The organism is Streptomyces sp. NPDC050534 (assembly GCF_044457745.1).
Taxonomy (GTDB): domain Bacteria; phylum Actinomycetota; class Actinomycetes; order Streptomycetales; family Streptomycetaceae; genus Streptomyces.
The window spans coordinates 394452-583938 of the sequence record NZ_JBITHF010000006.1 but is presented as its reverse complement, the minus strand read 5'-3'; the positions used below and the strand labels follow the sequence as shown (position 1 = coordinate 583938).

Below are 189487 nucleotides of genomic sequence, written 5' to 3'. Positions count from 1 at the left end.
CTGCAGGGGGGACCCTGTGGGAGAGTAGGACGCCGCCGAACAAATCTTGAGAAAACCCCCGGCCGGGGATACCGGTTCGGGGGTTTTCTGCGTTCGGCTACCGTTGCGGACATGAACTACAAGGTCCGTTCCATACACGCCGACGAGTGGCCGGAGGTGAGGGCGCTGCGGCTTGCCGCGCTGCAGGATCCCGTAGCGCATCTCGCTTTCCTGGAGACGTACGACGAGGCTCTGGCGCGGCCGGACTCCTTCTGGCAGGAGCGGGCCGTCGGTGGTGCCGAGGGTTCGTCCGGGGCTCAGCAGATCATCGCCGAGGGGCCGGACGGGGAATGGGTCGGGACGCTGACCGTGCTGATCGAGGAGGCCGGCACGACCGACTGGGCCGGCTTCTCGGTGGAGCGGAAGCAGGGGCATGTCGTGGGCGTCTTCGTGCGGCCCGAGTGCCGTGGCATCGGGCTCACCGAGGTGCTCTTCGACGCCGGCCTGGAGTGGGCCTGGTCGCGGGGCGCCGAGCGGGTGCGGCTCATCGTGCACGAGGACAACGGACGGGCCCAGCGGCTGTATCGGAAGGTGGGGTTCGCGCCGACCGGCGTGACCGTGCCGCTGGCCCAGGCTTCCGGGGAGTCCGAGCTGGAGTTCGCCGTCGAGCGGGACGCCGACTGACGAGCCGAAGTCGACGCGCTAGACCGGGAGTTCGTCGTGCGGCCAGCGGGAGCGGCCCTGCTCTCGTGAGCGGAGCAGGGCCAGGGTCGGCAGGCCCCGCTCCGCTCCGGTGGCCAGCAGCTCCGGGAGCTGGGGAAGTGGAGCCACGGCGGCCACATCGTCGAGCACCAGCGTCAGTGGTGGGTCGAGGCGACCGGAGGATGACCGTTCGGCCATGTGCCGGCCGCGCTCGACCACGCTTGAGACGAGAGCCGTCAGGAGGGGCATCGCCCCCGGGTTGGTCCTGGGGTCCTCGATGGATTCCCCCACCACATAAAGCGTGCCCCCTTCGTGGACGAAGGAATCCAAGGCGAGGGCATCTGTTCGGTTTGGAGTGCAGGCCTCGCGGATGTTGACCGTGAAGAGGGAGGACAGTGCTCTGCCGGTCAACTCCTGTGCCATGTCGCGACGTTCGGGGTGCGCGGTGAGCGCGGCCTCGAGTTCGCCGGCGCAGCCGGGAGCCGCCTTGGGGTTCGTGCGGAGGATGCGTACCGCGTCCTGGACCTGGGCGCCCTGGGCCCAGCGGTGGACGTGGCGGGTGGTGCGGCCGTCGACGGCCGCGGCGTGCAGATAACAACGCAGGAGCGTTTCGGCGGTCGCCGCCAGGGCCTGGTCGAGCTTGGCCGTGGGGCGGATCGCGGCGAGAAGCGCGGCGGAGCGGGCGGTCGCCGTCTGCTTGTCCTCGCACCCGGCCGTGGGTGCCCAGTGCAGGCGGGCCGGGGTGTCGCAGAGGTGGGCGGGGTCGTAGAGGAGGACGGGGCCCAGTTTCAGCCTGGCGTCCTTGGTGTCCTCCCAGACCGCGGGGTTCGAGGTGATGACGAGGGCCGGGCCCTCCGCGTCGCGTACGGCCTGGGTCGCGGTCGCCTGGCGGCTTTCCCTCGGTGCCACGACGAGGCGTTCCTGGCCGGTGACGGGTTCGCCGCCGAAGAGGGGGGTGGTGGGGGCCGCCTCCTCGTGCAGGACCGTGGTCTCCGGTTCCGGTGGTGCCGCCCGCGGGGTCGGCACCTCGTGGTGCGCCGGCAGGGGCTCGGGGGCGGGGGCGGCCGCCGGAGCGGCCTGCCCGACCGCTGTCCGATCCGTCGCCGTACGTTCCTCGGGCGTCCGTTCCACGTGCCGCTTATGGTGGACCGCGCGCCAGCGTGCGAAGGTCCCCATGACGAACACCGTCAGTACGACCAGCACCATCAGCTGCCCGATGAACAGGCCCCAGAAGAGGCCGTATCCGGAGAGCTGGGCCTTCGGGGTGCCGGGCCAGGCACCGGGGACGTCGTGCGGTTCGCCGATGAGGTGGCGCATGGCCAGGGGGGTTCGGGTGAAGGTGACGCCGTGCGGCCAGCTGCCCTTGGCGAACCAGCCGGCGAAGCCCGTGGCCGACCACACCAGCAGCGTCATGCCGAGCAGGAAGGCGAGTATGCCGATCAGGAGGCCGTCCGGGATGCCGCCCTGGCCCTCGCGGCCTCCCCGTCTGCGGTGGTCGTCCGGTCTCACCACGTCCTGCCCTCCCCTACGCCACCGTCGACTCGGACGGGCCCTCGTACTCGCTCAGGTGCTGTTCCATGAAGGCGGCCGCGCGCTCCTCCGCCTCCAGCTCGGCGGCGTGCAGCGCGTCGTCGGCGAGGTCCGCGGACGACTGGGTCATCGCGCGGTCGGTGAAGACCAGCGGGCGTTCCGTCTCGGTGATCAGGTGTTTGACGACCTGAACGTTGCCGTTGACGTCCCAGACCGCGATGCCCGGGGTGAGCGTAGGGATGATCTCCACGGCCCATCGGGGCAGGCCCAGGACCCGTCCCGTCGCCCGCGCCTCGTCCGCCTTCTGGGCGTAGATGGTGCGTGTCGACGCCATCTTCAGGATCGCGGCCGCCTCCTTGGCCGCGGCCCCGTCCACCACGTCGGACAGGTGGTGGACGACCGCGACGAAGGACAGGCCCAGCCGTCGGCCGAACTTCAGCAGCCGCTGGAACAGCTGCGCCACGAAGGGGCTGTTGATGATGTGCCAGGCCTCCTCGACCAGGAAGATGCGCTTCTTCCGGTCGGGGCGGATCCAGGTGTGCTCCAACCACACGCCGACGATCGCCATCAGGATCGGCATGGCGATGGAGTTGCGGTCGATGTGGGACAGGTCGAACACGATGAGAGGCGCGTCGAGGTCGATGCCGACCGTCGTCGGGCCGTCGAACATGCCCCTGAGGTCACCGTCGACCAGACGGTCCAGCACCAGCGCCACGTCCAGGCCCCAGGCGCGTACGTCGTCCGTGGCGACGTTCATCGCCTCGGCGGACTCCGGCTCGGGGTGGCGTAGCTGCTCGACGATGTCGGTGAGGACCGGCTGGCGTTCGACGATCGTCTCGTTGACATAGGCGTGCGCGACCTTGAGCGCGAAGCCGGAGCGCTCGTCGAGGCCGTGGCCCATCGCCACCTCGATGATGGTCCGCAGCAGGGCGAGCTGACCGGTCGTGGTGATCGCCGGGTCGAGGGGGTTGAGCCGGATCCCGTGGTCCAGGGCGGCCGTCGGGTCGAGCCGGATGGGAGTTATCCCCAGCTCCTCCGCGATCAGGTTCCACTCGCCGACGCCGTCCTCGCCCTGTGCGTCGAGGACGACGACCTGGCGGTCGCGGAAGCGCAGCTGGCGCAGGACGTACGTCTTCTCCAGGGCCGACTTGCCGTTGCCGGACTCGCCGAGGACCAGCCAGTGGGGGGCCGGGAGCTGCTGGCCGTACAGCTGGAAGGGGTCGTAGATGTACCCCTTCCCGGAGTAGACCTCGCGGCCGATGATGACGCCGGAGTCGCCGAGGCCCGGCGCGGCCGTCGGCAGGTAGACCGCCTGGGCCTGGCCCGTGGAGGTGCGCACCGGCAGGCGGGTCGTCTCGACCTTCCCGAAGAGGAAGGCCGTGAAGGCGTCGGTGAGGACGGACAGCGGATCCCGCATGCTTGTGGTCCCTACCTTCGGATGCCGGTGGCGAACGGGAGCGTGTTCACGAACGCGCGATGGTGTTCGCGGTCGCACCACTCCAGCTTCAGATACGACTTTCCGGCCGACGCCCGGATGGTCCGCTTGTCGCGGGCCAGGGCCTCGGGGGAGCGGGAGGAGACGGTGATGTAGCCGACCAGGTTCACCCCGGCCGCGCCGCTGGCGAGGTCCTCTCCGCGCTGGTCGAGGCGGTTGTGGGCGGCGATGTCACGGGGGTCCACGGTGCGGTTCATCTTGGCGGCGCGGGAGGCTTCGGCCACGTCGTTGGTCTTCTCGGTCAGCATGCGTTCGATGGCTACCTCGGTGGGCTCGAGATCCATCGTCACTGCGACCGTTCGGATGACGTCCGGGGTGTGGACCAGCAGCGGGGCCAGGAAGTTCACGCCCACCGGGGTCATCGGCCACTCCTTCACCCAGGCCGTGGCGTGGCACCAGGGGGCCCGGGTGGACGATTCGCGGGTCTTGGCCTGGAGGTACGTCGGCTCCATGGCGTCCAGTTCGGCCGGCCAGGCGTTGCGCTTGGTCATCGCCTGGATGTGGTCGATCGGGTGGTCCGGGTCGTACATGGAGTGGACGAGGGAGGCGAGGCGTCCCTGGCCCAGGGGCTGGCGCACCCGGATGTCGGCCTCCTGGAGGCGCGAGCAGATGTCGGTGAGCTCGCGGGCCATGACGACGGCCAGGCCCGCGTCCCGGTCCAGCTTGCGGCCGCTCTGCGGGCGGGCCGCGCGCGCCATCGCATGTGCCTCGGCCGAGAGTTCGCGGGTGAAGTGCATGCAGGCGACGAGGTAGGCGCGGTGCTGCTCGCTGCTCGTCGACACCATCGACTGGAGTTGGTCGTACGAGTCCTGCAGCCATGGCAGGGCCTTCTCGTCGCCCCGTACGGCGACGTCCTTGGCGTGCGCGTCGGGGTCGGCGGGCAGGGTGCGGGCGAGCATCTGCAGGCGGGTGACGAAGCCGTCGCCGTTGGCGACGTGCTTGAGCAGGGTGCCGAAGCGGTCGACGAGGGCTTCCTGGTCCTCGGAGTCGCGCAGGCCGACGCCGGGTCCCTCGATCTCGATGGCCGCGGTGACCGTCCTGCGGTCCGCGTGCAGCAGCACGGCGATCTCGTCGGGCCCGAACGGGGCGGCCAGCCAGGTGATGCGGCCGATGCCGGGCGGAGGCCCGATCTCGACCTCGCGGCCGTCGAGCCGGGTGCCGGCCTCGGTGACCCCCGAGCGGTACAGGGTGCCCTGCTTCAGCGTGCGCTTGTAACTGCGGTTGATCTCGAACCACTTGTAGAACGTGCGGTGCTTGTACGGCACGTAGACCGCGGCCAGCGCGATCAGCGGAAAGCCCATCAGCAGCACGATGCGCAGGGAGAGGACGGGGACGACGAGCCCGCACATCATGCCGAGGAACGCGCCCGCGATGATCAGCACGATCTCGCCGGACTCGCGGTTGCGGCCGACGATCGCGTTCGGCCGGGCGCGGCCGATGAGATAGGTACGTCGGGGCGTGACCGGATGGGACAGGTGGGACTCGGTCGTCAACGCCCTTCACCTCCAGTGCGGTTGGTACTGCTGTTGCGGGTGCTGCTTGCGTGCGGGGTGTTCACCGGGTTCGACGAACGGGGTGCGGGTGCGGCTGACGGGACGGATCCGCCGCCACCGCCGTTCGGCGTCCGGGTGCTGTGCGCGGCGACTCCGGCGCCGGCCGGGTTGGCCGGGCGGGCGCCGCCGCCGGAGGACGACTGGCCGCCGCCTCCGTTGTCGTTGGCGCGGGCGCTGTGGGTCTTGATGCCCTGGGCGACCATGGTGGCCGGGGAGCTGATGACCGCGGCGGCTTTGCCCTCGGCGCCCTGCATGATGCGGTTGTTGCGGCCGTTCGCGATCTCGTCGCCGAAACCGGGGACGAAGCGGTAGATCATCGCGCTGGCGAAGATGGCGAGCAGGATGATGGCGAGGCCGGAGACGACGGCGGAGAAGGAGTCGGGGCCGCCGTCGGTGGACAGCGCTCCGGCGAGGCCGAGCACGATCACGATGACCGGTTTCACCAGGATCACGGCGATCATGATGCCCGCCCAGCGGCGGACGTGGCCCCACAGGTTCTTGTCGACCAGGCCGGCGTAGACGACGGTGCCGAGGAGGGCGCCGACGTACAGGAGCGCGGCGCGGATGACGAGCTCCAGCCACAGGACGCCGGCGGCGAGGATGCTGACCAGGGAGACGACGATCAGCATGATGGGGCCGCCGCCGATGTTGTTGCCCTTGTTCAGGGCGCCGGAGAACGTGCCGAAGAAGGTGTCCGTCTGGTCGCCGGTGGTCTTGGCGAGGACCTCTGTGATGCCGTCGGTGGCCGATACGACGGTGTAGAGGATCAGGGGGGTGAAGGCCGATGCGAGGACCGTCAGCCAGAGGAAGCCGATGGCCTCGGAGATGGCCGTCGTGAGGGGGACGCCTCTGACGGCTCGCTTGGCCACGGCGAGCAGCCACAGCAGGAGGGTGAGGATGGTGGAGGCGGCGAAGACGACGGCGTACTGCTGAAGGAACTTGGTGTTCGTGAAGTCGACGTTCGCCGTCTCCTTCACCGCGCCGCTGAGCTTGTCGATGGTCCAGGAGGCGGCGTCCGCGCAGCCCTTCGCGAGGGAGGAGAGGGGGTCGAGGGTGCCGGTGGGGTCGAGGCTGGTGGAGCCGCCGGTACCTTTGTCGCCGTTGCCGCGTTCGCAGTACTGCTTGGCGGGGCCGACGATGAGGTCGCACTTGTCGTTGGACGTCGTCGGCGACGGCGAGGGGGCCGCGGCGGCCCGCGTGGCAAGCAGTACGGCCGCGGTCTGCACGGCCGTGACGGCTGCGGCGACGCCGAGTACGCGGCGCGGGCTACCGGGCATAGGTGAAGCCTCCGTACTCCTGGACGGCCGTGGCCATTTCGTCGGCGCTGGACGCCTTGTTGTCCCCGGGCACGGGTGCGGGGCCGTCCTTCTGGGAGAAGCTGTCGACCTTCCAGTCACCGTTCACCCAGCGCAGCTGGAGCGTCATGGTGAACCAGTCGCTGGTCACCGGGTTGGTCGAACGCTCCCCGGCCGTGCCGTACAGACCCGTGCACCAGACGTCGATGGACGCCGTGCTGTCCAGGTAGCTGGTGGTCTTGGTGCCGACCGGCACGGTGCGTGAGACGTAGGTCTGGCCCGTCGTCGCGTTGCCGTTCGCGTCCAGGCCGAGGTTGCTCAGGAAGTCCTTGGAGTACGCCTTGTCGAGCTTGTCCTGGAGCTCGGCCTGTTTGTCGGTGACGAAGACCTGCTGGACGATCTCGGACCGGCGGGCCGGCTTGAGGATGTCGGCCGAGACCAGCACCGTGGCGTAGTTCGCCGCCGCGCTCTGCGCCCCCTGCTGGTCGTGTGCGTAGCCGGACTGGACCGGCTTCGTTCCGGTTGCTGCTGTTGAGGATGCCTTCGGTTTGTCGACGGAGCCGGTGGAGGATGAGGAATCGTCTCCTCCACGGTTCGCGAAGGCGATCGCTGCGATCAGCAGGACGACCACGCCGACCACGGTGATCAGGCTCCGGGAGGACGAGCGGCCGCCGCGCCGTGCGCCTCCGTACACGTCACCGCCGCCCTCGGGCAGCCTTGTCCGGGTCTGCCCCTCGTCTCCGAGACTCATACCGCGTACGCCCTCTCCACCTCGTAGACATACGACGGTAGCCGTGCTGGTTCCCGCGTGGGCGCGGTGTGGTGACTCGACATCAGGGAAACGCAACCTCTGCCGGTGGGCACGACGGGCGGGTGGGGGTCGAGGGGGGCCGGGCGGGCCTGGAGAGGACTGCAGGGCGCCTGCCGTCGGCGGACGTCAGACGGCCATGCCGTACACGATGGTGAAGAGTGTGCCGAGGGAGCCGATGATGAAGACGCCCGTGAGGCCGGCGATGATGAGGCCCTTGCCCTGTTCCGCGCTGAAGGTGTCGCGCAGCGCCGTCGCGCCGATGCGCTGCTTCGCGGCGCCCCAGATGGCGATGCCGAGGCACAGCAGGATGGCGACCGCCATCACCACCTCGACCATCACCTTGGCCTCGTTGCCCAGGCTGCCGAAGGGGCCCCAGTCCGGAGCGATCCCGCCGATGATGGTGTTGATGTCTCCCTTGTCGGCCGCAAAGAGCATGTAAGTCACCGCCCCTGGTGGGTAGTTCCGCGGTCCTCTGCGGATGCGCGGAGGACAGGCTCATTCTCGCCGACAATGCCGCCGTCGTATGTCGACTTGGCGCCATTGACCGGTGGGTTTCGTACGAATAGCAGTTAGGTCACTCTGTGTATCACGGCAGGTCACGCCGGGCAATGAGGCCTGGGCGGAACCTCGGGTGTAGTTCCGTCGTTAACCACTATTACGGCCCGATTCGTTCCTGACGGTCGGGCAGAGTGAGTGGCCGGGCCCCTGTGCTGCGGGTGACGGAGGAAGAGTATCCCGGTACGGCGGGCCGACCGCGACTCGTCGCCACGGTCCGCCCGGTGACGGAGAGTCAGCGGTGGGCGCACGGGAAAACGGGCCGCGGCCGGCTGCCGTGACCCGTTCCCTTTTCCGTGCCGCCGAGGAGTCCCCACGTACTCCCGGGCCGCCGTCAGCCCGTGAAGGCGCTGACACCCTCGGGGGTGCCCCAGCCGGTCGGGCCGTCGTAGCCCGATCCGGCGGTGCAGAAGTAGCTGGTGGTGCAGGTGCCGTTGCTGCCGCTGGTCACGTCGTTGAGGGCGGAGGTGCCGGCCGCCTTGTAGGGGTACTGGGCCGGGTAGTCGCTGCTGCCCGGGGTGCCCGCGAGGGCGTAGACCGCGGCGATGAGCGGGGACGAGGCGCTGGTGCCGCCGTAGGTGTTCCAGCCGGTGCCGTCGGCGCCGTAGGTGTCGTAGACGGAGACGCCGGTGGCGGGGTCGGCGACGGCCGAGACGTCCGCGATCATGCGCTTGGTGCAGCCGGTGTCGGTCTGCCAGGACGGCTTGGCGTCGTCGGCGGAGCAGCCGGAGCCGGTGCCCTCGGTGCTGCTGGTCCGCCAGACGCTCTCGGTCCAGCCGCGGCTGGAGGAGGACGTCGACAGCGTGGTGCCGCCGACCGCGGTCACGTACTTCGACGCGGCCGGGTACTCGGCGCCGTAGCCGCTGTCGCCCGCGCTGGCGGTGATGGCGACGCCCGGGTGGTTGTAGTACGAGGAGTCGTACGTCGTGTCGGACGAGGACTCGCTGCCGCCGTAGCTGTTGCTGACGTACTTGGCGCCCAGCTTGACGGCCTCGTTGACCGCCGTGCCCAGGTTGGCGTCGGAGGCCGACTTGGCCTCGACGAGGAGGATGCTGCAGTTCGGGCAGGCCGCGCTGACCATGTCGACGTCGAGGGAGATCTCACCGGCCCAGCCGCTGTCGGCGGAGGGGAGGGACGTCGTGGAGCCGGTCTGGCCGACCTTCTTGAAGCAGCCGTTGGCGGTGGTGCAGGCGCTGAGGCCGTAGTACGAGCGGTAGGTGGCCAGGTCCGCCTCGGCGTTGGGGTCGTCGTAGGCGTCGACGATGGCGACCGTGCGGCCGGAGCCGCTGGAGGCGGCCGCGTCGGTGAGGCCGTAGGCGGACTGGAGGTCGGAGGGGCCGTAGCCGGTGGGGTCGGAGGCGGCGGCGTCCGGCGTGACCGCCTTGGGTGTGACGCCCTTGAGCGCGGCCTGCTTCTCCATGAAGGCGGTGGTGCCGCCGGTGACGCGGAGGGCGTCGCAGGCGGCGTAGCCCTTCTTCGGCGTCGCGGCGCATGCCTTCTCGTACCGCACATGCGCCTTGGCGACCTGGGCGGCGACCGCCTTGGTGTCCGGCGTGGGTGTGGCGGGAGCGGCCGCGTTCGCGTGGACGGCGGTGCCGACGCCGGCGAGCAGCAGTGCCGCGGTGGCCGCGGCGGCCGAGCTGACACGACGCCATCTGCCGGATATGTGGGGGGAGTTGGGGGTGGTCGTACGCAACGTACAGCCTCCTGGAAGTGGTGGGCAGAGGCCTGCGGTGGGGGGACTGCCGGGGGGTCCGGCAGGGGCGGCGACCCGCGTAGACCATCGCTTGTTGAGTACGCGACAAACAAGACCGAATCGGAGTTCTGACTTCCGCATTACCGAAGCGGGTTGGGGAGTTGCCGGCCGATGGCCGGGTAGTGGGACGGGGATGGGCGGGGCTTGACCTCGCACACAGGAAACACACAGGTCAGTGACGTGCGGAGGCGCCGGGACCGGTCCGCCAGTACGGTGGGAGTGGTTCCCGGGGGGAGTGTGGAACGGAGGGCAAGGAGGCATGGGTGAGTCGCCGGGTGGTCCGATAGGCCGCGCCCCCCAGGTGCCGCGGACGCCGTTCACGGAGAGATCTCGGTGAACGGCAGACCTTTTTCTCACCTTCGTCGGTCACAGTGGGGGCCGATGAAGCGCACCTCACGTATCAACAGCCGAATCAGCGGCCCCGTGTACGCCATGGTCCTGATCCTCGTCTCGGCCTTCACCTCGTCCTCGCTCGCGAACGCGGACGACGGTCCCGGGCCCTTCGGCGTGACGGCTGTCGCGGCGGCCGGGGGCCAGAGCGCCAGAGTGGGTGCGCTCTTCGACGCCGACCGCAGATCGTCGCTGGCCGGCGGGCACTTCTGCACCGCCTCCGTCGTGCACAGCCCGCACCGCGACCTCGTCGTCACCGCCGCCCACTGCCTGGACGGGAGCGGGGATCTCGTGTTCGTGCCGGGGTACCGGGACGGGCGGGCGCCGTACGGGGTGTGGACCGTCCACCGCTCGTTCCTGCCCGACGGGTGGGCCAAGGGACAGGACGAGGACAGCGACGTCGGCTTCGCCGTCCTCGAGGACCGGGGCGGCAAGGGCGTCGAGGACGCCGTCGGCGGGAACCGGTTCGTGGCCGGCATGGCGACCGGGGCGACCGCCGTCACCATCACCGGCTACCCGAACTCCGGCGAGACCCCGGTCAGCTGCACCAACAAGCCGACCGCGCACAGCCGCACCCAGCAGCGGATCGAGTGCCCCGGCCTCTCGGGCGGGACCAGCGGCAGTCCGTGGGTCAACGGGGACCGGGAGGTCGTCGGCATCCTGGGCGGGCACGAGCAGGGCGGCTCCACGGACGACATCTCCTACAGCGTCGTGCTGGGCACGGAGGCGGCCGAGCTGTACCGGGACGCAGCCGCCGATCCGTGACCTGACCGGACCTGGTAGGTGCTGCTCGCCTGGTTCCAGAGGCACGGGGCGAGCCGGAGGACCGGCAGCGCGATCGGTACGTACGTCGCCGGGCGCCGGAAGACCGGCCTGCCCGGGTCCATCACCACGTCGCCCAGCCGAAGAAGACCGGGGAGACGGAGCTCACCAGCCGCCGGCGCGCGGGAGCGTACGGCGGGGGTGCGCCGTGGCCCGCCACCGGCTGTCCGGGCGCCTGCTGTCCGTACGCGGGCTGGGCGTACGCCCCGTTCCGGGCGGTGTAAGGCGCATATTGGCTGCCGTTTGGCGCGTAACCCCCTTGTGGGACGTACGGGTTCCCGGAGGCGGATTCTGCGGAGGTAAGGCGCCGCCACGTGCTGTTTTCTGCTTCCGGGTGATCACCCCCTATCGCAGGACGCGCCCCTACACTGACGTGGGCGGACGGACTCCCGGGCGGTGAGGGGCGGTTGACGGTGCGTAAGGCGTGGATCATGGCGACCGTTGTCGTCGGTTCGGCCATGTCCTTCGTGATGCTGCTCGTCGTCGGGGTGTACATCGTCGCCGGGAATCTGGTCAACGGCGTGGGCGGGGGTACGAAGGCCCTGGCCAAGGGGGCCGTGCCCGCCGCGTACTCGACCATCGTGCAGAAGTGGGGCAACCTCTGCCCGGCCCTCAACCCCGCGCTGCTCGCCGCCCAGCTCTACCAGGAGAGCGGGTTCAATCCGAACGCCAGGAGCGCGGCGGCCGCTGAGGGGATAGCGCAGTTCATCCCGGGCACCTGGGCCACGCACGGCATCGACGGCAACGGCGACGGCGTCCGCAACGTCTGGGATCCCCGGGACGCGATCCCGTCCGCCGCGTCGTACGACTGCCAGCTCGCCTCGTACGTGAAGGACGTACCCGGGAATCTGACCGAAAACATGCTGGCCTCGTACAACGCGGGGTCCTATGCGGTGATCAAGTACGGGGGCGTGCCGCCGTACAAGGAGACGCGGAACTACGTCAAGACGATCACGACGCTCGAGGAGAGTTTCGCTGCGCCCGTCACCCGGGTCGATCCCTCCAAGCAGGCCGCGGGTGCCATCTACTACGCGCAGAAGAAGCTCGGCACGCCCTACCTGTGGGGCGGGAACGGAACCGCCGCCGACAGCGGGCGTTTCGACTGCTCGGGGCTGACCAAGGCCGCGTACGAGAGTGTCGGGGTCACGCTGCCGCGGGTCGCCAACGACCAGTACAACGCGGGGCCGCACCCCAAGCGGGACGAGCTGCTCCCCGGTGACCTCGTGTTCTTCTCCACGGACCCGACCGACTCCCGGGCCATCCACCACGTGGGGATCTACGTCGGCGGCGGCTACATGATCGACGCGCCGCGGACCGGTGCCGTGATCCGGTTCGACCCGATCGACACCGGTGAGTACTTCGGGGCCACGCGGGTCACCGAGGATGGCGCGAAAGCATTGCCCACAACGGTATGAGCTGAGCGTGAACCCACCCCCTGAGCTGCAATGACGTGTCTCTCTTCGATAACGTCTGCGTGATCATTCGGTGGACTGTGGAACGTACTAACCGGGACCGTGCGTTCCTGTTACACGTAGGCGTGTGCGAGCGCGCCGGGCAGCAGACGACGAAGGGGCCGCAGCACCATGGCTGGACTCGCCGAATCCGGGTCGAACCCCGACGTCGACCTGCTCTACGACATCAACGGCCTGGCCAAGGACGCGCCGCACTGGTTCGACCGGGTCATGGAGTACGTCGGGGAGTACGGGCTGCTCGTCGCCATGGTGCTGCTCGTCCTCTGGTGCTGGTGGTCCGTGCGGCGCCGGGGCGGGCAGGACGCCCCGGCGTCCGTCGCCGCGCTGGTGTGGGCGCCGCTGGCCGCCGCGCTCGCGGTGCTGGTGAACGTGCCGATACGGGGCTTCGTCGAACGGCCCCGGCCCTTCCGCACCCACCAGGGGCTGGACGTCCTGGTGTCCGGCAAGACCGACTACTCGTTCGTGAGCGACCACGCGACGATCACCATGGCCCTGGGGGTCGGGCTGTTCGTCGCCAACCGGAAGTTCGGGCTCGTCGGGATCGGGCTGGCGCTGCTCGAAGGGTTCTGCCGGGTCTACATGGGGGTGCACTACCCGACCGACGTGGTGGGCGGGTTCGCGCTCGGCACGGCGGTCGCCCTGCTGCTCTCGCCCGTCGCGATGGCCCTGCTGACGCCGCTGATGACGGCGGTCGGGCGGTCGGACCGGGGCGGGTGGCTGGTGCGGTCCCGCTCGCGCTCGGCCCTGAAGCGGGACGCCGTGATCCCCGGGGCACAGGCGGAGACGGCGGGGCCGGAAGAGAGGGATCTCGCCGCCTGAGTGCCCCGCCGGGTTCGGTGGGCGGGGCAGTCCGCTGCGACCAGCGGACCGCATCGCGTCCTACAGCGCCTGCGGGTAGGTGAAGAAGCGGTTCGGGTCGTACTGCTTCTTCAGGGACGCCAGGCGCGTCGCCGCGTCGCCGTAGTACGCCTTGCGCCAGTTGGTGAGCGTGGGGTCCGTGTAGTTCTGGTACGCCGCCCCGGAGGCGTACGGCTTCATCGCGTCGTGGGCCGAGCTCAGCCACGACTGGGCGGTGGAGCCCGTCGTGCCGGCCCGCCAGGACGCGATGTACTGCGCCAGCATGCGGGAGCGGCGGTGCACGAAGGCCGTGGCCGTGGGGGAGACGCGGTTGACCGCGCCGCCGAGGGCGGTCAGGGCGATGCTGCCGGAGCCGCCCCGCACCGACGTCATCTGCTTCAGCAGTGTCTGTATCCCGGCGGCCGAGATCGAGCGGTCGAAGAAGTCGGAGCGTGCCGCGTACGTCTCCCTGCCGAGCGCGCCCTGCGGGGAGCGGCCCGGGGTGGGGCCGGGGAGGTGGCACTGCGCCTGGGAGGAGAAGGAGGAGCAGCCGGCGTAGATCTCCATGGCCTCCTCGTAGCCGCGGCGGCGCAGCGAGACGCTGGTCGCGTTCGCGCCGACCTTGTCGGCCAGCCGGTCCACCGCGTTCTTCAGCTCGCCGTAGCCGCCGATGGAGAAGCAGGCGACGGAGACGGTCGGGGTTCCTCCGGCCGCGTTCGCGAGGTGCAAGGAGGACCAGATCTCGTCGGGCTGGCTCGGGCCCCACTCCTGCCACGCCTTGACCACCGCGGCCGCCTTCGACCAGGGCCAGGTGAGATAGCCCGTCACCGCCTGCGGGGCCGGGTGGGTTCTGAAGTGCAGTTCGGTCACGACGCCGAAGTTGCCGTTGCCCGCGCCGCGCAGGGCCCAGAACAGGTCCTTGTTCTCGGTGGCGCTCGCGACGAGTTCCTTGCCGTCCGCCGTGATCAGCGTCGCCTGGGTGAGGTTGTCGCAGGTCAGGCCGTAGGCCCGGGAGACCACGCCGTGGCCGCCGCCGAGGGCCAGACCGGAGACGCCGACGGTGGGGCAGGAGCCGGCGGGTATGGTCACGCCCTTCGCGGCGAGCCCGCGGTAGACGTCGATCAGCTTGGCGCCGGCGCCGACGACGGCCTGGCCGCCGCTCACCCGGATCTGCTTGAGCCGGGAGACGTCGAGGATCAGCTTGCCGTTGCCGGAGGACCAGCCCGCGTAGGAGTGGCCGCCGTTGCGTATCGCGACCTGGATGTGGTGGGCGCGGGCGTAGGCGAGGGTCGTGCGGATGTCGTCGGTGTGGGCGGCGTAGGCCACGGCCGCGGGCTTCAGGCCGTCGAAGCGGGTGTTGTAGAGCTGGCGGGCCGCGGCCCAGTCGGCCTCGCCCGGGCGTATCAGGGCGCCGTCCAGGTCGTGCGCGAGGGCGGTCCAGTTCGCGGGGGCGGCCAGGGCTCCGGTGGCCCGGACAGACGTACCGGTGGACGATGAGGGAGACGACGAACTGCTGGTGTCCGCGTCGGCTGCCCCGCCCTTGCAGGCCGTTGCGACCGCGGCGAGGGCGGCCGCGCCGCCGCCTATGAACGTACGCCGTTCCATGCTGTGCCTCCCGATTGCTCTCGGGGAACGAGACGGCTCGCCGACCTCATGGGTTCCAGAAGGAAGTGTCACCGCTCTGTCACCGTGGGCCGGGATCGGGGTGTGCTCTCCCCGTAAGCGTTCCGTGACCTAACCACAACGTCTGCAGGGGTTCACCTTGCGTTCATTTGTGGCCATCGGCGGCTTCACCTGATCTGCCTAATTTCGGCCTTACGCGATGCGGGCCGCCTCGAGGGGGCGTTCTCATGTCGCCCAAGTTTTCGACTCCGCACGCCGCCGGATTCAGGACGGCGGCTCCTGGAAGGAACTCTTTCAAGTGAAGCTTCAGCGCATGAATCGGCGGGCCATCGCCCTCGGTGCCATCGCCGCGTCGAGCGCCCTGGTCCTCACGGCGTGCGGCTCGGACAACACCGGCGGCGGCAGCGGCAGCAGCGCCTCCGCCACCGGTGCCGCCAGCTCGATCAAGTGCGACAACGCCAAGGGGCAGCTGCTGTCCGACGGCTCGTCCGCGCAGAAGAACGCGATCGACGCGTGGGTCGCGCAGTTCTCCAAGGCCTGCGGCGTGCAGATCAACTACAAGGCCGGCGGTTCGGGCGCGGGTGTCACCTCCTTCACCCAGGGCCAGCTCGCCTTCGCCGGTTCCGACTCGGCGCTGAAGCCCGAAGAGGTCACCGCCTCCAAGAAGGTCTGCTCCGGCGGCCAGGGCATCGACCTGCCGATGGTCGGCGGCCCGATCGCGGTCGGCTACAACCTCTCCGGCGTGGACAACCTGGTCCTGGACGCCCCGACCCTTGCGAAGATCTTCGACAGCAAGATCACCAAGTGGAACGACCCGGCGATCAAGAAGCTGAACCCGTCCGCCAAGCTGCCCGACCTCAAGATCCAGGCGTTCCACCGCTCGGACGAGTCCGGCACCACGGACAACTTCACCAAGTACCTGAAGGCCACCGCCGCGAGCGACTGGAAGTACTCGGGCGGCAAGGCCTGGCAGGCCAAGGGCGGTCAGTCCGCCGCGCAGTCCTCCGGTGTGGCCGCCCAGGTCAAGCAGACCAACGGCGCCATCGGTTACTTCGAGCTCTCCTACGTCGCCGACGGCATGAAGGCCGTCAGCATCAACACGGGAGCCAGCGCGCCGGTCGCCCCGAGCAGCGACGCCGCCTCCAAGGCGATCGCCGACGCCAAGGTCGTGGGCACGGGCAAGGACCTGTCCCTCCAGCTGAACTACGCCACCAAGGCCGACGGCGCCTACCCGATCACGCTGGTCACCTACGAGATCGCGTGCGACAAGGGCAACAAGGCGGACACCCTGCCCGCCACCAAGGCCTTCCTGCGCTACATCGCCTCCGAGGACGGCCAGAACGTCCTCAGCGGCCTGAAGTACGCCCCCATCCCCGCCGACATCATCGCCAAGGTCCGCACCACCATCGAGGGCCTGAGCTGATCTGAGTGCGGTCCGGTCCCGGGCCTCGAACCGGGACCGGACCGCATCGTCCGGTGCACCGCCGCCATGAGCCGTATGTCGTGTACGGCTTCGCAGAGCCGAGTCACGAGCACGGCTCCGCAGACCGGAGAACCCGATGGAATCCTCAACACAGATAGCTGACACTCCACCTCCTGCCCACGACCCCTCCGTCGCCGAACAGAAGCGCGCGGCCCGGGGCGCCACCCGGCCCGGCGACCGGATCTTCCTCGGTCTCTCCCGTGGGTCGGGCATCCTGCTGCTGGTGATCATGGCCGCGATCGCGGTCTTCCTCACCTACCGGGCGACGCTCGCCATCAGCAAGGACCACACGAGCTTCCTGACCACCTTCGAGTGGAACACCAACATCCAGCCGCCGTCCTTCGGCATCGCGGTCCTGGCCTACGGCACGGTGATCTCCTCGATCATCGCCATGGTCATCGCGGTCCCGATCGCGGTGGCCATCGCGCTGTTCCTCACGCACTACGCCCCGCGCCGCATGGCCGGCCCCATCGCGTACGTGATCGACCTGCTCGCCGCCGTGCCGTCCATCGTCTACGGCCTGTGGGGCGCGCTGATCCTCGTACCGCACATGAACGGCCTCTTCGGCTGGCTCAACGACTACCTCGGCTGGACCGGGCTCTTCTCCTGGGACCAGGGCGCCCCGCGCTCGATGCTCACCGTGGGCATCCTGCTCGCGATCATGATCCTGCCGATCATCACCAACGTGAGCCGCGAGGTCTTCCGCCAGGCTCCGAAGATGATCGAGGAAGCGGCCCTCGCCCTCGGCGCCACGCGCTGGGAGGTCATCCGTATGGCCGTCCTGCCCTTCGGCCGCTCCGGCGTGATCTCCGCCTCGATGCTCGGTCTCGGCCGCGCGCTCGGCGAGACGATGGCCGTCGCGACCGTGCTCTCCCCGGACTTCCTGATCCACGGCAGCCTGCTCAACCCGGGCGGCGGCACCTTCGCCCAGAACATCGCCAGCAAGTTCGGCGAGGCGGACGAGTTCGGCCGTGACGCGCTGATCGCCTCCGGCCTGATCCTGTTCGTCATCACCCTGCTGGTCAACGGCGCGGCCCGCATGATCATCGCCCGCCGCAAGGAGTACTCGGGGGCCAACGCATGAGCAACGCCGCCATCGCCGAGAAGCGCCCCAGCACCCTGCGCGGCGCCAGCCTGCCGAAGTGGTCGCCGTGGGCGATCGCCGTCGGCTCCGTGGTCCTGGCCGTCGGCATCGGCCTGGCCGCCGGTCTCGACAGCAAGGTCCAGTGGGGCCTGATAGCCGCGCTGATCTTCCTCGTCGGCACGTACACCATCGCCGCGAGCGTCGAGGGCCGCCGGCAGGCCAAGGACCGTATCGCGACCGGACTGGTCTGGACGGCCTTCGTGGTCGCCCTCGTACCGCTGGTCTCCCTGATCTGGACGACCGTCGCGCGCGGCATCAAGGTCCTGGACGTCTACTTCCTGACCCACTCGATGGGCATCGTCGCCGACTCCCAGCCGGGCGGCGGCATCTACCACGCCATCGTCGGCAGCATCGAGCAGGTCGGCCTCGCCACGATCATGGCCGCACCGGTCGGCGTGCTCACAGCGATCTACCTCGTCGAGTACGGCCGCGGCGGTCTCTCCCGCTCGGTCACCTTCTTCGTCGACGTCATGACCGGTATCCCGTCGATCGTCGCGGGCCTGTTCATCCTGTCGCTGATGCTGATCTTCGACATGCAGCCCTTCGGCTTCGCCGGCTCACTCGCGCTGGCCATCCTGATGATGCCGATCGTGGTCCGCTCCACGGAGGAGATGCTCAAGCTCGTCCCGAACGAGTTGCGTGAGGCGTCCCTCGCGCTGGGCATCCCGAAGTGGCGCACCATCCTGAAGGTGGTCCTGCCGACCTCGATCGGCGGCATCATGACCGGCATCATGCTGGCCGTCGCCCGTATCGCGGGTGAGACCGCCCCGGTGCTGCTGCTCGTGTTCGGGAACCGGTTCATCAACAACAACCCCTTCGAGGGGGCCCAGCAGTCGCTGCCGCTGTACATCTACCAGCAGTACGCGAACAGCGCAGGCGCGAACGCGGCGTACGACCGGGCCTGGGCGGCCTCTCTCACGCTGATCGCCTTCGTGATGATCCTGAACCTGGTGGCCCGGGCGATCGCCCGCTGGAAGGCCCCGAAGACCGGTCGCTGACGCGGCCAATCGGCGACTGAAGAATTCTGGAAGTGAAGTAGTCATGGCCAAGCGAATCGACGTGAGCGGACTCACCGCCTACTACGGCTCCCACAAGGCGATCGAGGACATCTCGATGACCGTGGAGCCCCGCACGGTGACGGCCTTCATCGGCCCCTCCGGCTGCGGCAAGTCGACGTTCCTGCGCACCCTGAACCGTATGCACGAGGTCACCCCGGGTGGCCGGGTCGAGGGCAAGGTGCTGCTCGACGACGAGGATCTGTACGGCACCGGGATCGACCCGGTGTCCGTGCGCCGGGAGATCGGCATGGTCTTCCAGCGCCCGAACCCGTTCCCGACGATGTCGATCTTCGACAACGTGGCGGCGGGGCTGCGGCTGAACGGCAGCCACAAGAAGAGCGAGCTCGCGGACGTCGTGGAGAAGTCGCTCAAGGGCGCGAACCTCTGGAACGAGGTCAAGGACCGGCTGAACAAGCCGGGCTCCGGCCTCTCCGGCGGTCAGCAGCAGCGGCTGTGCATCGCGCGTGCGATCGCGGTCGAGCCGAAGGTGCTGCTCATGGACGAGCCCTGCTCCGCCCTGGACCCGATCTCCACCCTCGCCATCGAGGACCTGATCGGTGAGCTGAAGGAGCGCTTCACGATCGTCATCGTGACGCACAACATGCAGCAGGCCGCGCGCGTCTCGGACCGTACGGCGTTCTTCAACCTCGCCGCCGTCGGGCAGCCCGGCAAGCTGATCGAGATCGACGACACGGAGCGGATCTTCTCCAACCCGTCGGTCCAGGCGACCGAGGACTACATCTCCGGCCGCTTCGGCTAGGCCGGTACGGACCCCCCGCGGTGCTGCATGGCGGTGCCACCGCGGGGACGAGAGGGGCCCGCCCCCGGCTCCCGGGGGCGGGCCCGTCGTCGTATCCGAAGCAGAAGATCCCTACAGGAACACCAGGTCCACGATCCCGTACACCGCCGCCGCCACCAGGGCCGCCGCCGGCATCGTGATGAACCAGCCGAGGACGATGTTCTTGGCCACGCCCCAGCGGACCGCGTTCACGCGCTTGGTGGCGCCGACGCCCATGATGGCGGAGGTGATGACGTGGGTGGTGGAGATGGGGGCCTTGAAGATGAAGGCCGTGGTGAACATGATCGCCGCGCCGGTGGTCTCGGCGGCGAAGCCCTGCGGCGGGTCCAGCTCGATGATCTTGCGGCCGAGGGTGCGCATGATGCGCCAGCCGCCGGCGTAGGTGCCCAGGGAGAGCATGGCCGCACAGGCGAGCTTGACCCAGACCGGGATCGGGTCGCCGTAGGTCTCGTGGCCGGAAATCACGAGTGCCATCACCACGACGCCCATCGTCTTCTGGGCGTCCTGGAGGCCGTGGCCGAGCGCCATGCCCGCCGCCGAGACCGTCTGCGCGATGCGGAAGCCGCGCTTGGTCTTGTGCGGGTTGGACCGGCGGAAGAGCCACAGGATCGCCGCCATGACCAGGTAGCCGACGATCAGGCCGACGACCGGCGACAGGAACATCGGGATGACGACCTTGTCGATCACGCCGTTCCAGATGACCTCCGTGCCGCCCGCCAGCGCCGCGCCCACCAGGCCGCCGAACAGTGCGTGGGAGGACGAGGAGGGCAGGCCGAAGTACCAGGTGACGAGGTTCCAGACGATCGCGCCGACCAGCGCAGAGAAGAGAATCGCCATCCCCTGCGACCCCTGCGGGGTCTCGATCAGGCCCTCGCTGACGGTCTTGGCGATCCCGGAGCCCAGGAAGGCACCCGCGAGGTTCATCACGGCGGCCATCGCGAGCGCGGCCCGAGGGGTCAGCGCACGCGTCGACACGGACGTCGCGATCGCGTTCGCCGAGTCGTGGAAGCCGTTCGTGTACGTGAAGAAGAGCGCGACCGCGATGGTCACGATCAGACCGAAGGTGTCCATCGACGCCTCAGGACTCCTTGACGGCGATGGTTTCCACCGTGTTCGCCACGTGCTCGAAAGCGTCCGCTGCCTCTTCCAGCACGTCCACGATCTGCTTGAGCTTGAGCACCTCGATGGCTTCGTACTTGCCGTTGAAGAGGTGGGCCAGCAGCTTGCGGTGGATCTGGTCGGCCTGGTTCTCGAGCCGGTTGACCTCGATCCAGTACTCGGTGAGGTTGTCCATGGTGCGCAGGTTCGGCATTGCCTCGGCGGTCAGTTCGGCCGCCCGCGCCAGGACCTCGATCTGCTGCTCCACGCCCTTGGGGAGTTCCTCGACGTTGTAGAGGACGACCAGGTCGACGGCCTCCTCCATGAAGTCCATGATGTCGTCGAGGGACGAGGCGAGGTTGTAGATGTCCTCGCGGTCGAACGGCGTGATGAACGAGGAGTTCAGCTGGTGGAAGATCGCATGCGTGGCGTCGTCGCCTGCGTGTTCCGCGGCCCGCATACGCTCTGCGATCTCGGCCCGGGCAGGTGTGTCCGCCCCGAGCAGTTCCATCAGGAGCTTCGAGCCGGTGACGATGTTGTCCGCGGACGCGGCGAACATGTCGTAGAAGCTCGTCTCCCTGGGGGTCAGACGAAAGCGCACGTGGGGTCCTCTAGGTGCTTCGGTTTCGGTCAGGCTGATGCTAGGTGCATCATCCGGCCACGGCTAATGGGCCGTCCCCCAGTGTCGCCCATCGGTCGCAGTGATCAGCACGGGGGCGGTACGGGGCTTCGGTTCCGGTGCCGGCCAAGGGCCCTATACCCAGCAAAGTTCGATACCATATACCCACCTGGGGTATATGTCCGCACGTCTTACGGGAGGACGCGATGACGACCACCGAGGCCGGCGCGACCGCGCCCTCCGACAACAGCGCACAAAACGTGACGCACGGGTACCACAAGCAGAAGGACGAACATCTCAAGCGCCTGCGCCGGATCGAGGGCCAGATCCGTGGCCTTCAGCGGATGGTGGACGAGGACACCTACTGCATCGACATACTCACCCAGGTCTCCGCCTCCACCAAGGCCCTGCAGTCCTTCGCGCTGCAGCTGCTGGAGGAGCACCTGCGGCACTGCGTCGCCGACGCCGCCGTCAAGGGCGGCGACGAGATCGACGCGAAGGTCGAGGAGGCCACGAAGGCGATCGGGCGGCTGCTGCGCACCTGAGTGCTTCGCGGCAAGCGGGGTCAGGCGTCCGTGTCCCCTGCGCGGGCGCGCTCTTCGGCCACTTTCAGCACCTCGTCGATGCTCTCCAGGCTGAGCCGCTCCTCCGCGGCCGAGGCCGCGATGATCAGCTCTCCGCACAGCTCGATCTCGGCGAGGGCCACGTGGTCCTGAACTGCCGTACCGCCGACCGGAGCCACGTGCATCACCTCATCTCTGCCGTTACCGACTTCCTAGAGTAGGGAGCGGCCTACGCACCGCGCATGGCACGGACGGGCTAGTTCTTGACGCCCGCCGGTCATCCTCGCGCACGGCCCGCTACTCGGCGATCTTCCCCGCGTAGATGTCCTTCGACGCCGGCAACCGTACGTCGACGGGGGCCCCGAAGTCGTACAGCAGGGTCGTCGAGGCGACCGCGACCGTGCTCTTCTCCCGTCCGTTGACGAAGCTGAACCGGTACCGGATCTTGCGGATGCGGCCCTGGTCGTCGAGGTAGGCGTCGAACGGCACCACGGCCGTGGCGAACCCTTTCGCCGCCGCGGCGAGCGAGGCGCGGACGCCTTCCGAGGCGCCCTTCGCCGCCGCCGCGAGGTCGGCGGTCCCGCGGTAGTGCCGCACCTCCACACCCGCGAACTCGGTGCGGCCGAGACCGGTCGCCGTGCGCGTCCCGAGCAGCAGCTCCGCCGCGGCGTAAGGGTCGGTGGCCCCGCCGGTCACCAGATTGCCGTCGGAGAGGGCGGCCGTGTCGACCCGTACCCATTTGTCGGCCGGCACGCCCGCGCCCCGGTTCTTCATGAACAGGGCGCCGGGGGCGAGGAGTTCGGTGATCGGGCGGTGCTCGGCGGTGCCGGCCGGCGTCTGCGGGAGCTGCACGCGCAGGCTGCCGACCTGCTTGCGGTAGTCGTAGCCGCCCTCGCCGCGGATGGTGACGCGGGTGCCGCCGGTGGCCATCTCCATCGACGTGCTGGCCTTCGACGTGCCCGCGTCCACCAGGATCCCGGCGGCGTGGCGCAGGGTCTCGACGGGGTCGGAGGCGCGTGGGTCCTCGGCTGCGGACCCGGTGCCGGCGCAGCCGGCGGCCCCCACGCAGACGCAGACCATCAGTCCCGCCGCGACGACCGTCCCCCTGTGCTGCAGCTCCGCCATCGCCTGTCTACCCCCAGCCGGTACGTCCGTCACGGGCCCGTTCCGCTTAACGACGGGTGGCAGGGGCCGTCACGCGCAGACGAAAGCCCGCTGCCGGAGGCAGCCGATGAATGCGGCACGCGGGCTCGGTAACGTTGTCACCGTGGCGCAGCCGGAACATCGCACGACGACGGTCGAACAGGGCCGGTTCTGTTTCGCACGGTGCAGCTGCGGGTGGCGCGGCCCCGCGCGCAGAGCCCGCAGCCAGGCCCGTACGGACGCCGAGGGGCATACGACCTCGGGGCAGGCCTAGCCCGGCGGCAGTTCGTCGACGAGGTTACGGTCGCGGAACTGCGTCAGGCGGCTGCGGGCCGCGGCGGGGGAGAGCCACAGGATGCGGTCCACCTCGTCGTTGGGCGTGAAGTGGCCGCCGGATGCCTCCGCCGCCCAGTAACGCACCTGCTTGGGGCGGCCGTTGACCATGTACCGCAGGGTGGCCAGCTCGCCCCCGGGGACGGCGGTGTACCCCGTCTCCTCCTCGACCTCGCGCAGCGCGCCCGTGATCGGGTCCTCGCCGCGCTTCAGCTTGCCCTTGGGGTGCGACCAGTCGTCGTACTTCGGCCGGTGGACGAGGCAGACCTCCAGCTCGCCGTCGACCGGCGAACGGCGCCACAGGACGCAGCCGGCCGCCTGGATGAGGGTGTCGTTGGTCTGGGTCACCGGCTCACCGCCTCCTTCGACGGGGTTCACAGCTCAGGACGTGCTCACCGCCTGTTTCTGCCAGCACTGCTGGAAGGCGAAGCGGGCCGCCTCCACCTCGTGCCGCTGGTCCGCGTGCAGCACCCCGAGTGCGTACGCGGTGGCCGGGGCGATGCGCGGGGTGCGGGCCGCCGAAGCCGCGGCGGCCGCGGCCTCGGAGGCGTCGCGATGGCGGTCGAGGGCCTGGCCCGCGGTCAGCAGGCGGACGTCGATGGGGCGCTGCGTGCCGTACAGCGCCTCGCGGGCGTAGCGGTGCAGCCGCAGCAGCAGCCGGACCTGGTGCCAGGGGGCGTCCTGGGGGTGCGGCGAGGGGTCCGGGGAGAGGCCGTGGATCAGGGCCTCCGCGTTGTACGGGCTGCCCGCGGTGACGAGCGGCAGCGCGGCCACGGCGTCGGTCAGCCGCTCCTCGGCCGCGGCGGCCTGCGGGCGGAGGTCGGCCGTGTGCGCGGCGGCGGTGAGCGGGACCTCGCTGGCCAGGACGGCGACCGTGTCGGCGACGGCGTGGAAGCGGGAGGAACCCAGTGCCTGGAGCGCGGTGCTGTGGGCCCTTGTCCGGGCGAGGGTGAGCTGGCGTTCGAGCAGGGCTCCCGCCTTTGCCGCGCCGACGGTCAGGTTGCCGCGGTCCGCCGTGGGCGTGTCCCGGCCGCCCCCAGCCGCGTCGACGGCGGCGGACATGCCCGCCGTGGCCGCCGCCTGGGCCGGGAAGGCCGCCGCCCCCGACAGCCTGTGCAGCGCCAGCAGCAGTCGTTCCAGGCGTGCCGCGTAGGCGTGTTCCATCGACAACGTCCCCGACAGCCAGGCCAGTTCGGGACGCAGGCCCTCGGACCAGTCGGTCTCCAGCAGGGGGCGGAAGGTGTGCAGGCTGCCGCTGATGCGGCGGACCGAGCGGCGCAGGGCGCGCGCCGCGTCGACGGGATCCTCCGTGCCGCCGTGTGCCGCGGCGCCGGACTCCCGGTGCTGCCGCAGGGCGCGAAGGAACTCCGTGGCCTGGGCCCGCAGGTAGCCCGCGAGGGCGTCACCTGTGGGGGCGGGCCCGGCCGTGGGGTCCGTCGGGTCAAGGTGTTGCTGTGCCACGCCGGCGCCTCCGGGCGTCTATGAGCATCTCCTGGACATTGCGCAGGGGTTGGCCGTCCGCGTCGGTGGCGTGCCGGACCCAGTCGCCGTCCGGCCCGAGGTGCCAGGAGGAGGTGGTGTCGGACATGCCCGTCTCCAGCAGCCGGTTCAGGGCTGCGCGGTGGGCCGGGTCGGTGACCCTGACCAGGGCCTCGATACGGCGGTCGAGGTTGCGGTGCATCATGTCGGCGCTGCCGATCCACACCTCGGGCTCGCCGCCGTTGCCGAAGGCGAAGACCCGGGAGTGTTCGAGGAAGCGGCCGAGGACCGAGCGGACCCGGATGTTCTCCGACAGGCCCGCGACGCCCGGCCGGATGGCGCAGATTCCGCGCACCCAGATCTCGACCGGCACGCCCGCCTGCGACGCCCGGTAGAGCGAGTCGATGACGGCCTCGTCGACCATCGAGTTGACCTTGATGCGGATGAAGGCGGGGCGGCCCGCACGGTGGTGCTGGGCCTCCTTGTTGATCCGCGAGATCAGGCCGTCACGCAGGGACTTGGGGGCGACCAGGAGACGGCGGTAGGTCTCCCGGCGCGAATATCCCGACAGGCGGTTGAAGAGGTCCGAGAGGTCGGCGCCCACCTGGGGGTCGGCGGTGAGCAGGCCGAGGTCCTCGTAGAGCCGCGCCGTCTTCGGGTGGTAGTTGCCGGTGCCGACGTGGCTGTAGCGCCGTAGCGTGTCGCCTTCCTGGCGCACCACCAGGGAGAGCTTGCAGTGCGTCTTGAGGCCGACCAGGCCGTAGACGACGTGGCAGCCGGCCTCCTCCAGCTTGCGCGCCCACTTGATGTTGGCGTGCTCGTCGAACCGGGCCTTGATCTCGACCAGCACCAGGACCTGCTTGCCGGCCTCGGCGGCGTCGATGAGCGCGTCGACTATCGGGGAGTCGCCGGAGGTGCGGTACAGGGTCTGCTTGATGGCGAGGACGTCCGGGTCGTTCGCCGCCTGCTCCAGGAACGCCTGCACGGAGGTGGAGAAGGAGTCGTACGGGTGGTGCAGCAGGACGTCCCGGCTGCGCAGCGCCGCGAAGATGTCGGGCGCGGACGCCGACTCGACCTCGGCGAGGTCGCGGTGCACACCGGCGATGAACTTGCGGTACTTCAGCTCGGGGTGGTCGAGACCGGCGATGCGGAAGAGGCCCGTGAGGTCGAGGGGACCCGGCAGCGGGTACACCTCGGCCTCGGAGATCTTCAGCTCGCGGACCAGCAGGTCCAGCACCTCGCGGTCGATGGACTCCTCGACCTCCAGCCGTACCGGCGGCCCGAAGCGGCGCCGCATGAGCTCCTTCTCCAGGGCCTGGAGCAGGTTCTCGGCGTCGTCCTCCTCGACCTCGAGGTCCTCGTTGCGGGTGAGCCGGAAGGCGTGGTGCTCCAGGACCTCCATGCCCGGGAACAGCTCCTCCAGGTGGGCCGCGATGACGTCCTCGATGGGGACGTAGCGGCCGGGGGAGCTCTCCAGGAAGCGGGACAGCAGCGGCGGCACCTTGACGCGGGCGAAGTGCCGGTGGCTCGTGACGGGGTTGCGCACGACGACGGCCAGGTTCAGGGAGAGGCCGGAGATGTACGGGAAGGGGTGCGCCGGGTCGACCGCCAGCGGGGTCAGGACCGGGAAGATCTGGTGCCGGAAGAGCGTGAACAGGCGTGCCTGCTCCTTCTCCGTCAGCTCGCTCCAGCGGACGAGGTGGATGCCCTCCTCCGCGAGCGCGGGGGCGACGTCCTCGTGGTAGCAGGCGGCGTGCCGGGCCATGAGTTCGCGCGAGCGGGCCCAGATCATCTCCAGCACTTCACGCGGCTGCAGGCCGGACGCCGAACGGGTGGCGACACCGGTGGCGATACGGCGCTTCAGACCGGCCACCCGGACCATGAAGAACTCGTCCAGGTTGCTGGCGAAGATCGCGAGGAAGTTGGCCCGTTCGAGCAGGGGGGTGTTCGGGTCCTCGGCCAGCTCCAGGACGCGTTCGTTGAACGCGAGCCAGCTTCGCTCCCGGTCGAGGAAACGACCCTGCGGCAGCTGGGGCCCGTCGTACGGCGACTCCTCGTACGCGTCGAGGTCCGCATCGATGTCGGGTTCCAGGTCGGATACCGCGGCGGCCACCGTGTGCGGGCGGTGCGCGGCTATGGAGCCCACGGAGGGCTGCGCGTGCTGGACCTGTGCCTGGGCGGTGTCGTGCTGACTCATGAACCCATTCTTCCGCGCCATGGGCGATACAGGCGCGTCGGAAAGCGCGGGAGGGAGGGCGTTCACGGAGCCGGGGCCTGTCCCGGGTCCCCTTTGGGCGTCCCCGTTCCCCGCGGGCCCCTCTGGGGGTGGCGAAGGCTTCGGCACGGAGGGCGTCATTGGCCGAGCGTCGCAAGTCCGTCTGAACCGTTGGTTACGGCGACATGGCGTGCGGGATATCTGGGGGCGGCTCCCGGGCGTCTACGTCGTCGGCGGCGACGTAAGTCCTCGCAGCGGAGCCGCACCCAGAGCATACGGACGTGTCACACGGCGCGGCGGCGCAGTACGGCGAAGGCCGCGGTGACGGCGAGGGCCGTGAGGGCCAGCAGGACGCCGGTCTCCAGCAGCTGGCGGGGCCAGTAGTCGGGGGACGGGAGGTACTCGCGGCCGAAGCGGGCGATGTGGTGCGCGGCGAGGCAGTGGCGGTCGCTGTAGCAGCCCGGGTCGGCGACCTTGGCACCGGAGGTGTCGATCGCCCAGCTGTGGGAGTACGGCTCCGGCTGCGTGTAGCGGCCCTGGAAGGGCCAGTGGTTGCCGCGGAACGCGTAGACCAGGAAGTAGGCGAACCCGGAGAGCGCGAGCGCGGGCAGCGTGCGGCGCACCGCGAGACCGATGAGCGCGCCGAGGGCGAGGCCCAGCAGCGGCGCGGCGACGGTGGCCGGGCCGAGCGAGAAGTAGAGGGCGCGGGGCGTGATGCCGGCCACCAGCAGGTTGCTGTGGGCGTCCCACAGCCGGTGGTACAGCGCGGCCAGCAGGCTGTTGCCGAGGACGAGGAAGCACGCGGGCACCGCGAGTTTGGCGGCGAGCCAGCGTGCGGGGGAGACGGACTGCGTCCAGGCCAGCCGGGCGGTGCCGTCCTCCAGCTCGCGGGTGATCAGCGGCCCGGCCGCGAACAGGGCGACGGCGAAGGAGGCGAGCGTGATCAGGGTGTCGGGGTCGTAGAAGAGGTCGTTGTACGCGCCCGAGGTGAAGGCGAACAGCGTCTGCGAGCTCGAGGACGCCTCCAGGACTCCGCCGTAGCCGAAGGCCTCGAGCTTGCGCTGGGTGGCGTCGGCGGCGGGGCCGGTCAGCCACAGCAGGAAGCCGGCCGTGGCGGCGACGAAGGCGAGCCAGACCCACAGGGCGGTCCGGTGCAGGCGCAGCACCGTCCAGACCAGGCCGCGGGGACGGGTGAGGACGCGGCGGGCGGACGCGGGGGACGTGAGCGTGGCGGTGGTCATGCCGTCACCGCCACGGGGGCCGCGGCCGTGCTCGGGGTGAGCAGGGCGGGGACGTCGGGGGAGCGCAGATGGGCGAGCAGGAGTTCCTCCAGGGACGGTTCTTCGGTGGCCCAGGTGCCCTCGACCGGGCCGTCGCGGCGGATCAGCGCGGTGGTGCCGCGGCCGGTCGCACGGGACTCGACGACCGTGTGCGGGGCGAGGTCGGCGGGAGTGCCGCGGCCGGTGACCACGGTGTGCGCGGCGAGCAGGTCGTCGATGCCGCCGCCGAGCCGTATCCGGCCGCCGGTCAGGAGCAGCAGGTGGTCGCAGGACTCGGCGAGCTCGCTGACGATGTGCGAGGACATCAGCACGGTGGTGCCGTGTTCGGCGGCGTCCGCCATCAGCGTGCCCATGAGCTCGTGCCGGGCGAGCGGGTCGAGGTCGGCCATCGGCTCGTCGAGCAGCAGCAGCTCGGGCCGCTTGCCGAGGGCGAGGGCGAGCGCGACGCGGGTGTGCTGGCCGCCGGAGAGGCCGCCCACCTTCAGACCGGGGTCGAGCGCGCCCTGCTCCACGATGGCGGCGGCGCGGGCCGCGTCCCAGCGGTCCGGGTTGAGCTCGGCGCCCAGGCGCAGAGTCTCGGCGATGGTCAGCCGCTGGTAGAGCGGCTTGTTCTGCCCCAGGTACGCGACCCGGTCGCGGCGGTCGCCGGGCGTGGCGCCGAGCACGGTGAGCGTGCCGGAGGTCGGCCGCAGCAGACCGGCGGCGAGTGCCAGCAGGGTCGACTTGCCCGCTCCGTTGGGGCCGACCAGTGCGCTGATCCGGCCGGCGGGCAGGCGGAAGGAACAGCCGTCGAGGGCCGCGGGGGCCCTTCGGCCGTACCTCATGCCGAGCCCGGTCGCCTCCAGGGCGACGGCCGGGGTGGTGCTCGTGGAACTCACTGGTCCCCCTCAGGGAAGAGCTCGTCGGATTTCGGGAAGTGCGCGTCGAGGACGGCGCCGAACAGGGCGTCGGCGTCCTCGCGGTCCAGTCCGGCCGCGCGGGCGCGCTGCGCCCAGGCGTCGAGTTCGGCCCGCAGGGGCGAGTCGGCCGGCTGCGTGCCGAGCGTCCTGCGGACGAAGGTGCCGAGCCCGCGGCGTGCCTCGACCAGACCCTCGCGCTCCAGCTCGCGGTAGGCCTTGAGGACCGTGTTGGGGTTGACGGCGGTGGCCTCGACCACCTCGCGGGCCGTGGGGAGTTTGTCCCCCGGCTCCAGCAGGCCCAGCCGGAGGGCCTGCTTGGTCTGCTGGACGATCTGGACGTAGGTGGCGACGCCGGAGCGCCGGTCGATGCGGTACTCGACCACCCGTACAACCACCCTTTCACTAATTGAGTAGTGAAAGGGTGGTGCAAGGGGTGCGGCAAAGTCAAGCGCGATCCTGTGAACCGATGCGGCCGGGCCGTCCGATGAGGAGACGTGAGCGAAACGAGAACCGACGGTGAGCTGCTGCGCGCCGTCGCCGAGGACGGCGACCGGCGCGCCTTCGAGGAGCTGTACCGGCGGTACGCGCCCTGGCTGACCGCGCGCCTGCGCGGCCGCTGCGCCGACGCCGGTGTGGTCGACGACGTCGTGCAGGAGACGTTCCTCGCGATCTGGCGGGGCAAGGCCCGCTACCGCGAGGAAGGCCGCTCCGAGGACGCGGCCGGGTGGCTGTGGCGCATCGGCTCGCGGCGGCTGATCGACGCGCTGCGCGGCGACGGGGCGCGCGGCCGGCTGCGGCAGGCGCTCGCGCGGCTGCGGCACCGGGACGAGGCGTCCGCGGAGGAGCGCGTGCTCGCGGGGGTGGAGCACGGGGACCTCGCGGGCGCCCTGGTCCGGCTCTCGCCGGAACTTCGGGCGGTCCTGCAGGCCACGGTCATCGACGGGCTCACCACCCGCGAGGCGGCCGTCCTGCTGGGGATTCCGCCCGGCACGGTCAAGACGCGGGCGATGCGGGCCCGGAAGCAACTGCGGGAGGCGCTGGCATGAGCAGGCAGCTATCCGATCGGGTCCGCGGCGCCGCCCGCGCCCGTCAACTGACGCGGGAGGTGGCGGCATGACGTGGCACGTCGCCGAAGAGGATCTACGGGCCTACGCCCAGGGCGAGTTGGCGCCGCCCCTGCTCTGGTCGGCCGACACCCACCTGGTCGCCTGCGCACAGTGCAGGGCCGTGCTCGCGGGCGTCGGCGACCCCGCGACGCTCGACGCCGGCTGGGAGCGGCTGGACGCCGAGCTCGACGCGCCCCGGCCCGGCCGGCTCGAGTCGCTGCTGGTGCGGCTGGGGATCGCCGACCACACCGCACGCCTGCTCACGGCCACCCCGGTGCTGCGCCGCTCCTGGCTCGCGGCGGTGGTGTTCCTGCTGGTGACGACGGTCGGGGCGGTGTACACGGCCGGTTCGCCCACCCTGTTCCTCGCCCTCGCGCCGCTGCTGCCGCTCGCCGGGGTCGCGCTCGCCTACGGGCCCGCGATGGACCCGACGTACGAGATGGCGGTCGTCGCCCCGCTGCACGGCTTCCGACTGCTCATGATCCGTACCGTCGCCGTCCTCGCCACCGGCATCGGGCTCAACCTCCTGGCCACGCTCGCCCTGCCGTCCTACGGGCTGCGCGCCCTCGCCTGGCTGCTGCCCGCCCTCGCCCTGACCGCGACCGGGCTCGCGCTGACCCCGCGGCTCGGGCCGGTGCTCGCGCCGTCGCTGGTCGGCGCCGCATGGGTCGCGCTGCTCGCCGCCCAGGCGGGCGGCGACCGCACGCCCGTTCCGTTCACCGCCGCCGGACAGGGCGCCGCCGCCGTACTGGCCGCCCTCGCCGTGGGGCTGCTCCTCCTCGTACGTGACCGCTTCGACTTCTTCTCCGGGAGTGCCGCATGACCCCCACCGTCTCCGCCTCAGGGCTGAGCCTCCGCTACGGCGGGACCCGGGCCCTGGACGACGTGTCGCTGCGGCTGACACCGGGCGTGACCGGGCTGCTCGGGCCCAACGGGGCCGGAAAGACCACCCTGTTGCGGGTGCTGGCCACGGCCGTGCCCGCCGACCGGGGCGCCTTCACCGCGCTCGGCCACGACCCTGCCACGGCCGGCGGCCGGCAGGAGGTGCGCCGCCGGCTCGGCTATCTGCCCCAGGCGCCCGGCTTCCACCCGGACTTCACGGCCTTCGAGTTCGTCGACTACGTGGCGATCCTCAAGGAGCTGACGGACCGGGCCGCGCGCCATCGCGAGGTGCGCCGCGTCCTGGACGAGGTCGACCTCGCCGGCGTACGCGGCAAGCGCATCAAGAAGCTGTCCGGCGGGATGCGGCAGCGGGTCGCGCTGGCCGCCGCACTCGTCGGCGACCCGGGCTTCCTGGTGCTGGACGAGCCGACCGTCGGCCTCGACCCCGAACAGCGCATGCGCTTCCGGGAGTTGATCGCGCAGGCCGGAGAGGGCCGCACGGTCCTGCTGTCCACGCACCAGACCGAGGACGTGGCGATGCTCTGCCACCGCGTGCTGGTGATGGCGAGCGGCCGCATCCGCTTCGACGGCACCCCGGCCGAGCTGACCGCGCAGGCGGCCGGCCGGGTGTGGAGCAGCGCCGAACGCGACCCCGGCGCGAAGGCCGGTTGGCGCACCGGCACCGGCTCCTTCCGCAATGTCGGCAGTCCGCCCGAAGGCGCCGACCTGCTCGAACCCACCCTGGAGGACGGCTACTTGCTCACCCTGGACGACGCGGGCGCGGAGGTGGCGGCATGACCGCGGTACTGGAGGAGACCTCCGTCGAGGTGCGGAGCGCGGGCCGCCGGGGCTCCTGGGCGGCCGTCTTCGCCCTGGCCCGTTTCGAGGCACGCCGGCTGCTGCTGAGCATCCCGGTGCTGCTCGCCCTGGCGGTGTACGCCGCCTGGATCGTGTGGCAGACCCCCGACTTCGAGAACGGCTACCCCGCGCTCCAGGACGCCGACCGGGCCACCCAGAGCACCCCGCTGCTGGTCGGCCTCGCGGTGCTGGTGTGCGCCAACCGCGCGGTGCTGCGCTCCGTACGGCGCGACACGGAACGCCACTTCGCCGTCCTGGTGCTTCCGCGGTCCCTGCGTACGGCGGCCCACGCCCTCGCCGTCGTCCCGGTGGCCCTGCTCACCGCCGTCGGCGTGCTCGGCCAGTTCGGCTGGGCGGCGCTGAGCTCCGGCGCGGTCGGCAGCGGTTCGCCCGGCGAACTGCTCGTCGGACCGCTGACGGTGCTGTTGTTCGGCATGCTGGGGGTGCTGGTCGCCCGGCTCGTGCCGTCGCTGATCGCGGCGCCGATGTTCATCGTGCTGCTGCTCGTGCTGTTCGTCGGCGGAGGGTTCCCCGCGGGCGGCGGCGAGCGCGGCACGCGCTGGCTGGAGCCGGTCGTGAGCGTGGCGAACTCCAAGGCGCTGCCGTCCGCACTGATGGACCGGCCCGCCGCCTGGCACGCCCTCTACCTCGCCGGGCTCGCCCTGACCGTGGCGCTGCTCGCGGTGCTGGCGGGCGGCGGCTGCGGCTGGACCCTGTCGGGCGCCCTGGCGGCCGCCGTGGCGCTCGCGCTGACCGGCGGCATCCTGCAGACCGGCGCCCTGCCCGCCGCGACGAAGGCGGCACGGGAGCGGGCCTCGGTCTCCCCCGAGAAGGAGCAGCCCTGCGTCAGGCGCGGGACCTCCACGTACTGCGCCTTCCCTGAGTGGACGCCCCGGGCGGACACCTGGGCAGGCGTGGTGCGCGACGTGCAGTCCGGGGCCGGCGGCGCCGCCCACACCCAGCCCCTCGTCGTGCGGCAGCGCATCGACGCCCGCTACGGCCTGGACAGCGATGCGGCGATCGAGCCGTCCACGACCCCGCACCAGGTGACGGTCGGCACCGCCTGGGGCGGCAACCGGGTCCCCGAGTTCTCGGCCGCCGTCGCCGCCGTGCTGGTCGCGGGCGACGAGAAGGCGGCGGGCTCGCTGTGCGACGGCCGGATGGTGACCGTCATGTGGCTCGCCCTGAACCGCCTGCCCGACCCGATGACCTCGCTGCGCAACGTCCGCCTCGACGACAGCGTGACCGGCTCGGCGATCGTCCTGTCGCCGACGGACCCGATGAACATGACGGCGGGTCAGACCGACGTCGTACGGGAGCTGCTGGGCAGGCCGGCCGGGTCCGTGGCCACGCGCGTGAAGGCGCACTGGGCGGAGCTGACGGCGCCGAAGGTGACGACCGCGCGGGTCGCGCAGCTGCTGGGCGTGACCGCACCGAAGGCGGCGGACAAGTGCGAGTGACAAGGGAGTTGGCCCTCCCCGTCCTGCGCGCGCTGCCGTGGCGGGCGCCGGCGGCGGGGGCCGGCCTCGGGCTGCTGATCGCCGGGGCGCAGCGGCTGTCGGGCGGTACGCCCGAACCCTCGCTCGCCCTGACCCTGCTGCGCACCGCGATCCTCGCGTACGCGCTGGGCCTGGCCTTCCTCCTGGACGACCCGGCCCGTCACACCACCGCCACGGTGCCGACCCGCCGCGCCCTGCGCACGGCCCTCAGGCTCGCGCTCGTCGCGCCGGTCACCGCCCTGTGGTGGACGGCCGCGCTCCTCCTCGTCCCTTCGCAGGTACGGCCCCCGGTGGGTGCCGTCACCCTCGAGGCGGCGGCCACCTGCGTCCTGGCCCTCGCGGCCGGCGCGGCGGCCGTCCGCCTGTCGGACGCCCCGGCGCCGGGCCCGTCGGTGGCGGCGGCCCTCCTCTTCGCGGCCGTCGTCACCCCTCTGCTCCTGCCGTGGCGGTGGGACCTGCTGGTCCAGCTCGGGGACGAGCGGTGGGGGGCCGCGCACGAGCGGTGGGCGTGGGTGCTGGTCGGGGCGGCGGTGCTGTGGGGACTGTGCCTGCCGGAGCCGTTGCGGCGCCGGCCTGCCGGCGCCCGGATCAGGTTTCCGTCCGGTACATCAAGTCCGTCTCGTACGTGACGAATCCCAGCCGTTCGTACACCGACACCGCCGCCTTGTTGTCCCCGTCGACGTAGAGCATCGCGGCCGGCAGCCCCTGGGCCGCCAGGTGCCGCAGGCCGATCGCCGTGAGGGCCTTGCCGAGGCCGCCGCCCTGCACACCCGGCCGCACACCGAGGACGTACACCTCGCCGAGCTGTTCCGCCGCGTGGACCTTCGTCCAGTGGAAGCCGACGAGTTCCCCGCCGCGGAAGGCGAGGAAGAAGCCCGCGGGGTCGAACCACGGCTCGGTCATGCGGGCTTCGAGGTCGCGCTGGGTGAGGGAGCCCTGCTCGGGGTGGTGGGCGAAGGCGGCGGAGTTCACCGCGAGCCAGTCGGCGTCGTCGGTGCCGGGCACGAAGGCACGGACCGTGACGTCCGCCGGGAGCACCGGCTCCGGCAGGTTCAGGTCGCGCAACGACCGCCGCATCTGGCGCAGTTCGCGGAAGAGCGTGAGCCCGAGCACCTGCGCGAGGTGCCGCGCCGCCGCGTGCCCGCCGTGCGCCCAGACCCGAAGCCGCTTGCCGGAGGCGGCGAGCAGCGCCGAGCCCAGCGCCCGCCCGTGGCCCTGCCCGCGGTGCGAGGGGTGGACGACGAGCTCGGCGGCCGGTGCCTCCACCGGGTCGGTGTCCTCCAGCTGGGCGTAGCCGACGAGTTCGTCGCCCACGTTCAGCAGGAGATGCGACACGCCCTCGCGCGCGCCGCCGCGCAGCTGGAGCCGGCCTTGCTCGGACACCGCCTGCTGGCCGTCCTCGCGGGCGGCGTCGGCGAGCAGGGAGAGCACGGCCCCGGTCTGCTCCGGGGTGAGCACGGAGTAGGTCTCGATGGAGCGGTTCCGGCCGGGCCGGGCGGTGTCGTCGCTGGTCATGCGTATGAGGGTAGTTGGCGCGAGGCGCAAAGTGGCGGTCAAGGGAGAGGCAAAGGGAAACCAGGATGTAACCACGTATCCCTTTTCGCGCTACGCGCGTTGACCCTATTCTGCGCCGGACGGTCCACTTCCTCAGCAGACCTACAGGGGGGCGTATGTCAGCCACTTCCCAGCCGAGTCCGCGCCACAGACGGACGCTCCGTCTCGTCGCCGCGGCCGCCGGTCTCGCCACCGCCGGAGCGCTCGCCGCAGCGCTTCCGGCCGACGCGCACGAGTCCAAGGGCGGCGGCCACCACGGCCCGAGCCGCTACCAGGACGTGCAACTGCTGTCCTTCAACGACCTGCACGGCAATCTGGAGCCGCCGGCCGGCTCCTCCGGGCGGGTCACCGAGCTCCAGCCCGACGGCACGACGAAGACCGTCGACGCGGGCGGCGTCGAGTACCTCGCGACCCACCTGCGCGACGCCCGCAAGGGCCACCCGTACTCCGTCACCGCGGCCGGCGGCGACATGGTCGGCGCCTCCCCGCTGATCTCGGGCCTGTTCCACGACGAGCCCACCATCGAGGCGCTGAACAAGCTCGACCTGGACGTCACGTCCGTCGGCAACCACGAGTTCGACGAGGGTGCGAAGGAGCTGGCCCGCCTGCAGAACGGCGGCTGCCACCCCACCGACGGCTGCTACACCGACAAGAAGTTCAAGGGCGCCGACTTCCCGTACCTCGCCGCCAACGTCCTCGACGAGAAGACGGGCAAGCCGATCCTCAGGCCGTACTGGGTCTGGAAGAAGAACGGCGTCAAGATCGGCTTCATCGGCGTGACGCTGGAGGGCACCCCCGACGTCGTCTCCGCCGAGGGCGTCAAGGGCCTGAAGTTCAAGGACGAGGTCGAGACGATCGACAAGTACGCCAAGGTGCTGCAGAAGCAGGGCGTGAAGTCGATCGTCGCGCTCATCCACGAGGGCGGCTTCCCGGCCTCGGGGGCCTACAACTACGACTGCGACTCCGCGGGCGCGGGCAGCGGCATCTCCGGCCCGATCGTCGACATCGCCAAGAACATCACGCCGGCCGTGGACGCCCTGGTCACCGGGCACACCCACAACGCGTACGTCTGCACGATCCCCGACCCCTCGGGCAAGCCCCGCATGGTCACCTCGGCCGCGTCCTTCGGCCGCCTCTACACGGACACGACGCTGACGTACGACCGCGTCACGGGTGACATCGCCCGTACGTCGGTGAAGTCGGCGAACCACGTGGTCACGCGGACCGTCGCCAAGGCGCCCGACATGACCGCGCTGATAGGCAGGTGGAACACCCTCGCGGCGCCGATCGGCAACCGCCCCATCGGCTACATCTCGGCCGACGTGCCGAGCACCGGCACCGAGTCCCCGATGGGCGACCTCATCGCCGACGCCCAACTGGCGTACGGCAAGGAGCTGGACCCGGAGACCGACCTCGCGCTGATGAACCCGGGCGGCGTGCGGGCGGGCCTGACCTACCAGGCCACCGGCAGCGAGGGCGACGGCGTGGTGACCTACGCCGAGGGCTTCACGGTGCAGCCGTTCTCCAACACCGTGAACCTTCAGGACTTCACCGGCGCCCAGCTGGTCCAGGTCCTCAAGGAGCAGGTGAGCGGCGGGAACTCGAGCTCCCCGAAGGTCCTCCAGCCGTCGTCGGGCCTGACGTACACCCTGGATCTGACGAAGACCGGCGCGGACCGGGTCGTCACCGACTCCATCAGGCTGAACGGCGCCGCGATCGACCCGGCCGCCACCTACCGCGTCGCGACCAACAGCTTCCTCGCCGGCGGCGGCGACGGCTTCACGACGTTGGGACAGGGCACGAACGACCTGGTCGGCACGGACGACCTGACGGCCCTGGAGAAGTACATGACGGCCAACTCCTCGGCGTCGAGCCCGATTTCACCTCCCGTGCCCGGCCGGATCACGATCGTGAGCTAGCTCGCACAGCGGCGGTAGAGGTTGCGTGTGGGGCCGGTGCGCATGATCGGATGGTTCGATGCGTACCCCCCACATATCGACGCATGCCGGTATAAACATCTTTGACGCCTTCGACGGTTTTGTCGCGAACGAGGGTGAGGAGGACGAGGAGCCCTGGGCCCCGCCCAACCACCGGCGAGGCAGCCGCCGCCGCAAACGCGGCCGCCTCGCCGGACTGCCCCTCGTGCTCAAGGCGGTGGCGGGCCTCTGTGTCCTCACCGCCTTCCTCACGCTCGCCGACCGCTGGGCGCTGCTCTACGCCGAACACCGCGCGGCCGAGGTCCTCAAGGACCGGATGAAGCTGACCGCGGCGCCCGAAGTGGACATCGCCGGATTTCCCTTCCTCACCCAACTCGCCGACGGGCGGCTGCAGTCGGTGCGGGTGACCGTGCCGGACGTCGCGGCCTCCAGGGTCACGCTCGCCAAGGTCACGGCCACCGCACACGACGTACGGCTGGACGCCCCCGACGGGCCGACGTCCGTACGGGGCGCGGGAATTCCCCGGCTCGACGGCGACGTCCTGCTCTCCTTCGCCGACCTCAACCGTGAACTCGGCGCCTCCCAGGTCACGTTCACCGGCCGAGGGCATGACCGGGTGCTGGCCCGCGGTACCTTCCCGGTGGCCGGCCACGACCTCCGGCTGCGTGCGGACGCCCGCATCGGCCGCGACGGCGACCACGGCATCGCCACGCAGATCGGCGGCATGCAGCTGGACATCGGCGACCTGGCGACCTACCGGCCCGGCACCCGGGCCTCCGAGGGCCTGCACCTGACCCACCGCTCCGTCGCGCGCCTCACGCGCGAGACGCGCAAGGCGAAGGCGCTGTTCTCGGTCCCGGCGGTGATCCGGCGGCTCGGCGTGCCCGACCCCGTCGTACGCGAGGCCCTGCGCTCCGACGACAAGCTGGCGCGGGTGACCGGCACACCGCGCTTCATCCACCGGGCCATGCGCCTGAACCTGATCGACCTGGCCCTGTCCCACCCCGCCCTGCTCAAGCGCCTCGGCTTCGACCCGGCCCTGCTGAACGAACTGCCCCGGCTCACCCGCCCCGTCCTCGCCGACCGCCTCTCCCTCGGCTTCCGGCTGCCGGCACCGCACCGCGGCGCGCTGCGGCTCAGGGACGTACGCGTGGAGAAGGACGGGATCAGGGTGCGGATCGTGGGCGCGGGTCTGGCCGTCGGATAAATCCTGTGTGAATGCGGGTTCGGTTCCCGGGTTTCTCTGAGATTTTAGTTTCAGAGGCAATGCACATTCGTTCTTATTGACTTCCAAGGCAAATTCGCTTTTCCGCCTTCGGAAATGCCGTAGTGTTTTCCATGTCGAAAGCGAACAACGCGAAAGCGAAGGAGAACACCATGAGCTTCCACAAGATCGCCCCGGTGAAGAAGGCCCACAAGCCCGCTCCGGCCCCGAAGAAGAAGGCGCCGAAGAAGCCCGCCCCGAAGCGGCCCGTCGGCCACAAGCACTGAGTTCCCGCGCGAGGCGGGGCCACCGGTCGCAGCGAACATGCGCTCGCGCCGGTGGCCCCGCCTCGGCCATTTCCAGGGCCTTGCGCCCGAAGGGAGTCGACCATGAGCGAGGTCCGTGCGGCATTCCGCCGTTTCTGGCCGCTGACCCGCGGCGACCGCAGATGGCTAGCGGTGATCGTCGGGTGCGTGGTGGTGGCCGCGCTCGCCGAGACCGCCTCGATCCTGCTGTTCGCCGAGCTCACGGACCATGCCCTGAAGGCCGGTTCGCTCGCCGCCTTCTGGGGCCCGGCGGGCGCCTGGCTGGGCGTGGCCGCGCTCGGCGCGCTCGTCGGCTACCTCGGCAACTCGCTCGCCACCTGGACCGCCGAGAGATTCGTGCTGCGGCTGCGGGCGGGCGTGTTCCGGCACGTCCAGCGGCTCCCTCCGCACTTCTTCCAGCGGCACCGCCACGGCGACCTGGTGGAGCGGCTGACCGGTGACGTCGAGGCCATCGAGCAGCTGGTCGTCTCCGGCGTGGCCGGCACGGTCTCCGCCGCCTTCTCGGCCGTCTTCTACGCGGCCGCCGCCCTGTATCTGCGCTGGGACCTGGCCCTGGCCACCTTCGTCCTCGCGCCCCTGTTCCTGCTCGCCGCCCGCCGCTTCTCCGGCCGTATCAGGACCGCCTCTCAGGACGAGCGGGTCGCCGACGGCGCGATCACCTCCGTGGTGGAGGAGTCGCTCGGCAACATCGTCCTCACCCAGGCGTACAACCGCGGCCGGGACGAGGAGCAGCGGCTCGACCGCGAGGCCCGCGCCTGGATGAAGGCGTCCGTGCGGGGGGCCCGGCTGAGCGAGATGTACGAGCAGTTCGTCGAGGTCGTCGAGACGCTGTGCGTCCTCGCGGTGATCGGCCTCGGCGTCTGGGAGATCTCGGCAGGCCGCATGACCCTGGGCCAGCTCCTGGCCTTCGCCGCCTTCATCGGCTACCTCTACCCGCCGGTCCGCAGCCTCGGCCAGCTCGGTCTCACCCTCACCGCCGCGACCGCGGGGGCCCAGCGCCTGAACGAGATCCTCGACGCGAGGCCCGCCGTCACCGACCCCGCCGCACCGGTCCCCGCGTGGCCGGTGCGCGGCTGGGTCGCCTTCCACGACGTGTCCTTCCGCTACCCCGCCTCGCCCCGCGCCTCCCTGCGCGACGTGACCTTCACCGCGGGCCCCGGTGAGCTGGTCCTCGTCACCGGCTCCAGCGGCGCCGGCAAGTCGACCCTGTCCAAACTCCTCACCCGCTTCTACGACCCCTCGCAGGGCACCATCACCCTGGACGGCGTCCCGCTCACGGACATGAGCCTGGAGTTCCTGCGCGAGAACGTGGTCCTGCTGCCCCAGGAGACGCTCGTCCTCAGCGGCACGATCCGGGAGAACATCGCCTGCGGACGGCCCGGCGCGAGCGACGCCGAGATCGAGCGGGCGGCCCGGGAGGCGGCGGCGCACCACTTCATCGACGCCCTGCCCGAGGGCTACGACACCCACCTCGCGCCCGGCACGGCCGCCCTCTCCGGCGGCCAGCTCCAGCGCATCGCCATCGCCCGCGCGATGCTGCGCACCGCACCGGTCCTCGTCCTGGACGAGCCGACGGCGGGCCTGGACGCGGTCGCCGCACGCCAGGTGGTGCAGCCGCTGCGCAGGCTGGCGGCGGGCCGAACGACGATCATGATCACGCACGATCTGAGCCTCGCGCCGGACGCGGACAGGATCCTGGTCGTCGACAACGGCCGGCTGGTGGAGGCGGGCACCCACCGGGAACTCCTCGCCGGGCGGGGCGCCTACGCGCGGCTCGCCGAGCCACTGCCGGACGCCGCGGCCGACGTACCGCCGGCGCACGACGAGACCATGATCCTCAGGTGGTAGCCCGGAGGGTGTGGCCGAGGGGGACGGAGGCGGATCCGCCGGCGGTGGCGGTCGCCCACCCGGGCCCGCTACGGCGCCTCCGGGGCCTCCGGCGGCGGTATGGGTGCCCCCGGCAGCCGTACCGTCACCGCCGTGCCGCCGCCCTCGGCCCGTTCCAGCGTGACCTCGCCGCCGGCCTGCTGGATGGTGCGGGCCACTATGGACAGGCCCAGACCCGAGCCCGGCAGCGCGCGTGCGCTGGGGGAGCGCCAGAAGCGGTCGAAGACGTGGGGGAGTTCGTCGGCGGCGATGCCGGGGCCGTGGTCGCGGACGGTCAGGATGCCGCTGCCGAGCTCCACCTCGATCGTGCCGTGCTCCGGGCTGAACTTCACCGCGTTGTCGAGGATGTTGACGATCGCCCGCTCCAGCGCGGCCGGCTCCGCCCGTACGTACCAGGGCTGCAGGTCCGCCTTGATCGTCAGCTCCGGGCCGCGCAGCCGGACGCGGCGCAGCGCTGCCTCCACGGTGTCCTCCATCGAGACGACCTGCACGCGCTCGCCGCGCTGGCCCTCCGACCGCGACAGCTCCTGAAGGTCGCCGATCAGCGCGGCCAGTTCGGTCATCTGCGCCTTCACGGACGCGAGCAGCGCCTTGCGGTCCGCCTCCGGCAGGGGGCGGCCGGTCTCCTCGCTCCGGCTGAGCAGCTCGATGTTCGTCCGCAACGAGGTGAGCGGGGTGCGCAGTTCGTGCCCGGCGTCCGCGATGAGCTGCTGCTGCAGTTCACGGGAGCTGGCCAGGGCGGACGTCATCGAGTTGAACGATCGCGACAGCCGCGCGACTTCGTCCTCGGCGTCGTCCTCCACGGGAATCCGCACACTCAGGTCCTCGGTCCGCGCGACGGTCTCCACGGCCTCCGTGAGCTTGTCCACGGGCCGCAGCCCCGCCCGGGCGACGGCCAGTCCTGCCGCGCCCGCGCCGAGCACTCCGACACCGGAGACGAGGAGAAGGATGAGGGCGAGTTCGTTGAGGGTGGACCGGGTGCTGCTGAGCGGGGTCGCCAGGAGCACGGCGACCCCCTTCGAGTCGTTCGTGTCGACGCCCAGGTACAGGGTCAGCACCCGTACCGCGTTGCCGTCCTCGTCCGTGCCGTCACGGAACAACCCGGCATTGGGCTTGGCGTCCCTGATGACCTTCTTGTCGGCGCCGGTGACCTTGACCGTGCCGGGGGAGTTCGGGTCGACGCAGGGGCGGCCCTGTTCCTTGATCGCCTGGACGTAGTCGTTCCGGCCGTGGAACGGCTGGGTGTTCTCCTGCGGGGTCTGCGTGCACCTCGCCAGCAGCGCCTGGACCGTACCGGGCCGCCGGGCCATGTCCCTCAGGTCGCCGTCGACCTGGTCGTACAACTTCCCCTGCACGATGAACCAACAAGTCACCGAAACGGCCGCCACCGCGAAAGCCACCGCGGCAGCGACGAGCATCGCCAGCCGCGACCGGATCGGCAGCGTCTGGAAGCGTCGCAGGACCTTCCTCACTCCGCGCCGCCCTGGCGCAGCGCATACCCCACCCCGCGCACCGTGTGCACGAGGCGCGGCTCGCCGCCCGCCTCGGTCTTGCGGCGCAGGTACATGACGTAGACGTCGAGGGAGTTGGACGAGGGCTCGAAGTCGAAGCCCCACACGGCCTTCAGGATCTGCTCGCGCGTGAGGACCTGCCGCGGGTGGGCCATGAACATCTCCAGGAGCGTGAACTCGGTACGCGTCAGCTCCACCGGCCGCCCGCCCCGCGTCACCTCCCGCGTCGCCAGATCCATCCGCAGGTCCGCGAAGGACAGTGCCTCGTCCTCCTGGTCCGTGCCGGCGAGGGCGGCCGCCGCGTAGGAGCTGCGGCGCAGCAGCGCGCGGACGCGGGCGAAGAGCTCGTCCAGCTCGAAGGGCTTGACCAGGTAGTCGTCCGCGCCGGCGTCGAGACCGGTCACGCGGTCACCCACCGTGTCCCGCGCCGTGAGCATCAGGATCGGCGTCGTCGTGCCGGCACCGCGCATGCGGCGCGCGGCGGTCAGGCCGTCCATGCGCGGCATCTGGATGTCGAGGACGACCAGGTCGGGCTGGTACGCGGTCGTCTTCTCCAGGGCGTCCGCGCCGTCCACGGCGACCTCGGTGGCGTACCCCTCGAAGGCGAGGCTGCGCTGGAGTGCTTCGCGCACCGCCGGCTCGTCGTCGACGATCAGGATGCGCTGGGGGTCACGGTCGCCATCGGCGGGGCTCATGGGCTTCGGGTTCCTCGGGTGCGGTGGATCGGCAAGGGGCTGAAAGTACCTGTATCTGCTTGAACCTGGTGAACGCCTTCAGCCTCGCATGTTTCCCCGCGGTCTCGTACGGAGCAGGGGATGCGCGGTCAGCCGCGCAGCGCCGCCAGGTGGTTCAGCGGCACCTTGCGCCGGTGCGGGCGGGCCCCGGAGGTGCGCAGGCCCATCAGCTGGGGAACCGCCACCACCTCGGGCGCCCGGCCCACGGGCGCGTGCAGTTCGTACGCCACCTCCAGGGCCAGGGCGAGGCCGGCGGGGTCGAGGCCGGACACCGGGTGGGACACCCGCTTGATCATGACGTGCTCCCTTCTGGTGCGTACAAGGTCAGTTGCCGCTGCCGCCCGCCCTGAGCGTGGCCAGGTCGGACTTGACGGTGTTGATCGGGATGGCGAAGCCGAGGCCGACGCTGCCGGCGTCGGAGGATCCCGAGGACGACTGTGAACTGGCGCTGTACATCGCGGAGTTGATGCCGATGATGTTGCCCGCGGCGTCGATCAGCGCGCCGCCGGAGTTGCCCGGGTTGAGCGAGGCGTCGGTCTGGATCGCCTTGTACGTCGTCGTCGAGGAGCCGGTGTCGCCGTTGAACTGCCGGCCACCGAAGGAGAACGGCCACTGGCCGTTGCCGCCGCCCTGCCCCTGCCCCTGGCCCTGTCCCTGGCTCTCGTCGGTCGAGACGGTCACGTCGCGGTTGAGCGCGGAGACGATGCCGCTGGTGACCGTGCCGCTCAGGCCCTCGGGGGAGCCGATCGCCACGACCGTGTCGCCGACCTGCACGCCGCTGGAGTTGCCGAGGCTGGCGGCCTTGAGGCCGGAGGCGTTCTCCAGCTTGATCAGGGCGAGGTCCTTCTTGCTGTCCGTGCCGACGACCTTCGCGGTGTAGCTCTTGCCGCTGTTGGTCGTCACCTTGATCGACGAGGCGCCGGAGACGACGTGGTTGTTGGTGACGATCTCGCCGTCGCTGGTGATGATCACGCCGGAGCCGGTGGACTGGCCGGCGTTCGAGGTGGCGCTGATCTCGACCACGCTCGGGCTCACGGCCGCGGCGATGGTGGCGACGTCGCCCCTCTTGCTGGAGGGCACCACGTTCGTGCTGGTGCTGCTGGAGGCGACGGTGTCGCTGCCGGTCAGCTGCTGGAAGGCGTACGCGGTACCGCCGCCGACGGCCGCGGCGACGATCGCCACGGCGGCCAGCAGGGCGACCGGTCCCCGGGTCCGCTTCGTGCGCGCCGGAGCCGGTGCGGACCCGGCGGACGCGGGGTCGGCGGCCAGGGGGGCCGTACCGCCGCCGTAGCCGCCACCGCCGTGGCCGCCACCGTCACCGCTGTATCCCGGCGGCTGCGCCGGCGGGGGCGGCCACTCGGGGTTCACGGGGGAGGGGGCGGGCTGCTGCCGGGGGTACGCGTGCTGCTGCCCGCCCTGGTAAGGGTCCTCGTACTCGCCGCTGCGGCGGAAGCTCTCGGTCATGGAGAAAGCTTGTCCCGTGACCATGAGAGTCCGCTGAGTGCTTCCTGAGAAGCCCGGCAGAACCTCGTTTGCCCGATATAAAGACGCGGCACGGCCGGGGCCGAAGGGAAACGGGAAGTTGCCGTGACGTGAGATCACGGAAGGCGGCGGGCGAATACTTCCCGGGTTTGTGTAAGCCCTGTGTAAAGCGTGATCAGTGGGGCGCAATCTTGGTCGGTACACGCTCTTTTACTCATCAACCATCACAGGAGACCTAGGTGATACGTGCCCTGCGCGGCCGCCTCAGACGCCCCGCCACGGCGTTTCCCGCGGCCGCCCTCGCGCTCGCCCTCAGCTGCGCCGGCGTCCTCGCCGCCCAGCCGGCGAACGCGTCGGACGGACTGCCCGACCCTGGTGTGAGGGCCCAGCAGCAGACCGCCCCGCAGCCCACCGTCCCGGACCAGGAACTGCACTCCCGCGTGATCAAGGCCGCGGAGAAGACGGCCACACCGAGGACGGCCAAGGCGAGCCCGTTCATCATCGGCGGCAGCGAGACGACGATCTCCAGCGCGCCGTGGATGGTCCAGCTCGCCTACTACGACGACACCACCGGCGACGGCTACTTCTGCGGCGGCGCCCTGGTCGCCCCGAACAAGGTCCTCACCGCCGCCCACTGCGTCGCGGGCCTGGACTGGGTGAAGAACGGCGCCGTCCTGGCCGGGACGACCGACCTGTACGACTCCACGAACGGCACCGTGGCGGGTGTGTGGCGCCAGTGGAACCACCCGAAGTACAGCTCCACGGCCATCCAGAACGACATCGCGGTCCTCACCCTGGACCGCCCGCTGGACATGCCGACGCTGCAGCCGGCCTCCTCGAGCGACGACGCGCTCTACACGGCGGGCCGTGACTCCGTCGTCTACGGATGGGGCCTGACCTCCGGCGCCGACGGCGCGGACCTGTCGGCCAAGCTGAAGACCGCGACGCTGCCGCTGGTCGCCGACTCGACCTGCAACAGCGCGATGCAGAGCGTCCTCGGGGAGGACGACTTCGCCGAGGGCTCGATGCTCTGCGCGGGCACCCCGGCCACCGGCGGCGACGCCGGCACCACCACGCCCTGCAACGGCGACTCCGGCGGCCCGCTGGTCTCCGGCGGAAAGATCATCGGCATCGTGTCCTGGGGCGTCCAGGGCTGCACCGCCGAGGGCGCCTACCCCGTCTTCACCAAGGTGAAGGCGTACACCTGGGCCGCCCAGCCGCGCATCGACGACACCGACCTGTCCTACGACGGCAAGGCCGACCTGCTGGCCCGCACCCCGTCCGGCAACCTCTTCGAGCAGGACAGCAAGGGCACGTCCCTCGCGCAGCGGGCCTACACCGGCAACGGCTGGGAGGGCATCAGCTGGGGCCTGCAGGCCGACCTGGACCGGGACTTCTACCAGGACCTGATCGTCCGCGACAAGGCCGACGGCAAGCTGCACCGCAGCTACTTCGACCACTCCACGGGCGAGTTCACGTGGATGCAGATCAGCTCGGTGTGGGGCGGCTACACGTCGTACGCCATCCCCGGCGACCTCACCGGCGACGCCCGCCCCGACCTGGTCGCGGTGGACTCGGACGGCTCGGTCTACCTCTACCCGGGCAAGGGCACCGGCGAGTTCTACGGCCGCGTCAAGGTCGTCGACAAGGCATGGAAGGGCGTGAAGATCTTCGGCCACGGCGACCTGTCCGGCGACGGCAAGCCCGACCTGCTGGTCCGCAACAGCTCGGGTGTGCTGTACCTGTACCGCGGCACCCAGCAGGAGCACACGCCGTGGTCGTCCCGCATCCAGGCCCGTACCGGCTGGAACTTCACGTCCTACGTGGCGAACGGCGACGTGACGGGTGACGGCGTCGCCGACGTCATGGCCCGCGACTCGGGTGGCACGCTGTGGCTGTACCCCGGCACGAACAAGGCGTCGAGCGGCCTGTTCGGCTCGCGCGTCAAGCTGGGGACCGGCTTCAACCAGTACAACCTGCTGTTCTGAGACCCACCTGAAGGTGTACGGCGGTGCTGCTCAGCCCTCGCAGCCGCAGGACCGCCGTATCACCAGGCTGGAGGGGAACTGCTTGAGCCGCTCCCGCCGCGACCCCGCCACCCGCAGCCCGTCGTCGAGCACGAGGTCCACGGCGGCCCTGGCCATCGCGGAACGGTCGGAGGCGACCGTGGTCAGGGGCGGGTCGGCGAGCCCCGCCTCCTTGATGTCGTCGAAGCCGGCCACCGCCAGCTCGCCCGGCACGTCGATGCGCAGCTCGCGGGCGGCCCGCAGCACGCCGATCGCCTGGTCGTCGGTGGAGCAGAAGATCGCGGGCGGGCGCCGGGGCCCGGCGAGGATCTCCAGGGCCACCTTGTAGGCGTCGTAGCGGTTGTACGGCGCCTCGAAGAGCCGGCCCTCGGTCGGGATCCCGGCCTCCTCCATCGCGCGCCGCCAGCCCTCGACGTGGTCGGAGACGGGGTCGCCGACGACGGGGGTCTCGGCGGTGCCGCCCATACAGGCGACGTAGTCGTAGCCGTGCCCGAGCAGATGGCGGACGGCCTGCTGGGCGCCGTCCAGGTCGTCGATCACCACGGCGACGTCGTCGATCGCCTCGGGCCGCTCGTGCAGCAGGACCACCCGGGCGTCCCAGGCGTCTATCTCGGCGGCCGCCAGGTCGTTCAGGGCGTGGCTGACCAGGATCAGCCCGGACACCCGCATGCCGAGGAAGGCCCGCAGATAGTGGACCTCGCGCTCGGCCACGTAGTCGGTGTTGCCGACGAGCACCATCTTCCCGCGCTCGGAGGCGGCCTGTTCGACCGCGTGCGCCATCTCCCCGAAGAAGGGCTGGCGCGCGTCCGGGATGATCAGACCTATGAGATCCGTGCGACGCGACGCCATCGCCTGGGCGACGCGGTCGGGCCGGTACCCCAGCTCCTTGATGGCGGCGAGGACACGCTCGCGCGTGGCCGGGGCGACCGGCCGGGGTCCGTTGTTGATGACATAGCTGACGACGGCGGTGGAGGTCCCCGCCAGCCGTGCCACGTCATCCCTAGTCACCTTGGCCACGCGCGGAGTCTACGCGGATATACCGGCTCCGGGCAGGGCGGAAGAGGCATCCCCCGGGGCCGCCCGTGCGGAACCGATGCCCCCGTCGGGGGTCCGCTATGCCTCCGCCGTCACCTCGGCACCGTCCCGCGCGGTGGCCTCGTCCGCAGTGTCCGGCTTTGCCCGGTCCGCCTTGGCCTTGGCGTCCTCGGAGGAGCGATCGCCCTTCTCGGGCGTAACGAATCGATAACCGACGTTCCGGACGGTCCCGATCAGCGACTCGTGCTCGGGCCCGAGCTTGGCGCGCAGCCGCCGTACGTGGACGTCGACCGTGCGGGTGCCCCCGAAGTAGTCGTAGCCCCAGACCTCCTGGAGCAGTTGTGCGCGCGTGAAGACGCGGCCCGGGTGCTGCGCGAGGTATTTCAGGAGCTCGAACTCCTTGAAGGTGAGGTCGAGGACCCGGCCCTTGAGCTTGGCGGAGTACGTCGCCTCGTCCACCGACAGGTCGCCGTTGCGGATCTCCATCGGGGAGTCGTCGTTGACGATCTGCTGCCGTCCCATGGCCAGCCGCAGCCGTGCCTCCACCTCCGCGGGGCCGGCGGTGTCGAGCAGTACGTCGTCGATGCCCCAGTCGGCGGTGACGGCGGCGAGGCCGCCCTCGGTGACGACCAGGACGAGCGGGCAGCCGGGGCCGGTGGAGCGCAGCAGCTGGCACAGGCTGCGCACCTGTGGCAGGTCACGGCGGCCGTCGACGAGGATGACGTCGGCGCCGGGGGTGTCGACCAGGGCGGGTCCCTCCGCGGGGGCCACGCGCACGTTGTGCAGCAGCAGGCCGAGGGCGGGAAGCACCTCCGTCGACGGCTGAAGGGCATTGGTCAGGAGCAGCAGAGAACTCATACGTCTGGTTCCTCCTCGGTCCCTGCGAGGACGTGTGCGGTGTCACCTGCTCTGCGATCCCGGGGCCCCGTACATCGGCGGTCACCTGGAATTTCCCGGTGATTCCCGCTTCGTATACAACGCTTCCGAAAGCACAAAAGGACCCGGGGGCTACGCTGCCCGAGTCCTCTGCCCAGCAGAATAGCCCACATGAGCATCACTCCGGCAGGTCGTGTGGCGCGTTCCACCGTTCGTCCACATACCGAGACGGTCACTCGCATGCCTTTGCGGACGTTTCTGACGACGGACGACGGGGTGCCGATCGATGCCGTATACGATCCGCCGGCGATCGTGTCCGACGTCTCCGCGACACCCTCCCGCGACCTCGTGTTCGTGATCGCGCACGGCTTCACGGGCGACGCGGACAAGCCGCACGTGCGGCGTGTGGTCGAGGCGTTCGCGCAGCACGGGGCGGTCGTCTCGTTCTCCTTCCGGGGCCACGGCGCGTCCGGCGGGCGGTCCACGGTCGGCGACCGGGAGGTGCTCGACCTGGCGGCCGCGGTGGAGTGGGCCCGCGAGCGCGGGCACGCGCGCGTGGCGACCGTCGGCTTCTCCATGGGCGGCTCGGTGGTGCTGCGGCACGCGGCGCTCTACGGGCCGGGGCGCGAGGGGCGCACGGAAGCGTCCACGGACGCGGTGGTTTCGGTGAGTGCACCGGCCCGCTGGTACTACCGGGGGACCGCCCCTATGCGCAAGCTCCACTGGCTGGTAACGCGCCCCGAGGGCCGGCTGGTGAGCCGCTACGGATTCCGTACGCGCATCCACCACCGCGAGTGGGACCCGGTGCCGCTGTCGCCCGTGGAGGCCGTCCCGCGGATCGCCCCCACGCCGCTGCTGGTCGTGCACGGCGACCGCGACGGGTACTTCCCGCTCGACCACCCCCGCATGCTCGCCGCCGCGGCCGGTGACCACGGCGAACTGTGGATCGAGGGCGGCATGGGGCACGCCGAGCACGCGGCCACGGACGAGCTGCTGGACCGGATCGGGGACTGGGCCGCCGCACGGGCGGGCTAGCCTGACGGGGTACACAGCCGACCGGCTGCCCATTGACCGTTAGTTGAGGAACCGGATGCCAAAGGTCACGGTGCGCTTCTGGGCCGCCGCGAAGGCCGCGGCCGGGGTCGCCGAGGAGCCGTACGACGCGGCCACCCTCGCCGAGGCGCTCGACGCCGTGCGCGAGCGCCACCCCGGTGAACTGACGCGCGTCCTGCGGCGATGCTCGTTCCTCGTCGACGGTGACCCCGTGGGCACCCGCGGACATGAGACGGTACGGCTGGCCGACGGCGGCACGGTCGAGGTGCTCCCGCCGTTCGCAGGAGGGTGAGGATGACCGATCAGCCGTACGACCCGTATCAGCAGCCGTACCAGCAGCCGCAGCAGCAGACCTGGCCCGGGCAGCAGCAGCCGCATCAGCAGCAGGCGCAGCAGGGCTACGAGGGCCAGGGGTACGAGGGTCACGAGGGGTACGACGACCCGTACGCCGCCCAGCAGTACACGCAGCAGTGGCAGGGGCAGACGTGGGACGCGCAGGCCCAGATGCCGGCGCCGTCGGCGATGTCCGGCGCGGAGACGGCGTACATGGCGCAGCAGGGGCCTCAGCCGGCCGCGCAGCAGTGGCAGCAGCCGCAGGCACCCGCGGCGGCCGCCCCTGCCGCCGGTGAATCCCCGGACGCGGGCTACGGCCCCGCCACCGTCGCCGGCAACGCCCGCATCACCGACGCCCAGCGGGCCCGCCTCGAGGGGCGTTCGCCGATCATCGAACCGGGCATGCAGCCGGCCGCGCTCACGGCGCTGCTGGGGCTGCTGCTGGCGGGTGCGGCGGCGGTCGGCTCGTACGCCCTGCTCGTGCCGCTCGTCGTCCTCCAGGCGGTCACCGCGGCGGGCTGGTTCCGGCTGAACGGCATGTGGCCGGCCCGGCAGGGCATCGCCCTCGCCTTCCTCGGCGCACTGGCCGCGGACGCCGCGCTGCTGGTGGCGGGCCGGGAGAACGGCCCGGCGGCGATCCTCGGCACCCTCGGCGTCTGGGTCCTGCTCTCCCTCGTCCTTCAGCTGCGCTCGCACGCGGACCCGGACGAGCGGATGTACGGCCTGATGGCGGGCGTCGCCTCGGCGGCGCTGTCCATCGTGGCGGCCGGATACCTCGCCGCCTCGGCGGACGCGGCGACCGTCGGCGCCGCCGCGGCGGCCGTGGCCGTGCTGGCCCGCGCCCTGCCGCTGCCCACCCCGGCGTCGGTCGTCGTCTCGCTGCTCGCCGCCGCGGGCGCGGGCATCGCTGCCGGTTCGATGACCGGCTTCGGAACGAAGGGCGCGCTGCTGGGCGCGGGCGCGGCGGTGTGCGCGCTGATCGGCCACCGGGTGGCGAGCTACGACTACCCGTCGAGGTTCGTGCACTTCACGGCGGGCGTCGCCCTGCCGCTGACGGCCGCGGCGCCGGTGGTGTACGTGCTGGGGCGGGCGCTCGGATAGGGCCCGGCCGTGCCGCGGCGGCTCCTGTCACAGGTGATCGACAATTCCCGGGCGGCCGCCCGCCCCAGGGTTACGCTCGCGCTGGGCGGCCACCCGGTCGTCGGGACCACTCGTGATCGTCCGGCCAGGTGGGGGAACATCGCATGCGCGCGCTGCGAATACTTCTGATCGTCGTCGTGATCCTCGGCGGCCTGTTCGTGGTGGCGGACCGGGTCGCGGTGTACTTCGCCGAGGACGAGGCGGCCTCCAAGCTGAAGACCACCGAGAACCTCGCCTCCACCCCGGACGTGTCCATCAACGGCTTCCCCTTCCTCACCCAGGTCGCCTCCGGGAAGCTGGACGACGTCGAGGTCGGTATCAAGGACTACGAGGCCGACACCGGCGAGGGCGGCAGGGGCGGACCGGCAACGATCCGTATCGACGACCTGAAGGCGCACATGAAGGGCGTCTCCTTCTCCGGCGACTACAGCTCCGCCACCGCGGCCGACGCCACGGGCACCGCGACCATCGCCTACGACGAGCTGCTCAAGGCGGCCAAGTCGCAGCCGACGCAGATCATCACCGGGGTCACCGCCCAGGTCGTAGGCCTCTCCGACGGCGGCAACGGCAAGATCAGGGTCGACGTCAAGTTCAGGACCCCGCTCGGCACCCGGACGTATCCCGTGCTCAGCACGGTGGCCGTCCACGGCGACGACGTGCGGGTGCACGCCGACAACCTGCCCAAGCTGGTCGTCGACCTCGCCGACTCCCGTGTCCGCGCGATCACCGACTTCAAGCAGACCATCGACCGGCTGCCGGGCGACGTGAAGCTGGACAGTGTGCAGGCCGCCAAGGACGGTGTGGAGATCACGGTGAAGGGTTCGAACGTCAAGCTCGCGGGGTAGGCCATCGAGCGGCGCGCGGCGTGCGGCGTGCGGCGCCGGGGGTGACCGCCGGGTGTCCGAAACGCGAGACGTCGGCGTCCGCGCCGTAGCTGTGATGACCGATACATCCGCCCGTGAGCCGTGCCGCCGCGGCCCGGGCCGAGATCGTTTCCCACATCCCGGACATTCGCGTCTCACGATACGACACACCGGTGACATGCCAGCCTGTCCGTCCCTACGATCGACGACATGAAGCGACAGGCGGATCTCACGAAGCGGCGGGCAGTCGACCTGTGCCGCGTCGCCGCCATGCTCTGTCGCACCTTCTGAGCGGAAGCTCGACTTCCGCATTCCCGCCGCCCTGACCAGGGCATCTCTGCGCGCCGCCGCCTGCGCGCGCAAATCTCGCACTCGCACGCCCCGCCGCAACTGCCCCGGAGGAGACAAGAAGATGAGCCGCAGCGACGTCCTCGTCGACGCTGATTGGGTCCAGGAGAACCTGGACAACCCGAACATCGCGATCGTGGAGGTGGACGAAGACACGTCCGCCTACGAGAAGAACCACATCAAGAACGCGATCCGCATCGACTGGACCGCGGACCTTCAGGACCCGGTGCGCCGCGACTTCATCGACCAGGAGGGCTTCGAGAAGCTCCTGTCGGCGAAGGGCATCGCCAACGACACGCTGGTGATCCTCTACGGCGGCAACAACAACTGGTTCGCGTCCTACGCCTACTGGTACTTCAAGCTCTACGGCCACGACAACGTCAAGCTGCTCGACGGTGGCCGCAAGAAGTGGGAGCTGGACGCCCGCGAGCTGGTCGAGGAGGTCCCGGAGCGGCCCGCCACCGACTACAAGGCCAAGCCGCAGAACACCGCGATCCGCGCCTTCCGCGACGACGTCGTCGCCGCGATCGGTTCGCAGAACCTGGTCGACGTCCGGTCCCCCGACGAGTTCTCGGGCAAGCTCCTCGCCCCGGCTCACCTGCCGCAGGAGCAGTCCCAGCGCCCGGGCCACGTCCCGAGCGCCCGCAACATCCCGTGGTCGAAGAACGCCAACGACGACGGCACCTTCAAGTCGGACGAGGAGCTCAAGGAGCTCTACGCCGACGAGCAGGTGGACCTGGCCAAGGACACCATCGCCTACTGCCGCATCGGTGAGCGCTCCGCGCTGACCTGGTTCGTGCTGCACGAGCTGCTCGGTGTCGAGAACGTCAAGAACTACGACGGCTCCTGGACCGAGTACGGCAGCCTCGTCGGCGTTCCGATCGAGCTCGGCGCCAACAAGTAACCCGACCAGCCCGTAACCCGACCAGCCCGTAACCCGACCGGCCTTCCCTCCGGTCAGACCCCTCTTGGAGAAAGACATGTGTGGAGCGAAGGCCGGCGGCCCGGACGCCTCGACGATCAAGCCCGGTGAGACCACGATCCAGGGCCAGGTGACCCGCGACGGCGAGCCGGTGACGGGCTACGTCCGTCTCCTGGACTCGACCGGCGAGTTCACCGCGGAGGTCCCCACGTCCGCCACCGGACAGTTCCGCTTCTACGCGGCCGAGGGCACCTGGACGCTCCGCGCCCTGGTCCCCGGCGGCACCGCCGACCGCACGGTCGTCGCCCAGCAGGGCGGCCTGGCCGAGGTCGCGATCGCGGTCTGACGCCTTGACCTGCACGCGAAGGGCCGCACCTCTCCAGGTGCGGCCCTTCGCCGTACCCGGGCCTACCCTGTAGTCATGTACGCACGGCGACGGCGCATGTACTTCGTCATGATGGGCATCTGCATCGGGTTGTTCGTCCTGGCGTGGGGGGTCGTGCGCATCTGGTCGATCCCCGCTGCCGTGGGCATGTGTGTCGTGGCGATGCTGATTCCGCCCGTCGCCGCCATGGTCGCCAACCGGCGCGGTCCCGAGGACCGCTGGTGGGACGATCCGTCCGGGGACCCGAAGTCGGACGAGTGGTGGGACGAGCTGGACGGCAAGAGGCGCCGTCAGTAGACGAGCGCCTGGGTGTCGTCGGCGACCGCCTCCTGCACGAAGACCTGCGCACCCGCGATCCGTACGCCCTCGAGGACGTCCTTCTCCGTGATGTCCCGCCGCGCGGCGCACTGCGTGCACAGGGTGACGCGGCCGCCCGCGAGCAGGGAGTCCAGCAGGTCGGGCAGCGGAGCGGCGTGCGGCAGCTCGAACTCGGCCGCGCGTCCCGGCAGCGCGAACCATGCGGACTCGCCGGTCAGCCACAGGGAGACGTCGACACCGCTGGCCACGGCCACCGCCGCCACCGTGAAAGCCTGCGAGCACCTCTCGGGCGCGTCGGCGCCCGCCGTCACCTTGATCACCAGCTTCTTCGCCATGGCCGAATCGTAATCAACGCCCCTGCAACTCCGGCCCGCGGCCATGAGTCTCCTGTGAGCGCGCGTACGGAATGCGCGCTTCATGTTTGTGGGGGGACGTGTTGGAAGTACCCGAAGAGGTGGTCGACGCACCGGTCGCGCAGGTTGCGCAGCTTGCGCCGGATACGCCCGCCGCGCCTGCGCCCGCGCCTGCGCGCCGTGGCCGCACCACTCTGCTCGTCGCCGGCGCCGCATTCCTCGGTGTCGTCGCGGGCGCCTGCACCGGATATCTGATCCAGGCCGACCGCGAGCCGACGAAGCTGCCCCCGCTGTCCCAGCCCCGGCTGGCCCAGGCGAAGGGCAGGGCACCCGAGCCGCTGTCCGCCGCCCAGGACCGCCAGGTGAGGGCGGACGGCGACCTGCGCAAGCTGCTGCTGAAGAAGCCGGCCGGCGCGAAGACGGCGGACTGGCTCCCCGGCGACGGCTGGATGAACCTGGCCGAATTCGCCGACACCTACGCCAAGCCCGGCACCGAGTTCAACAGCCTCATCACCGACGAGTTCCGCCGCGCGGCCGTCACCGGCTGGCAGGCCGGCGGCAACCAGACGGTGGAGATCCGGCTGATCCAGTTCCGCCAGGACGAGTCGCTGGAGGCCGCCGACTCCAGCGACAACAACCAGTACTGGGCGGACCGCAAGCCCGACAGCGACAACTGGTCCATCCCCGGCACGGGCAGCGGCACGGCGTACGTGCACCACCGGCCGGACAACAAGGCCGGTTACCTGCCGATGTACAGCGCGGAGGCGCACGCCTACCGCGGTGACGTCGCCATGGAGCTCTGGATCTACGACACCAAGCCGATCACCAAGGCCAGGGTCATGGACCTGGCCGAGCGGCAGATGGAGCGGCTGTGAGCGATAACGTCACCGAACCGATCGGGCCCGCGGCCGAGTCCACGCTCGAGTCCACGCGCGAGCCCATGCCCGAGCCCACGCCCGAATCCACCTCCGAGCCCGTTCCCCAGCCGGCCGGGAAGCGCCGCTCTCGCGGCCGTATCGCCGCCGTCGCGGGTTCCGCCCTGCTCGCCGCGGCCGTGGTCGCCGGCGTCGGCTACACCGTCGTCATCGTGAACGGCGCCGACCGCGACGCCGGTGCGGCCGTCTGGAAGTTCCCGGAGCCGAAGAGCGCCGGCGACGGGAAGGAGGCGCCCGCGAGCGGGCTCTCCGGGATGCTCGTGAAGTACGCCAACGGCTGGAAGCGCGGCCCGGACCTCGGCGAGTTCGCCGCCGACGCCCAGCTCAGCGGCGCCCAGGCCACCGCCCTGCGCAAGGAGGCGCTGCGGAACCTGCCGCGCACCCAGCGCAGGCAGCTGGAGAAGCTGATCGACAAGCAGCACATCCAGGGCATGGCGATGCGCAGCTACGTCAGGGAGGCCGGCAGCTCCTTCTTCACGGACACCGCCGCAGCGGTGACCATCGAGCTGTCCCAGATGCAGAACCGGGCCGCCGTGCGCAACATCTCGACGTCCCAGAACGAGTTCCTCGGCGGTCTCGACGTCTTCCGCAAGGGCCCGAAGATCAAGGGCTACAAGGACGCCGCGTGCTTCCTGCCGCCCAAGGACTCGAACTCCCACGAGAAGCTCGACTCGATGCTCTGCTCCGCCTATCGGGGAGACGTCCTGGTCACCGTCACCGCGGACGGGGTCAAGCCGTTCGACGCCAAGGGGGTCGCGGAGCTCCTCAAGAGCCAGCTCGACCGCATCGCCGAGCCGGGAGAGGCCGTATGACCGAGCAGACCGGGCCCACAGTGCAGACCGGGCCCACAGTGCAGACCGAGCCCACAGCGCAGACCGAGCCGCAGGCCGTCGCCGAGCCGCCGCTGCAGGACCCGCCCCCCGCGAAGAAGGACCGCCGCATCCTGCGTGCCGTCCTGCGCTGGACCGCCGCCGTCGTGGTGTTCGCGGCGGTCGGTGCGGGAACGGCGTACGGCATCACGGGGATGGACCGGACCGACGTACCGGGACTGGCTACGCGGTCGGACGGGCGCTGGGACTACCCCACGCTCGTGAAGCCGCCGCTGCCGTCGGGCAGCCCGGCGCCCTTCGACGAGCGCAACCTGGCCGGCACCCACTACGCCGACCTGCGCGCACTCGTCCTGCCCGTGCCCAGGGGGGCGGTGGAGGAGAAGAAGCTGCGGGGCCGGGACGGCTGGCTGGCGACGAAGGACTTCCTCGCCGAGTACGCGGAGAAGGACGCCCGGGACGAACTCCGCCAGACCTTCGTCGACAACGGTCTGCGGCATGTCGCGGCCCGCGGCTGGACCACCCCGGACGGCACCCGCACCCGTGTGTACCTGCTGCAGTTCGGCACCGCGGCAGTGGTGGACGAGCTGTTCCAGAAGGACATCGCCCCGGTCTCCGGTCCCAGCGACCAGCTGCGCGGCGCCGGCACCTCCCTCTTCGACGACGACTTCCCGACCCAGGCCCACGACTACAACATCCCGTACTCCGTGTACGTCGAGTCCAAGCCCTACGGCGCCGAACAGGTCCGGCAGGGGTACCTGTCCGCCGGTGACGTCCTCGCGGTGATCGTGCAGTCCAGGAAGGGCACGGCGAAGGCGGTGCCGTTCCGGCAGACGGTGGCCCTGCAGAGCGAGCTGCTCGGCTGACTCCCGCATGGGCGTACCTCACAAGAAGGGGCCGCCCCCGGCCGCGTAAGCTGGGGGCGGCCTTTGTACCGCTCATCGCTCAACCAAGGAGCACCCCGTGCTTGAGGCATTCTTCGAGACCCTGCTGGTCCTGGTCTGCGTCGGCGTCCTCGCCTTCGCCGGTCTGACCGTGAAGAAGCTGTACCAGGGCCAGCGCTGACCCCCATCAAGGAACTGCCGACCCCATGATCGAGATCCCGTCCGACCTCCACAAGGACCTCGTCCCGCTCGTCTTCCTGCTCGGCAACTGGGCCGGCGCGGGCGTGCACGACTTCCCCGGGTCCGAGAAGTGCAACTTCGGGCAGGAGGTCACCTTCACCCACGACGGCCGTGACTTCCTGGAGTACCACTCCCACACCTGGGTCCTGGACAGCGACGGGAACAAGGTCCGGCCGCTGGAGTCCGAGTCCGGTTTCTGGCGCATCGACGCCGACCGCAAGGTCGAGGTCACGATGACCCGCGACGACGGTGTCATCGAGATCTGGTACGGCGAACTCGCCGCCCAGAAGCCGCAGATCGACCTGGTCACCGACGCCGTGGCCCGCACGGCCGCCTCCACTCCGTACTCCGGCGGCAAGCGCCTGTACGGCTACGTCAAGAGCGACCTGATGTGGGTCGGCGAGAAGCAGACCCCCGAGGTCGAGCTGCGCCCCTACATGTCGGCGCACCTGAAGAAGGTCGTCACTCCCGAGGACGTCGAGCGATGGGCCAAGGCCCTCCCGGACGACATGCCCGACGACGGGATCGCCTTCTTCAAGTAGTCCTAGACTCTCTGGTGTGGTGAGCACCGACTGGAAGAGCGACCTCAGGCAGCGCGGCTACCGGCTGACGCCGCAGCGGCAGCTTGTCCTGGAAGCCGTGGACACCCTTGAGCACGCGACCCCCGACGACATCCTCGTGGAAGTGAGGAAGACGGCGTCGGGGGTCAACATTTCCACCGTGTACCGCACCCTGGAGCTCCTGGAGGAGCTCGGGCTGGTCAGCCACGCCCACCTGGGGCACGGGGCGCCGACGTACCACCTCGCGGACCGGCACCACCACATCCACCTGGTCTGCCGGGACTGCCAGAACGTGATCGAGGCCGATGTGTCGGTGGCCGCGGAGTTCACCGCGAAGCTGCGCCGGGAGTTCGGCTTCGAGACGGACATGAAGCACTTCGCGATCTTCGGCAGATGCCGCGAATGTTCCCTGCAGGGGTCAACTACCGAGTCGTAGGCTTGTGCCCATGAAGAGCCCCCTGCTGTCCCTGCCCGGCGCCGTCCCCGCCGAGGGTGCGGACGAAGGCGTAGCCGCCCACTACGGCGACCTGTTCCGCGAGCAGCGCGCCCTCGCCGACGGATCCGGCTTCGTCGACCTCTCGCACCGCGGCGTCATCACCGTCTCCGGCGAGGACCGGCTGAGCTGGCTGCACCTGCTGCTCACCCAGCACGTCAGCGACCTCCCGCCCGGCCTGGCCACCGAGGCGCTGATCCTCTCCGCGCACGGCCACATCGAGCACGCGCTCTACCTGGTCGACGACGGCGAGACGGTCTGGGCCCACGTCGAGCCCGGCACGCAGGACGCGCTCATCGCGTACCTGGAGTCGATGAAGTTCTTCTACAGGGTCGAAGTCGCCGACCGCACAGCCGAGTTCGCCGTGGTGCACCTGCCGGCCGGTTCGATCGCCGAGGTCCCGGAGGGCGTCGCCGTACGCGAGACGCCGTACGGCCGCGACCTCTTCCTGCCGCGCGCGGACCTGGAGTCCTACGCCGGGAAGGCCGGCCCGCCGGCCGGGATCCTGGCCTACGAGGCCCTCCGCGTCGAGCAGCACCGCCCGCGCCTCGGCTTCGAGACCGATCACCGCACCATCCCGCACGAGCTGGGCTGGATCGGCAGCGCGGTGCACCTTCAGAAGGGCTGCTACCGCGGCCAGGAGACCGTCGCCCGCGTCGAGAACCTGGGCAAGCCCCCGCGCCGCCTGGTCTTCCTCCACCTGGACGGCAGCGAGGTCCACCTGCCCACCCCGGGCACGGAGATCCGCCTCGCGGACGACGAGCCCGACGGCCGCAAGATCGGCACCATCACGACGTCCGTACGCCACCACGAGCTGGGCCCGGTCGCGCTGGCCCTGGTGAAGCGGAACGTGCCGGTGGACGCGCGGCTCCTGGCCGGAGAGACGGCGGCGGCGCAGGAAGTGGTCGTCGAGCCGTAGCCGTAGCCGTAGCCGTAGCGGTGGCGGTGGGGCCGCGGCCCCGCTCTCTAGATCTCCAGCAGCACCGTGAACGGGCCGTCGTTCGTGAGCGAGACGCGCATCTTCGCGCCGAAGCGGCCCGTCGCCACCGTCGCGCCGAGGGACCGGAGCTGGGCCACGACCTCCTCGACGAGGGGCTCGGCGACATCGCCCGGGGCGGCCGCGTTCCAGGTGGGCCGGCGGCCCTTGCGGGCGTCCCCGTACAGCGTGAACTGACTGATGACGAGCAGCGGGGCGTCGATGTCGCTGCACGACTTCTCGTCCTGGAGCATGCGGATCGACCAGAGCTTGCGGGCGAGCTGGGCCGCCTTCTCCTTGGTGTCCTCGTGCGTCACCCCGACCAGGACGCACAGTCCTTCACCGGTGATCTCCCCGACCGTCTCGCCGTCCACGACGACGCCCGCGCCGTCCACCCTCTGCACCACTGCACGCATACGACCATCATGCCGGGCCGTCCGGAGGAGACCGCACCGGTACCGCACCGGCATAATTTTTGCTCCTTAACCGCCCATCTGGGGCCGATCGGGGGCACTCGGTCACATAGCGGCCACTTGGGGTGGCACGATGCTTCCACACGCCGGTCGAGGGGACGGTAGAGGCACATGAGCACACCGAGTACCGGGCAGCCGCCTGCGGCTGTCTCGTTGATCAGAACGGGGGAGCGGATGGCCTTGCGGCCGCCCGTGCAGCGCACCGACAGCCCGGGCCCGCACCTGCCCACCGGCCCGCCGGAACGCGATCTGTCCACGCTGAGCCTGCCCGAACTGCGCACCCTGCGCCGGGACGCCCAGCGCGACGAGGCCGACCTCAGCTACGTACGGAGGCTGCTGCAGGGCCGTATCGACATCCTGCGCGCGGAACTGGCGCGGCGGTCACCGGCGGGCGCGGGTTCCGTGGTCGACCGCCTCCCGGAGATCCTCACGGACGCCCCGGCCCGCCAGCGTTCCTCCGCCCGCCACGTCACGTTGGGCACGCCGCACAGCGAGGAGTACCGGCGCCTGGCCGCCGAGATGCTCGCCGAGGTCGAACTCTCGGACCTGACCGCCCGGACCGACCTCGAACTGACCACCGCGATGGCCCGCCTGGTCCGCTACGAGCAGCAGGTGTCCCGGCGGCGCCACCACCTCCAGCGGACGGCGGACGACTGCAGCGCGGAGATCGCCCGCCGGTACCGGGAAGGGGAGGCGCAGGTCGACGATCTGCTGACGTGACGCCTGGTCGGCCGACGGTCGGCCGATGGCCGGCCTATGGCCCGCGGGGGCGGGGCGGGAAATCCGGGCGACACCCCACCGCGGTGGATCTACGGTGACGCCATGACCCGCGCGCACTCCGACATAGACGTCCGTCCGATCACCGAGGCCGAACTGCCGGAATGGCTCCGAGCAGTGAAGACCGGGTTCCTGCAGGCGCCGACCGTCTCCGACAAGGAACTCGAAGCCCGGCGCGAGCGCTTCGAGGAGAGTCGCCACCTCGGCGCGTTCGACGGGGGACGCTGCGTGGCGACGTTCCGGTCGTTCGCGCAGGAGGTCACCGCGGTCGGCGGCACCCTGGTCGCCGCCGACGCCATCTCCAGCGTCACGGTCACCGCCACGCACCGCCGCCGCGGCCTGCTGACCCGCATGATGAGCCATGATCTAGCGGCCGCCAAGGAGCGCGGCGACCTCGTGGCCACCCTGATCGCCGCCGAGTACCCGATCTACGCCCGCTACGGCTTCGGCCCCGCCACCTCGGGCGCCGAGTGGACCGTCGACGTCCCGCGCGCGGGCCTCGACCCCCGCTGGTCCGGCCCCGACGACGGCAGCCGCATCGACCTCGTGAGCGCCGAGGACGTCCGCAAACTCGGCCCCGAACTGCACGACCGCGTCCGCGCCGCCACACCCGGCGTCGTCAGCCGCAGCGACTGGTGGTGGCGGCACAACACCGGCGCCCTGCGCCTCGACCCGAAGTGGACGGAGCCGTTCTACGCCGTGTACCGCGCGGCGAACGGCGAGGTCGAGGGCCTGGCTGTCTACGAGGTCGACGACAAGTGGGGCGACGCGATGCAGCCCCAGGACACGGCGACCGTACGGGACCTGCTAGCGGCGACCCAGGCCGCGGAGCGCGCCCTGTGGCACTACCTCTGCTCCATCGACTGGGTCACCCGCGTCAAGAGCGGCCAGCGGGCCCCCGACGACCTCCTCCCGCTCCTCCTGCCGGACGCGCGGGCCGCCCGCATCACCTCGGCCGGGGACTGGCTGTGGGTGCGGATCCTGGATGTCGTACGTGCGCTGGAGTCGCGGACGTACGAGGGCGCGGGCTCCCTGGTGCTGGAGGTCGTCGACCGCGCCGGTCTGACGGGCGGCCGCTACCGGCTGGAGGCGTCGGCGCAGGGCGCGTCCTGCACGCCGACCACCGAGTCCGCCGAACTCACCCTGGACGTAGGCGATCTGGCGCGGCTGTGGCTGGGCGACGAGTCGCCGGCACGGCTGGTGGCGCTCGGCCGGGTTCAGGAAGAACGAGCGGGCGCCGCCCTGGTGGGCGACGCCCTGCTGCGTACGTCCAGGCGCCCGTGGTGCCCGGACATGTTCTGAACTCCCTTCCTCGACTTCTCCTGACCATTGATGACTGATGACTCATCCGTAGCTGTTCAGTTGTGACTGTGCTGTTGTGACCGGTGTGTTGACCGGTCTGTTGTGACCGGCCTGTTGAGTTGTGGCTGTGCTGGTGGAGCTGTTCAGTTGTCGATGTTCAGTTGTGGCTGTGCTGGTGCGGCTGGCAGGGCTCCCGGCTCCCCTCCGGAAGGGAGCCCGGCCAGCCGGATCCTGGGGCCGGCGAACCGGTGAGGCTCAGCCGGACTGGGCGAGCAGCATCACGAGGATGACCGCCCCGAGGCCGCTGATCGCGGTGTTCTTTGCCTTGAGTCCCACGGACAGCGCGACGAACGCGATGATGCCGAGAGGCCCGTACTTCCACTGGATGAGCTGCTCGAATCCGATGGCGAGGGCGGCGGCGACAAGAGCGATGAGCGGCATGACGGTCCCTCCTTCGGGACGGTGAGGCGGACCCCGTGGTTGCGGCCAACCCTCCTGAAGTTTGACCATGTTCCTGAAGTTGGTGACCAACTTCTCTGTACTTATCTCCGCTTGGAGACGTCTTATAACCACCTCCTTGGGAACTGCCGAAAGATGGCGGGAAGTTGTAGGGTTTGGTTGTGGACCCGAAACATGCCGCCGTCAATGGGCGGAAGAGGTCACAGCGGTCACAGACGTCACCGACGTCTCATCGGGACGTGGCCGACGAGCTGCGTGCCCGCATCAGGTCGGGTCAGCTGCGACCGGGTCAACGCATGCCTACACAGGCCACTTTGGCGGACGAGTTCGGCGTCGAGCGCGGCGCCGTACGCCAGGCGCTGCGCATTCTGCAGTCGGAGCACCTGCTGACCAACATATCCAAGGGGAGCCCGGCGACCGTGGCTCCTGACCTGGGCCTGGGCAAGGCGCTGAGCGGTCCCGGGGCGCCACCGCTGCCGACGATGGTGGCTCTTGCCCCGCGCATAGCGGACGCCTTCGCGGCCACGCACGTCGAGATAGATGCCCTTTGCCTGACCTCGGTCTCCCTGACGCTCGCCATCGGCGAGCCGCTGCGCCGCATCCACGAGGGGCGACTGAAACCGGCCAAGGTCGACGTCCGCGTGCTGCTGCCCAGCCGCGACATCGAACTCGCCTTCCCGACGCCGGTCGATCCGTCGGTGGACGGGCGGCTGCAGCGCCGCTGGCTGGCCCAGCGCAATGCCCAGGGTCAGGTGCTGCGGCACAACCTGCTGGCCCTGCGCGCCACGCACGGCATCGACGTGAACGTCACCTTCCGCGCGCTGCCCTTCACCCCGCCCGTGAAGTTGTACCTGCTCAACGGCATGGAGGCGCTGTTCGCGTACTACACCCTCACGCGTCGCGAGGAGGAGGTCGACCACGAACACCTGGAGATGTACGACGCCGAGGGCACCCAGTCGATGCTGTTCGCCTTCGCGCAGGGCGCCGGCCTGCGGGACACCACCTTCGTCGAGCAGTCCCACCTGTGGTTCAACGCACTGTGGGAGACGATCAGTTCGGAGCTGGTGCTCACGAGCTGACGTCTCCCACAGCGTCTGACCAGGCCGTGTTCACGCTCATAGAGCGGGCCCCGCGACCAGCAGGGCGAGCACGACGGCTCCCATGGAGCTGACGGCCGGGTTCTTGGCCTTGATGCCTATGGTGAGCAGGAGCAGGCCGATGATGCCGGTGGCGCCGTATCGCCAACTGATCATCTGCTCGATGCCGACGACGAACACGGCGGAGAGGAGGGCGAGAGCAGGCACGGTGGTTCCCCCTTCAGGCGGCGCGGGCGGGACGGTGCGGTGGGGGGTTGAGCGAGGGGAGCAGAGGCGGACTCAGACAGGAAGCAAACCTTCCGCCAACTCCTGGAAGTTGGCAGCCAACTCTGATGTAGTTGTCCCCACTTGGCACCCACTCATAAACCAAGCTTCAAACAACTCCCTGTAGATGGATCGGAGTTGTAGCGTTTGGTTGTGACCCAGGAGAACGTGGCAGTGAACGGCAGCAGAAGACTCTCGCCCCAGGAGATCGCCGACATCCTGCGGGAACGCATCCGTACCGGCGACCTCAAGGCCGGAGACCGCCTGCCCACCCAGGCCGAGCTCGCGGACGAGTTCGGAGTGGAACGAGGCGCCGTCCGCCAGGCCCTGCGCGCGCTCCAGGAAGACGGGTTGCTGAGCAACGTGAGCAAGGGGAGCCCCCCGCGGATCGCGGAGCCGCCGGCACCGTCGGCGGAGGAACCTCAGCCGACGATGGTGGGGTTGGCACCTCGGCTGACGGAGGCGTTCTCGGCGCAGCACGTACGGGTCGACGTCGTGTGCCACACCTCCGAGACCTTGATGCTGGCCCTCGGCGAGCCGCTCCGCCGCATCCACGACGGCAGCATCCGCCCCGGCTCGATCGCCTTCCGCATCCTGCTGCCGAGCCGCGACATCAACCTGGCGTTTCCGGTGCTGGTGGAGGGAGACCGCGACGACGACACGGTCCACCAGCGCTGGCTGTCGATGCGCGACGCGCAGGCGCAGGTGCTCAAGCACAACCTGCAGGCCATCCGTTTCACGCACGGCATCGACGTGAACGTCACCTTCCGTGCGCTTCCCTTCACCCCGCCTGTGAAGCTGTACATGCTCAACGGCGAGGAAGCGCTGATCGGTTACTACATCCCCACCAAGCGCGCGGAGGAGTGGCAGAGCCAGACCCTGGAAATGTACGACGTCCTGGGCTCCGCCTCCGTCCTCTTCTCCTTCCTCAAACGGAGCGGCCAGCGCGACGAGGCCTTCGTGAAGGAATCAGAGAAGTGGTTCGACGCCCTCTGGGAAACCATCACGACGGACCTGACACTCTCCTAGTGACTTCTGAAACGACGCAGACTGAGCCGGTGACAGAAGAGACCGAGAACGACACGGAGAAGCTCCGAGAACTGATCACACGCGCGCGCGTCGTGCTATGGGACTTCGACGGCCCGATCTGCCGCCTGTTCGCCGGTCATTCGGCTGAGCGGGTGGCCGCCGAGCTGGCCGGTTGGCTCGAGGGGCGGGGCCTGCACGGCCTGCTGACGAAGTCCGAACTGAAGACACTGGACCCCCACGTCGTGCTGCGCGCGGTGGACCGCCGGCATCCCCGCAGCGACCTGGTGGCGGAGCTGGAGGAACGCCTCACCCAGGAGGAACTGCGCGCCACGGCAACAGCGTTGCCCACGGCCTACGCCGATCCTCTGATCCGCACCTGGACCGCGGTTGGCTCCCGTCTCGCCATCACCACCAACAACTCCCCACGAGTGGTGCGCACATACTTGGCGAGCCGCGACCTCACCGAGTGCTTCGCCCCGCACATATACGGCCGCACCCAGGACCTGCACCGCCTCAAGCCGGACCCGTTCTGCCTCAACCGCGCCCTGAACGCCATGGGCGCGTCACCATCGGCAGCCCTGATGATCGGCGACACCCCCTCGGACTTCGAAGCCGCGCAGAACGCCGATGTCGCTTTTCTGGGCTACGCGCGTAACGAGGACAAGGAGAAACGGTTGCGCGACGCGGGCGCCACGGCCATCGTGTCGTCGCTCGAGCTGGTCCTGAGGCTGCTCAAGGATCAGGCTTGAGTCATCAGCAGCGCGAACAGGACTGCGCCCGCGACGGCGAGCTCGGTGTGTCGAGCCCGGATACTTGCGCCGATCAGCAACAGGAGCAGTACACCGAGGATGCCCAAACGCGCCTGTGCCTGTAATCCCACGACCAGTTGGGCGAGCCCCCAACACACTTGGATCAAGAGCATGACCCCGCCTCCCCTTCCACTTACGGTCGACCGATCAACTAGCCGTCCAATTGGACTGCATGGCCTGAGATTGGTCTGCCCGGTCCGTTTGATCCCTTAACTAGCCCATCCAGTCTGTGGTGTTCACTTGACTGGAAGTGGTGTGACAGTGGACTGGGAGCGGTAGGTTCAAGGCGTGGACGCACAGCAGAGTGCCGACAGTGGCGGCAAGGAGTTCCAGCGGGTATCCGACGAACTGCGCGCCCGGATGACCGACGGTACGTACGCACGCGGTTCCTTCCTCCCGTCACAGCGTGATCTGGCGGAGGAGTTCGAGGTCTCCCGCGACACGGTTCAGCGAGCCATGCGGGAACTGGTCAGCGAGGGCTGGATCGAGTCGCGGCAGGGCAGCGGTTCGCGCGTCATCAAGACACAGCGCATACAGTCGTCGACGCCCAAGGCGAGCAGGACGCGTGGCGGCATGACGCTGGGGCCGCTCATCAGCGAGGCGTTCGAGCAGCCCGAAGTAACCCTGGATGTCTACACGTTGACGTCCGAGTCGCTGGACGCGCACATCCGCCTGCAAGCGGAGCGCATCCATGGTGGTGTGATCACCCCGAGGCGTATCGCCCTGCGCATGCTGCTGCCTGAGGAGTCGTTGGCCCTTCCCTATCCGCGGCTGAGCGACGACAAGGACGATCCTCGCCCCTGGAGGCGCCTGCACGCCATCACCCAGCGGCATACGGACTCACTGAGCGGCCTGCTGAGCGACCTGAGGACGGAGAGGCTGGTTGAGGACGTCGACCTGCAGATCCGCCATGTGCCGCTGATCCCGACCTTCAAGCTCTACTTGCTCAACAAGGTCGAAGTGCTGCACGGCATGTATGAGGTGATCGAGCGGCAGATGTCGCTGGACTCGGGTGAGGTCGTGTCGGCCCTCGACGTACTGGGCCTGGGGGCCACGCTGACCCACCATGTGAAGGATGCGGATCCCAACTCGCCCGGCTCGGTGTTCGTCGACAGCATGCAGGCATGGTTCGACTCGGTGTGGGATCGCCTGGCTACGTCTGGCTAGTGGTCACGTAGCGTGACCGAGGTTCGGGGTTTCCGATATTTCGTCGGCATGGCAATGCGCGCTAGGCTGCGCGCCATCTCCGGTGAGCAACAGCTGCCGTTCGTACGTATGAGATGGCACAAAATCACGCCAGTCTCGAACGACCAGGTGCAAAAGAGTGGCAAACCACCCGTTGTGGCCACTCGACTGGGACTCTGGTCGTTTCCTGTATAACCCTGCGGTTAGCGAAGCTGTTTTTGCCGCCTGTCGAGCCAATACCCCGGAGGGTCAGTGGGTACACGGCCTGCCCCTCAAGCCGCCGCCAGACCGCACACCCACGATGTGCGGTCCGAGGACATCTATGAGGCGTTCGTGGCGCGTGCGGGGAGATTAGGCCAGGCGAGCAATGGTTTCCACAACCAGAACTACGTGCTGCCGCTGACTGATCCCATGGCACGGTTGCTGAATTGTGATCGAGGCACTTCCGTCACTGTGCGTATTCGGCGCTCCGAGGCGCTTCCCGTGGTGATCAGAACCTGGGAGGACGAGTCGGCCATCCTCCGGGCCGTCAGAGGCGCACTGCCGAATGCGCCGGAATGTCTGTTCCAAGGGGACGGATTCGCCATTCACAGTTACGTGGAAGGCGTACCCCTTTCGAGTGTCTGTGGGAACGGCAAGCCCGTCGACACCCTGCTCATGAAGGCACTGGCCGACCAACTGGCCGCGATGACGCAGGTGCGCGCGGAGCACCTGCCGGCGCTGCCGCCTGTCTGGCCCAGCGACCACTCGGACAGCCAGGGTTTCCTCCAGACGCTCGCGATGTTGGCCGACTCACAGGTCCGGCAGTCCAACTGGCCTGCCTTTGGGTCATTGTTCGGGGCGCTCGGCATCCCGGAAGACACCCTGATCCGGCTGGCAGAGCGAGTGCCGGCCTTGGCGCGGCGCCCCTACAGCCTGCTCCACGCGGACCTGCATCGCGACAACCTGATCATGTCCTACGGCGGTGACTCGCCCCTGATCTGCGTGGACTGGGAGCTGGCAACCTACGGCGATCCCCTGCATGATCTGGCGACGCACCTGGTCAGGATGCAATACCCCGCCCACCAGTGGGACGAGGTCGTGAGTTCATGGGCGGACGCCATGGAAGAGGTCCGGCCCGCAGCCGTGAACGGTGCGATCAAGGACCTGCGCCACTACATCGCTTTCGAACGGGCCCAATCCGTCTACCCCGACGTCATGCGCGCGGCACAGACCCTGGTAGGCCCGATCGATCAGAAGGGCCTGGATGCGGCGACGCAGGCGGTGCAGCGTGCTTTGGTGGCTGCGGCGGAGCCGCTTCGGCTGGGGAAAGTGCCGGATGAGCATGAAATCGAGAAGATCCTCTTCTGGTGGCGCGCCTCCCGTACGGGTGCTGAGCTGAAGCTCTACACCGCAGGTTCCGACTGGCACCGGGACGAGCGGGTTCTTGAGCGCCCGGACTTCCCGGAGCAGGCCGTGAGTGATGCGCTTCTGGCCGAGGCCGCAGCGCCGGCCAGCCGGGTGTTCAAGGGGACCGCCCACGTCAACACGGTGGTGAGTGTGCATGGTGTCGGCTCCTGCGTCGTGGTGAGACGTGTCGTGCCCGGTGTGCGTCGGCGAGAGCGTGGCTTCCTCAGCGAGCACGCGGTTCTGGGTGCCATCGAGAAGGCCGGAGTCGCGGTCGCCGCGCCGGAGATCCTTGCGCTGGGTTGGAGTCATGACGGGGCGCGCTTCGCCATCCACACGTACGTGGGTCCTGGCGAGGTGTACCAGCCGCCCAGCCACCCGGTGAACGGGCTCTTGCCGCGCGAGGCGGACAGGCTGGTCGATCAGCTCTGCGCTCTGACCAAGGTCGACTATCTTCAGGTCGATCCGCTCGCCGGCCAAGGGCGTTTCTATGGCTGGCTGAGCGAGCAACTGGTGTCCCTGGTTGCAGAGTTGCCGAAGGAATCGCAGCAACTGGCCCGTGTTCTGGGGCTTCCGGGCGCCGACCGGTTGAAAAGAATCCTGGCGCGGCACTCGGTCAGCCACCGGGAGCCGGCACTGCTGCACGGTGATCTGAACCCGTGGAACCTTGTGCGTCGCGACGACTCTTTGGCCCTGACCATCATCGACTGGGAGATGGCCCTCGTCGGTGACCCGCTCTACGACCTGGTCCGGCACATGCATCTGACGCCTACCCGGCCGGAGATCCGGGACCGGATGTTCGCCCGTTGGGAACGGTTGCTGCCGGCCCAGTTCACGGCCAATTGGCGGCAGGACTGGGCCGTTTACCGGTGGATCGAGATCGTGCGGTCCGCATACGTCGACCTGGACCGTCTGGTGACCGGAGCGAGCCTGGACGCTCCGAACGTGCAACGCGCCATCGACTCGTACGCGATGACATTGGCTGCCGCCATCGCTTCCCTTGGCCTGCCTCTGCGGCCTGCGGCGAACCCCTATCTTGCCCGTGCCTTGGCCTAGGGGCACCATGACTGGACCACAAGCGGGCATGTGCAGGGGCATGTGACGCTCCTCTGACCTGCCAACGGGGAGGGGCGGGCATGGCCGAGCGGGGGAACGGACAGGCCGACGTCGGCATGGCACGGCAGTTGAGGCGCTACCAGGATCGGTTCGAGCCTTTGGTAACGCGTGTCTTGTTGCTTGGGATATTTGCCACGGGGCTGACCGCACAGTTCGTCAAACCGGTGGGCGACGCCCTGGAGGGCAAGACCTATCTCGGCGGAGCTCTGCTCAGCCTGATCGGCTACGTGCTGTACGACCAGGTCAAGGAACTGAGTTCGTCGGTCAGGGCTCCGGTTCGCGCCCTCGTCAACTCCAGTGAACTCGGCAGCTTCGTCAGCGACGCCTTCGAGGCCCGCAAGGTCGAGATCAGCTTCCTCGGCTATACCGGCGAGACCCTGTACAACGCCCTCTACCATCGCCTCGAGAACCTCTTCGACGACCCGGGCCCCACTCGGAGAGTCTCGATCCGCATGATGGTGCCGGACTTCGCACTGCCGATGGTCGTGCCCTCCCAAGTCGGCGCTGACGACAGGCCTGAGGACAGCGAAGCCTTTCGCAGGCGGGTGGAGCAGCGGTGCAGTGAGTACGACGACATGCTCTCCGATCTGGCCGCACGGCTCTCCAGCACCGGCCGGATGACCGTGCAGTGCGAATACCGCCTCTACCCCGGTATCCCGCGCGACAAGATCTGCATCTTCAACCGGAAGCAGGTTCTCCACGGCCTGTACGACCTGTCCGCCCGGATGCACTACATGGGCAACGAGTACTTCGACCCCAAGGGCTTCAGGACGGACCTCAACGTGTGGTCCCCGGAGGGCACCGCCGTCGCTGAAGCAGCCATTGCCACGTGGAACAAGCATTTCGACGACCTGTGGAGCTTGGCCACGGTGCCGCACTGGCGGCGCCAGGCGGCGGCCTGATCGCCTACCGGTGCGGCGGAGCGTGGCGCGTAGGCTCACCCCATGACCGAGCCAGGCCTCCGCGAGCGCAAGAAACAGCGAATGTACGAGCATGTCTCCGAGGTCGCCATTCGGCTCTTCCTGGAGAAGGGGTTCGACGCAGTCTCCGTCGCCGAGGTCGCCGCCGCAGCCGAGATCTCCAAGCCGACCCTCTTCCGGTACTTCCCTGCCAAGGAAGACCTCGTCCTCTACCGCATCGTCGATCACGAGGACGAAGCGGCGCGCATCGTCGCCGGGCAGGCGCACCCCATCGCCGCCCTGCGCCGGCATTTCCTCGACGGGCTGGAGCAGGGGGATCCGGTCACCGGGCTGAGTGACCATCCACAGGTGCTTGCCTTTCATCGGCTGCTGTACGGGTCGCCATCACTGGTGGCTCGGGCGCACGCCCACCTTGAGCGGTCCGAAGCCGCCCTCGCCGACGCCCTTGGTGGAGGGCTGGAGGCGCGGCTCGCCGCCGGGCAGATCCTCGCCGTGCAGCGGATTCTCGCCATGGAGAACTGGCGGCGGATCGCTGCGGGGGAGCCGGTGGCCGACGTGAGGCCGGAGGCCGAAGCCGCCGCCGAGCAGGCGTATGCGCAGCTCGCCGCCGGGTTGCCGCATCTCGCATAGGCGAGACTGGGTAAAAAATTTAACTCGGTTACGTTATTCCGGTACGCTCGTTGGAATGAGCTCACCCGACCCTGACCCTGCCGCCCTCAAGGAATCGCTCCTTCGCGAACGCGCCCACCACGACCGTTGCCGCACCGCCCTCGCCGCCATGGTCGACGGTGCTCGGGAACATGTCTTCACCGGTCAGGACGTCTCCGCCTCCGGGGCCGACGCCGAAGTGCTCGGGTATGAGCTGCGCAGTCGGGCCAAGGCCATGGGGGAGTTGCCTCAAGGGCCGCTCTTCTTCGGGCGTTTGGACTTCGCCGAAGGCTCGGGGCAGCACTCCGGGGAGCGTTACCACGTCGGGCGGCTGAGGATCAGTGAGGAACCCACCCTGCCGCCGCTCGTCGTCGACTGGCGGGCCCCCGTCTCCCGCGCCTTCTATCAGGCGAGCGCCAGCGATCCGCAGGGTGTCGTCGTGCGGCGGCGGTTCGGGTGGGCCCCTGGGAGCCGCGGGGACTCCACCGACCTCACCGGACTTGAGGACGAGCACCTCGACAAGCAGCCCTGCGGCGGAGAACCGCACGTCAGCGGCATCGTCACCCGTGAGATCGAGCGACCCCGCGTCGGCCCCATGCGGGACATCGCCGCCACCATCCAGCCCGAGCAGGACGATCTCGTACGGGGTGATCTAAACCTGTCCGTATGCGTGCAGGGCGCTCCCGGCACCGGCAAGACCGCCGTCGGGTTGCATCGCGCCGCCTACCTCCTCTATACGCACCCGCAGCGCATCCGGCGCGGCGGGTTGCTCATCCTCGGGCCCAACCGGACCTTCCTGTCGTACATCTCCGAGGTACTGCCCGCGCTCGGTGAGACCGGTGTGCGGCAGTCCACGCTTCAAGAGGAGATCGCCCGGTATCCCGTCAAAGGGACGGACGACGAGCGGGCCGCCCTCGTCAAGCACGACGCCCGGATGGCCGAGGTGCTGCGCCGGGCGCTGTACGGCCGTGTGTCGACGCGCAACGTCGACTCCCTTGCCGTCAAGGACGGTTCGTACTGGTGGCGGGTGCGGGCCGGCGAACTCGTGCGGATCGTCGAGGACGTGCTGGCCGAGCAACCGCCGTACGGCATCGGGCGGGAGCGGGTGCGTGGCCGGGTGGTGCGGTGTCTGCAGTTGCAGGCCGAGCGGCGGGCCGGGGCGCAGAGTGCGGCCTGGGTGCAGAGGATCTCGCGGGCCAGGGCCGTCAAGGAGTACGTGGACGCCGTATGGCCGCGCGTGCGGCCCGAGGAGGTCGTGGCCGAACTCCTCACCGACAACCGCGTGTTGGCGGACGCCGCTGACGGGCTGCTGGACGACGACGAGCAGAAGGCGGTTCTCTGGGCCAAGCCGCCCCGGTCCTGGAAGTCCGCCCGCTGGTCCGCAGCCGATCTCGTCCTGCTCGACGAGGTCGCCGGGCTCGTCGGGCATCCCGAGGGGTACGGCCATGTCGTCGTCGACGAGGCGCAGGACCTCTCCCCGATGGAGTGCCGGGCCATCGCCCGCCGGGCGTCCTTCGGATCGCTCACCGTCCTCGGCGACCTGGCGCAGGCGACCACGCCCTGGGCGGCACGGTCGTGGGACACGGTCCTGCGGCACCTGGGCAAGCCGGACGCGGCCGTCGTACCGCTGACCACCGGATTCCGGGTGCCGGAGGCCGTCGTCTCGCTCGCCAATCGGCTGCTGGAGCGTCTCGACGTGGATGTGCCCGTCGGGCGGTCCCTGCGGAGGGATGGGGAGTTGAGGGTGCGGGCGGTGCCGGTGGACGACGTGCCGGGTGCCGTCGTGGACGCCGTACGGGATGCGCTCGACCGTGAGGGGTCGGTCGGGGTCGTCGCCGCCGACGGCCATGTGGAACAGGTCGTCGAGGCGCTCGCCGAGGCCGGGATCGCCACCGCCGGGCCCGGCGATCTGCGCGCCCGCGTGGCCGTCGTGCCGGCGACGCTGGTCAAGGGACTTGAGTACGACAACGTCGTCGCCGTCGAGCCCGCGGCCATCGCGGAGGCGGAGGCGCGCGGGCTGCACCGGCTGTACGTCGTGCTGACCCGGGCGGTGTCGCGGCTGGAGGTGGTGCACGGGCGGCCGTTGCCGTTCTAGGAGGGCCCCGGCCGCCGTCCGTGCCCTTAGGTCACGTGCCGAGCAGGGGGAGCAACTCCTCCTCCTCGTACGTGAGATGGGCTTCCAGGTCTAGTGTCAGACGCTCCACCTCGGCACGCGCCGCGTCCGGGTCCGTGGCGTCCGCGCTCACGGCCCGCCGCAACTCAGCCACCAGCACGGCGATCCGCTCGTGCTCCTCTCGCAGGCGCTCCAGCGTCGGTTCCGCCGACGGGTGCTGGGCGCCGATGTGCGGGAACAACATCGTGTCCTCACCGGTGTGGTGGTTGTGCAGTCCCTGGCAGAAGGTCAAGCAGTTGACGCGGAGCTGGGCGCCGAGGCTGCTCCCGTTGCCGTTCCTCATCTCCTTCCGGATCAGGGCGAGTTCGCGGCGGAAGGCGTCGTGTACCACCTTCATCCCCTCACCCAGGGAGGAGGCGTTGACGTTCGGAGGGCCGCCCTGGGGGATCGCGGACAGCGCGACCACCGGGATGAGACGTGTGGTCTTCTCCTGGTACGCCGCCCAGCCCGGGTCTGTCTCCACTGCCCGGGCCCAGGCCCGCTCACGCTCGTCGCCGGCAAGGACCATGGCCCGTGCCTCGTACGTGAACGAGCCGCTTTCCACGGTCACTTGAGGGTCGGCGAGGAGATTGCGGTACCAGTCCGGGTGCTGCGGCGAGCCGCCCGCCGAGGCGATGATCAGGACGCGGTCGCCGCCGTCGGGGAGGTAGCCGACGGGGGTGGTGTGCCGGGTGCCGGTACGGGCGCCGGTGGTGGTGAGCAGGAGCAGGCGGGCGTTCTCGAAGTGGCCGGTCAGGCGGCCCTTGTTGGCCCGGAACTCGTCGATGATTCCTTGGTTGAAGGCGTTGGGCATTCTCTTCTTTCTCTGTCGCTGGTGTCTTCCGTCGATGTCGATCTCGATCTCGAAGGCAACGCAGAGAAAGGGGCGGGCTCCTGGCCCGCCCCGGCCTCACTCAGAGGCCGGGCACCCAACTCGCTCACGGCACATGGCCGACCCGGCAGTCATGGAAGGGGACGGTAGCGTCCGGGACATGACTGACGCCACCGACTTCCAGGACGTCCCCACCACCACCCTCGCCGATCTCCTCGGCCGTGCACAGGTCATGGACATCGGCATCCGCCCGCTGTGGGGCCCGGCCGGGCGGCTGGCAGGGCCCGCCTTCACCGTCAGCTGCCCGCCCGGCGACAACCTGATGCTGCACGCCGCGATCCATCGAGCCGGGCCCGGCTCGGTCGTCGTGGTGGAGTCGGGGGATCGGGACTGGGCGCTCGCGGGCGGCAACGTCTGCGCCGTCGCCCGCCGGCGCGGCATCGCGGGCTTCGTCCTGGACGGGCTGATCCGCGACCTGGCCGAGGTGCGGGAGATGCGGTTCCCGGTGTTCGCCCGGGGTGTCATCCCGATCCCGGGTGCCAAGTCCGTCGTACGTCCGCTCGGCGAGCCGGTGACCTGCGGTGGCGTACGGGTGGCGGCCGGGGACGTCGTCGTGGCCGACGAGGAGGGTGTCGTCGTCGTACCGGCCGATCGGCGTGACGAGGTACTCGCGGCGGCCCGCGCCCGGCTCGCGAAGGAGGCGGGTGAGTCGCTGGACGAGTGGGAGGCGGCTCACCGGGCGCGTATCGACAAGATCCTGGCGGAGCAGGGCTTCGAGAGCGGGGAGGACTCCGACGGTCTCCCGGGCTGATCCGGTTTCGCGCCGGGCGCCGTTCGCCGATCCTGTCAGTGATGCTTCTCTTCCTCGACGTCGACGGCACGCTGCTCCCCTTCGGCTCGGCGGGGCCGTACCCGTCCTACGAGGCGCGCTTCGCACTGCCGACCTCGGCCGTCGAGCATCCGCTGCTCGACCGCGTCGATCCGGCGCTCGGCGCGCGGCTGACCGCGCTGGGCTGCGAGCTGGTGTGGGCGACGACCTGGATGGACGACGCGAACGTGTGCCTGGCGCCCTGGCTCGGTCTGCCCCCGCTGGCGCTGGTGGACTGGCCGGACGAGGACGAACCGCCGGCGCCGCTGCACTGGAAGACCCGGCCCCTCGTGGCCTGGGCGGACGGCCGCGCCTTCGTCTGGGTCGACGACGAGATCACCGTCGCCGACCGCGACTGGGTCGCCGCGCATCATCCGGCGCCCGCGCTGCTGCACCGGGTCGACCACCGGTACGGGCTCACCGAGCGGGACTTCGCCGTGGTGGAGGAGTGGCACGGAGCCCGTCGGGCCGGGCGGTGAGCCACCCGCCATCCCGGACCATCCCGGACCATCCCGGACCATCCCGGACCATCCCGGATGTCACATCCGCGCGGCAGGCGGTGTCTTCATGCCGACAAGGCACGAACACCCAGCCGCAGATGACCCAACGCAGACGCAGACGCAGACGCACACGTACCGGGAGAGAACCATGACGCTACGAGTCCCGAAGGCCGAGCTTCCCGCCGAGCTCCGCACCGCCCTGACCGAACAGCTCGGTGCCGTGCCCGAGCCCGTGGAAGTGCTCTGGAACAACCCGAAGCTCGCCGAGGCCAGTCAGTACCACTCGGCGCAGGTGGCCCAGTGGGACATGGTCGACGCGAGCCTGAAGAGCTTCGCGCACATGGCCGTGGCGGCGCAGATCGGCTGCAGCTGGTGCCTCGACGTCAACTACTTCCTCGCGCTCAACCAGAACCTGGACCCGGCCAAGGCGAGCCAGGTGCCGCGCTGGCGTGAGTCGGACGCGTTCACGCCGCTGGAGCGGGAGGTGCTCGAGTACGCCGAGGCCATGACGAACACCCCGACGACCGTCACGGACGAACTGGCCGCGAGCCTGCTGGAGCAGCTCGGCGCGTCGGCGCTGGTCGAGCTCAACGCCTACATCGGCTACGCCAACATGGCGGCCAGGTGCAACACGGCCCACGGGATCACCTCCCAGGGCTACTCGGACGCCTGCGAGATCCCGCTGGCCACGCGCCCGGCAGCCACCGGCGCGGCAACGACGGCATGACCGAGGATCCGCCCGTCATGCCCGAGGACCCCTTCGTCGCCCACCGCAGCCTGCTCTTCACGGTCGCCTACGAGATGCTGGGCTCCGCCGCCGACGCGGAGGACGTGCTTCAGGAGTCGTGGCTGCGGTGGGCCGGCGTCGACCGCGCGCAGGTGCGCGACCCGCGGGCCTACCTCGTCCGCACGGTCACCCGGCAGGCCCTCAACCGGCTGCGGACGATGTCGCGCAGCCGTGAGGAGTACGTCGGCGAGTGGCTGCCCGAACCGCTGCTGACCAGCCCCGATGTCGCCGAGGACGTCGAGCTCGCGGAGAGCGTCTCGATCGCGATGCTGACCGTCCTCGAAACGCTCGGGCCGACGGAACGGGCGGTGTTCGTCCTGCGCGAGGTCTTCGAGATGCCGTACGGCGAGATCGCCGAGGCCGTCGGGAAGACCCCGGCCGCGGTGCGGCAGATCGGGCGCCGGGCCCGCGAGCACGTGGCGGCCCGGCGGCCTCGGGTGCGGGTGAGCAGGTCGGAGCAGGAGGCCGTGGTCGAACGGTTCCTGGCCGCACTGCGCACCGGCCGGCTCCAGGAACTGCTGGACGTGATGGCACCGGACGTGGTCATGATCGCCGACGGCGGAGGACTCGCGGCCGCCGCCACGGAACCGGTCCACGGCGCCCAAGTCGTGGCGAGGTTGCTCGCCCGCCCGGACCGCTCGGTCTCGGTCGTGTGGCTCAACGGCGCGCCCGCGGGCCGGGTCGAGATCGACGGCCGTGTGGCCGTGGTGAGCCTCGTGGTGGAGAACGGCAAGGTCACCCGCATCCACGCGGTGGCCAACCCGCAGAAGCTGACGCGCCTCGACGAGGCGACGCAGCTCGCCCGGTGATGGCGGACGCCCGCCAACTGCACAGGAAGCGCCACGCCACCCGTACGAGTGGCGTGGCGCACTTTTGCAAGCACGCGCTTGCAATAGTTAGCGGGGGTGGTGCACAGTGGAGGCATGGCATCGCTCAACGTCGGCAATCTCGGCGAATACCTGCGCGAGCAGCGTCGCTCGGCGCAGCTGTCGCTCAGGCAGCTCGCCGACGCCGCCGGGGTGTCCAATCCGTATCTGAGCCAGATCGAGCGCGGGCTGCGCAAGCCGAGCGCGGAGGTGCTTCAGCAGGTCGCCAAGGCGCTGCGCATCTCCGCGGAGACGCTGTACGTGCGCGCCGGCATCCTCGACGCCGAGCGGGACCGGGACGAGGTAGAGACGCGCGCCGTCATCCTCGCCGATCCCACGCTGAACGAGCGGCAGAAACAGGTGCTGCTCCAGATCTACGAGTCCTTCCGCAAGGAGAACGGATTCGGGAGCGGCGCGGGCGACGAGGAGACCGATCTGGCCCCGGTGGACGGCGAGGTGGTCCTGACCACCGAGCCCGGCCAGGGACCGAAGGTGGTCCAGGACGCGGAGGAAGACGACACCGCCACAGGCCGCACACGCAAGACCGGTGCGACCGGCGGACGGCAGTCCGCCACGCGCCGCACCCGCACGTCCGACGGCAGCGACGCCGAACCGCACGACCCGCAGCGACCCGCCGGCTGACCACCGGCCCAGGTTGCCCGCGGGACCAAAACCCTCAGCTGACAGCGACCGGGAGGACCATCACCATGGCCATCACCGACGACCTCCGCAAGACCCTCAGCGACCCGACGCCGCTCTACTTCGCCGCCGGCACCGCCGACCTGGCCTTCCAGCAGGCCAAGAAGGTGCCCGGTCTGGTGGAGCAGCTGCGCACCGAGGCCCCGGCCCGTTTCGAGGCCGTCCGCAACACCGACACCAAGGCCGTCCAGGAGAAGGCGCAGGCCCGCGTCAAGGAGACGCAGGCGCGCGTCAAGGAGACGCAGGAGTCCCTCCAGACCAAGGTCACCGAGTTCATCGCGACCCTCGACGGCGACATCAAGAAGCTCGGCTCCACCATCGACGCCGACCTGAAGAAGTGGGGCGAGTCCGCCCAGGACATCGCGCTGCGCGGCGTCGGCGTCGCCGCCGAGTACGCCGTCAAGGCCCGTGAGACCTACGAGAAGGTCGCCGAGCACGGCGAGCAGGCCGTGCGGACCTGGCGCGGCGAGGCCGCCGAGGGCATCGAGACCGTCGCCGAGGAGGTCGAGGAGCTCGCCGTCGCCGTCGAGCCCACGGCCGAGCCGGTCGAGGTCAAGGGCGGCACCAGGCCCGCCGAGGCGAAGACCGAGGCCGCCGCCGCGAAGAAGCCGGCCGCCCCCAAGAAGGCGCCGGTTCGCAAGACCACCACCACCGCGAAGAAGACCACGCCGCCTGCGAAGTGACACGGACGGGTGATCGGTAACGGGTCGGGCACTCCTGGAGGGCCCGGCCCGTTACCCGTACAGCGGCGTCACCGGAACGGGTACGGTGACCGCGTAGGAACGAGCCGAGTCTGGTGGTGGATGTAGTGCTGATGCAGGGGTTCGCAGGCTTCATGTGGCTGCTGAGCATGGCCTTGATCCTTTTCAGCGGCTTCGCGCTGATCGACGCCGCCACGCGCCGTGAGGACGGCTACCGCGCGGCCGGCAAGCAGAGCAAGCCGTTCTGGCTGATCATTCTCGCCATCGCCTTCGTGATAAACCTGATCTTCAACATCCTGTCGTTCCTGCCGGTGATCGGGCTCATCGCGACCATCGTGTACATGGTCGACGTCCGCCCGGCCCTGCGCGGCCTGCCGGGCGGCGGCCGTAACAGCCGCCGGGGGTCGAGCAGTGACGGCCCGTACGGCCCGTACAACGGCGGCCGCTGAGGAGGGCGCCCCGCGGGGCGCCGCTCAGCCCTCCCGGTCCAGCAGCAGCACGGCGACGTCGTCCGTCAGCTCGCCGCCGTTGAGTTCGCGCACCTCGTTCACGGCCGCCCGCAGCAGCTCTTCGCCGCGCAGACCGCCGGCGAGCTGGCGCCGCACCATCTCCACCATGCCGTCCTGGCCGAGCCGCTCCCTGCCCACGCCGATCCGGCCCTCGATCAGACCGTCGGTGTAGAGCATCAGGCTCCACTCCCGCCCGAGATCCACCTGCATCCGCGGCCACCGTGCGCCCGGCAGCATGCCGAGTGCGGGGCCGTTGTTGTCGTACGGCAGCAACCGGGCCGGCCGGCCCGGGCGGGCGATCAGCGGGGACGGGTGCCCGGCCAGACACAGACCGGCGCTGCGGCCGTCCGGCGAGATGTCCACCGTGCACAGCGTCGCGAAGATCTCCTCGTCGGAGCGCTCGTGCTCCAGCACCTGCTGAAGGGTGCCGAGCAGCTGGTCGCCGCACAGGCCCGCCAGCGTCAGCGCGCGCCAGGCGATGCGCAGCTCCACGCCGAGCGCCGCCTCGTCCGGGCCGTGCCCGCAGACGTCGCCGATCATGGCGTGCACGGTCCCGTCCGGGGTGCGTACGACGTCGTAGAAGTCACCGCCGAGCAGGGCGCGCGAGCGTCCCGGGCGGTAGCGGGCGGCGAACCGCAGGGAGGAGCCCTCCAGCAGCGGCGTGGGCAGCAGCCCGCGCTCCAGGCGGCGGTTCTCCTGCGCGCGCACCCGGCCCTCGGCGAGCCGCCGCTCGGCCGTGTCGGAACGTTTCCTCTCCACGGCGTAGCGGATGGCCCGGCTCAGCAGCTGAGTGTCCAGTTCGTCCCGGAAGAGGTAGTCCTGGGCGCCGACCCGCACCGCCTCGGCGCCGCGCTCGGCGTCGCCGGACGCGGTGAGCGCGAGGACGGCGTGGCGGGGCGCCAGCTCGAGCACGTGCCGGAGCACGGCGAGCTCGTCCTCGTCGGCGCTGCGGCCCGGGGCCGGCAGCGCGAGGTCCAGCAGGATGCAGTGGACGTCGTCGGTCAGCAGCCGCTCGGCCTCGGTGAGGTTGCGGGCCGTGCGGACACGGATCGGCCGGCCGGCCGCGTCCTGCAGTTCGGGCACGACCGCTGAGCCGCCGGGATCGTCCTCGATCAGCAGCAGCGTCAGGTTCGTGGTGGCGGCGTTGTTGTCGACCGTTGCTTCCTTGCGCGGATTCTCGTCCTTGGAGGTGCCGCTTGGTTGCGCGGCTTGAGCCTGACCACTCTCCGCGGCCGGGATCGCTCTCTGCCGCGGTATGGGTACGGGCATCGTCTTGAGTTCCTTCCCTCCCCCCGAGGGCGTGGTGGGGCGAGAGATCTCGATCCACCGACGGGGACCATAGCGGGTGGTGGTGCCGTAAAGGAATGGTGTGAGACACGCCGCTTGGAGACGCGCCAGCGTCATATGCCGCGATCCGTACCGCAGTTGGACAGGTGGGCCCATCGTCCGGAATGACGAAGGTCACGTCCGCCATGGGTTTGCAGGGGTGTTCGGCGTGCCTTGGGTCACGTGACCTGCCTCTCAGGCGTCGGGCCTGACCACTCCGAGGATCGGCATCGATCCCGCGCCCGTGATCGTCACGGTCCGTCCGGGCCGCGGGGCGTGCACGATCGCACCGTCACCGATGTACATCCCGACGTGGGTGGCGTCATGGAAGTAAATGACCAGATCGCCCGGGCGCATGTCCTTCACGTCCACGTGCTTCAGCTGCTTCCACTGCTCCTGCGAGGTACGCGGAATGGCATGCCCGGCATCGGCCCAGGCCTGTGAGGTGAGCCCCGAGCAGTCGTAGGTGGCCGGCCCCTCGGCGCCCCATTCGTACGGCTTCCCGATCTGGGCGGTGGCGTACGCGACCGCCTTCCTGCCCTGCGCGGACGCCTTGCCCTTGATCTCGTCGAGGATTCCGGAGTCGAGCCAGGTGGTCTGGGCCTTGAGGGCGGCGTCCTCCTCCAGCTTGGCGAGGCGCTCCTTCTCCCTCTTCGCCAGCCGGGCCTCGAGCTCCTCGGCGGCCGAGATCTGCTTCTTGATCTTCTTCCGGGCGGCGTCCTTCGCCTTGCGGTTGGCCTCCAGCTCCTTCCACTGGGCCGAGGCGTCCTTGGCGTACTGCGCCAAGTCCTGCTGCGTCCGGGTCAGTTCCCCGATCAGGCCCTTGGCGGCGCGCTCGCCCTGCATGGTGCGGTCCGCGCCGTCGAGGAACTCCTGCGGGTCGTTGCTGAGCAGCAGTTGGGCCTCGTCGGGCAGCCCGCCGGTGCGGTACTGCGCGGCGGCCGCGGCGCCCGCCCGCTTCTTCAACTGATCCAGCTTCTGCCGGCCCTTGACGATCTTCTTGGCCAGGTCGACGATCGCGGCGGACTGCTTGTCGGCCTTCTCCTCGGCGGCGTTGTACGAGTCGGTGGCGACCGCGGCGTCGTGGTAGAGCTTGTCGAGCTTCGCCCGAACGGCCTCAAGGCTCTTGTCCCCGGCGGGAGTAGAGGAGGCGGCGGGAGTGGAGGAGGCCGACGGACCGGAGCCCGGCTCGGGGGCGGCGAACGCCGTGCCCGGCACAGCCAGCACGGTGACCGCGCACACCACGGTCACGGCCGTCGCGATCAGGCCGCGCGTGCCCGAACCCATAACGCCACCCCCAAACTGATTTACCGTCAGTAACTTACGGATGCCTGGGGGATCGTGCCACGACGACGCGCAGAACGACAGAGCGCGTCGTAATTCGGATTTTCCCCTCCCCGTCCGTGCGGTGACGATCTCCCCGCCGTTGTGACGAACGGCTCAGCAGGTTCGTTCCCCGCAGGTCAGCCCGGCGGTGCCGGTCACCCGCGGGGGGCCAACGCGCTCCACTCCACCGTCACTTCACCCTGCCGCCACCGCACGGCCCCGTCGGCCAGAGGCCAGTCACCCGCAAGATCCCCCACGGCCCGCACCCACCGCTGCCGGGCACCGTAGGAGGCGTAGGGGGCGGCCGCCGCCCACGCCCGATCGAAGTCACGCAGAAACGCGTGTACGGCTTCCCCGGGCACATTGCGATGAATGAGCGCCTTCGGCAGCCGCTCCGCGAGATCGGACGGCCGCCCAAGAGACCCCAGCCGGGCGGCGAAGGTGACCGTCCGGGGCCCCTCCGCCCCGAGGGCGACCCACACATGCCGCCGCCCGATCTCGTCACAGGTCCCTTCGACGACCATCCCCCCGGGCGCGAGCCGGGCACACAGCCGTTCCCAGACCCCGGCGACGTCCCCCTCGTCGTACTGCCGAAGCACATTGGCGGCCCGCACGAGCATCGGCCGCTCGGCGACGGGAATCTCGAACCCGCCGTGCACGAACACAAGCCCCTCCCGCTCGTAGGGCTTGGCGGCAGCCACCCGCGCGGGCTCGATCTCGACACCCACCACGCGCACCCGCGGAGCAACGGTCCGAAGCCGCTGCAGGAGCTCCACGGCGGTCCAGGGCGCAGCCCCGTACCCGAGATCGACAGCGACAGGGTCACCGGCCCGCCGCAAGGCGTCACCGTGCACGGCGGCGATCCACCGGTCCATCCGCCGCAGCCGATTGGGATTGGTGGTCCCGCGTGTCACCGCGCCCACGGGACGGCGGGCGGCGCGGGAAGTCATGCGTACGAGGGTATGCGGCCTCGGGGGTGGCGGGCGCCGCCCATCGGTCGCCCTGCATCCGTGGTCCCCCACGCACCACGACCCCGAACAGTTGAGCGATACCCGGTAATGCCTCGGCAAAATTAACGGCGTCCGGAATGGGAATCCGCCCCTCCGCTGTTGCCCACCTTGGAGGGAGCCCCACACCCTCCCCCCGGCATGCCCGCACAAGGAGGAACGCCACGTGAGCCAGTACGTCAGCAGGCTCGGGCGTCGCTCGCAGGCAACGCCCCCGCGGCTCAGGCTCCACCGCCGCCCCCGCCGCGTGGCGATGCTCTCCGTGCACACCTCCCCGCTGCACCAGCCCGGCACCGGCGACGCGGGCGGCATGAACGTCTACATCGTCGAGCTCGCGCAGCGCCTCGCCGCGATCAACATCGAGGTCGAGATCTTCACCCGCGCCACCGCCGCCGCCCTCCCTCCGACCGTGGAACTCGCCCCGGGCGTCCTCGTCCGCCACGTCGACGCCGGCCCCTACGAGGGCCTGGCCAAGGAGGAGCTCCCCGCCCAGCTCTGCGCCTTCACCCACGGCGTGATGCAGGCGTGGGCCGGCCACCGCCCCGGCTACTACGACCTCGTCCACTCCCACTACTGGCTCTCCGGGCACGTCGGCTGGCTCGCGGCCCAGCGCTGGGGCGTCCCCCTCGTGCACGCCATGCACACCATGGCCAAGGTCAAGAACGCCAACCTCGCCGACGGCGACACCCCCGAGCCCGCCGCCCGCGTCATCGGCGAGACCCAGATCGTGGAGGCGGCGGACCGCCTCATCGCCAACACCGCGGAAGAGGCCGACGAACTCGTACGCCACTACTGCGCCGACCCCGCCAAGGTCGCCGTCGTGCACCCCGGTGTGAACCTCGACCGCTTCCGCCCCGCCGACGGCCGCGCGGCGGCCCGCGCCCGCCTCGACCTCCCGCAGGACGCCCTGATCCCGCTCTTCGCGGGCCGCATCCAGCCGCTCAAGGCCCCGGACATCCTGCTGCGCGCGGTCGCCGCCCTCCTCGACCGCCGCCCGGAGCTGCGCTCCCGCATCCTGGTCCCCGTCGTCGGCGGCCCCAGCGGCAGCGGGCTCGCCAAGCCCGAGGGCCTGCAGAAACTCGCCGCCCGCCTCGGCATCGCCGACGTCGTACGCTTCCGCCCGCCCGTCGGCCAGGAGCAACTGGCGGACTGGTTCCGGGCGGCCTCCGTCCTGGTCATGCCGTCGTACAGCGAGTCCTTCGGCCTGGTCGCCATAGAGGCACAGGCAGCCGGCACCCCCGTGCTCGCGGCGTCGGTCGGCGGCCTCCCCGTCGCCGTCCGCGACGGACGGACCGGTTTCCTCGTACAGGGCCACAACCCCGCCGACTACGCGCGCGTGCTGAGCGATTTCGCCGACGACCCGGCCCTGCCCACCCGCATGGGCGCGGCGGCCGCCCGGCACGCGCAGTCCTTCGGCTGGGACACCGCGGCCGCCGCGACGGCGGACGTCTACACGGCCGCGATGCAGGCACACCGCCGTCGCGTACGCTCCCACCATGGCTGATGCACAGAACGCGGCCCAGGTGATCGAGGGCGTCCTGAAGGACGCCGAGCTCGAATGGGAGAGCCCCGCAGACGGCAACTACGTCGTGCAGCTCCCCGGCACCCGCAAGCTGAAGACGACCGTCTCCCTCCTGGTGGGCCGCCACTCCCTCTCCCTGAACGCCTTCGTCATCCGCCACCCCGACGAGAACGAGCCGGGCGTGCACCGCTGGCTCCTGGAGCGCAACCTCAAGCTGTACGGCGTGAGTTACGCGGTCGACCGCCTCGGCGACATCTACGTCACCGCCCGACTGCCCCTCTCCTCCGTCACCCCGGACGAGATCGACCGCCTCCTCGGCCAGGTCCTGGAAGCGGCGGACGACAGCTTCAACACCCTCCTGGAACTGGGCTTCGCCACCGCGATCCGCAAGGAGTACGCGTGGCGGGTGTCGCGCGGCGAGTCGACCCGCAATCTGGACGCGTTCACGAACTTGACCCAGCGCCCCGCGGACTGACTGAAGCACCGCACTGAAGCACCGCGCCTGATTGACCCCTGCAAGGCCCTTTCCCGGCCCAGGGGTCACGTGCCATGCTCACGCCCGACGCAGATCTGAACGTCGTTCACATCCATGAAAGACATGGAAAGGACGTACGGCATGGGCACGCCCCACGGCATGACCAGACGCAGCCTCCTCGTCGGCGCCACGGCGGTGGCCGCCGCCGCGGTCACCGCGACACCCGCCCTCGCCCTCACGGCGGGTGGCGCCGGTGGCGGTCAAGTCCCCACCCTCTGGCGGGAGTTCACCCGCACCCCCTTCACCCATCCGCAGATCCCGTACGTCGGCCGCGCCGGCTACGGCGGCGGGGTGACGCGCTTCCCCCGCCGCCCCGTCGTGGCCGACGTACGCGACTACGGAGCCGTGGCGGACGGCACCACCGACTCCGCCCCCGCGATCAACCGTGCCATCGCCGCCGCCGGAAGGGCCGGCGGTGGCACGGTCACCATCCCGCCCGGCACCTTCCGCATCGACGGCCTGATCCAGCTCGGTCACGACAACGTGGTGCTGCGCGGCGCCGGAAGCGCCCGTACGACGCTCTACGCCACCAGGAACCTCACCGAACTGATCGGCGTCTACGGCTCCCGCTACGGCGGCACCAAGTCGTCGTGGTCCTGGGCGGGCGGCCTCATCTGGCTTTCCCCGAAGGCCCGTTGGGATTCCCTGACCGCCGCCATCAAGGAGCAGGCGTGGCCCTTCGAGGGCTGGACCGGCAACAAGCGGGACGAGTGGGAGACCCTGACGCCGATCGAGCCCGCGCGGCAGGGCTCCTGGACGGTGCAGGTCGCGGACCCCTCCCGCATGCGCCCCGGCGCCCTGGTCCTGCTGCGCCTCGCCGACGACCCGGCGCACACCCTCCTCCAGCACATGGCGGGCGGCGGCCCGGGCCCGGCGGCCTACTACTGGGGGGACAAGACCAAGCTCCTCAGCTACGTCCCCTACGAATGGCCCGTCCGCATCGCCCACGTCCGCGGGCGCACCGTCACCCTGCAACGCCCGCTGCCGCTGGACCTGCGCCCCGAATGGAACCCTCAATTCACCACGCACGTACGTGAGTTGACCGGCTCGGGTGTCGAGGGTCTCACCCTCCGGATGATTCCGACGCCGCAGTCCGAGCACCTCCTGGACAAGGGCTACAACGGGGTCGTGCTCCAGTGCACGTACGACTGCTGGGTGGACGACGTGCGCGTCGTCGACGTGGACAACGGCTTCGGCCTGGTCGCCGCGTCCTCCTGCACCCTGCGCCGCACCCGGGTCGGCGGCCGCGGCGAGCACCACCCCTACTTCTGCCGCGAGGGCTCGCACGACAACCTGATCGAGGACTTCACCATCGAGGAGCGCACGGTGCCGGCCCCCGCCAACACCCAGCTCCACGGCATCAACGTCGAGGGCCTCTCCTCCCACAACGTCTGGTCCCGCGGCGACATGCGGATGGGCACCTTCGACAGCCACCGCGGCCTGCCCTTCGCCAACGTCCGCACCGACATCACGGTCGACAACAACGGCCGCCACGGCGGCGACGCCAGCGCCGGCCCGCTCTTCGGTGCCCGCTTCACCCACTGGAACGTCCGCGTCACGAACGGCAGGGCGGGCCTGGTCAAGATCGACCAACTGGCCCCGTACTCCGCGACGGTGGGCGTCGACGAGGTCACGGAGTTCGACCAGATCGACGTCCCGGACTTCACGGGTGACCTTCACTCCCGACTGGAGCTCTATCCGACGACGGATGCGGTGAGGCCGCGCAATCTGTACGAGGCGCAACGGGAGCTGTAGGCCCAGAACCGTGCGCTCAGCCGCGTGCCGCCCGGGAGTAGTGGCCGGGTGTGACCCCCACCAACTTCCGGAAATGCCGGGTGAGATGGGACTGGTCGAAGAAGCCCGTGGCGGACGCGACCTCGCCCGCGGGGCGCCCGTCGAGCAGCAGCCGGCGCGCCCGGTCCACCCGCCGCGAGTTCAGGTACTGGTGCGGCGCGATGCCGTAGGCCGTGCTGAACGCCCGTACCAGATGGGCGGGATGGGCATGGACGAGCTCCGCGGCCTCGTCGAGGGTTATCCCGTCGACGACGTGCTCGTCGAGGAGCTCGCGCAGCCGGCGCGCGAGCGCGGGGTCGGGCCGGGACACGTCGGCGACGTCACGCGGCCGAAGATGGCCGCGCAGCCGCTCACCGATGAGCGTCAGTCTGCTCTCGGCCTCCAGTTCGTCCCCGGCGTGCGCGAGGGCCGCGTGCAACTGCCCGACCCGCGCGCGCAGCACGGGATCGCGCAGGTCGGGCTGGTCGACCGCGGCCCCGATGAGCTCGTCGGACAGGCGCGTGGCGTCGAGATACAGGACCCGCTTGCGGAAGCCGTACGGCGTGGCGGGGGAGCCGTTGTGCGGGACGTGCGGCGGCAGCAGGGTGACCGTGTCGTGCGGAGTGCCGTGCTCGTGCCGCTCGAGGTCGTACCGCACGGCCCCGTCGTCCACGATGAGCAGCGTCCACGCGTCATGGACGTGCATCGGGTAGGCGTACTCGGTGAAGTGGGCGTGGAAGACCTCGACGACGCCGGGTATACGGGGCCGCCAGGCGGACACTTCCGGCTGCGGGGCCATGCAAAGAACGTACAAGACGAGGCGGCGGGCCGGTCGGCAGTCTCGGAGCATGAGCGACGACGCACCCATCCGTTTCGACACCAAGATCACCGTCCTGCTGCGCGAGGACCTGGAGCCCTGGCAGCGTCTGAACGTCACCGCGTTCCTGGTCAGCGGCCTCGGCAGCCAGGTCCCCGAGGTGATCGGCGAACCCTACGAGGACGCGGACGGCGTCCGGTACCTCCCGATGTTCCGCCAGCCGGTCCTGGTCTTCGAGGGCACGAAGGAGACCCTGCGGTCCGCCCACGCGAAGGCCCTCTCCCGCGCCCTCCCGCGCTCGGTCTTCACCTCCGACCTGTTCACCACCGGCAACGACCGCGACAACCGGGCGGCGGTGCGGGCCGTCGGCACGGACGGGCTGGACCTGGTGGGGCTGGCGGTCTACGGACCGAAGAACGCGGTGGACAAGGTGATCAAGGGGGCGCGGATGCATCCGTGAGACGGGTGCGGGCATCCCAGGTCTCAGCTCGCGGCGACCTCCGCCGCACCGGTGGCGGCGGCCGGCACCGCCGTCGCCGTCCCCACCGCCGGAAGCCGGCGCATCAGCACCCCGTACCCGACGGCCGCCACCATGCCGACGACGGCGCACAGCCCCCACAGCCACTCGGCCCCGAACCGGTCGATGACCAGGCCGGACATCAGCGGAGCGACGAGCGCGGCGAGGGACCAGGACAGGGTGTACATGCCCTGGTAGCGGCCCCGGCCGTGTACCGGCGACAGTCGGACGACCAGGCTGGTCTGCGTCGGCGCGTTGACGATCTCGGCGAGGGTCCACACGCAGACGGTGAGCGCGAAGACGCCGACCGACCCGGCGAAGGCGGTGAGCCCGAAGCCGTAGCCGGCGAGCAGGGACGAGATCACGAGCAGCCGGCGCGGGTCCCGGCGTTCGATGAACCGCGTGACGGGGATCTGGAGTGCGACGATGATGACGCCGTTGATGGCGATCGCCATGCCGTAGTCGGCGGGCGTGAACCCGGCCTCGCCCATCGCGACCGGCAGACCGATCGAGCCCTGCTGGAAGACGACGGCGACGAGGAAGGACAGGCCGACGACGCCCATGTAGCGCCCGTCGCGCAGGACGGTCCCGAGCCCGACCTCGTCCGCCCCCTTCTCCGCCGCCGCCCGCTGCGGCCGGGACTCGGGCAGCTTCAGGAAGACCAGCACCGCGCAGACGGCCGTCATGCCGGCCTCGATGAGGAACCCGGCGAGATAGCTGAACTCGGCGACGAAGCCCGCGGACATGGAGGAGACGGCGAAGCCGAGGTTGATGGCCCAGTAGTTGAGGGAGAAGGCCCGCACCCGGTCCTCGGGGCGGACGATGTCGGCCATCATCGCCTGCACTGCGGGCCGCGAGGCGTTGCTGGCCATGCCCACCAGGAACGCGACCGCGGCGATGGAGACCGGGTCCTGCATGAAGCCGAGCAGGGCGACGGAGGCGGCGGTGGCGGACTGGGCGATCAGCAGGGTGGGCCGCCGGCCGAGCCGGTCGGTCATCACGCCGGCACCGAGCGAGGAGACGACCCCGCCGAGCCCGTGCAGGGAGGCGACGAGACCGGCGTAGGAGGCGGAGTAGCCGCGGTCGATCGTCAGGTACAGCGCCATGAAGGTGGCGACGAACGCCCCGAGCCGGTTGACGAGGGTGCTGGTCCACAGCCACCAGAAGTCGCGGGGGAGCCCGGAGACGCTCTCCCGGGCGGCACGTCTCAGACTGGCGACGGACATCAGGATCCCCCACGGCACGAAGATGTGTAAGTGCCCCAAGGGGCAGGCACAACTTACAAAACCGTCGTCCTCACCGGCCACTCAATTAACGGATTCCGTCAACTGTCCGGCTGATGGGCGGGCCTGCTGTGGTCCGAATGCGTGGATTACGCTCTGAGGCATGGCCGACGCACCGTACAAGCTGATCCTCCTCCGCCACGGCGAGAGCGAGTGGAACGCGAAGAACCTGTTCACCGGCTGGGTGGACGTCAATCTCAACGAGAAGGGCGAGAAGGAGGCGGTCCGCGGCGGTGAGCTGCTGAAGGACGCCGGCCTGCTCCCCGACGTGCTCCACACGTCCCTCCAGAAGCGCGCGATCCGCACCGCGCAGCTCGCGCTGGAGGCCGCCGACCGGCACTGGATCCCGGTCCACCGCAGCTGGCGCCTGAACGAGCGCCACTACGGCGCCCTCCAGGGCAAGGACAAGGCGCAGACCCTCGCCGAGTTCGGCGAGGAGCAGTTCATGCTGTGGCGCCGTTCCTACGACACCCCGCCGCCCCCGCTCGAGGACGGCACGGAGTTCTCCCAGTCGGACGACCCGCGCTACGCCTCCATCCCCCCGGAGCTGCGCCCCCGCACGGAGTGCCTGAAGGACGTCGTCGTCCGCATGCTTCCGTACTGGTACGACGGCATCGTCCCGGACCTCCTGACCGGCCGCACGGTCCTGGTCGCCGCCCACGGCAACAGCCTCCGCGCCCTGGTCAAGCACCTGGACGGCATCTCGGACGCGGACATCGCCGGCCTCAACATCCCGACCGGCATCCCCCTCGTCTACGAACTCGACCCCGACTTCAAGCCCCTCACCCCGGGCGGCAGGTACCTCGACCCCGAGGCGGCCGCGGCGGCGATCGAGGCGGTCAAGAACCAGGGCAAGAAGAAGTAGGGTTTGTGATCATGCCCCCGACCTGCGCTTATGGCGCGGATCGGGGGCATTTTCACGGCCCGGGCCCACTGTGGGCCCTCAGTGGCCCGAGGCTTGCGGCCGGAGCGCCAGCCCGAGAGCCGTCCGGGCACGATCCCGGCTGCTCGGCATGAGGTGCGCGTACACCTTCAGAGTCAGGCCCGGGTCGGAGTGCCCGAGGTACTCGCTGACGGCCTTGATGCTCTCCCCAGCGTCCAGGAGGACAGACGCGCAGAAGTGTCGTAGGGCGTGCATGCCGTGCTCACGAGCGGCTGCGTGATGGTTCGTTGAACCCGAGCGACGTACCCTCACGTACCCGCCCGGCTTGTGATTTCTCGGCGGGCGCGGCCCGTCCTCACATCCCGGCCATACCACCGCCGGTGAGACCCGGAGCCAGCGCCGGGACCCAGAAGACGGCGACGGCCAGGACGATCGAGGCGATCCCCACGGCACGGGCCACCAGGCGACCAAGCGGAGCGAGTTTCTCGGCGGTGATCACGGCGGCCAGGACCACCATGGCCCACAGGTTCATCACACCGAACGCCGCCAGCAGCACCATCAGCGACCAGCAGCAGCCCAGGCAGAAGGCCCCGTGGTGGGCTCCGGCACGCAGATCGCGCGAGGTGGCCGGGTACGAGGCGTAACGCAGCATCAGGCCGATCGGCGAACGGCACCTCGCCAGACAACGGTCTTTGAGAGGCGTGAGCTGGTAGACGCCGCTGACCGCGAACACGGCCGCGGCCACTGCTGTCCCCGCCACGGGGGGGAGCCGCGCCGCCCGTCCAAGGCCGACAGCCAGCGCATACGCCGGCAGCCCGGCCGCGGCCCAGACGAGCAGGTAGGAGACCGTGAAAACGACCATGCGCGATGCCCGGTGCACAGTGATGGTGCGTGCGTACAAGGCGGCGACGGGTGCCGTGGCGGGCAGCATCATCGCAGTCATCATCAGCGTCCACACGGCCAGGAAAGCGGCCAGGCCCAGGCCCATGGTGCCGGGCATCGCCTGCATGCTGCCCCAGCGCGTCACCATCCAGACCCAGGCGGCGGCCGCCGCGACCAGCAGCAGCCCGGCGGGGGCCACCCGGATGCCGACGGTAACCGGCCCGCCGGTCATCCGGACCACGTGAAGGGCGCCGAGTGTCCGTTGCCGCCCGTGAAGTCCCAGGACCGGCCGTACACGCCGTCGCCCGTCGCCCGGGTGGACCGGGCGATCGTCAGTGTGCTGTTCACCGGGTGGAACATGCCCGTCAGGCCCATCACCGGACCGTCCTCGCCGAACTGCGGGGCGACCTGGTCCTCGATCTCGATGTCGATGGCATCGCCCACCCGCGCGGTGTGGTGGCGACCGTCGTCGCGGTAGTCGATGGGGACGCGCTCCACGCCGAGGACCTCGCCGATGAGCGGAGCGAGCCCCGCCATCGGCCCGCCCACCTGGCCCGAGAAGACCTTGCCCAGCGCATCCGCCTGGCCGTCGTCGGCTGAAGCGTCGACGTACAGCGCCACCTGCCAGCCGCCCTCGGCCATCACCCGCGGCCCGTCGATGAAGACGGCCACGCTGCGGTCGGAGACGTCGACGTCGTCCACGTTCCCGCTGTCCACGTGGAATGCGAAGGTCACCTGGCAGCGCTCGTGGTCGGCCGGTGCGGTGAGGCCCGAGGTGGTGCAGGGGCACACCACGTCACAGTTACAGCTCTCCAGGTACGTGCCGTTCAGATTCCAGGGCATGACTCTTCCTCCCTGTTTTGCGGCCCCCCGGGGTCAAGGGGACGCATCGAGAGAGTCCGTTCCGCCCCGGTGCCGCTCTTCTCCAGGCTATTCCTGACGACCCCCATCGCGCAGATCCGCTGTCAGTGCAGCCCACCGGCCTGGTACCGAGTCCGTGGCGGCTCCCGCGACCTCGGATGCGTCATCGATGAGGTCATCTTCATGGCCCGTTCGATTTCCGAGCCGGAGGCCGACGCGTTCGTCACCTCACGAATCGCCTGTACGCGTTGCCGCCAGGTGTTCGCACGTGCGCACAGTCAGGACTCATGGGGTGACCTGTCCTACGTTGCGTTGCAAGCGGACAATGCGCTGTTCTTCCCTGGGCGCAGCACGTCGACAGTCCTGTTCACCCCCGACTCGGCATGGGACGCCTTGACGCAGTTGCGCATGTCCTGTGTTCAGGCATAAGCACTCGTCTCCGCAGCGATACGACCATCAGAAACGGTGTCCAAGTGACCAGCACGGACATCTCGGCGACATAGAGGTGCTCGCGAACCGGGAGGCGGCTGCTCCTCTTCATGTGTGTGACGCCCATGTGGTCATGTGTGTGGCGCCCATGTGGCGGCCCCGCCGGGCCCGCTCTGGGCCCTCCGAGGGCGACAGGCAACCGTCAATAACACCAACCACGACAGTCGGATCGCAGGTCAGTGAGGGTGTGGACCCCACTGACCAGGTCAAATAGACCAGCCCACCAGACCCAGGGCAAGAAGAAGTAACCCCCCTCGCGAGTGAAGGGCCCCGGCGGGTTCGCCGGGGCCCTTCATCGCCGTACAGAGTCGTCACACAGGCGTCGGGCGGTCAACCGCACTGACAGGGATTGCCCGACTGGCAGCCGCAGCCGCAGCCCGAGCCGCAGCCGCACGCGCCGAAGAGCGGGAGGCTCTTGATCTCGGCGGGCTGTTCCGTCTCGCGCTCCTGCGTCGGGTCGGGCGGGGTGGGGGCTTCGGCCATGCGTCCTCCTGGAGACCTAGAGGCTGATGCCTCTGCCCATTGCATGCCCGCTTCACTGGGCGCATCAACGGCGCACAGTGGCGCCCGCGCGCCCTGCCCCTCCGCTCTACGCCCCCTCGGGCCCCGCCACCGGCTGGATCTCCGGCTGGATGTCGCCCTGGAGGTCGTCCGCGTGCTCACCCGTCACCAGGAACACCACGCGCTTGGCGACGGCCACCGCGTGGTCGGCGTACCGCTCGTAGTAGCGGCCGAGGAGGGTGACGTCCACCGCCGTCTCGATGCCGTGCTTCCAGCGGTCGTCCAGCAGGTGCTGGAAGAGGGTGCGGTGCAGCAGGTCCATCTCGTCGTCGTCCTGCTCCAGCTGCATCGCCAGGTCGACGTCCTTGGTGACGATCACCTCGGCCGCCTTCGCCATCAGGCGCTGCGCGAGCTGGCCCATCTCCAGGATGGTGGCGTGCAGGTCGTACGGGATCGCGCGCTCCGGGAAGCGGAGGCGGGCGAGCTTCGCCACGTGCTGGGCCAGGTCGCCCGAGCGCTCCAGGTCCGCGGACATACGGAGCGAGGTGACGACGATGCGCAGGTCGGTGGCGACCGGCTGCTGGCGGGCGAGCAGGGCTATCGCGCGCGCCTCCAGGTCGTGCTGGAGCTCGTCGACCTTCTTGTCGCCCTCGATGACGCTCTCGGCGAGCTTGAGGTCGGAGTCGAGGATGGCGGTCGTGGCGCGCCCGATCGCCGACCCGACGAGCCGGGCCATGTCCACCAGACCGTCGCCGATCGAGTCAAGTTCCTCGTGGTACGCGTCCCGCATCAGGGATCCCTCTCTTACGTGTTCTTCGGGGCTGCCGGGGCAGGGGCGGGGGCCCGCAGCCGTCGTCCGACCGGCGCTTCGCACCCCACGCTCCCACGTTCCGGCTTGTACGCGTCGTTTTCCGCCATCCCAAATGAATCAATACTGGCGCCAAGGTGAACTCTGGGCGACGAGTGTTCGAGGTCGCACCCGGACGGCTGTGGGGATGTCCGACGTCATGCCTAACCTGGGGGCATGGACGTGAACGCGGCGGTCGCCGCAGCGGCAGCGATCGCCGGGGTGCTCACCGGTGTGATCGCCATGCTGGCGTTCCGCTGGAGCGAGCGGGAGCAGAAGCGCCCCACGCGTACCTCCCTGCACACCGACCCGGTGCTTCCGCCGGGAGTGGACACCGTCCTGTCCGTGCTCCGGTCGTCGGCCGTCGTGCTCGACGAGGCCGACGCCGTCGTCAAGGCCAGCTCCGCGGCGTACGCCCTGGGACTGGTCCGCGGCGGCCGGCTCTCGGTCGAGCCGATGCTGCAGATGGCCCGGGACACCAGGCGGGACGGGGAGATACGCCAGGTCGAGCTGGACCTGCCGCGGCGGGGGACCGGACGGGGCGAGGCTCTCGCCGTCTCCGCGCGCGTCGCCCCCCTCGGTTCCCGGCTGGTGCTCCTGCTGGTCGAGGACCTCACCGAGGCCCGCCGCATCGAGGCGGTACGGCGCGACTTCGTCGCGAACGTGAGCCATGAGCTGAAGACTCCGGTCGGCGCCCTCTCCCTGCTGTCGGAGGCCGTCATGGACGCCGCCGACGACCCGGAGGCGGTCGAGCGCTTCGCCGGCCGTATGCAGATCGAGGCCACGCGGCTCACCAACCTGGTGCAGGAGCTGATCGACCTCTCCCGGGTGCAGAACGACGACCCGCTGGAGGACGCCGAGCCCGTCCGCGTGGACGAGCTGGTCGCCGAGGCGATCGACCGCTGCCGCCACCAGGCCGGCGCCAAGCAGATCACCATGGCCGCCGGCGGCACGGCCGACCTGCACGTCTGGGGCAACCGGGGTCAGCTGGCCGCCGCCCTCGGCAACCTGGTCGAGAACGCCGTGAACTACAGCCCGGCCCGCACCCGCGTGGGCATAGCCGCCCGCCAGGTGACCGCGCCCGGCGGCGAGCACATCGAGGTGGCCGTGACCGATCAGGGCATCGGCATCTCGGAGAAGGACAAGGAGCGCATCTTCGAGCGCTTCTACCGCGTCGACCCCGCTCGCTCCCGTGCCACCGGCGGTACGGGCCTGGGGCTGGCGATCGTCAAGCACGTGGCCGCCTCGCACGGCGGGGAGGTCACGGTGTGGAGCTCGGAGGGTCAGGGCTCCACGTTCACCCTGAGGCTGCCGGAGGCGGGGGCTGCCCGCGACCGCGCGCACCAACATCCCGACCTGGACGATCTCGACGACGAGGCCGGCCGCACCACCCCCCAGTCATCCCCGTACGAACCGCTTCCCGCCCCGGAGGTCCTTCCGTGACCCGAGTGCTTGTCGTCGAGGACGAGGAGTCCTTCTCCGACGCCCTGTCGTACATGCTCCGCAAGGAGGGCTTCGAGGTCGCTGTGGCGACCACGGGCCCCGACGGACTCGACGAGTTCGAGCGCAACGGCGCCGACCTCGTCCTCCTCGACCTGATGCTGCCGGGCCTGCCCGGCACAGAGGTGTGCCGCCAGCTGCGCGGCCGTTCCAACGTTCCCGTCATCATGGTGACGGCCAAGGACAGCGAGATCGACAAGGTTGTCGGTCTCGAAATAGGAGCTGACGACTACGTCACCAAGCCGTTCTCCTCGCGTGAGCTGGTCGCCCGCATCCGGGCCGTCCTGCGCCGCCGCGGCGAGCCGGAGGAGGTGACCCCGGCGGCCCTGGAGGCCGGCCCGGTCCGCATGGACGTCGACCGCCACGTGGTGACGGTCTCCGGCTCCAAGGTGGACCTCCCCCTCAAGGAGTTCGACCTCCTCGAGATGCTGCTGCGCAACGCCGGCCGCGTGCTGACCCGTATGCAGCTCATCGACCGCGTCTGGGGCGCCGACTACGTGGGCGACACCAAGACCCTCGACGTCCACGTCAAGCGTCTGCGCGCCAAGATCGAGCCGGACCCGGGCGCCCCGCGCTACCTCGTCACGGTCCGCGGCCTCGGCTACAAGTTCGAGCCGTAGACAACCCCGGGCGCACCGCACGGCCCGCCGGAACACCGAAGGGCGGGACCTCCTGGAGAGGTCCCGCCCTTTTCGGCCACGGCGGCCGCATCGTCCTGCGACGACACGGCCGCCGTGGGTCTGCTACCGGCCGGAGGCCGTCGCGCTCGCGGAGGCCGAGTCCGTCGGGGTGGCCGAGGAGTTCGGGGTGTTCGCGGGGGACGCTGCCGTGCCGGTCGGGCTGGGGGAGCCCGTCGCGGTCTTGCCCGGCTTGGCGGTGGGGGTGGCGGGAGCCGACGGGATCTCGCTCGGGCCCCACTGCTTGAAGTAGCTCTGGGCCGGGACCACGAAGGCCTGCAGGCTCACGTCACCGGTCTTGCTGAAGGTGAAGGTGACCTTGCGGACGCTGCCGTCCTGGACCGCCTCGCGGCCGTTGGGCAGTACGGCGCTGGCGTTGCCCTTGCCGCCGATCACCACGGAGCCGTGTGCCGGGACGACGAGCTTGCCGCCGCCCTTGGCCGGCTTGACCTGGGCGGTCGCGTTGACGTTCGGCAGAGTGATCGAGTCCACGGTCTGCGCGGCGTCACCGTTGTTGAAGAGGGTCGCCGAGACCACGGCCGGGCCGGTGGCGTTGATGTCCGGCTGCGTGACGACCAGCGCGTTCTGGACCTTGATGTCACCGACCTTCACGGCTGCGTTGTCGGGCTTGACCTGCAGGGTCTGGGCGTCACTGCCGGCGCCGCACGCGGCGAGCGAGGCGATCGAGAACGCGATGGCGGAGGCGGCGAGTGTGCCGCGTCGAAGGCTGCTGCTCACGGCGGCGGCAACTCCTTGACTCGAGCGTGGCGACCGGTGGAGCCGCCCCAAGTGTCTGTCAGTGGCCCACAGGTTACCGAGCCGTTCCCCGCCCGCCGCACCCGACCCTCCCTCCGGGCGCCGGGATCGCTCACGAGGGGGAGAGCACTCGCTCGTCCGCCATTCACATAAGCCGCTTCGGCATACCCCGTACGGCGGGCCGCGAAATTTCCCCGCGGGAATACTCGATCGCCCCGGAATTGATCACGCCGGGGAACAACGGGCGACGTGGACGGGGCCACGTGATCAATTCCGGAATCGACGCGGAAGCGTCTCCCGGCACCGAACGGAGTAGCGGAAGTCGCACATCTGGAACCAGACATATGCGGACGTTCGTCCCCTTGGAAGGGCCTCCGGATGTGTGTAACGTACGCGTTTCTCCTCCCCCGAAGAGCCGCTCCGACCTGCGAATACCTTCTTCCGCCGGCGACGCGAAGCACGTTCCTGTTGCTGTTGTCAAGCCCCGAGATATGCCCTGACCTGCGAAAACGCCATTCAGAACCCGCCGATTCCGTGTTACCCTGGATAGCCACGGAAGGGGTACCTGTCACATGACGTTCAAGGTTGGCGACACCGTGGTCTATCCCCATCACGGGGCCGCGCTGATCGAGGCCATCGAAACTCGCCAGATCAAAGGCGTGGACAAGACCTACTTGGTGCTGAAGGTCGCCCAGGGTGACCTGACGGTACGTGTGCCAGCGGACAATGCGGAGTTCGTCGGCGTACGTGATGTGGTCGGTCAGGACGGGCTGGACCGGGTCTTCGAGGTGCTGCGCGCGCCGTACGCCGAGGAGCCCACGAACTGGTCGCGTCGATACAAGGCAAACCTGGAGAAGCTCGCCTCGGGCGATGTCATCAAGGTCGCGGAAGTGGTGCGTGACCTGTGGCGTCGTGAGCGTGAGCGCGGATTGTCCGCCGGTGAGAAGCGGATGCTCGCCAAGGCCCGCCAGATCCTGGTGAGCGAACTCGCCCTCGCGGAGAACACGAACGAGGACAAGGCCGAGGCCCTGCTCGACGAGGTTCTCGCGTCCTGAAACTGACGTAGGCGCAAGCCCGCTTCAGCACTCAGTACATCGAAATGCCGCGGTGCCCGATGACGTATTTTTTGTCGCCGGGCGCTGCGGCATGTTCGCACTCGGACGCCATGCCTACAGCTACGTTCGGAAGAGGGGCGGTGCCCTTTACTGGCGTGCCGGGCCCGGGCTGCAGGCTGACCAGGGTCACGGAAGGGTCCGGTCAAGGCGTCGCGCCCGGCACTTCCCAGGCCATACCCACGCCTGGACGGCACACAAACCTGACAGGAACCGATGTCTGACGATTCGCGCCCTTCGCCTACGGAAGCCCGCACGGCTGCCGTGATTCCGGCCGCCGGACGGGGCGTACGCCTCGGCCCGGGCGCCCCCAAGGCTCTCCGCGCGCTGGGCGGCACCCCCATGCTCATCCACGCGGTGCGCGCGATGGCCGCGTCCCGCGCCGTCTCCCTGGTCGTCGTCGTGGCGCCGCCCGACGGCGCCGCCGAGGTCAAGTCGCTCCTCGACGCGCACGCGCTGCCCGACCGGACCGACTTCCTCGTGGTCCCCGGCGGCGAGAGCCGCCAGGAATCCGTGAAGCTCGGCCTCGACGCGCTGCCGCCCGACTACGACATCGTGCTGGTGCACGACGCCGCGCGGCCCCTGGTGCCGGTGGACACGGTCGACGGCGTGATCGAGGCCGTACGGGACGGGGCGCCGGCCGTCGTGCCCGCGCTGCCGCTCGCCGACACCGTGAAGGAGGTCGAGCCGGCGGCGGTCCCGGGCGCCCCCGAGCCGGTGGTGGCCACCCCGGTGCGGTCCCGGCTGCGCGCGGTGCAGACGCCCCAGGGCTTCGACCGGGCCACGCTGATCCGCGCGCACGAAGGGGTCACCGAGGACGTCACCGACGACGCCAGCATGGTCGAGCGGCTCGGCACCACGGTTCTCCTCGTGCCCGGCCACGAGGAGGCCTTCAAGGTCACGCGCCCGCTGGACCTGGTCCTGGCGGAAGCGGTCCTGGCCCGCAGGAGGCTCAACGATGGCTTCTGAGGCGTCCGATCCGCGGCCACCGGCGGCTGCGCCCGTGCTCCTGCCCCAGGTCGGCATCGGCACCGACATCCACGCCTTCGAAGAAGGCCGCGAACTGTGGTGCGCGGGCCTGCGGTGGGAGGGCGAGGGGCCGGGCCTGGCGGGCCACTCCGACGCGGACGTCGTCGCGCACGCCGCGTGCAACGCGCTGTTCTCGGCCGCCGGACTCGGCGACCTGGGGCAGCACTTCGGCACCGGGCGCCCCGAGTGGTCCGGCGCCTCCGGCGTCACGCTGCTCACCGAGGCCGCCCGGATCGTCCGCGAGGCCGGCTTCCGGATCGGGAACGTCGCCGTACAGGTCGTAGGGCCCCGTCCGAAGATCGGCAGGCGCCGGGACGAGGCGCAGAAGCTGTTGTCGGAGGCGGCGGGGGCACCGGTCTCCGTGTCCGGCGCCACGACCGACGGCCTCGGGTTCCCGGGCCGCGGCGAGGGCCTGATGGCGGTCGCGACGGCCCTCGTGGTGCGGGTGAGCTGATCGTGCGCGGGGCCGAGGTGGGCGGCACGAGCATCGCGGGCGATGTCACGAAAGCGTCCGCCTTGACGTGAAGGTCGCAAGGCACTACCTCACGCCCACTACCCTTGGAGACGTGACCATTCGCCTGTACGACACCAGCGCCCGGCAGATCCGTGACTTCTCCCCGCTCAAGCCGGGTTGCGTCTCGATCTACCTGTGTGGCGCCACCGTGCAGGCGGCCCCGCACATCGGGCACATCCGCTCCGGGCTCAACTTCGACATCATGCGCCGCTGGTTCGCGTACCGCGGCTACGACGTGACGTTCATCAGGAACGTCACGGACATCGACGACAAGATCATCGCGAAGGCGGCGGAGCAGAACCGCCCCTGGTGGTCGATCGGTTACGACAACGAGCGCGCCTTCAACGACGGTTACACCGCGCTCGGCTGCCTCCCGCCGACGTACGAGCCGCGGGCCACCGGCCACGTGACCGAGATGGTCGAGATGATGCAGGGCCTGATCGAGCGCGGGCACGCCTACGCGGCCGAGGGCAACGTCTACTTCGACGTGCGCTCCTTCCCCGGCTACCTGGAGCTGTCGCGGCAGGAGCTCGACAACCTCCAGCAGCCCTCCGGCACCGGCGAGTCCGGCAAGCGCGACCCGCGTGACTTCGCCATGTGGAAGGCCGCCAAGCCCGGCGAGCCGACCTGGGCGACCCCGTGGGGCCGCGGCCGTCCCGGCTGGCACCTGGAGTGCTCGGCGATGGCGCACAAGTACCTGGGCACCGCCTTCGACATCCACGGCGGCGGTCTGGACCTGATCTTCCCGCACCACGAGAACGAGATCGCCCAGGCCAAGGCCTACGGCGACGAGTTCGCCCGGTACTGGGTGCACAACGCCTGGGTCACCATGGCCGGCGACAAGATGTCCAAGTCGCTGGGCAACAGCGTCCTCGTCAGCGAGATGGTCAAGCAGTGGCGCCCGATCGTGCTGCGCTACTACCTCGGCACCCCGCACTACCGCTCGATGATCGAGTACAGCGAGGAGTCGCTGCGCGAGGCCGAGTCGGCGTTCGCGCGCATCGAGGGCTTCGTGCAGCGCGTGGTGGAGAAGGCCGGCGCCGTCGAGCCGTCCCCCGAGGTGCCGCTCGCCTTCGCCGAGGCGATGGACGACGACCTGGGCGTGCCGCAGGCCCTCGCGATCGTGCACACGACGGTCCGGCAGGGCAACTCCGCCCTCGCCGCCGACGACAAGGAAGCCGCCGTGGCCCGCCTCGCCGAGGTGCGCGCCATGCTCGGCGTCCTCGGACTCGACCCGCTGGACCCGCACTGGGCCGGCGAGGCCGACCGCGGCGAGGATCTGCACGGCGTCGTCGACAGCCTCGTACGCCTGGTCCTGGACCAGCGCGAGGCGGCCCGCGCCCGCAAGGACTGGGCGACCGCGGACGCCATCCGCGACCAGCTCAACCAGTCCGGTCTGACCATCGAGGACAGCCAGCAGGGTCCGCGCTGGAGCCTCGGCCCGCGCTGAGCCCGGCCGCCGAGCAGAAGATCGATTGTGCCGCCCGGCCCTCCGGGCGGCACACTTCATAGACGTACGCACTCCCGCTTCACGACAGACAGGTAGGTCATGGCCACCAACAACCGCCGCATGTCCGGCAAGAAGGGCGCGCAGGTCGGCAGTGGCGGCCAGCGGCGCAAGGGCCTGGAGGGCAAGGGCCCGACCCCGCCCGCCGAGATGCGCAAGGGGCACAAGAAGAACCGCGTCGCCAACGCCAAGGCGAAGCAGACGGCGCGGCGTCCCGCGCCGCGCGGCCGCGCCGGCAGGTCCTCGTCCGAACTGGTCGTCGGCCGCAACCCGGTCGTCGAGGCGCTGCGCGAGGGCGTGCCCGCCTCGACCCTCTACGTCCAGCAGTTCATCGACAACGACGAGCGGGTGCGCGAGGCGCTGCAGCTCGCGGCCGACCGGGGCGGCATCAACCTCATGGAGGCGCCCCGCCCCGAGCTCGACCGCATGACCAACGGCCTCAACCACCAGGGGCTGGTCCTCCAGGTCCCGCCGTACGAGTACGCCCACCCCGAGGACCTGGCGAGCGCCGCCTACGACGACGGCGTGGACCCGCTGATCGTCGCCCTCGACGGCGTGACCGACCCGCGCAACCTCGGCGCCGTCGTCCGCTCCGTCTCCGCCTTCGGCGGCCACGGCGTGGTCGTGCCCGAGCGGCGCGCGGCCGGCATGACCGCGGGCGCCTGGAAGACGTCCGCCGGTGCGGCCGCCCGTACGCCCGTCGCCCGCGCCACCAACCTGACGCGCGCCCTGGAGGCGTACAAGAAGCAGGGCATCGCGGTCGTCGGCCTCGCCGCCGACGGGGAGGCCGAGATCGGCGACCTGGCGGCCCTGGGCGGCCCGGTCGTCATCGTCGTCGGCAGCGAGGGCAAGGGCCTGTCCCGCCTCGTCGGCGAAACCTGCGACTTCCGTGTGCGCATCCCGATGCCGGGCGGCGCCGAGTCGCTGAACGCGGGTGTGGCCGCGGGGATCGTTCTGTACGAGGCGGCCAGGCGGCGCGTCTGACGCGGCCGGGGCCGACGCGACCGAACACGCGTCGGTACCGTCACCCGTGCGGGTCGAACTGGGCGTCAGGGGACGAGATTGACGCGGTCCGGACACATCCGGCACGAGTCAAAGCAGTGTCCTAAACGACCGTCACTCGGTTAGATGAGTGTGGACACCAGAACACCCCGCACACCCACGGGGGACGGCCCGTCGGGAATCGATGACGCTCCCGCGCTGAGCATGGTGAAGGTGCCGAGCGACCCGGCGCAGGTGATCGTCAACCATGCGAGCTTCCGCGTGATGCTGGGCGCCTCGACGCGCGCCCAGTCGCCGCGGATCGCACGGCACTTGAGCACCTCCCAGGAGGGCGCCCGCCAGCCGGTCGTCGGCACCGCGGCGGGCAGAGCGGGGGCCGCCGCGGGCGCCCGGCGCCGGCCCGTCGTGTGGAGCGGCAGGTCCGCCCCGGACGACACCGGCGCGCACCGCCTGCTCCAGGCGGTACGGGGCGGCAGCGTCCGGCACGGCGAGGAGACGTCCGCCGACGCGGGCGCCACCCAGGTCATCCCGCGCGTCGGCGCCGGCGGCTACGACGAGGTCTACGACGGGCTCGACGCGACCGTCGAGACCCCGATCGTCGGCGCCCAGCGCAAGCACCGGGACGACGATCCCAGCGGTACCCGCCTCCTGCCCGCCATGCGCACCGTCGGCAGCGCCTACGACGAGGAACAGGCCTACGGCGCCGAGGAGTTCGCGGACTTCGACGAGTCCGGGGAGGCCGCGGGCACCGACCAGCCGGCCAGGCGCCACGGCGACGACCCGGCCCGGCACGCCTACTACCCCGGCCGCCGGATGAACCTCGGCGTCGTCCTGCTCCCGCTGCGCATCTTCCTCGGCTTCATCTCCATCTACGCCGGCATGGGCAAGCTGTGCGACCCCGTCTACTTCGACGGCGGCAAGCGCGGCTCCATGGTCAAGTGGCTCAACACCCTGCATCCGTGGGAAGTCGCCGAGCCGCTGCGCCAGTTCGCCCTGCACCACCCCGTCGGCTCGGGCCTGGTCATCGCCTTCGCGCAGGTCGTCGTGGGCGTCCTGACGGTCCTGGGCTGCTGGCAGCGCGTGGCCGCCGTCTTCGGCGCCCTGCTCTCCGCCGCGCTGATCGTCACGGTCAGCTGGAAGACCGTCCCCGCCTACGACGCCCCCGACATCATCTACCTCGCCGCCTGGTCCCCGCTGATCATCGCCGGCGCCCCCGTCTACTCCGTGGACGGCCGCCTCGCGGGCAACGCCTGGCGGCGCCTCGGCCCGGGCTCCGACATCTGGGAGCTGCGCCGCTACGTCCTGCGCCGCGGCGCCCTCGTCACGGCGGTCGTGACCGGCATCACGCTGCTCATCGGCTCGCTGCTCGGCGGTGCGGTCCGTGACGCCGACCGCGTGACCGTGCCGGGCCCCGGCGAGGCTCCGCGCAACGAGCTGCCGGGTTCCCCGCTCCCGCACACGCCGGGCGCGCGGCACAGCCACTCGCCGTCGGCCTCGAACTCGCCCACGCAGGGCGCCACCGCCGGCTCCACCCCGTCGGGTGCGGCGGCCACGCCGGGCGCCACAGCGACCGGCGGCAGGCCCAGCCAGAGCCAGAGCACGGCGGGCCAGGCCCCGCCGCAGCAGTCCTCGCCGAGCGGAGGCGCTCCCAGCACCAGCGCCGGTCCCACCTCGGGCGGCGGCGCGGGCGGTACCGGCTCGACCGGCGGCACCGGCTCCGGAGGCTCCTCCTCCGGCGAGCCGGGCCTGGTGGGCGGCCTGTTGGGGTAGCCGAGCCGGTGGGCGGCATCCTGGGCACCCTCACCGGCTGACTCACCGGGTCCATACGAAGGGGCCCCGCACACAGAGTGCGGGGCCCCTATCGACGTACGGTCCTTCAGCGCCCCGTCAGGGGCGCGGGGAACTGCGCGCCCAGCCACACCCGACCCGCAGCCGAAGAACAACCGCTCCCCGGTGAACTGTCAGCGACCCAGCGCGGCCAGCTCCTTCGCCGCCTCGGTCAGATCCTTCGCCGTGTCGATGGCACGCCAGTACGCGCCCTGCGGGATCGTGAAGCCGGCCAGCCGGCGCTCACGCGCCAGATGCGGGAAGGTCGTCCGCTCGTGATCGCCCCGCTCGGGGAGCAGCCCGGCGAACCCGGGCGAGAAGACGTACACACCGGCGTTGATCTCGAACGTCGACGGCGGCGCCTCGATGAAGTCCGTGATGTGCCCGAAGCCGTCCGTCTGCACCGCGCCCCAGGGCAGGCGCGGGCGCGCCAGGGCGAGCGTGGCCGCCGCGTCGCGCTCGGTGTGGAAGTCCGCCATGTCGCGCAGCGAGAAGCGGGTCCAGATGTCGCCGTTGGTGGCGTACCAGGGCTGTTCCGGGTGCGGGAGGTGGGCGGCGGCGTACTTCAGCCCGCCACCGCGCCCGAGGGGCTCCGTCTCCACGACCGTCGTCACCTTCACCGGCAGGTCGGTGGAGTCCAGCCAGTCCTGCAGCACCTCGGCGAGATGGCCGCAGCTGATCACCACGTCGGTCACGCCCTCTTCGGCCAGCCAGGCAAGCTGATGGCCGATGATCGGAGTCCGGGTACCGGGTATCTCGACCATCGGCTTGGGCCGGTCGTCGGTGTAGGGGCGCAGCCGGGAGCCCTGGCCACCGGCCAGGACGACGGCTTGAACGGGGCGGGAGGCGGCGTTCGGATCGGTCATGACCGAACTGTACGGCGCCTCCCGCTCACGTCCGGAGCCGGAAGCCCTTCCTTAATCAGCCGTTACCCTCCTCCGAACCGGCCGCGGGGGAGGAGGGACGGGGGTCAGATGTGTGCTGCCGCGACACCGGAGGCGAACGAGGTGTCGCAGACGGGGCGGGCGTAGGACTGGGCGCGGGTGGGGCCGTAGACACGGACCGCGGCGCGGCCCACGGCGCGGGCGATGGACGCGCAGTGCCTGGCGAGCGACGGGCGCTCCGCCACGGCCTGCTGGAGGTGCGTGAGCACCACGCCCGGATCGTCCTCCTGGAGCTCGGCCAGGAGCCTGTCGCGCAGCACGTCCTGGGGGGCGCGGTGGGCCGCCTTGGCGTCCTTGGCGATGTCGGTCGCGTCCGAGGCGGTGAGGACCGAGTTGGACGGGCTTCCCGTCCAGTTGACTCGGGTGACCGCGAGGGTCCCGGAAAGCACCAGGACGACGGGCAGGACGAGGGCGAGCGTGCGGCCGATACGGCGGGCGGGGCCCCGGCCGCATCGCGTCTGTCGGTTAGTGGAGTGCTTCACGCGAGTGAGAGTAGCGCCAGGTGATGATTTGGCGACATTTAGTCACCGTTTCGGGGGACGAAGAACCGCCTCGCACGGGGTACGGGGTTGACGCACGCTGCTCGAAATGACCGGTCTGCCGGGGTATTTGTCGACAAGAAAAAGGGCCCCGCGGCTGTTCGCGGGGCCCTCTTCGTCAACCTGGGTGAATTTTCCGGGATGGGTGCCTCGGCGGTTGCCGTTCGGCCCTGCCGCCTCAGTCGGAGAGGCGCTCGCCCGTGGACGTCGAGAACACGTGGGTCTCGCCCGGCCGCGGCACGACGTGCAGCGTGGCGCCCTTCTCCGGCACCCGGCGGCCCTCGACGCGGACGACGAGGTCCTTGCTCTCGCCATCGACCTGAGCGGCGCCGTACACGTATCCGTCGGCGCCGAGCTCCTCGACGACGTTGACGGAGACCGCGAGACCGGCCGGGGCGTCCTCGGTGTCCTTCGTCAGCGAGGACGCGGCGGCGCCGTTCTCCTCGACGATGTCGAAGTGCTCGGGGCGGACGCCGACGGTGACCGTGCGGTCGCCCTTGTCGGCGGCGGCCTTCAGGGCGTCGCGGTTGACCGGGACGACGCTGTTGCCGAACTTCACGCCGCCGTCGGTGATCGGCACCTCGACCAGGTTCATGGCGGGGGAGCCGATGAAGCCGGCGACGAAGAGGTTGGCCGGGCGGTCGTACATGTTGCGCGGCGAGTCGACCTGCTGGAGCAGACCGTCCTTGAGCACGGCCACGCGGTCGCCCATCGTCATGGCCTCGACCTGGTCGTGGGTGACGTAGACGGTGGTGATGCCGAGACGGCGCTGGAGCGACGCGATCTGCGTACGGGTGGAGACACGGAGCTTGGCGTCGAGGTTGGACAGCGGCTCGTCCATGAGGAAGACCTGCGGCTCACGCACGATGGCGCGGCCCATCGCGACACGCTGACGCTGACCACCGGAGAGCGCCTTCGGCTTGCGGTCCAGGTACTCGCTCAGGTCGAGGATCTTCGCGGCCTCTTCGACCTTCTTGCGGATGTCCGCCTTGTTGACGCCGGCGATCTTGAGCGCGAAGCCCATGTTGTCGGCGACGGTCATGTGCGGGTACAGCGCGTAGTTCTGGAACACCATGGCGATGTCCCGGTCCTTCGGCGGCAGGTGGGTGACGTCGCGCTCACCGATGCGGATGGCGCCGGCGTTGACGTCCTCGAGCCCCGCGAGCATCCGGAGCGAGGTGGACTTGCCACAACCGGACGGACCGACGAGGACGAGGAACTCGCCGTCCCCGACCTCGATCTCCAGTCCATCGACGGCGGGCTTCTCGGTGCCCGGGTAGATCCGGGTCGCCTTGTCGAACGAAACAGTGGCCATGGTGAATGGGCCCCCTTCTACCGGCAGGAACGTGCCGGACGATCCGTTGTAGGAAGGTGGTGGTGTAGTCCACGAGAGTGAACTGGCTCAGGACGGTACCTGGCGTTCGCCTGATCTGTCAGCACCTGTGGGGTGGTGAACTTCGCGGAAATTTTCGACAGGGGGCCTCTGGGACCTGGGTACACTGCACGGGCACGTACGCGAAGCGGGCGTGCAGGCCTCCTTAGCTCAGCTGGTCAGAGCGCCGCTCTTGTAAAGCGAAGGTCGTCGGTTCGAATCCGACAGGGGGCTCCTCCGACGGCAGGCTCGCCCCCTCGCGGGAGCGAGCCTGCCGTGCGTCGCGGTCATCCCGCGAGATCCTGCGGCGCGAGTTCGCCGGCCCGCTGCTCGCGGGCCACGGTGACGATGACGTCCCGCAGCCGCTCGACGTACAGCCGCATGTTCTTGTACGCGGCGTCGGTGTCGGGGTAGCGGCAGGTGAACCACAGGCCCTCGTGGAGCCGGTTCAGCCAGACGCACACCTGGTCGCCGTACGACACCCTGACCAGCCCGTAGGCCGTCAGTTCCGCCCAGCGCTCCGAACCGGGGATGCCCCGTGCGTCGACGAACGAGACGATCGAGTACAGGTCGGGCGAGGTCGGCCGGAAGTCCGCGCCGAGCAGGCGCAGCACCCGGGCCAGCGGCATACGCGCAAGCGACCGGTTGCCCTGCAGTTCGGTGCGCACCGTCTTGAGGGCGGTGAGGAAGTCGGGTGCCTCGTCCGCGGCGACCTCGATGGGCGCTCCGCCGACGTACCAGCCCACGGAGTTGCTCCACTTGGACTTCACCCGCGTGTGGAACGGCACGACGGCGCGGTAGACGGGCTGGCCGCCGATCTCGTGGACGATGAGGCTCGTGGCGGCCAGGATGCCGACGAGGCTGCCGCCGAAGGGCCGGCAGTACGACTCGAAGGCCGCGGCGGCGTCCGCGTCGACGAGCATCTCCCGCATCAGCTTCTGCGTGGGCAGCGTGCCGCCGGGCTCAAGTCCCAGATCCACGGGGAAGTTGGGCAGTTTCCCGTCGCACCGCTGGATGAACTCCCGCCAGCGGCCGACGATCGCGTGGGTGCCGTCCATGCGGTCCGCGTCCGCGCGCTCGATCTCGCAGAAGTCGACGTAGCTGCCGACCGGCGGCTCCTCGACGGGGCGGCCCTCCAGGGCGGCCGCGTAGAGCCCGTGGATCTCGGCGGGGATGCGCTGGATGGAGTAGGCGTCGACATTGCTGTGGTCGAAGCCAATGTACACGCTGGTGCAGTCGTCCCTGATGACCGCCGCGTAGAGGAAGTTGGGCCAGTTCAGCGCGTTGGCGCCGTCGTCGAAACGGTCCTGGAGGTGCTGGACGAGCCGGTCCGCGTCCGGGAAGTCGCCGACCTCCTCGCGGTGCAGTGACACGGCTTCGGGGTCGAGGGTGAAGCGGTGCATCTCGTCGCCCTCCCAGCGGAAGCCGCTGCGCAGCGTCTCGTGCCGCAGCGTCCAGCCGCGCAGTGCCTCCTCCAGCGCGTCGAGGTCGACCGCGCCCGGGATGTCGAAGGCGGTCCCGAGCCAGGTCGGCACGAACAGGCCGTCCTCCCGCACGGAGCGTGCGGTCCTGATGTGTCCTTCCTGGACGTACGCCGGCGGCCGGGGGTCGGCCGGGAGATCCGCCGCGGCCGCGACCGTCGCCGGACTGAGCGCCCACTCGACAAGCCGTCCGGGCCGGACCTCGCAACGCTGGATGTCGGTCATTCGCACGGGCGTCTCCGTTCGCAGTTGGAGCCCGAATGGGGCGGGACCCGATCAAGGGAATGCCGCGACCGCGAAAGGAGATACCCGGAACATGATGTGTTCCCACTTTTGAGTGGATTGAGTGATCGGCGGTTGTGAGCCAATCGGTCTGCCGGGCATCCCGTAGCGCTTATCAAGGCGCATATCCCCGGCCCTGGTACGGACACGGGCTTTTCGACGGTGCGGGAATCACCTTTTGTAACTGATAGTGTTCGTCCAGTCACAGTAGGCAATCAGCCTCGACTTAAGGCAATCAAGGACCGAGGGTTCCATGCGCAAGCTTCAGAAGGCCATGATCGCAGCGGCAGTGGCGGCCGGCGGCCTGTCCGCAATCGGCGCCGGCGCCGGTACCGCCTCCGCCCACGGCTACGGCTACGACGATGCGCCGAAGCCGACCGAGCACTACCGCCCCTACCAGGAGTGCAGCCCGCAGACGGCGGCCGAGGGCGACCTCCCGGTCAGCGTGCTGGGTCTGTCCGAGACCTTCGACACCACTTGCGGCCAGTTCAACAACGCCTTCACCGGCTGACGGCGGCCGCCAGGTCCTGCGCGACGCTTTCCGCGGGCCCCTCGGGGTCACCCCCGAAGGGGCCCGTCCGTGTGTGGCGGCCCGGAGTGCGAGGTCGCTCAACCCCAGGTCAGCCCTTCACTTCGTCAGCGAATCGGCCCCGAACGGGCGTCCCTCACAAAGGAAACGGATCACATGTTCAGTAGGAAGAAGATCGCGGCCGTCTCGGGGCTCATCTGCGGCCTCGCTGTGACCGGTCTCGGCGTCACCCCGGCGCATGCCGCCGCGGGTCCGGGCACCTGCACCCTCGACCTCCAGGGCAACGTCACCTGCGTGCAGAAGATCACCGGTCAGATGGCCGAGGGCGAGCGGTTCGCCGTCCCGCGGTCGACGACGTGCGAGCCGATCCAGCCCATGCAGCTGCCGGTCATCCCCCTGGTGAACAACGGGTCCACGCGGATCGGTCCCGAGGTGACCTGTACTCCCGACGGTGCTCCGGCGCCCGTCAAGAACGACAAGAGTGACGACGGTTTCGAATTGCCCGGTGGCCTGCTGGGCTGACCCCCTTTTCGTGTGACGGACGGCCGGTATTCGGGGTGACCCGGACCGGCCGTTCTTCATGGTGATAAATGGAAAAAATGTTTATCGCCATAAACCGACACGGCACATAGAAGGCCCCGAAGATCCCAAATGACTACGTTGCGTCTGTATATGCTCACATTAAGTAGTCAAACCAGGGCTTCACGCCCAGTCAGGGAAGGGTCTCACTATGCGCAAGTTTCAGCGGGCCGCGGTCGTAGTCGCAGCGGTCGCGGGGCTGTCCGCTATCGGCGCCGGCGTCAGCTTCGCCGACGGCTTCGGTGGGGTCACCGCGGTGGCCTCCTCGCAGGCCAACGCCGTGGCCACCAGCGCTGCCCCGTACGGTCCGCAGGCCGCTCCGCAGGCGGCTCCGTACTTCGCGCCGACGAACGGTTTCAACTACGCGCCGCAGATGGGCTACTTCGCCGCCCCGCAGGCCGCTCCCCAGGCCGTCCCGCAGGCGGCTCCCCAGGCGGCTCCCCAGGCGGCCCCGCAGGCCGTCCCGCAGGCGGCTCCGCAGATGGCTCCGCAGGCCGGCTACGGCTACGCGGCCCCCTACGGCGGCCAGTAAGGCAGCGCCGCACACCCTCACACAGCACCGGCAGCCCGGACGCGCGAAAACCCCTCGGGGTGCGCGGCCGGGCTGCGGCAATTGCAAAGGAACACAGCATGCTCAGTCGAAGGACCATCGCAACCGTCTCGGGGCTCCTGGGGAGCCTCGCCGTGATCTACGTGGGCGGCGCGCAGGCGCACGCCGACCAGCCGCCCGGCGACTGCAAGACCAGCGCCGAGGGGGAGACGACCTGCGTGCACAAGAGCGAGGTCGTCCACAAGAACAAGAACGGCACGTTCATCGTCAAGCAGGACCAGAAGTGCTCCACCGCGGCCCGGCCGCGGCTGGTGCTGCCCGACGACGAGGCGCTGAGCGCGGGGACCACGGAGGTCGGCCCGGTGGTGGACTGCTCCAACGCCGCGCCCCTGCCCAAGAGTTTCAAGCGCCCCCACGTCGACCGCCCGCACATCCAGCGTCCGCACATCGAGTTCTGACGCACCGTCGAAAATGCCGGATCGGGGACGGTTCCCGATCCGGCATTTCGGCTTTCCGGTGACGCCGAAACCTCGGTGCCCCGGCCGCATGGCCGGGGCACCGAGGAAGGGTTTCGACCTTACTTGCCGACGCTGTTGTTGCAGCCCATGTTCGAGCCCAGCGAGGTCTGCTGCGCTCCGGCGTTGCCCTCGCCGTTGAGCAGGTTGCCGCCCAGGCCGTTCAGGATGCCGACCTGGCCGAGGACGTCGACGTTGGCGTCGTGCGACCGGCAGGTGGTGCTCTGCAGGACGCTGAAGCTGGAAGTGCCACGGTGCCCGTCTTCGCCCGAACCCCAGCCGCCCTGATCGGCGTGGGCGGCGCCGGCACCCATGAACCCGACGCTGCTGATGGCAGCGACCAGGACGGCAGCCTTGCGAAGCTTGTGCATGTCATCTCCGGTGGAGTGAAGTGGATGCGATCTGTGACAGATCGACTTCGTGCAGTTACGGAGGCTAATACGAAATATCAATGCAAAACCGCGCGGCGCGCCGAATTCGGTCAAGCCTCACCGCCTTGGGCGATGGCAATGAATGACCGGCGCACAAACAAGGGGTCCCGGCTCCGAGTTGTCCTCGGTGCCGGGACCTGATTCCCGTTCACGGTCGCGTGCGACCGCCCACGTGAATTAGAAGGCGCTGTTGTTGCAGCCCATGCTCGAGCCGATGTGCGTGTCCTGCGCACCCGGGTTGCCCTCGCCGTTGAGGGCGTTGCCCAGCAGGCCGTTGAGCAGGCCGACCTGGCCGAGGACGTCCAGGTTCAGGTCGTGCGACTTGCAGTTGGAGCTCTGCAGCACGCTGGTGCGCTGGTCGCCGCCCTGGCCGCCGTGGCCTCCCTCTCCTGCCTGGGCGGTGCCGGCACCGACGAGTCCGACGGTGCTGATGGCGGCGACCAGGACGGCAGCCTTGCGAAGCTTGTGCATGTCATCTCCGGTGGAGTGAAGTGGTTGCGATCTGTGGTAGATCGACTTCGTACAGTCACGGAGATTAATACGAAATATGAGCAAATCGGGCAGCGACGCGCCGTGTTTTGTGATCGTGTCGTGGAAGTGGCGCCGGAGGTGCGGCGGTTCTAGTGGGCCTTGGCGAGGGCGTTCGCCTGGCTGTTGCCCTGGCCGCAGTTGACGCCCTTGGTCTCGGCGGCGGCGAGCAGCGCGACGGGGAGGTTCGCGTTGAGCAGGTTCTGCGGGCTGCACTCCTGGTAGGGGCGGAAGAGGTTGTTCTGCTCCACCGGGGCGGACTGCCCCTGAGCGGCCGGCTGCGGGGTGAGCTGGGGGCTGAGCTTGGGGTTCACCTGCGGGTTGAGCTGCGGGCTGACGTCGGCACCACCCGTGGGGGCGGCCAGGCGCTGCGGCGCGGGCGAACCGGTGGTGTGCGCGGTGGCCTGCGAACTGGTCCACGACGCGGCCTCACTGCCCTGCTGCGGGGCGGGCGGTGGCGCGGCGTTGTACGCGGCGGGGGCGTCGGCGAAGCTGGGGACGACGCCGATGGCGGACAGGCCCCCGGCGGCTGCTGCGACGAGCGCGACGTGCTGGAACTTGCGCATGGAACCCTCGGCCCTTCATTGACCTGTGCATGGAACGTGCAGAAATGCTGGATGCACCATTGCTCTGGCCCTGTGGCAACGACATAACTCCGGCCCCCGTCACGGGAGTCGGGGAGTGTCACCCGTTTGCCGAAGAGGGTGAATTATCGGTCTGGTAATCCGATCAATGCCAAACGGGTGACGGGGTTTTCGACCCCGTGACCGGCTCGCCGGAAAGGTCGTTGCCAGCGGGGAGAGGGCAGTTGGGCGTCTACCGGAGAGAGGGACATCGGGATCCGCTGTCGGCTCCGGCGCGACTGCACTTAATACAACGGATTTCCCTGCACTGGTATTGAAGGGCCGAGGGTTCCATGCGAAAGCTTCACAAGGCCGCACTCGTCGTAGCGGCGGCCGGCGGTCTGTCCGCCATCGGCGCCGGCGTCAGCCAGGCCGACACTATGGGCGGGTACTACCCCGGTTCCGCCCCTGCTCCGGCTCCGTACTATCCGGCACCTCAGGCCGCGCCGGCGCCCGCTCCCCAGTACTACGCTCCTCCGGCGCCCCAGTACCAGGCGCCCCCGCAGTACTACGCGCCCCAGGCGCCCGCCCCCCAGTACTACCCGGCTCCCCAGCAGAGCGCCCCACAGGCCGCGGCCGCGACCACCGCCGCGGGCAGCGCGCAGGCCGGTCCGCAGTACGCGCAGCCGGCGGCGATGCAGATGGCTCCTCCGGCCCCGCCGCAGATGGGTCAGGCCTCCGCCTTCGCCTCGTCGGGAGGTGCCGCGCAGGCCGGGCAGCCGTCGTACAGCGCGCCGCAGCAGGCCGCCCCGCAGCAGGCCGCTCCCCAGCAGCAGGCGCCGCAGGTCGTGCCGCAGGTCGCCCCGCAGACCTCGCCTCAGGTCGTGCCGAAGGTGGCTCCGCAGGTCGAGATGCCGCAGGTCTTCAACCCCGAGCCGGCGCCGCACGTCGCGCCCCAGGTGAACCCGCAGGTCAACCCCGAGGTGAACCCGCTCATCAACCCGCTGATCTCGCCGGCCAGTGCGCCGCAGGTGCCCGGGCTCGGACTCGGGCAGGTCGCGGCGCCTCCGGTCGGGCAGTTGGGTCTGCCGCGACTGGGCTGACGGCCCGTCCATAGTCGTCCACCGTCCCAACCCGATCTGCTGCAGATCACTTCCGCTCGATCAATGGAGAAGAAATGCGCAAGCTTCAGAAGGTGGCTCTCGTGGGGGCCGCCGTCCTCGGCAGCCTCGGTTCCCTCGGTGCCGGTCCCGCCTTCGCACACGGTGAGGCGGGGGCGCACGACGGCGGCTTCGACATCTCGCAGGGCATCGAGTGCCGTTCGCACGACATGAACGTCGACGTTCTCGGCAGCGTCGGCGCCCTGAACGGCGTCCTGGGCAACGCGCTCAACGGCGAGGGCAACCCGGGTGCGCAGGACCACCACCTCGGTTCCGACATGGGCTGCAACAGCAAGGCCCTCTGAGCAAAATGCCCAGGTCAGGAGTGATCCTGCCTGGGCTTTCGCACGTTCCGGCCCAGTTCCTCGAGCGGCGCGTCCGTCAGCCGGTACACCGTCCACCCGTCCTGCGGGCGGGCGCCGAGGGACTCGTAGAAGGCGATGCTCGCGGCGTTCCAGTCCAGGACGGACCATTCGAGGCGCTCGTAGCCGCGGGTGACGCAGATGCGGGCCAGTTCGGTCAGGAGGGCCTTGCCGTGGCCGGCGCCGCGGGCGGTGGGGCGGACGTAGAGGTCCTCGAGGTAGATGCCGTGGACGCCGCGCCAGGTGGAGAAGTTCAGGAACCACAGCGCGAAGCCGACCGGGTCGCCGGTGGTGTCGTCCTCGGCGAGGTGCGCGAAGGCGGCGGGGTGTTCGCCGAAGAGTGCCTCGTGGAGCTGGGCCTCGGTGGCCTTCGCCTCGTGCGGGAGCTTCTCGTACTCGGCCAGTTCCCGGATCAGGGCGTGGATGACGGGGACGTCGGCGGGGGTCGCGGTGCGGATCATGCCGCCGAGGCTAGCCGGAGTGGTCGCGCAGGCGCCGGGCGATCTCCAGCCGGCGGGGTTCGGCCGGCCGGCCGTCCTCGACGTCCCAGAGAGTGTTCTCCAGGAGGCGGCCCAGGGTCCAGGCGCGGGCGCGGGCGCGATCCAGGCCGAGGACGTCCGTCATGGCGTCGAAGCGCCAGCGGACCTCGTCGGCCTCGAAGCGGTTGGCGATCGCCGGCCACAGTTCGAAGCCCGGGTCGCCGGCCAGGGGTTTGGGGTCGATGGCGAGCCAGGGGGCGCGGTCCGAGGCCAGGACGTTCCCGTCGTGCAGGTCCCAGTGCACAAGGCGGTCGCCGGGCTCGTCCACGACCTCACGTACGGCCGCCGCGCAGTCCGCGACCAGGCGGCGGGTTCCGGTGTCCGGGATGCGCTCCAGCGCCCAGGGGGTCCGCTCCAGCATGGCCCGCGCCATGTCACCGAGGCGGCGCATGCCCTGCGGGGCCGGGGTGGCGTTCAGACGGGCGAGCAGGCGGGCGATGACCAGGACGGCCTCGCGCGTGCCGGGGAGCTGAGAGAGCATGCGGGTGTGGTCGAGTCGTTCCAGGAGCATGGCATGGGTCGTCCTGTCGTGGTCGAGCAGGCGGACCGCGCCGTCGCCGTCCCACCGGCGCAGGGCGGCGGGCTCGCCCTCGCTCTCCTCGTCCCGCAGCTGAAGCTTCAGCACGGCCGGGGTGCCGTCGGCACGGAGCACGGGCAGGACGAGGGCGGTCATGCCGTGCATGGGACGGCCGTCCAGCCGCAGCTCCCACCGCTGGAGGAACTCCGCCGCGAGGTCCGGCAGGCCGGTGACGAAGGCCCGTCCCGCCTCCCCGTTGCACCTCTCCTGCGCGGCCGCCAGCTCGCTCGGGATGTCGATCACGCGGGCGACGATACCGACATGGGTGAATCGGCTCATGCGAGGTGACCGGCGGCTCGGAGAGAAGGCGTGGGCGTACGTCCGCAGCGCCCCCGGCACGTACATCTGGCTGGCCATCCTGTTCGTCACCACCGTCGCGCTGCACCACATGTCGCCGGAGTTCGAGCAGGACTTCCTGCGGCAGCGGTCCACCAACATCCATGAGCTGTCGAACGATCCCACGCGGGTGCTGGTGCAGAGCGCGATGTGGATCGACGGCGGGGACTGGGTGCCGTACGCCGTCCTCTACACCGTCTTCCACGCGCAGGCCGAGCGCTGGCTGGGGACGCTGCGCTGGCTGATGGTGTGCGTGGCCGCGCATGTGCTGGCCACGCTGATCAGCGAGGGTGCGCTGCTGAAGGCCGTGCGGGACGGGATGGTGCCGTACTCGGCGGTCAACACCCTGGACATCGGGGTGAGTTACGCGCTGGCGGGGGTGGCGGCGGTGCTGACGTACCGGATCGCCTCGCCCTGGCGGTACCCGTATCTCGCGGTCGTGCTGGTGCTGTACGGGGGTCCGCTCGCCTCGACGCCCACTTTCACCGACTTCGGGCACTTCCTCTCCGTGGTGGTCGGGCTGGCCTGCTATCCGCTGGTCAGAGGGCGTGGAGAAGCATGGAATCCGAAGGAGACATGGGCCGCCCTGAGGGGTTAGCTTTCCGGCCATGAGCAGCTCGGCGAAGAGTGTCGTGAACGGCGGGATCTCCTTCTGGTACGCGGACGACGGGCTCCCGGCGGTGCGGCAGCCGCTCGCCGGTGACGCCGCCGCGGACGTCGTGATCGTGGGCGGCGGGTACACGGGCCTGTGGACCGCGTACTACCTGAAGAAGACCGCGCCCTTCCTCAGGATCACCGTCCTTGAGCAGAAGTTCTGCGGATACGGCGCCTCGGGGCGCAACGGCGGCTGGCTGTACAACGGGATCGCGGGGCGCGACCGGTACGCGAAGCTGCACGGCCACGAGGCCGCCGTACGGCTGCAGCAGGCCATGAACGACACCGTCGACGAGGTCGTCCGGGTCGCCGCCGAGGAGGGCATCGAGGCCGACGTCCACAAGGGCGGGGTGCTCGAAATCGCCACCACGCCCGCGCAGTCGGCGCGGCTCAAGGCGTTCCACGAGCACGAGCTGTCGTACGGCGAGAAGGACCGTGAGCTCTACGGCGCCGGTGAGGCGGCCGAGCGGATCCGGGTCGCGGACGCGGTCGGCGCGAGCTGGACCCCGCACGGGGCGCGGCTGCACCCGGCGAAGCTGGTGAAGGGGCTGGCGGCGGCCGTCGAGGCACTGGGGGTGACGATCCATGAGTCGACGCCGGTGACGGAGATCCGGCCGAAGCACGCGGTGACGCCGTACGGGACGGTGCGGGCGCCCTATGTGCTGCGCTGCACGGAGGGGTTCACCGCCGGTCTCAAGGGGCTGCGGCGCACCTGGCTGCCGATGAACTCCTCGATGATCGCGACCGAGCCGCTCACCGACGAGCAGTGGGAGTCGGTCGGCTGGGCGGGCCGCGAGACGCTGGGCGACATGGCGCACGCGTACATGTACGCGCAGCGCACCGCCGACGGGCGGATCGCGCTCGGCGGGCGCGGGGCGCCGTACCGCTACGGGTCGCGGACCGACAACGACGGGCGGACGCAGGAGGCGACCGTGGAGGCGCTGCGGGAGATCCTGGTGCGCTTCTTCCCGTCCTTGGCCGGTGTGCGGATCGCGCACGCCTGGTCCGGTGTGCTCGGGGTGCCCCGGGACTGGTGCGCCACGGTGACGCTGGACCGGACGACCGGACTGGGCTGGGCCGGCGGTTATGTCGGCTCGGGCGTGGCCACGGCGAACCTCGCGGCGCGCACGCTCACGGACCTGGTGCAGCTCGACTCGGGGCAGGGCGGGCCCACCGGGCTGACCGCGCTGCCCTGGGTCGGGCACAAGGTGCGCAAGTGGGAGCCGGAGCCGCTGCGCTGGCTCGGCGTGCAGGGCATGTACGCCACCTACCGGGCGGCGGACCAGCGCGAGCGGCGCACGCACGGCGCCGAGTCGTCGAAGCTGGCGCGGTTCGCGGACCGGGTGGCCGGGCGGCACTGACATCTGGCGGTGCAAGGGGAGGGGTCCGCGGTCCGGTGGGCCCCTCCCCGGCCTTGTGCGACACCCTTCAGAGCGCCGGCTCCGGTACCGGCTCCTGCGCGCGGGCGCCGTGCCTGGGGGCCTTCGCCGTCACCATCAGGCCCGCCACCAGCCCGGCCAGGAGCATGATGCCGGCGGCCCACCAGATGGCGACCGTGTAGCCGTGGACGACGCCCTCCTTGAGGATCAGGGCCTTCTGCGCCGGGTTGTGCAGGTGGGCGGTGATGTAGGCCGCGCTGCTGCTGGTGGCGATCGTGTTCAGCAGGGCCGTGCCGATCGAACCGCCCACCTGCTGCGAGGTGTTGACGGTCGCCGAGGTCACGCCGGAGTCCTGCGGGGCGACGCCCGCGGTGGCGGTGGCGAAGACCGGCATGAAGGTCAGGCCCATGCCCAGGCCCATCAGGAGCAGCGCGGGCAGGATCTCGGAGGCGTACGACGAGTGGACCGTCATCCGCGTGAGGAGGACCATGCCGCCCGACGCGAGGATCATGCCCGGGACCATCAGCGTCCGCGGCGCCGCCCGGTTCAGCAGCCGGGCGGAGATCTGGGTGGAGCCGATGATGATCGCGACGGTCAGCGGCAGGAAGGCCAGGCCCGTCTTCACCGGTGAGTAGTCGAGGACGGCCTGGAGGTAGTAGGTCATGAACAGGAACAGGCCGAACATGCCGATGGTGGCGAGCGCCATGGTCAGGAAGCAGCCGGCGCGGTTGCGGTCCTTGACGATGTGGAGCGGGAGCAGGGGCATGGGCGCCCGGGTCTGCCACCACACGAAGGTGGTGAGAAGTACGACGCCCGCCGCGAACAGCCCGAGCACGAGCCCGTCGCTCCAGCCTCGCGACTGGGCCTCGCTGAAGCCGTAGACGATCGCGACCAGTCCGCCGCAGCCCAGCAGCGCGCCGGGGACGTCGAGGCGGGCGCCCGCGCGACCGGGGCGGTCGTGGAGCAGGGCGAAGGCGCCGAAGACGGCGACGATCGCGATGGGGACGTTGACGTAGAGGCACCAGCGCCAGTTCAGGTACTCCGTCAGCAGGCCGCCGACGATGAAGCCGATCGCCGATCCGCTGCCGGCCAGGGCGCCGTAGATGCCGAACGCCTTGCCGCGCTCCTTGGGGTCGGTGAAGGTCGTCGTCAGCAGGGACAGGGCGGAGGGGGCCAGCACGGCGGCGAAGGCGCCCTGGAGAGCGCGGGCGCCGAAGAGCATGCCCGAGGAGGTGGCGGCGCCGCCGAGTGCGGAGGCGGCGGCGAAGCCGACCAGGCCGATGACGAACGTCCGTTTGCGGCCCACCAGGTCGGCGATGCGGCCGCCGAGCAGGAGCAGTCCGCCGAAGGCCAGCGTGTACGCCGTGATGACCCACTGCCGGTTGCCGTCGGACATGCCCAGGTCGCTCTGTGCGGACGGGAGGGCGATGTTCACGATCGTCGCGTCGAGCACGACCATGAGCTGTGCGAGCGCGATGATCACCAGACCCCACCAGCGGCGGGGGTCGGCGTCCGCGGGAGCTTCACCTGTCCGGGTGTCACTCATCCGGTCAGACCATGGTTCGGTGCGTGTCGCATCCTCGGAGGCTTCGTGCCTGGTCATGGCTCCAGTACCACCTTTCCTGTCGTGGCGCGCGTTTCGAGTGCCCTGTGGGCGGCCGCCGCGTCGGCGAGCGGGAAGCGCTGCACGGCGGGGCGGAGGCGCCCCGCGGCGGCCTCGGCCAGAGCGCGCAGCTCCAGGGTCTGCAGGGGGTCGGGGCCGCCGGCCCTGCGCATCATCACGGGGCCGAGGACCTGTTCGGACACGCCGTCGACGAGGTAGGGCCGCCCGTCGCGGATGCCCTCGGAGGACCAGCCGAAGACGAGGTGCCTGCCGCCGGGACCGAGCAGGCCGGTGGCGTGGCGGGCGACCTCGCCGCCCACGCCGTCGAAGACGATCGTCGCGGGCCGGCCACCCAGATGGGCGCGGACCTTGTCCGGCCAGGCGGGGTCGGCGTAGTCGGCGGCGAGGTCGGCGCCGTTCGCCCGCACGCGTGCGGCCTTCTCGGGGCCGCCCGCGAGTCCGACCACCACCGCGCCGGCGTTCTTCGCGTACTGCACGAGCAGCGTGCCGATGCCGCCGGCGGCCGCCGTCACCACGGCCACGGAGTCCGGGCCCAGCTCGGCGAACTGCACGATCCCCATCGCCGTACGGCCCGTGCCGATCATGGCGACCGCCTGGGCCGCGTCCAGGTTGGCGGGGATCTCGTGCGCCCGGTCGACATCGACGACGGCCAGCTCGGCGTAGCCCCCGGGCGCGAACCCGAGATGGGCCACGACGCGTTTGCCGAGCCACAGCGCGGCGACCCCCTCGCCGAGCGACTCGACGACGCCGGCGACCTCGCGGCCCGGGACGGTGGGCAGGCGGGGCGGCTCGGGCATCGGTCCCCGCAGGCCCTCGCGGAGTGCGGTGTCGAGCAGGTGCACCCCCGCCGCCTCGACGGCGACACGGACCTGGCCGGGGCCGGGTGCGGGATCGGCGACCTCCTCGTGGCGGAGGTTCTCGGCCGGACCGAAGGCGTGCAGACGGACGGCGTGCATGGTGAATCCCCCAACTGTTCGTGAGAGCCCCGCTTGTTCGTGAGAGCCCCACTCTTCAACCTCAAGCTTGCTTGAGGTCAAGGGAGCTGTGGCCGAGGGCCAGGGAGACCGCGGTGAGGGCGCTGTTGAAGGAGACCTCCGACAGGACGCCGGGGGCCGCGACCTGGTCACCGGCGAGGTAGACGCCGTCACCGCGGTCGATGGCGGGCCGGTCGCGCCAGCTGGTGCCGGGCAGGTCCACGGCGCCGGTCCGGCCGTTCGCGACGGACTCGCGCCGCCAGGTGACGCGCTCGCGCCAGCCCTCGAAGGCGAGGTCGAGAAGCTCCTCGGCGCGGGCGACGCCGTCGGCCTTCGACTCGTACGGGGCGATGGGGATCTGCCCCTGGATCAGCTGCTCCCCGGCCGGTGCGAGGGAGCGGTCCTGCGCTGTGAACCGCTCCAGCCAGCCGGGGGCGTCGAGGTCGGACACCACGAAGGCGTCTCCGCGCCGGGTCCGCACGGCGAGGTCGATCAGTGCCGTACGGCCGCCGGTCCAGTGCAGGGAGTCGTCGCGGAGCAGCCGCCGCGCCGCGTCGAGGGAGGTGGCGACGACCACGGGACCGCCGGCCGGCAGGGTGTCGACGCGTGACAGGGTCTCCATCCGCACGCCCAGATTCCAGGCCCGCGCGGCCATCCGGTCGATGACGCTCGCCCAGCCGCCGCGCGGGTAGTGCGCCTCGGGCGGCAGCTTGGTGGCCCGGCGCAGCCGCTCCTGCACGAAGGCGGCGGACAGGGCGCCCGGGTCGTGGTGGAAGAGGGCGACGGCGGAGTAGTGGGCCGCGGCACGGGAGCCCTCCTCGCCCGCGATCCGCGTGGCCCAGCTCATGAAGTCGGTGTCGGCGGGCGCCTGCTGGAGCCCGTGGCGCAGCAGCTTGAGCATCGCGAAGGGCGGGGTGCGGCGCAGCGCGCCGTGGTGGCGCAGCCGCAGCCGGGCCGCCTCCAGGGGCGGGATCGGGGCGAGCGCGCCGAGCAGATCGCGCTGCCTGAGCCAGGACCAGTGCGGGCCGCCGCTGTAGAGGGCGTGCGGTCCGTCGTTCGTCCGGTACGGGCCCTCGGCCGTGCGGGCTCTCCCGCCGAGCGTGTGATGGGCCTCGTACACGGTCACTTTGGCGCCCGCCTCGGCAGCGGTGACGGCCGCGGTCAGTCCGGCGAGACCGCCGCCGATGACGGTGATGCGGTGCATGGGTGGGGGTCTCCCTCGGGTGTCGGACCTCTGGTGGGGCGCCTTGTGCGGCCGCCTTTCGTGGATACGACGGTTCCCGGCACCCGGAATGTGACAACGGCCGCGTTTTGCCTGGTCAGAGGGATTGTCAGTGGCGGGGTGCAGGATGAGGCCATGGCGAGGAGAGCGGCGGGTGGTCCGGGTGCGGCGAGCGGCGGGGGAGGCTCCCGCGGGCCGGCGGTGAAGGGGGCGCGGCGCCCCGAGGTGCGGCTGCCACCGCTGGAGCCGTTCGGGGGCGCGGAGCTGGAACCGGACGGGGACTACGACGGGCTGGAGTTCCGCGAGGCGGACCTCGCCGGGCAGGACGGCGGGGGCGCCCGCTTCATGGACTGCGCGCTGACGGGGTGCGCGCTGGACGAGACGCGGCTGCGCAAGGCCCGCATCCTCGACTCGGCCCTGACGGGGCTGAGAGGCGTCGGCACGGACCTCGCCGAGGCCACCCTGCGTGACGTCGAGCTGATCGACGCCCGTCTCGGCGGTGTGCAGCTGCACGGCGCCGTCCTGGAGCGGGTCGTCGTCCGCGGCGGCAAGATCGACTACCTGAACCTGCGCACGGCCCGGCTGAAGGACGTCGTCTTCGACAACTGCGTCCTGGTGGAGCCCGACTTCGGCGGCGCCGTGCTGGAGCGCGTCGAGTTCGTGGACTGCGTCCTGAAGGAGGCGGACCTCACCGCGGCGGTGCTGAAGGACGTGGACCTGCGGGGCGTCGTGGAGCTGGGGATCGCGCGGGGCGTGGACCGGCTCGCGGGGGCGGTGATCAGTCCGGCGCAGCTGATGGATCTTGCGCTGGTGCTGGCGGGGGAGATGGGGATCCGGGTGGAGGGCTGAGGCTTCTGCCGGTCAGGCCGGCGTCACGGGACCCGGGGGAAGCGCGCCTGAAGCGTCCAGATCGCCGGGTTCTCGCCCAGGTCGTCGTGCATGTCCACCAGATCGGCGATCAGGTCGTGCAGGAAGTCCCGTGCCTCGCGCCGGAGTTCGGCATGGGAGAAGGTCAGCGGCGGCTCCTCGCCGGGCATCCAGTCGGCCTCCACGTCCACCCAGCCGAAGCGCCGCTCGAAGAGCATCCGGTCGGTCGACTCGGTGAAGTCGAGCTCCGCGTACTGGGGACGCGAGGCGCGCGATCCCGCCGGGTCCCGGTCCAGCCGTTCCACGATGTCGCACAGCGCCCACGCGAAGTCGAGCACCGGCACCCATCCCCAGGCTGTGGACAGTTCCCGGTCCGCCTTGGCGTCGGCGAGATACACGTCGCCGCAGAACAGGTCGTGCCGCAGGGCGTGGACGTCCGCGCGGCGGTAGTCGGTCTGCGGGGGGTCCGGGAAGCGGTTGGAGAGGGCGTAGCCGATGTCGAGCACGTACGGAATGGTGTCACGCCGGCCGGACCGTACGGGACGGCCCGCGGGCCGTCCTAGGATCGCATCCGTGCCCCGATCCGTACCGGTTGTCCCGGCCGCCGTCCTGCTCGTCCTCGCCCTGACCGCGTGCGACGCAGGTGTGCACGGCACCCCGGGTGGCTCCGGCGTGCACGACCCGTACTTCCCGAGGGCCGGCAACGGCGGGTACGACGTCGGCCACTACGACCTGAGACTCGCCTACGACCCCGCCCGCGGCCACCGCCTCACCGGCACCGCGACCATCACCGCCCGCGCCACGAAGGATCTCTCCGCCTTCGACCTCGACCTCAAGGGGCTGCACGTCGACGACGTCACCGTCGAGGGCCGGCCCGCCCGCTGGAACCGCGCCGGGCAGGAGCTCACCGTCCGCCCGCACGACGACCTCGCCGACCACGAGACCTTCCGCGTCACCGTGCGCTACTCCGGCACCCCGCAGACCCTCACCGACGCCGACGGCTCCCACGAGGGCTGGCTGCGCACGGCAGACGGCGCGCTCGCGCTCGGCGAACCGGTCGGCTCGATGACCTGGTTCCCGGGCAACCACCACCCGTCCGACAAGGCGACGTACGACATCGCGGTCACCGTGCCGAAGGGCCTGCAGGCCGTCTCCAACGGGGAGTTGACGGGCGAGACGAGCTCCAAGGACCGGACGACCTTCCGGTGGCACACCGCCGAGCCGATGGCGAGCTACCTGGCCACGGTGGCCGTGGGCCACTACGACGTCAGCCGGTACACCGCCGGCAAGGACAAGCTGCCGGTGTACGTCGCCGTCGACCCGGCCCAGACGAAGGCCAGCCGGAAGGTGCTCGCGAAGATCCCCGAGATCATGGCGTGGGAGGAGTACAACTTCGGGCCGTACCCCTTCTCCTCCACCGGCGCGATCGTCGACCGGCCGCAGGACGCCGAGTACGCCCTGGAGACCCAGAACCGGCCCGTCTTCCCCGGCGCCCCCGACACCGTGACCCTCGTCCACGAGCTCGCCCACCAGTGGTACGGCGACTCCGTCACGCCGAAGACCTGGCGGGACATGTGGCTGAACGAGGGCTTCGCGACCTACGCCGAGTGGCTGTGGGACGAGGACCACGGCGGCCACAGCGCGCAGCACACCTTCGACGAGCTCTACGCCCACGGCGAGGACGACTACCCGGACCTGTGGGCCTTCCCGCCCGGGAGGCCGAGCGGCGCCGCCCACATCTCCGACGACCCGGTCTACGCCCGCGGCGCGATGGTCCTGCACAAGATCCGGCAGACGGTCGGCGACGACACCTTCTACGACATCATCCAGGGCTGGGCCGCCGCCCACCGCCACGGCAACGCCGACACCGCCGAGTTCACGGCGTACGTCGAGAAGAAGGCGCCGGACAAGGACTTCGGCCCGATCTGGAAGACGTGGCTGTACGGGGAGGGGAAGCCGGACCGTCCGTGAGGAGGCCGTCCGAGGGACGGTCCGGCGGTTCAAGTCCCCGGTCGGCGACGTCAGTTGACGTTGACCGCCTTCCAGGCCGCGGCCACCGCGTTGTACTCCGTGCTGCCCGCGCCGTACAGGTCGCTCGCGGCCTGGAGCGTTCCGGTGCGGGCGCCCGCGTAGTTCGTCGACGAGGTGAAGTACGTGGTCAGCGCCCGGTACCAGATCTGGTCGGCCTTGTCGCGGCCGATGCCGGTGACCGTCGAGCCGTCGTAGGTCGGGGAGTCGTACGAGACCCCGTTGACGGTCTTCGCGCCGCTGCCCTCGCTCAGCAGGTAGAAGAAGTGGTTCGCGACGCCGGAGGAGTAGTGGACGTCGAGGCGGCCGACGTTGCGCGACCAGTAGTCGGCCGAGCCGCCGTCCTTGCTGGGCTTGTCCATGTAGCGCAGCGGGGTGCCGTCGCCGTTGATGTCGATCTTTTCGCCGATCAGGTAGTCACCGGGGTCGGACGAGTTGTTCGCGAAGAACTCCACGGAGGTGCCGAAGATGTCGGAGGTGGCCTCGTTCAGGCCGCCCGACTCCCGGCTGTACTTCAGCCCGGCCGTCGCGGCGGTCAGGCCGTGGCTCATCTCGTGGCCGGCCACGTCCAGTGCGGTGAGCGGGTGGTTGTTGCCCGAGCCGTCGCCGTACGTCATGCAGAAGCAGTTGTCGTCCCAGAAGGCGTTGACGTACGCGTTGCCGTAGTGGACGCGGGAGTAGGCGGCCTTGCCGTCGCCCGCGATGCCGTTGCGGTTGAAGGCGGACTTGTAGAAGTCCCAGGTGACGGCGGCGCCGTAGGCGGCGTCGACGGCGGCGGTCTGGCGGTTGGCCGGGGTGCCGTCGCCCCACTTGTCGTCGGCGTCGTGGAAGAGGGCGCCGGTGCCGGTGGTGCCGCCGTTCAGGTCGTACGTCTTGTGGCCGCCGCGCCCGGCGTCGATCAGGTCGTAGCCGCCGGAGGCGGAGGCGGTGGTGCCGATCGTCACCGTGCCGCTGTACTCGCTGGTGCCCGTGCCGGTGTCGACGGCCTGGTACTCGTAGATCTTCTTGCCGGTGTCGGCGTCCGTGACGACGTGCAGCTCGCTCGGGGTGCCGTCGTCCTGGAGGCCCTTGACGACGGACTCGTAGGCGAGGACGGGCTTGGCGCCGGCGGCCCAGACGACCTTCCGGGCGGTGGCGGAGGTGAGCTTGGAGGAGCCGGCGGAGTCCGCGGCGGCCTTCAGCGCGGACTTCTTCGCGGTCGCGGCGGAGACGGCGGCGTCCGTGGACGCCACGGATATCCGGGCCTTCGCCGCCTTGCTGACGCCCTTGAGGGCGCCGCTTCTCGTCACGTGGGTGACCAGGTCGCCGCCGAGGACGGGCAGGCCGGCGTACGTGCGCTCGTAGCGGGTGTGGACGGTGCCGTTCGCGTCCTTGACCACATCCTGCGCGATGAGCTTCTCCCGGGCGCCGAGCCCGAGTTCACGGGCCGTCGAACCGGCGCTCTCCTGTGCCGACTTGAGCGCGGCGGCGCGGGCGGAAGCGGTGAGGGGAACTGCGGTGGCGCCGCTCGTGTGGGTGGGGGCCGCGGTGGCGGCGCCGTTCTGCAGGGCGAGCACGACCATGGCCGCCGAGCCGATCAGGGCGGCGGTGCGCAGGACGGGGCGATGCTGACTCACTCGGTCTCCTTAGGGCTGGCCTCATGGTTGGGGCACAGGTGGGGCACAGAGTTGCGGCGAGCGAGGAGAGGGTGACACCCGGACCGGCCTGTTTGTCAGGTCACCATCAAGAATCTTTACGAGATCGTGTCCGAAAGACGTGATGGGGAATCCGCTATACGGACGAGGTGGACCGGGTCAACTCCATGTTGGTTAAGCGAAGTTGGGGCGCGGAACGTCACACCCGGCGGTCCGCGAGCACCACCTGCAGCTCGCGGAGGGTGGCGTAGACGTGCTCGAGTACGTCCGACAGCTCCTGGGGCGCGCAGATGAGAGCCGACTCGCGGACCTCGTCAGTGGTCGCGTGCGGCCGCGTCGCCGGTCACTCGGCCGGGGTGGTGAGTTCCTTGCGCAACACCGTGCAGGGGCGGCCCAGTTGGAGGTCTGTGCGGCGGTCGATCGGGTGGTAGCCGAGGGTGGTCCAGAAGGCGAGGGCCTTGGGGTTGTTGTCGAGTACCGCGAGGCGGGCGGCGGCGCGGCCCGCGTCGCGGAGGCGGTCCTCGACGAGTGTGGCCAGCCGGCGGCCGAGGCCCTGGCCGTGCAGGCCCGCGTCCACCATCAGCAGGCCGATCCAGGGGTCCGGATCGGACGGGTCGGGGTGGTGGGCGAGCGTGATCGCGATCCCGGCCAGCCGGCCCTCGCTGCGGGCGAGCAGCACCTCCACGTCCGGGTTCGCCAACTCGTCGGCCAGCGCGGCCGCCACCTGCTCCGGCCGGATGTCGTCCGGGTCGGGGAAGTCGCCGCTGAGCGCCTGGAACGCGCGGTTGGAGGCGTAGAGGGCGGTGACTTCGGTGAGGATCGGGGCCGGGATGTCGTGGTCGGGGGTGAGGGGGAGCGGCTCGAGGATCATGTCGGGCAACCTATCCGCACGCGCGGGCGGCAGCGCCTGATCCGCGCGCTCAGACGCCGGCCCGGTCCAGGGCGCTCTGCAGGGACTGCCGGTAGCCCGCGCTGGTGTACGAGGCTCCCGACACCGAGTCGATGCTCGCGCTCTGCGCCTGCAGGGTCTCCTGGTTGAGCTTGGGGACGGCCGTGGAGTTGATGTCCTTGCTGCGTGCCGCCCCGTCCGGGTACTGAACGGCGCTCGCCCCGGTGATCCTGCTGCCGGTGAGGGTGATCCGCACCTGGACGGGGCCGTACTGCGTCTGGGCCGTGGCCCCGGTGACGGTGCGGGTCGTGGGGGCGGCCGCGGTGGTCTTCGGGGCGGAGGGGGCGCTGCTCGTCCTCGTGGGGGCGGCCGTCGCCGGGTGCGACGCGCTCGGGGAGGAGGCGGCGCGCTTCTTCGCGGGCACCTTCGACTTCGACGGCGAGGCCGACGCGGACGGGGAGGGCGAGGCCGCGGACGGGGAAGGGGACGCGCTGGCCGTGGCCGCGGGCGCGGGGGCGTCGGCCCGCGCCAGGCCCGGGTCCGTGGTCGGCTTCAGCGCGAGCAGCAGCACGATGCCGGAGACGGTGCCGACGGTGGCCAGCAGCGCATGGCGGAACGGATGCTTCTTCCTCATAGGAGTCCCAGCGCATCGATGGCAACAGCTGTCACAGGCCCACCTCAGAACTCGAACGACTCGTGGTGGATACGGCGGTGCGGGACCCCCGCCTCGCGCAGGGCGGTGTACGACTCCTCGGCCAGGCCCGGCGGACCGCACAGGTACACGTCGTGGCGGGCGATGTCCGGCAGGATCCGGCGCAGCATCTTCGCGGTGATCGCGGGCCGCCGCCCGTCGGGGCTGTTGACCGCGTAGAGCAGCTGGGCGCCGCGTTCGTCCGCGATCGCCTCCAGTTCGTCCCGCAGCGCCAGCTCCTCGGCCGTGCGGGCCCGGTAGAGCAGGGTCAGGTCCCCGGAGGCGGCGGGCAGCGTCTCGAACAGGGCGCGCAGCGGGGTGATGCCCGCGCCGCCCGCGAGGAGCAGCACCTTGCCGCGGCTGCGGCGGGCCGCCGTCATCGCGCCGTACGGGCCCTCCGCCCACACGCGCGTGCCGGGCCTGAGGCCGGCCAGTGCCGCGCTGTGCCCGCCGGCGGCCTTGACGGTGATCCGCAGCAGGTCGGGGCGGGGCGGCGCCGAGAGGGAGTAGGGGTTCGCGGTCCACCGCAGGCCCTTGGTGAGGAACCGCCAGCGGAAGAAGTGGCCGGCCTCGGCGCCCAGCCGGTGCAGCCGCTGCCCGCGGATCAGCACGGAGACGACACCCGGCGCCTCCTGCACCACCGCCTCGACCCGCATCCGGTGCCGGAGGTTGAGCCGCACCGGAGTGAGCACGCGGAACCACAGCAGCAGGGCGCCGACCGTGAGGTACAGGGCGTACCAGGCCGTTCGGGCGGCCGCGTCACCGACGAACTGGTCGCCCGTCGTCAGCTGGTGCCAGAAGGCGAGGTAGACCGCGGCGTAGGTGAGCAGGTGCAGGTAGTACCAGGTCTCGTAGCGCATGCGACGCCGTACGGCACCGGCGGACACGAGGCCGACGAGGAGCAGCAGCAGGGTGCCGACCGCCGCCTCGATCATGTCCGGGTAGCCGGTGACGACGGAGACCGTCTGCGCCACGACGCCGGTGTGCGCCTGCAGGGCGTATCCGTAGAGGATCAGCACGACGTGGGCGAGGATCAGCGAGAGCGCGTAGCGACCGCTGCGCGCGTGCCAGCGCACCACACGGTCGGAGCCGACCCGGCGTTCGAGCGCGGGGACGCGGGCCATCTGGGCGATCACCAGGGCGATCGCGTAGCCGGCGAGCAGTCCGGTGATGCGGCCCGCGTTCACCAGCCGGTCGGCCGTGGTCGCGGCGACGGCGGGCGTGCCCCGCCACCACAGCCACACCACGGCGGCGGCGCCCGCCCAGGAGAGCAGGAGCAGGGGCGTGGCGGGCGAGCGCCGGGGACGGATCCGGCGCATGGCCTGCCGTCGTCCCGCCCGGCTGTGCTGGATGGTCGTCAAAGGCCGCACTTCCGTTTGCTTGCCTGGGTGCCCGGCACCGTACCTCGGCCCAGTGGCTGAAAACAGTCCGTGCGGGCATGGTGCGACTTCGCAGGATCCGCGGCGGGAAGGGTTGTACGAGGGCCCACTCCCCGGCATCCACCTGCTCCAGCGCACCGGCGGGATCGAGTGTCACAGTCGCCGTTGCGCCGTGTCCGCCCGCCTGTTCAGGACACACTCGGGTCGTCACCCGTGGCTGCACTCGCTGCCCGGCCCCCGATTCCGCTGTGACCAACGTCACCCACCGGGGGAACAGGGGTCACCGCGTATCGAGCCGGCCTACGCGGATGGCTCGTGACCGGTGCCTTCGTTCTGGTAGCGCGGCAGGTCGGCCGTGGAGATCGTCCAGTCGGCGATGGTGACGTCCTCGCCGTAGACGAAGTCCTTGCGGGTGGCGTAGCGCGGGCCGTCGGGCGTGGGGTGGATGTCGGTCAGGACTGCGCCCTCGCCAGTACGAGGGTCGAAGATCGCGTAGGTGGGGATGCCGATCAAGGGATAGTCGCGCAACTTGCCGACCCAATCGTTGTCCGGGTTGGACCGGGAGACGACCTCGATGGCGGCGATGACGGCACGGGGGTCGATGGATCCCTCGACGTTCAGGTTGGCCCATGCGATCACCATCACATCCGGGTGTCGCATGATGCCTTCCGGCTCGTCCTCCACATCAGGTGTGCCGTTGTGCGCCAGCAACTCGTCCGGCATGACTTTCTCCAGACGGCGGCTGACGTGGGCAGCCGTGACCTCGTGGGGCCCTCCCGGCGACATCATGTCGTGAACGATCCCATTCTTGGTGATCTCGAATTTTCCGGGCAACGCGTCGTCCATCGACTGAACAAAGTCCCGCATGGCCCGGTACAGGTGGGAGACGCCCTGTCGCGCGTTGTCCGAGGCGATGGTCATGGCGCTCGCTCCTCGTCTCTGCCCAGGGGCAAGGATCGTCACGTCCATGCTAGGCGGCCTCCGGTAGATCGGATCGGCAGTCACCGCACCGGCCGGGCGTGGGAGCGCGGAAGGCGCGGTCGCAGCCGTCGCAGTTGCGGAGGGGGTGACGGTCGGCGGGCGGTGGTGGGGCCGGGGCGCGGAACGGCGGTGGGGGCGGTAGTTGGGTCGCGAGGCGGTGGGCCAGGAGGGCGGCCGGGCGGCAGAGGGATTCTCGTGGAAGGTCTGTGGTCAGGGCTTCGCGTACGGCGGCAGCGGGCACGTCGCGCTCCAGCCACGCGGCGACGCCGGGGGCCAGGTGGGCTGCGTCGCGCTCGGCGAGCAGCAGGCGTCTGTCGTGGCGGCGGAGGTCCGCCACGAGGTCCGTGGCCTGCTGGATGAGGGTGGGGGAGGGGCAGGAGGGGCTTGGTACCGGCGGGAGGGGCTTGGGCGCCGTCTTCTTCGGGCGGGGCGTCCCGAGGGGACGGGACGAGTCGGCGCCCCTGTCGTGGCCCGGCCGGTTGCAGGAGACCGTGCGGGTGACGAGGCGGCCGTGGCCGACGCGTTCGCGGGTGCGGCGCAGGTAGCCGTGGGCCTCCAGCTCGCGCAGGGCGGCGGCGATGCGGGTGGTGCCCTCGGGGAAGCGGGCGGCGAGGGTCTTGATGTCCACGCGGGCGCCGGCCGGGAGCGACTGGATGTACACGGCCAGTCCGATGGCGAGAGCCGACAGCTCCGGGTGCTGGGCGAGGTGGTTGCCGATCACCGTGAAGCGGGAGGTGTGGCGAGCGTTGTCGTGGACGAGACCACCCGCGTGGGGGTGGTTTTTACCCGTGATACGGGACTGGGCGTGCGGGTGCGCGCTAGGGTTTTCGGTGTCCATCAGGAAGTTGTTGCCTTCCTCGGTGGTCAGGCCCTCGCATCGGGATGCCAGTCCCTGCGAGGGCCGTTGCATGTTTGCGGTTGTGTTGCGGCGAGCGTGGAGCAAGCAACCGGGCCGAAATCCAGCTGAGTTGGCGATGTTCACCGGGGCGGGTGAGAGGCGTCTCGGAGGCGGGAGGAGGGGTGGGGTTTGGTCCTGGTCCTTTCACCGTCGTGGTCCTTGGACCAGGCCGTCCGTGGCACCGAAGCGCGGATTTCCGGGGGCCGGTGGGAGGGCTACTTCGGCCCACACCGTCTTGCGTGGGGGCAGGCCCGGCGCAACGCCCCACTTGTCCGCGAGTGCGTCCACGAGCACGAGGCCGCGGCCTGACTCGGGTTCCGCGGACGGGGGTTGGGGCTGCGGCAGACGGTCACCCCGGGTGTCCGTGACCTCGATGCGGAGGGTGTCTGCGACGACGTAGAGCGTGAGGCGGAAGTCACGTCCCGGTACGCGGCCGTGCGTGGCCGCGTTCGCCGCCAGCTCGGCCACGACGTGCTCCGCCGGGTCCAACGGCAGCCCCCAGATGCGAAGTTGCTCCGTGGCCAGCAGCCGGCCCAGGCGGGCCCCGCGTGGTGTGGGGGAGAGCTGGACCGTGAAGTTCCGGATGACGGCGGTTTCTTGATTCACGTCACTCAGCGTGGCGCTGCGTGCCTACTGTGAACAGTGACGAGTCAGGTACGTACGGTGACTGTCCGGAGCTTGTCCGGTGCTGTCCGGGCTGTCGGCAACAGCCGTACGGGTAGGGGGCGTCGCGGGTACGAACGTGCGGCGGAGGGGTGCGGGATGAGTGTGGACGGCGAGGCTGTCGAGCCGGGTTGGGAGGTCGACCCGGACGACGAGTGGGGCGTGGCCGTGATCGCGACGGTCGGTCGCCAGCTGAAGCTGCGGCGCGAGGCGGTGGGGATGCGGGCCGCCGAGTTCGGCGAGGCCGTCGGGTACGGCGAGGACCTGGTCTACAAGGTCGAGGGCGGGAAGCGGATTCCCCGGCTCGAGTATCTGGACAGGGCGGACGAGGTGCTGGGCGCGGGTGGGCTCATCGCCGCCATGAAGGAGGACGTGAGGAAGGTCCGGTATCCGAAGAGGGTTCGGGAACTGGCCAAGTTGGAGGCGCTGGCGGTGGAGATCGGTGTCTACGAGTGCAGCAGCGTCAACGGCCTGTTGCAGACGCCGGATCACGCCAGGGCCGTGATCTCCGCGGCCCAGCCGCCCTACTCGCCGGACGACGTGGAACGCATGGTGACTGCCCGTCTGGCCAGACGGTCGGTTTTCCAGCGCGACCCGGCCCCGGCCCTGCACTTCGTGCTGGAAGAGGCTGCACTGCGCCGTCCCCTCGGAGGCACAATGGTGTGGCGAGGGCAGCTCGAACATCTCCTGGAGGTGGGGCAGCTGCACAACGTCGTGCTTCAGGTCATGCCGTTGAACTGCGAGGTCCATTCCGGCTTGGACGGGAGCATCGAGGTGCTGAAGTTCCCGGACGGTACAGCCGTAGGGCGCTCCAACGGCCGCCCGACATCGGATCCGAAGCAGCTCCGCATCCTTGAACTGCGGTATGGCACCATCCGGGCGCAGGCTCTCTCACCAGGGGAGTCGTTGGCCTTCGTCGAGCAACTGCTGGGAGAGACATGATCCGCAAGTCTGCTGCCGGGGACGTCCCCGACCTGGCGTGGTTCAAGAGCAGTTACAGCAGCGGCAACGACGGCAACTCCTGCGTCGAAATAGCTACCGCCCCCGGAACCGTCCACGTCCGCGACTCCAAGCACACCTCCGGCCCCCGCCTGGCCTTCGCCCCCGCCGCGTGGGCGAACTTCGTGCCGCACCTCAAGGGCTGAAACGCGGGAGCCCCCGGCCGTACGGCCGGGGGCTCCCGCTCGGTGCAGCGTGCGTCAGACGTTCACGCCGAAGTCCTGGGCGATGCCCACCAGGCCCGAGGCGTAGCCCTGGCCCACCGCGCGGAACTTCCACTCCGCGCCGTTGCGGTACAGCTCGCCGAAGACCATGGCCGTCTCCGTCGCCGCGTCCTCCGAGAGGTCGTAGCGCGCGATCTCGGTGCCGCCGGCCTGGTTGATGATGCGGATGTACGCGTTGCGGACCTGGCCGAAGTTCTGCGAGCGGTTCTCCGCGTCGTAGATCGAGACCGGGAAGACGATCTTGTCGATGTCGGCCGGGAGGCCGGCCAGGTTGACGTTGATCGCCTCGTCGTCGCCCTCGCCCTCACCGGTGCGGTTGTCGCCGGTGTGGACGATGGTGCTGTCCGGGGTCTGCTTGTTGTTGAAGAACACGAAGTGGCCGTCCGAGTAGACCTTGCCCTGCGTGTTGACCGCGATGGCGGAGGCGTCGAGGTCGAAGTCCGTGCCGGTGGTCGTGCGGACGTCCCAGCCGAGGCCCACGGTGACGGCGGTCAGGCCCGGAGCCTCCTTGGTGAGCGAGACGTTGCCACCCTTGGACAGGCTTACAGCCATGGTTGGGAGTCCTTTCCCTCGTATGTGTACGGCAGTACGTGCCGCACGGGCAGTACGGCACGAAGCTACAGCTACCTGTATGAACGCCAGCAGGGGTACAGAAGGTTCCGCCTCTCTTTACTTTCTTTACCGAACTTGCGGCGAACGATAATCGCGTGACGTGTGCGGGTCAGCCGCGCGACGATGGGGGCATGTCCGGTCCCTATGTCATCCGCGGCTCGGTCTCGCTCCCCGAGGCCGAGCTCATGTGGCGTTTCTCGCGGTCGTCGGGGCCCGGCGGCCAGCACGTCAACACCAGCGACTCGCAGGTGGAGCTGCGCTTCGACCTGGCGAACACGGAGGCGCTGCCCGAGACGTGGAAGCGGCGGGCCCTGGAGCGGCTGTCCGGCCGGCTCGTCGACGGCGTCGTGTCCGTCCGCGCCTCCGAGCACCGTTCGCAGTGGCGCAACCGTGAGACCGCCGCGGTCCGCCTCGCGTCGCTGCTCGCCGAGGCGACGGCCCCGCCGCCCAAGCCGCGCCGGGCGACCCGGATCCCGCGCGGGATCAACGAGCGGCGGCTGCGGCAGAAGAAGCAGCGCTCGGACACGAAACGGGGGCGGTCCGGGCGGGACTGGAGCTGAAAGCGAACTCCCACCGGCTGTCGTGGTACGTCCTTTGTCACATCCGCGGCCTCCCGTTCGTCAAGTCGTCGGCAGGGGAACGGCGGGCGAGGAGCTGTGGCGATGAACGAGAACGGAATTCCCGGCGGGGACGGCGCGCGTAATGCGGCGGAGAACGAATTCCTCGCCCGCCGATTCGAATCCCACCGAAGTCATCTGCGTGCCGTCGCCTACCGCATGCTCGGCTCGGGCGCGGAGGCGGACGACGCCGTGCAGGAGGCATGGTTCCGGCTGAGCCGTTCCGACACCCGGCAGGTCGAGAACCTCGGGGGCTGGCTGACCACGGTGGTCGGCCGGGTCTGCCTGGACATGCTGCGCTCCCGCAAATCCCGTGCGGAGGAGCCGCTGGAGACCACCGATCGCGTGGCGGACGCCGCCGTCGCGGGGCCCGAGCAGGACGCGCTGCTCGCGGACTCCGTGGGCGTCGCGCTGCTCGTCGTGCTGGAGACGCTGTCGCCCGCCGAGCGGCTGGCGTTCGTCCTGCACGACCTGTTCGCGGTGCCCTACGAGGAGGTCGGGGACATCGTCGGGCGCAGCCCGGTGGCGGCGCGGCAGCTGGCCAGCAGGGCGCGCCGCCGGGTGCAGGGCGCGGACGTGCCCGACCGCGACCTGGCGCGGCAGCGGGAGGTCGTGAACGCGTTCCTGGCGGCGGCGCGGGAGGGCGACTTCGAGGCGCTGGTCGAACTGCTCGACCCGGACGTCGTCGCGCGCACCGACGTCGGCGTCACCTCGGGTGCGCAGGGCGTGGCCAGGGGCGCGGCGAGCTTCGCCCACTTCGCGTACGTGGCGCGTCCCGCGCTGGTGGGCGGCGCCACCGGCCTCGCGGTCTTCCTGGAGGACCGTCTCGACCGGACCCTCGCCTTCACCTTCGTACGGGACCGCATCGCCGTGATCGAGATCGTGACGGACCCGGAGCGGGTCGCCGCGCTGGACGTGGAGCTCGTCTAGCCGGGCTCCGCTAGTGCAGCTCCAGGACGCCTACCGTCTGGCCTCCGCTCTGTTCCCCGGTGACCTGGAAGCCGAGTCCCAGGTAGAAGCCCTCCGGGCCGTCGGGGCCGGGGTGCCATGTGACATAACACCGCTTCCCGCCGCGCCGGCGGATCTCGGCGGCGACGGACTCGACGGCGAACCGGCCGTAGCCGCGACCCTGTTCACCGGCGGCGATGTTGAGCCGCCACAGGCCGGAGCGGTGGACGGTGCCGTCGCCGTGCCAGTCGATGTCGAGGAAGGCCATCAGGAAGCCGACCGGGCGGTCGCCGTCGACGATCAGGCGGGGCCAGGCAACCCCGGGCGGGCGGACGTACGCCTCGGCGAGCGAGTGCGCCACCGGCTCGACCGCGTGTTCCTGGTCGGGACGGATGCGGATGCCGAGCGCGGCCTCGAGATTGTGAGGGGTGATCTCCTCGAGGCGGGGACCGGTGGTCGTCATGCGCGCACCCTAGGCGGCATCCACGCGCGCGTGCCACGGAATTTGCACGTCAGGGGAGTATGCGTCAGCTCAACTGCCGGTAGCGGCCGCGGAAGTAGGCCAGCGGGCCGCCGTCCGCGCTCGGCACCGACGCCGTCAGCACCCGGCCGATCACCAGGGTGTGGTCGCCGGCCACGACCCGCTGCTCGGTGCGGCACTCCAGTACGGCCAGGGCGCCGCGCACCAGGGGCGCGCCGGACACCTCGCCGCGGGCGTAGGGGATGTCCTCGAAGAGCAGGCGGTCGCTGATGCGGCCCTTCATGGCGAAGCGGCCGGCGATGTGGCGCTGGCTCTCGGAGAGCACCGAGACCCCCCACAGGGGCTGTTCGTCGAGCAGGTCGTCCATGCGGGCGCCCGTGCGCAGGCTGACCATCACCAGGGGCGGGTCCAGGGAGACCGACATGAAGGACGTCGCCGTCATGCCGACGTCCTCGCCACCCGGCGCCGACGGGTCGTCGGGGTCCAGCGGCGGCTCCTGGGCCGTCACCAGGACCACGCCCGCGGCCAGTCGGGACATCGCCGCGCGGAACTCGTCGTTGCTCACCCCCTCAGCATGCCCGGAGGCGGACTGAGCAGTGATCGGGAATGCGGCAAGGGAAGTGTTCGGCACACGGGAAACGCTAATCTCCGCTCCGCGCGGGCCGCATCGGGCCCCGGTCCGAGAACGGACCTAGGTCCGCCGACCGAGCCCGGGAAGGAGTTGTGACCGAGCGCGTACGCTTGTGCGTCATTCCCACATAGTCACAAAGTTTGCGTTCGGTAAACGCACAGGGAAAACGCAGAAACACCACTCAATTGTTCATCTTTGGCTGTGACTTGAGTCACAAGGGCCACTAATTGTTGACCCTGTGTACCGAGTGGGCAGCGCGCTGTGATTCAGTGGCTGGGAAGCTGCCAGGAACGATACGCCGATGAGAACCCTTGATTCACTGCGAGGTCTCGGGGGGAGGGCGAGCATGGAGACCGAGTCGGAGCCGTACGTCCGCCTTGCGACTCTGCGGCAACTGCACGAGGTCATGGCTGACATGAACACGGCCCGAAGCCTGGCGGACACACTGCAGACGGTCGCGGAAGGCGTGGTCAAAGGTCTCGGTTACGAGCTGGCGTGCGTCAACCTCGTCCGCCCCGACAGCGACCTCGTGGTCGCCGCCTTCGCGGGCAACGCGGCGGCGGAGGCGCTCATCACGGGCCGTGTCGGCTCCCGGGAGTCCTGGGAGCGCCGGCTGAGCATGGGCGAGCACTGGGGCGACCTGGTCTTCATACCGCACACCGAGGGCTGGGTCCTCGACGACGACGACGTCCCGCAGTGGTACACCGACGGGCCCGCGCCCCGCTTCGAGGACGAGTGGCACCCCTCCGACCGGCTGTTCGCCCCCATGTACACGCCCGGCGGCCCGGGCGGCTCATGCGGCGAGCTGATCGGCGTCCTGTCCGTGGACCGGCCGCGCAACGGCCGCAGGCCGGGCGCGTGGGGACGGGAAGCGCTCCAGATGTACGCGTTCCAGGCGGCCATCGCGATCAGCAACGCGCGCCTGCGCGCCAACATGCAGCGCGCACTGGTCAGGCTCGAACGCGAACAGCAGGCGCTGCGCGCCAGCGAGGAGAGCTTCCGTCAGGCGTTCGAGTACGCCCCCTCCGGCATGGCCATCGCCGAGATGGGCGGCGACCAGCACGGCCGGATCCTGCGCACCAACGACGCGCTGTGCCGGCTGCTCGGCCGCCCCGCCTCCGCGATGCGCCGCTACTCCTTCTCCGACCTGGTCCACCCCGAGGACATCGGCACGCTGCTGCGGACGTCCGCCGAGGGCGGGCGGGCCGAGCTCAGGCTCGGGCGCCGTGACGGCACCTACCTCTGGGTGTCGCTGCGCAACAGCGTCGTCGCCGACGCCGCGGACGGCCCCCGTTTTCTCCTCACGCACGTCGAGGACATCGAGGAGCGCAAGCGCCGCGAGCTGCAGCTCGCCCACCGCGCCTCGCACGACTCGCTCACCGGCCTGCCGAACTCCGCCGAGCTGCGTACGCGGCTGTCCTCGCGCCTGTGTCATCGCCCCACGCATCCCGGTGCGCTGGAGTCCCTGGACGCGGCCTACGGCCACCCGGCCTTCGACGCGAACGGCCACGGCTTCGACTTCCGGCCGGGCGGCGGTGTCGAGGTGTTCGACGGCTTCGACCACCATGTGCACACCGCCGCGCCGGCGAACGACCACGACGACGGCACCAAGGGGCTCGCGGTCCTCTTCTGCGACCTCGACGGCTTCAAGTCGATCAACGACCGGTTCGGGCACAACGCCGGTGACGCGGTGCTCATCGAGGTCGCCCGGCGGCTGTCGCGCGGCGTGCGCGACGGCGACACGGTGGCGCGGCTCGGCGGTGACGAGTTCGTGGTGCTGGCCGACGGGCTGGGGCGGGCCGACGCGCAGGACCTCGCGGTCCGGCTGCGCAGCGAGATCATCCAGCCGATCCGGATCGACGGCCGGGCCATGCGGGTGGGCGCCAGCTTCGGCATCGGGTGGGCGCACTGTGGAATGACTGCGGACGAAGTGTTGAAGTCTGCCGACGAGCGGATGTACGTAGAGAAACGATCTCGTCCCAAACAGCACAGACGCGCGGGTTGATCACCAGGTCAGCGAGGCGATGCGATCCGAGTCACCCGTTTGGGCCACCGGGAGCGGGTAGGCTCGCCATTCTGACCCCACCGATCGCACCCGACCCGCACCTGCTGAGGAGTACCAAGGGATGACGTCCGGCAACAACGGCGCCAGTACGCCCGAGGACGACGACCCGTTCGGCTACCTCTACGCCGACGGGCAGGCCAACGGAGCCCAGCCGCCGTCCGGCGGTGGCTACGGCTACCCGAACTCCGTCAACAGGGTGCGTGCGGTCGGCCAGCGGCAGTACGGCCAGCAGACGGCCGCCTACGGCCAGGTCCCGCAGCAGCCGACCGCCTACGGCTCGCCGAGCGCCCACTACGCGGCGCCGGAGACCCTGCCGGGCGGCGGAGCCCCCACGGCCCCGGTGCAGCAGCCCTCCCACACGGGCGGCGGCCGCAGCGGCGGCCCCAACACCAAGGGCCTGCTGATCGGCGCGATCGCGGTGGTCGCCGCGGTCGTGATCGGCATCGGCGTGGCGATGATGGGCGGCGACTCCCAGAAGGACAAGGCGAGCGGCAGCTCCTCCGGCGCCCCGTCCACCTCACAGAGCTCGCAGCCGAGCCCGTCCAACAGCAACAGCGCCGCCGCCGAGCAGGACCTGCCGACGATCGACGCGAAGGCCCTGCGCCTGGACGGCGGCACCACCACGGCGTCGGACGTCAAGGGCGCGAAGGCGGACGGCGGGGTGTACGTGACCGGCTTCAACGCGGTCGGCGCTTCGGTCACGTGGACGGTCAACGGCATCCCCAAGTCCGGCAAGTACAGCGTGTACGTCGGGTACAGCGTGCCGGGCAAGGACGGCACCGCCACTCTCACGGTCAACGGCACGGCGTCCAAGACGCCCGTCGACCTGAAGAACTGGGCCGGCGCCGGCGGGGGCGACTACGAAAAGGGCTGGACGAAGACCTACAACTGGGTACAGCTCAACAAGGGCACGAACACCGTCAAGCTCTCCTGCGAGCAGGGCAACCAGTGTGACGCTCTGCTGGACCAGATGTGGCTGGTCAAGGGCTGGGTCGACTCCAGCAGTTGAGCCTCTCGGGCGTCACGCCGCGCTGACCTCCTGCGTCACCGTCACTCGCCCCACCAGTTCCTCGTACGCCGCCCGGTCGAAGTCGCCGGCCACCGTCGACAGGACCGTCGCCGCCGACAGCGCCACCGCGCGGGAGAGGCGGGTGGGCCAGGGGAGTTGGTCCACCAGGGCCGAGAGGAGGCCGGCTACTGCTGAGTCGCCGGCTCCGGTGGGGTTGCCGTGGAGGCGGGCCGGGGGAGTGGCTCGCCAGCGGCCCTCGGGGGTCACCGCCAGCAGGCCCTGCGTGCCCAGGGACGCGACCACCGCGCGGGCGCCACGGCGGCGTGCGTCCTGGGTGGCGCGCGAGGGCTCGTGGGAGCCGGTGAGTTCGGCCAGTTCGTCGGCGTTCGGCTTCACGATGTCCGGGCGGGCCGCGACCCCCCGGCGCAGTGGCTCACCGCTGGTGTCCAGGAGGACGGGGACGGCGGCCGCCTTGGCGGCCCGTACCAGGCCCGCGTACGCACCCACCGGCACGCCCGGCGGCAGGCTGCCGCACAGTGCCACCGCGGACGCCGTCGCGAGCAGGTCCTCGTAGGCCTCCTGGAAGGCGCTCCACTCGGCGGGCGCGATGGTGGGGCCGGGTTCGTTGAGCTGGGTCGTGTCGCCGGTCCGTTCGTCCACCACCGCGATCGTGCGCCGCGTCCGGCCCTCGACCGGTACGAGCGCGTCCACCAGCCCCGGCGTGGCGGTCAGCCCGTCCTGGACCGTGCGGCCCGTGGCGCCGCCCGTGAAGCCGGTGACCGTCACCTCGTGTCCCAGCGCCGCGAGCACCCGCGCCACGTTCACGCCCTTGCCGCCGGGCCGTTCGATCGCCTCGGTGACCCGGTGGGTGGCGTGCGGCTTGAGCGCCGGCACGCGGTACGTGATGTCGAGAGCGGTGTTCAGCGTGACCGTGAGAATCACCCGTGCCGACCTCCCCCCGAAGATGGATCTGTCCGTCCGGAAGGTGATCATGCCAAACGGACGGCGGCCGTCCCAGTCTCCCAGGACAACCGCCGCCCTCAACAGCGGGACAGATCACCCCAGTTGCGGATCGATCACCCATTCGCCCCGGCGCATCACGCCCTTGAGGTCGAAGTGCTCGTCGAGGACCACCAGGTCGGCGTCCTTTCCGGGCTCCAGCGAGCCGACGGTGTCGTACATGCCGAGCAGCTTCGCCGGGTTGGCCGACATCGCCGCGACCACGTCCCGCACCGGCAGCCGGTCCACGGTCACCGCCCGCTTGAACGCCCGGTCCATGGTGAGCGTCGAGCCCGCGATCGAACCGCCCTCCACCAGCCGCGCCACACCGTCGCTGACCTCGACCTCCAGCGGGCCGAGCATGTACCTGCCGTCGACGAAACCGGCCGCGTCCATCGCGTCTGTGATGAAGGCGACCCGGTTCGCGCCCGCGTGATGGAACGCCAGCTGGAGGGAGGCCGGGTGCAGATGCGTGCCGTCGTTGATCAGCTCGACCGTGACGCGCTCGTCCTCCAGAAGGGCCGCGATCGGGCCGGGCGCCCGGTGGCCGATCTGCGGCATCGCGTTGAACAGGTGCGTCGCGACCGTGGCACCGGCCTCGATCGCCGCCGCCGTCTGCTCGTACGTCGCGTCCGTGTGCCCGACCGCCGCGATCACGCCGTGCTCGGCCAGCAGACGCACCGAGTCGATGCCGCCCGGCAGTTCGGTGGCCAGCGTGACCATCTTGGCCCTGCCGCGTGCCGCGTCGATCAGCTTGCGCACCTCCGCCGGGTCCGGGTCGCGCAGCAGCACCTCCGAGTGGGCGCCCTTGCGGCACGGCGAGATGAACGGCCCCTCGAAGTGGATGCCGGCGATGTCCCCCTGCTCCGCGAGCTCGCTCAGCAGCCCCGCCCGCTGGGCGAGGAAGTCCATGTCGCCGGTGACCGTCGAGGCGACGAGCGTGGTCGTGCCGTGCAGCCGGTGGGTGTGAATGCCCTTGAGGACCTCCTCGACCGTGCCCGAGGTGAAGGAGGCTCCGCCGCCGCCGTGGTTGTGGATGTCGACGAAGCCGGGCACCACGTAGTGGCCGCTGACGTCGATGACCTGGGAGTTCTCGGGAGCCGCGGCGGCGATGCGGGTGCCGTCGACGGCGACGCGGCCGTCGGTCACCGTGCCGGTGGGCAGTACCACCCGGCCGCCGGTGAGTACCTGCGGGTGCGTCGTGGCTGGTCGCGCAGTTCCCCGCGCCCCTGGGGCAGCTGCCATCAGGTGGTTACCTCCGTGCGGTCAGTTGTAGTGAGGAGGTCCCAGGCCATGAGGCCGGCACCGAGACAACCCGCCGTGTCCCCCAGTGCCGCGGGGACGATCGACGGCAGTTTTTGGAAGGTGACCCGCTGCCGGACGGCGTCCCGCAGAGGCGTGAACAGGGTCTCCCCCGCCTCCGCGAGGCCGCCACCGATGATGAGGGTGCGCGGGTCCAGCAGGGTGAGGGCGGTGACCAGGCCGTCGGCCAGGGCGTCGATCGCGTCCTGCCAGACCCGGACGGCGTTCGGGTCACCGGACGCGACGGCCTTCGCGCAGTCCGCGGCGTCCGCGTCGGGGTCGCCGCAGGCCGCAGCCCACGCCTCGCTGACGGCCGCCGCGGAGGCGTACCGCTCCAGGCAGCCGGTCTGCCCGCACGGACAGGGGCTGCCCCCCGGCCGCACGACGATGTGGCCGATCTCGCCGGCGAAGCCGTGCGCCCCCGCCTCCACCCGGCCCGCGATCCCGATGGCGCCCGCGATGCCGGTGCCGAGGGGGATGAACAGGAAGCGGTCGGCGCCCTTGCCCGCCCCGATCCGGCCCTCCGCGAGGCCGCCGGTGCGCACGTCGTGGCCGAGGGCGACCGGGACGCCGAGCCGTGCGGACAGCCGGTCGCGCAGGGGGACGTCGCGCCAGCCGAGGTTGGCCGAGTAGGAGGCGATGCCCCGGTCGGCGTCGACGATGCCGGGGACGGCGACGCCGGCCGCGGCCGCGGGCTCGCCGAAGCGGCCGGCGCCGTACGCGCTGAGCTCGGCGGCGAAGTCGAGGATGGTCTCGACGACCGCGTCCGGCCCGCGCTCGCGCCCGGTCGCCCGGCGGGCCTGATGCAGCAGCTCGCCGTCGGCCGCCACCAGTGCGGCCTTCATCCCGGTGCCGCCCACGTCGAGGGCGATGACATGTCTCACGGGGGACAGTGTGGCCCCAGGACCCGCAAGAGGTCTAGTCCACTCACGTGGTGTAGACCTGTCGTGTCCACATATTGAACAGCGAGACAGCAGGGTTGGGGTCACAAGCAGTGCAGCGGCGTAGGACAGGAATGATCGCGGCGGTGTCCGCTCTGGGCATGACGGCGGTCCTCGGTGGCTGCGGCCTCACCGGCGGATCGGGGGACGTCACCCTGAGACTGGTCGCCGCGGACTACGGCGACTCCGCCGCCAACAGCTCCCAGAAGTACTGGGACAACCTTGTCAAGGAGTACGAGAGCAAGCACCCCGACGTGAAGGTCGAGGTCAGCGTCTACTCCTGGAACGACGTCGACCGCAAGGTCAAGGAGCTGGTCGACGCCGGCAAGGAGCCCGACATGGCGCAGATCGGCGCGTACGCCGACTACGCCGACAAGGACCTGCTCTACACGGCCGACGACCTGCTCTCCATCACCGCGCAGGCCGACCTCGCCTCCCAGCTCGCCACCGCGGGCCAGGTCAAGGGCGTGCAGTACGGGATGCCGTTCGCTGCCTCCACGCGGCTGCTCTTCTACAACAAGACCCTCTTCAAGCGCGCCGGTCTCACCCCGCCGAAGACCTGGACCGAACTCGCCTCCGACGCCAGGGCGCTCAAGCAGCAGGGCGTGAAGTACCCGTACGCGCTGCCGCTCGGCCCCGAGGAGGCGCAGGCCGAGACGATGCAGTGGCTGCTGAGCGGCGGCGGTGGCTACACCGACGACGTCGGCACCTACGGCATCGACTCCGCGCAGAACGTCCACACCTTCGACTGGCTCAAGGACGACCTGGTCGACAAGGGACTGACCGGTCCCGTCGCGCCCGGCAGGCTCAACCGCGCAGCCGCCTTCGCGGCCTTCGCCAACGGCGACGTCGGCATGCTCAACGGCCACCCCTCGCTGATGAAGATCGCCGCGAAGAAGGGTGTGAAGTTCGGCATGGTGCCGATGCCCGGCGCCGACGGCGAGAGCAAGAACGCGATGGGCGTCGCCGACTGGATGATGGCCTTCAAGAAGAACGGCCACGCCCAGCAGGTCGGTGACTTCCTCGACTTCGTCTACAGCACCAAGAACGTGCTCGCGTTCTCCCGCGAGTACGACCTGCTGCCGGTCACCACCTCCGCATCCGAGGTCATGAGCGCGGACAAGCGGGACGCCGACCTCAAGCCGTTCCTCGACCAGCTTCCGCTGTCCGAGCTCTACCCGGTCGGCAACACCTCCTGGGCGCAGGTCGCCGCGGCCGTCAAGAAGGACATAGGCAAGGCGGTCGCCCCGAACGGCAGCCCCGAGGCCACCCTCACGCAGCTGCAGTCGACGGCGTCCATGGCGGAGAGCGCGCAGTAGGCGCTGTCAGTGCCGGGGGCTACGGTGCAGGGCATGGAGCAGGAGCAACTGGACGACCGCGAGCAGGCCGTTCTCGCCCTGGAGCGCAGGGGCTTTTCGGGGCCGGGCGCGAAGGAGCGCGCCATCCGCGAGGAGCTGGGCCTGGCCCCCGTCCGCTACTACCAGCTGCTGAACGCCCTCCTGGACGACAAGAGGGCGCTCGCCCACGATCCGGTGACGGTGAACAGGCTGCGGCGGGTCAGGGAACAAAGACGGGCGGAACGCTGAAGGGGGCACCCCCGGCTAAGGTCGCCGTATGGGCACCCCTACGGACACGGACTCGACGCACTCCATGGACCCCCTGCCGACGCCTGCCACCCGGGCCGGCCGCGACGGACTCGCCGCGATCCTCGCCGGTCCCGGCAAGACGGTGGTCGGACTCGACTTCGACGGCACACTCGCCCCGATCGTGGCGGACCCCGAACAGGCCCGCGCGCACCCGGAGGCGGTGTCGGCGCTCGCCGCCCTCGCCCCGAAGGTCGCCTCCGTGGCGGTCGTCACCGGCCGCCCGGCCGGCGTCGCCGTCCGGCACGGCGGCTTCGCGGGCGTCCCCGGCCTGGAGCACCTGATCGTCCTCGGCCACTACGGCGCCGAGCGCTGGGACGCCGTCAGCGGCGAGGTCAGCGCCCCCGCCCCGCACCCCGGCGTCGCCGCCGTCCGGGCCGAGCTGCCCGGGGTGCTCGACCGCGAGGGCGCGTGGCAGGGCACCTGGATCGAGGAGAAGGGCCGCGCCGTCGCGGTCCACACCCGCCGCGCCGCCGACCCCCAGGCCGCCTTCGAGGCGCTGCGCGCACCCCTCACCGACCTCGCCACGCGCCACGGCCTGATCGTCGAGCCCGGCCGCCTGGTCCTGGAACTGCGCCCGCCGGGCATGGACAAGGGCGTGGCCCTGCTGGAGTACGTCCGCGAGACCGGCGCCTCGGCCGTCCTCTACGCCGGCGACGACCTCGGCGACCTGCCCGCCTTCTCCGCCGTCGACCGGCTGCGCGCCGACGGCGTCCCGGGCCTGCTGGTGTGCAGCGGTAGCGACGAGGTCACCGAGCTGCGGGAGCGCGCGGACATCGTGGTGGACGGCCCGGCGGGGGTCGTGCGGCTGCTACGCGGACTCGCGGCTCAACTCGCCTGACCCCTCAACGCGTTCAGCTGGTCCAGGAACCACTGCGCGGGCGGCAGCGCGGTCGCCGCTGCCGCCAGCCGCTTCGTCCGCTCGGCCCGCTCCCCGGCGGGCATGGTCAGCGCCTCGTGCAGCGCGTTCGCCGTCTCCACGATGTCGTACGGGTTCACGGTGATCGCGTCCTCGCCCAGCTCCGCGTGGGCGCCCGCCTCCCGCGAGAGCACCAGCACGCATCCCTCGTCGGAGACCACCGGCATCTCCTTCGCGACGAGGTTCATGCCGTCCCGGATCGGGTTGACGAGGGCGACGTCGGCCAGCCGGTAGGCGGCCAGCGAGCGCGCGAAGTCGTCCTGGACGTGCAGCACGACCGGGGTCCAGCCGGGCGTCCCGTACCGGGAGTTGATCTCCTCGGCGACCCGCTGCACCTCGGCCGTGTAGTCCCGGTACACGGCGAGGTCCTGCCGCGACGGGTACGCGAACGCCACGTGCACGACGCGCTCGCGCCACTCGGGCCGGTCGTCGAGCAGGTGCCGGAACGCCAGCAGCCCGCGCACGATGTTCTTCGACAGCTCGGTGCGGTCGACCCGCACGACCGTCCTGCGGCCCTCACCGATCTCGCTCCTGAGTGCGGCCATCCGCTCGGCCACGTCGGCCTCGTGCGCGCGCTGCCGCAGGAAGTCCGCGTCCGCGCCGAGTCCGTGCACGCCGACCTCCGTGCCCCCGAGTCCGCCCACCAGGGCCGTGCAGCAGGCCGTGAACGCGTCCGCCCAGCGCCGGGTGAGGAAGCCGAGGCGGTCGGCGCCCAGCATGCCGCGCAGCACCTGCTCGGCGATGTCGTCCGGCAGCAGCCGGAAGTACTCCGCCGGCGCCCACGGCGTGTGGGAGAAGTGCCCGATCCTCAGGTCCGGGCGCAACTCCCGCAGCATCCCCGGCACCAGGCACAGGTGGTAGTCCTGCACCAGTACGGCCGCGCCCTCGGCGGCCTCCTCGGCGAGCGCCTCGGCGAAGGCCCGGTTGTAGGTCTCGTACGACGCCCACTGCCGGCGGAACTCCGCGTCGAAGACCGGCTCCAGCGGGGTCTGGTAGAGCAGGTGGTGGACGAACCAGAGCACCGAGTTCGCGATGCCGTTGTAGGCGTCCGCGTGCACGCCGGCGGGGATGTCCAGCATCCGTACGCCGTCTTCGCCGACCCCGCGCCGCACCGCCTCCCGGTCGCCGTCGGACAGGGCCGAGCACACCCACAGGACGTCCGTGTCCGGGCCGATGGCGGACAGGCCGGAGACCAGCCCGCCGCCGCCCCGCTTGGCGGACAGTGAGCCGTCGTCCTGCACCTCGTACGAGACCGGTCCGCGGTTGGACGCGACCAGCACCTGATGAGCAGCGCCGTTCGTGGAAGCCATAAGCCACAACCTAGCCCGGCCCGGAAACGCTCAAACGTTTGCTTGCCCCTCGCGGGTGGACCGTATACGTCTGGTGACCGGCCGGCTCAGGCGACCCGGCGCTCGGCGTACTCGGCGATCTCCGCCATCGGCGGGCGTTCCTCGGTGTCCACGGAGTAGGTCCGCGGCTCGAAACCGTCCTCGCCCCGCTCGAACTGGGTCAGCGACGGCCGGACGAGATGACCGCGGGCCAGCCTCAGCTGCGCCGTGCGGTAGATCGCTGCGGCCATGCGGCCCAGCGCCTGCCCGTCCTGGTGCCGGTGCTTGCGCACCCCGACGTCGACCTGGGCGAGCGCGTCGAGGCCCACCAGGTGCAGGGCGTCGACCAGCATGCCCAGCTCGACGCCGTAGCCGACCGGGAAGGGGAGCTGTTCCAGCAGGCTGCGGCGGGCCGCGTACTCCCCGCCGAGCGGCTGGACGAAGCCCGCCAGCTGCGGCCAGTGCATGTTCAGCAGCGGACGCGCCATCAGCTCGGTGACCCGGCCGCCCTGGCCCGCCGCCCCGGCGAGCGGGCGGTCGTACATGCCCTTGACCAGATCGACCTCCGGGTCGGTGAGCAGCGGGCCCACGATCCCGGAGACGAAGTCGGAGGAGAACTCCTTCAGGTCGGCGTCGATGAAGCAGACGACGTCCCCGCTCGTGACGAGCAGGGAACGCCACAGGACCTCGCCCTTGCCGGGCACGGCCGGGATGCGCGGCAGGATCTCGTCCCGGTGCTCCACCCGCGCGCCCGCCGCCGCTGCCACCTCGGAGGTGCGGTCGGTGGACCCCGAGTCGACGACGACGATCTCGTCGACCAGCGGGACCTGCTGCATGAGGTCGTGACGGATGATCGCGACGATGTCGCCGACCGTCTCCTCCTCGTTCAGCGCGGGCAGGACGACGGAGACCGACTGGCCCGTGCGCTGTTTGGCGGCCAGTATTCGGTGGAGCGGGCGGTCGGCCACGGACCAGGAGCGGGTGCGCAGCCAGCGCTCGACTTCTTCCAGCACGGTCGGCGGCTCCTCACTGTTGTCTCGCGTTACGGACGGCTCTCTCAACTGTCCTGGCCGTCGGTTACAGTCTTGAACAACGCCGATGACCATCACATGTCCGGGGTCACCGCCGTTCACAACCGCATACAGCTCATCCAGAGGGGCAGAGGGAAACGGCCCGTTGAAGCCCCGGCAACCCTCCAGCCGGTACTCGTTGATCAGTGCTGATCGTTCCGCGAGGCTCCCCGGCTAGGGAAGGTGCCAAATCCGTCTCACGGCGAGATGCGTCGTGAGGAAGATGAGGAGAAAGGGCCTCGCCTCCATGGCTGCGCAGACTGCTGCAAGCACCACCGACTCCACGAACGTCGACCTCGGCCCCGCCGCCGCCCTCAGCTGCCGCGAGTGCGGACACCGGGTGCCCCTCGGACCGGTCTTCGCGTGCGAGGAGTGTTTCGGCCCGCTCGAGATCGCGTACGACTTCTCGGCCTACGACGCCGAAGAGCTCCGCAAGCGGATCGAGGCGGGCCCCGCGAACATCTGGCGCTACGCGCCCCTGCTGCCCGTCCCGGCGGACGTGGCGGACAAGCCGAACATCAACCCCGGCTGGACCAAGCTCGTCAAGGCCGACAACCTCGCCCGCGAGCTGGGCGTGACCGGCGGCCTGTACGTCAAGGACGACTCCGGCAACCCGACGCACTCCTTCAAGGACCGCGTCGTCGCGCAGGCCCTGGAGGCGGCGCGCGTCTTCGGCTTCACCACCCTCTCCTGCTCCTCCACGGGCAACCTGGCCGGCGCCGTGGGCGCCGCGGCGGCCCGCGCCGGCTTCCGCTCCTGCGTGTTCATCCCGCACGACCTGGAGCAGGGCAAGGTCGTCATGGCCGCGGTCTACGGCGGCGAGCTCGTCGGCATCGAGGGCAACTACGACGACGTGAACCGTTTCTGCTCCGAGCTGATCGGCGACCCGGCCGGCGAGGGCTGGGGCTTCGTCAACGTCAACCTGCGGCCGTACTACGCGGAGGGTTCCAAGACCCTGGCGTACGAGATCTGCGAGCAGCTCGGCTGGCGGCTGCCGGACCAGCTGGTGATCCCGATCGCCTCCGGCTCGCAGCTCACGAAGATCGACAAGGGTCTGCAGGAGCTGATCAAGCTCGGGCTCGTCGAGGACAGGCCGTACAAGATCTTCGGCGCCCAGGCCGAGGGCTGCTCGCCGGTGTCGACGGCGTACAAGGCGGGGCACGACGTGGTCCGCCCGCAGAAGCCGAACACCATCGCCAAGTCGCTGGCGATCGGCAACCCCGCCGACGGTCCGTACGTGCTGGACATCGCGCGGCGTACCGGTGGTGCGGTGGAGGACGTGAACGACGAGCAGGTCGTCGACGCGATTCGGCTGCTCGCCCGGACTGAGGGGATCTTCGCGGAGACCGCCGGGGGCGTCACGGTGGGCGTCACGAAGAAGCTCATCGAGAACGGTGTGCTGGATCCGACGCTGACGACCGTTGTTCTCAACACGGGCGACGGTCTCAAGACGCTGGACGCGGTGGCCGGCACAGGGCTGACCGCGACCATTCGTCCGAACCTCGAGTCGTTCCGTGAGGCCGGGCTCGCCGAGTAGGTAGTTGTTCGTCTGCGGGCCGGTGGGGGCCGGTCGCGCAGTTCCCCGCGCCCCTGACGGGCGTTGTAGCTGACCGGAGGTTTCACGTGAGCGTCAAGGTTCGTATCCCTACCATTCTGCGCACCTACACCGGTGGGCAGGCCGAGGTCGTCGCCGAAGGTGCGACCCTCGCCGATGTCATCGCCGATCTGGAGAAGAACCACACGGGAATTGCCGCCCGTGTGCTCGACGATCAGGGCAAGCTGCGCCGCTTCGTCAACGTCTATGTGAACGACGACGACGTGCGTTTCGAGCAGGGTCTTGAGACGGCCACTCCGGACGGCGCCGGAGTCTCGATCATCCCGGCCGTCGCCGGAGGCTGAAGAACAGGTCGCGCGCCCCGATTATTACCGTCGGTAAGGTCGGTTACGAAGAGTTCATCGAATTGCCCCCTCCGTGAGAGAAGCGGAGGGGGCAATTCTGCATGGTTGAGCACGGTACAGTTGGGGAACCGGCTCGGATCTGCATGCCGGATGCATATGGCTTCTGACTTCTCGGGCAGCGAGAAGTCGCCAAAGTGTGCAGGTTTTTTGTGTCTTATGCTCCTTTTATGGGGCCCGACTTGCCCTGAATTCTGATGAATTCTCGGTAAATTCCCGACCGGTCGTGCCCGGATTTCTCGTCCGATTGACCTGTTGCAGACGGCAGTTGGACAGATACATTCAGCCGCGGTCGACGCGTTCCGGCGCACGCCCCCAACCGTGGGGGGTGAGGTCTGACCCGGATCCGCGAAGCGCGGGTCCGTGCAAGGGCCAGTAATAGGGGAGTTAGGCATGGCTCAGGGCACCGTCAAGTGGTTCAACGCGGAGAAGGGGTACGGCTTCATCGCGGTCGACGGTGGTGCGGATGTTTTCGTCCACTACAGCGCGATTCAGATGGACGGATACCGCACCCTGGAAGAGGGTCAGCGGGTCGATTTCGAGATCTCGCAGGGCCAGAAGGGGCCGCAGGCGGACATGGTCCGACTGGCGACCAGCTGAAGCACGCGCCGGGTCAATCGCAGCGACGTTCTTCCGTTCTTGATCGAAGGGTCCGCGCCCTGGGTGCGGACCCTTCGGCATGCCCGGGTCCGGACGCTCGGAGGCGCGGAGGCCGTCCGCCCGGAGACCCCGCCCGGCCCAAGGGACGCCCGCCCAGTCCCCGGGAGGCGCTTGCACTCGCATGGGTCGAGTGCTAATCATTGGCGTTAGCACTCTGAAGGTGAGAGTGACAAAGATGGACCGGGTCGGTGAGGCCCGCAGGCCGGGTGGGGCAAGGAACCACGAGGCATGCGTGCCGTCCGTCGCGGGCGCGGGCGCGGTCCGAAGGAATCACCCCCAGTCCTGGAGGGACCACTTCACATGGCCAAGATCATCGCGTTCGACGAGGAGGCGCGGCGCGGCCTCGAGCGCGGCATGAACCAGCTCGCGGACGCCGTCAAGGTGACGCTCGGCCCCAAGGGCCGCAACGTCGTCCTCGAGAAGAAGTGGGGCGCCCCCACGATCACCAACGATGGTGTCTCCATCGCCAAGGAGATCGAGCTCGAGGACCCGTACGAGAAGATCGGCGCCGAGCTGGTCAAGGAAGTCGCCAAGAAGACGGACGACGTCGCCGGTGACGGTACGACCACGGCGACCGTTCTCGCCCAGGCCCTGGTCAAGGAGGGCCTGCGCAACGTAGCCGCCGGCGCCAACCCGATGGCCCTCAAGCGCGGTATCGAGAAGGCCGTCGAGGCCGTCTCCGGTGCCCTGCTGGAGCAGGCGAAGGACGTCGAGACCAAGGAGCAGATCGCTTCGACGGCCTCCATCTCCGCCGCCGACACCCAGATCGGCGAGCTCATCGCCGAGGCCATGGACAAGGTCGGCAAGGAAGGCGTCATCACCGTCGAGGAGTCCCAGACCTTCGGTCTGGAGCTGGAGCTCACCGAGGGTATGCGCTTCGACAAGGGCTACATCTCGGCGTACTTCGCCACCGACATGGAGCGGATGGAGGCGTCGCTCGACGACCCGTACATCCTGATCGCCAACTCCAAGATCGGTTCCGTCAAGGACCTGCTCCCGCTCCTGGAGAAGGTCATGCAGTCGGGCAAGCCGCTGCTGATCATCGCCGAGGACGTCGAGGGCGAGGCCCTGTCGACCCTGGTCGTCAACAAGATCCGCGGCACCTTCAAGTCCGTCGCCGTCAAGGCCCCGGGCTTCGGCGACCGCCGCAAGGCGATGCTGAACGACATCGCCATCCTCACCGGCGGCGAGGTCATCTCCGAGGAGGTCGGTCTCAAGCTCGAGAACACCTCCCTGGACCTGCTGGGCCGCGCCCGCAAGGTGGTCATCACCAAGGACGAGACCACGATCGTCGACGGTGCCGGTTCCACGGAGCAGGTGCAGGGCCGTGTGAACCAGATCCGCGCCGAGATCGAGAACAGCGACTCGGACTACGACCGCGAGAAGCTGCAGGAGCGCCTGGCGAAGCTCGCCGGCGGTGTCGCGGTCATCAAGGCCGGTGCCGCCACCGAGGTGGAGCTCAAGGAGCGCAAGCACCGCATCGAGGACGCCGTCCGCAACGCGAAGGCCGCCGTCGAGGAGGGCATCGTCGCCGGTGGTGGCGTCGCGCTCATCCAGGCGTCCACCGTCTTCGAGAAGCTGGACCTCGAGGGTGACGAGGCGACCGGCGCCAACGCCGTGCGCATCGCGCTCGAGGCCCCGCTGAAGCAGATCGCCGTCAACGCCGGCCTCGAGGGCGGTGTCGTGGTGGAGAAGGTGCGCAACCTGACCCCGGGCCACGGCCTGAACGCCGCGACCGGCGAGTACGTCGACCTGGTCAAGGAAGGCATCATCGACCCGGCGAAGGTGACCCGCTCTGCCCTGCAGAACGCCGCCTCCATCGCCGCGCTCTTCCTCACCACCGAGGCCGTCATCGCCGACAAGCCGGAGAAGGCCGCCGCGCCCGCCGGTGGCGGTATGCCGGGCGGTGACATGGACTTCTGATCGACCCCGGGGTTCCGGCCCCGGCCGATCAACGTCCTTACGGAGGGCGGCACTTCCTGCTCCGGCAGGGGGTGCCGCCCTTTCGTGTGCCCGGCGTCACGCGGGCGCTTCAGGCCGTCCGGGAATGTGAAGCAGCGCATAGGCGGTTGCTTAAGGTAGTGCAACAATGCGTGCGCACATACCGAACGGTTAGCCCAGCCTCGAGGAGTACCCCACGTGACCGCCCCCGCCACCTCCCGCGCCGCCGAGATCCTCTCCCGGCCCACCACGATCAACGGCCTCACTGTCCCCAACCGCATCGTCATGGCGCCGATGACGCGCATGTTCTCCCCGGGCGGCGTGCCCGGCGATGACGTGCTGTCGTACTACGCGCGCCGTGCCGCCGCGGGTGTCGGCCTGATCGTCACCGAGGGCACCTACGTCGGGCACGACTCGGCCGGGCAGAGTGACCGAGTCCCGCGCTTCCACGGCGAGGAGCAGCTGGCGGGCTGGGCCAAGGTGGCCGAGGCGGTGCACGCGGGGGGCGGCACGATCGTCCCGCAGCTGTGGCACATCGGCATGGTCCGCGAGCAGGGCCAGCCGCCGTTCGCGGACGCACCCGCCGTCGGCCCCTCGGGTCTGCGCATCGGCGCCGACGAGGCCACCGGCAAGGCGATGGACCGGACCGACCTCGACGCCGTGATCGGCGCGTTCGCCGAGGCCGCGGCCGCCGCCGAGCGCATCGGCTTCGACGGCGTGGAGCTGCACGGCGCCCACGGCTACCTCCTCGACCAGTTCCTGTGGGCGGGCACCAACCGCCGCACGGACGCCTACGGCGGCGACCGTGTGGCCCGTACGAAGTTCGCGGAGGAGATCGTCGCGGCGGTGCGGGAGGCGGTCTCGCCCGAGTTCCCGATCCTCTTCCGCTACTCGCAGTGGAAGCAGGAGGCCTACGACGCCCGTCTCGCCGAGACCCCGGAGGAGCTGGAGGCCATCCTCGCGCCGCTGGCCGCCGCCGGCGTCGACGCCTTCCACGCCTCCACGCGCCGCTACTGGCTGCCCGAGTTCGACGGCTCCGACCTCAACCTGGCCGGCTGGACCAAGAAGCTGACGGGTAAGACCGCCATCACGGTCGGCTCGGTCGGCCTCGACGGCGACTTCATCCGCGCCTTCGCCGGTGAGGGATCCGGGGTGCGCGGCATCGACGACCTGCTGGACCGGCTGGAGCGCGAGGAGTACGACCTCGTCGCCGTCGGGCGCGCGCTGCTCCAGGATCCCGAGTGGGCGGCGAAGGTCCTCGACGGACGCATCTCGGAGCTGAAGCCCTACGACGCGGCGGCGCTCAAGTCGCTGAGCTGACACCTGTCGCGAAGCCGACGGCTGCCCGGCTCTCCCGGGTGACATTCTTGTTGCGGAGGTCAACTCAGGAAACCGACCCGACGAGGAGCCGAAGATGACGACAGTCGTGCGTACCGCCGCCGGTGCGGTGCGTGGGCGGCGGGAGGACGGGCTGACGGTGTTCCGCGGGATACCGTTCGCCCAACCCCCCGTCGGGGAGGCCCGGTTCGCCGCGCCGCGGCCCGTGCGGGCATGGGAGGGGACCCGGGAGGCGTACGCCTTCGGGCCCCCACCGCCGCAGGAGTCCGGCATCCAGGGCCGCAAGGCCGTCCAGGAGATGCTCGAGGGCGACGACTGGCTGACCGTCAACGTCTGGACACCGGAGGCCGATCCGGCCGCGCGGCGTCCGGTGATGGTGTGGATCTACGGCGGGGCGTACAAGATCGGCCACGCGGGCAGCCCCGGCTACGACGCACAGCGCATCGCGCGCGACGGCGATGTGGTCGTCGTGACGCTCAACTACCGCGTGGGCATCGAGGGGTTCGCCCGGATCGACGGGGCGCCCGCCAACCGCGGTCTGCTCGACCAGGTGGCCGCCCTGGAATGGGTGCGGGACAACGTCACGGCGTTCGGCGGCGACCCCGGACAGGTCACCGTGTTCGGCGAGTCGGCCGGTGCCGGGTCGGTGGCGTCGCTGCTGGCCATGCCCGCCGCGCGCGGGCTCTTCCGGCGGGCGGTCGCACAGAGCGTGCCCGGGACGTACTTCTCCGACGAGCTGGCCCGCGACATCGCCTCCGCCATCGCCGAGGAGGCGGGACTGCGCCCGACGGCGGCCGACCTGGCCACCGTAGACCCCCGCCAACTGACCTCGGCGAGCGAGGCGTTGAGCGCGAAGATGACGTCCTACGGGGACCGGTGGGGCCGCGTGGCACCGACCTCCACGCCGTTCTCCCCGGTGGTCGACGGCGAGGTGCTGCCGTGCACCCCCTGGCAGGCGCTGGCCGCGGGCGCGGGGCGGGACGTGGACCTCCTCGTCGGGCACAACCGGGACGAGTTCCGGCTGTTCCTCGCCATCGGCGGGCTGCTGGGCACCATCGGCGAGGAGCAGGCGTCCTGGGCGCTGCGGACCTTCGGGCCGGGGGCGGACGGGGAGCGGGCGTACCGCGCGGCCTTCCCGGAGGCGACGCCGGGCGAGCTGTTCGAGCGCGTCCAGACCGACTGGCTGTTCAACGTCCCGTCCCTGCGCCTGGCCGAGGCGCAGCTCGCGGGCGGCGGCCCCGCCCACGTCTACGAGCTGGCCTGGCCGGCCCCGGGCGGTCTCGGCGCGTGCCACGGCCTGGACATCCCGCTGCTCTTCGGCACGTTCGAGGCGGACCTGGGGATGCTCCTGTTCCCCGGCGGCGCGGTTCCTGCCGAGGCGGAGTCGCTGTCGGCGCGTTTCCGGAGTTCCTGGACGGCGTTCGCCCGCACCGGCGACCCGGGCTGGCCCGCCTACGACGACCGGAAGCGCCTGGTCCAGGTGCTCGACGCGGTCCCGGAGGTCGTCCCGTACCCGGAGGAGACGGCACGGCGGCTGTGGGAGGGCCACGAGTTCACGGAACTGCCGCTGCTGAAGTGACGCGGCGCCGCTACAGGTTCCCCAGCGGCTCGATGTCGACCTTCACCGGCGTGCCCCACATCCGCAGCACCTCGTAGTCGGTGAACTCGTGCACCAGCCGGTACGCCATCGCCGGGCGCGGGCCGCGGCGCTGGGCGGTGAGGTACAGCTCCGCCTCGCGCCGGTCCCGCCTCGGCGTGCCGCACAGCTGCCACGTCTGCCCGTTCCACGCCTCCGGCAGCCAGCGCTGCTGGGGCTGAGGACGGTCGGCGCTGACGCCGTAGCGCGACGGCGCCGTCCGTTCGCGGTGCGAGGGGAGGGGGCCGCCGTTGTACTCGGCCCTGCGGGCCGCCCTGCGCCGGGTCTCGCAGAGCAGGCAGAGGTCGTGCGCGTTCTCGTCCACCGGCCCGTTCGGATGCTCGGGACAGCGGGTCGCGGGCGCGGCGCCGGTGACGCTGTCGTCCAGCAGCTCCAGCGCGCGGCGGAGGTCCGCCTTGACCTCGTGCAGTTTGCCGTCCGGCGTGTCGGCGGTGAGGGCTTCGCCGTGCTCCCCGAGCAGACGGAGGGCACGGCCCAGGGCGGTCAGCTGGGCGTGGTTCATGGGTATCAGTGTGCGGTGCGCTTGAGGCTCTCGACGAATGCGGTCCAGCTCCGCGGGCGGAAGGTGAGTACCGGGCCTTGGGGGGTTTTGGAGTCCCGGACGGGCACCAGGCTGTGACAGTCGGCTGTTTCGAGGCACTCGTTGCCGCCGCCGCCGCTGTACGTCGACTTGCGCCAGATCGCTGTGCTCAGGTCAGGTGAGTTCCTCATGGGCGTAATCCTGCGCCACTGCCTCGATCAGGGCCAGGGACTTCTGCGGCGAGAGGGCGGAGGCCGTGAGGAGTTCGAACGTGAACCTCTGCCGGGCGACGGTGGCAGGGTCGTCCTCCAGCCGCCCGGTGCCGGGCCCCTCGAAGTAGACCAGCGCGGGGGCCTCCTCGAAGTCCATCAGTCGAAGTGGGCCTGCCATCGCCTTGTGCGCCCCCGCGCTGAAGGGCAGCACTTGCACGATGGCTCGGCCCTTGCGGGCCAGGGACACGACGTGGCGCAAGGCTTCCGCCATCACCGCCCGGCCGCCGGTCTCCCGGCGCAACGCCGCTTCGTCGAGCACCGCCCACAACAACGGCCTTGTTGGATCGTCCAGCAGGCGTGTCCGCACGATCCGGCCGTCCACCCACTCGTCGATGGTCTCCTCCGGCGCTGTGGGGTCGTAGGCGCGGTTCACGGCCCGTGCGTACGCGGGCGTCTGCAGCAGCCCGGGGATCAGCATCGGCGCGTACTGGCGGATCGCCGTCGCCATCAGCTCCGCCTCCGCCGCCTCGGCGAAATGCTCCGGGTACCGGGACTTGGCCACCGCCCCACAGTTCCGCACGAAGAAGTCCTCCGTGCCCAGGGCCTCGTCCAGCAGCCGTGCATACTCCGGCTGCATCCGCCGCGTTCCCGCCTCCAGCTGCCCCACGAACGACCCGCTCACGAACAGCCGTATCCCCAGCTCCTCCTGGCTCAGGCCGGCCTTCTCGCGTGCGTGGCGCAGCTCCGCGCCCAGCAGTGCTCGTGGTGACGACGACGGGTCGAGGTCCTTGGGGCCCGGCATGTGCAACTCCCTGTCCGACAGACGAGGTTGTTGTAAAGAACGTATGGCCAGGTTAGAGCCGTGACGGACACGCTGTGTTGCGAACAGCAAACTCAGCGTGGAGGTACGAGCACCGTGCGACCGACCGAAGAAGTCGTCGAAACCCTGCGGAGCGCCCTCGTGGGTGTCGGCGTCGTCCTGCCCTCCCTCACCGTCGACCCCGTCACCGGCGCGAGCGACGAGCCGTTCGCCCTCGTCGACCTCGGCCGCTGCAACACCCGTACCGCCGAGCGGCTGGCGTCCGTGCTGCGCGGGGAGCGGCCGCCGGTCGGCGCGCACGCCGTGGACGCACGGGACGGGCGGGTCGGGGAGGTGATGGGGCATGTCGGCGGCCGGGTGCAGTTGCGGCCCGTCGCCGGAGGGCGCGAGTGGGACTGCCCGCCGGAGTCGGCCGAGGCCGCGTCGCCCGAGGAGGTGATGCGGGCGCGTGTCCGGAAGGCCAACAGCCAGGGCCGGCTGCCGTGCTGAGGGCGCGCCCGCCGAAGCCCTACGGTTCAGCCGGCCGCCGCGGCCGCCAGTGCGGCCCGTAGATGGCCGTCGGAGTCCGCCAGCAGGCGGGCCGCCGTCGGTCCGTCGACGTCGGCCAGGAGGGCCAGGATCGCGTCCTTCACCTCGCCGCCGGTGGCGGTGAGGGCCCGCTCGATGTCGTCGTCCGACGCCCCCGTGGCGAGGGCGACGATACGGCGGGAGCGGGCGCGCAGCTTCTCGTTCGAGGCGCGTACGTCGACCATCAGGTTCCCGTATGTCTTGCCGAGCCGGATCATCGTGATCGTCGAGAGCATGTTGAGCACGAGCTTCTGGGCCGTGCCCGCCTTGAGGCGGGTGGACCCGGTGAGCAGTTCGGGCCCGACGACGATCTCCAGGCCGTGCTCGGCGGCCGCGCCGAGCGCGCTGCCGGCGTTGCAGGACAGGCCGATGGTCAACGCGCCCAGCGCGCGGGCGTGTTCGACGGCGGCGATGGCGTACGGGGTACGGCCGGAGGCGGAGACGCCGACCACGGTGTCGGCGGCGAGGAGGCCGAGCGCGTCGAGGTCGTCCCGGGCCAGTCGCGCGGAGTCCTCGGCGCCCTCGACGGAGGTCACCATCGCCTCGGGCCCGCCCGCGATCAGGCCCACGACCTGGTCCGGATCGGTGTTGAAGGTCGGCGGGCACTCGGAGGCGTCCAGCACCCCGAGCCGCCCGGCCGTCCCGGCCCCGGCGTAGACCAGCCGCCCCCCGCGCGCCATCCGCTCCGCGACGGCGTCGATGGCGGCGGCGATCTCGGGCAGCCGCCGCGCCACCGCCGTGGGCACGGTGGCGTCCTCCCCGTTCATGAGGCGGGCGATGTCGAGGGTGGGCAGCTGGTCGATGTCGGCGAGTTCGGGCCGGAACGCCTCGGTGGTCAGGGCTTCCAACTCGGCTCGGAGTTCACGGGGGCTGGATGTGGAGGTCATAGGGGCGCGGCTCTTTCGACGTACGGTCCGGTGAGGGTCTTTGAGGGGCGCGGGGCTTGCTTGGATGTGCGGCTGCCGCCGCGTGGGCGCGACCAGCCACATGGGCCCGCAGACGATCCACAGCCTCCGGTTCTACGGTCTACCGCCTGTGCCGATGCGCCAGCGCCTCGTAGGACGCGGCAAGTGCGGGTCCCGCCGTCTCGTAAGTGCGCTGTGCCACCCCCACGAACAGGCAGTCCACGACGAGGAGCTGGCTCGTCCGGGACGACATCGCCGCGGGGCGCAACTCACTCTCACGGGCGGTGGACGTCGTCAGCACGTGATCGGAGTACTGGGTGACCGCCCCGTCCGGCCGGCCGGTGATCGCCACCGTCGTCGCCCCGTGCTCGAAGGCGACCCGCAACGGCTCGATGACGTCCCCGGTCGACCCCGAGTGCGTGATGGCGATGGCGACGTCGCCCCCGCGCAGCTGCACCGCGTTGGTCACGGCGAGGTGCGGGTCGCTGTGCGCGTGGGCCAGCAGCCCGATCCGCAGCAGCTTCTGCACGAGGTCCTGGGCGACAAGGCCCGACGCCCCGATGCCGTAGACGTCGATCCGGCGCGCAGACGCCGCCGCGCTCACCGCGGCCGCGAGCTGCACGGTGTCGAGTCCGGCCGCCGTGTCCGCGAGGGTCTGCTGCTCGTCGTAGGCGAGTTTCGCCACGACGTCGGCTATGGGGTCGTCGACCGCTATGTCGGTGGTGATGGCGGGCGCCCGCCCGGACTGCTGCTGGGCGGCCAGTCCGGCGAGGGCGAGCCGCAGATCGCGGTATCCGGGGTAGCCGAGCAGTCTGGCCGTCCGCACGACCGTGGCCTCGCTGGTGCCGGTGAGCTCGGCGAGGCCGGTGACCGTGAGGGCCGCGCAGCCGGCCGGGTCGCCGGCGACGGCCTCGGCGACCCGCTGCATGGAGCGGGTCATGGAGGGCCCGAGGGTGCGCACCTTCGCGGCGAGCGCGGCCGGTGCGGGGGGTGCCGGGGGCGCCGCGCCCGGCGTGCCCGATCCCTCGGTGGCGAAAATTTCCTTCACGTTCTGGGTCACGTATGAAAGATATTTTCGGCTCGGTCTCGCGGTCAAGAGTGCGCACAATGGGGACATGCACCCCATCAGTCCCCTGGAACAGACCCTGCACGCCGCACGCGCCCTCGTCCTCGCCGATCTGGCCGCCGGTGACGTCACGGCCTCGGACGTGGTGTCGATGGTCGAGGAGTCCGTCGTGCAGCGGCGCTGGTGGGTCGAGCAGTGGCCGGAGGGCGCGGACTACGTGGCGGGCCTCATCGCGCAGGACGTCCAGGACGCCCTGCTGGAGACGTACGGCCGCTGGCCGCTGTGCCCGGCCTGCGGCGGCGGCGACCCGCACGCCCTGGAGATCGAACCGGAGCTGGGCCCCGATCCGCACTGGGTCTGCCACAAGGCGGGCGTGAAGGTCGCGGCGCTGGGATCGCTGGCCCGGGCCACCGGCGGGACGACCGCCTCATGACGGTCTACATCGACCCGCCCACCTGGCCGGGCCACGGCCGGATGTGGTCCCACCTGGTCAGCGATCTCTCCTACGACGAACTGCACGTCTTCGCCGAGAAGTTGGGCGTCCCCAGACGTGCCTTCGAGCGCGACCACTACGACATCCCCTCCCACCGGTACGCGGACGCGGTGCAGGCCGGGGCGGTGGAGGTCAGCAGCCGTGAGGTGGTGCGGCTGCTGACGGGGGCGGGGCTGCGGCGGCCCAAGGGGCGGCCCTAGCGCCGCAGTTCGTAGGCGAGCCCTTCCTCGTCCTCGCTCACCTGCCGGAAGCCGGCGCGGGTGACGACCGCCCGGGAGGGGTGGTTGGCGCGGTCGATCGTCGCGAAGAGGGTGCGTACGCCGTCCCGGGCGAAGGCCCAGTCGGACAGGGCCCGCAGGGCCTCGGTCGCGTAGCCGTTGCCGCGGGCGGGCTCGGCGAGGTCGTAGCCGATCTCGACCCGGCCCTCCTCGTCGGGCCGGCCGTGGAAGCCCATGCCGCCGACCGCGCGGCCGTCCTCGCGCCGTACGAGTGCGAACACGCCGAACTCCGGCCGGTGCACGCCCCCTTCGTACGCCTTCAGCATGAAGCCGGCGGCCTCGCGGGTGCCCTCGAAGGGACCGCCCTCGATCCACTCGAAGCCGCCGTCGCCGTCCATGACCAGGTCGTGCGCGGCCGCGGGCGTGATGCCCTGCAGGGTGAGGCGGTCGGTCGGGATGACGAGGTTGTTGTTCCAGCGCCATTCGGTGACCGGGGCGCGGCCGGGCAGGTCGCCGCGGCCGGTGGCCCACAGCAAGGTGCGCCAGTGGTCGGGGCCCGGCTGGACGTGCGGGAAGATGTGGGTGAGGACGAACTCGGGCAGGTCGCCGGGCGGTTCGTAGGGCAGGCCCAGGCCCTCGGCGATGTCGTGCGTGTGGGCGAGGACCTCGGCGATGCCCATCGCGGCGAAGCCCTCGCGGTTCGCGCTGCGGAACGGGTACGGGTGGAAGGCGCGGACCTCGCGCGGGGTCGTGCGGATGGTGGCGGCGAAGAGGGCGCCCGTCGCCTCGATCACCTGGAGCAGGCCCGTGTTGTCGGTGCCCTCGTCGAGCGTGATGTCGAAGGGGACGTAGTCGTCCTGGGCGCGTCCGGCCAGGTTGGCGGCGTACGCGATGAGGTCCTCGGCGATGTGGAACGCCGTCTCGTGGCAGCTCCACTCCAGCCGGCCGGCCCGCACCGCCCGCCAGTCCCGGTCCACCGCGGTCCGCAGCACCGCGACGCAGCCCTCGACGGCCTCCTGCACCCTGGTCCCGCCCCATGCACGCATAGGCCGCAGACTAGGGCGCCGGGTCCTCGGGAAGCGACAGGATTTCCAGCTCCGCGCCGATGTTCCAGCGCGCCGTCGCCTCCCATTCCGCCTGTCCGTGGGGCGTCCTGAACAGCCGTGGAAGATCCAGGAGTTGGCGCAGGACCGCGGCGCGGCCCGTCCGGAAGGCGTCGTTCGGCACGAAGTGGTACTCCTCGCGGACGGCGGCCGTGTAGGCGGCGTACGCCGACGGGGGCGCGGCGAGGATCGCGAGGTCGGCGTCGCACAGGACCTGGCCGTCCCGGTCGTCGTCGGCCGGGTCGTGGGTGACGGTGAGCCGGACCAGACGGGCCACCTCGGCGGTCTTGTGCTCCGGCACCCCGGCCTCGGCCAGGGCGCGCTCGGCGAGGCGGGCGGAGCGCTCCTCGTTCTCGGAGCGGTCGGGCAGGTAGACCGCGTCGTGGAACCAGGCCGCGAGGCGCACGACGTCCGGGTCGGCCGCGTACGGGGCCAGCACGTCCACGTGCTCCAGCACCGCCGTCAGGTGTGTGAGCGTGTGGTAGTGCCGCTGCGGCTCCTGCCAGCGGGCCAGGAGATTGTCGGCGTACGGGGCCGGGTCGGGGCCGGCACCGGCGGCACGGGCTCCTTCCAGCGCGCGGGTCCAGCGAAAACGCAGGGCGTCGAGATCGGCCATGCGCCCATTCTCCCGCGCCGATGAATTCCGGGCCGTAGCCAGGGGTTCGGTACTCCCGTCGATCGACCGTGCCCCCTAGCGTGGCTCTCATGACTACTGCCGAGGTACGTGACCCCGAACTGCCCGGGCGGCTGCTGATCACCGAGCGGGACGCGCTGGTGCCGCTGCTGCGGGCGCGGCCGGACGACGACTTCGCGCTGCCGACCGCCGCCTGTCCCGGGTGGTCGGTGCGGGATGTGCTCGCGCACTGCTCGTCCGCGCTGATGAGGGTGGTGGAGAGCCGGTACGAGAAGGGGGTGTTCTCGCCCGAGTGCAACGACCGCGACATCGCCGAGCGCGCCGAGTGGACCAACGCGCAGGTCGTCGACGAGCTGGAGCGCGGGATGACCGAGGCGGGGCCGGTGATCGCCGAGGCGGGCGGTGTGCTGGACATGGTCGCGCTGGGGGAGTGGGTGCACGCCGGTGACGTGCGCGACACCTTCGGGGAGCCGGGGGCGTACGCGGGGCCCGGGCTGCCGGACGCGCTCAGCCTGCTCGTGCGGATCACCCGGGAGAAGGGGCATCTGCCGCTGCACGCCGACCTGGACGACGTGGACGAGCCGCAGCGCCTCGGTGACCTGGCCGCCTCGCGGCCCCCGGCCCGTTTCATCGGCGCCGCCGCCGACCTCGTACGGCTCTACTCGGGGCGGCCCGTGAAGGAGGCCGAGTTCGAGCTGGTGGGCGTGGAGGCGGCGGAGCTGAACATCTTCGGGTGACGCCGGGGCGTCGTGGACCGGCGGGGGCACGGGCTAGGCTGTGAATTGGACTAGACCTGTACCGCCCGCCGAGTCGACGAATGGGGCCCCATGAGCAAGCGTGCAGTCCTGGAGGTGATCGCCCTCGGAGTCGAGGACGCGGTCGCCGCCCAGGCCGGAGGCGCGGACCGCCTCGAGCTGGTCACCGACATGGCGGCCGACGGGCTGACCCCGTCGGTCGAGACCTTCGCCCGGATCCGCGCCGCCGTCGACATCTCGCTGCGGGTGATGCTGCGGCTGGCGGACGGGTTCGCGGCGGGGGATGCCGAGCGGCTGCTGGAGACGGCGGGGCGGATGCGGGCCGCGGGTGCCGAGGAGTTCGTGCTCGGGTTCCTCGACGCGTGCGGCGCCGTCGACCTCTCCACCGTGGAGCGCCTCGTGGGCGAACTGGACGGCTGCCCGTGGACCTTCCACCGGGCCATCGACCGCGCCGCGGACCGGGACGCCCTGCGCAAGCAGCTCGACGGGCTGCCGGGCCTCGACGCGTACCTCACCGCCGGTTCGGCCGCGGGCGTGGACGACGGCCTCCCCGTGCTGCTCGCCGAGGCGGCGCGGCGCGGGGAGCCGGGCTACGAGCCGCAGATCATGGTCGGCGGCGGGCTCCGCCTGGAACACGTGCCCCAGCTCAAGGCGGCGGGTGTCGAGGCGTTCCACATCGGCGGGGCGGCGCGGCCGGGGGGCTGGGAAGGGCCGGTGTCGGCGGAGGCGGTGCGGGAGTGGCGGCAGGTACTGGACACGCGGTGAGTGGTCCCCCCCCAGGGGCGCGGGGAACTGCGCGACCAGCTCCTCGACGGCCCGTACTCGGTAACCGGCACAAAGGGGCACCCCACTCGCCGCCTCAGCCCGCCAGTTGCGTCGGCAACGGTGCCGAATGCGTCACGATCAACCCCGACACCGCTCGAGTCAGTGCAACGTACAGACGGCGCAGGCCCGTGCGCTCGTCCGGCTCCCCGTCGACCACGGCCTGCGGTTCGTCGAGGACCACGTAGTCGTACTCCAGGCCCTTGGCCAGCGACGCCGGGACCAGGGTGAGACGGGTCTCCTCCGTCGTCTCCTCACCGGGGGCCAGGTGACCGATGCCCGCCGCGGACAGCGCCTCCGCGATCGCCGGGATACGGGCGTCCGCCGCGATCAGGCCCGTCGAGCCCTCGTTGCGGAGCAACTCCTCGCAGGCGGCGACCACTTCGGCGGTGCCGGTGGACGCGCGGAGGTCGAAGAAGCCCGGGTTCTCCCGGACCGAGGCGACCGGGGCCAGGCCGGGGGCGATGTGCGGGAGCAGCCGGGAGGCGTAGGCGATGACGTCCGTCGGGACGCGGAAGCCGGCCGTCAGCTCCTCGACGACGCCCTCCGACTTGCCGAGGTGGGCCAGCGCCTCGTCCCAACTCCGCGTCGCCCAGGGCGTGGTGCCCTGCGCCAGGTCGCCCAGGACGGTCGCCGAACCGGTGGTGCAGCGGCGGCCGACCGCGCGGTACTGCATGGGCGAGAGGTCCTGCGCCTCGTCCAGCACCACATGACCGAGGGAGTGCGTGCGCTGTACGAGGTCCGTCGCCTCGTCGACCAGCACCGCGTCCGCGGACGAGAACCTGGCCGACTTCACCGACCGCGCCGGCTTCGCCCACAGGATCGTCTTCTGCTCGTCGCCGGTGAGCACGCCGTCCGCGTGCGCGGCGAGGAAGTCCGCGTCCGTGAGCAGGCGCAGCACGAGCTTGGCCGGGTCGACCGGCGGCCAGATCTGCTTGACGGCCGCCTTCACCGCGGCGTTGCGGGCCACCGCGTCCTGCACCCGGTCGTCGGGCGCCTCGCCCGAGCGCTCCATCTGCACCAGCACGGCGTGCGCGATGCGCTGCGGGAGGGCCTCGCGGGCGGCGCCGTAGCGGATGCCGCGGCCCTGCAACTCGCGGACGATGTCCTCCAGTTCGTACGCGGGCACGCGCCAGCGGCGTGAGCCGCGCACCACCACGACCGGCTCGGTGGGCGGGGTGACGTGCGAGAGGACGGCCCGGCGCAGCACCTCGGCCATTCTCGCGTCGCCCTTGACGGTCGCGGCGGACGCGTCGTCGGTGCCCCGCACTTCCACGGTGCCCGCCACCAGGTCGTCGACGGTGGCCTGCTGCACGGTCAACTCGCCCAGTGCGGGCAGAACTTGCTCGATGTAGTGCAGGAAGGAGCGGTTCGGGCCGATGACCAGGGTGCCGGTGCGGGCGAGACGTTCCCGGTGGGCGTAGAGGAGGTAGGCGACCCGGTGCAGGCCGACCGCCGTCTTGCCGGTGCCGGGGCCGCCCTGCACGCAGACCGTGCCGCCCAGCCCGCTGCGGACGATCTCGTCCTGCTCGGGCTGGATCGTCGCCACGATGTCGCGCATGGGGCCGACGCGCGGCCGCTCGATCTCCTGCTGGAGCAGCTTGCTGGTGCGGGCTGCCTCGGCCGGGTCGGAGAGGTGCTCGTCCTCGTAGGCCGTGATCTCGCCGCGTGTGTAGCCGAAGCGGCGGCGCAGCGAGACGTCCAGCGGGTCCTTCTTGGACGCCCGGTAGAACGGCTGCGAGACGGGCGCGCGCCAGTCGATGACCATCGGGTCGCCGTCGTGGTCGTGCACGTGCCGGCGCCCGATGTAGAAGCGTTCGCCCTCCGCCCCCTCGGCCTGCTCGGCGCCGGGGGCGTGCAGGTAGTCGAGGCGGCCGAAGAACAGCGGGGTGTCGCTGAGGTCGGCCAGCGCCTTGATGCGTTCGTCGATCTGGCGGGCCAGCACCTCGGCGTTGACCCAGTTCGCGGTGACGTCGCTGATGTCGAGCGACTCGACGTCCTCGCGCATGGCGCGCAGCGCGGCGCGCGAGGAGGCGAGGTGGGAGCGCTCTCGGGAGAGTGGTTCGAGGGGGTCGTCGGCGGGCGTGGACAAGGGGGTGCCTCCGGGGACCTACGAGCAGGTGGCTGAGAGAGCCGGCCGGTTTCCGTCCGGGCGGCAGCGCTCCACGGGGGAGGCGGGCAAGAGCGGCGATTCTAGACGGGCGGCCCAGGTGGGAGCCAACGGTTTTTCCACCCCCTAGGGGACGCCCCCGTCGTACCCCGGAGGGAGGGCCCTGCCCGGAGTCGTACGCCGCGGCGAAGGAGGTTCGGACCGGAGGCCGATGTTCTCCTTATGCCTCGCGACGGACCATGGAGACATGAGTGCAGCAACCATCACCCCGGCCCCCGGTCGCCCGCCCGGCGCGACACCCGTCCTCGGCAGCCACCGTCACCGCTTGGGCGACGCGCTGCGTGCGGTGAAGGTGTTCGTGGGCGCCGCGTTCGACGTCGTGATCCTCGGCGAGTACGGCGAGGAAGCGGGCGTACGCCGTAAGTGACGGCGGCCCCTTATCCCTCTCGTCCCTCGCCCGACAGGATCTCGTCCGCGTCCACGATCCGGTACGCATACCCCTGTTCCGCCAGGAAGCGCTGGCGGTGGGCGGCGAAGTCCTGGTCGAGGGTGTCGCGGGCGACCACGGAGTAGAAGTGGGCCTGGTGGCCGTCGGCCTTCGGGCGCAGCACCCGGCCCAGACGCTGGGCCTCCTCCTGACGTGAGCCGAAGGTGCCCGACACCTGGACGGCGACCGTCGCCTCCGGCAGGTCGATCGAGAAGTTCGCGACCTTGGACACCACCAGCACGCTGATCTCGCCCTCCCGGAAGGCGTCGAAGAGCTTCTCGCGCTGCGCGTTGGAGGTCTCGCCCTTGATGACCGGCGCGTTCAAGTGCTCGCCCAGCTCGTCGAGTTGGTCGATGTACTGGCCGATGACGAGGATCTGCTGACCGGCGAACTTGCGCACGATCGCCTCCGTCACCCTGCGCTTGGTCTCCGTCGTCGCGCAGTAGCGGTACTTCTCCTCGGCCTCGGCGGTGGCGTAGGCGAGCCGCTCGGAGTCGGTGAGGTTGACCCGCACCTCCACGCAGTCGGCGGGCGCGATGTACCCCTGCGCCTCGATCTCCTTCCACGGCGCGTCGAACCGCTTGGGGCCGATGAGGGAGAAGACGTCGGACTCCCGCCCGTCCTCCCGCACCAGCGTCGCGGTCAGCCCCAGCCGGCGCCGGGCCTGGAGGTCCGCGGTGAACTTGAAGACCGGCGCGGGCAGCAGGTGCACCTCGTCGTAGACGATGAGGCCCCAGTCGCGGGAGTCGAAGAGCTCCAGGTGCGGGTAGACGCCCTTCCGCCGCGTGGTCAGCACCTGGTACGTGGCGATGGTGACCGGGCGGATCTCCTTCCGCGTCCCGCTGTACTCACCGATCTCCTCCTCGGTCAGCGAGGTCCGCTTCACCAGCTCGTGCTTCCACTGCCGGGCGGAGACGGTGTTGGTGACGAGGATCAGGGTGGTCGACTTGGCCTGCGCCATGGAGCCGGCGCCCACCAGCGTCTTGCCGGCGCCGCAGGGCAGCACCACGACCCCGGAGCCGCCGTGCCAGAAGTTCTCCACGGCCTGCTTCTGGTACGGGCGCAGCGCCCACCCGTCCTCGTTCAGCTCGATCGGGTGCGCCTCGCCGTCCACGTACCCCGCGAGGTCCTCGGCGGGCCAGCCCAGCTTGAGCAGCGTCTGCTTGATCTGCCCGCGCTCGGAGGGGTGCACGGCGACGGTGTCGGGGTCGATGCGGGCGCCGACCAGCGGCGCGACCCGCTTCGAGCGCAGGATCTCCTCCAGCACCGGCCGGTCGGTGGTGGTCAGGACCAGGCCGTGCGTGGGGTGCTTGGAGAGCGTGAGGCGGCCGTAGCGGTCCATCGTGTCGGCGATGTCGACCAGCAGGGCGTGCGGCACGGGATAGCGGCTGTAGGTCACCAGCGCGTCCACGACCTGCTCGGCGTCGTGACCGGCCGCGCGCGCGTTCCACAGGCCCAGCGGCGTCACCCGGTAGGTGTGGATGTGCTCGGGCGCCCGCTCCAGCTCAGCGAAGACCGCGATGGCACGGCGGCACTCGCCGGCCTGCTCGTGGTCGACCTCGAGCAGCAGGGTCTTGTCGGACTGGACGATGAGTGGACCGTTCACGCGGGGCGCCCCTTCTTCCGGCCAAAAGGTGAGGCCAAACGTCCAGTGTGCCCTATGGCCCGCTGATCACCGCGGGTCGTGACCGGTCCGGGATCAGTCCTCCGCGAGTTCCGCCACGCCCGTCACCCGGTGCAGCGGATACGTCCGTACCTCGTCGGCCGTGTGGTCGTAGGCCGTCACGAAGCCGCCCTCGACGCGGATGGGCGCGATGACGCGCTGACTGGCGGTGCCCTCGGCGTTGACGTAGCCGATCCAGACGGCCTCGCCGGTGAGGGCGGCGGCCTGCATGGTGGCGAGGGTCTCGGCGGAGCTGGTGCGCGGGAGCTCGCCGCCCGCCGAAGGGGGCTGCTTGCGCGGTGTCGTGGAGGCCCGGTCACCGGCCCGGATCGCGCGGATCGCGGCCGTGAGGAGCGTGGCGTCGGGGGTGGGCGGGCCGTCCGGGACCGGCTCGGGGGCGGTGCGGGGCGGGGTGCGGTGGGCGTCGGCGCGGGTGATCAGGACGTCGCCCTCCGCCGATTCGGCGGCCGGCGCGTAGCCCATCGCGCGCAGCCCGTCGAGGAGGGCCGCCGGGTCGGCCTGGGTGGCGAGGACGGTGGGGGCGAGGCGGCGCAGGCGCAGGCCCGCGGCACGCTTGTCGGCGATGATCTCGTTCAGCATCGCGTCGTCGTCGCAGCGCACGTACGCCGAGGCCGCCCCCACCCGCAGATGCCCGTGCCTGCGGGCCACGTCGTCGATCAGATACGTCAGCGGCTGGGGGACGGGCGTGCGGGAGTGCGCGGCCAGGAAGGCGTGCAGGTCGGAGGCGGCGCGCCCGGCGTCCAGGGCCCGGCGTACGGAACCCGGCGTGAAGCGGTAGACCGTCGCCCCGCCCTTCGACTCCACGTCCGCGAGCACGCCCAGCGTGTCGGCCAGCGGGCGCCGCAGCGGGCCGGGCGCGACCGCCGTCAGGTCGGCCTGGAGCAGGACGTGGTCGAGGGGCTCGGGCAGCAGCGGGGCGAGCAGACGGGCGGCCGCGGCGGAGGCGGTGGCCTGCTCGGCGGGGGAGAGGGCCTCCAGGGTGACGTGCACGTGATGGACGGGGAGCTTGTCGCCGGGACCCGACGCGGCGGGGCCGGCGGACGGCTCCGGGGAGGGTCTGCGCGCGGGCGCCCCCAGCAGCGCGCGCCCGTGCTCCGACAGCGCGCCGCGTCCCGTCACACCGAGCGTCTCCGCCTCCGACAGCGTCCATCGTGCGAGCCGCCCGCGCAGGTCGTCGTCCTGCTGGGGCCCGCGCAGCGGCCGCTCCCAGCGCAGCCGGGCCAGCACCGACTCGGCGGACGGCGACGCCCCTTCCGGCAGCCCGGCCAGCAGGGTCAGCACCCGGTGGCGCACCTCCGGCGCGGCGCTTCGGTCGAGCCCCGGCCCGAGCGCCGACAACGTACGGTCCTTCGCGTCCCGCCCGCCGACCACGCCCGCCGTCCGGGTCGCCTTCAGCCAGGTCTCGGCGAGCTGCGCCCAGCGCTCGGCGGGCGGCAGCTCCAGCCACTCGTCGTAGAAGGGGGTGGCCGCGTACCGCTCGTCGGCCTCCCCGTCGGAGGCCAGCAGCCCCGCCGCGTAGGCGAGTTCGACCCAGAACGCGGCGACGGGCTCGGTGACGTCGAGCGCGACGGCGGTGCGCTTGAGGTCGCGCACGCTCAGGCCGCCGGCCCGCAGCACCGCCGGCCCGCCCTCGTGCCAGTCCTTCAGCAGCTCCTCCACCGTCGCCAGCGTCGTGTACGCCTGCCCGGCCGCGGTCGCGTCCACAACCTGTGGACGGTGCGTGCCGGTCACCTCCAGACCGGGCGGCAGCGGCTCGGTGGTGCGGTGCGCCCGGCCGCCGCGCAGATGCAGGGCCACCTCGCGCGGCAGTACGACCGTGCCGGGCGCCGTCGGCAGCAGCAGCCCGCGGTCGAGCAGCCAGCGCAGCCGGGGCGCCGGATCGGCGGTGACCTGCCCGTACGGCGGCCCCCACACCAGCCGGTCCAGCACCTCGCGCGACTCCGCGGACGCCCCCGCCAGCAGCGCCGTCATCCGCGTGCGGTCGCCGAACAGGCCGGTGAGGGCGGCGAGGGCGGAGACCGAGTCGTGCGTCGAGGGCAGCCCGGCCGTGGCGACGATCTCCTGGATCCGCCCCGGCGACATGCCCGCCGCCGCCTCCTGCACCGTCGGCCCGAGCCCGGTCGGCGACGGGTGCTGCGGCGACGGCGCGAGCAGCTCCCGGGCCGTGCGCACCAGCCGCAGCCGGTCGTCGCCGCCCCACACCAGGGCCTGTTCGCGCAGGGTGCCCAGGGCGCGGGGGAGCGCCGCCTGGACCGCCGCCTCGCCCTCGTCGCCGCCCATCAGCCCGAGCAGGTCGCCGTACCCGCACGGGTCCGCGGCCACCGCCAGCGCCTGGGCCGTCTGGAGCGCGAACCGGTCCAGCCGCTCCAGAGCCCGCACGACCGAGGCACGCGTCCCGGCCCGCGTCGCCAGCTGGGTGAGATCGGTGGGCACGGGCGTGATGAGGTCGGGACGGCTGCGCAGCAGCTCCGCCAGGGAGGCGTCGTCCCTTAGCCGGAGTGCCTCAGCGAGGGAACGCGGGGCCGGGGTGCTCATCTGCCCCACGTTAGCGGCTGCCCTGTGCCGCAGCGGGCGTGCCTGCGAGGGCTGGCCGCCTCCGGCCTGCGCTACCGTCGTCCCACGGGGTTTTCAACGGCCCGACCCCGGAGGGGACTTCGTTGGGGATCGAGAGCGACAAGGTCGTCTACGAGTATCTGAGCCGCGTCGGTGACGTGGCGCAGCAGCGGCAGCTGCCGTCGGCCGCACGGATGCGGCTGGTGTCGGAGCTGCGCAACGAGATCGACCGGCGGCGGGCGAAGACGACCGTCGACAGCCCCGCCGCGGTGCGCCGCATCCTCTCCCGGCTCGGCAGCCCCGACGAGGTGGTCGCCGCGGCCAGGGGTGCCGCCGCAGGGGGAGGCACGTCCGCCGCGCCGGCGCCGGCCCCCGCCCATGTGCCGGTGCAGCGGGACGACGAACCGGCGGACGGCGGCAGGCGGCTGCCGAAGAGCCTGCGCCGGGCCGTGCCGCGCCCGCGGCCCGAGCCGCCCGCCGCCGACGACGGCCCCGCGCCGCCGCACGTGGCGAGCGCCGCCGAGCTCGGCGGCAGCGCGATCCAGCCCGACTGGTGGCGGGTCGAGACGACTCCGTTCGGCGAGAGCGTGCCCGGGTTCACCGGCGGGGTGGAGATCCCGGAGCTGCTCAGGCCACCGCCGCCCAAGGAGCCGGAGAGGCCGGAGAAGGCGGAGAAGGAGGCGGCGCCGGCCACCGGGAAGGCCGTGGAGGAGGACGTGGTCGTCGAGGCCCCCGTGGCCCGTCGCCGCCGTATCCCGCTCCCGGTCGGCGGCTGGAGCAACCCGCTGCTGCTGATCGCCGCCGGGCTGCTCGTCGCCGGCGCGATCCTCGGCAACTGGTTCGCCCTGCTGTTCGGTTGGCTCATCGCCTACGCCTCACGCCGGCTCACCCCGAACGAGTCGAAGTGGGCGGTCGTCGGCATGCCGGGCCTCGCGATCGCCGGCGGGCTCGTGTGGCTGTGGGGCAGGAACGACGGCCGCTGGGGCACCCCCATCGCCCAGGGCCACATGAACGACGCGATCGCCGGGACCTGGCCGTGGGTGGTGCGCGGCGCGGCGGTGCTGTCGGCGCTGTACGTGGTGTGGCGCTCGCAGCGCAGGCTGTAGCCCGCGGGAGAAACGGAAGCCGCGGCACCGCGGGAAGGCGGAATCCGCCGTCCCGCGGGAAAGATGTAGGTCACACCTGCCGGATGCCTTTTCGTCATGCCGCCTGGGCACAATGGCCGATATGGCCTCTACGACTGCCCCCGCCCTGACCGTCGGCTTCGACCTCGACATGACCCTCATCGACTCCCGCCCCGGCATCCGCGCCTGCTACCAGGCGCTGTCGGAGCGGACGGGGACCTACATCGACGCCGACCTCGCGGTCACCCGGCTCGGGCCGCCGCTCGCCGAGGAGCTGATCAACTGGTTCCCCGAGGACCGGCTGGCGGAGATCGCCGACCTGTACCGCGCGATGTACCCCTCGATCGCCATCGCCGCGACGCCCGAGATGCCCGGCGCCCGTGCGGCCGTGGACGCCGTCAGGGCGGCCGGCGGACGCGCGATCGTCGTCACCGCCAAGTACGAGCCCAACGCCAAGCTGCACCTGGAGCACCTGGGCATCCACCCCGACGAGGTCGTGGGCAACCTGTGGGCCGAGCAGAAGGCGGAGGCGCTGCGCGAGCACGGCGCGAGCGTCTACGTCGGCGACCACCTCGGCGACGTGCGCGGCGCGCGCAAGGCCGAGGCGCTGTCCCTGGCCGTGGCGACGGGGCCGTGCAGCGCCGAGGAGTTGAGGGCGGCCGGCGCGGACGTCGTGCTCGACGACCTCACGGGGTTCCCGGAGTGGCTCGCGGACTACCGCCCGGCGCGGGCCTGACGGCGGCCGGCCGCGATCGACCTGAGCAGCCCGGCGCCCGCGATGAGGAAGCCGACCCCCATGAGCATGCAGAGTCCGAACATGTAGCTCGGAAATGGCTTCGCATGGAGGAACAGCGGAGCCACTGTGACGAGTGTGGCCACCGCACCGAGGAAGAACACGATGACACCGGCACGGATCAGTCGGTCACCGGGCTCGGCGGAATTCGTTTGGGTTTTGTCACGCACCGGACCAGGGTAGTTCCCTGCCCGAAGGAACAACCCGGCGACGTCTTGTCACCGGCCTGAAGAGCATTAGCCTTGGTACCGGCGGGTCCGCGACGGCCCGCCCCACTGCTATCAAGAGCAGTTTCCGAAGCAGTTTTCCGACGAGTACGAGGACGAGGACAGACGTGCCTACCGGCAAAGTCAAGTGGTTCAACAGCGAGAAGGGCTTCGGCTTTCTCTCCCGTGACGACGGCGGTGACGTCTTCGTCCATTCCTCGGTCCTGCCCGCCGGAGTGGAGGCACTCAAGCCGGGTCAGCGCGTGGAGTTCGGTGTTGTCGCCGGGCAGCGCGGTGACCAGGCGCTTTCGGTCACCGTTCTGGACCCGACCCCCTCGGTCGCGGCCGCGACCCGTAAGAAGCCCGACGAACTCGCCTCCATCGTGCAGGATTTGACGACCCTCCTGGAGAACATCACGCCCATGCTCGAGAAGGGCCGCTACCCCGAGAAGACCTCGGGCAAGAAGATCGCCGGTCTGCTGCGCGCGGTCGCCGACCAACTCGACGTATAAGCGCCCGTTTACGGGAATTCCAGCGCATCCGGGCCGAGGGGCGGTACCAGCTCCTCGGCCGCCGCACGAGTCAGCAGTCCCCGTACCGCCGCATAGCCGTTCTCGCCGAGGTCGGCGGTGAACTCGTTGACGTACAGGCCGATGTGCTGGTCGGCGACGGCCGGGTCCATCTCCTGGGCGTGCTCCATGACGTAGGTGCGGCCGGCCTCGGGGTCGTCCCAGGCGGCGCGCACGGAGGTGCGGATCGCGTCGGCCAGGCCCGTCAGGGTCTCGGCGCCCAGTGAGCGCTTCGCGATGATCGCGCCCAGCGGGATCGGCAGCCCGGTCGTGTTCTCCCAGTGCTCGCCCATGTCCGCGAGCTTGTGCAGCCCGTAGTTCTGGTACGTGAAGCGCGCCTCGTGGATGACGAGGCCCGCGTCGACCTTCCCGTCCCGCACGGCCGGCATGATCTCGTGGAACGGCATGACGACGATCTCGCCGACCCCGCCGGGGACCGTGTCCGCGGCCCAGAGGCGGAAGAGCAGGTAGGCGGTCGACTTCTCGCTCGGCACCGCGACGGTGCGGCCGTTGAGGTCGGCCCCCGCCTCCCGGGTCAGCACCAGCGGCCCGCAGCCCCGGCCCAGCGCACCCCCGCAGGGCAGCAGCGTGTACTCGCCGAGGACGTAGGGCAGCACGGCGTACGACACCTTCAGTACGTCGAACTCGCCGCGCTCGGCCATGCCGTTGGTGATGTCGATGTCCGCGAACGTCACGTCGAGCGCGGGCGCCCCCGGCACGCGGCCGTGGGCGAGGGCGTCGAAGACGAAGGTGTCGTTCGGGCAGGGCGAGTAGGCGATCTGCAGGGGCTGCTCACTGGTCATACGGGTTCCAACTCCTGAGGACGGGCGCCAGCTTCCCGAAGGCCCCGGTCAGCGCGGTCAGGGCGTCACCGATGCGCCAGGCGGCGCGGTCGCGCGGGCCGACGGGATTGGACACCGCGCGGATCTCCAGCACGGGCACGCCGTGCGCGGCGGCCGCCTCGGCCACCCCGAAGCCCTCCATGGCCTCGGCCAGGGCCCGTGGGTGGCGGGCGCGCAGGGCGGCGGCGCGCTCGGCGGTCCCCGTCACGGTGGAGACGGTCAGTACGGCTCCGGCGCGTGCGCCCGTCGCGGCCACGAGGTCTCGTACGAGTGCATTCGGCGGACGGTGGGTGACGGTCCCGAAGCCGAGTTCGGTGACCGGTACGAATCCCTCCGCCGTCTCGGCGCCCAGATCGGCCGCGGTGATCTCGTCGGCGACGACGAGGGAGCCGACCGGGGCCTCGGGCTGGAAGCCGCCGGCGATCCCGGCGGAGACCACCAGGCCGTAGGGGCTGCCTTCCAGGGCGGCGGTGGTGAGGGCGGTGGCCGTGGACGCGGCGGCGAGGGCGGGGCCCACCCCGGCCGCGATCACGGTGTGGCCGTCCCCCGCGAACGCCTCGGCGACCGCGTCCCGTTCGACGGGGACCGCGGTGGCCACGAGGACATGGAGGGAGGCCATGGGCGACGCCGTCAGTCGTTCTTCTTGAACTTGAAGTTCCACAGGCCGGTGACCGCGCTGCCGCCCTTCTTGCCGTCGCCCGCCTTGATGGAGACCACGGTGGAGTTGCCCTGGGCGCCGTACTGCGCGTTGAAGAAGACGCTGCCCGGGATGGTGCGGTAGGTCTTGTCGCTGTCCTCGGTCAGCGGCTGACCGTTCATCAGGATCGTCCAGCGCTTGTCCGCGATCTTCGGGTCGACGCCGAAGCGGACGGTCTCGTCGGGGTCGACCTTGATGGACTTGACGTCCTTGTCCTGCAGGCATTTGGTCAGGTCGGCGGTCTGCAGGGTCTTGCCCTCGCCACCGCAGGAGGCCTCCGAGCTCACGGAGGAGCGGCCGACGGTGATCGTGGACAGCGGCGTCGGCTTGTCGCACGCCGACAGCACGAGCAGTCCGGCGGATACGGCGCCGGCGGCGGCGACGGCGCGGCGGCGTCGCACCGCGGCGGTGACATCTGCGGCTCCGCCGCGTGGCATCGAGGTCATGGCGGAAGGCTATCTGGCGCCTTGGGCCACTCCTTTACGTGGGGTACGGCGTGCCCCTGTGTTACGCCACGCGTGGCTTCGCGGCGCCGCCGTGCCGGGCCGAGCCGAGCAGACCGCGGGCCGTGCCGAACAGGCCCAGCGCGAGCACCGCGGCGGCCAGGCACAGGCCCGCCGTGCCGTTGAGCGGCATCACGATGCCGATCGCGCCACCCAGCACCCACGCCATCTGCAGCATGGTCTCCGAGCGTGCGAAGGCCGACGTGCGCACCAGCTCGGGCACGTCCCGCTGGATCAGCGCGTCCAGGGACAGCTTGGCCAGGGCCTGCGAGAACCCGGCGACCGCGGCCAGACAGGCCACCAGGAACGCGCCGAAGAAGATAGCCGCGACGATCGCCGCGCCCAGCACGATCGCGAGGACCGTCACGATGATGATCTCCGGCGCCCGCTGTTTCAGCCACGACCCGACGGCCGTGCCGAGCGCGTTCCCGGCGCCCGCCGCGACGGCCACCATGCCCAGCGACACGGCCGCGCTGGAGCCGGTCAGCGGGTGCTCGCGCAGCAGGAAGGCGAGGAAGAAGGTCAGGAATCCGGACAGCCAGCGCAGGGCGGCGTTGGCGCCGAGCGCATGGGTGACCGCGCTGCCCACGGTTCTCAGGCCGGGGCGCTTGAGCGGCTTGCGGTGCGGCCCGTGCAGATGCTCCTCGTCGGAGGCGAGCAGCGCGATGTCCTCACCCTTGGCGGAGTCGACCTTCGGCGGCAGCGAGAAGGACAGGAACATGCCCCAGATGTAGATCACGAAGGCGCCGTAGAGCGGCCAGCGCGGTCCTATCGCATGCAGCCCCGCCCCGATCGGGGCCGCGACACCCGTGGCGAGGAGGCCGCCGAGCGTGACCCGGGAGTTGGCCTTCACCAGGGAGAAGCGGGGTGGCAGCAGCCGGGGCACCACGGCACTGCGCACGACGCCGTACGCCTTGGACGCGACGAGTACGCCGAGCGCGGCCGGATACAGCTCCAGGCTGCCGGTGGCGACGGCGCCGGAGATGATCAGCGCGAGCAGCGCGCGGGCCAGCATCGATCCCGCCATCGCGGCACGGCGGCCGTGCGGCAGGCGGTCCAGGAGCGGGCCGATCACCGGGGCCAGGACCGTGAACGGCGCCATGGTGATCGCGAGATACAGCGCGACGCGCCCGCGGGCCTCGTCGGTCGGCACGGAGAAGAAGACGGTCGAGGCGAGGGCGACGGTGATCATGACGTCGCCCGCGCCGTTCACCGCGTGCAGTTCGATCAGTTTGCCGAGGCCGGATTCCCCGGCGCCGTGGGCATGGGTCGCCTTCCTGATGCCGCGGGCGGTTCCGGTCACCGGGAAGTGCAGGGCGCGGCCGACCGCGCGGACGGACCCGCCGAACCGGCCCGAACCGCGACCACGACTGCTGCCCTTGATCCCACCGACTCCGGTGGCCCCAGGAGGAGTCCTTGCGGCTGCCACTCCGCCATAGTGCCCCGAGAAACCCATGTGTAGTGCGGTTACCGCGCGTATGGGCGCGTACTTGGCGAGTTGATCGGCCCGCGGGCGGTTTCCGGCACGGGAAACGTCCCGTCGGTGTAGGCCGAGCGGTCGCGAGAAGGTAGCGTGCGTAGCGCGTCGTGGCGAACGTTCTCGGCCGCGCGCCTTGAAGACATCCAGCAGAATGGATGCATGAGGTGCGCCCGAGTGCGATCGGGCGTGGACGTCGACGCGGTCCCTCGGTCCGCTCCGTCCGCACCCGCCGCCTTCAGGCCGGCGCACCCGAGTGACGGCGTAGGAGAGAAGCGATACCTGTGAGCGCAGCGACAACGCGAAGCCGCACCCCTGACCGCCTGTGCGCCGAGGCCGTCGACCTCGCCCGCGCCGCAGCCGAGGAGGCCGCCGCACCAGGGGTGGTGGGCGAGCACGCGGGGCTGGAGTCCGAGGGCGACCGCGTTGTCACGCACTTCTTCGAGTGCAAGGAGCTCGGGTACCGGGGCTGGCGCTGGGCCGTGACGGTCGCGCGCGCCTCCCGGGCCAAGTTCGTCACGCTGGACGAGGTCGTGCTGCTGCCCGGCCCGGACGCGCTGCTCGCGCCCGAGTGGGTGCCGTGGAGCGAGCGGCTGCGGCCCGGCGACATGGGGCCGGGCGATCTGCTGCCGACGGACGCGGAGGACCTCCGGCTGGAGCCGGGGTACTCCGGCGAGGACCAGCCGGCGCCGGACTCCCCCGTCTCCGAGGAGATGGCCGAGCTGGTGGAGGCGGAGGACGCGGAGGTGACCTCGGGCGCCCCCGCGAGCCTGCCCATCGTTCCCACCCGCGGCTCGATCGCGGCCGTCGCCGAGGAACTGGGCATGCGCCGCTCCCGGGTCCTGTCCCGCTACGGGCTGCACGTCGCCGCGGACCGCTGGGAGGAGGCGTACGGCGCGAAGACGCCGATGGCGCAGGCGGCGCCCGCGTCCTGCGTCAGCTGCGGCTTCCTCCAGCCGATCGGCGGCTCGCTGGGCCAGGCGTTCGGTGTCTGCGCCAACGAGTTCTCGCCCGCCGACGGGCGGATCGTCTCCCTCGCCTACGGCTGCGGGGGGCACTCCGAGGCGGCGGTCATGCCGAAGCCGCCGCAGCCGCCCGCGCCCGTGATCGACGAGACGCGGGTGGATCCGTTCCCGCTGCGGCCGGCGGCGGACTCCGGTTCCGTGCCGGTCGTCTCCGACGAGTCCACGGCGGAGCTGGGGCACTCGTAGGTCTGCGGTCTGTGGGGGTGCGCGTCCCTCGGTGCTGCGCCCCCCGGACGGGCTGAAATGAACTCAGCCGAGTCGCGGTACCTTCGTGCTCACGTCGAGGGCCGATGAGGAGAAGCAACGTGAGCAAGTTCGTGCGGCCCGCAGCCGAGGGTGCGGACGCTTTCGGGACCGCCCGTCTCAGGCGGGGTGTGCTCGACGCCTGGGCCGCCAGCCCCGCCCGGTTCCGCGAGGACGCCAACGCCGAGGAGGACCTCGTCCTCGGCGGGTACCGCGACCGGCTCGTCGTCGAGCTCGCCCAGAACGCCGCGGACGCCGCGGCCCGGGCCGGCGTCCCCGGCCGCCTCCGCCTCACCCTCCGCGACGGCGTCCTGGTCGCCGCCAACACCGGCGCCCCCCTGGACGCGGCCGGCGTCGAGTCGCTGGCCACCCTCCGCGCCTCCGCGAAGCGCGACGCCCGGGAGACGGCGATCGGCCGCTACGGCGTCGGCTTCGCCGCCGTGCTCGCCGTCACCGACGAGCCCGCGGTGGTCGGCCGCCACGGCGGCGTCCGCTGGTCGCTGGCGGAGGCCCGGGAGCTGGCTGCCGAGACCGCACGGAACAACCCGGAGCTGGGTGACGAGATCCGGCGCCGGGACGGACATGTCCCGCTCCTGCGGCTGCCGTTCGCCGCCGAGGGCACCGCCCCCGCCCCGTACGACACCGCCGTCATCCTCCCGCTGCGCGACACGGCCGCCGCCGACCTCGCCGAACGCCTCCTCGGCGCCGTGGACGACGCCCTCCTCCTGGCCCTTCCCGGCCTGGAGGAAGTCGTGATCGAGATCAACGGCGACGCCCCGCGCACGCTGGGCCGCAGCGCCGACGGGCCCTTCACCGTCGTGGAGGACACGCGGCACGGCACCACGCGCTGGCGTACGTCCTCCGCGCACGGCCCGCTCACCCCGGACCTCCTCGCCGACCGGCCCGTGGAGGAACGGCTGCGCCCCCACTGGTCCGTCACCTGGGCCGTGCCCGCCGCCCCCGACGGCAGCCCCGACCGCCCGCGCACCAGCCCCGTCGTGCACGCCCCGACGCCTAGCGACGAGCCCCTGGGCGCCCCTGCCCTCCTCATCGCCTCCTTCCCCCTCGACACCACGCGCCGGCACGTCGCGCCCGGCCCCCTCAGCGACTTCCTCGTTCAGCGCGCGGCGGACGCGTACGCCGAACTCCTCGCCGGGTGGAGCCCGGTGACCGAGGGCGTCATCGGCCTCGTCCCCGGTCCGCTGGGCAAGGGCGAGCTGGACGGGGCGCTGCGGCAGGCGATCCTCGAACGGCTGCCGCGCACTGCGTTTCTCCCGCCCGCCCTCCCGGCCGTCCTGCCGCCCGCCGCCGTCCCCGGTTCCGGCGACGACGAGGACTCCGATCTCCCCGAGTCCCTCCGGCCCCGTGACGCCGAGGTCGTCGAGGGGGCGGGTGCGGACACCGTGCGCGTGCTCGCCGAGGTGCTGCCGACCCTGCTGCCCGCCGGGCTGGAACGACGGGTGGAGCTGCGGACCCTGGGCGTCGCCCGCGTTCCGCTCACCGACGCCGTCGACCGGCTGGCCGGCCTGGAGAAGGACCCCGGCTGGTGGCGGCGGCTCTACGACAGCCTCGCCGGGGTCGACCCGGACCGGCTTTCCGGGCTGCCGGTGCCGCTCGCCGACGGGCGGACCACCATCGGCCCCCGGCAGGTGCTGCTGCCGACGCAGGACGACGCCGCGCGCATCGACCCGGAGACGCTCGCCCGGCTCGGGCTGAAGGTCGCCCACCCGGACGCGGCGCACCCCCTGCTGGAGAAGCTCGGCGCGCTCCCCGCCACGCCCCGCGCCGTGCTCACCACACCCCAGGTGCGTGCGGCCGTCGCCGCCTCCCTCGACGACGACGGCGGGCTGGACTGGGAGCAGGACGCGCCCGACGCCGAGGAGCTGGCCGACACGGTCCTCGCGCTCGTGCGGGACGCGGCTCTGGACCCCGGCGACGAGCCCTGGCTGGGCGCACTCGCCCTGCCCGACGAGGACGGGGAGCCGGCTCCCGCCGGTGAACTGGTCCTCCCCGGCAGCCCCTTCCACCAGGTCATGAGGGACGGCGAACTCGCCACCGTCGACGTGGAACTGGCCGAGAGATGGGGGCGGCAGCCGCTGGCCGCCTGTGGCGTGCTCGCCGACTTCGCGCTCGTACGGGCCACCGACGTGGTCCTCGACCCGGACGAACTGGAGCCCCGCGAGGGAGACTTCGCCGAGCCCGACGACCCCGGGCTGCTGGACGCCGTCGACGTGTGGAGCGAGGACGTCCTCGACCGGTTCCCGGACACGCCCGTGCCGCCCGTCGCCACCGAGCTGATCGCCGTACGGGACCTGGATCTCGTCGACGACGACAAGTGGCCGCAGGCGCTGGCCCTGCTCGCGCAGCCGCCGCTGCGCGACGCCCTCATCCAGCCGGTGCGGATCCTGCTGCCCGACGGCACGCACGAGGTCGTACGGCCGTACACCGCCTGGTGGTTGCGCGGGCACCCGGTGCTCGACGGCCGCCGCCCCGCCGGACTGCTGGCCTCCGGCGGCGACCCGCTGCTGCGCGGTCTCTACGACGAGGCCGACGCGACCGGGTTCGAGGACGAGCAGGTGTTGCGGGCGCTCGGCGTACGGACGTCCGTGTCCTCGCTGCTGGACGAGCCGGGCGGCGCCGCCGAGCTCCTGGACCGGCTGGCCGACCCCGACAGGACGGTCACCGCCGCCCAACTGCACGCCCTGTACGGCGCGTTGGCCGACCTGGACCCCGAGCAGGTGACCCTGCCGGACGATCTGCGGGCCGTCGTGGACGGCCGGGTCGAGGTGGTGGACGCCGCCGACGCCGTCGTCGTCGACTCGCCCGACCTGCTGCCCTTCACCCAGGGCGTCCCCCTGCTGCCGGTACGCCCGGCCCGCGCCGCCGAACTGGCCGAGCTCTTCCAGGTGCGGCGCCTGAGCGAGTCCGTCACCGGTGAGGTGAACTCCGAGGGCGCCGAGCACGACGTACCCGGCCCGGTCCGCGTCCTCCTCGGCGCGCGGACCCCCGCGACGTACGTCGAGCACGAGGAACTGGTCGTCGACGGCGTGGAGCTGGACTGGCGCCTCACCGCGGACGGCACCCTCCACGCCGCCACCCTGGAAGGCGTGGCCGCGGGCCTTGCCTGGTCGGCCGGTCAGTGGCCGCGCCGCTTCGAGGTGGCGGCGCTGCTGGAAGACCCGTCCCGCACGGAGGAGCTGGCCCGGGACCGCTGGTTCGACTGAGGCGGTCCCGACCGTGCTTCACCAAGTCCCGTACAAATGTTTCACCGGTCGTACAACCAAACACATGCGTCGCAGATCTGCTCACCTGAACCAAGAGGTTCACTGATCAACTCTCCACTTGGGGAACGCATGCGCATACGTGCCACCGTGGCCGCCGTCTCCGGCGCCCTGGCCCTCTCCGCCCTGGCCCTGCCGGCCGCCCACGCCGCCGGCTCCGCGCCGTCGTACGGGGCCGAGACCGCGAAGATCCTCGCCGGTAACTCCGGCCGGACCGCGTTCAGCACGGCCGACGCCTCCACCGACCTCGGCGTCACCTTCTCCAACCTCAAGATCGCCACGGCGGTCAAGGTCGGCACCACGAACCATGTCTCCACCACGGTCAGCTACACGCTGACCCACGGCTCGGGCTACGTCGTCGGGTCGGACGACTTCGACAGCGGCCCGGTCATCTACAAGGGCTCGATCACGAGCCCGGAGAACCTGCTCGGCGGCGACGCCCCGGCCACCTGCACGGTCACCTCGGCCACCACCGCCAGCTGCACGGGCAAGATCGACATCTACCCGGCCGCGGGCGACCTGATCAACTCCGAGGCGGGCCAGTGGTCGGCCGGTGCGATCGCGCTGCAGTACAGCACCAACGACTACTCCCTGCAGGGCGGCCTCGGCTCCACGCTGGTCCAGCGCAACTCCCAGCTGACGGTCAACGCCTCGCCCGAGCCGGTGGCCAAGGGCAAGACCATCACGGTCACCGGCAAGCTCTCCCGTGCCAACTGGGAGGACAACCTGTACCACGGCTACAGCACCCAGCCGGTGAAGCTGCAGTTCCGCAAGAAGGACTCCAGCACCTACACCACGCTGAAGACCATCAACACCAGCACGACCGGCACCCTCAAGACGACGACCACGGCCACGGTCGACGGCTACTACCGCTACAGCTTCGCGGGTACGACGACGACCCCGGCGGTCAGCGCCGCGGGTGACTACGTCGACGTTCAGTAAGGCACGCACCCCCAGGGGGCGCGGGGAACTGCGCGACCGGCCACGGCGGGCGCGCAGTCCACAAGTGACATCGGCGCCACCGGCTGAAGCCGGGCGCTAAGCGGGAAAGCGGCGGTCGACCCATCTCCACAGGAGTTCCAGGGCGGCCGCCGCCACCGCCGCCACCGCGACCGCGAGCCAGGGCATCGTCACGCCCACCAGTTTCAGGGCGAAGAAGTGCTGGAGCGACGGGACCATGAGGACGAAGAGGAAGGCCACGCCCATCGCGGCGACGAGGGCGACGCGCCACCAGGTGTAGGGGCGGGCGATGATCGCCAGGACCCACATCGAGATCAGGAAGAGGGTCAGGGTCGCCGCGCTGGTCTCGGCGTCCAGCTGGCCCGGGCCCGTGTAGTGGTGGCGGGCCATCAGATAGGTGACGAAGGTCGCCACGCCGGCCACCACACCGCCCGGGATCGCGTACCGCATGACCCGGCGTACGAAGTGCGGGCGGGCCCGCTCCTTGTTCGGGGCCAGGGCGAGGAAGAAGGCCGGGATGCCGATCGTCAGGGTGGACAACAGGGTCAGATGGCGGGGCAGGAAGGGGTACTCCACCTGCCAGCACACCACCAGCAGCGCGAGCAGCACCGAGTAGACCGTCTTCACGAGGAAGAGCGTCGCCACCCGCGTGATGTTGCCGATGACCCGCCGGCCCTCGGCCACCACCGACGGCAGGGTCGCGAAGCTGTTGTCGAGCAGCACGATCTGCGCCACCGCGCGCGTGGCCTCCGAGCCCGAGCCCATGGAGACACCGATGTCGGCGTCCTTCAGGGCCAGTACGTCGTTCACGCCGTCGCCGGTCATCGCGACCGTATGGCCGCGGGACTGCAGCGCGGCCACCATCTCCCGCTTCTGCTGCGGCGTGACCCGCCCGAACACCGTGCCCTCGTCCAGCGCCCGCGCCATCTCCGCAGGCTCCGAGGGGAGGCGGCGGGCGTCGACGGTCTGCCCGGTCAGGCCCAGCTTTCCGGCCACCGCACCCACGGAGACGGCGTTGTCGCCGGAGATGACCTTGGCGTGGACGTCCTGCTCGGCGAAGTAACGCAGGGTGTCGGCGGCGTCGGGCCGCAGCCGCTGTTCGAGGACGACCAGAGCGGTGGGCCTGGCTCCGCGCGCGGGCTCGGGGTCGTCGAGGCCGCGTCCGGCCCGGGCCAGCAGCAGCACCCGCAGCCCCTGCTCGTTGAGCCGGCCGGTCTCCGCGAGGACCGGGTCGTCGTCGGCCAGCAGCACGTCGGGCGCCCCCAGGAGCCACGTACCGGACTCGCCGTCGCCCTCGCTGAAGGTGGCGCCGCTGTACTTGCGGGCGGAGGAGAAGGGCAGGGACTCCGTGCAGCGCCAGCCCTCGACGCCCGGGTAGGCGTCGATGATCGCCTGGAGCGAGGCGTTGGGACGCGGGTCGGCCTCGCCGAGCGCGCCGAGCACCTTGCCCACGTACGACTCCTCGGCGCCCTGGAGCGGCCGGACCTCGGTGACGTCCATGCCGCCCTCGGTGAGGGTGCCGGTCTTGTCGAGGCAGACGGTGTCGACGCGGGCGAGTCCCTCGATGGCGGGAAGTTCCTGGACCAGGCACTGTTTTCGGCCAAGCCGGATCACGCCTATCGCGAAGGCCACGGAGGTCAGCAGGACCAGGCCCTCCGGGACCATCGGCACGATCCCGCCCACGGTGCGCGCGACGGAGTCCCTGAACCCGTGCTGTTTGACCACGAACTGGCTGATGACCAGGCCGATCGCGGTCGGGATCATCATCCAGGTCACGTACTTGAGGATCGTGGAGATGCCGGAGCGCAGTTCGGAGTGGACGAGGGTGAACCGGGAGGCTTCTTCGGCCAGTTGGGCGGCGTAGGCCTCGCGGCCCACCTTGGTGGCCTTGAAGGCGCCGCCGCCGGCCACGACGAAGCTGCCCGACATGACGGGGCTCCCGGGCCTCTTGACCACGGGGTCGGCCTCACCGGTGAGCAGGGACTCGTCGATCTCCAGCCCGTCGGCCTCGACGCACACCCCGTCGACCACGGCCTTGTCCCCGGGCCCGATCTCCAGCAGGTCGTCCAGCACGATCTCGGAGGTGCTCACCGCGGCCGAGGTGCCGTCGCGCCGGACCGTCGGCCGGGTCTCCCCGATCACGGCGAGGGAGTCGAGGGTCTTCTTCGCCCGCCACTCCTGGACGATGCCGATGCCGGTGTTGGCGAGGATGACGAAGCCGAAGAGGCTGTCCTGGATGGGCGCGACGAAGAACGTGATCAGCCAGAGCACACCGATGATGGCGTTGAACCGGGTGAAGACGTTCGCCCGGACGATCTCGCCCATCGACCGGCTGCTGCGCACCGGAACGTCGTTGACCTGCCCGCGCGCGACCCGCTCCGCGACCTCGGCCGCACTCAGGCCGTGCGTGCTGACCGGGACGGGTACGGGGTGCACAGGGTCGAGCTCGGCGCCCGCGTCGATGTGCTGCATGCATCCGACGGTACGTGCCGGTATGCGGCTTCACCCGCCGAGTGACCGGAAGATCCGACCAGGGGAGGAGTCGCCTCGTGCGGTGGTAGTACGCGTCGCCCGCGGACGGCTCACTCGGCGGACGACGACTCCGGTGCCGCCGCGCGCTTGATCGCCGCGTCCCGCTTCCTGACGAACCAGACGCCGTACAGCCCGAGCACGCCTCCGGTCAGGCAGGTCCACAGCCACCACGTGTGCCCGTGGTCCGCGAACCAGCCGTAGAAGGGGAGCTGTGCCAGGAAGAGGACGAACCAGAGGATCGTGCCGCCCGTGATGGTGGCGACGACGGGGCCCTCCAGGGGCTCCGGCGCCTCGTGCTTCGGTGTCCACTTCGCCATGGGGGACAGCTTACGAGGCGATCAGGTCTACGCGCGGAGATAGCGTTTACGGCTTTCATATGTTCATACTGAAACTGTTTGCGTCTGTCCACTTCTGCTCGTAGGAACATCCAATGCCCACCTCGGCTCCCGCCAAGGTCCCCGCCCCCGACCAGTCGGGACAGGCGCCCGCCAACGGCCCGCTCGACCGCTACTTCAAGATCTCGGAGCGGGGCAGCTCGATCCCGCGTGAGATCCGCGGCGGTTTCGCCACCTTCTTCGCGATGGCCTACATCGTCGTGCTGAACCCGATCATCCTGGGCAGCGCGAAGGACGTGTACGGGCATCACCTGGACAACGGTCAGCTCGTGACCGCGACCGCGTTGACCGCCGCCTTCACCACGCTCCTCATGGGTGTCGTCGGCAACGTCCCGATCGCGCTCGCCGCCGGCCTCGGCGTGAACTCGGTCGTCGCGCTCCAGCTCGCGCCCCGGATGTCCTGGCCGGACGCGATGGGCATGGTGGTCCTGGCCGGCTTCGTGGTGATGCTGCTGGTCGCCACCGGGCTGCGCGAGCGCGTGATGAGCGCGGTCCCCTACAGCCTGCGCAAGGCGATCGCCATCGGTATCGGCCTGTTCATCATGCTGATCGGTCTGGTCGACTCCGGCTTCGTCTCCCGCATCCCGGACGCCGCGCAGACCACCGTGCCGCTCCAGCTCGGCGCCACCGGCCACCTCAACGGCTGGCCGGTGCTCGTCTTCATCCTGGGCGCCCTGCTCACCCTCGCGCTGATCGTCCGCAAGGTCCCGGGCGCGATCCTGATCTCGATCGTCGCGATGACGGTCGTCGCGGTGATCATCAACGCGGTCGCGAAGATCCCGAGCTGGGGTCTGACGACGCCCAAGTGGCCCGGCAACCCCGTCGCCACCCCGGACTTCGGCCTGATCGGGAAGGTCAGTCTGTTCGGCGGCTTCTCCCACGTCGGCGTGCTGACGGGCGTCCTGTTCGTCTTCACGGTGCTGCTGTCGTGCTTCTTCGACGCGATGGGCACGATCATGGGCGTCAGCGACGAGGCCAAGCTGACCGACGCCCAGGGTCAGATGCCCGGCATCAACAAGGTCCTCTTCGTCGACGGCATCGCGGTCGCGGTGGGCGGCGCCAGCTCCTCCTCGGCCACCACCTGCTTCGTGGAGTCCACGGCCGGTGTCGGCGAGGGCGCGCGCACCGGCTTCGCGAACGTCGTCACCGGCGGGCTCTTCGCCGTGGCGCTGTTCCTCACCCCGATCGCCACCATGGTCCCGTCCCAGGCGGCCACCCCGGCCCTGCTCGCGGTGGGCTTCCTGATCCTGGCCGGCTCGGTCAAGGAGATCGACTGGGCCGACTACACCGTCGCCGTCCCCGCCTTCGTGACGATGGTGATGATGCCGTTCACCTACTCGATCACCAACGGCATCGGCATGGGCTTCATCACCTTCGTGGTGCTGCGCCTCGCGGCCGGGCGGGCCAGGGAGATCCCGGTGGCGATGTACGTCGTCTCCGCGGTCTTCGCCTTCTACTACCTGATGCCGGCCCTCGGCCTGACGTGAGCCGCGCTCACGTGACCCCGTAGAACTTCTCCGTCGCCTCTACGGCGGTGTGGAACCGTTCGTCGAAGTCGTCCCGAATGAGCGTCCGGACCACATAGTCCTGGACGCTCATTCCTCTTTTGGCGGCGTGGTCCCGGAGCCGTTCGAGCAGCTCCCCGTCGATCCGCAGGCTGAGCACGCTGGTCCCCATGAACACGAGGGTCGCGGGCGGACTCGCTGAGATGTTCACTTTCCGCCACCGACTCACTCGTACGGGTGATGCTGTGTTTACCGGGCGCAGCCCGCGGACGCCCGTTTCCCGTGGCCGGAGTCACGGAATCCAGGTGCCCCGCCAGCTTGTTTAGAGAGAGTAATGAGTTACTCTAAAGATATGTCGGACCTCACCCATGGCGACGACGCTGCCGCCGTGAACTCCCTGCGCTCAGCTGTGATGCGGCTGTCCCGCCGGCTCAAGCACCAGCGGGTCGACGAGTCGCTGAGCCCCACCGAGATGTCGGTGCTGGGCACCCTGGCCCGCTGCGGTACGGCCACCCCGGGCGAACTCGCCCGCAAGGAGCACGTGCAGCCGCCGTCGATGACCCGCATCGTCGCGCTGCTCGAGGCCAAGGGGCTGGTCCGGCTGGAGCCGCACCCCGAGGACCGGCGCCAGAAGGTCGTCACCCAGACCGAGCAGGCCGAGGCGATGCTCGCGGAGAGCCGCGCCAAGCGGAACGCCTTCCTGGCCAACCTGGTAGAGGGCCTGGACGAGGACGAGTGGGCGAAACTGCGCGCCGCCGCCCCCGTGCTGGAGAAGCTCGCGCATCTGTAAGCCACAACGAGGAGGTGTCCCTTTTGAGTTCGGGACCCGGAGCAGACTCCGCCCCCGCACCGACCACCCACTACTCACCGCCCACCCCCCGACCCGCCCGCAAGTCCTCGATGTTCGCCTCGCTGAAGGTCCGCAACTACCGGCTGTTCTTCGTCGGCCAGGTCGTCTCCAACATCGGCACCTGGATGCAGCGCATCGCGCAGGACTGGCTGGTCCTCAGCCTCACCGGCTCCGCCACGGCCGTCGGCGTCACGACGGCACTGCAGTTCCTGCCGATGCTGCTCTTCGGTCTCTACGGCGGCGTCCTCGTCGACCGGCTGCCCAAGCGGCGCACACTGCTGTTCACACAGGCCGCGATGGGCGTCACCGCCGTCGCGCTCTCCGTCCTGACGCTCTCCGGGGACGTCCAGGTCTGGCACGTGTACGTCGCCGCCTTCGCGGTCGGTCTCGCCACGGTCGTCGACAACCCGGCCCGCCAGTCCTTCGTCTCCGAGATGGTCGGCACGGACCAGCTGCAGAACGCGGTCAGCCTGAACTCCGCCAACTTCCAGTCGGCCCGGCTGATCGGGCCCGCCGTCGCCGGCCTGATGATCACCGGCGTGGGCACCGGCTGGGCGTTCCTCTTCAACGGCCTGTCGTTCGTCGCCACCATCGGCGGACTGCTGGCGATGCGCTCGCGTGAGCTGCACGTCGTGGAGCGCAGCCCGCGCGGCAAGGGGCAGCTGCGGGAGGGCCTGCGCTATGTCGCCGGACGCCCCGAGCTGATCTGGACCATCGTCCTGGTCGGCTTCATCGGCACCTTCGGTTTCAACTTCCCCGTGTACCTGTCCGCCTTCGCCGACGACGTCTTCCACGCCGGCGCCGGTGCGTACAGCCTCTTCAACACGCTGATGGCGGTCGGCTCGCTGGCGGGCGCGCTGCTCGCGGCCCGGCGCGGCACGGCCCGGATGCGGGTGATGATCGCGGCCGCGGTGGTCTTCGGCGGGCTGGAGCTGGTGGCGGCCGCGGCGCCGTCGCTGTGGCTGTTCGCCCTGATCATGGCCCCGATCGGGATGTTCGGCATGACGGTCAACGTCACCGCCAACACCAGTGTCCAGGTGAGCACCGACCCGGCCATGCGAGGGCGGGTGATGTCCCTCTACATGATGGTGTTCATGGGCGGTACGCCGATCGGTGCGCCGATCGCCGGGTGGATCACGGACGCGTACGGCGTCCGCGCGGGCCTCGCCGTCGGCGGCGCGATCGCCGCGGCCGCGGCGATCGCGATCGGCCTGGTCCTGGCCCGCGTCGGCAACCTCCGCCTCTCGGTCGGCTGGAACCGGGGCCATCCGCACGTGCGGTTCGTACCGCGCGAGGTGCGGGAGCAGCTGGCGCCCGCCGCGTGACGACGGAGCCGGCCCGGGGGTCACAGTGGAGTGGCCGGTGCGGTGATCTCCATGTCCTCGTGGTGGCAGGGTGGTGCGCATGAGACTCTTCGCCGCCGTGCTGCCGCCCGAGGACGTCGTGCGGGAACTCGCCGCGGAAGTCGACCGGTTGCGCGCACTGCCCGGCGCGGAGCGGCTGCGCTGGACCGGCCGCCCCGGCTGGCACTTCACGCTCGCGTTCTACGGCGAGGTCGACGACGAGGCCGTACCGGAGCTGTCGGCCCGCCTGGAGCGCGCCGCGCACCGGACCGGGCCCTTCGCCCTGGCCGTCCGCGGCGGCGGCCAGTTCGGGCACGGACGGGCGCTGTGGGCCGGCGCGGAGGGTGACCTGCCGGCCCTGCGCCTGCTCGCGGACCGCGCGGAGGCGGCGGCCCGCAAGGCGGGCGTCCCGATGGGAGATCACCGCCGCTACAAGGCCCACCTGACACTGGCCCGCAGCCGCGACGCGGTGGACGTCCGCCCGTACCTGACCCCCCTCGCGGACTTCACCGGCCCCACCTGGACGGTGACGGACCTGGCCCTGGTCCGCAGCAACCTGCCGAAGTCGGGAGTACCGGGCGAGCAGCCGCGTTACGAGGCGATCTCCCGCTGGAAGCTCGGCGGCGCCGGATAGTTCCGTCCCGCGCCGGCGCGGGAGCGGCCGCGCTACGAGGCAGCCGCCCGCCGGGCACTTCGCGGAGCCGGTTACGCTCGATGGCGTGGACCCGAAGACCCGGAACCGGATCATGGCCGGTGCGCTTGTGCTGTTGTTCGTCGTGGTGGCGTTCGCGGCGGCGATCGGGAGGTAGCCGACCGCCGCCGGTCCGCTACCAGGCGAAGGCCTCCGGGGACGGTCCCGGACCCGGGAAGATCTCGTCCAGCCCGGACAGGAGTTCCCCGCTCAGCTCCAGCTCGGCCGCGCGCAGGGCGGAGTCGAGCTGCTCGGCCGTGCGCGGGCCGACGATCGGGCCGGTCACGCCGGGCCGGGTCAGCAGCCAGGCGAGAGCGGCCTCACCGGGCTCCAGCCCGTGCTTGTCGAGCAGGTCCTCGTACGCCTGGATCTGGGCGCGGATGGTGGTGTTGGCGAGGGCGTCCGCGGCCCGGCCGCTCGCCCGGCGCCCGCCCTCGACCTCCTTCTTGATGACGCCGCCGAGCAGTCCGCCGTGCAGCGGCGACCAGGGGATGACACCCAGGCCGTACTCCTGCGCGGCCGGGATGACCTCCATCTCCGCGCGCCGCTCGGCGAGGTTGTACAGGCACTGCTCGCTGACGAGGCCGATGGTGCCGCCGCGCCGCGCGGCGATCTCGTTGGCCTGGGCGATCTTGTAGCCGGGGAAGTTGGAGGACCCGACGTAGAGGATCTTGCCCTGCTGCACCAGCACGTCGATCGCCTGCCAGATCTCCTCGAAGGGAGTCCGCCGGTCGACGTGGTGGAACTGGTAGACGTCGATGTGGTCGGTCCGCAGCCGCTTCAGGCTGGCGTCGACCGCGCGCCGGATGTTCAGGGCGGAGAGCTTGTCGTGGTTGGGCCACGCCTCACCGTCGGCGGCCATGTTGGCGTACACCTTGGTGGCGAGGACGACCTTGTCGCGCCGGTCGCCGCCCTTGGCGAACCAGTTCCCGATGATCTCCTCGGTACGGCCCTTGTTCTCGCCCCAGCCGTACACGTTGGCGGTGTCCAGAGATCAATTTTGACGCCATGATTCCAATCACATACTGTCACCTCTCGTGCACGAAGCGTGCCGCAGGGGGGAGGGGGAACGAGCATGGCGAGAGTTCTGGGCGTGGTTCGTCTGTCGAGGGTGTCGGACGAGACCACATCGCCGGAGCGTCAGCGTCGGTCCATCCAGCGATGGGCCGACCAAGAGGGGCATGTCGTCGTGGGATGGGTCGAGGACATCGACGTGTCCGGCGGGGTGGAGCCGTGGAAGCGTCCGGAGTTCGGCAAGTGGCTGCCTTCGACCATCGGGAAGGAGGTCAGCGCGATCGAGCACCGGATTGCGATGGAGGAGTCGCGTGCCGACGAGTACGACATCCTCTGCGCGCTGAAGATCGACCGACTCTCGCGGCGCGTGCTGCACGTGCACACCCTCCTGGAGTGGTGCGAGAAGAACGGCAAGGAGGTCGCGACCGTCGAGGAGGGGATCAACCTCAACACGCAGGTGGGGAAGCTCCTCCTCAGCCTGATCGCGTCCTTCGCGGAGGGTGAGCTCGAAGCCATCAAGGCGCGTGCGAAGTCGTCCTACAACCACCTGGTGAAGGAGGGGCGCTGGCGCGGTGGCCGCACTCCGTACGGGTATCGCGAGGAGAAGCAGGAGAGCGGTGAGGGGTGGAAGCTGGTGCCGGACGACTACGGGACGGACACAGCCGGGACGCTCCGCGAGATCGTTCGCCGGCTCATCGAGGGCGAATCGGCGAACAGCATCGCGCAATCACTCAACGAGGACACGTCCAAGACCCCGACCTCCCTGGACGCCCAGATGATCCGGAGCGGTAAGACCCCGAAGGGGAGCCGCTGGACCGCAGCGAACACGTCCCAGGTGGTGCGCTCCCGCTGTGTCCTGGGGCAGATGGAAGTGAGTGAGGAGGTGATGGTTGATGGGAAGAAGGTGAAGCGGACGCGAGTCGTCCGGGACGCGGACGGCCGGCCTCTTCAGCGTGCGGAGCCCTTGATCACGCAGGAGGAGTGGGGGGTGGCCAACAAGAAGCTGGACGAGAACACCAGTAAGCGCAACGGAAACCGCAAGGGCGGGTCACCCCTGCTGCGGGTCGCCTTCTGCACCTGCGGGGAACCCGCGTATCTCGGTCCCGGTCGCAACTGGCCCTACTACCGCTGCGCCTCGCGGACCACCCACAAGCCGTGCCCGACCGGAAGCAAGGGCATCGCGGCGCACACGCTGGAGGACGCCGTGGAGGAGGCGTTCCTGCTGGCCGCCGGGGACGTCGAGATCGTCCGGAAAGCCTTCCGCCCGGGGGTGGACTACACGCGCGACATCGTCGAAGTGAACCGTGCCTTGGCGGACCTGCGGGAGGACCGCGAGGCGGGCCTCTACTCCAGCGAGCTGGGCAAACAGGAGTACCGCGAGACGTACAAGCGGCTGGAAGCGCGACGCGAGCAGCTCATCGCTCAGCCCACACGACCGGATACCTGGGAGGAGATCCCGACCGGAGAGACCTACCGGGAGCGGTGGAGCAAGCTGTCGACTCAGCATGAGAAGGGCAAGGAGCTCCGTGCCGCAGGGGTCAAGGCCATCATCCATGCCGAGTCGATTCGGGGGATGACGGCCGTGCAGGCCATGTCCGTGGACGGCCATGACGGCATGTGGCAGC

At 70.8% G+C, this 189487-nt stretch carries 192 protein-coding genes, 1 tRNA gene, 1 pseudogene and 1 riboswitch (1 of these 195 running past the window's edge); of the genes and pseudogenes, 105 read left to right on the top strand and 89 right to left on the bottom strand.

Features of this window, described 5'->3' with window-relative positions; translation table 11 throughout:
* The first annotated feature begins 111 nt into the window (after window positions 1-111).
* On the top strand, window positions 112-663 hold the full coding sequence (locus tag ACIBN2_RS22865) for a GNAT family N-acetyltransferase (RefSeq protein WP_399136663.1): 552 nt from the start codon (window positions 112-114) through the stop codon (window positions 661-663).
* A gap of 18 nt (window positions 664-681) precedes the next feature.
* Here the strand turns inward: ACIBN2_RS22865 and ACIBN2_RS22860 are convergent, their stop codons facing one another.
* From ACIBN2_RS22860 to ACIBN2_RS22830, 7 genes are all read right to left on the bottom strand, one after another.
* The gene (locus ACIBN2_RS22860; RefSeq protein ID WP_399136708.1) at window positions 682-2190 is read right to left on the bottom strand and encodes a TraM recognition domain-containing protein; all 1509 of its coding nucleotides are present in this window, start codon (window positions 2188-2190) and stop codon (window positions 682-684) included.
* Between the two features lie 16 nt (window positions 2191-2206).
* Window positions 2207-3628, bottom strand: coding sequence for an ATP-binding protein (locus tag ACIBN2_RS22855; RefSeq protein ID WP_399136661.1), 1422 nt, complete (start codon window positions 3626-3628; stop codon window positions 2207-2209).
* An 11-nt stretch (window positions 3629-3639) separates the two neighbouring features.
* On the bottom strand, window positions 3640-5199 hold the full coding sequence (locus ACIBN2_RS22850) for an SCO6880 family protein (protein ID WP_399136659.1): 1560 nt from the start codon (window positions 5197-5199) through the stop codon (window positions 3640-3642).
* On the bottom strand, window positions 5196-6536 hold the full coding sequence (locus tag ACIBN2_RS22845; protein ID WP_399136657.1) for a hypothetical protein: 1341 nt from the start codon (window positions 6534-6536) through the stop codon (window positions 5196-5198). Before ACIBN2_RS22845 ends, ACIBN2_RS22850 begins: the two co-directional genes overlap by 4 nt.
* On the bottom strand, window positions 6526-7305 hold the full coding sequence (locus ACIBN2_RS22840) for a hypothetical protein (protein ID WP_399136656.1): 780 nt from the start codon (window positions 7303-7305) through the stop codon (window positions 6526-6528). The genes ACIBN2_RS22845 and ACIBN2_RS22840 overlap by 11 nt, the downstream gene beginning before the upstream one ends.
* Before the next feature lie 186 nt (window positions 7306-7491).
* Complete coding sequence (locus ACIBN2_RS22835) at window positions 7492-7800, bottom strand: hypothetical protein (protein ID WP_037622434.1); 309 nt, start codon at window positions 7798-7800, stop codon at window positions 7492-7494.
* A gap of 454 nt (window positions 7801-8254) precedes the next feature.
* The gene (locus ACIBN2_RS22830; RefSeq protein WP_399136654.1) at window positions 8255-9616 is read right to left on the bottom strand and encodes a peptidase S8; all 1362 of its coding nucleotides are present in this window, start codon (window positions 9614-9616) and stop codon (window positions 8255-8257) included.
* Between the two features lie 441 nt (window positions 9617-10057).
* Between ACIBN2_RS22830 and ACIBN2_RS22825 the strand changes: the two genes are divergently transcribed.
* The 3 genes from ACIBN2_RS22825 to ACIBN2_RS22815 all read left to right on the top strand — a co-directional run bounded on the left by ACIBN2_RS22825 (window position 10058) and on the right by ACIBN2_RS22815 (window position 13179).
* On the top strand, window positions 10058-10831 hold the full coding sequence (locus ACIBN2_RS22825) for a trypsin-like serine peptidase (RefSeq protein ID WP_399136653.1): 774 nt from the start codon (window positions 10058-10060) through the stop codon (window positions 10829-10831).
* A 464-nt stretch (window positions 10832-11295) separates the two neighbouring features.
* Entirely contained in the window at window positions 11296-12303 is a 1008-nt protein-coding gene (locus tag ACIBN2_RS22820) for an NlpC/P60 family protein (RefSeq protein WP_399136651.1), read from the top strand.
* A gap of 168 nt (window positions 12304-12471) precedes the next feature.
* Window positions 12472-13179 (top strand): phosphatase PAP2 family protein, encoded by a 708-nt coding sequence (locus ACIBN2_RS22815; protein ID WP_399136650.1) that lies wholly within the window; start codon window positions 12472-12474, stop codon window positions 13177-13179.
* A gap of 60 nt (window positions 13180-13239) precedes the next feature.
* Here ACIBN2_RS22815 and ACIBN2_RS22810 read toward each other — a convergent pair whose 3' ends face one another.
* A complete protein-coding gene (locus ACIBN2_RS22810; RefSeq protein ID WP_399136648.1) occupies window positions 13240-14802 on the bottom strand; it encodes an FAD-binding oxidoreductase in 1563 nt (520 codons plus the stop codon).
* Window positions 14803-15118: 316 nt separating this feature from the next.
* On the opposite strand from ACIBN2_RS22810, the gene pstS reads away from it, so the two are divergent.
* The 4 genes from pstS to pstB all read left to right on the top strand — a co-directional run bounded on the left by pstS (window position 15119) and on the right by pstB (window position 19265).
* A complete protein-coding gene (gene pstS, locus ACIBN2_RS22805) occupies window positions 15119-16243 on the top strand; it encodes a phosphate ABC transporter substrate-binding protein PstS (protein ID WP_399136646.1) in 1125 nt (374 codons plus the stop codon).
* Between the two features lie 136 nt (window positions 16244-16379).
* Complete coding sequence (gene pstC / locus ACIBN2_RS22800; protein WP_399136644.1) at window positions 16380-17387, top strand: phosphate ABC transporter permease subunit PstC; 1008 nt, start codon at window positions 16380-16382, stop codon at window positions 17385-17387.
* Window positions 17384-18445 carry a phosphate ABC transporter permease PstA gene (gene pstA / locus ACIBN2_RS22795; protein ID WP_399136642.1) on the top strand — a complete coding sequence of 354 codons (1062 nt, stop codon included), beginning with the start codon at window positions 17384-17386 and terminating at the stop codon, window positions 18443-18445. The genes pstC and pstA overlap by 4 nt, the downstream gene beginning before the upstream one ends.
* 43 nt (window positions 18446-18488) lie before the next feature.
* Window positions 18489-19265 (top strand): phosphate ABC transporter ATP-binding protein PstB, encoded by a 777-nt coding sequence (gene pstB / locus ACIBN2_RS22790; protein WP_399136640.1) that lies wholly within the window; start codon window positions 18489-18491, stop codon window positions 19263-19265.
* 111 nt (window positions 19266-19376) lie between these two features.
* Here pstB and ACIBN2_RS22785 read toward each other — a convergent pair whose 3' ends face one another.
* Both ACIBN2_RS22785 and ACIBN2_RS22780 read right to left on the bottom strand, forming a co-directional pair.
* Complete coding sequence (locus ACIBN2_RS22785; RefSeq protein ID WP_399136638.1) at window positions 19377-20375, bottom strand: anion permease; 999 nt, start codon at window positions 20373-20375, stop codon at window positions 19377-19379.
* A 7-nt stretch (window positions 20376-20382) separates the two neighbouring features.
* Window positions 20383-21003 (bottom strand): DUF47 domain-containing protein, encoded by a 621-nt coding sequence (locus tag ACIBN2_RS22780; RefSeq protein ID WP_108009062.1) that lies wholly within the window; start codon window positions 21001-21003, stop codon window positions 20383-20385.
* 224 nt (window positions 21004-21227) lie between these two features.
* On the opposite strand from ACIBN2_RS22780, the gene ACIBN2_RS22775 reads away from it, so the two are divergent.
* Complete coding sequence (locus tag ACIBN2_RS22775) at window positions 21228-21566, top strand: metal-sensitive transcriptional regulator (protein WP_393871071.1); 339 nt, start codon at window positions 21228-21230, stop codon at window positions 21564-21566.
* 20 nt (window positions 21567-21586) lie between these two features.
* On the opposite strand, the gene ACIBN2_RS22770 is transcribed toward ACIBN2_RS22775, so the two are convergent.
* From ACIBN2_RS22770 to ACIBN2_RS22735, 8 genes are all read right to left on the bottom strand, one after another.
* Window positions 21587-21769 carry a hypothetical protein gene (locus ACIBN2_RS22770; RefSeq protein WP_384251197.1) on the bottom strand — a complete coding sequence of 61 codons (183 nt, stop codon included), beginning with the start codon at window positions 21767-21769 and terminating at the stop codon, window positions 21587-21589.
* Window positions 21770-21881: 112 nt separating this feature from the next.
* The gene (locus ACIBN2_RS22765) at window positions 21882-22709 is read right to left on the bottom strand and encodes a hypothetical protein (protein ID WP_399136635.1); all 828 of its coding nucleotides are present in this window, start codon (window positions 22707-22709) and stop codon (window positions 21882-21884) included.
* Window positions 22710-22997: 288 nt separating this feature from the next.
* Window positions 22998-23408 carry an NUDIX hydrolase gene (locus tag ACIBN2_RS22760; protein ID WP_399136634.1) on the bottom strand — a complete coding sequence of 137 codons (411 nt, stop codon included), beginning with the start codon at window positions 23406-23408 and terminating at the stop codon, window positions 22998-23000.
* Between the two features lie 33 nt (window positions 23409-23441).
* Window positions 23442-24521, bottom strand: a complete 1080-nt coding sequence (locus ACIBN2_RS22755) for a CHAD domain-containing protein (RefSeq protein ID WP_399136632.1) — start codon at window positions 24519-24521, stop codon at window positions 23442-23444.
* Complete coding sequence (locus ACIBN2_RS22750; protein WP_399136630.1) at window positions 24502-26736, bottom strand: RNA degradosome polyphosphate kinase; 2235 nt, start codon at window positions 26734-26736, stop codon at window positions 24502-24504. The genes ACIBN2_RS22755 and ACIBN2_RS22750 overlap by 20 nt, the downstream gene beginning before the upstream one ends.
* 302 nt (window positions 26737-27038) lie before the next feature.
* Window positions 27039-27995, bottom strand: a complete 957-nt coding sequence (locus ACIBN2_RS22745) for a hypothetical protein (RefSeq protein ID WP_399136628.1) — start codon at window positions 27993-27995, stop codon at window positions 27039-27041.
* The gene (locus ACIBN2_RS22740) at window positions 27992-28912 is read right to left on the bottom strand and encodes an ATP-binding cassette domain-containing protein (protein WP_399136626.1); all 921 of its coding nucleotides are present in this window, start codon (window positions 28910-28912) and stop codon (window positions 27992-27994) included. The genes ACIBN2_RS22745 and ACIBN2_RS22740 overlap by 4 nt, the downstream gene beginning before the upstream one ends.
* Entirely contained in the window at window positions 28909-29316 is a 408-nt protein-coding gene (locus tag ACIBN2_RS22735) for a GntR family transcriptional regulator (RefSeq protein ID WP_399136707.1), read from the bottom strand. The genes ACIBN2_RS22740 and ACIBN2_RS22735 overlap by 4 nt, the downstream gene beginning before the upstream one ends.
* Before the next feature lie 111 nt (window positions 29317-29427).
* Between ACIBN2_RS22735 and ACIBN2_RS22730 the strand changes: the two genes are divergently transcribed.
* From ACIBN2_RS22730 to ACIBN2_RS22710, 5 genes are all read left to right on the top strand, one after another.
* Window positions 29428-29979 (top strand): RNA polymerase sigma factor, encoded by a 552-nt coding sequence (locus ACIBN2_RS22730; protein WP_399136624.1) that lies wholly within the window; start codon window positions 29428-29430, stop codon window positions 29977-29979.
* A 67-nt stretch (window positions 29980-30046) separates the two neighbouring features.
* The gene (locus tag ACIBN2_RS22725; RefSeq protein WP_399136623.1) at window positions 30047-30862 is read left to right on the top strand and encodes a zf-HC2 domain-containing protein; all 816 of its coding nucleotides are present in this window, start codon (window positions 30047-30049) and stop codon (window positions 30860-30862) included.
* Window positions 30859-31719 (top strand): ABC transporter ATP-binding protein, encoded by an 861-nt coding sequence (locus ACIBN2_RS22720; protein ID WP_399136621.1) that lies wholly within the window; start codon window positions 30859-30861, stop codon window positions 31717-31719. The genes ACIBN2_RS22725 and ACIBN2_RS22720 overlap by 4 nt, the downstream gene beginning before the upstream one ends.
* Window positions 31716-33239, top strand: a complete 1524-nt coding sequence (locus ACIBN2_RS22715; RefSeq protein WP_399136619.1) for an ABC transporter permease — start codon at window positions 31716-31718, stop codon at window positions 33237-33239. The genes ACIBN2_RS22720 and ACIBN2_RS22715 overlap by 4 nt, the downstream gene beginning before the upstream one ends.
* Window positions 33230-33907 carry an ABC transporter gene (locus tag ACIBN2_RS22710; RefSeq protein WP_399136617.1) on the top strand — a complete coding sequence of 226 codons (678 nt, stop codon included), beginning with the start codon at window positions 33230-33232 and terminating at the stop codon, window positions 33905-33907. The genes ACIBN2_RS22715 and ACIBN2_RS22710 overlap by 10 nt, the downstream gene beginning before the upstream one ends.
* Here ACIBN2_RS22710 and mshD read toward each other — a convergent pair.
* Window positions 33867-34793 carry a mycothiol synthase gene (gene mshD, locus ACIBN2_RS22705; RefSeq protein WP_399136615.1) on the bottom strand — a complete coding sequence of 309 codons (927 nt, stop codon included), beginning with the start codon at window positions 34791-34793 and terminating at the stop codon, window positions 33867-33869. The genes ACIBN2_RS22710 and mshD overlap by 41 nt on opposite strands.
* Window positions 34794-34948: 155 nt before the next feature.
* Here mshD and ACIBN2_RS22700 point away from each other — a divergent pair, with 155 nt between their 5' ends.
* The 3 genes from ACIBN2_RS22700 to ACIBN2_RS22690 all read left to right on the top strand — a co-directional run bounded on the left by ACIBN2_RS22700 (window position 34949) and on the right by ACIBN2_RS22690 (window position 40147).
* Complete coding sequence (locus ACIBN2_RS22700) at window positions 34949-36751, top strand: bifunctional metallophosphatase/5'-nucleotidase (protein ID WP_399136613.1); 1803 nt, start codon at window positions 34949-34951, stop codon at window positions 36749-36751.
* 58 nt (window positions 36752-36809) lie between these two features.
* A complete protein-coding gene (locus tag ACIBN2_RS22695) occupies window positions 36810-37976 on the top strand; it encodes a DUF2993 domain-containing protein (RefSeq protein WP_399136611.1) in 1167 nt (388 codons plus the stop codon).
* 386 nt (window positions 37977-38362) lie between these two features.
* The gene (locus ACIBN2_RS22690) at window positions 38363-40147 is read left to right on the top strand and encodes an ABC transporter ATP-binding protein (protein WP_399136609.1); all 1785 of its coding nucleotides are present in this window, start codon (window positions 38363-38365) and stop codon (window positions 40145-40147) included.
* A gap of 68 nt (window positions 40148-40215) precedes the next feature.
* Here the strand turns inward: ACIBN2_RS22690 and ACIBN2_RS22685 are convergent, their stop codons facing one another.
* The 4 genes from ACIBN2_RS22685 to ACIBN2_RS22670 form a co-directional block, all read right to left on the bottom strand.
* Window positions 40216-41658, bottom strand: a complete 1443-nt coding sequence (locus tag ACIBN2_RS22685; protein ID WP_399136607.1) for an ATP-binding protein — start codon at window positions 41656-41658, stop codon at window positions 40216-40218.
* Window positions 41655-42392, bottom strand: a complete 738-nt coding sequence (locus ACIBN2_RS22680; protein ID WP_399136605.1) for a response regulator transcription factor — start codon at window positions 42390-42392, stop codon at window positions 41655-41657. Before ACIBN2_RS22680 ends, ACIBN2_RS22685 begins: the two co-directional genes overlap by 4 nt.
* A 128-nt stretch (window positions 42393-42520) precedes the next feature.
* Entirely contained in the window at window positions 42521-42727 is a 207-nt protein-coding gene (locus ACIBN2_RS22675; protein ID WP_399136603.1) for a hypothetical protein, read from the bottom strand.
* A 28-nt stretch (window positions 42728-42755) separates the two neighbouring features.
* A complete protein-coding gene (locus ACIBN2_RS22670; protein ID WP_399136601.1) occupies window positions 42756-43895 on the bottom strand; it encodes a S1C family serine protease in 1140 nt (379 codons plus the stop codon).
* Window positions 43896-44152: 257 nt separating this feature from the next.
* Here ACIBN2_RS22670 and ACIBN2_RS22665 point away from each other — a divergent pair, with 257 nt between their 5' ends.
* The gene (locus ACIBN2_RS22665; protein WP_399136599.1) at window positions 44153-45901 is read left to right on the top strand and encodes a trypsin-like serine protease; all 1749 of its coding nucleotides are present in this window, start codon (window positions 44153-44155) and stop codon (window positions 45899-45901) included.
* A gap of 30 nt (window positions 45902-45931) precedes the next feature.
* On the opposite strand, the gene ACIBN2_RS22660 is transcribed toward ACIBN2_RS22665, so the two are convergent.
* Together ACIBN2_RS22660 and ACIBN2_RS22655 are read right to left on the bottom strand one after the other, a co-directional pair.
* Entirely contained in the window at window positions 45932-46957 is a 1026-nt protein-coding gene (locus tag ACIBN2_RS22660; protein WP_399136598.1) for a LacI family DNA-binding transcriptional regulator, read from the bottom strand.
* Window positions 46958-47053: 96 nt separating this feature from the next.
* Window positions 47054-47833 carry a winged-helix domain-containing protein gene (locus ACIBN2_RS22655; RefSeq protein WP_399136597.1) on the bottom strand — a complete coding sequence of 260 codons (780 nt, stop codon included), beginning with the start codon at window positions 47831-47833 and terminating at the stop codon, window positions 47054-47056.
* Between the two features lie 189 nt (window positions 47834-48022).
* On the opposite strand from ACIBN2_RS22655, the gene ACIBN2_RS22650 reads away from it, so the two are divergent.
* From ACIBN2_RS22650 to ACIBN2_RS22615, 8 genes are all read left to right on the top strand, one after another.
* Window positions 48023-48886 carry an alpha/beta hydrolase family protein gene (locus tag ACIBN2_RS22650; protein WP_399136596.1) on the top strand — a complete coding sequence of 288 codons (864 nt, stop codon included), beginning with the start codon at window positions 48023-48025 and terminating at the stop codon, window positions 48884-48886.
* Window positions 48887-48941: 55 nt separating this feature from the next.
* Window positions 48942-49196 (top strand): MoaD/ThiS family protein, encoded by a 255-nt coding sequence (locus tag ACIBN2_RS22645; RefSeq protein WP_393871096.1) that lies wholly within the window; start codon window positions 48942-48944, stop codon window positions 49194-49196.
* Between the two features lie 2 nt (window positions 49197-49198).
* Window positions 49199-50338 carry a hypothetical protein gene (locus ACIBN2_RS22640; protein WP_399136593.1) on the top strand — a complete coding sequence of 380 codons (1140 nt, stop codon included), beginning with the start codon at window positions 49199-49201 and terminating at the stop codon, window positions 50336-50338.
* A 143-nt stretch (window positions 50339-50481) separates the two neighbouring features.
* Entirely contained in the window at window positions 50482-51222 is a 741-nt protein-coding gene (locus ACIBN2_RS22635) for a DUF2993 domain-containing protein (RefSeq protein ID WP_399136591.1), read from the top strand.
* Window positions 51223-51450: 228 nt separating this feature from the next.
* The gene (locus ACIBN2_RS22630; protein ID WP_350310325.1) at window positions 51451-51531 is read left to right on the top strand and encodes a putative leader peptide; all 81 of its coding nucleotides are present in this window, start codon (window positions 51451-51453) and stop codon (window positions 51529-51531) included.
* 121 nt (window positions 51532-51652) lie between these two features.
* Window positions 51653-52492 carry a sulfurtransferase gene (locus tag ACIBN2_RS22625; protein WP_399136590.1) on the top strand — a complete coding sequence of 280 codons (840 nt, stop codon included), beginning with the start codon at window positions 51653-51655 and terminating at the stop codon, window positions 52490-52492.
* A 76-nt stretch (window positions 52493-52568) separates the two neighbouring features.
* The gene (locus ACIBN2_RS22620) at window positions 52569-52856 is read left to right on the top strand and encodes a DUF1416 domain-containing protein (protein WP_006348354.1); all 288 of its coding nucleotides are present in this window, start codon (window positions 52569-52571) and stop codon (window positions 52854-52856) included.
* Between the two features lie 75 nt (window positions 52857-52931).
* Window positions 52932-53192, top strand: a complete 261-nt coding sequence (locus ACIBN2_RS22615; protein ID WP_399136588.1) for a DUF3099 domain-containing protein — start codon at window positions 52932-52934, stop codon at window positions 53190-53192.
* Here ACIBN2_RS22615 and ACIBN2_RS22610 read toward each other — a convergent pair.
* Window positions 53186-53548: a DsrE family protein gene (locus tag ACIBN2_RS22610; RefSeq protein ID WP_399136586.1), complete on the bottom strand. Its 363-nt coding sequence runs from the start codon at window positions 53546-53548 to the stop codon at window positions 53186-53188. The genes ACIBN2_RS22615 and ACIBN2_RS22610 overlap by 7 nt on opposite strands.
* Before the next feature lie 98 nt (window positions 53549-53646).
* Here ACIBN2_RS22610 and ACIBN2_RS22605 point away from each other — a divergent pair, with 98 nt between their 5' ends.
* The 6 genes from ACIBN2_RS22605 (at window position 53647) to ACIBN2_RS22580 (ending at window position 58424) form a co-directional block, all read left to right on the top strand.
* Window positions 53647-54441, top strand: coding sequence for a hypothetical protein (locus ACIBN2_RS22605; protein ID WP_399136584.1), 795 nt, complete (start codon window positions 53647-53649; stop codon window positions 54439-54441).
* Window positions 54438-55313, top strand: a complete 876-nt coding sequence (locus ACIBN2_RS22600) for a hypothetical protein (protein ID WP_399136582.1) — start codon at window positions 54438-54440, stop codon at window positions 55311-55313. The genes ACIBN2_RS22605 and ACIBN2_RS22600 overlap by 4 nt, the downstream gene beginning before the upstream one ends.
* A complete protein-coding gene (locus tag ACIBN2_RS22595; protein WP_399136580.1) occupies window positions 55310-56194 on the top strand; it encodes a hypothetical protein in 885 nt (294 codons plus the stop codon). Before ACIBN2_RS22600 ends, ACIBN2_RS22595 begins: the two co-directional genes overlap by 4 nt.
* A 224-nt stretch (window positions 56195-56418) precedes the next feature.
* Window positions 56419-56994 carry an FABP family protein gene (locus tag ACIBN2_RS22590; protein ID WP_399136578.1) on the top strand — a complete coding sequence of 192 codons (576 nt, stop codon included), beginning with the start codon at window positions 56419-56421 and terminating at the stop codon, window positions 56992-56994.
* A 16-nt stretch (window positions 56995-57010) separates the two neighbouring features.
* The gene (locus tag ACIBN2_RS22585) at window positions 57011-57448 is read left to right on the top strand and encodes a Fur family transcriptional regulator (RefSeq protein ID WP_399136576.1); all 438 of its coding nucleotides are present in this window, start codon (window positions 57011-57013) and stop codon (window positions 57446-57448) included.
* Window positions 57449-57458: 10 nt separating this feature from the next.
* Window positions 57459-58424 (top strand): YgfZ/GcvT domain-containing protein, encoded by a 966-nt coding sequence (locus ACIBN2_RS22580; protein WP_399136574.1) that lies wholly within the window; start codon window positions 57459-57461, stop codon window positions 58422-58424.
* Between the two features lie 47 nt (window positions 58425-58471).
* Here the strand turns inward: ACIBN2_RS22580 and dtd are convergent, their stop codons facing one another.
* Complete coding sequence (gene dtd / locus ACIBN2_RS22575; RefSeq protein WP_399136572.1) at window positions 58472-58897, bottom strand: D-aminoacyl-tRNA deacylase; 426 nt, start codon at window positions 58895-58897, stop codon at window positions 58472-58474.
* 168 nt (window positions 58898-59065) lie between these two features.
* On the opposite strand from dtd, the gene ACIBN2_RS22570 reads away from it, so the two are divergent.
* Together ACIBN2_RS22570 and ACIBN2_RS22565 are read left to right on the top strand one after the other, a co-directional pair.
* Entirely contained in the window at window positions 59066-59674 is a 609-nt protein-coding gene (locus tag ACIBN2_RS22570; protein ID WP_399136571.1) for an aerial mycelium formation protein, read from the top strand.
* A 102-nt stretch (window positions 59675-59776) separates the two neighbouring features.
* Window positions 59777-61033, top strand: a complete 1257-nt coding sequence (locus ACIBN2_RS22565; protein ID WP_399136570.1) for a GNAT family N-acetyltransferase — start codon at window positions 59777-59779, stop codon at window positions 61031-61033.
* 255 nt (window positions 61034-61288) lie between these two features.
* Here the strand turns inward: ACIBN2_RS22565 and ACIBN2_RS22560 are convergent, their stop codons facing one another.
* Window positions 61289-61474: a hypothetical protein gene (locus tag ACIBN2_RS22560; RefSeq protein ID WP_399136569.1), complete on the bottom strand. Its 186-nt coding sequence runs from the start codon at window positions 61472-61474 to the stop codon at window positions 61289-61291.
* Between the two features lie 173 nt (window positions 61475-61647).
* On the opposite strand from ACIBN2_RS22560, the gene ACIBN2_RS22555 reads away from it, so the two are divergent.
* Window positions 61648-62571 (top strand): winged helix-turn-helix domain-containing protein, encoded by a 924-nt coding sequence (locus tag ACIBN2_RS22555; RefSeq protein WP_399136567.1) that lies wholly within the window; start codon window positions 61648-61650, stop codon window positions 62569-62571.
* Window positions 62572-62607: 36 nt separating this feature from the next.
* Here ACIBN2_RS22555 and ACIBN2_RS22550 read toward each other — a convergent pair whose 3' ends face one another.
* Window positions 62608-62796: a hypothetical protein gene (locus ACIBN2_RS22550; RefSeq protein WP_384251301.1), complete on the bottom strand. Its 189-nt coding sequence runs from the start codon at window positions 62794-62796 to the stop codon at window positions 62608-62610.
* A gap of 204 nt (window positions 62797-63000) precedes the next feature.
* Between ACIBN2_RS22550 and ACIBN2_RS22545 the strand changes: the two genes are divergently transcribed.
* Complete coding sequence (locus ACIBN2_RS22545; RefSeq protein ID WP_399136565.1) at window positions 63001-63882, top strand: FadR/GntR family transcriptional regulator; 882 nt, start codon at window positions 63001-63003, stop codon at window positions 63880-63882.
* On the top strand, window positions 63882-64631 hold the full coding sequence (locus ACIBN2_RS22540) for an HAD family hydrolase (protein WP_399136564.1): 750 nt from the start codon (window positions 63882-63884) through the stop codon (window positions 64629-64631). The genes ACIBN2_RS22545 and ACIBN2_RS22540 overlap by 1 nt, the downstream gene beginning before the upstream one ends.
* Here ACIBN2_RS22540 and ACIBN2_RS22535 read toward each other — a convergent pair.
* Complete coding sequence (locus ACIBN2_RS22535; RefSeq protein WP_399136563.1) at window positions 64622-64804, bottom strand: hypothetical protein; 183 nt, start codon at window positions 64802-64804, stop codon at window positions 64622-64624. The genes ACIBN2_RS22540 and ACIBN2_RS22535 overlap by 10 nt on opposite strands.
* A 175-nt stretch (window positions 64805-64979) precedes the next feature.
* Between ACIBN2_RS22535 and ACIBN2_RS22530 the strand changes: the two genes are divergently transcribed.
* The 5 genes from ACIBN2_RS22530 (at window position 64980) to ACIBN2_RS22510 (ending at window position 72041) form a co-directional block, all read left to right on the top strand.
* Window positions 64980-65858 carry a GntR family transcriptional regulator gene (locus tag ACIBN2_RS22530; protein ID WP_399136561.1) on the top strand — a complete coding sequence of 293 codons (879 nt, stop codon included), beginning with the start codon at window positions 64980-64982 and terminating at the stop codon, window positions 65856-65858.
* 270 nt (window positions 65859-66128) lie between these two features.
* Window positions 66129-68318 carry an aminoglycoside phosphotransferase family protein gene (locus ACIBN2_RS22525; protein ID WP_399136558.1) on the top strand — a complete coding sequence of 730 codons (2190 nt, stop codon included), beginning with the start codon at window positions 66129-66131 and terminating at the stop codon, window positions 68316-68318.
* 80 nt (window positions 68319-68398) lie between these two features.
* Window positions 68399-69280: a hypothetical protein gene (locus tag ACIBN2_RS22520; protein ID WP_399136557.1), complete on the top strand. Its 882-nt coding sequence runs from the start codon at window positions 68399-68401 to the stop codon at window positions 69278-69280.
* A 42-nt stretch (window positions 69281-69322) separates the two neighbouring features.
* On the top strand, window positions 69323-69928 hold the full coding sequence (locus tag ACIBN2_RS22515; RefSeq protein ID WP_399136555.1) for a TetR/AcrR family transcriptional regulator: 606 nt from the start codon (window positions 69323-69325) through the stop codon (window positions 69926-69928).
* A 55-nt stretch (window positions 69929-69983) separates the two neighbouring features.
* The gene (locus tag ACIBN2_RS22510) at window positions 69984-72041 is read left to right on the top strand and encodes a HelD family protein (protein WP_399136553.1); all 2058 of its coding nucleotides are present in this window, start codon (window positions 69984-69986) and stop codon (window positions 72039-72041) included.
* Between the two features lie 31 nt (window positions 72042-72072).
* Here the strand turns inward: ACIBN2_RS22510 and ACIBN2_RS22505 are convergent, their stop codons facing one another.
* Window positions 72073-72912, bottom strand: coding sequence for a nitroreductase/quinone reductase family protein (locus tag ACIBN2_RS22505; protein WP_399136551.1), 840 nt, complete (start codon window positions 72910-72912; stop codon window positions 72073-72075).
* A gap of 178 nt (window positions 72913-73090) precedes the next feature.
* Between ACIBN2_RS22505 and ACIBN2_RS22500 the strand changes: the two genes are divergently transcribed.
* From ACIBN2_RS22500 to ACIBN2_RS22470, 7 genes are all read left to right on the top strand, one after another.
* Complete coding sequence (locus ACIBN2_RS22500) at window positions 73091-73741, top strand: RraA family protein (protein ID WP_399136549.1); 651 nt, start codon at window positions 73091-73093, stop codon at window positions 73739-73741.
* 41 nt (window positions 73742-73782) lie between these two features.
* Window positions 73783-74277 carry an HAD domain-containing protein gene (locus tag ACIBN2_RS22495; protein WP_399136547.1) on the top strand — a complete coding sequence of 165 codons (495 nt, stop codon included), beginning with the start codon at window positions 73783-73785 and terminating at the stop codon, window positions 74275-74277.
* Window positions 74278-74446: 169 nt separating this feature from the next.
* Window positions 74447-75025 carry a carboxymuconolactone decarboxylase family protein gene (locus ACIBN2_RS22490; RefSeq protein WP_399136546.1) on the top strand — a complete coding sequence of 193 codons (579 nt, stop codon included), beginning with the start codon at window positions 74447-74449 and terminating at the stop codon, window positions 75023-75025.
* Window positions 75026-75042: 17 nt separating this feature from the next.
* Window positions 75043-75894: an RNA polymerase sigma-70 factor gene (locus ACIBN2_RS22485; RefSeq protein ID WP_399136544.1), complete on the top strand. Its 852-nt coding sequence runs from the start codon at window positions 75043-75045 to the stop codon at window positions 75892-75894.
* Window positions 75895-76008: 114 nt separating this feature from the next.
* Entirely contained in the window at window positions 76009-76593 is a 585-nt protein-coding gene (locus ACIBN2_RS22480; RefSeq protein ID WP_399136542.1) for a helix-turn-helix domain-containing protein, read from the top strand.
* Between the two features lie 65 nt (window positions 76594-76658).
* Entirely contained in the window at window positions 76659-77333 is a 675-nt protein-coding gene (locus tag ACIBN2_RS22475; protein WP_399136541.1) for a hypothetical protein, read from the top strand.
* 131 nt (window positions 77334-77464) lie between these two features.
* Window positions 77465-77800 carry a DUF2516 family protein gene (locus ACIBN2_RS22470; RefSeq protein WP_399136539.1) on the top strand — a complete coding sequence of 112 codons (336 nt, stop codon included), beginning with the start codon at window positions 77465-77467 and terminating at the stop codon, window positions 77798-77800.
* A gap of 24 nt (window positions 77801-77824) precedes the next feature.
* On the opposite strand, the gene ACIBN2_RS22465 is transcribed toward ACIBN2_RS22470, so the two are convergent.
* The 3 genes from ACIBN2_RS22465 to ACIBN2_RS22455 form a co-directional block, all read right to left on the bottom strand.
* Window positions 77825-79129, bottom strand: coding sequence for a PP2C family protein-serine/threonine phosphatase (locus tag ACIBN2_RS22465; RefSeq protein WP_399136537.1), 1305 nt, complete (start codon window positions 79127-79129; stop codon window positions 77825-77827).
* Window positions 79130-79381: 252 nt separating this feature from the next.
* Window positions 79382-80473, bottom strand: coding sequence for an NlpC/P60 family protein (locus ACIBN2_RS22460; RefSeq protein WP_399136535.1), 1092 nt, complete (start codon window positions 80471-80473; stop codon window positions 79382-79384).
* Window positions 80474-80667: 194 nt separating this feature from the next.
* Window positions 80668-81462 (bottom strand): class I SAM-dependent methyltransferase, encoded by a 795-nt coding sequence (locus ACIBN2_RS22455; protein WP_399136534.1) that lies wholly within the window; start codon window positions 81460-81462, stop codon window positions 80668-80670.
* A gap of 223 nt (window positions 81463-81685) precedes the next feature.
* Between ACIBN2_RS22455 and mshA the strand changes: the two genes are divergently transcribed.
* The 3 genes from mshA (at window position 81686) to ACIBN2_RS22440 (ending at window position 85331) form a co-directional block, all read left to right on the top strand.
* Window positions 81686-83023 (top strand): D-inositol-3-phosphate glycosyltransferase, encoded by a 1338-nt coding sequence (gene mshA / locus ACIBN2_RS22450; protein ID WP_399136532.1) that lies wholly within the window; start codon window positions 81686-81688, stop codon window positions 83021-83023.
* Window positions 83016-83516 (top strand): YbjN domain-containing protein, encoded by a 501-nt coding sequence (locus ACIBN2_RS22445; RefSeq protein WP_399136530.1) that lies wholly within the window; start codon window positions 83016-83018, stop codon window positions 83514-83516. Before mshA ends, ACIBN2_RS22445 begins: the two co-directional genes overlap by 8 nt.
* A 159-nt stretch (window positions 83517-83675) precedes the next feature.
* On the top strand, window positions 83676-85331 hold the full coding sequence (locus ACIBN2_RS22440) for a glycosyl hydrolase family 28-related protein (RefSeq protein ID WP_399136528.1): 1656 nt from the start codon (window positions 83676-83678) through the stop codon (window positions 85329-85331).
* A gap of 16 nt (window positions 85332-85347) precedes the next feature.
* On the opposite strand, the gene ACIBN2_RS22435 is transcribed toward ACIBN2_RS22440, so the two are convergent.
* Window positions 85348-86148: an AraC family transcriptional regulator gene (locus ACIBN2_RS22435; RefSeq protein WP_399136527.1), complete on the bottom strand. Its 801-nt coding sequence runs from the start codon at window positions 86146-86148 to the stop codon at window positions 85348-85350.
* Between the two features lie 49 nt (window positions 86149-86197).
* On the opposite strand from ACIBN2_RS22435, the gene ACIBN2_RS22430 reads away from it, so the two are divergent.
* Window positions 86198-86626, top strand: a complete 429-nt coding sequence (locus ACIBN2_RS22430; protein WP_399136525.1) for a DUF2000 family protein — start codon at window positions 86198-86200, stop codon at window positions 86624-86626.
* Window positions 86627-86649: 23 nt separating this feature from the next.
* Here ACIBN2_RS22430 and ACIBN2_RS22425 read toward each other — a convergent pair whose 3' ends face one another.
* Entirely contained in the window at window positions 86650-87909 is a 1260-nt protein-coding gene (locus ACIBN2_RS22425) for an MDR family MFS transporter (RefSeq protein ID WP_399136523.1), read from the bottom strand.
* Window positions 87910-88069: 160 nt separating this feature from the next.
* Between ACIBN2_RS22425 and ACIBN2_RS22420 the strand changes: the two genes are divergently transcribed.
* Window positions 88070-88831: a phosphoglyceromutase gene (locus ACIBN2_RS22420; RefSeq protein WP_399136522.1), complete on the top strand. Its 762-nt coding sequence runs from the start codon at window positions 88070-88072 to the stop codon at window positions 88829-88831.
* Between the two features lie 78 nt (window positions 88832-88909).
* Here ACIBN2_RS22420 and ACIBN2_RS22415 read toward each other — a convergent pair.
* The 5 genes and pseudogenes from ACIBN2_RS22415 to phoU all read right to left on the bottom strand — a co-directional run.
* Window positions 88910-89128, bottom strand: a pseudogene (locus ACIBN2_RS22415) (tyrosine-type recombinase/integrase); the annotation flags it as partial.
* A gap of 76 nt (window positions 89129-89204) precedes the next feature.
* Complete coding sequence (locus ACIBN2_RS22410) at window positions 89205-89963, bottom strand: DUF2182 domain-containing protein (protein ID WP_399136521.1); 759 nt, start codon at window positions 89961-89963, stop codon at window positions 89205-89207.
* Window positions 89960-90574 carry a DUF1326 domain-containing protein gene (locus ACIBN2_RS22405; protein WP_328635807.1) on the bottom strand — a complete coding sequence of 205 codons (615 nt, stop codon included), beginning with the start codon at window positions 90572-90574 and terminating at the stop codon, window positions 89960-89962. The genes ACIBN2_RS22410 and ACIBN2_RS22405 overlap by 4 nt, the downstream gene beginning before the upstream one ends.
* Before the next feature lie 837 nt (window positions 90575-91411).
* The gene (locus tag ACIBN2_RS22400) at window positions 91412-91564 is read right to left on the bottom strand and encodes a hypothetical protein (RefSeq protein ID WP_384251370.1); all 153 of its coding nucleotides are present in this window, start codon (window positions 91562-91564) and stop codon (window positions 91412-91414) included.
* A gap of 106 nt (window positions 91565-91670) precedes the next feature.
* A complete protein-coding gene (gene phoU / locus ACIBN2_RS22395) occupies window positions 91671-92372 on the bottom strand; it encodes a phosphate signaling complex protein PhoU (protein WP_399136519.1) in 702 nt (233 codons plus the stop codon).
* Window positions 92373-92606: 234 nt separating this feature from the next.
* Here phoU and ACIBN2_RS22390 point away from each other — a divergent pair, with 234 nt between their 5' ends.
* Together ACIBN2_RS22390 and ACIBN2_RS22385 are read left to right on the top strand one after the other, a co-directional pair.
* On the top strand, window positions 92607-93872 hold the full coding sequence (locus ACIBN2_RS22390) for a sensor histidine kinase (RefSeq protein ID WP_399136517.1): 1266 nt from the start codon (window positions 92607-92609) through the stop codon (window positions 93870-93872).
* Window positions 93869-94549, top strand: a complete 681-nt coding sequence (locus ACIBN2_RS22385) for a response regulator transcription factor (RefSeq protein WP_015659563.1) — start codon at window positions 93869-93871, stop codon at window positions 94547-94549. The genes ACIBN2_RS22390 and ACIBN2_RS22385 overlap by 4 nt, the downstream gene beginning before the upstream one ends.
* A gap of 123 nt (window positions 94550-94672) precedes the next feature.
* On the opposite strand, the gene ACIBN2_RS22380 is transcribed toward ACIBN2_RS22385, so the two are convergent.
* Complete coding sequence (locus ACIBN2_RS22380; RefSeq protein ID WP_399136516.1) at window positions 94673-95344, bottom strand: DUF461 domain-containing protein; 672 nt, start codon at window positions 95342-95344, stop codon at window positions 94673-94675.
* A gap of 590 nt (window positions 95345-95934) precedes the next feature.
* On the opposite strand from ACIBN2_RS22380, the gene ACIBN2_RS22375 reads away from it, so the two are divergent.
* From ACIBN2_RS22375 to ACIBN2_RS22350, 6 genes are all read left to right on the top strand, one after another.
* Window positions 95935-96417 (top strand): CarD family transcriptional regulator, encoded by a 483-nt coding sequence (locus ACIBN2_RS22375; RefSeq protein ID WP_003953493.1) that lies wholly within the window; start codon window positions 95935-95937, stop codon window positions 96415-96417.
* A gap of 273 nt (window positions 96418-96690) precedes the next feature.
* On the top strand, window positions 96691-97443 hold the full coding sequence (gene ispD, locus ACIBN2_RS22370) for a 2-C-methyl-D-erythritol 4-phosphate cytidylyltransferase (RefSeq protein ID WP_399136514.1): 753 nt from the start codon (window positions 96691-96693) through the stop codon (window positions 97441-97443).
* Window positions 97433-97957, top strand: coding sequence for a 2-C-methyl-D-erythritol 2,4-cyclodiphosphate synthase (gene ispF, locus ACIBN2_RS22365; RefSeq protein ID WP_399136512.1), 525 nt, complete (start codon window positions 97433-97435; stop codon window positions 97955-97957). The genes ispD and ispF overlap by 11 nt, the downstream gene beginning before the upstream one ends.
* A gap of 112 nt (window positions 97958-98069) precedes the next feature.
* A complete protein-coding gene (cysS, locus tag ACIBN2_RS22360) occupies window positions 98070-99467 on the top strand; it encodes a cysteine--tRNA ligase (RefSeq protein WP_399136510.1) in 1398 nt (465 codons plus the stop codon).
* 99 nt (window positions 99468-99566) lie between these two features.
* Entirely contained in the window at window positions 99567-100508 is a 942-nt protein-coding gene (gene rlmB, locus ACIBN2_RS22355; protein WP_399136508.1) for a 23S rRNA (guanosine(2251)-2'-O)-methyltransferase RlmB, read from the top strand.
* Between the two features lie 144 nt (window positions 100509-100652).
* Window positions 100653-102296 (top strand): DoxX family membrane protein, encoded by a 1644-nt coding sequence (locus tag ACIBN2_RS22350; protein WP_399136507.1) that lies wholly within the window; start codon window positions 100653-100655, stop codon window positions 102294-102296.
* 191 nt (window positions 102297-102487) lie between these two features.
* Here ACIBN2_RS22350 and ACIBN2_RS22345 read toward each other — a convergent pair whose 3' ends face one another.
* The 3 genes from ACIBN2_RS22345 to ACIBN2_RS22335 form a co-directional block, all read right to left on the bottom strand.
* Window positions 102488-103219: an NDP-sugar synthase gene (locus tag ACIBN2_RS22345; protein ID WP_399136505.1), complete on the bottom strand. Its 732-nt coding sequence runs from the start codon at window positions 103217-103219 to the stop codon at window positions 102488-102490.
* A gap of 104 nt (window positions 103220-103323) precedes the next feature.
* On the bottom strand, window positions 103324-103779 hold the full coding sequence (locus ACIBN2_RS22340; RefSeq protein ID WP_399136504.1) for a hypothetical protein: 456 nt from the start codon (window positions 103777-103779) through the stop codon (window positions 103324-103326).
* Window positions 103780-104014: 235 nt separating this feature from the next.
* Window positions 104015-105151: an ABC transporter ATP-binding protein gene (locus ACIBN2_RS22335; RefSeq protein WP_393868872.1), complete on the bottom strand. Its 1137-nt coding sequence runs from the start codon at window positions 105149-105151 to the stop codon at window positions 104015-104017.
* 217 nt (window positions 105152-105368) lie between these two features.
* On the opposite strand from ACIBN2_RS22335, the gene ACIBN2_RS22330 reads away from it, so the two are divergent.
* Window positions 105369-105442 (top strand) — tRNA-Thr (locus tag ACIBN2_RS22330).
* 53 nt (window positions 105443-105495) lie between these two features.
* On the opposite strand, the gene ACIBN2_RS22325 is transcribed toward ACIBN2_RS22330, so the two are convergent.
* Window positions 105496-106920, bottom strand: coding sequence for a condensation domain-containing protein (locus ACIBN2_RS22325; RefSeq protein WP_399136502.1), 1425 nt, complete (start codon window positions 106918-106920; stop codon window positions 105496-105498).
* Between the two features lie 304 nt (window positions 106921-107224).
* Here ACIBN2_RS22325 and ACIBN2_RS22320 point away from each other — a divergent pair, with 304 nt between their 5' ends.
* From ACIBN2_RS22320 to ACIBN2_RS22305, 4 genes are all read left to right on the top strand, one after another.
* Window positions 107225-107482 carry a hypothetical protein gene (locus tag ACIBN2_RS22320; protein WP_393868870.1) on the top strand — a complete coding sequence of 86 codons (258 nt, stop codon included), beginning with the start codon at window positions 107225-107227 and terminating at the stop codon, window positions 107480-107482.
* A 174-nt stretch (window positions 107483-107656) separates the two neighbouring features.
* Complete coding sequence (locus tag ACIBN2_RS22315) at window positions 107657-108022, top strand: hypothetical protein (RefSeq protein ID WP_399136500.1); 366 nt, start codon at window positions 107657-107659, stop codon at window positions 108020-108022.
* A gap of 208 nt (window positions 108023-108230) precedes the next feature.
* Entirely contained in the window at window positions 108231-108611 is a 381-nt protein-coding gene (locus tag ACIBN2_RS22310) for a hypothetical protein (protein WP_399136498.1), read from the top strand.
* 98 nt (window positions 108612-108709) lie between these two features.
* Window positions 108710-109087, top strand: a complete 378-nt coding sequence (locus ACIBN2_RS22305; RefSeq protein ID WP_399136496.1) for a hypothetical protein — start codon at window positions 108710-108712, stop codon at window positions 109085-109087.
* Between the two features lie 119 nt (window positions 109088-109206).
* Here the strand turns inward: ACIBN2_RS22305 and ACIBN2_RS22300 are convergent, their stop codons facing one another.
* The 3 genes from ACIBN2_RS22300 to ACIBN2_RS22290 all read right to left on the bottom strand — a co-directional run bounded on the left by ACIBN2_RS22300 (window position 109207) and on the right by ACIBN2_RS22290 (window position 110669).
* Window positions 109207-109515 carry a hypothetical protein gene (locus ACIBN2_RS22300; RefSeq protein WP_399136495.1) on the bottom strand — a complete coding sequence of 103 codons (309 nt, stop codon included), beginning with the start codon at window positions 109513-109515 and terminating at the stop codon, window positions 109207-109209.
* 237 nt (window positions 109516-109752) lie between these two features.
* Window positions 109753-110046: a hypothetical protein gene (locus ACIBN2_RS22295; RefSeq protein WP_393868865.1), complete on the bottom strand. Its 294-nt coding sequence runs from the start codon at window positions 110044-110046 to the stop codon at window positions 109753-109755.
* A gap of 149 nt (window positions 110047-110195) precedes the next feature.
* Window positions 110196-110669 carry a hypothetical protein gene (locus ACIBN2_RS22290; protein WP_399136492.1) on the bottom strand — a complete coding sequence of 158 codons (474 nt, stop codon included), beginning with the start codon at window positions 110667-110669 and terminating at the stop codon, window positions 110196-110198.
* Window positions 110670-111019: 350 nt separating this feature from the next.
* Between ACIBN2_RS22290 and ACIBN2_RS22285 the strand changes: the two genes are divergently transcribed.
* Both ACIBN2_RS22285 and ACIBN2_RS22280 read left to right on the top strand, forming a co-directional pair.
* Entirely contained in the window at window positions 111020-111769 is a 750-nt protein-coding gene (locus ACIBN2_RS22285; RefSeq protein WP_399136490.1) for a hypothetical protein, read from the top strand.
* Between the two features lie 74 nt (window positions 111770-111843).
* Window positions 111844-112131 carry a hypothetical protein gene (locus tag ACIBN2_RS22280; protein WP_399136488.1) on the top strand — a complete coding sequence of 96 codons (288 nt, stop codon included), beginning with the start codon at window positions 111844-111846 and terminating at the stop codon, window positions 112129-112131.
* A gap of 14 nt (window positions 112132-112145) precedes the next feature.
* On the opposite strand, the gene ACIBN2_RS22275 is transcribed toward ACIBN2_RS22280, so the two are convergent.
* Both ACIBN2_RS22275 and ACIBN2_RS22270 read right to left on the bottom strand, forming a co-directional pair.
* The gene (locus ACIBN2_RS22275) at window positions 112146-112649 is read right to left on the bottom strand and encodes a GNAT family N-acetyltransferase (RefSeq protein WP_399136487.1); all 504 of its coding nucleotides are present in this window, start codon (window positions 112647-112649) and stop codon (window positions 112146-112148) included.
* A 10-nt stretch (window positions 112650-112659) separates the two neighbouring features.
* The gene (locus tag ACIBN2_RS22270; protein WP_399136485.1) at window positions 112660-113583 is read right to left on the bottom strand and encodes an aminoglycoside phosphotransferase family protein; all 924 of its coding nucleotides are present in this window, start codon (window positions 113581-113583) and stop codon (window positions 112660-112662) included.
* On the opposite strand from ACIBN2_RS22270, the gene ACIBN2_RS22265 reads away from it, so the two are divergent.
* Both ACIBN2_RS22265 and ACIBN2_RS22260 read left to right on the top strand, forming a co-directional pair.
* Window positions 113582-114238, top strand: coding sequence for a rhomboid-like protein (locus tag ACIBN2_RS22265; protein ID WP_399136483.1), 657 nt, complete (start codon window positions 113582-113584; stop codon window positions 114236-114238). The two genes, ACIBN2_RS22270 and ACIBN2_RS22265, sit on opposite strands and share 2 nt — an antisense overlap.
* A 10-nt stretch (window positions 114239-114248) precedes the next feature.
* Window positions 114249-115655: an NAD(P)/FAD-dependent oxidoreductase gene (locus tag ACIBN2_RS22260; protein WP_399136481.1), complete on the top strand. Its 1407-nt coding sequence runs from the start codon at window positions 114249-114251 to the stop codon at window positions 115653-115655.
* Window positions 115656-115722: 67 nt separating this feature from the next.
* Here ACIBN2_RS22260 and ACIBN2_RS22255 read toward each other — a convergent pair whose 3' ends face one another.
* The 3 genes from ACIBN2_RS22255 to ACIBN2_RS22245 form a co-directional block, all read right to left on the bottom strand.
* Complete coding sequence (locus tag ACIBN2_RS22255; RefSeq protein ID WP_399136478.1) at window positions 115723-117219, bottom strand: MFS transporter; 1497 nt, start codon at window positions 117217-117219, stop codon at window positions 115723-115725.
* A gap of 53 nt (window positions 117220-117272) precedes the next feature.
* Window positions 117273-118253: a zinc-binding dehydrogenase gene (locus ACIBN2_RS22250; protein WP_399136477.1), complete on the bottom strand. Its 981-nt coding sequence runs from the start codon at window positions 118251-118253 to the stop codon at window positions 117273-117275.
* 61 nt (window positions 118254-118314) lie between these two features.
* Window positions 118315-119475 carry an NAD(P)-binding protein gene (locus ACIBN2_RS22245; protein WP_399136475.1) on the bottom strand — a complete coding sequence of 387 codons (1161 nt, stop codon included), beginning with the start codon at window positions 119473-119475 and terminating at the stop codon, window positions 118315-118317.
* A gap of 153 nt (window positions 119476-119628) precedes the next feature.
* On the opposite strand from ACIBN2_RS22245, the gene ACIBN2_RS22240 reads away from it, so the two are divergent.
* The gene (locus tag ACIBN2_RS22240) at window positions 119629-120342 is read left to right on the top strand and encodes a pentapeptide repeat-containing protein (RefSeq protein ID WP_399136473.1); all 714 of its coding nucleotides are present in this window, start codon (window positions 119629-119631) and stop codon (window positions 120340-120342) included.
* A gap of 23 nt (window positions 120343-120365) precedes the next feature.
* On the opposite strand, the gene ACIBN2_RS22235 is transcribed toward ACIBN2_RS22240, so the two are convergent.
* A complete protein-coding gene (locus ACIBN2_RS22235; RefSeq protein ID WP_399136471.1) occupies window positions 120366-120866 on the bottom strand; it encodes a hypothetical protein in 501 nt (166 codons plus the stop codon).
* A 67-nt stretch (window positions 120867-120933) separates the two neighbouring features.
* Between ACIBN2_RS22235 and ACIBN2_RS22230 the strand changes: the two genes are divergently transcribed.
* The gene (locus ACIBN2_RS22230; protein WP_399136469.1) at window positions 120934-122331 is read left to right on the top strand and encodes a M1 family metallopeptidase; all 1398 of its coding nucleotides are present in this window, start codon (window positions 120934-120936) and stop codon (window positions 122329-122331) included.
* A gap of 50 nt (window positions 122332-122381) precedes the next feature.
* Here the strand turns inward: ACIBN2_RS22230 and ACIBN2_RS22225 are convergent, their stop codons facing one another.
* The 7 genes from ACIBN2_RS22225 to ACIBN2_RS22195 form a co-directional block, all read right to left on the bottom strand.
* Window positions 122382-123950 carry a M4 family metallopeptidase gene (locus ACIBN2_RS22225; RefSeq protein WP_399136706.1) on the bottom strand — a complete coding sequence of 523 codons (1569 nt, stop codon included), beginning with the start codon at window positions 123948-123950 and terminating at the stop codon, window positions 122382-122384.
* A 415-nt stretch (window positions 123951-124365) separates the two neighbouring features.
* Window positions 124366-124893 carry a GNAT family N-acetyltransferase gene (locus ACIBN2_RS22220; protein ID WP_399136467.1) on the bottom strand — a complete coding sequence of 176 codons (528 nt, stop codon included), beginning with the start codon at window positions 124891-124893 and terminating at the stop codon, window positions 124366-124368.
* Between the two features lie 49 nt (window positions 124894-124942).
* A complete protein-coding gene (locus tag ACIBN2_RS22215) occupies window positions 124943-125545 on the bottom strand; it encodes an FMN-binding protein (RefSeq protein WP_399136465.1) in 603 nt (200 codons plus the stop codon).
* A gap of 44 nt (window positions 125546-125589) precedes the next feature.
* The gene (locus ACIBN2_RS22210; RefSeq protein WP_399136704.1) at window positions 125590-126921 is read right to left on the bottom strand and encodes a ferric reductase-like transmembrane domain-containing protein; all 1332 of its coding nucleotides are present in this window, start codon (window positions 126919-126921) and stop codon (window positions 125590-125592) included.
* Window positions 126922-127281: 360 nt separating this feature from the next.
* A complete protein-coding gene (locus ACIBN2_RS22205; RefSeq protein ID WP_399136464.1) occupies window positions 127282-127902 on the bottom strand; it encodes a Uma2 family endonuclease in 621 nt (206 codons plus the stop codon).
* A 49-nt stretch (window positions 127903-127951) separates the two neighbouring features.
* On the bottom strand, window positions 127952-128800 hold the full coding sequence (locus ACIBN2_RS22200; RefSeq protein WP_399136703.1) for a helix-turn-helix domain-containing protein: 849 nt from the start codon (window positions 128798-128800) through the stop codon (window positions 127952-127954).
* A 204-nt stretch (window positions 128801-129004) separates the two neighbouring features.
* Window positions 129005-129466: an ATP-binding protein gene (locus ACIBN2_RS22195; RefSeq protein WP_399136462.1), complete on the bottom strand. Its 462-nt coding sequence runs from the start codon at window positions 129464-129466 to the stop codon at window positions 129005-129007.
* 156 nt (window positions 129467-129622) lie between these two features.
* Here ACIBN2_RS22195 and ACIBN2_RS22190 point away from each other — a divergent pair, with 156 nt between their 5' ends.
* Window positions 129623-130465, top strand: coding sequence for a helix-turn-helix domain-containing protein (locus tag ACIBN2_RS22190; RefSeq protein ID WP_399136701.1), 843 nt, complete (start codon window positions 129623-129625; stop codon window positions 130463-130465).
* Window positions 130462-130668: a DUF397 domain-containing protein gene (locus ACIBN2_RS22185; RefSeq protein WP_399136460.1), complete on the top strand. Its 207-nt coding sequence runs from the start codon at window positions 130462-130464 to the stop codon at window positions 130666-130668. Before ACIBN2_RS22190 ends, ACIBN2_RS22185 begins: the two co-directional genes overlap by 4 nt.
* A gap of 54 nt (window positions 130669-130722) precedes the next feature.
* On the opposite strand, the gene ACIBN2_RS22180 is transcribed toward ACIBN2_RS22185, so the two are convergent.
* Window positions 130723-131298: a TerD family protein gene (locus ACIBN2_RS22180; RefSeq protein WP_399136458.1), complete on the bottom strand. Its 576-nt coding sequence runs from the start codon at window positions 131296-131298 to the stop codon at window positions 130723-130725.
* A 191-nt stretch (window positions 131299-131489) separates the two neighbouring features.
* Between ACIBN2_RS22180 and arfB the strand changes: the two genes are divergently transcribed.
* Complete coding sequence (gene arfB, locus ACIBN2_RS22175; RefSeq protein WP_399136456.1) at window positions 131490-131918, top strand: alternative ribosome rescue aminoacyl-tRNA hydrolase ArfB; 429 nt, start codon at window positions 131490-131492, stop codon at window positions 131916-131918.
* A 102-nt stretch (window positions 131919-132020) separates the two neighbouring features.
* Window positions 132021-132905, top strand: coding sequence for a sigma-70 family RNA polymerase sigma factor (locus tag ACIBN2_RS22170; RefSeq protein ID WP_399136454.1), 885 nt, complete (start codon window positions 132021-132023; stop codon window positions 132903-132905).
* A 10-nt stretch (window positions 132906-132915) separates the two neighbouring features.
* Here the strand turns inward: ACIBN2_RS22170 and ACIBN2_RS22165 are convergent, their stop codons facing one another.
* On the bottom strand, window positions 132916-133386 hold the full coding sequence (locus ACIBN2_RS22165; protein ID WP_399136452.1) for a GNAT family N-acetyltransferase: 471 nt from the start codon (window positions 133384-133386) through the stop codon (window positions 132916-132918).
* Window positions 133387-133450: 64 nt separating this feature from the next.
* Entirely contained in the window at window positions 133451-133942 is a 492-nt protein-coding gene (locus ACIBN2_RS22160) for a flavin reductase family protein (protein WP_399136699.1), read from the bottom strand.
* 439 nt (window positions 133943-134381) lie between these two features.
* On the opposite strand from ACIBN2_RS22160, the gene cdgB reads away from it, so the two are divergent.
* Window positions 134382-136040 (top strand): diguanylate cyclase CdgB, encoded by a 1659-nt coding sequence (gene cdgB / locus ACIBN2_RS22155; RefSeq protein WP_399136450.1) that lies wholly within the window; start codon window positions 134382-134384, stop codon window positions 136038-136040.
* A 121-nt stretch (window positions 136041-136161) separates the two neighbouring features.
* Window positions 136162-137109 carry a carbohydrate-binding protein gene (locus tag ACIBN2_RS22150; protein ID WP_399136449.1) on the top strand — a complete coding sequence of 316 codons (948 nt, stop codon included), beginning with the start codon at window positions 136162-136164 and terminating at the stop codon, window positions 137107-137109.
* 12 nt (window positions 137110-137121) lie between these two features.
* Here the strand turns inward: ACIBN2_RS22150 and ACIBN2_RS22145 are convergent, their stop codons facing one another.
* The 3 genes from ACIBN2_RS22145 to ACIBN2_RS22135 form a co-directional block, all read right to left on the bottom strand.
* Window positions 137122-138051: a 1-phosphofructokinase family hexose kinase gene (locus tag ACIBN2_RS22145; protein WP_399136448.1), complete on the bottom strand. Its 930-nt coding sequence runs from the start codon at window positions 138049-138051 to the stop codon at window positions 137122-137124.
* 114 nt (window positions 138052-138165) lie between these two features.
* Complete coding sequence (gene nagA, locus ACIBN2_RS22140) at window positions 138166-139353, bottom strand: N-acetylglucosamine-6-phosphate deacetylase (protein WP_399136446.1); 1188 nt, start codon at window positions 139351-139353, stop codon at window positions 138166-138168.
* On the bottom strand, window positions 139353-140294 hold the full coding sequence (locus tag ACIBN2_RS22135; RefSeq protein ID WP_399136444.1) for an ROK family protein: 942 nt from the start codon (window positions 140292-140294) through the stop codon (window positions 139353-139355). Before ACIBN2_RS22135 ends, nagA begins: the two co-directional genes overlap by 1 nt.
* 158 nt (window positions 140295-140452) lie before the next feature.
* On the opposite strand from ACIBN2_RS22135, the gene ACIBN2_RS22130 reads away from it, so the two are divergent.
* From ACIBN2_RS22130 to otsB, 3 genes are read left to right on the top strand one after another with little or no spacing between them, the layout of a single operon-like run.
* Entirely contained in the window at window positions 140453-141670 is a 1218-nt protein-coding gene (locus tag ACIBN2_RS22130; protein WP_399136698.1) for an ABC transporter substrate-binding protein, read from the top strand.
* 33 nt (window positions 141671-141703) lie between these two features.
* A complete protein-coding gene (locus ACIBN2_RS22125) occupies window positions 141704-141937 on the top strand; it encodes a DUF3263 domain-containing protein (protein WP_399136442.1) in 234 nt (77 codons plus the stop codon).
* Window positions 141938-141965: 28 nt separating this feature from the next.
* On the top strand, window positions 141966-142835 hold the full coding sequence (gene otsB / locus ACIBN2_RS22120) for a trehalose-phosphatase (protein WP_399136440.1): 870 nt from the start codon (window positions 141966-141968) through the stop codon (window positions 142833-142835).
* Here otsB and ACIBN2_RS22115 read toward each other — a convergent pair.
* Both ACIBN2_RS22115 and ACIBN2_RS22110 read right to left on the bottom strand, forming a co-directional pair.
* On the bottom strand, window positions 142823-144223 hold the full coding sequence (locus ACIBN2_RS22115) for a trehalose-6-phosphate synthase (RefSeq protein ID WP_399136439.1): 1401 nt from the start codon (window positions 144221-144223) through the stop codon (window positions 142823-142825). The genes otsB and ACIBN2_RS22115 overlap by 13 nt on opposite strands.
* Before the next feature lie 86 nt (window positions 144224-144309).
* Window positions 144310-145254 carry a glucosyl-3-phosphoglycerate synthase gene (locus ACIBN2_RS22110; protein WP_399136437.1) on the bottom strand — a complete coding sequence of 315 codons (945 nt, stop codon included), beginning with the start codon at window positions 145252-145254 and terminating at the stop codon, window positions 144310-144312.
* 130 nt (window positions 145255-145384) lie between these two features.
* Window positions 145385-145541, top strand: a riboswitch (SAM riboswitch).
* A 17-nt stretch (window positions 145542-145558) separates the two neighbouring features.
* Between ACIBN2_RS22110 and thrC the strand changes: the two genes are divergently transcribed.
* From thrC to ACIBN2_RS22080, 6 genes are all read left to right on the top strand, one after another.
* A complete protein-coding gene (gene thrC, locus ACIBN2_RS22105; protein ID WP_399136435.1) occupies window positions 145559-146848 on the top strand; it encodes a threonine synthase in 1290 nt (429 codons plus the stop codon).
* Window positions 146849-146934: 86 nt separating this feature from the next.
* A complete protein-coding gene (locus tag ACIBN2_RS22100) occupies window positions 146935-147210 on the top strand; it encodes a ubiquitin-like small modifier protein 1 (protein WP_399136434.1) in 276 nt (91 codons plus the stop codon).
* 450 nt (window positions 147211-147660) lie between these two features.
* Window positions 147661-147867, top strand: coding sequence for a cold-shock protein (locus tag ACIBN2_RS22095; RefSeq protein ID WP_019057200.1), 207 nt, complete (start codon window positions 147661-147663; stop codon window positions 147865-147867).
* A gap of 360 nt (window positions 147868-148227) precedes the next feature.
* Entirely contained in the window at window positions 148228-149850 is a 1623-nt protein-coding gene (gene groL, locus ACIBN2_RS22090) for a chaperonin GroEL (protein ID WP_384251502.1), read from the top strand.
* 216 nt (window positions 149851-150066) lie between these two features.
* A complete protein-coding gene (locus ACIBN2_RS22085) occupies window positions 150067-151188 on the top strand; it encodes an NADH:flavin oxidoreductase (protein WP_399136432.1) in 1122 nt (373 codons plus the stop codon).
* A gap of 94 nt (window positions 151189-151282) precedes the next feature.
* Entirely contained in the window at window positions 151283-152785 is a 1503-nt protein-coding gene (locus tag ACIBN2_RS22080) for a carboxylesterase/lipase family protein (RefSeq protein WP_399136430.1), read from the top strand.
* Between the two features lie 10 nt (window positions 152786-152795).
* Here ACIBN2_RS22080 and ACIBN2_RS22075 read toward each other — a convergent pair whose 3' ends face one another.
* From ACIBN2_RS22075 to ACIBN2_RS22065, 3 genes are read right to left on the bottom strand one after another with little or no spacing between them, the layout of a single operon-like run.
* Complete coding sequence (locus ACIBN2_RS22075; RefSeq protein WP_399136429.1) at window positions 152796-153365, bottom strand: hypothetical protein; 570 nt, start codon at window positions 153363-153365, stop codon at window positions 152796-152798.
* Window positions 153366-153370: 5 nt separating this feature from the next.
* Entirely contained in the window at window positions 153371-153574 is a 204-nt protein-coding gene (locus ACIBN2_RS22070) for a DUF397 domain-containing protein (protein ID WP_399136428.1), read from the bottom strand.
* Window positions 153558-154397, bottom strand: a complete 840-nt coding sequence (locus tag ACIBN2_RS22065; RefSeq protein ID WP_399136426.1) for a Scr1 family TA system antitoxin-like transcriptional regulator — start codon at window positions 154395-154397, stop codon at window positions 153558-153560. Before ACIBN2_RS22065 ends, ACIBN2_RS22070 begins: the two co-directional genes overlap by 17 nt.
* Window positions 154398-154511: 114 nt before the next feature.
* On the opposite strand from ACIBN2_RS22065, the gene ACIBN2_RS22060 reads away from it, so the two are divergent.
* Window positions 154512-154904: a hypothetical protein gene (locus ACIBN2_RS22060; RefSeq protein ID WP_399136425.1), complete on the top strand. Its 393-nt coding sequence runs from the start codon at window positions 154512-154514 to the stop codon at window positions 154902-154904.
* A 26-nt stretch (window positions 154905-154930) separates the two neighbouring features.
* On the opposite strand, the gene murQ is transcribed toward ACIBN2_RS22060, so the two are convergent.
* Together murQ and ACIBN2_RS22050 are read right to left on the bottom strand one after the other, a co-directional pair.
* Window positions 154931-155869: an N-acetylmuramic acid 6-phosphate etherase gene (murQ, locus tag ACIBN2_RS22055; RefSeq protein ID WP_399136423.1), complete on the bottom strand. Its 939-nt coding sequence runs from the start codon at window positions 155867-155869 to the stop codon at window positions 154931-154933.
* A gap of 139 nt (window positions 155870-156008) precedes the next feature.
* The gene (locus tag ACIBN2_RS22050) at window positions 156009-156947 is read right to left on the bottom strand and encodes a MurR/RpiR family transcriptional regulator (RefSeq protein WP_399136421.1); all 939 of its coding nucleotides are present in this window, start codon (window positions 156945-156947) and stop codon (window positions 156009-156011) included.
* A 55-nt stretch (window positions 156948-157002) separates the two neighbouring features.
* Here ACIBN2_RS22050 and ACIBN2_RS22045 point away from each other — a divergent pair, with 55 nt between their 5' ends.
* Both ACIBN2_RS22045 and ACIBN2_RS22040 read left to right on the top strand, forming a co-directional pair.
* Window positions 157003-157386, top strand: a complete 384-nt coding sequence (locus ACIBN2_RS22045) for a hypothetical protein (protein WP_399136419.1) — start codon at window positions 157003-157005, stop codon at window positions 157384-157386.
* Entirely contained in the window at window positions 157383-157646 is a 264-nt protein-coding gene (locus ACIBN2_RS22040; protein ID WP_399136417.1) for a DUF4031 domain-containing protein, read from the top strand. Before ACIBN2_RS22045 ends, ACIBN2_RS22040 begins: the two co-directional genes overlap by 4 nt.
* On the opposite strand, the gene ACIBN2_RS22035 is transcribed toward ACIBN2_RS22040, so the two are convergent.
* Complete coding sequence (locus tag ACIBN2_RS22035) at window positions 157643-158710, bottom strand: GNAT family N-acetyltransferase (protein ID WP_399136416.1); 1068 nt, start codon at window positions 158708-158710, stop codon at window positions 157643-157645. The two genes, ACIBN2_RS22040 and ACIBN2_RS22035, sit on opposite strands and share 4 nt — an antisense overlap.
* A 10-nt stretch (window positions 158711-158720) precedes the next feature.
* The gene (locus ACIBN2_RS22030; protein ID WP_399136415.1) at window positions 158721-159383 is read right to left on the bottom strand and encodes a hypothetical protein; all 663 of its coding nucleotides are present in this window, start codon (window positions 159381-159383) and stop codon (window positions 158721-158723) included.
* Between the two features lie 89 nt (window positions 159384-159472).
* On the opposite strand from ACIBN2_RS22030, the gene ACIBN2_RS22025 reads away from it, so the two are divergent.
* Together ACIBN2_RS22025 and ACIBN2_RS22020 are read left to right on the top strand one after the other, a co-directional pair.
* Window positions 159473-160138: a maleylpyruvate isomerase family mycothiol-dependent enzyme gene (locus tag ACIBN2_RS22025; RefSeq protein ID WP_399136413.1), complete on the top strand. Its 666-nt coding sequence runs from the start codon at window positions 159473-159475 to the stop codon at window positions 160136-160138.
* Between the two features lie 90 nt (window positions 160139-160228).
* Window positions 160229-160921: a copper homeostasis protein CutC gene (locus ACIBN2_RS22020; protein WP_399136411.1), complete on the top strand. Its 693-nt coding sequence runs from the start codon at window positions 160229-160231 to the stop codon at window positions 160919-160921.
* A 94-nt stretch (window positions 160922-161015) separates the two neighbouring features.
* Here the strand turns inward: ACIBN2_RS22020 and ACIBN2_RS22015 are convergent, their stop codons facing one another.
* The gene (locus ACIBN2_RS22015) at window positions 161016-163070 is read right to left on the bottom strand and encodes a HelD family protein (protein ID WP_399136410.1); all 2055 of its coding nucleotides are present in this window, start codon (window positions 163068-163070) and stop codon (window positions 161016-161018) included.
* A gap of 265 nt (window positions 163071-163335) precedes the next feature.
* On the opposite strand from ACIBN2_RS22015, the gene ACIBN2_RS22010 reads away from it, so the two are divergent.
* Window positions 163336-163515 (top strand): hypothetical protein, encoded by a 180-nt coding sequence (locus tag ACIBN2_RS22010; protein ID WP_399136408.1) that lies wholly within the window; start codon window positions 163336-163338, stop codon window positions 163513-163515.
* A gap of 10 nt (window positions 163516-163525) precedes the next feature.
* Here the strand turns inward: ACIBN2_RS22010 and ACIBN2_RS22005 are convergent, their stop codons facing one another.
* The gene (locus tag ACIBN2_RS22005) at window positions 163526-165181 is read right to left on the bottom strand and encodes a DNA repair helicase XPB (RefSeq protein ID WP_399136406.1); all 1656 of its coding nucleotides are present in this window, start codon (window positions 165179-165181) and stop codon (window positions 163526-163528) included.
* A gap of 93 nt (window positions 165182-165274) precedes the next feature.
* Entirely contained in the window at window positions 165275-167794 is a 2520-nt protein-coding gene (locus ACIBN2_RS22000; protein ID WP_399136405.1) for a helicase-associated domain-containing protein, read from the bottom strand.
* A gap of 122 nt (window positions 167795-167916) precedes the next feature.
* On the opposite strand from ACIBN2_RS22000, the gene ACIBN2_RS21995 reads away from it, so the two are divergent.
* Both ACIBN2_RS21995 and ACIBN2_RS21990 read left to right on the top strand, forming a co-directional pair.
* Entirely contained in the window at window positions 167917-168918 is a 1002-nt protein-coding gene (locus tag ACIBN2_RS21995) for a hypothetical protein (RefSeq protein ID WP_399136403.1), read from the top strand.
* A 112-nt stretch (window positions 168919-169030) separates the two neighbouring features.
* Complete coding sequence (locus tag ACIBN2_RS21990) at window positions 169031-169672, top strand: HAD family hydrolase (RefSeq protein WP_399136401.1); 642 nt, start codon at window positions 169031-169033, stop codon at window positions 169670-169672.
* Here ACIBN2_RS21990 and ACIBN2_RS21985 read toward each other — a convergent pair.
* Window positions 169651-169899 (bottom strand): hypothetical protein, encoded by a 249-nt coding sequence (locus ACIBN2_RS21985; protein ID WP_384251555.1) that lies wholly within the window; start codon window positions 169897-169899, stop codon window positions 169651-169653. The two genes, ACIBN2_RS21990 and ACIBN2_RS21985, sit on opposite strands and share 22 nt — an antisense overlap.
* Window positions 169900-170063: 164 nt before the next feature.
* Between ACIBN2_RS21985 and ACIBN2_RS21980 the strand changes: the two genes are divergently transcribed.
* Window positions 170064-170447: a cold-shock protein gene (locus ACIBN2_RS21980; protein ID WP_399136399.1), complete on the top strand. Its 384-nt coding sequence runs from the start codon at window positions 170064-170066 to the stop codon at window positions 170445-170447.
* 8 nt (window positions 170448-170455) lie between these two features.
* On the opposite strand, the gene ACIBN2_RS21975 is transcribed toward ACIBN2_RS21980, so the two are convergent.
* From ACIBN2_RS21975 to ACIBN2_RS21960, 4 genes are all read right to left on the bottom strand, one after another.
* Window positions 170456-171307, bottom strand: a complete 852-nt coding sequence (locus tag ACIBN2_RS21975) for a 1,4-dihydroxy-6-naphthoate synthase (RefSeq protein ID WP_399136397.1) — start codon at window positions 171305-171307, stop codon at window positions 170456-170458.
* Window positions 171297-171965, bottom strand: coding sequence for a futalosine hydrolase (locus tag ACIBN2_RS21970; protein ID WP_399136395.1), 669 nt, complete (start codon window positions 171963-171965; stop codon window positions 171297-171299). Before ACIBN2_RS21970 ends, ACIBN2_RS21975 begins: the two co-directional genes overlap by 11 nt.
* A gap of 11 nt (window positions 171966-171976) precedes the next feature.
* Window positions 171977-172489 (bottom strand): DUF2771 domain-containing protein, encoded by a 513-nt coding sequence (locus tag ACIBN2_RS21965; protein WP_399136393.1) that lies wholly within the window; start codon window positions 172487-172489, stop codon window positions 171977-171979.
* Window positions 172490-172550: 61 nt separating this feature from the next.
* Window positions 172551-173975 (bottom strand): MFS transporter, encoded by a 1425-nt coding sequence (locus ACIBN2_RS21960; protein WP_399136391.1) that lies wholly within the window; start codon window positions 173973-173975, stop codon window positions 172551-172553.
* Between the two features lie 332 nt (window positions 173976-174307).
* On the opposite strand from ACIBN2_RS21960, the gene ACIBN2_RS21955 reads away from it, so the two are divergent.
* From ACIBN2_RS21955 to ACIBN2_RS21945, 3 genes are all read left to right on the top strand, one after another.
* Window positions 174308-175234 carry a DUF3027 domain-containing protein gene (locus tag ACIBN2_RS21955; protein WP_399136390.1) on the top strand — a complete coding sequence of 309 codons (927 nt, stop codon included), beginning with the start codon at window positions 174308-174310 and terminating at the stop codon, window positions 175232-175234.
* Window positions 175235-175353: 119 nt separating this feature from the next.
* Window positions 175354-178515 (top strand): sacsin N-terminal ATP-binding-like domain-containing protein, encoded by a 3162-nt coding sequence (locus ACIBN2_RS21950; RefSeq protein WP_399136388.1) that lies wholly within the window; start codon window positions 175354-175356, stop codon window positions 178513-178515.
* 129 nt (window positions 178516-178644) lie between these two features.
* A complete protein-coding gene (locus ACIBN2_RS21945) occupies window positions 178645-179514 on the top strand; it encodes a hypothetical protein (protein WP_399136386.1) in 870 nt (289 codons plus the stop codon).
* A 96-nt stretch (window positions 179515-179610) separates the two neighbouring features.
* Here ACIBN2_RS21945 and ACIBN2_RS21940 read toward each other — a convergent pair whose 3' ends face one another.
* Together ACIBN2_RS21940 and ACIBN2_RS21935 are read right to left on the bottom strand one after the other, a co-directional pair.
* Window positions 179611-182004 carry an HAD-IC family P-type ATPase gene (locus ACIBN2_RS21940; protein WP_399136384.1) on the bottom strand — a complete coding sequence of 798 codons (2394 nt, stop codon included), beginning with the start codon at window positions 182002-182004 and terminating at the stop codon, window positions 179611-179613.
* Between the two features lie 110 nt (window positions 182005-182114).
* Window positions 182115-182381 (bottom strand): DUF2530 domain-containing protein, encoded by a 267-nt coding sequence (locus tag ACIBN2_RS21935; RefSeq protein ID WP_399136382.1) that lies wholly within the window; start codon window positions 182379-182381, stop codon window positions 182115-182117.
* Between the two features lie 113 nt (window positions 182382-182494).
* On the opposite strand from ACIBN2_RS21935, the gene ACIBN2_RS21930 reads away from it, so the two are divergent.
* Window positions 182495-183946, top strand: coding sequence for an NCS2 family permease (locus ACIBN2_RS21930; RefSeq protein WP_399136380.1), 1452 nt, complete (start codon window positions 182495-182497; stop codon window positions 183944-183946).
* 7 nt (window positions 183947-183953) lie between these two features.
* Here the strand turns inward: ACIBN2_RS21930 and ACIBN2_RS21925 are convergent, their stop codons facing one another.
* Entirely contained in the window at window positions 183954-184142 is a 189-nt protein-coding gene (locus tag ACIBN2_RS21925) for a ribbon-helix-helix protein, CopG family (protein WP_399136696.1), read from the bottom strand.
* A gap of 174 nt (window positions 184143-184316) precedes the next feature.
* Between ACIBN2_RS21925 and ACIBN2_RS21920 the strand changes: the two genes are divergently transcribed.
* The 3 genes from ACIBN2_RS21920 to thpR all read left to right on the top strand — a co-directional run bounded on the left by ACIBN2_RS21920 (window position 184317) and on the right by thpR (window position 186791).
* Entirely contained in the window at window positions 184317-184754 is a 438-nt protein-coding gene (locus tag ACIBN2_RS21920; RefSeq protein ID WP_399136379.1) for a MarR family winged helix-turn-helix transcriptional regulator, read from the top strand.
* A gap of 23 nt (window positions 184755-184777) precedes the next feature.
* The gene (locus ACIBN2_RS21915) at window positions 184778-186139 is read left to right on the top strand and encodes an MFS transporter (RefSeq protein WP_399136377.1); all 1362 of its coding nucleotides are present in this window, start codon (window positions 184778-184780) and stop codon (window positions 186137-186139) included.
* A 79-nt stretch (window positions 186140-186218) separates the two neighbouring features.
* A complete protein-coding gene (gene thpR / locus ACIBN2_RS21910) occupies window positions 186219-186791 on the top strand; it encodes an RNA 2',3'-cyclic phosphodiesterase (RefSeq protein WP_399136375.1) in 573 nt (190 codons plus the stop codon).
* 193 nt (window positions 186792-186984) lie between these two features.
* Here the strand turns inward: thpR and ACIBN2_RS21905 are convergent, their stop codons facing one another.
* Window positions 186985-187839 (bottom strand): aldo/keto reductase, encoded by an 855-nt coding sequence (locus tag ACIBN2_RS21905; RefSeq protein WP_399136695.1) that lies wholly within the window; start codon window positions 187837-187839, stop codon window positions 186985-186987.
* An 84-nt stretch (window positions 187840-187923) separates the two neighbouring features.
* Here ACIBN2_RS21905 and ACIBN2_RS21900 point away from each other — a divergent pair, with 84 nt between their 5' ends.
* Window positions 187924-189487: the 5' portion of a recombinase family protein gene (locus ACIBN2_RS21900; protein WP_399136373.1), read on the top strand. Its footprint extends 86 nt past the window's final position; only the first 1564 of its 1650 coding nucleotides appear in the window; its start codon is at window positions 187924-187926; the stop codon falls past the right edge of the window.

Bases quoted from the DNA above. Each gene is read 5' to 3' on its own strand.
- ACIBN2_RS22865 (WP_399136663.1), top strand. From the start codon at position 112: ATGAACTACAAGGTCCGTTCCATACACGCCGACGAGTGGCCGGAGGTG.
- ACIBN2_RS22855 (WP_399136661.1), bottom strand. From the start codon at position 3,628: ATGCGGGATCCGCTGTCCGTCCTCACCGACGCCTTCACGGCCTTCCTC.
- ACIBN2_RS22845 (WP_399136657.1), bottom strand. From the start codon at position 6,536: ATGCCCGGTAGCCCGCGCCGCGTACTCGGCGTCGCCGCAGCCGTCACG.
- ACIBN2_RS22840 (WP_399136656.1), bottom strand. From the start codon at position 7,305: ATGAGTCTCGGAGACGAGGGGCAGACCCGGACAAGGCTGCCCGAGGGC.
- ACIBN2_RS22835 (WP_037622434.1), bottom strand. From the start codon at position 7,800: ATGCTCTTTGCGGCCGACAAGGGAGACATCAACACCATCATCGGCGGG.
- ACIBN2_RS22825 (WP_399136653.1), top strand. From the start codon at position 10,058: ATGAAGCGCACCTCACGTATCAACAGCCGAATCAGCGGCCCCGTGTAC.
- ACIBN2_RS22815 (WP_399136650.1), top strand. From the start codon at position 12,472: ATGGCTGGACTCGCCGAATCCGGGTCGAACCCCGACGTCGACCTGCTC.
- ACIBN2_RS22810 (WP_399136648.1), bottom strand. From the start codon at position 14,802: ATGGAACGGCGTACGTTCATAGGCGGCGGCGCGGCCGCCCTCGCCGCG.
- pstC (WP_399136644.1), top strand. From the start codon at position 16,380: ATGGAATCCTCAACACAGATAGCTGACACTCCACCTCCTGCCCACGAC.
- pstA (WP_399136642.1), top strand. From the start codon at position 17,384: ATGAGCAACGCCGCCATCGCCGAGAAGCGCCCCAGCACCCTGCGCGGC.
- pstB (WP_399136640.1), top strand. From the start codon at position 18,489: ATGGCCAAGCGAATCGACGTGAGCGGACTCACCGCCTACTACGGCTCC.
- ACIBN2_RS22785 (WP_399136638.1), bottom strand. From the start codon at position 20,375: ATGGACACCTTCGGTCTGATCGTGACCATCGCGGTCGCGCTCTTCTTC.
- ACIBN2_RS22775 (WP_393871071.1), top strand. From the start codon at position 21,228: ATGACGACCACCGAGGCCGGCGCGACCGCGCCCTCCGACAACAGCGCA.
- ACIBN2_RS22770 (WP_384251197.1), bottom strand. From the start codon at position 21,769: ATGCACGTGGCTCCGGTCGGCGGTACGGCAGTTCAGGACCACGTGGCC.
- ACIBN2_RS22765 (WP_399136635.1), bottom strand. From the start codon at position 22,709: ATGGCGGAGCTGCAGCACAGGGGGACGGTCGTCGCGGCGGGACTGATG.
- ACIBN2_RS22750 (WP_399136630.1), bottom strand. From the start codon at position 26,736: ATGAGTCAGCACGACACCGCCCAGGCACAGGTCCAGCACGCGCAGCCC.
- ACIBN2_RS22745 (WP_399136628.1), bottom strand. From the start codon at position 27,995: ATGACCACCGCCACGCTCACGTCCCCCGCGTCCGCCCGCCGCGTCCTC.
- ACIBN2_RS22725 (WP_399136623.1), top strand. From the start codon at position 30,047: ATGACGTGGCACGTCGCCGAAGAGGATCTACGGGCCTACGCCCAGGGC.
- ACIBN2_RS22720 (WP_399136621.1), top strand. From the start codon at position 30,859: ATGACCCCCACCGTCTCCGCCTCAGGGCTGAGCCTCCGCTACGGCGGG.
- ACIBN2_RS22715 (WP_399136619.1), top strand. From the start codon at position 31,716: ATGACCGCGGTACTGGAGGAGACCTCCGTCGAGGTGCGGAGCGCGGGC.
- mshD (WP_399136615.1), bottom strand. From the start codon at position 34,793: ATGACCAGCGACGACACCGCCCGGCCCGGCCGGAACCGCTCCATCGAG.
- ACIBN2_RS22700 (WP_399136613.1), top strand. From the start codon at position 34,949: ATGTCAGCCACTTCCCAGCCGAGTCCGCGCCACAGACGGACGCTCCGT.
- ACIBN2_RS22695 (WP_399136611.1), top strand. From the start codon at position 36,810: ATGCGTACCCCCCACATATCGACGCATGCCGGTATAAACATCTTTGAC.
- ACIBN2_RS22690 (WP_399136609.1), top strand. From the start codon at position 38,363: ATGAGCGAGGTCCGTGCGGCATTCCGCCGTTTCTGGCCGCTGACCCGC.
- ACIBN2_RS22680 (WP_399136605.1), bottom strand. From the start codon at position 42,392: ATGAGCCCCGCCGATGGCGACCGTGACCCCCAGCGCATCCTGATCGTC.
- ACIBN2_RS22675 (WP_399136603.1), bottom strand. From the start codon at position 42,727: ATGATCAAGCGGGTGTCCCACCCGGTGTCCGGCCTCGACCCCGCCGGC.
- ACIBN2_RS22670 (WP_399136601.1), bottom strand. From the start codon at position 43,895: ATGACCGAGAGCTTCCGCCGCAGCGGCGAGTACGAGGACCCTTACCAG.
- ACIBN2_RS22655 (WP_399136597.1), bottom strand. From the start codon at position 47,833: ATGAGTTCTCTGCTGCTCCTGACCAATGCCCTTCAGCCGTCGACGGAG.
- ACIBN2_RS22650 (WP_399136596.1), top strand. From the start codon at position 48,023: ATGAGCATCACTCCGGCAGGTCGTGTGGCGCGTTCCACCGTTCGTCCA.
- ACIBN2_RS22645 (WP_393871096.1), top strand. From the start codon at position 48,942: ATGCCAAAGGTCACGGTGCGCTTCTGGGCCGCCGCGAAGGCCGCGGCC.
- ACIBN2_RS22640 (WP_399136593.1), top strand. From the start codon at position 49,199: ATGACCGATCAGCCGTACGACCCGTATCAGCAGCCGTACCAGCAGCCG.
- ACIBN2_RS22635 (WP_399136591.1), top strand. From the start codon at position 50,482: ATGCGCGCGCTGCGAATACTTCTGATCGTCGTCGTGATCCTCGGCGGC.
- ACIBN2_RS22630 (WP_350310325.1), top strand. From the start codon at position 51,451: ATGAAGCGACAGGCGGATCTCACGAAGCGGCGGGCAGTCGACCTGTGC.
- ACIBN2_RS22625 (WP_399136590.1), top strand. From the start codon at position 51,653: ATGAGCCGCAGCGACGTCCTCGTCGACGCTGATTGGGTCCAGGAGAAC.
- ACIBN2_RS22620 (WP_006348354.1), top strand. From the start codon at position 52,569: ATGTGTGGAGCGAAGGCCGGCGGCCCGGACGCCTCGACGATCAAGCCC.
- ACIBN2_RS22615 (WP_399136588.1), top strand. From the start codon at position 52,932: ATGTACGCACGGCGACGGCGCATGTACTTCGTCATGATGGGCATCTGC.
- ACIBN2_RS22610 (WP_399136586.1), bottom strand. From the start codon at position 53,548: ATGGCGAAGAAGCTGGTGATCAAGGTGACGGCGGGCGCCGACGCGCCC.
- ACIBN2_RS22595 (WP_399136580.1), top strand. From the start codon at position 55,310: ATGACCGAGCAGACCGGGCCCACAGTGCAGACCGGGCCCACAGTGCAG.
- ACIBN2_RS22590 (WP_399136578.1), top strand. From the start codon at position 56,419: ATGATCGAGATCCCGTCCGACCTCCACAAGGACCTCGTCCCGCTCGTC.
- ACIBN2_RS22580 (WP_399136574.1), top strand. From the start codon at position 57,459: ATGAAGAGCCCCCTGCTGTCCCTGCCCGGCGCCGTCCCCGCCGAGGGT.
- dtd (WP_399136572.1), bottom strand. From the start codon at position 58,897: ATGCGTGCAGTGGTGCAGAGGGTGGACGGCGCGGGCGTCGTCGTGGAC.
- ACIBN2_RS22570 (WP_399136571.1), top strand. From the start codon at position 59,066: ATGAGCACACCGAGTACCGGGCAGCCGCCTGCGGCTGTCTCGTTGATC.
- ACIBN2_RS22565 (WP_399136570.1), top strand. From the start codon at position 59,777: ATGACCCGCGCGCACTCCGACATAGACGTCCGTCCGATCACCGAGGCC.
- ACIBN2_RS22560 (WP_399136569.1), bottom strand. From the start codon at position 61,474: ATGCCGCTCATCGCTCTTGTCGCCGCCGCCCTCGCCATCGGATTCGAG.
- ACIBN2_RS22535 (WP_399136563.1), bottom strand. From the start codon at position 64,804: ATGCTCTTGATCCAAGTGTGTTGGGGGCTCGCCCAACTGGTCGTGGGA.
- ACIBN2_RS22520 (WP_399136557.1), top strand. From the start codon at position 68,399: ATGGCCGAGCGGGGGAACGGACAGGCCGACGTCGGCATGGCACGGCAG.
- ACIBN2_RS22515 (WP_399136555.1), top strand. From the start codon at position 69,323: ATGACCGAGCCAGGCCTCCGCGAGCGCAAGAAACAGCGAATGTACGAG.
- ACIBN2_RS22510 (WP_399136553.1), top strand. From the start codon at position 69,984: ATGAGCTCACCCGACCCTGACCCTGCCGCCCTCAAGGAATCGCTCCTT.
- ACIBN2_RS22505 (WP_399136551.1), bottom strand. From the start codon at position 72,912: ATGCCCAACGCCTTCAACCAAGGAATCATCGACGAGTTCCGGGCCAAC.
- ACIBN2_RS22500 (WP_399136549.1), top strand. From the start codon at position 73,091: ATGACTGACGCCACCGACTTCCAGGACGTCCCCACCACCACCCTCGCC.
- ACIBN2_RS22495 (WP_399136547.1), top strand. From the start codon at position 73,783: ATGCTTCTCTTCCTCGACGTCGACGGCACGCTGCTCCCCTTCGGCTCG.
- ACIBN2_RS22490 (WP_399136546.1), top strand. From the start codon at position 74,447: ATGACGCTACGAGTCCCGAAGGCCGAGCTTCCCGCCGAGCTCCGCACC.
- ACIBN2_RS22485 (WP_399136544.1), top strand. From the start codon at position 75,043: ATGCCCGAGGACCCCTTCGTCGCCCACCGCAGCCTGCTCTTCACGGTC.
- ACIBN2_RS22480 (WP_399136542.1), top strand. From the start codon at position 76,009: ATGGCATCGCTCAACGTCGGCAATCTCGGCGAATACCTGCGCGAGCAG.
- ACIBN2_RS22475 (WP_399136541.1), top strand. From the start codon at position 76,659: ATGGCCATCACCGACGACCTCCGCAAGACCCTCAGCGACCCGACGCCG.
- ACIBN2_RS22470 (WP_399136539.1), top strand. From the start codon at position 77,465: ATGCAGGGGTTCGCAGGCTTCATGTGGCTGCTGAGCATGGCCTTGATC.
- ACIBN2_RS22465 (WP_399136537.1), bottom strand. From the start codon at position 79,129: ATGCCCGTACCCATACCGCGGCAGAGAGCGATCCCGGCCGCGGAGAGT.
- ACIBN2_RS22460 (WP_399136535.1), bottom strand. From the start codon at position 80,473: ATGGGTTCGGGCACGCGCGGCCTGATCGCGACGGCCGTGACCGTGGTG.
- ACIBN2_RS22455 (WP_399136534.1), bottom strand. From the start codon at position 81,462: ATGACTTCCCGCGCCGCCCGCCGTCCCGTGGGCGCGGTGACACGCGGG.
- ACIBN2_RS22445 (WP_399136530.1), top strand. From the start codon at position 83,016: ATGGCTGATGCACAGAACGCGGCCCAGGTGATCGAGGGCGTCCTGAAG.
- ACIBN2_RS22440 (WP_399136528.1), top strand. From the start codon at position 83,676: ATGACCAGACGCAGCCTCCTCGTCGGCGCCACGGCGGTGGCCGCCGCC.
- ACIBN2_RS22435 (WP_399136527.1), bottom strand. From the start codon at position 86,148: ATGGCCCCGCAGCCGGAAGTGTCCGCCTGGCGGCCCCGTATACCCGGC.
- ACIBN2_RS22430 (WP_399136525.1), top strand. From the start codon at position 86,198: ATGAGCGACGACGCACCCATCCGTTTCGACACCAAGATCACCGTCCTG.
- ACIBN2_RS22425 (WP_399136523.1), bottom strand. From the start codon at position 87,909: ATGTCCGTCGCCAGTCTGAGACGTGCCGCCCGGGAGAGCGTCTCCGGG.
- ACIBN2_RS22420 (WP_399136522.1), top strand. From the start codon at position 88,070: ATGGCCGACGCACCGTACAAGCTGATCCTCCTCCGCCACGGCGAGAGC.
- ACIBN2_RS22410 (WP_399136521.1), bottom strand. From the start codon at position 89,963: ATGACCGGCGGGCCGGTTACCGTCGGCATCCGGGTGGCCCCCGCCGGG.
- ACIBN2_RS22405 (WP_328635807.1), bottom strand. From the start codon at position 90,574: ATGCCCTGGAATCTGAACGGCACGTACCTGGAGAGCTGTAACTGTGAC.
- ACIBN2_RS22400 (WP_384251370.1), bottom strand. From the start codon at position 91,564: ATGGCCGAAGCCCCCACCCCGCCCGACCCGACGCAGGAGCGCGAGACG.
- phoU (WP_399136519.1), bottom strand. From the start codon at position 92,372: ATGCGGGACGCGTACCACGAGGAACTTGACTCGATCGGCGACGGTCTG.
- ACIBN2_RS22390 (WP_399136517.1), top strand. From the start codon at position 92,607: ATGGACGTGAACGCGGCGGTCGCCGCAGCGGCAGCGATCGCCGGGGTG.
- ACIBN2_RS22375 (WP_003953493.1), top strand. From the start codon at position 95,935: ATGACGTTCAAGGTTGGCGACACCGTGGTCTATCCCCATCACGGGGCC.
- ispD (WP_399136514.1), top strand. From the start codon at position 96,691: ATGTCTGACGATTCGCGCCCTTCGCCTACGGAAGCCCGCACGGCTGCC.
- ispF (WP_399136512.1), top strand. From the start codon at position 97,433: ATGGCTTCTGAGGCGTCCGATCCGCGGCCACCGGCGGCTGCGCCCGTG.
- rlmB (WP_399136508.1), top strand. From the start codon at position 99,567: ATGGCCACCAACAACCGCCGCATGTCCGGCAAGAAGGGCGCGCAGGTC.
- ACIBN2_RS22350 (WP_399136507.1), top strand. From the start codon at position 100,653: ATGAGTGTGGACACCAGAACACCCCGCACACCCACGGGGGACGGCCCG.
- ACIBN2_RS22345 (WP_399136505.1), bottom strand. From the start codon at position 103,219: ATGACCGATCCGAACGCCGCCTCCCGCCCCGTTCAAGCCGTCGTCCTG.
- ACIBN2_RS22335 (WP_393868872.1), bottom strand. From the start codon at position 105,151: ATGGCCACTGTTTCGTTCGACAAGGCGACCCGGATCTACCCGGGCACC.
- ACIBN2_RS22320 (WP_393868870.1), top strand. From the start codon at position 107,225: ATGCGCAAGCTTCAGAAGGCCATGATCGCAGCGGCAGTGGCGGCCGGC.
- ACIBN2_RS22315 (WP_399136500.1), top strand. From the start codon at position 107,657: ATGTTCAGTAGGAAGAAGATCGCGGCCGTCTCGGGGCTCATCTGCGGC.
- ACIBN2_RS22310 (WP_399136498.1), top strand. From the start codon at position 108,231: ATGCGCAAGTTTCAGCGGGCCGCGGTCGTAGTCGCAGCGGTCGCGGGG.
- ACIBN2_RS22305 (WP_399136496.1), top strand. From the start codon at position 108,710: ATGCTCAGTCGAAGGACCATCGCAACCGTCTCGGGGCTCCTGGGGAGC.
- ACIBN2_RS22300 (WP_399136495.1), bottom strand. From the start codon at position 109,515: ATGCACAAGCTTCGCAAGGCTGCCGTCCTGGTCGCTGCCATCAGCAGC.
- ACIBN2_RS22295 (WP_393868865.1), bottom strand. From the start codon at position 110,046: ATGCACAAGCTTCGCAAGGCTGCCGTCCTGGTCGCCGCCATCAGCACC.
- ACIBN2_RS22290 (WP_399136492.1), bottom strand. From the start codon at position 110,669: ATGCGCAAGTTCCAGCACGTCGCGCTCGTCGCAGCAGCCGCCGGGGGC.
- ACIBN2_RS22285 (WP_399136490.1), top strand. From the start codon at position 111,020: ATGCGAAAGCTTCACAAGGCCGCACTCGTCGTAGCGGCGGCCGGCGGT.
- ACIBN2_RS22280 (WP_399136488.1), top strand. From the start codon at position 111,844: ATGCGCAAGCTTCAGAAGGTGGCTCTCGTGGGGGCCGCCGTCCTCGGC.
- ACIBN2_RS22275 (WP_399136487.1), bottom strand. From the start codon at position 112,649: ATGATCCGCACCGCGACCCCCGCCGACGTCCCCGTCATCCACGCCCTG.
- ACIBN2_RS22265 (WP_399136483.1), top strand. From the start codon at position 113,582: ATGCGAGGTGACCGGCGGCTCGGAGAGAAGGCGTGGGCGTACGTCCGC.
- ACIBN2_RS22270 (WP_399136485.1), bottom strand. From the start codon at position 113,583: ATGAGCCGATTCACCCATGTCGGTATCGTCGCCCGCGTGATCGACATC.
- ACIBN2_RS22260 (WP_399136481.1), top strand. From the start codon at position 114,249: ATGAGCAGCTCGGCGAAGAGTGTCGTGAACGGCGGGATCTCCTTCTGG.
- ACIBN2_RS22255 (WP_399136478.1), bottom strand. From the start codon at position 117,219: ATGAGTGACACCCGGACAGGTGAAGCTCCCGCGGACGCCGACCCCCGC.
- ACIBN2_RS22250 (WP_399136477.1), bottom strand. From the start codon at position 118,253: ATGCACGCCGTCCGTCTGCACGCCTTCGGTCCGGCCGAGAACCTCCGC.
- ACIBN2_RS22245 (WP_399136475.1), bottom strand. From the start codon at position 119,475: ATGCACCGCATCACCGTCATCGGCGGCGGTCTCGCCGGACTGACCGCG.
- ACIBN2_RS22240 (WP_399136473.1), top strand. From the start codon at position 119,629: ATGGCGAGGAGAGCGGCGGGTGGTCCGGGTGCGGCGAGCGGCGGGGGA.
- ACIBN2_RS22225 (WP_399136706.1), bottom strand. From the start codon at position 123,950: ATGGTCGTGCTCGCCCTGCAGAACGGCGCCGCCACCGCGGCCCCCACC.
- ACIBN2_RS22220 (WP_399136467.1), bottom strand. From the start codon at position 124,893: ATGATCCTCGAGCCGCTCCCCCTCACCCCCGACCACGACATCCCGGCC.
- ACIBN2_RS22215 (WP_399136465.1), bottom strand. From the start codon at position 125,545: ATGAGGAAGAAGCATCCGTTCCGCCATGCGCTGCTGGCCACCGTCGGC.
- ACIBN2_RS22210 (WP_399136704.1), bottom strand. From the start codon at position 126,921: ATGCGCCGGATCCGTCCCCGGCGCTCGCCCGCCACGCCCCTGCTCCTG.
- ACIBN2_RS22205 (WP_399136464.1), bottom strand. From the start codon at position 127,902: ATGACCATCGCCTCGGACAACGCGCGACAGGGCGTCTCCCACCTGTAC.
- ACIBN2_RS22200 (WP_399136703.1), bottom strand. From the start codon at position 128,800: ATGGACACCGAAAACCCTAGCGCGCACCCGCACGCCCAGTCCCGTATC.
- ACIBN2_RS22190 (WP_399136701.1), top strand. From the start codon at position 129,623: ATGAGTGTGGACGGCGAGGCTGTCGAGCCGGGTTGGGAGGTCGACCCG.
- ACIBN2_RS22185 (WP_399136460.1), top strand. From the start codon at position 130,462: ATGATCCGCAAGTCTGCTGCCGGGGACGTCCCCGACCTGGCGTGGTTC.
- ACIBN2_RS22180 (WP_399136458.1), bottom strand. From the start codon at position 131,298: ATGGCTGTAAGCCTGTCCAAGGGTGGCAACGTCTCGCTCACCAAGGAG.
- arfB (WP_399136456.1), top strand. From the start codon at position 131,490: ATGTCCGGTCCCTATGTCATCCGCGGCTCGGTCTCGCTCCCCGAGGCC.
- ACIBN2_RS22170 (WP_399136454.1), top strand. From the start codon at position 132,021: ATGAACGAGAACGGAATTCCCGGCGGGGACGGCGCGCGTAATGCGGCG.
- ACIBN2_RS22165 (WP_399136452.1), bottom strand. From the start codon at position 133,386: ATGACGACCACCGGTCCCCGCCTCGAGGAGATCACCCCTCACAATCTC.
- ACIBN2_RS22160 (WP_399136699.1), bottom strand. From the start codon at position 133,942: ATGTCCCGACTGGCCGCGGGCGTGGTCCTGGTGACGGCCCAGGAGCCG.
- cdgB (WP_399136450.1), top strand. From the start codon at position 134,382: ATGGAGACCGAGTCGGAGCCGTACGTCCGCCTTGCGACTCTGCGGCAA.
- ACIBN2_RS22150 (WP_399136449.1), top strand. From the start codon at position 136,162: ATGACGTCCGGCAACAACGGCGCCAGTACGCCCGAGGACGACGACCCG.
- nagA (WP_399136446.1), bottom strand. From the start codon at position 139,353: ATGGCAGCTGCCCCAGGGGCGCGGGGAACTGCGCGACCAGCCACGACG.
- ACIBN2_RS22130 (WP_399136698.1), top strand. From the start codon at position 140,453: ATGACGGCGGTCCTCGGTGGCTGCGGCCTCACCGGCGGATCGGGGGAC.
- ACIBN2_RS22125 (WP_399136442.1), top strand. From the start codon at position 141,704: ATGGAGCAGGAGCAACTGGACGACCGCGAGCAGGCCGTTCTCGCCCTG.
- otsB (WP_399136440.1), top strand. From the start codon at position 141,966: ATGGGCACCCCTACGGACACGGACTCGACGCACTCCATGGACCCCCTG.
- ACIBN2_RS22115 (WP_399136439.1), bottom strand. From the start codon at position 144,223: ATGGCTTCCACGAACGGCGCTGCTCATCAGGTGCTGGTCGCGTCCAAC.
- thrC (WP_399136435.1), top strand. From the start codon at position 145,559: ATGGCTGCGCAGACTGCTGCAAGCACCACCGACTCCACGAACGTCGAC.
- ACIBN2_RS22095 (WP_019057200.1), top strand. From the start codon at position 147,661: ATGGCTCAGGGCACCGTCAAGTGGTTCAACGCGGAGAAGGGGTACGGC.
- groL (WP_384251502.1), top strand. From the start codon at position 148,228: ATGGCCAAGATCATCGCGTTCGACGAGGAGGCGCGGCGCGGCCTCGAG.
- ACIBN2_RS22080 (WP_399136430.1), top strand. From the start codon at position 151,283: ATGACGACAGTCGTGCGTACCGCCGCCGGTGCGGTGCGTGGGCGGCGG.
- ACIBN2_RS22075 (WP_399136429.1), bottom strand. From the start codon at position 153,365: ATGAACCACGCCCAGCTGACCGCCCTGGGCCGTGCCCTCCGTCTGCTC.
- ACIBN2_RS22070 (WP_399136428.1), bottom strand. From the start codon at position 153,574: ATGAGGAACTCACCTGACCTGAGCACAGCGATCTGGCGCAAGTCGACG.
- ACIBN2_RS22065 (WP_399136426.1), bottom strand. From the start codon at position 154,397: ATGCCGGGCCCCAAGGACCTCGACCCGTCGTCGTCACCACGAGCACTG.
- murQ (WP_399136423.1), bottom strand. From the start codon at position 155,869: ATGACCTCCACATCCAGCCCCCGTGAACTCCGAGCCGAGTTGGAAGCC.
- ACIBN2_RS22045 (WP_399136419.1), top strand. From the start codon at position 157,003: ATGCACCCCATCAGTCCCCTGGAACAGACCCTGCACGCCGCACGCGCC.
- ACIBN2_RS22040 (WP_399136417.1), top strand. From the start codon at position 157,383: ATGACGGTCTACATCGACCCGCCCACCTGGCCGGGCCACGGCCGGATG.
- ACIBN2_RS22035 (WP_399136416.1), bottom strand. From the start codon at position 158,710: ATGCGTGCATGGGGCGGGACCAGGGTGCAGGAGGCCGTCGAGGGCTGC.
- ACIBN2_RS22030 (WP_399136415.1), bottom strand. From the start codon at position 159,383: ATGGCCGATCTCGACGCCCTGCGTTTTCGCTGGACCCGCGCGCTGGAA.
- ACIBN2_RS22025 (WP_399136413.1), top strand. From the start codon at position 159,473: ATGACTACTGCCGAGGTACGTGACCCCGAACTGCCCGGGCGGCTGCTG.
- ACIBN2_RS22020 (WP_399136411.1), top strand. From the start codon at position 160,229: ATGAGCAAGCGTGCAGTCCTGGAGGTGATCGCCCTCGGAGTCGAGGAC.
- ACIBN2_RS22010 (WP_399136408.1), top strand. From the start codon at position 163,336: ATGAGTGCAGCAACCATCACCCCGGCCCCCGGTCGCCCGCCCGGCGCG.
- ACIBN2_RS22000 (WP_399136405.1), bottom strand. From the start codon at position 167,794: ATGAGCACCCCGGCCCCGCGTTCCCTCGCTGAGGCACTCCGGCTAAGG.
- ACIBN2_RS21990 (WP_399136401.1), top strand. From the start codon at position 169,031: ATGGCCGATATGGCCTCTACGACTGCCCCCGCCCTGACCGTCGGCTTC.
- ACIBN2_RS21975 (WP_399136397.1), bottom strand. From the start codon at position 171,307: ATGACCAGTGAGCAGCCCCTGCAGATCGCCTACTCGCCCTGCCCGAAC.
- ACIBN2_RS21970 (WP_399136395.1), bottom strand. From the start codon at position 171,965: ATGGCCTCCCTCCATGTCCTCGTGGCCACCGCGGTCCCCGTCGAACGG.
- ACIBN2_RS21965 (WP_399136393.1), bottom strand. From the start codon at position 172,489: ATGACCTCGATGCCACGCGGCGGAGCCGCAGATGTCACCGCCGCGGTG.
- ACIBN2_RS21945 (WP_399136386.1), top strand. From the start codon at position 178,645: ATGCGCATACGTGCCACCGTGGCCGCCGTCTCCGGCGCCCTGGCCCTC.
- ACIBN2_RS21940 (WP_399136384.1), bottom strand. From the start codon at position 182,004: ATGCAGCACATCGACGCGGGCGCCGAGCTCGACCCTGTGCACCCCGTA.
- ACIBN2_RS21935 (WP_399136382.1), bottom strand. From the start codon at position 182,381: ATGGCGAAGTGGACACCGAAGCACGAGGCGCCGGAGCCCCTGGAGGGC.
- ACIBN2_RS21930 (WP_399136380.1), top strand. From the start codon at position 182,495: ATGCCCACCTCGGCTCCCGCCAAGGTCCCCGCCCCCGACCAGTCGGGA.
- ACIBN2_RS21920 (WP_399136379.1), top strand. From the start codon at position 184,317: ATGTCGGACCTCACCCATGGCGACGACGCTGCCGCCGTGAACTCCCTG.
- thpR (WP_399136375.1), top strand. From the start codon at position 186,219: ATGAGACTCTTCGCCGCCGTGCTGCCGCCCGAGGACGTCGTGCGGGAA.